At 57.9% G+C, this 229,329-nt stretch carries 218 protein-coding genes, 1 tRNA gene and 1 other RNA gene; 122 read left to right on the top strand and 98 right to left on the bottom strand.

The annotated features are described in order from the left end of the window. From H7850_RS08875 to H7850_RS08885, 3 genes are all read right to left on the bottom strand, one after another. Positions 1 to 883, bottom strand: an 883-nt coding sequence (locus H7850_RS08875; protein ID WP_227369179.1) for a cache domain-containing protein, incomplete at its 3' end; no start/stop codon positions are given. A 128-nt stretch (positions 884 to 1,011) separates the two neighbouring features. Next, entirely contained in the window at positions 1,012 to 1,446 is a 435-nt protein-coding gene (locus tag H7850_RS08880; RefSeq protein WP_227369180.1) for a host attachment protein, read from the bottom strand. Positions 1,447 to 1,553: 107 nt separating this feature from the next. After that, a complete protein-coding gene (locus H7850_RS08885; RefSeq protein WP_227369181.1) occupies positions 1,554 to 2,342 on the bottom strand; it encodes a 3-hydroxybutyrate dehydrogenase in 789 nt (262 codons plus the stop codon). Between the two features lie 296 nt (positions 2,343 to 2,638). Between H7850_RS08885 and H7850_RS08890 the strand changes: the two genes are divergently transcribed. Next, positions 2,639 to 3,106 carry a hypothetical protein gene (locus H7850_RS08890; RefSeq protein ID WP_227369182.1) on the top strand — a complete coding sequence of 156 codons (468 nt, stop codon included), beginning with the start codon at positions 2,639 to 2,641 and terminating at the stop codon, positions 3,104 to 3,106. A 274-nt stretch (positions 3,107 to 3,380) separates the two neighbouring features. Next, positions 3,381 to 4,373 carry a TAXI family TRAP transporter solute-binding subunit gene (locus tag H7850_RS08895; protein WP_227369183.1) on the top strand — a complete coding sequence of 331 codons (993 nt, stop codon included), beginning with the start codon at positions 3,381 to 3,383 and terminating at the stop codon, positions 4,371 to 4,373. A 5-nt stretch (positions 4,374 to 4,378) separates the two neighbouring features. Here H7850_RS08895 and speE read toward each other — a convergent pair whose 3' ends face one another. The 3 genes from speE to hemE are packed head-to-tail and all read right to left on the bottom strand — an operon-like array spanning position 4,379 to position 6,698. After that, positions 4,379 to 5,242, bottom strand: a complete 864-nt coding sequence (speE, locus tag H7850_RS08900) for a polyamine aminopropyltransferase (RefSeq protein WP_227369184.1) — start codon at positions 5,240 to 5,242, stop codon at positions 4,379 to 4,381. Between the two features lie 14 nt (positions 5,243 to 5,256). Next, positions 5,257 to 5,631 carry a VanZ family protein gene (locus H7850_RS08905; protein ID WP_227369185.1) on the bottom strand — a complete coding sequence of 125 codons (375 nt, stop codon included), beginning with the start codon at positions 5,629 to 5,631 and terminating at the stop codon, positions 5,257 to 5,259. A 2-nt stretch (positions 5,632 to 5,633) separates the two neighbouring features. Next, entirely contained in the window at positions 5,634 to 6,698 is a 1,065-nt protein-coding gene (gene hemE / locus H7850_RS08910; protein WP_227369186.1) for a uroporphyrinogen decarboxylase, read from the bottom strand. Positions 6,699 to 6,829: 131 nt separating this feature from the next. Between hemE and ribA the strand changes: the two genes are divergently transcribed. Together ribA and trhA are read left to right on the top strand one after the other, a co-directional pair. Continuing rightward, a complete protein-coding gene (ribA, locus tag H7850_RS08915; protein WP_227369187.1) occupies positions 6,830 to 7,465 on the top strand; it encodes a GTP cyclohydrolase II in 636 nt (211 codons plus the stop codon). A gap of 46 nt (positions 7,466 to 7,511) precedes the next feature. Beyond that, complete coding sequence (gene trhA / locus H7850_RS08920; RefSeq protein ID WP_227369188.1) at positions 7,512 to 8,210, top strand: PAQR family membrane homeostasis protein TrhA; 699 nt, start codon at positions 7,512 to 7,514, stop codon at positions 8,208 to 8,210. A gap of 2 nt (positions 8,211 to 8,212) precedes the next feature. Here trhA and H7850_RS08925 read toward each other — a convergent pair whose 3' ends face one another. From H7850_RS08925 to xseB, 7 genes are all read right to left on the bottom strand, one after another. Continuing rightward, positions 8,213 to 9,772, bottom strand: coding sequence for a Na+/H+ antiporter NhaC family protein (locus H7850_RS08925; RefSeq protein ID WP_227369189.1), 1,560 nt, complete (start codon positions 9,770 to 9,772; stop codon positions 8,213 to 8,215). Positions 9,773 to 9,775: 3 nt separating this feature from the next. Beyond that, on the bottom strand, positions 9,776 to 10,405 hold the full coding sequence (locus H7850_RS08930) for a glutathione S-transferase family protein (protein WP_227369190.1): 630 nt from the start codon (positions 10,403 to 10,405) through the stop codon (positions 9,776 to 9,778). Between the two features lie 132 nt (positions 10,406 to 10,537). Then, positions 10,538 to 10,834 (bottom strand): hypothetical protein, encoded by a 297-nt coding sequence (locus H7850_RS08935; RefSeq protein WP_227369191.1) that lies wholly within the window; start codon positions 10,832 to 10,834, stop codon positions 10,538 to 10,540. A 183-nt stretch (positions 10,835 to 11,017) separates the two neighbouring features. Beyond that, positions 11,018 to 11,791, bottom strand: a complete 774-nt coding sequence (gene djlA / locus H7850_RS08940; RefSeq protein WP_227369192.1) for a co-chaperone DjlA — start codon at positions 11,789 to 11,791, stop codon at positions 11,018 to 11,020. A gap of 34 nt (positions 11,792 to 11,825) precedes the next feature. Next, positions 11,826 to 13,760 (bottom strand): 1-deoxy-D-xylulose-5-phosphate synthase, encoded by a 1,935-nt coding sequence (dxs, locus tag H7850_RS08945; protein WP_227369193.1) that lies wholly within the window; start codon positions 13,758 to 13,760, stop codon positions 11,826 to 11,828. Between the two features lie 9 nt (positions 13,761 to 13,769). Next, positions 13,770 to 14,660, bottom strand: coding sequence for a farnesyl diphosphate synthase (locus H7850_RS08950; RefSeq protein ID WP_227369194.1), 891 nt, complete (start codon positions 14,658 to 14,660; stop codon positions 13,770 to 13,772). 40 nt (positions 14,661 to 14,700) lie between these two features. Then, positions 14,701 to 15,009 carry an exodeoxyribonuclease VII small subunit gene (xseB, locus tag H7850_RS08955; RefSeq protein ID WP_227369195.1) on the bottom strand — a complete coding sequence of 103 codons (309 nt, stop codon included), beginning with the start codon at positions 15,007 to 15,009 and terminating at the stop codon, positions 14,701 to 14,703. Positions 15,010 to 15,260: 251 nt separating this feature from the next. Between xseB and serA the strand changes: the two genes are divergently transcribed. Beyond that, positions 15,261 to 16,511: a phosphoglycerate dehydrogenase gene (serA, locus tag H7850_RS08960; RefSeq protein WP_227369196.1), complete on the top strand. Its 1,251-nt coding sequence runs from the start codon at positions 15,261 to 15,263 to the stop codon at positions 16,509 to 16,511. 21 nt (positions 16,512 to 16,532) lie between these two features. Here the strand turns inward: serA and H7850_RS08965 are convergent, their stop codons facing one another. Continuing rightward, the gene (locus tag H7850_RS08965) at positions 16,533 to 17,651 is read right to left on the bottom strand and encodes an endonuclease/exonuclease/phosphatase family protein (RefSeq protein WP_227369197.1); all 1,119 of its coding nucleotides are present in this window, start codon (positions 17,649 to 17,651) and stop codon (positions 16,533 to 16,535) included. 32 nt (positions 17,652 to 17,683) lie between these two features. Beyond that, on the bottom strand, positions 17,684 to 18,874 hold the full coding sequence (locus H7850_RS08970; RefSeq protein WP_227369635.1) for an amino acid deaminase: 1,191 nt from the start codon (positions 18,872 to 18,874) through the stop codon (positions 17,684 to 17,686). A 216-nt stretch (positions 18,875 to 19,090) separates the two neighbouring features. On the opposite strand from H7850_RS08970, the gene ubiU reads away from it, so the two are divergent. Together ubiU and H7850_RS08980 are read left to right on the top strand one after the other, a co-directional pair. Then, positions 19,091 to 20,086: a ubiquinone anaerobic biosynthesis protein UbiU gene (gene ubiU, locus H7850_RS08975; RefSeq protein ID WP_227369198.1), complete on the top strand. Its 996-nt coding sequence runs from the start codon at positions 19,091 to 19,093 to the stop codon at positions 20,084 to 20,086. A gap of 10 nt (positions 20,087 to 20,096) precedes the next feature. Beyond that, positions 20,097 to 20,996, top strand: a complete 900-nt coding sequence (locus tag H7850_RS08980; RefSeq protein ID WP_227369199.1) for a U32 family peptidase — start codon at positions 20,097 to 20,099, stop codon at positions 20,994 to 20,996. 161 nt (positions 20,997 to 21,157) lie between these two features. Here H7850_RS08980 and ubiT read toward each other — a convergent pair whose 3' ends face one another. The 9 genes from ubiT to puuE form a co-directional block, all read right to left on the bottom strand. Further along, the gene (gene ubiT / locus H7850_RS08985) at positions 21,158 to 21,631 is read right to left on the bottom strand and encodes a ubiquinone anaerobic biosynthesis accessory factor UbiT (protein ID WP_227369200.1); all 474 of its coding nucleotides are present in this window, start codon (positions 21,629 to 21,631) and stop codon (positions 21,158 to 21,160) included. A gap of 113 nt (positions 21,632 to 21,744) precedes the next feature. Continuing rightward, the gene (gene pyk, locus H7850_RS08990) at positions 21,745 to 23,199 is read right to left on the bottom strand and encodes a pyruvate kinase (RefSeq protein WP_227369201.1); all 1,455 of its coding nucleotides are present in this window, start codon (positions 23,197 to 23,199) and stop codon (positions 21,745 to 21,747) included. Continuing rightward, positions 23,196 to 24,497 (bottom strand): glycerate kinase, encoded by a 1,302-nt coding sequence (locus tag H7850_RS08995; RefSeq protein WP_227369202.1) that lies wholly within the window; start codon positions 24,495 to 24,497, stop codon positions 23,196 to 23,198. The genes pyk and H7850_RS08995 overlap by 4 nt, the downstream gene beginning before the upstream one ends. Before the next feature lie 123 nt (positions 24,498 to 24,620). Next, entirely contained in the window at positions 24,621 to 25,508 is an 888-nt protein-coding gene (locus H7850_RS09000; protein WP_227369203.1) for a 2-hydroxy-3-oxopropionate reductase, read from the bottom strand. 34 nt (positions 25,509 to 25,542) lie between these two features. Next, positions 25,543 to 26,319 (bottom strand): hydroxypyruvate isomerase, encoded by a 777-nt coding sequence (hyi, locus tag H7850_RS09005; protein WP_227369204.1) that lies wholly within the window; start codon positions 26,317 to 26,319, stop codon positions 25,543 to 25,545. 75 nt (positions 26,320 to 26,394) lie between these two features. Further along, positions 26,395 to 28,182: a glyoxylate carboligase gene (gene gcl, locus H7850_RS09010; protein WP_227369205.1), complete on the bottom strand. Its 1,788-nt coding sequence runs from the start codon at positions 28,180 to 28,182 to the stop codon at positions 26,395 to 26,397. A 280-nt stretch (positions 28,183 to 28,462) separates the two neighbouring features. Then, entirely contained in the window at positions 28,463 to 29,308 is an 846-nt protein-coding gene (locus H7850_RS09015) for a bifunctional allantoicase/(S)-ureidoglycine aminohydrolase (protein ID WP_227369206.1), read from the bottom strand. 37 nt (positions 29,309 to 29,345) lie between these two features. Next, complete coding sequence (locus tag H7850_RS09020) at positions 29,346 to 29,834, bottom strand: ureidoglycolate lyase (protein WP_227369207.1); 489 nt, start codon at positions 29,832 to 29,834, stop codon at positions 29,346 to 29,348. Between the two features lie 15 nt (positions 29,835 to 29,849). Then, complete coding sequence (gene puuE / locus H7850_RS09025) at positions 29,850 to 30,791, bottom strand: allantoinase PuuE (RefSeq protein WP_227369208.1); 942 nt, start codon at positions 30,789 to 30,791, stop codon at positions 29,850 to 29,852. A 193-nt stretch (positions 30,792 to 30,984) separates the two neighbouring features. Here puuE and H7850_RS09030 point away from each other — a divergent pair, with 193 nt between their 5' ends. The 4 genes from H7850_RS09030 (at position 30,985) to H7850_RS09045 (ending at position 36,054) form a co-directional block, all read left to right on the top strand. Beyond that, positions 30,985 to 31,728 carry an aspartate/glutamate racemase family protein gene (locus tag H7850_RS09030; RefSeq protein ID WP_227369209.1) on the top strand — a complete coding sequence of 248 codons (744 nt, stop codon included), beginning with the start codon at positions 30,985 to 30,987 and terminating at the stop codon, positions 31,726 to 31,728. A 73-nt stretch (positions 31,729 to 31,801) separates the two neighbouring features. After that, positions 31,802 to 33,166, top strand: coding sequence for an NCS1 family transporter (locus H7850_RS09035; protein ID WP_227369210.1), 1,365 nt, complete (start codon positions 31,802 to 31,804; stop codon positions 33,164 to 33,166). A gap of 55 nt (positions 33,167 to 33,221) precedes the next feature. Continuing rightward, a complete protein-coding gene (locus tag H7850_RS09040) occupies positions 33,222 to 34,670 on the top strand; it encodes an NCS1 family nucleobase:cation symporter-1 (RefSeq protein ID WP_227369211.1) in 1,449 nt (482 codons plus the stop codon). A gap of 370 nt (positions 34,671 to 35,040) precedes the next feature. Next, the gene (locus tag H7850_RS09045; RefSeq protein ID WP_227369212.1) at positions 35,041 to 36,054 is read left to right on the top strand and encodes a 5'-nucleotidase; all 1,014 of its coding nucleotides are present in this window, start codon (positions 35,041 to 35,043) and stop codon (positions 36,052 to 36,054) included. Between the two features lie 142 nt (positions 36,055 to 36,196). Here the strand turns inward: H7850_RS09045 and H7850_RS09050 are convergent, their stop codons facing one another. From H7850_RS09050 to uraH, 3 genes are all read right to left on the bottom strand, one after another. After that, positions 36,197 to 36,940: a GntR family transcriptional regulator gene (locus H7850_RS09050; RefSeq protein ID WP_413614149.1), complete on the bottom strand. Its 744-nt coding sequence runs from the start codon at positions 36,938 to 36,940 to the stop codon at positions 36,197 to 36,199. A gap of 95 nt (positions 36,941 to 37,035) precedes the next feature. After that, positions 37,036 to 38,286: a urate hydroxylase PuuD gene (locus tag H7850_RS09055; protein ID WP_227369213.1), complete on the bottom strand. Its 1,251-nt coding sequence runs from the start codon at positions 38,284 to 38,286 to the stop codon at positions 37,036 to 37,038. Positions 38,287 to 38,343: 57 nt separating this feature from the next. After that, entirely contained in the window at positions 38,344 to 38,697 is a 354-nt protein-coding gene (gene uraH / locus H7850_RS09060) for a hydroxyisourate hydrolase (protein ID WP_227369214.1), read from the bottom strand. 194 nt (positions 38,698 to 38,891) lie between these two features. Between uraH and uraD the strand changes: the two genes are divergently transcribed. Together uraD and H7850_RS09070 are read left to right on the top strand one after the other, a co-directional pair. Further along, positions 38,892 to 39,419, top strand: coding sequence for a 2-oxo-4-hydroxy-4-carboxy-5-ureidoimidazoline decarboxylase (uraD, locus tag H7850_RS09065; protein WP_227369215.1), 528 nt, complete (start codon positions 38,892 to 38,894; stop codon positions 39,417 to 39,419). Positions 39,420 to 39,536: 117 nt separating this feature from the next. After that, a complete protein-coding gene (locus H7850_RS09070; RefSeq protein WP_227369216.1) occupies positions 39,537 to 40,382 on the top strand; it encodes an IclR family transcriptional regulator C-terminal domain-containing protein in 846 nt (281 codons plus the stop codon). 31 nt (positions 40,383 to 40,413) lie between these two features. Here H7850_RS09070 and H7850_RS09075 read toward each other — a convergent pair whose 3' ends face one another. Both H7850_RS09075 and H7850_RS09080 read right to left on the bottom strand, forming a co-directional pair. Further along, a complete protein-coding gene (locus H7850_RS09075; RefSeq protein ID WP_227369217.1) occupies positions 40,414 to 40,857 on the bottom strand; it encodes a hypothetical protein in 444 nt (147 codons plus the stop codon). A 73-nt stretch (positions 40,858 to 40,930) separates the two neighbouring features. Then, positions 40,931 to 42,232 carry a dihydroorotase gene (locus tag H7850_RS09080; RefSeq protein ID WP_227369218.1) on the bottom strand — a complete coding sequence of 434 codons (1,302 nt, stop codon included), beginning with the start codon at positions 42,230 to 42,232 and terminating at the stop codon, positions 40,931 to 40,933. Positions 42,233 to 42,443: 211 nt separating this feature from the next. Here H7850_RS09080 and H7850_RS09085 point away from each other — a divergent pair, with 211 nt between their 5' ends. Both H7850_RS09085 and H7850_RS09090 read left to right on the top strand, forming a co-directional pair. Beyond that, positions 42,444 to 43,583: a patatin-like phospholipase family protein gene (locus H7850_RS09085; protein ID WP_227369219.1), complete on the top strand. Its 1,140-nt coding sequence runs from the start codon at positions 42,444 to 42,446 to the stop codon at positions 43,581 to 43,583. A gap of 20 nt (positions 43,584 to 43,603) precedes the next feature. Continuing rightward, positions 43,604 to 44,374, top strand: coding sequence for a 3-hydroxybutyrate dehydrogenase (locus tag H7850_RS09090; RefSeq protein WP_227369220.1), 771 nt, complete (start codon positions 43,604 to 43,606; stop codon positions 44,372 to 44,374). 142 nt (positions 44,375 to 44,516) lie between these two features. Here H7850_RS09090 and H7850_RS09095 read toward each other — a convergent pair whose 3' ends face one another. The 7 genes from H7850_RS09095 to gshB all read right to left on the bottom strand — a co-directional run bounded on the left by H7850_RS09095 (position 44,517) and on the right by gshB (position 49,879). Continuing rightward, the gene (locus tag H7850_RS09095; protein WP_227369221.1) at positions 44,517 to 45,371 is read right to left on the bottom strand and encodes an SDR family oxidoreductase; all 855 of its coding nucleotides are present in this window, start codon (positions 45,369 to 45,371) and stop codon (positions 44,517 to 44,519) included. Between the two features lie 106 nt (positions 45,372 to 45,477). Continuing rightward, complete coding sequence (locus H7850_RS09100; protein ID WP_227369222.1) at positions 45,478 to 46,482, bottom strand: aspartate carbamoyltransferase catalytic subunit; 1,005 nt, start codon at positions 46,480 to 46,482, stop codon at positions 45,478 to 45,480. Further along, positions 46,479 to 47,000, bottom strand: coding sequence for a bifunctional pyr operon transcriptional regulator/uracil phosphoribosyltransferase PyrR (gene pyrR / locus H7850_RS09105; protein ID WP_227369223.1), 522 nt, complete (start codon positions 46,998 to 47,000; stop codon positions 46,479 to 46,481). Before pyrR ends, H7850_RS09100 begins: the two co-directional genes overlap by 4 nt. 25 nt (positions 47,001 to 47,025) lie before the next feature. Further along, positions 47,026 to 47,481, bottom strand: coding sequence for a Holliday junction resolvase RuvX (gene ruvX, locus H7850_RS09110; RefSeq protein WP_227369224.1), 456 nt, complete (start codon positions 47,479 to 47,481; stop codon positions 47,026 to 47,028). Beyond that, complete coding sequence (locus H7850_RS09115; RefSeq protein WP_227369225.1) at positions 47,481 to 48,038, bottom strand: YqgE/AlgH family protein; 558 nt, start codon at positions 48,036 to 48,038, stop codon at positions 47,481 to 47,483. The genes ruvX and H7850_RS09115 overlap by 1 nt, the downstream gene beginning before the upstream one ends. 14 nt (positions 48,039 to 48,052) lie before the next feature. Then, positions 48,053 to 48,901, bottom strand: coding sequence for an energy transducer TonB (locus tag H7850_RS09120; RefSeq protein ID WP_227369226.1), 849 nt, complete (start codon positions 48,899 to 48,901; stop codon positions 48,053 to 48,055). Positions 48,902 to 48,925: 24 nt separating this feature from the next. Then, the gene (gshB, locus tag H7850_RS09125; protein WP_227369227.1) at positions 48,926 to 49,879 is read right to left on the bottom strand and encodes a glutathione synthase; all 954 of its coding nucleotides are present in this window, start codon (positions 49,877 to 49,879) and stop codon (positions 48,926 to 48,928) included. Between the two features lie 284 nt (positions 49,880 to 50,163). On the opposite strand from gshB, the gene H7850_RS09130 reads away from it, so the two are divergent. Genes H7850_RS09130 through H7850_RS09170 form a run of 9 tightly spaced genes read left to right on the top strand, consistent with a single transcriptional unit; the run spans position 50,164 to position 58,889 of the window. After that, positions 50,164 to 50,832: a GntR family transcriptional regulator gene (locus H7850_RS09130; protein WP_227369228.1), complete on the top strand. Its 669-nt coding sequence runs from the start codon at positions 50,164 to 50,166 to the stop codon at positions 50,830 to 50,832. A 41-nt stretch (positions 50,833 to 50,873) separates the two neighbouring features. Further along, a complete protein-coding gene (locus H7850_RS09135) occupies positions 50,874 to 52,073 on the top strand; it encodes a CaiB/BaiF CoA transferase family protein (RefSeq protein WP_227369229.1) in 1,200 nt (399 codons plus the stop codon). Between the two features lie 13 nt (positions 52,074 to 52,086). Next, positions 52,087 to 53,391 (top strand): TRAP transporter large permease, encoded by a 1,305-nt coding sequence (locus H7850_RS09140; protein WP_227369230.1) that lies wholly within the window; start codon positions 52,087 to 52,089, stop codon positions 53,389 to 53,391. A gap of 49 nt (positions 53,392 to 53,440) precedes the next feature. Beyond that, a complete protein-coding gene (locus H7850_RS09145; protein WP_227369231.1) occupies positions 53,441 to 54,487 on the top strand; it encodes a TRAP transporter substrate-binding protein in 1,047 nt (348 codons plus the stop codon). Beyond that, entirely contained in the window at positions 54,487 to 55,008 is a 522-nt protein-coding gene (locus tag H7850_RS09150; protein ID WP_227369232.1) for a TRAP transporter small permease subunit, read from the top strand. The genes H7850_RS09145 and H7850_RS09150 overlap by 1 nt, the downstream gene beginning before the upstream one ends. Beyond that, complete coding sequence (locus tag H7850_RS09155; protein WP_227369233.1) at positions 55,001 to 56,017, top strand: hydroxymethylglutaryl-CoA lyase; 1,017 nt, start codon at positions 55,001 to 55,003, stop codon at positions 56,015 to 56,017. Before H7850_RS09150 ends, H7850_RS09155 begins: the two co-directional genes overlap by 8 nt. A gap of 42 nt (positions 56,018 to 56,059) precedes the next feature. Beyond that, positions 56,060 to 57,058, top strand: a complete 999-nt coding sequence (gene dctP / locus H7850_RS09160) for a TRAP transporter substrate-binding protein DctP (RefSeq protein WP_227369234.1) — start codon at positions 56,060 to 56,062, stop codon at positions 57,056 to 57,058. 8 nt (positions 57,059 to 57,066) lie between these two features. Continuing rightward, complete coding sequence (locus tag H7850_RS09165) at positions 57,067 to 57,615, top strand: TRAP transporter small permease (protein WP_227369235.1); 549 nt, start codon at positions 57,067 to 57,069, stop codon at positions 57,613 to 57,615. Continuing rightward, positions 57,612 to 58,889 carry a TRAP transporter large permease gene (locus H7850_RS09170; RefSeq protein WP_227369236.1) on the top strand — a complete coding sequence of 426 codons (1,278 nt, stop codon included), beginning with the start codon at positions 57,612 to 57,614 and terminating at the stop codon, positions 58,887 to 58,889. Before H7850_RS09165 ends, H7850_RS09170 begins: the two co-directional genes overlap by 4 nt. A gap of 28 nt (positions 58,890 to 58,917) precedes the next feature. On the opposite strand, the gene H7850_RS09175 is transcribed toward H7850_RS09170, so the two are convergent. The 3 genes from H7850_RS09175 to H7850_RS09185 are packed head-to-tail and all read right to left on the bottom strand — an operon-like array spanning position 58,918 to position 60,614. Further along, on the bottom strand, positions 58,918 to 59,643 hold the full coding sequence (locus H7850_RS09175) for a 16S rRNA (uracil(1498)-N(3))-methyltransferase (RefSeq protein ID WP_227369237.1): 726 nt from the start codon (positions 59,641 to 59,643) through the stop codon (positions 58,918 to 58,920). Positions 59,644 to 59,648: 5 nt separating this feature from the next. After that, the gene (secB, locus tag H7850_RS09180; protein WP_227369238.1) at positions 59,649 to 60,137 is read right to left on the bottom strand and encodes a protein-export chaperone SecB; all 489 of its coding nucleotides are present in this window, start codon (positions 60,135 to 60,137) and stop codon (positions 59,649 to 59,651) included. A gap of 57 nt (positions 60,138 to 60,194) precedes the next feature. After that, a complete protein-coding gene (locus tag H7850_RS09185) occupies positions 60,195 to 60,614 on the bottom strand; it encodes a rhodanese-like domain-containing protein (protein ID WP_227369239.1) in 420 nt (139 codons plus the stop codon). A 225-nt stretch (positions 60,615 to 60,839) separates the two neighbouring features. On the opposite strand from H7850_RS09185, the gene gpmI reads away from it, so the two are divergent. From gpmI to H7850_RS09200, 3 genes are all read left to right on the top strand, one after another. Further along, positions 60,840 to 62,414, top strand: a complete 1,575-nt coding sequence (gene gpmI / locus H7850_RS09190; protein WP_227369240.1) for a 2,3-bisphosphoglycerate-independent phosphoglycerate mutase — start codon at positions 60,840 to 60,842, stop codon at positions 62,412 to 62,414. A 47-nt stretch (positions 62,415 to 62,461) separates the two neighbouring features. Further along, the gene (locus H7850_RS09195; RefSeq protein WP_227369241.1) at positions 62,462 to 63,574 is read left to right on the top strand and encodes a murein hydrolase activator EnvC family protein; all 1,113 of its coding nucleotides are present in this window, start codon (positions 62,462 to 62,464) and stop codon (positions 63,572 to 63,574) included. Between the two features lie 83 nt (positions 63,575 to 63,657). Next, complete coding sequence (locus H7850_RS09200) at positions 63,658 to 64,938, top strand: S41 family peptidase (RefSeq protein ID WP_227369242.1); 1,281 nt, start codon at positions 63,658 to 63,660, stop codon at positions 64,936 to 64,938. 174 nt (positions 64,939 to 65,112) lie between these two features. On the opposite strand, the gene H7850_RS09205 is transcribed toward H7850_RS09200, so the two are convergent. The 3 genes from H7850_RS09205 to H7850_RS09215 form a co-directional block, all read right to left on the bottom strand. After that, positions 65,113 to 66,342, bottom strand: coding sequence for a UbiH/UbiF/VisC/COQ6 family ubiquinone biosynthesis hydroxylase (locus H7850_RS09205; protein WP_227369243.1), 1,230 nt, complete (start codon positions 66,340 to 66,342; stop codon positions 65,113 to 65,115). 114 nt (positions 66,343 to 66,456) lie between these two features. Then, positions 66,457 to 67,662: a 2-octaprenyl-6-methoxyphenyl hydroxylase gene (gene ubiH / locus H7850_RS09210; RefSeq protein ID WP_227369244.1), complete on the bottom strand. Its 1,206-nt coding sequence runs from the start codon at positions 67,660 to 67,662 to the stop codon at positions 66,457 to 66,459. A gap of 136 nt (positions 67,663 to 67,798) precedes the next feature. Then, complete coding sequence (locus H7850_RS09215; protein WP_227369245.1) at positions 67,799 to 68,392, bottom strand: UPF0149 family protein; 594 nt, start codon at positions 68,390 to 68,392, stop codon at positions 67,799 to 67,801. 151 nt (positions 68,393 to 68,543) lie between these two features. Here H7850_RS09215 and H7850_RS09220 point away from each other — a divergent pair, with 151 nt between their 5' ends. The 3 genes from H7850_RS09220 to H7850_RS09230 all read left to right on the top strand — a co-directional run bounded on the left by H7850_RS09220 (position 68,544) and on the right by H7850_RS09230 (position 69,732). Then, entirely contained in the window at positions 68,544 to 68,846 is a 303-nt protein-coding gene (locus H7850_RS09220) for a cell division protein ZapA (protein ID WP_227369246.1), read from the top strand. A gap of 57 nt (positions 68,847 to 68,903) precedes the next feature. Beyond that, positions 68,904 to 69,084: non-coding RNA, 6S RNA (ssrS, locus tag H7850_RS09225), on the top strand. 24 nt (positions 69,085 to 69,108) lie between these two features. After that, positions 69,109 to 69,732 carry a 5-formyltetrahydrofolate cyclo-ligase gene (locus tag H7850_RS09230; RefSeq protein ID WP_413614154.1) on the top strand — a complete coding sequence of 208 codons (624 nt, stop codon included), beginning with the start codon at positions 69,109 to 69,111 and terminating at the stop codon, positions 69,730 to 69,732. Between the two features lie 496 nt (positions 69,733 to 70,228). On the opposite strand, the gene ilvA is transcribed toward H7850_RS09230, so the two are convergent. Then, positions 70,229 to 71,743: a threonine ammonia-lyase, biosynthetic gene (gene ilvA / locus H7850_RS09235; RefSeq protein ID WP_227369637.1), complete on the bottom strand. Its 1,515-nt coding sequence runs from the start codon at positions 71,741 to 71,743 to the stop codon at positions 70,229 to 70,231. Between the two features lie 134 nt (positions 71,744 to 71,877). On the opposite strand from ilvA, the gene rpiA reads away from it, so the two are divergent. After that, complete coding sequence (gene rpiA / locus H7850_RS09240) at positions 71,878 to 72,555, top strand: ribose-5-phosphate isomerase RpiA (protein ID WP_227369248.1); 678 nt, start codon at positions 71,878 to 71,880, stop codon at positions 72,553 to 72,555. A gap of 182 nt (positions 72,556 to 72,737) precedes the next feature. Here rpiA and waaA read toward each other — a convergent pair whose 3' ends face one another. From waaA to H7850_RS09255, 3 genes are read right to left on the bottom strand one after another with little or no spacing between them, the layout of a single operon-like run. Continuing rightward, positions 72,738 to 74,033 carry a lipid IV(A) 3-deoxy-D-manno-octulosonic acid transferase gene (waaA, locus tag H7850_RS09245; protein WP_227369249.1) on the bottom strand — a complete coding sequence of 432 codons (1,296 nt, stop codon included), beginning with the start codon at positions 74,031 to 74,033 and terminating at the stop codon, positions 72,738 to 72,740. After that, on the bottom strand, positions 74,034 to 75,464 hold the full coding sequence (hldE, locus tag H7850_RS09250) for a bifunctional D-glycero-beta-D-manno-heptose-7-phosphate kinase/D-glycero-beta-D-manno-heptose 1-phosphate adenylyltransferase HldE (protein ID WP_227369250.1): 1,431 nt from the start codon (positions 75,462 to 75,464) through the stop codon (positions 74,034 to 74,036). Next, a complete protein-coding gene (locus H7850_RS09255) occupies positions 75,454 to 76,560 on the bottom strand; it encodes a glycosyltransferase family 9 protein (protein ID WP_227369251.1) in 1,107 nt (368 codons plus the stop codon). Before H7850_RS09255 ends, hldE begins: the two co-directional genes overlap by 11 nt. Between H7850_RS09255 and H7850_RS09260 the strand changes: the two genes are divergently transcribed. The 5 genes from H7850_RS09260 to H7850_RS09280 all read left to right on the top strand — a co-directional run bounded on the left by H7850_RS09260 (position 76,559) and on the right by H7850_RS09280 (position 82,709). Then, positions 76,559 to 77,311, top strand: coding sequence for a 3-deoxy-D-manno-octulosonic acid kinase (locus tag H7850_RS09260; protein WP_227369252.1), 753 nt, complete (start codon positions 76,559 to 76,561; stop codon positions 77,309 to 77,311). The genes H7850_RS09255 and H7850_RS09260 overlap by 2 nt on opposite strands. A 17-nt stretch (positions 77,312 to 77,328) precedes the next feature. After that, positions 77,329 to 79,182: a DUF3413 domain-containing protein gene (locus H7850_RS09265; protein WP_227369253.1), complete on the top strand. Its 1,854-nt coding sequence runs from the start codon at positions 77,329 to 77,331 to the stop codon at positions 79,180 to 79,182. Between the two features lie 16 nt (positions 79,183 to 79,198). Beyond that, complete coding sequence (locus tag H7850_RS09270) at positions 79,199 to 79,987, top strand: glycosyltransferase family 2 protein (RefSeq protein ID WP_227369254.1); 789 nt, start codon at positions 79,199 to 79,201, stop codon at positions 79,985 to 79,987. Beyond that, positions 79,981 to 81,039: a glycosyltransferase family 4 protein gene (locus H7850_RS09275; RefSeq protein WP_227369255.1), complete on the top strand. Its 1,059-nt coding sequence runs from the start codon at positions 79,981 to 79,983 to the stop codon at positions 81,037 to 81,039. Before H7850_RS09270 ends, H7850_RS09275 begins: the two co-directional genes overlap by 7 nt. An 83-nt stretch (positions 81,040 to 81,122) precedes the next feature. Beyond that, on the top strand, positions 81,123 to 82,709 hold the full coding sequence (locus tag H7850_RS09280) for a sulfatase-like hydrolase/transferase (RefSeq protein WP_227369256.1): 1,587 nt from the start codon (positions 81,123 to 81,125) through the stop codon (positions 82,707 to 82,709). Positions 82,710 to 82,728: 19 nt separating this feature from the next. Here H7850_RS09280 and waaF read toward each other — a convergent pair whose 3' ends face one another. Together waaF and rfaD are read right to left on the bottom strand one after the other, a co-directional pair. Further along, a complete protein-coding gene (gene waaF / locus H7850_RS09285) occupies positions 82,729 to 83,772 on the bottom strand; it encodes a lipopolysaccharide heptosyltransferase II (protein ID WP_227369257.1) in 1,044 nt (347 codons plus the stop codon). Beyond that, positions 83,765 to 84,739 carry an ADP-glyceromanno-heptose 6-epimerase gene (gene rfaD, locus H7850_RS09290; protein ID WP_227369258.1) on the bottom strand — a complete coding sequence of 325 codons (975 nt, stop codon included), beginning with the start codon at positions 84,737 to 84,739 and terminating at the stop codon, positions 83,765 to 83,767. Before rfaD ends, waaF begins: the two co-directional genes overlap by 8 nt. A gap of 128 nt (positions 84,740 to 84,867) precedes the next feature. On the opposite strand from rfaD, the gene glyQ reads away from it, so the two are divergent. The 4 genes from glyQ to gmhB all read left to right on the top strand — a co-directional run bounded on the left by glyQ (position 84,868) and on the right by gmhB (position 89,805). Next, on the top strand, positions 84,868 to 85,830 hold the full coding sequence (gene glyQ / locus H7850_RS09295; RefSeq protein WP_227369259.1) for a glycine--tRNA ligase subunit alpha: 963 nt from the start codon (positions 84,868 to 84,870) through the stop codon (positions 85,828 to 85,830). 2 nt (positions 85,831 to 85,832) lie between these two features. Further along, positions 85,833 to 87,902, top strand: a complete 2,070-nt coding sequence (glyS, locus tag H7850_RS09300; RefSeq protein WP_227369260.1) for a glycine--tRNA ligase subunit beta — start codon at positions 85,833 to 85,835, stop codon at positions 87,900 to 87,902. 215 nt (positions 87,903 to 88,117) lie between these two features. Continuing rightward, positions 88,118 to 89,134, top strand: a complete 1,017-nt coding sequence (locus H7850_RS09305) for a potassium channel family protein (RefSeq protein WP_227369261.1) — start codon at positions 88,118 to 88,120, stop codon at positions 89,132 to 89,134. A gap of 116 nt (positions 89,135 to 89,250) precedes the next feature. Beyond that, positions 89,251 to 89,805, top strand: coding sequence for a D-glycero-beta-D-manno-heptose 1,7-bisphosphate 7-phosphatase (gene gmhB, locus H7850_RS09310; protein WP_227369262.1), 555 nt, complete (start codon positions 89,251 to 89,253; stop codon positions 89,803 to 89,805). A 123-nt stretch (positions 89,806 to 89,928) separates the two neighbouring features. Here the strand turns inward: gmhB and gyrB are convergent, their stop codons facing one another. From gyrB to dnaA, 4 genes are all read right to left on the bottom strand, one after another. Then, positions 89,929 to 92,349, bottom strand: coding sequence for a DNA topoisomerase (ATP-hydrolyzing) subunit B (gene gyrB, locus H7850_RS09315; protein WP_227369263.1), 2,421 nt, complete (start codon positions 92,347 to 92,349; stop codon positions 89,929 to 89,931). 23 nt (positions 92,350 to 92,372) lie between these two features. Then, positions 92,373 to 93,467, bottom strand: a complete 1,095-nt coding sequence (recF, locus tag H7850_RS09320; protein ID WP_227369264.1) for a DNA replication/repair protein RecF — start codon at positions 93,465 to 93,467, stop codon at positions 92,373 to 92,375. A 62-nt stretch (positions 93,468 to 93,529) separates the two neighbouring features. After that, positions 93,530 to 94,633, bottom strand: a complete 1,104-nt coding sequence (gene dnaN / locus H7850_RS09325) for a DNA polymerase III subunit beta (RefSeq protein ID WP_227369265.1) — start codon at positions 94,631 to 94,633, stop codon at positions 93,530 to 93,532. A gap of 66 nt (positions 94,634 to 94,699) precedes the next feature. Further along, positions 94,700 to 96,169 carry a chromosomal replication initiator protein DnaA gene (dnaA, locus tag H7850_RS09330; RefSeq protein ID WP_227369266.1) on the bottom strand — a complete coding sequence of 490 codons (1,470 nt, stop codon included), beginning with the start codon at positions 96,167 to 96,169 and terminating at the stop codon, positions 94,700 to 94,702. 572 nt (positions 96,170 to 96,741) lie between these two features. Between dnaA and rpmH the strand changes: the two genes are divergently transcribed. From rpmH to mnmE, 4 genes are all read left to right on the top strand, one after another. Then, positions 96,742 to 96,876: a 50S ribosomal protein L34 gene (gene rpmH, locus H7850_RS09335; RefSeq protein WP_011508608.1), complete on the top strand. Its 135-nt coding sequence runs from the start codon at positions 96,742 to 96,744 to the stop codon at positions 96,874 to 96,876. Between the two features lie 16 nt (positions 96,877 to 96,892). Beyond that, the gene (gene rnpA / locus H7850_RS09340) at positions 96,893 to 97,273 is read left to right on the top strand and encodes a ribonuclease P protein component (protein ID WP_227369267.1); all 381 of its coding nucleotides are present in this window, start codon (positions 96,893 to 96,895) and stop codon (positions 97,271 to 97,273) included. Between the two features lie 108 nt (positions 97,274 to 97,381). Beyond that, a complete protein-coding gene (gene yidC, locus H7850_RS09345) occupies positions 97,382 to 99,070 on the top strand; it encodes a membrane protein insertase YidC (RefSeq protein WP_227369268.1) in 1,689 nt (562 codons plus the stop codon). A 97-nt stretch (positions 99,071 to 99,167) separates the two neighbouring features. Then, a complete protein-coding gene (mnmE, locus tag H7850_RS09350; protein WP_227369269.1) occupies positions 99,168 to 100,544 on the top strand; it encodes a tRNA uridine-5-carboxymethylaminomethyl(34) synthesis GTPase MnmE in 1,377 nt (458 codons plus the stop codon). 1 nt (position 100,545) lies between these two features. Here the strand turns inward: mnmE and H7850_RS09355 are convergent, their stop codons facing one another. The 4 genes from H7850_RS09355 to rdgB all read right to left on the bottom strand — a co-directional run bounded on the left by H7850_RS09355 (position 100,546) and on the right by rdgB (position 103,983). After that, positions 100,546 to 101,409 carry a 23S rRNA (adenine(2030)-N(6))-methyltransferase RlmJ gene (locus tag H7850_RS09355; protein ID WP_227369270.1) on the bottom strand — a complete coding sequence of 288 codons (864 nt, stop codon included), beginning with the start codon at positions 101,407 to 101,409 and terminating at the stop codon, positions 100,546 to 100,548. 85 nt (positions 101,410 to 101,494) lie between these two features. Continuing rightward, positions 101,495 to 102,163, bottom strand: coding sequence for an OmpA family protein (locus tag H7850_RS09360; RefSeq protein ID WP_227369271.1), 669 nt, complete (start codon positions 102,161 to 102,163; stop codon positions 101,495 to 101,497). Positions 102,164 to 102,205: 42 nt separating this feature from the next. Continuing rightward, positions 102,206 to 103,387 (bottom strand): radical SAM family heme chaperone HemW, encoded by a 1,182-nt coding sequence (gene hemW, locus H7850_RS09365; protein ID WP_227369272.1) that lies wholly within the window; start codon positions 103,385 to 103,387, stop codon positions 102,206 to 102,208. Beyond that, positions 103,387 to 103,983 carry an RdgB/HAM1 family non-canonical purine NTP pyrophosphatase gene (gene rdgB, locus H7850_RS09370; protein ID WP_227369273.1) on the bottom strand — a complete coding sequence of 199 codons (597 nt, stop codon included), beginning with the start codon at positions 103,981 to 103,983 and terminating at the stop codon, positions 103,387 to 103,389. Before rdgB ends, hemW begins: the two co-directional genes overlap by 1 nt. Positions 103,984 to 104,408: 425 nt before the next feature. Between rdgB and H7850_RS09375 the strand changes: the two genes are divergently transcribed. The 3 genes from H7850_RS09375 to H7850_RS09385 all read left to right on the top strand — a co-directional run bounded on the left by H7850_RS09375 (position 104,409) and on the right by H7850_RS09385 (position 108,335). Continuing rightward, the gene (locus tag H7850_RS09375; RefSeq protein WP_227369274.1) at positions 104,409 to 105,080 is read left to right on the top strand and encodes a LuxR C-terminal-related transcriptional regulator; all 672 of its coding nucleotides are present in this window, start codon (positions 104,409 to 104,411) and stop codon (positions 105,078 to 105,080) included. A gap of 749 nt (positions 105,081 to 105,829) precedes the next feature. After that, entirely contained in the window at positions 105,830 to 107,221 is a 1,392-nt protein-coding gene (locus tag H7850_RS09380) for a sigma-54 dependent transcriptional regulator (protein WP_227369275.1), read from the top strand. Between the two features lie 40 nt (positions 107,222 to 107,261). Then, entirely contained in the window at positions 107,262 to 108,335 is a 1,074-nt protein-coding gene (locus H7850_RS09385) for a transporter (protein WP_227369276.1), read from the top strand. A 70-nt stretch (positions 108,336 to 108,405) separates the two neighbouring features. Here the strand turns inward: H7850_RS09385 and H7850_RS09390 are convergent, their stop codons facing one another. The 9 genes from H7850_RS09390 to H7850_RS09430 form a co-directional block, all read right to left on the bottom strand. Continuing rightward, on the bottom strand, positions 108,406 to 109,053 hold the full coding sequence (locus H7850_RS09390) for a hypothetical protein (RefSeq protein ID WP_227369277.1): 648 nt from the start codon (positions 109,051 to 109,053) through the stop codon (positions 108,406 to 108,408). Between the two features lie 71 nt (positions 109,054 to 109,124). Continuing rightward, positions 109,125 to 109,796: a C39 family peptidase gene (locus H7850_RS09395; protein WP_227369278.1), complete on the bottom strand. Its 672-nt coding sequence runs from the start codon at positions 109,794 to 109,796 to the stop codon at positions 109,125 to 109,127. A gap of 95 nt (positions 109,797 to 109,891) precedes the next feature. After that, a complete protein-coding gene (locus H7850_RS09400) occupies positions 109,892 to 110,296 on the bottom strand; it encodes a hypothetical protein (protein WP_227369279.1) in 405 nt (134 codons plus the stop codon). Positions 110,297 to 110,374: 78 nt separating this feature from the next. After that, positions 110,375 to 111,421, bottom strand: a complete 1,047-nt coding sequence (locus H7850_RS09405) for a hypothetical protein (protein ID WP_227369647.1) — start codon at positions 111,419 to 111,421, stop codon at positions 110,375 to 110,377. A gap of 437 nt (positions 111,422 to 111,858) precedes the next feature. Beyond that, a complete protein-coding gene (locus H7850_RS09410) occupies positions 111,859 to 113,427 on the bottom strand; it encodes an AAA family ATPase (RefSeq protein WP_227369280.1) in 1,569 nt (522 codons plus the stop codon). A gap of 54 nt (positions 113,428 to 113,481) precedes the next feature. Next, the gene (gene hemL / locus H7850_RS09415) at positions 113,482 to 114,774 is read right to left on the bottom strand and encodes a glutamate-1-semialdehyde 2,1-aminomutase (protein WP_227369281.1); all 1,293 of its coding nucleotides are present in this window, start codon (positions 114,772 to 114,774) and stop codon (positions 113,482 to 113,484) included. 181 nt (positions 114,775 to 114,955) lie between these two features. Continuing rightward, positions 114,956 to 115,750, bottom strand: a complete 795-nt coding sequence (thiD, locus tag H7850_RS09420) for a bifunctional hydroxymethylpyrimidine kinase/phosphomethylpyrimidine kinase (protein WP_227369282.1) — start codon at positions 115,748 to 115,750, stop codon at positions 114,956 to 114,958. Continuing rightward, complete coding sequence (gene hemJ, locus H7850_RS09425; protein ID WP_227369283.1) at positions 115,750 to 116,181, bottom strand: protoporphyrinogen oxidase HemJ; 432 nt, start codon at positions 116,179 to 116,181, stop codon at positions 115,750 to 115,752. The genes thiD and hemJ overlap by 1 nt, the downstream gene beginning before the upstream one ends. A gap of 32 nt (positions 116,182 to 116,213) precedes the next feature. Then, positions 116,214 to 117,962, bottom strand: coding sequence for a chloride channel protein (locus tag H7850_RS09430; protein WP_227369284.1), 1,749 nt, complete (start codon positions 117,960 to 117,962; stop codon positions 116,214 to 116,216). A gap of 153 nt (positions 117,963 to 118,115) precedes the next feature. On the opposite strand from H7850_RS09430, the gene argC reads away from it, so the two are divergent. The 22 genes from argC (at position 118,116) to H7850_RS09540 (ending at position 140,049) form a co-directional block, all read left to right on the top strand. Beyond that, positions 118,116 to 119,150 (top strand): N-acetyl-gamma-glutamyl-phosphate reductase, encoded by a 1,035-nt coding sequence (gene argC / locus H7850_RS09435; protein WP_227369285.1) that lies wholly within the window; start codon positions 118,116 to 118,118, stop codon positions 119,148 to 119,150. A gap of 97 nt (positions 119,151 to 119,247) precedes the next feature. Then, positions 119,248 to 119,601 carry an iron-sulfur cluster insertion protein ErpA gene (erpA, locus tag H7850_RS09440; protein ID WP_227369286.1) on the top strand — a complete coding sequence of 118 codons (354 nt, stop codon included), beginning with the start codon at positions 119,248 to 119,250 and terminating at the stop codon, positions 119,599 to 119,601. A gap of 92 nt (positions 119,602 to 119,693) precedes the next feature. Next, on the top strand, positions 119,694 to 120,461 hold the full coding sequence (locus tag H7850_RS09445) for a transporter substrate-binding domain-containing protein (protein WP_227369287.1): 768 nt from the start codon (positions 119,694 to 119,696) through the stop codon (positions 120,459 to 120,461). Positions 120,462 to 120,583: 122 nt separating this feature from the next. Next, complete coding sequence (locus tag H7850_RS09450; protein WP_227369288.1) at positions 120,584 to 121,255, top strand: amino acid ABC transporter permease; 672 nt, start codon at positions 120,584 to 120,586, stop codon at positions 121,253 to 121,255. Between the two features lie 12 nt (positions 121,256 to 121,267). Further along, positions 121,268 to 122,029 (top strand): amino acid ABC transporter ATP-binding protein, encoded by a 762-nt coding sequence (locus H7850_RS09455; protein ID WP_319799275.1) that lies wholly within the window; start codon positions 121,268 to 121,270, stop codon positions 122,027 to 122,029. Positions 122,030 to 122,617: 588 nt separating this feature from the next. Then, the gene (gene mnmG, locus H7850_RS09460) at positions 122,618 to 124,522 is read left to right on the top strand and encodes a tRNA uridine-5-carboxymethylaminomethyl(34) synthesis enzyme MnmG (protein WP_227369289.1); all 1,905 of its coding nucleotides are present in this window, start codon (positions 122,618 to 122,620) and stop codon (positions 124,520 to 124,522) included. Next, positions 124,519 to 125,166, top strand: coding sequence for a 16S rRNA (guanine(527)-N(7))-methyltransferase RsmG (gene rsmG, locus H7850_RS09465; protein ID WP_227369290.1), 648 nt, complete (start codon positions 124,519 to 124,521; stop codon positions 125,164 to 125,166). Before mnmG ends, rsmG begins: the two co-directional genes overlap by 4 nt. Before the next feature lie 36 nt (positions 125,167 to 125,202). Beyond that, on the top strand, positions 125,203 to 125,970 hold the full coding sequence (locus tag H7850_RS09470; RefSeq protein WP_227369291.1) for a ParA family protein: 768 nt from the start codon (positions 125,203 to 125,205) through the stop codon (positions 125,968 to 125,970). Between the two features lie 28 nt (positions 125,971 to 125,998). After that, positions 125,999 to 126,913, top strand: a complete 915-nt coding sequence (locus H7850_RS09475) for a ParB/RepB/Spo0J family partition protein (protein ID WP_227369292.1) — start codon at positions 125,999 to 126,001, stop codon at positions 126,911 to 126,913. A 209-nt stretch (positions 126,914 to 127,122) separates the two neighbouring features. Next, a complete protein-coding gene (locus H7850_RS09480; RefSeq protein ID WP_227369293.1) occupies positions 127,123 to 127,521 on the top strand; it encodes a F0F1 ATP synthase subunit I in 399 nt (132 codons plus the stop codon). A 15-nt stretch (positions 127,522 to 127,536) separates the two neighbouring features. Then, a complete protein-coding gene (atpB, locus tag H7850_RS09485; RefSeq protein WP_227369294.1) occupies positions 127,537 to 128,400 on the top strand; it encodes a F0F1 ATP synthase subunit A in 864 nt (287 codons plus the stop codon). Positions 128,401 to 128,461: 61 nt separating this feature from the next. Further along, the gene (gene atpE / locus H7850_RS09490) at positions 128,462 to 128,710 is read left to right on the top strand and encodes a F0F1 ATP synthase subunit C (RefSeq protein ID WP_011508579.1); all 249 of its coding nucleotides are present in this window, start codon (positions 128,462 to 128,464) and stop codon (positions 128,708 to 128,710) included. 66 nt (positions 128,711 to 128,776) lie between these two features. Beyond that, positions 128,777 to 129,247 (top strand): F0F1 ATP synthase subunit B, encoded by a 471-nt coding sequence (locus H7850_RS09495; RefSeq protein ID WP_227369295.1) that lies wholly within the window; start codon positions 128,777 to 128,779, stop codon positions 129,245 to 129,247. Positions 129,248 to 129,258: 11 nt separating this feature from the next. After that, a complete protein-coding gene (locus H7850_RS09500) occupies positions 129,259 to 129,798 on the top strand; it encodes a F0F1 ATP synthase subunit delta (protein WP_227369296.1) in 540 nt (179 codons plus the stop codon). 16 nt (positions 129,799 to 129,814) lie between these two features. Next, positions 129,815 to 131,359 (top strand): F0F1 ATP synthase subunit alpha, encoded by a 1,545-nt coding sequence (gene atpA / locus H7850_RS09505; protein ID WP_227369297.1) that lies wholly within the window; start codon positions 129,815 to 129,817, stop codon positions 131,357 to 131,359. 64 nt (positions 131,360 to 131,423) lie between these two features. Continuing rightward, positions 131,424 to 132,296, top strand: a complete 873-nt coding sequence (atpG, locus tag H7850_RS09510) for a F0F1 ATP synthase subunit gamma (RefSeq protein WP_227369298.1) — start codon at positions 131,424 to 131,426, stop codon at positions 132,294 to 132,296. Between the two features lie 52 nt (positions 132,297 to 132,348). Further along, a complete protein-coding gene (gene atpD / locus H7850_RS09515; RefSeq protein ID WP_227369299.1) occupies positions 132,349 to 133,725 on the top strand; it encodes a F0F1 ATP synthase subunit beta in 1,377 nt (458 codons plus the stop codon). Positions 133,726 to 133,763: 38 nt separating this feature from the next. Beyond that, a complete protein-coding gene (locus H7850_RS09520) occupies positions 133,764 to 134,192 on the top strand; it encodes a F0F1 ATP synthase subunit epsilon (RefSeq protein ID WP_227369300.1) in 429 nt (142 codons plus the stop codon). Positions 134,193 to 134,448: 256 nt separating this feature from the next. Further along, positions 134,449 to 135,822: a bifunctional UDP-N-acetylglucosamine diphosphorylase/glucosamine-1-phosphate N-acetyltransferase GlmU gene (gene glmU, locus H7850_RS09525; protein WP_227369301.1), complete on the top strand. Its 1,374-nt coding sequence runs from the start codon at positions 134,449 to 134,451 to the stop codon at positions 135,820 to 135,822. A 12-nt stretch (positions 135,823 to 135,834) separates the two neighbouring features. Next, on the top strand, positions 135,835 to 137,670 hold the full coding sequence (gene glmS / locus H7850_RS09530; RefSeq protein WP_227369302.1) for a glutamine--fructose-6-phosphate transaminase (isomerizing): 1,836 nt from the start codon (positions 135,835 to 135,837) through the stop codon (positions 137,668 to 137,670). A gap of 16 nt (positions 137,671 to 137,686) precedes the next feature. Then, positions 137,687 to 138,544 (top strand): DUF72 domain-containing protein, encoded by an 858-nt coding sequence (locus tag H7850_RS09535; protein ID WP_227369303.1) that lies wholly within the window; start codon positions 137,687 to 137,689, stop codon positions 138,542 to 138,544. A 164-nt stretch (positions 138,545 to 138,708) separates the two neighbouring features. Further along, on the top strand, positions 138,709 to 140,049 hold the full coding sequence (locus H7850_RS09540; RefSeq protein WP_227369304.1) for a sodium-dependent transporter: 1,341 nt from the start codon (positions 138,709 to 138,711) through the stop codon (positions 140,047 to 140,049). 77 nt (positions 140,050 to 140,126) lie between these two features. Here the strand turns inward: H7850_RS09540 and H7850_RS09545 are convergent, their stop codons facing one another. Next, positions 140,127 to 140,324: a PA3496 family putative envelope integrity protein gene (locus H7850_RS09545; RefSeq protein ID WP_227369305.1), complete on the bottom strand. Its 198-nt coding sequence runs from the start codon at positions 140,322 to 140,324 to the stop codon at positions 140,127 to 140,129. Positions 140,325 to 140,504: 180 nt separating this feature from the next. Between H7850_RS09545 and hexR the strand changes: the two genes are divergently transcribed. The 4 genes from hexR (at position 140,505) to H7850_RS09565 (ending at position 145,565) form a co-directional block, all read left to right on the top strand. Continuing rightward, on the top strand, positions 140,505 to 141,359 hold the full coding sequence (gene hexR / locus H7850_RS09550) for a transcriptional regulator HexR (RefSeq protein WP_227369306.1): 855 nt from the start codon (positions 140,505 to 140,507) through the stop codon (positions 141,357 to 141,359). 105 nt (positions 141,360 to 141,464) lie between these two features. Further along, positions 141,465 to 143,681, top strand: coding sequence for a DNA helicase II (gene uvrD / locus H7850_RS09555; protein WP_227369307.1), 2,217 nt, complete (start codon positions 141,465 to 141,467; stop codon positions 143,679 to 143,681). 211 nt (positions 143,682 to 143,892) lie between these two features. After that, the gene (locus tag H7850_RS09560; RefSeq protein WP_227369308.1) at positions 143,893 to 144,378 is read left to right on the top strand and encodes a phosphate-starvation-inducible PsiE family protein; all 486 of its coding nucleotides are present in this window, start codon (positions 143,893 to 143,895) and stop codon (positions 144,376 to 144,378) included. An 83-nt stretch (positions 144,379 to 144,461) separates the two neighbouring features. Then, the gene (locus tag H7850_RS09565) at positions 144,462 to 145,565 is read left to right on the top strand and encodes a TRAP transporter substrate-binding protein (protein WP_227369309.1); all 1,104 of its coding nucleotides are present in this window, start codon (positions 144,462 to 144,464) and stop codon (positions 145,563 to 145,565) included. A 4-nt stretch (positions 145,566 to 145,569) separates the two neighbouring features. Here the strand turns inward: H7850_RS09565 and H7850_RS09570 are convergent, their stop codons facing one another. Beyond that, positions 145,570 to 145,974: an acyl-CoA thioesterase gene (locus H7850_RS09570; protein ID WP_227369310.1), complete on the bottom strand. Its 405-nt coding sequence runs from the start codon at positions 145,972 to 145,974 to the stop codon at positions 145,570 to 145,572. Between the two features lie 240 nt (positions 145,975 to 146,214). Between H7850_RS09570 and phoU the strand changes: the two genes are divergently transcribed. Both phoU and cysZ read left to right on the top strand, forming a co-directional pair. After that, complete coding sequence (gene phoU, locus H7850_RS09575; RefSeq protein ID WP_227369311.1) at positions 146,215 to 146,943, top strand: phosphate signaling complex protein PhoU; 729 nt, start codon at positions 146,215 to 146,217, stop codon at positions 146,941 to 146,943. A gap of 26 nt (positions 146,944 to 146,969) precedes the next feature. Continuing rightward, positions 146,970 to 147,695, top strand: a complete 726-nt coding sequence (gene cysZ, locus H7850_RS09580) for a sulfate transporter CysZ (protein WP_227369312.1) — start codon at positions 146,970 to 146,972, stop codon at positions 147,693 to 147,695. A 9-nt stretch (positions 147,696 to 147,704) separates the two neighbouring features. Here the strand turns inward: cysZ and phoR are convergent, their stop codons facing one another. From phoR to H7850_RS09600, 4 genes are all read right to left on the bottom strand, one after another. Further along, complete coding sequence (gene phoR / locus H7850_RS09585) at positions 147,705 to 149,051, bottom strand: phosphate regulon sensor histidine kinase PhoR (protein WP_227369313.1); 1,347 nt, start codon at positions 149,049 to 149,051, stop codon at positions 147,705 to 147,707. Positions 149,052 to 149,060: 9 nt separating this feature from the next. After that, positions 149,061 to 149,750, bottom strand: coding sequence for a phosphate regulon transcriptional regulator PhoB (phoB, locus tag H7850_RS09590; RefSeq protein WP_227369314.1), 690 nt, complete (start codon positions 149,748 to 149,750; stop codon positions 149,061 to 149,063). Between the two features lie 77 nt (positions 149,751 to 149,827). Further along, positions 149,828 to 150,709 carry a 4-hydroxybenzoate octaprenyltransferase gene (gene ubiA, locus H7850_RS09595; protein WP_227369315.1) on the bottom strand — a complete coding sequence of 294 codons (882 nt, stop codon included), beginning with the start codon at positions 150,707 to 150,709 and terminating at the stop codon, positions 149,828 to 149,830. A gap of 32 nt (positions 150,710 to 150,741) precedes the next feature. After that, positions 150,742 to 151,218 (bottom strand): chorismate--pyruvate lyase family protein, encoded by a 477-nt coding sequence (locus tag H7850_RS09600; RefSeq protein ID WP_319799276.1) that lies wholly within the window; start codon positions 151,216 to 151,218, stop codon positions 150,742 to 150,744. Between the two features lie 146 nt (positions 151,219 to 151,364). Between H7850_RS09600 and H7850_RS09605 the strand changes: the two genes are divergently transcribed. From H7850_RS09605 to yccS, 4 genes are all read left to right on the top strand, one after another. Further along, entirely contained in the window at positions 151,365 to 152,525 is a 1,161-nt protein-coding gene (locus H7850_RS09605) for an FAD-dependent oxidoreductase (RefSeq protein WP_227369317.1), read from the top strand. A gap of 121 nt (positions 152,526 to 152,646) precedes the next feature. After that, positions 152,647 to 152,922, top strand: coding sequence for an HU family DNA-binding protein (locus tag H7850_RS09610; protein ID WP_227369318.1), 276 nt, complete (start codon positions 152,647 to 152,649; stop codon positions 152,920 to 152,922). A gap of 111 nt (positions 152,923 to 153,033) precedes the next feature. Then, on the top strand, positions 153,034 to 153,393 hold the full coding sequence (locus H7850_RS09615; RefSeq protein ID WP_227369319.1) for a hypothetical protein: 360 nt from the start codon (positions 153,034 to 153,036) through the stop codon (positions 153,391 to 153,393). 26 nt (positions 153,394 to 153,419) lie between these two features. After that, positions 153,420 to 155,618: a YccS family putative transporter gene (gene yccS, locus H7850_RS09620; RefSeq protein ID WP_227369639.1), complete on the top strand. Its 2,199-nt coding sequence runs from the start codon at positions 153,420 to 153,422 to the stop codon at positions 155,616 to 155,618. Between the two features lie 8 nt (positions 155,619 to 155,626). Here yccS and recG read toward each other — a convergent pair whose 3' ends face one another. Beyond that, positions 155,627 to 157,726, bottom strand: coding sequence for an ATP-dependent DNA helicase RecG (gene recG / locus H7850_RS09625; protein WP_227369320.1), 2,100 nt, complete (start codon positions 157,724 to 157,726; stop codon positions 155,627 to 155,629). Next, on the bottom strand, positions 157,723 to 158,649 hold the full coding sequence (locus H7850_RS09630; RefSeq protein ID WP_227369321.1) for a LysR substrate-binding domain-containing protein: 927 nt from the start codon (positions 158,647 to 158,649) through the stop codon (positions 157,723 to 157,725). The genes recG and H7850_RS09630 overlap by 4 nt, the downstream gene beginning before the upstream one ends. Positions 158,650 to 158,717: 68 nt before the next feature. On the opposite strand from H7850_RS09630, the gene H7850_RS09635 reads away from it, so the two are divergent. Continuing rightward, on the top strand, positions 158,718 to 159,593 hold the full coding sequence (locus H7850_RS09635) for an NAD(P)H-binding protein (protein ID WP_227369322.1): 876 nt from the start codon (positions 158,718 to 158,720) through the stop codon (positions 159,591 to 159,593). A 71-nt stretch (positions 159,594 to 159,664) separates the two neighbouring features. On the opposite strand, the gene H7850_RS09640 is transcribed toward H7850_RS09635, so the two are convergent. From H7850_RS09640 to gmk, 4 genes are all read right to left on the bottom strand, one after another. Then, complete coding sequence (locus H7850_RS09640; protein ID WP_227369323.1) at positions 159,665 to 160,054, bottom strand: RidA family protein; 390 nt, start codon at positions 160,052 to 160,054, stop codon at positions 159,665 to 159,667. Positions 160,055 to 160,132: 78 nt separating this feature from the next. After that, a complete protein-coding gene (gene spoT, locus H7850_RS09645; protein WP_227369324.1) occupies positions 160,133 to 162,259 on the bottom strand; it encodes a bifunctional GTP diphosphokinase/guanosine-3',5'-bis pyrophosphate 3'-pyrophosphohydrolase in 2,127 nt (708 codons plus the stop codon). A 132-nt stretch (positions 162,260 to 162,391) separates the two neighbouring features. Beyond that, the gene (rpoZ, locus tag H7850_RS09650) at positions 162,392 to 162,655 is read right to left on the bottom strand and encodes a DNA-directed RNA polymerase subunit omega (RefSeq protein ID WP_227369325.1); all 264 of its coding nucleotides are present in this window, start codon (positions 162,653 to 162,655) and stop codon (positions 162,392 to 162,394) included. 97 nt (positions 162,656 to 162,752) lie between these two features. Continuing rightward, positions 162,753 to 163,385 carry a guanylate kinase gene (gene gmk / locus H7850_RS09655; protein ID WP_227369326.1) on the bottom strand — a complete coding sequence of 211 codons (633 nt, stop codon included), beginning with the start codon at positions 163,383 to 163,385 and terminating at the stop codon, positions 162,753 to 162,755. A 92-nt stretch (positions 163,386 to 163,477) separates the two neighbouring features. Here gmk and H7850_RS09660 point away from each other — a divergent pair, with 92 nt between their 5' ends. Genes H7850_RS09660 through H7850_RS09670 form a run of 3 tightly spaced genes read left to right on the top strand, consistent with a single transcriptional unit; the run spans position 163,478 to position 166,929 of the window. Beyond that, on the top strand, positions 163,478 to 164,704 hold the full coding sequence (locus H7850_RS09660; RefSeq protein WP_227369327.1) for an MFS transporter: 1,227 nt from the start codon (positions 163,478 to 163,480) through the stop codon (positions 164,702 to 164,704). A gap of 1 nt (position 164,705) precedes the next feature. Next, a complete protein-coding gene (gene pyrC, locus H7850_RS09665) occupies positions 164,706 to 165,755 on the top strand; it encodes a dihydroorotase (RefSeq protein ID WP_227369328.1) in 1,050 nt (349 codons plus the stop codon). Further along, positions 165,748 to 166,929 carry an MFS transporter gene (locus H7850_RS09670; protein ID WP_227369329.1) on the top strand — a complete coding sequence of 394 codons (1,182 nt, stop codon included), beginning with the start codon at positions 165,748 to 165,750 and terminating at the stop codon, positions 166,927 to 166,929. Before pyrC ends, H7850_RS09670 begins: the two co-directional genes overlap by 8 nt. Before the next feature lie 42 nt (positions 166,930 to 166,971). Here the strand turns inward: H7850_RS09670 and H7850_RS09675 are convergent, their stop codons facing one another. The 3 genes from H7850_RS09675 to H7850_RS09685 form a co-directional block, all read right to left on the bottom strand. Next, the gene (locus tag H7850_RS09675; RefSeq protein WP_227369330.1) at positions 166,972 to 167,268 is read right to left on the bottom strand and encodes a hypothetical protein; all 297 of its coding nucleotides are present in this window, start codon (positions 167,266 to 167,268) and stop codon (positions 166,972 to 166,974) included. A gap of 86 nt (positions 167,269 to 167,354) precedes the next feature. Beyond that, positions 167,355 to 169,031 carry a phosphoethanolamine transferase gene (locus H7850_RS09680; protein WP_227369331.1) on the bottom strand — a complete coding sequence of 559 codons (1,677 nt, stop codon included), beginning with the start codon at positions 169,029 to 169,031 and terminating at the stop codon, positions 167,355 to 167,357. Further along, positions 169,028 to 169,711, bottom strand: coding sequence for a phosphatase PAP2 family protein (locus H7850_RS09685; protein ID WP_227369332.1), 684 nt, complete (start codon positions 169,709 to 169,711; stop codon positions 169,028 to 169,030). Before H7850_RS09685 ends, H7850_RS09680 begins: the two co-directional genes overlap by 4 nt. 307 nt (positions 169,712 to 170,018) lie before the next feature. Between H7850_RS09685 and H7850_RS09690 the strand changes: the two genes are divergently transcribed. Both H7850_RS09690 and H7850_RS09695 read left to right on the top strand, forming a co-directional pair. Beyond that, a complete protein-coding gene (locus H7850_RS09690) occupies positions 170,019 to 171,098 on the top strand; it encodes a metallophosphoesterase family protein (protein WP_227369333.1) in 1,080 nt (359 codons plus the stop codon). Position 171,099: 1 nt separating this feature from the next. After that, the gene (locus H7850_RS09695; protein WP_227369648.1) at positions 171,100 to 171,264 is read left to right on the top strand and encodes a hypothetical protein; all 165 of its coding nucleotides are present in this window, start codon (positions 171,100 to 171,102) and stop codon (positions 171,262 to 171,264) included. A gap of 256 nt (positions 171,265 to 171,520) precedes the next feature. Here H7850_RS09695 and H7850_RS09700 read toward each other — a convergent pair whose 3' ends face one another. Genes H7850_RS09700 through H7850_RS09715 form a run of 4 tightly spaced genes read right to left on the bottom strand, consistent with a single transcriptional unit; the run spans position 171,521 to position 175,423 of the window. Continuing rightward, a complete protein-coding gene (locus H7850_RS09700; RefSeq protein ID WP_227369334.1) occupies positions 171,521 to 173,251 on the bottom strand; it encodes an ArnT family glycosyltransferase in 1,731 nt (576 codons plus the stop codon). Positions 173,252 to 173,268: 17 nt separating this feature from the next. After that, positions 173,269 to 173,571, bottom strand: coding sequence for a lipid-A-disaccharide synthase N-terminal domain-containing protein (locus H7850_RS09705; protein WP_227369335.1), 303 nt, complete (start codon positions 173,569 to 173,571; stop codon positions 173,269 to 173,271). Continuing rightward, positions 173,568 to 174,356 (bottom strand): glycosyltransferase family 2 protein, encoded by a 789-nt coding sequence (locus H7850_RS09710; RefSeq protein WP_227369336.1) that lies wholly within the window; start codon positions 174,354 to 174,356, stop codon positions 173,568 to 173,570. Before H7850_RS09710 ends, H7850_RS09705 begins: the two co-directional genes overlap by 4 nt. Before the next feature lie 38 nt (positions 174,357 to 174,394). Continuing rightward, positions 174,395 to 175,423: an NAD-dependent epimerase/dehydratase family protein gene (locus tag H7850_RS09715; RefSeq protein WP_227369337.1), complete on the bottom strand. Its 1,029-nt coding sequence runs from the start codon at positions 175,421 to 175,423 to the stop codon at positions 174,395 to 174,397. 189 nt (positions 175,424 to 175,612) lie between these two features. Here H7850_RS09715 and H7850_RS09720 point away from each other — a divergent pair, with 189 nt between their 5' ends. Both H7850_RS09720 and H7850_RS09725 read left to right on the top strand, forming a co-directional pair. Next, a complete protein-coding gene (locus tag H7850_RS09720) occupies positions 175,613 to 176,275 on the top strand; it encodes a response regulator (protein WP_227369338.1) in 663 nt (220 codons plus the stop codon). Continuing rightward, a complete protein-coding gene (locus H7850_RS09725; RefSeq protein WP_227369339.1) occupies positions 176,272 to 177,672 on the top strand; it encodes an ATP-binding protein in 1,401 nt (466 codons plus the stop codon). The genes H7850_RS09720 and H7850_RS09725 overlap by 4 nt, the downstream gene beginning before the upstream one ends. 390 nt (positions 177,673 to 178,062) lie before the next feature. On the opposite strand, the gene H7850_RS09730 is transcribed toward H7850_RS09725, so the two are convergent. Continuing rightward, a complete protein-coding gene (locus H7850_RS09730; RefSeq protein ID WP_227369340.1) occupies positions 178,063 to 179,604 on the bottom strand; it encodes an alpha/beta fold hydrolase in 1,542 nt (513 codons plus the stop codon). A gap of 795 nt (positions 179,605 to 180,399) precedes the next feature. Continuing rightward, positions 180,400 to 181,053, bottom strand: coding sequence for a hypothetical protein (locus tag H7850_RS09740; RefSeq protein WP_227369341.1), 654 nt, complete (start codon positions 181,051 to 181,053; stop codon positions 180,400 to 180,402). A 152-nt stretch (positions 181,054 to 181,205) separates the two neighbouring features. Here H7850_RS09740 and H7850_RS09745 point away from each other — a divergent pair, with 152 nt between their 5' ends. The 11 genes from H7850_RS09745 to H7850_RS09795 all read left to right on the top strand — a co-directional run bounded on the left by H7850_RS09745 (position 181,206) and on the right by H7850_RS09795 (position 197,052). After that, positions 181,206 to 182,660: a hypothetical protein gene (locus H7850_RS09745; protein WP_227369342.1), complete on the top strand. Its 1,455-nt coding sequence runs from the start codon at positions 181,206 to 181,208 to the stop codon at positions 182,658 to 182,660. Between the two features lie 52 nt (positions 182,661 to 182,712). Continuing rightward, complete coding sequence (locus H7850_RS09750; protein WP_227369343.1) at positions 182,713 to 182,910, top strand: helix-turn-helix transcriptional regulator; 198 nt, start codon at positions 182,713 to 182,715, stop codon at positions 182,908 to 182,910. Positions 182,911 to 183,228: 318 nt separating this feature from the next. Beyond that, complete coding sequence (locus tag H7850_RS09755) at positions 183,229 to 183,888, top strand: inovirus Gp2 family protein (RefSeq protein ID WP_227369344.1); 660 nt, start codon at positions 183,229 to 183,231, stop codon at positions 183,886 to 183,888. A 394-nt stretch (positions 183,889 to 184,282) separates the two neighbouring features. Further along, positions 184,283 to 186,715 (top strand): type I restriction-modification system subunit M, encoded by a 2,433-nt coding sequence (locus tag H7850_RS09760; protein ID WP_227369345.1) that lies wholly within the window; start codon positions 184,283 to 184,285, stop codon positions 186,713 to 186,715. Next, positions 186,708 to 188,024 carry a restriction endonuclease subunit S gene (locus H7850_RS09765; protein WP_227369346.1) on the top strand — a complete coding sequence of 439 codons (1,317 nt, stop codon included), beginning with the start codon at positions 186,708 to 186,710 and terminating at the stop codon, positions 188,022 to 188,024. Before H7850_RS09760 ends, H7850_RS09765 begins: the two co-directional genes overlap by 8 nt. A 57-nt stretch (positions 188,025 to 188,081) precedes the next feature. Beyond that, complete coding sequence (locus tag H7850_RS09770) at positions 188,082 to 189,893, top strand: DUF262 domain-containing protein (RefSeq protein WP_227369347.1); 1,812 nt, start codon at positions 188,082 to 188,084, stop codon at positions 189,891 to 189,893. 3 nt (positions 189,894 to 189,896) lie between these two features. Beyond that, positions 189,897 to 190,553 (top strand): DUF4433 domain-containing protein, encoded by a 657-nt coding sequence (locus tag H7850_RS09775; RefSeq protein ID WP_227369348.1) that lies wholly within the window; start codon positions 189,897 to 189,899, stop codon positions 190,551 to 190,553. Further along, complete coding sequence (locus H7850_RS09780) at positions 190,550 to 191,644, top strand: macro domain-containing protein (protein ID WP_227369349.1); 1,095 nt, start codon at positions 190,550 to 190,552, stop codon at positions 191,642 to 191,644. Before H7850_RS09775 ends, H7850_RS09780 begins: the two co-directional genes overlap by 4 nt. A gap of 40 nt (positions 191,645 to 191,684) precedes the next feature. Further along, positions 191,685 to 192,911 carry a hypothetical protein gene (locus H7850_RS09785; RefSeq protein WP_227369350.1) on the top strand — a complete coding sequence of 409 codons (1,227 nt, stop codon included), beginning with the start codon at positions 191,685 to 191,687 and terminating at the stop codon, positions 192,909 to 192,911. Positions 192,912 to 192,985: 74 nt separating this feature from the next. Beyond that, positions 192,986 to 196,354, top strand: a complete 3,369-nt coding sequence (locus H7850_RS09790; protein WP_227369351.1) for a type I restriction endonuclease subunit R — start codon at positions 192,986 to 192,988, stop codon at positions 196,352 to 196,354. Further along, on the top strand, positions 196,354 to 197,052 hold the full coding sequence (locus H7850_RS09795; protein WP_227369352.1) for a M48 family metallopeptidase: 699 nt from the start codon (positions 196,354 to 196,356) through the stop codon (positions 197,050 to 197,052). Before H7850_RS09790 ends, H7850_RS09795 begins: the two co-directional genes overlap by 1 nt. Before the next feature lie 166 nt (positions 197,053 to 197,218). Here H7850_RS09795 and H7850_RS09800 read toward each other — a convergent pair whose 3' ends face one another. The 6 genes from H7850_RS09800 to H7850_RS09825 form a co-directional block, all read right to left on the bottom strand. Further along, complete coding sequence (locus H7850_RS09800; protein WP_121174138.1) at positions 197,219 to 197,716, bottom strand: JAB domain-containing protein; 498 nt, start codon at positions 197,714 to 197,716, stop codon at positions 197,219 to 197,221. Positions 197,717 to 197,726: 10 nt separating this feature from the next. Then, positions 197,727 to 198,338 (bottom strand): lambda exonuclease family protein, encoded by a 612-nt coding sequence (locus tag H7850_RS09805; protein ID WP_121174137.1) that lies wholly within the window; start codon positions 198,336 to 198,338, stop codon positions 197,727 to 197,729. Between the two features lie 59 nt (positions 198,339 to 198,397). Further along, positions 198,398 to 199,135 carry an ERF family protein gene (locus H7850_RS09810; RefSeq protein ID WP_121174136.1) on the bottom strand — a complete coding sequence of 246 codons (738 nt, stop codon included), beginning with the start codon at positions 199,133 to 199,135 and terminating at the stop codon, positions 198,398 to 198,400. A gap of 11 nt (positions 199,136 to 199,146) precedes the next feature. Continuing rightward, the gene (locus H7850_RS09815; RefSeq protein ID WP_147408791.1) at positions 199,147 to 199,332 is read right to left on the bottom strand and encodes a hypothetical protein; all 186 of its coding nucleotides are present in this window, start codon (positions 199,330 to 199,332) and stop codon (positions 199,147 to 199,149) included. Between the two features lie 102 nt (positions 199,333 to 199,434). Next, positions 199,435 to 200,403: a DUF932 domain-containing protein gene (locus tag H7850_RS09820; protein ID WP_227369353.1), complete on the bottom strand. Its 969-nt coding sequence runs from the start codon at positions 200,401 to 200,403 to the stop codon at positions 199,435 to 199,437. A 68-nt stretch (positions 200,404 to 200,471) separates the two neighbouring features. After that, on the bottom strand, positions 200,472 to 200,792 hold the full coding sequence (locus H7850_RS09825; RefSeq protein ID WP_121174134.1) for a hypothetical protein: 321 nt from the start codon (positions 200,790 to 200,792) through the stop codon (positions 200,472 to 200,474). Between the two features lie 244 nt (positions 200,793 to 201,036). On the opposite strand from H7850_RS09825, the gene H7850_RS09830 reads away from it, so the two are divergent. Together H7850_RS09830 and H7850_RS09835 are read left to right on the top strand one after the other, a co-directional pair. Continuing rightward, on the top strand, positions 201,037 to 201,930 hold the full coding sequence (locus tag H7850_RS09830) for a DUF6731 family protein (RefSeq protein WP_227369354.1): 894 nt from the start codon (positions 201,037 to 201,039) through the stop codon (positions 201,928 to 201,930). Next, on the top strand, positions 201,893 to 202,327 hold the full coding sequence (locus H7850_RS09835; protein ID WP_147408748.1) for a hypothetical protein: 435 nt from the start codon (positions 201,893 to 201,895) through the stop codon (positions 202,325 to 202,327). Before H7850_RS09830 ends, H7850_RS09835 begins: the two co-directional genes overlap by 38 nt. A 125-nt stretch (positions 202,328 to 202,452) precedes the next feature. On the opposite strand, the gene H7850_RS09840 is transcribed toward H7850_RS09835, so the two are convergent. Next, on the bottom strand, positions 202,453 to 203,676 hold the full coding sequence (locus H7850_RS09840; RefSeq protein WP_121173045.1) for a tyrosine-type recombinase/integrase: 1,224 nt from the start codon (positions 203,674 to 203,676) through the stop codon (positions 202,453 to 202,455). Between the two features lie 349 nt (positions 203,677 to 204,025). Next, on the bottom strand, positions 204,026 to 204,889 hold the full coding sequence (locus H7850_RS09845; RefSeq protein WP_227369355.1) for a YicC/YloC family endoribonuclease: 864 nt from the start codon (positions 204,887 to 204,889) through the stop codon (positions 204,026 to 204,028). 107 nt (positions 204,890 to 204,996) lie between these two features. Here H7850_RS09845 and rph point away from each other — a divergent pair, with 107 nt between their 5' ends. After that, on the top strand, positions 204,997 to 205,731 hold the full coding sequence (gene rph / locus H7850_RS09850) for a ribonuclease PH (RefSeq protein ID WP_227369356.1): 735 nt from the start codon (positions 204,997 to 204,999) through the stop codon (positions 205,729 to 205,731). A gap of 85 nt (positions 205,732 to 205,816) precedes the next feature. Here the strand turns inward: rph and H7850_RS09855 are convergent, their stop codons facing one another. Further along, complete coding sequence (locus H7850_RS09855) at positions 205,817 to 206,584, bottom strand: exodeoxyribonuclease III (RefSeq protein ID WP_227369357.1); 768 nt, start codon at positions 206,582 to 206,584, stop codon at positions 205,817 to 205,819. Positions 206,585 to 206,687: 103 nt separating this feature from the next. Between H7850_RS09855 and pyrE the strand changes: the two genes are divergently transcribed. The 4 genes from pyrE to rep all read left to right on the top strand — a co-directional run bounded on the left by pyrE (position 206,688) and on the right by rep (position 210,560). Then, positions 206,688 to 207,353, top strand: a complete 666-nt coding sequence (gene pyrE / locus H7850_RS09860; RefSeq protein ID WP_264477335.1) for an orotate phosphoribosyltransferase — start codon at positions 206,688 to 206,690, stop codon at positions 207,351 to 207,353. Positions 207,354 to 207,427: 74 nt separating this feature from the next. After that, complete coding sequence (locus tag H7850_RS09865) at positions 207,428 to 207,982, top strand: YfaZ family outer membrane protein (protein ID WP_227369359.1); 555 nt, start codon at positions 207,428 to 207,430, stop codon at positions 207,980 to 207,982. A 69-nt stretch (positions 207,983 to 208,051) separates the two neighbouring features. Next, positions 208,052 to 208,525: a tRNA (uridine(34)/cytosine(34)/5-carboxymethylaminomethyluridine(34)-2'-O)-methyltransferase TrmL gene (trmL, locus tag H7850_RS09870; RefSeq protein WP_227369360.1), complete on the top strand. Its 474-nt coding sequence runs from the start codon at positions 208,052 to 208,054 to the stop codon at positions 208,523 to 208,525. 4 nt (positions 208,526 to 208,529) lie between these two features. Further along, on the top strand, positions 208,530 to 210,560 hold the full coding sequence (gene rep, locus H7850_RS09875) for a DNA helicase Rep (protein WP_227369361.1): 2,031 nt from the start codon (positions 208,530 to 208,532) through the stop codon (positions 210,558 to 210,560). A 97-nt stretch (positions 210,561 to 210,657) separates the two neighbouring features. Here the strand turns inward: rep and H7850_RS09880 are convergent, their stop codons facing one another. Beyond that, positions 210,658 to 211,545, bottom strand: a complete 888-nt coding sequence (locus tag H7850_RS09880) for a c-type cytochrome (RefSeq protein WP_227369362.1) — start codon at positions 211,543 to 211,545, stop codon at positions 210,658 to 210,660. A 208-nt stretch (positions 211,546 to 211,753) separates the two neighbouring features. Between H7850_RS09880 and H7850_RS09885 the strand changes: the two genes are divergently transcribed. From H7850_RS09885 to H7850_RS09900, 4 genes are all read left to right on the top strand, one after another. After that, positions 211,754 to 211,830: transfer RNA gene (locus H7850_RS09885), tRNA-Arg, on the top strand. 535 nt (positions 211,831 to 212,365) lie between these two features. Further along, positions 212,366 to 213,997 (top strand): putative bifunctional diguanylate cyclase/phosphodiesterase, encoded by a 1,632-nt coding sequence (locus tag H7850_RS09890; protein WP_227369363.1) that lies wholly within the window; start codon positions 212,366 to 212,368, stop codon positions 213,995 to 213,997. Between the two features lie 27 nt (positions 213,998 to 214,024). Continuing rightward, a complete protein-coding gene (locus tag H7850_RS09895; protein WP_227369640.1) occupies positions 214,025 to 214,450 on the top strand; it encodes a BLUF domain-containing protein in 426 nt (141 codons plus the stop codon). Between the two features lie 285 nt (positions 214,451 to 214,735). Continuing rightward, on the top strand, positions 214,736 to 215,539 hold the full coding sequence (locus tag H7850_RS09900; RefSeq protein ID WP_227369641.1) for an alpha/beta fold hydrolase: 804 nt from the start codon (positions 214,736 to 214,738) through the stop codon (positions 215,537 to 215,539). 118 nt (positions 215,540 to 215,657) lie between these two features. Here the strand turns inward: H7850_RS09900 and H7850_RS09905 are convergent, their stop codons facing one another. After that, positions 215,658 to 217,466, bottom strand: a complete 1,809-nt coding sequence (locus H7850_RS09905; protein ID WP_227369364.1) for an aminopeptidase P family protein — start codon at positions 217,464 to 217,466, stop codon at positions 215,658 to 215,660. 125 nt (positions 217,467 to 217,591) lie between these two features. Between H7850_RS09905 and H7850_RS09910 the strand changes: the two genes are divergently transcribed. The 8 genes from H7850_RS09910 to bioA are packed head-to-tail and all read left to right on the top strand — an operon-like array spanning position 217,592 to position 224,123. Beyond that, the gene (locus H7850_RS09910) at positions 217,592 to 217,945 is read left to right on the top strand and encodes a Lin0512 family protein (RefSeq protein ID WP_227369365.1); all 354 of its coding nucleotides are present in this window, start codon (positions 217,592 to 217,594) and stop codon (positions 217,943 to 217,945) included. Beyond that, positions 217,938 to 218,333, top strand: coding sequence for a Lin0512 family protein (locus H7850_RS09915; RefSeq protein WP_227369366.1), 396 nt, complete (start codon positions 217,938 to 217,940; stop codon positions 218,331 to 218,333). Before H7850_RS09910 ends, H7850_RS09915 begins: the two co-directional genes overlap by 8 nt. A 60-nt stretch (positions 218,334 to 218,393) precedes the next feature. Beyond that, a complete protein-coding gene (gene bioB / locus H7850_RS09920) occupies positions 218,394 to 219,446 on the top strand; it encodes a biotin synthase BioB (protein WP_227369367.1) in 1,053 nt (350 codons plus the stop codon). Continuing rightward, a complete protein-coding gene (gene bioF, locus H7850_RS09925; RefSeq protein WP_227369368.1) occupies positions 219,430 to 220,617 on the top strand; it encodes an 8-amino-7-oxononanoate synthase in 1,188 nt (395 codons plus the stop codon). The genes bioB and bioF overlap by 17 nt, the downstream gene beginning before the upstream one ends. After that, complete coding sequence (locus tag H7850_RS09930; protein WP_227369369.1) at positions 220,614 to 221,336, top strand: alpha/beta fold hydrolase; 723 nt, start codon at positions 220,614 to 220,616, stop codon at positions 221,334 to 221,336. Before bioF ends, H7850_RS09930 begins: the two co-directional genes overlap by 4 nt. After that, positions 221,333 to 222,127 (top strand): methyltransferase domain-containing protein, encoded by a 795-nt coding sequence (locus H7850_RS09935; RefSeq protein ID WP_227369370.1) that lies wholly within the window; start codon positions 221,333 to 221,335, stop codon positions 222,125 to 222,127. The genes H7850_RS09930 and H7850_RS09935 overlap by 4 nt, the downstream gene beginning before the upstream one ends. A 2-nt stretch (positions 222,128 to 222,129) precedes the next feature. Then, positions 222,130 to 222,861: a dethiobiotin synthase gene (bioD, locus tag H7850_RS09940; protein WP_227369371.1), complete on the top strand. Its 732-nt coding sequence runs from the start codon at positions 222,130 to 222,132 to the stop codon at positions 222,859 to 222,861. Further along, positions 222,858 to 224,123 (top strand): adenosylmethionine--8-amino-7-oxononanoate transaminase, encoded by a 1,266-nt coding sequence (gene bioA / locus H7850_RS09945; RefSeq protein ID WP_227369372.1) that lies wholly within the window; start codon positions 222,858 to 222,860, stop codon positions 224,121 to 224,123. The genes bioD and bioA overlap by 4 nt, the downstream gene beginning before the upstream one ends. Here the strand turns inward: bioA and H7850_RS09950 are convergent. Next, positions 224,120 to 224,710: a TetR/AcrR family transcriptional regulator gene (locus H7850_RS09950; RefSeq protein ID WP_227369373.1), complete on the bottom strand. Its 591-nt coding sequence runs from the start codon at positions 224,708 to 224,710 to the stop codon at positions 224,120 to 224,122. The genes bioA and H7850_RS09950 overlap by 4 nt on opposite strands. Positions 224,711 to 224,921: 211 nt before the next feature. On the opposite strand from H7850_RS09950, the gene H7850_RS09955 reads away from it, so the two are divergent. From H7850_RS09955 to H7850_RS09975, 5 genes are all read left to right on the top strand, one after another. Beyond that, a complete protein-coding gene (locus H7850_RS09955) occupies positions 224,922 to 225,476 on the top strand; it encodes a carboxymuconolactone decarboxylase family protein (RefSeq protein WP_227369374.1) in 555 nt (184 codons plus the stop codon). Between the two features lie 173 nt (positions 225,477 to 225,649). Next, a complete protein-coding gene (gene dctP / locus H7850_RS09960; protein WP_227369375.1) occupies positions 225,650 to 226,687 on the top strand; it encodes a TRAP transporter substrate-binding protein DctP in 1,038 nt (345 codons plus the stop codon). 21 nt (positions 226,688 to 226,708) lie between these two features. Next, positions 226,709 to 227,212 carry a TRAP transporter small permease gene (locus H7850_RS09965; RefSeq protein WP_227369376.1) on the top strand — a complete coding sequence of 168 codons (504 nt, stop codon included), beginning with the start codon at positions 226,709 to 226,711 and terminating at the stop codon, positions 227,210 to 227,212. Next, positions 227,209 to 228,486, top strand: a complete 1,278-nt coding sequence (locus tag H7850_RS09970; protein ID WP_227369377.1) for a TRAP transporter large permease — start codon at positions 227,209 to 227,211, stop codon at positions 228,484 to 228,486. Before H7850_RS09965 ends, H7850_RS09970 begins: the two co-directional genes overlap by 4 nt. A gap of 4 nt (positions 228,487 to 228,490) precedes the next feature. After that, positions 228,491 to 229,261 carry a M15 family metallopeptidase gene (locus H7850_RS09975; protein ID WP_227369378.1) on the top strand — a complete coding sequence of 257 codons (771 nt, stop codon included), beginning with the start codon at positions 228,491 to 228,493 and terminating at the stop codon, positions 229,259 to 229,261. Positions 229,262 to 229,329: the final 68 nt, after the last annotated feature.

The raw sequence follows: 229,329 nt of genomic DNA on the forward strand, positions 1-229,329 counted from the left end.
TGAGCCATAGGCCAAGCAAGGTAGCCGCCACGATCAGCACCACCAGCATGGTGATCAGCGATGACTTGATGATGGCCTGCAACCCGGCTGTTGCCTCCTGCTCATCGAGGGCCACGCCCAGCTCCCACTCACTACCCGGGATCGGGGCAATAGCAAGCCGTTTGCTCCGACCATCGATAACGACATTCTGCCAATCACTGCTATTGCCTATGGCCGCAATGGTCGAGGGGGTCAATTTCTCATTCAGCCTGCTCAATGGCTTCAGCGTTAGATCAGTATTGGGGTGAGCGATCAAGGTTTCCCCGCCCATACTCAAGAAAGCGAAGCTCGAGGGTGTCGGCTGGATTGCCTTAATATCGGCTACCACGGTATCGATGACGACATCACTACCGATCACGCCAACCAGCTTTCCGCTGCGCTCAACAGGAGTGGCAAAGCTAACGACGATCTCTCCAGAATTTGCATCCACGTAGGGCATCGACACAATGGTTTCGTCTCGGTCGAGGGCGTCTCGATACCAGCCGCGTTTACGGGGATCGTAATCGGCAGGCGGCACCCAGCCATCGGATGACATCAGGCTACCATCGGGTTTACCCAGATAGGCCGAGAGAAAGCCCCCGGACTCGGCCAGCTGGATCAGTGCGGTGACGGGATCCCCTCCGGCCACCGGCGCGCGTGCCGCTTCGATCATGCTTGTCCGTGAGGCGATCCATTCCTCGATTGCCGAAGCATTGCCATCGGCCACAGCATTTAAATTCTTCTCGATGGCTTTTTCGTAATGAGATTCGACTGTGAAATAACTCACGGCAGTGGTCAGTATCATTGCCAATGCGATGATCGTCACACAGGAGACTTGTATGCGGCGTTTCAGGGAGGACAGCATGGCGTTCTCTCGATTGTTTGCGTTGTCGAAAGTCGAAAACGCCACCTTTGATAGGTGGCGCTTGAATGGACTATCGGCTTTTATCCTGAAACGCTTGAATCGAGACTCAGTTATCCGTGTGCCCGGGTTTAAACGCCCGGCATCTGGCTGACGAGCTTCTCGGTGATCTCTTCGATGCTGGCCTTGGAGTAGTCCTTATCGACTTCCTTCACCACCATGTCTCGGGTGTTGGAATCCATCTTGTCACGCAGATGCCCCAGAAACTGCGGCGCAGCAGCAATCACGAAGCTGTCGGCCTTGCCTTGGGAACGCGCATTCTTCAGGTAATCCGCCACTTCCTTGGCGAAGAACATGGCGTGTTTTTCAGAGGTGGCGTCATCGTTGCCCGTCTGGCGCTGCTGGCCGCTTGCATTGGTGGCAGCACCTTCCCCGCCGGTACGTAGATCACCGGTATGCTCTCGGCTCTCTGGATGTACCAGATTGTCGATTTCACGGGTATTGCCTGCCGCGTGAGCAAATACACGGGCGCGAGCCGCATCGGAAACTACGATATAGGTGGTCATGGCGTCTCCTTTTCCATTGGTCGTCTATCGTATCGAACACTCTAAATAGTTGACGAATCAAGTGCTTTTGGCAAGCGACTCGATCATGTCCCGTTATAACACCGCAATTAATTCATGTACCAGCCGTGACTGATGACCATTGACTGGCCGGTCATGGCATTGGTCGGGAAGGCCGCCAGGAACCAGGCCAGCTCGGCCACATCCTCGATCGTGGTGAACTCCGTATCCACCGTATTGCCCAGCATGACTTTCTCGACCACTTCCTCTTCGGAAATACCCAAATCCCTGGCCTGTTCGGGGATCTGCTTTTCCACCAGCGGGGTCTTGACGAACCCCGGGCAGATGACATTGGTACGTACGCCGTGCGGACCGCCTTCCTTGGCTAGTGCCCGTGCAAGCCCCTGGATGCCGTGCTTGGCAGTAACGTAAGCAGACTTCAGCGGACTGGCCTCTTTCGAATGGACCGAGCCCATGAACAGGATCGCCCCGGACTCTTGCTTGTACATATGCGGAATCACCGCCTTTGACGTCAAGAAGGCCCCGTCCAGATGAATCGACAACAGCTTCTTCCAGTCGTCAAACGGGTAATTCTCGATCTTGTGCACGATTTGAACACCGGCATTCGCGACCAGCACATCTACACGCCCCCATTCATCGACGACTTGTTGTACACCCTCATTCACCTGCTCTTCCGAGGTCACATCCATGGCAACGCCAAGGGCAGCGCCTGGGCCCATCTTATTCAGCGTCTCCGCGGTCTGCTTGGCAGCCTCCAAATCCAGATCGGCGATCGCCACCTTGGCGCCATCCTGAACATAGCGCGTGGCAATACCGTAACCAATGCCGCTGGCGCCGCCGGTCACGATACAAACCTTGTCTTTCATGCTAATGGTCATGTGTCTTCCCTTTTGAATATCATCCTGCCCCGGCGGGGTGGATCCCCTGACTGGGTACGCACCCCATTGTAGATAGCCGTGTCCGACCTTCCAGTCTCAACGTTAGTTTACTGATGCGATATTCGTCGATGCGAATCTGATCCATGTCAGCACAGTGTGTCACCACCAGGACGATGGAAGAGTGAGGCATTATTAAAAACAACTAGTCGTTTCCTACACAAGGAAACTGGTAGTATCCGGTTTCGTTTAAATACCGAGTCCTGATCGACCCTATCGACTATCCAGGAGTACTGCCGATGGGCACCTTCTTTTCGCTGCGCCACCCTCTACCCCGACGCGCCCTGATGTTTTGTCACAGCGTGGCCCAGCTGGGCTGGTTGTTGGCCGGGATCACCTGGTTGCTGCAACATAGCCCCTGGACGACCTCTTTGAGCTGGCAGGAAGCCTGGCCTGGCCTGGCATTCGGTGCGGCCATGATGTTGTTGGCCATGGTCGGCACGCGCTTGATCGCCGAGCTATTGATGCTGCCTCATTATGTAAGGAATCAACTTCAAGGGATCTTGCCAGGGCCGGTAGTGACGCGCTCCTTCGAGCGACGCCCGGGCATGTATGACACGGCAGACGCCTGGGTCAATGAAGTCAAACCCGTTCCCGAAGGCGAAGGCGTGGTCGGCGACGCACGGGTATTGGAACCGCGTCGCAAACTGACCCCGCGAGAGACGCCGACGGCCCAAGATGCTAACCGTCAAGGTACGAATTCTTGATTTCTACCTTTACGAAGCCCTCTCATCTTGAACACTTGACAATATATAGTTGGGTCGAAGACCACCGAGCCGCTCGACTCAATTTTCATTGCGCGTGGAAGATAAATCGCATGATGTCCTACGACATTATCAATGCGTGCTATACCTAAATGAGGCGTCATAGAAAAGAAACAACACTCAAGAAGCGCAACCTAACAACAACCTTGTCGACCAGCGATCGAGAGTAAGGATACTGGTGTTATGCCTGGCCGGCTCACACGCACTGAGGTGAGTCATGCATACCGTCATCCGGTCTCTTGTGGTCTGTCTTTTGACTTCGCTGGTTTTTACGTTCCGGCCGGCTTTTGCCGACCCGCCCCTCGTCATCGGCACCGCAAGCCCCCTCGGCGTCTATCACGTCGCTGGGCGCGCCATCTGTCGGGTCATGAAGGCTCCTTGCACCGCCCAGCCAAGCGCGGGTTCGAGCGCCAACCTGGAAGCGATTCGCCAAGGCAAGCTGTTGGTGGCCTTGGTACAATCCGATACTCAGTATCATGCGGTGAAGGGCACTGAATCCTTTGCCAATAGTGGTCCGGACAACAGCCTGAGAGCCGTGTTCTCTCTGCACAGTGAACCCTTCACCCTAGTGGTACGTCGCGATGCCGGCATTCGGGATCTCGAGGATCTTGTGCACCACGCCGTGAATATCGGCAACCCGGGGTCGGGCCAGCGCAGCACCATGTTGCAACTGATGAAAACCCGCGGCTGGACCAAGGACGATTTCAAGTTGGTCAACGAGTTGCCGGCGAATCAGCAATCGATAGAGCTTTGTCATGGCAATATCGATGCCATGGTCTACACCGTAGGTCACCCCAATGCCTCGGTAGCCCAGGCCGTCCGGCTCTGCGACGCAACCATGATTGACCTTCAGGGTGGCGTCGTCGACCGCTTGATCGAGCAGCACCCTTACTTCACCCGCGCCTGGATCGCCGGGGGTCTTTACGGCCCGAACCAGCCGGCGGTGCGTACCTTCGGTGTCAAGGCGACCCTGATGGCCGCGCAAGATGCCGACCCCGAGCTGATTTACCAGCTGGTAGCTAGCGTCTTCGAGAATTTCTTACGCTTCAAGGCCTTTCATCCGGCGTTTGGTCTGCTGACACCACAAGGCATGATGCAGGAAGGGCTAACTGCCCCCCTTCATGAAGGCGCCTTGCGCTATTACCGCGAGCAGGGATGGATCGAAGACATCCGGCTCGCCGAGGAGAAGAACGAGACCTCAATCGAGTAAGCGCTTTACGATTCAAGCAAGCGTTGCATGAATGGCGGCAACGCCAGAGCACCGCGATGGATATCGGCACTGTAGTAATCCAGCTCGAAATCCGCCTTTTCGGCAGCTTCTTCTCGAAAAGCGTTTATATCACCACCCTTGCCCGCCAGGGTGGCGCTCCACCAGCCGGAAGGGTAGACCGGTTGCGGAAACGGCAAGGTGGCGACGCTATCGAAACCGGCCTTCTTCATGTTCTCGCGCAACTCGCGAATGATGCTGCCGCTGTGATAGAGCGGCGACTCACTCTGCTGCACCATGACCCCACCCTCACTCAGCAGGCGGTGACATTTGGCCAGAAAGTCGACCTTGAACAACCCTTCGGCGGGCCCGACGGGGTCGGTGGAGTCGATGATGATGACATCGACACTGCCCGCGGGGGCCTCATCCACCCACTTTACGCCATCCTCGAAGAGCAGTTCGGCGCGTGGATCGTCATTAGATTCAGTCAAGGTTGGAAAGAAGCATTTCGAGGCCTTGGTGACCTCTTCATCAATATCGATCTGCGTGACCTTCTCCACGCCTGGGTGCTTTAACACTTCGCGTAGGGTGCCGCAATCGCCGCCGCCGATGATCACCACCTGTTTCGGGTCGGCGTGAGTATAAAGCGCCGGATGCGCCATCATCTCGTGGTAGAGAAAATTGTCCCGATCAGTGAGCATCACGCAGCCATCGAGCAGCAATAGGTTGCCGTAGGTTTCGGTGGCATAGACTTCGAGATGCTGATAGGCGCTCTGCACGTCGTGGAGTTTCTCGGTAACCTTGAGCGAGAAGGCGCTACCTTCGCTCGAGAAGATTTCCGTGAACCAGCTGTCGTCGAGGCGTTCGCTCATGGTATGTCCTTGCGTTAATTCTTTGAAAGGAGATGGCCGTTCAGAAAATAGCGAAGGGCCGCGAGTAGCAGTACTGCCAGCGCCGCACCCAAGGCGTTGGCCAGCATGTCCTGAGGATCGCCGCCGTAGCGACCGGGGGCGACGATCTGAGCATATTCGATGATCACGCCATAGCCTGACACTACCAGCCAGGTAAACCACAGTCGCAGCCCGGCAAGCCCGGTCAATGCCGCCAGCACCCCATAGCCGAGGAAGTGATTGAGCTTGTCCCAGGGCAGGTTCTTGGGCATCTCGTCGCCGGGGGTCAGGCTTCCCAGTGCGATGGCCAAGGCGGCGGCCAGGGCCAGCAGCGTCCAGAGCCATCGCTTCTCGAGTAAGTGACGTATCATGCTCAACGCTGATGGTACGCCGGACTCAATTCATGCAGCGCGTCCATGAAGGCGGTGACATGATCCGGATCGGTGAACTGGCTGATGCCGTGGCCAAGATTGAAGATGTGCCCCGGGCCGGCACCGTAACTGGCCAGAACACGCGCCACTTCGGCCTTGATTGCCGATGAATTGGCGAACAGCACGTTGGGATCGAGATTGCCTTGCAGCGCCACCCGATCGCCGACTCGCGAGCGCGCATCGGAAAGCTCCGTGGACCAGTCGAGGCCAATCGCATCGCTACCCGCTTCGACGATATGCTCGAGCCACTGACCGCCGTTCTTGGTGAACAGAATCACCGGTACCCGACGGCCCTCTTGCTCGCGAATCAGCCCATCAACGATCTGCTTCATATAGCGCAAGGAGAACTGCAGGTAGGCCGGAGTCGATAGCGCCCCGCCCCAGGTATCGAAGATCTGTACCACCTGAGCGCCGGCACGAATCTGGGCATTGAGATAGTCGGTAACCGCCCGGGCCAGCAGATCCAGCAGCTTGTGCATGGTGTCCGGGTCGTCGTAGAGCATCGTTTTGACGTGACGGAAATCCTTGCTCGAGGCACCTTCGACCATATAGGTCGCCAGGGTCCAGGGGCTGCCGGAAAACCCGATCAACGGCACTCGGCCATTGAGCTCGCGGCGGATAGTGCTGACCGCGTTCATGACGTAATCCAGGTCACGTTCCGCATCCGGCAGGCTGAGGGCGTCGACCTCCGCAGCACTGCGTACCGGCTTTCTGAACTTGGGGCCTTCGCCGGTCTCGAAATAGAGCCCGAGTCCCATGGCATCCGGGATGGTGAGGATGTCCGAGAACAGGATGGCGGCATCCAGCGGATAGCGCTCCAGAGGCTGTAGCGTGACCTCACAGGCGCGAGCGGTATCGCGGCACAGATCCATGAAACTGCCGGCTTCGCCACGTACCTGGCGATATTCGGGCAGATAACGCCCTGCCTGGCGCATCATCCACACAGGGGTGCGATCCACCGGCTGACGAGCCAGGGCGCGGAGAAAGCGGTCATTCTTGAGTTCCATCGGGCTCTCTTCAAGTCGCGAATTTGCCGCCATTGTAACGGATGGCAGCCCTCGGCTGTTATAATGCGACTCTTTTCTCTGCGACCGCGCTCGCGTCCAATAAGAGTCGCGCGCGTTTACCGAGGTTCACTGTGACGATTCGCTTCATCGCTGCTTCAAAGCTGCCGACGCCCTGGGCCACCTTCACCATGCATGGCTTCGAGGACGAGGCCACCAGCAAGGATCATATCGCCCTGACCCTGGGCGACGTCGCCGATGGAACGCCGGTACTCGGGCGCGTGCATTCGGAGTGCCTGACCGGCGACGCGCTGTTCTCGATGCGCTGCGACTGCGGCTATCAGTTGCAGGAAGCACTCAAGCGTATCGCCCTAGAGGGCCGGGGCGTATTGCTCTATCTGCGACAGGAAGGGCGCGGTATCGGGCTACTTAACAAGATTCGCGCCTACCACCTGCAGGACCAGGGTTTAGACACCGTGGAGGCCAACGAGCACCTGGGTTTCGGTGCCGATCTACGGCGTTACGATCTGTGCGTGCCAATGCTCGATCATCTTGGCGTCGCCGCGCTCAAACTGATGACCAACAATCCGCGCAAGGTCGATGCGTTGACTCGGGACGGAGTGACCGTTACCGAACGATTGCCGCTGACCACGGGTCTGAATCCGCACAATGAGCAGTATCTTTCGACCAAGGCCGGCAAACTCGGCCACATGATGGCATTAGACGATTTCACCCGGGCCGGGGACGAGGACAAGCATCGCAAACCCTGACCCCCGATATTCGGTGCTAGCGCCTTCCGTTCCCAGAGGAGAGTCAATGAGCCGATCGCATCCCGAAAATGGTACTCGCGACAACAGCGCTATCGACATCAGCGAATACAGCTTTATCGAAGAACTGTTGCACAGCATCAGCCATGGCATCGGTGCGGCTCTAAGCCTGGCGGGCATGGTGGTACTGATCGTCTTGGCCAGCATGGCGGCCCACGTCGACGCCTGGACGATCGTCAGTGTGAGCCTCTACGGCGTTACCCTGGTGCTGCTCTATACCGCCTCGACGATCTATCACGGCATCCGCCATCCACGCCTTAAACGCATCTTCAAGCTCCTTGATCACTGCGCCATCTATGGCCTGATCGCCGGCACCTATACCCCTTTTCTACTGGTCAACATGCGCGGCCCCCTGGGCTGGACGCTGTTCGGCGTGATCTGGAGCCTGGCGCTGGGCGGTATTGCGTTGAAACTGGCCTGGCCCCATCGCTTCGAGGTACTGCGGGTCGCAATCTATCTGGTCATGGGCTGGCTGATTCTGCTCGCCGCCGGCGAGATGGACGATTATCTCTCCACCACCAGTATTGCCCTGCTGGTCGCCGGCGGCGTCACCTACACCCTAGGCGTGATTTTCTACGCCATCCGCGCCATTCCCTATCATCACGCCATCTGGCACCTGTTCGTGCTCGGGGGCAGTATCTTTCACTACTTCGCGGTGTATACCGCGGTACTGCCTTTTAAGGCCTGACATCAAGTTCCAACACTGTCTCTGGCTGCTTCCGGTGCCGGTCGCCCCCATAGCCGACTGAACAGATATGCCAAGAGCAGGAGCGTGACCACTCCGGCTCCTAGCGCTGCGAGCGCCGAACCAGTCAGACCAGCGGCAAAGAAGGCGACAATGGCGGAGGTTCCTGCGGTCACTGCATAGGGCAACTGGGTGCGCACGTGGTCGATATGGTCACAGGATGACCCCGCCGAAGACAGAATGGTGGTATCGGATATGGGCGAGCAGTGATCGCCGAAGATACCGCCGCTGAGCACCGCGGCAATGGTCAGCGCCAGAGGCAGATCGAGGGCCGCTGCTACCGGCATGGCGATGGGAATCATTATCGCGAAGGTGCCGTAGGAGGTGCCGGTGGTGAAGGCCACCACCGCCCCGATCAGAAACAGCAGCACGGGGATCAGGCTCGGCGCGATGCCCTGCTGAGCCAGGGTCACGATATAGTCTGCGGTACCAAGCTCCGAGGTGACGCTGCCGATCGACCAGGCCAAGGTGAGAATGATGTAGACCAGGGTCATGCTTTTAAAACCGGTGACGACGATCTCCATCGCCTCGCGGAAATTGAAGCGCTTTTGCTGCATGCCCATGGCAAGGCCCACTATTGACGCCATAAAGGTGGCGATCAGGATCGACTTTCCACCCTCGGCTTCCCCCACGGCGGTCACCAGATCGTTCTCGGGAAAATTACCTGTCCACAAGAACAGCGGTGGAATAAGACCCACCAACACCGCAATGGGCACCAGCATGTTGCGCTTGCGAGAGGGCAGGCCGGAGGTATCAGCCATATTCCGGACCTCTTCATCCGAAGGCGGCTGGGCGCCATCCGCCAACAGTTTGCCGGTACTGCGTGCGCGGTGTTCCGCCCGGGCCATGGGGCCGAAATCCCATTGCGTGATGACCACCAGCAGAATCATTAACAAGGTCAGCCAGGCATAGAAATTCAGCGGGATCGTGGTCAGATACATCAGATATTCGGAGCCGGTAATCGCCATCGCATTGAGCTGAGTGCCGATCAGGCCCATCACGAAGACCACCCAGGTGGAAACCGGCCCCAGGAGGCACATGGGCGCGGAGGTGGAATCGACGATATAGGCGAGTTTCTCTCGGGAAACGCGCATGCGATCCGTGATCGGTCGCATGACACTACCCACGGTCAGCGCATTGAAGTAGTCCTCGAAGAAGATCAACACGCCGAATCCCATAGTGGCGCCTTGCGCACCTCGAGCGGACTTCACCTTCGTCGAGATGCTGCGGGCGATGGCATCGGCACCGCCGGTGCGCTGCAGTATGGTGATCAAAACTCCGAAAAGGCCGCAGTAGATCAATACGGTAGCGCTCCATTCATCCCCGATGCTTGGAATGATGAAGTCGCCGAAGCTCGCGTACAGCCCGGTCGCGGGGTTCCAGCCGTTGAGCATGGTGGCGCCCAGCCAGACACCGCAAAACAGGGCGGGAATGACGTTACGCGTGAGCAGCGCCAATAGGATCGCCAGCAAGGGTGGCAACAAGGAAAGTAGCTCGAATTGCATCGTTTACGCCTCTGCTTCCTGGGCTTCTTGTTCGCGCTTCTGCGCAGCGCTTCGAGCCGGTCTTTCGTTACAGCGTTGGAGGTACGCTTCCAGAGCATTAGGCAATGGCTGCTTGGCGCTTTTCGCCCAGCTCAGGGTATGGCCCAGCAGAATGTCGCCAATGGTAAATTCCTCCCCCACCAACCAGCCCTCGCCATCAAACTCGCGTTGCAAGGCTGCCAGCGCCCGCTGGAATTCCCAGGCGGCGGTGGGAATCACTGCGGGAACTCGGCGCTCTTGAGGCAAGGCAAATTTGTGTTTGCCTAATGCCCAAAGCGGCTGCTCCAATTCGCTGACGATGAAGAACAGCCACTGATCGAGTTTTGCACGCTGCGTGGGGTCGCCGGGCATCAACGAGCCTTGCCCATAGCGCTCGGCTAGATAGCGGCAGATCGCCGCCGACTCGAACAGCGTCAGCTCACCATCCTTCAGCGCCGGCACCTTGCCGTCCGGATGACGGGTCAGGTACTCGGTGCCCTGCCCTTCACCGGAAGTCAGGTCGATATACTGGCAGGTATAGTCGAGACCCAGTTCCTCGAGGGTCCAGGCGGCCCGCAACGAACGACTGTTGGGATAGGAATAGAGAGTGATCATTGGATGCTCCGGCTATCGTAGGGTGAGCGTAGTGTAGCCGGTAGCGAAAGCCATGACGTTGCCCAGGACACAAAAAAGGCCCTTCGAAGGGCCTTTTCGTATTCACATCTCGTTGGTTTACAACAACTTTGATTACCAGTCGCTGGCATGACCGACAGCGGGCTTCTGGACACCAATATAGTCATTGGTATCGGTGAAGTGAGTCTGGCTATCGGTATGATCCGCAATGAAACGGGCACGCTCTGCGGCGGCAGCGCTTTTACCACTGTAACGTTGCTTGAAAGAGGTATTCTCCACCTCCTCGTTCATACTGCTTTTTTGCAGCTGCTCGCTGTTGGCTTGCATGGCTCTTTCGGATGCCAAGCTGGCATGAGCGGCAACCGGTAGAAGTGCGACAGCAATGGTAGCAATAGTCATCTGTAGCTTCATGATCTCTTCCTTTCGTTTGAATAGGTTGATGTTCATTCGATGGAGATCATTCTGCTATCAATCTAATTAGACTGCTAACAAAAATTACCAATCATATTGATTGGTTTTTACTATCGCGTTTTCGAATTTCATAGTTCATCACCCGTGGCTGTCGCAGACAACGCCAGACACAAGCGCAGGCGGCTAAGCCGCCTGCTGCTCCCGGGTTTTCTTGATCAGCTCGTAGGCGTTACCGATCTCGCGAGTACGCTCCCCGGCCATTTCGCGCATGCTTTCGGGCAGCCCCTTACCGGCCAGCTTGTCGGGATGATTCTGGCTCATCAGGCGTCGATAAGCGCGCTTGAGTTCCGCATCGCTGACATCTTCCTCAACGCCTAGCACGCGATAGGCATCCTCGAGCGACTGACCGGAAGTAGCGCCGGGAGCCTGTGCTCCGCCGCCACGCAGCATGGCTTCGATCTGTTGAATTTCCGCCTCGGAGCATCCTAGCCCCCTCGCGACTCGCAGAAACATCTCGTGTTCCGCGGGATGCACAACACCATCAGCGGCAATAGCGGATAGCTGGACCTGCAGAAACATCTGCAGCAGGGCGCGCTGGCCTTTGGTTACCTGGCGTAGGGTGACCAACTCGGCATCTAGATCGAACTCCGGCGACTTGCCGCGATTGAAGGCTGCCTTGGCTCGTTCGCGCTGCTGATCGTTGAGTCGCAGGCGCTCCCACAGTCGCATGGACATCTCGAGTTCGTCTCGAGTGACCTGGCCGTCGGCCTTGCATAGGCACCCCATGACTGCAAAGGTGGAATCAAGGAACTGCCCTTGCACCTGTACCAGCTTGCCCAGAAGGGTTTTGCGCAGACGGCGCACGAGCCAGTAGGCCAGCCCCGCGCCGATCAGCATGCCGAGGAAATCGCCGATCAGGTACCCCAGCACGGCGCCGATTATGATGACTAACAGCATGATGCTCTCGTTTTGTTGGAAATATTGAATAACGTCACAGGGACTGTTTCGCCTCGAGACGCTTATGAATGGCCGCCTCGATGCCGCCTGCATCGAGACCGCACTCCTTCAGCAGCTCTTCGGGCTTGCCGTGCTCGACGAACGTGTCCGGCAAACCAAGATTGAGAATGTCCGTCGAGACCACCTCGCTTGCCAGCAGCTCATTGACGGCACTGCCCGCGCCACCGGCGATCACGTTGTCTTCCAACGTCACCAGCAATTCATGGCTGCGCGCCGCCTCGAGTACCGCCTCCCGATCCAGGGGCTTGATCGAGCGCATGTTGAGATGCGTGGCATCCAGACGCTCCGCGACTTCCGCAGCGGGAGTATTCAGGCTGCCGAAGGCGAGCAGAGCAATGCGTTGCCCACGCCTACGAGTCTCGGCCTGACCGATAGCCAAGGGCTCGAGGTGCTTGGGGATGACCGTACCCGGTCCGGTGCCTCGCGGATAGCGTACCGCTGCAGGCCCCGGATGATGATAGGCGGCACTCAGCATTGCCCGGCATTCGGCCTCGTCCGCCGGCGCCATGATCACCATTCCCGGTACGCAGCGCAAAAAGGATAAATCCAGGGTGCCGTGATGCGTTGGCCCATCTTCCCCTACCAGACCGGCCCGATCGATGGCAAAGGTCACGTCCAGATGCTGTACGGCAACATCATGAATGAGCTGATCGTAGCCGCGTTGCAGGAAGGTGGAATAGATCGCCACCACCGGCTTCATCTGTTCACAGGCCATGCCCGCGGCAAGCGTTACGGCGTGCTGCTCGGCAATGGCGACATCGTAGTAGCGCTCCGGATACTCCCGGGAGAAGCGAATCATGTCGGAGCCTTCACGCATCGCCGGCGTGATACCGATCAGTCGCTTGTCGGCGGCGGCCATGTCGCACAGCCAGTCGCCGAACACGTTGCAATACTTGCGCTTGACCTTGGGTGTGACGGGGGCCTGCCCTGCCGGGGCCTGAGCAGGCGCCTTGGGTGCCACGCTGGCACCATTCTTCTCCAGCTTGGTGATGGCGTGATAGCCGATCGGGTCGGCTTCCGCAGGTCGAAAGCCCTTGCCCTTGCTGGTTCGCACATGCAGGAACTGAGGGCCATCCAGATCGCGCAAGGTACGCAGGATGTGGATCAATCGGGGCAGATCATGCCCATCGACGGGGCCAACATAGTTGAAGCCCATTTCCTCGAACAGGGTCGCGGGGCTGACCATGCCCTTCATGTGCTCCTCGGTGCGCCGGGCAATCTCGAGAGCGCCGGGAAGATGCGACAGCACCCGCTTGCCGCCTTCGCGCACCGTGGTATAGGTACGGCTGGTGAAGACCTTTGCCAGATAGCTCGCCATGCCCCCCACGCTTTCCGAGATAGACATCTCGTTGTCGTTGAGGATCACCAGCAGATTGGCGTTCACATGCCCCGCATGGGCCAGTGCCTCGAAGGCAATGCCGGCAGTCAGAGCGCCATCGCCTATCACCGCACACACCCGTCGCTGTTTGCCCTGGGTGCGTGCCGCCAGGGCCATACCGAGGGCCGCGCTGATCGAGGTACTGGAATGCCCGACCCCGAAGGTGTCGTACTCCGACTCGCAGCGCCGGGGAAATGCCGCCAGGCCGCCGTACTGACGAATCGAGGTCATGGTTTCGCGGCGCCCGGTGAGGATCTTGTGAGGATAGGCCTGATGGCCTACGTCCCACACAAGACGGTCTTCGGGTGTGTCCAGCGCCTGATGCAGTGCCACGGTCAGCTCGACCACCCCCAGCCCTGCGCCGAAATGGCCGCCACTGCAGCCGACGCTATAAAGCAGATAGGCGCGTAGCTCATCCGCCAGTTCGAGTAACTGCGTCATGCTGAAGGCGCGCAGTGCCACAGGTGTATCGATGGTGTCGAGCAGCGGCGTCGCCGGACGCTCGACGGGAATCTCGTCGAACAGCTTCATAAAGGCTCTTTAGTAATCGCGCTCGATCATGTAACAGGCAAGCTCCACCAGAGGCGTACCGGCATCACCCAGTGGTGCCAGCGCCTCGAGTGCTTGTTCGAGAAGCCCCTGGGTTTTAGCTCGAGCACCGTCGAGGCCAAGCAGAGAAGGATACGTCGGTTTGTCCCGAGCCGCATCGGCCCCGCTGGTCTTTCCCAAGGTCATGGTGTCGCCTACCACATCCAGGATATCGTCCTGGATCTGGAAGGCCAGCCCGATAGCGGTACCGTAATCGTCCAGGGCCATCAACCGTGGATCGGATTCGGAGGCGCCGGCAAGCCCGCCAAGGCGGATAGCCCCGCGGATCAACGCGCCAGTTTTGTGACGATGGACGTTGGCCAGCGTCTCGACATCCAGACTATCTCCCACCGTCTGAAGATCCAGTACCTGACCGGCCGCCATCCCATCACGACCGGACGCCCCGGCCAGGGTGCGCACCATGGCAGCCAGGCGGGAGTGTCCGGCATCCGCCAGCAGCTCGAAGGCAAGGGTTTGTAGCGCATCGCCGGCCAGGATCGCACTTGCTTCATCGAAAGCCCGGTGCACGGTCGGTTGGCCACGACGTAGATCGTCGTCGTCCATGGCTGGCAGATCGTCATGTACCAGGGAATACGCGTGGATCAGCTCAATAGCGGCTGCGCCGGGGTCGAGATCCTCATCCTCGGCCCCCATCGCTCGTCCGGCAGCATAAACCAGCAACGCCCGCAGACGCTTGCCATTGCCCAGTACGCCATGGGCCATGGCCGCTTCGAGACGCGGCGCGACCATGAGTCGATCATCGAACAATGCCGCGAGGATCGCATTGACTCGCGCGCGATCCGCATCCAACCGCAGCGGCAACTCCGCGACATTACTATCCATCGTCAATTTCCTTGGCCATTATCAGTTTCCCAGGTCATCCCTAACCTCCCAAGGCGTTGTCGGGCCCGTTCGATGCTGCCTTCGGTGCATCATCGAAAGGAATTTCATCGAGGGAACCGTCAGGCTGTTCGACCAGTGCCTGCACTTTCAGCTCTGCCTCACCCAGGCGTCGCTGAGCCTCTCGGGTCAACGTGACGCCCTGCTCAAAAGCGGCCAGTGAGGCCTCCAGAGAAAGACCGCCGGACTCCAATCGGTTGACCAGCGCTTCGAGGCTTTCGAGAGTGGCAGCGAAGTCGCCTGGCGTCTCGTTTAGTGCGCCGCCCTCTGTATCATCCTTTTGGTCAGCCATGATGCTACTCGTCGTCAAGTAAACGCTACTGTTCTTGAAGCACAGTATACACGCTCGTATCCGCCCTGAAGATGCCTTTAGGTGGGGCCAGGCATGGGGCAACGTTCACAGGCTGTTCATGTTCAAGCTGTGGCAATTTCATTTTGCTTTATCTTGGCTGTGCTACGATAGCGCCCCTGTCAACGCGTACTCATCAGCATTCACCACCTACTGAAAAGGCGGCTCACGCCGTTATAAGGGTTGATTCGAGAATGGCCAAGACCTCTCTGGACAAGAGCAAAATCAAGATACTGCTGCTCGAAGGCATTCATCAGACCGCCGTGGACAGCTTCCTGAACGCCGGCTACACCAACATCGAACATCTGCAGACCTCTCTCGACGAAGAGGCACTGATCGACAAGGTGAGCGACGTCCATTTCATTGGCATTCGCTCCCGCACTCAGTTGAGCAAGCGTGTTTTCGATGCCGCAGAGAAACTTGCCGCCGTGGGCTGCTTTTGCATCGGCACCAATCAGGTCGATCTCAATGCGGCATTGGTCCGGGGCATTCCGGTTTTCAACGCCCCCTACTCCAATACCCGCTCAGTCGCGGAACTGGTGCTTGCTGAAACCATCATGCTGTTGCGTGGCATTCCCGAAAAAAGTGCTCGCGCCCATCAGGGTGGCTGGCTCAAGAGCGCCAAGAACTCCCATGAAGCGCGGGGCAAGACCTTAGGGATCATCGGTTACGGCAACATCGGCGCGCAGCTCTCGGTACTCGCCGAATCCGTCGGGCTCGAAGTGATCTATTACGATGCGGTCACCAAGCTGGCCATGGGCAATGCGCGTCAGGTGGGTAGCCTGCAGGAATTGCTGGCCCGGGCGGATGTCGTCACGCTGCATGTTCCAGATCTGCCCTCTACCCGCTGGATGATCGGCAAGGAGCAGATCGCCCTGATGAAGCAAGGCGGCATATTGATCAACGCCTCCCGGGGCAGCGTGGTGGATATCGAAGCCCTCGCCGAAGCCCTGAAGAGTGGCAAACTGCTTGGCGCTGCCATCGACGTTTTCCCGGTAGAGCCCAAGGGCAACAGCGAGGAGTTCGTCTCGCCGCTACGCGGTCTGGAGAACGTAATCCTGACGCCACACGTCGGCGGCTCGACCCTGGAGGCCCAGGAGAACATCGGCGTCGAAGTGGCCGAGAAACTGGTCACCTACTCCGACAACGGCACCACCATCACCTCGGTCAACTTCCCCGAAGTCTCGCTGCCGGCGCACCCGAACAAGCATCGCCTGCTGCACATTCACGACAACGTGCCCGGCGTGCTCTCCGAGATCAACCGTGTGCTCTCGGAAGACGAGATCAACATCGCCGCCCAGTACCTGCAGACCAACGACAAGGTCGGCTACGTAGTCATCGACGTCGACAAGGCCTACGGCGACAAGGCGCTGCAAGCGCTCAAGCAGGTCGAACACACTCTACGCATTCGCACCCTCTATTCGGATGCCAATTTCGATGGCTAACTGAAAGGCCGTGATGGCCTTTCAGTTCACGACTGCGTGCGTCTGAACTTCGGCCCGCTCGATCGTGGCTTTCGCTTCGCGTAGATCGTCTTCGGCGAGCGACGGAGCCGTCTGTTGGCCGGCAAGCTCGGGCCGATGGCAGAGCTCGACGAGCACCGGGTAGTGATCCGAACCGAACTCGGCCATGCGCTCGAAACTTACCAGGCCAAGTTCATTCTGAAAGATCACATGATCCAGCGGCCAGGCGATGAGCGGGTTATGGGCATCGTAGGTCGGATAGAAGCCACGCCCGACACGCGGATCGAGCAGGTTGCCAATGCGCAAGGTGCGTCGAAATACGCTCTCCCAGGCGACGGCGTTGAAGTCCCCGGCCAGCACCGCAGGGTTATCACCCTCCCGGATATCGAGGGCGGTAGCCAGTAGCTGGGCATCCCGTGGGAGCGTGGATTGGGACCAGTACAGCGGTGGCCGCGGATGCAAACCATGGAAATCGATCGACTCACCACTGGGCAAGCGCACCCGGGTATTGATGGCGGGGGTATGCTCATCGAAACGAAAGCGAATCTGGGTGTCGAGCAAGGGGTGACGCGACAGTAAATGCATGCCGTAAGATTCCGCCTGCCGGGGAATGTACTGCACGCGATGAGGCAGGCGGTCGTTGAGGCTATCGAGTTGGCGGTCCCACCAGGCGTCGGTTTCCATCACCAGAAACAGGTCCGGGCTGGTATCTTGCACGATCTGAAATAACCTCTCGGCGTGCTCGTTGGCCTCCTTTACGTTGGCGATGAGCAGCTTGAGTCGCGAATCCTCGGGGCAGGCCGCTATGCTCTTGACTGGTTTTTCGACCGGCAGCACATAGGGGTAGAGGTAATAAACGTGGGAGGCCAATGCCACACCCGCCAACACCGTCACGATCCAATTTGTCACTCGGCGCAAACCACCCAGCATCAGATGCAAGACAATGAGCACTGCCAGCAGGATGGCGAACTGCAGTCGTGGATAATCAAGATAGCGAATCCACCAGGCATCGCTTTCAAAAAAGGGAATCAGCGAGGCAATTGCAACAACCAGCAATAACGGCACGATCAGCCAAACGTCGAGCCGATGCTTGAGTGATCTTGTATTCTTCTTTCCTGCCATATGGATCTCCCTATCCATTGATTAAAACGACGCTAGAAGACGGTTTCCAGCACCTCCTTCACATTGAGCCGTGCGTCCACCAGACATAGCCGCCGCCACTTATCGAACGTCAAACACGGATGAGAGGCGCCGAAGGCGACGATATCGCCCACCTGCACATCCTCCGCATCCTCCGGCAGACGAACGAAGGCGTGCTGATCCATCAGCTTGAACACCTCCCAGCCGGAGACCGTAAGCACTTCATCGCTTCGCTTGCCTTCGCGCCTATCCCCTTCTCGATAGCGCCGCAACGGCATGGGCAGCCGGTCACCGCCGATATCCCGCTTGCCCATGGCGACAATGGCAAGCCCGGGTTCGGGCAGCGACTGCACCTGAGCGAAGACCTCCAGTGCCGGGCGCAGCCCTTCCTGCAAGTCCGGTCGGCGCGAAAGCACGCCCTGTTGCGCCTCGTGGTAAAGGCCGTGGTCATGGACTACATAGCAGCCCGGGCGCAGCACCGGTGTGAACACTTCGCGCAGTTGAGCTTCATCGAACGCTTCGGCGATCAGGTCGTACCATGCCGAGCCGGAAGCGGTGATGATCGGGTCGCTCACCGCAATCAGACCGTCGCGATGCAGCATTTGAGCGATCTCGACCAACTGATTTGCATAATCACGAATACAACGCTCGGGATTATCACCATAAACCACACCTTCGTAACCCTCGATGCCTGCCAGTTGCAACGCAGGCTCACCGTCGATGACGCGGGCAAGTTCACTGACCTGCTCGGAATTGCGGCAGCCACAGCGCCCACCCATGACGCCAAGCTCGATCAGCACCTTGAGCGTGAGTCCGCGTTCAGCAAAAAAGCGCCCCAGCGCCTGAACGTTGGCCGTGCTATCCACCACACAGTAGAAATCCGCGCCCGCCTCGATCAGCTCGGCGACGATCGCCATATTGGCCGCGCCGATGAGCTGATTGGCCAGCAGCAAACGCTCGACCCCATGGGCGAAGGCCGCTTGGCACTGGGGTGCGGTGGCCAGGGTAACGCCCCAGGCGCCGGCGTCGAGCTGGCGCTTGAACAGCGTCGGGGTCATGGTGGTCTTGCCGTGCGGAGCGAACCGGGCATGGTGACTATCCGCAAAGCGCTGCATCCAGGCCAGGTTGTGTGCCAGTGGCGCCTCGAAAATCGCTGCCGCGGGCAGGCTGACCCCGGAGAGCAGCGACGCACCGGTCTGGGGCATGCCTTTTTCATTGACGCCCTGAAAAATAGTAGACACCTGCTTTCTCCCCGGTGGTTTTCATCCATGTCGCCGATAACAACACGCTTGCGACACGCGCTATCAATTTGGCGTAAATGCGTGCCAGTTTATTAAACTCCTCCCTTCATGACACGCATCAACTTCTGACGTTATTCGCTCGTCTAGTATGAACGAATTTTCCTCAGTCAGGAGTTCAGCATGGAGCTGGTCTGCCCGGCGGGTAATTTGCCCGCCCTGAAACGCGCCGTGGACGAAGGCGCGGACGCGGTCTATTTCGGTTTTCAGAACGCCACCAACGCTCGTCAGTTCGCCGGTCTCAACTTTACCGACAAACGCGCCCGGGAAGGCATTGCCTACGCTCACTCCCGCGGCAAGCGGGTGTTCTGCGCCATCAACACCTATCCTCAGCCCGCTGGTTGGTCCCAGTGGACGAAGGCCGTGGATCAGGCGGCAGATCTTGGCGTGGATGCCGTGATAATGGCGGATCTGGGTCTGCTCGACTACGCCGCCCGGCGCCACCCGGACCTGCCCCGCCATCTCTCCGTTCAGGGCTCCGCTACCAGCCACGAGGCGCTGCGCTTCTATCACGAGCATTTCGGCATCAAGCGCGCGGTGCTGCCGCGAGTGCTGTCCATGACCCAGGTACGTGACCTGGCCCGGCAGAGTCCGGTGGAACTCGAGGTCTTCGCCTTCGGCAGTTTGTGCATCATGGCGGAAGGACGCTGCTATTTATCCTCCTATCTGACCGGCGAATCGCCCAACACCCGAGGGGTATGTTCTCCCGCTTCCCATGTGCGCTGGGAAGAAACCCCTCGAGGGCTGGAATCACGCCTGGGCGGCGTGCTGATCGATCGCTACGGCGAAGGCGAGCGGGCGGGCTACCCGACCCTGTGCAAGGGGCGCTTCGAAGTGGACGGCGAAACCTATCACGCCATCGAGGAGCCCACCAGCCTCAATACCCTGGACCTGCTGCCAGAACTCAAGGCGCTAGGCATCAGCGCGGTGAAGATCGAGGGGCGGCAGCGTAGCCCCGCCTATGTGTCCAAGGTGGCGGGTATCTGGCGCCAGGCCCTGGACCGGCTCGACGGCAATCCCGAACGCTTCCAGCCCGACCCGAGCTGGCAGGTCGACCTTGGCGAACTCTCCGAAGGCGCCACCACTACCCTGGGCGCCTATGAACGCCGCTGGAAATAAGGAGATACTCATGCAACTGTCACTCGGCCCGATCCTGTTCTACTGGACCCGAGAGCACTACGCCGATTTCTATCGTGATGCCGCCGACTGGCCGGTGGAGATCGTCTATCTCGGCGAGACGGTCTGCTCCCGGCGCCGGGACATGAAACTCGACGACTGGCTGGGCATCGGTCGTGAGCTCACCCAAAGCGGCAAGCAGGTGGTGCTCTCGTCCCAGACGCTGATCGAATCCGAGGCCGATCTGCGCGGCCTGCGCAAGCTATGCGCCAACGGCGAGTTTGTGGTGGAAGCCAACGACCAGAGCGCCTTGCAGCTATTGATCGAGGCAAAACTGCCCTTCATCGCCGGCGCGTCGCTGAATCTCTACAACCCCGCGGCCATCAGCGTGCTGGCAAAAGCCGGCATGCAGCGCTGGAACGCTCCCGTGGAAATGCCCCGGGACGATCTCGCCACCCTGCTCGACGAGTGCGCCCGGGAAGGGCTCGACCAACCTTGCGAGGTGTTCGCCTACGGCCATCTGCCCCTGGCCTGGTCGGCGCGCTGCTTCACCGCCCGACGCCATCAGTATCCCAAGGACCGCTGCCAGTTCGTCTGCCAGCACTACCCCGAAGGGCTGGCCCTGCGCTCCCAGGAAGCCGAGGGCGTGTTCACCCTCAACGGCATCCAGACGATGTCCGGCGCCTGTCAGGATCTGCGCCGCGAAATCCCCGACATGCAGTCGATGGGCGTCGGCGTGGCGCGCCTGAGCCCGCGTGCCGCGAACATGGCGGAGGTCGTTCACGCCTTCGACCAGGCCCGGCGCGGCGAACTGCCCCTCGCCGACCCACTGGCGCTGGTGGAAGCCGAGATCTGCGACGGCTACTGGCACGGTCGGCCGGGCATGGATAATAGCCACGCAACGATCAGCTAAGGAAACACTGAATAAATGTCTGCATGGACGAATCGCTGCGTTGCGCGGTACTCGAAGACTTGCCTAACTCCATGTTATGTCTCGCCTTCTGCGTGCCGTGCGCCTTGCGCTTCATTCCATTCGCCGATTTATTCAGCGCTTCCCTAACGCAACATAGCGCCTCAATCTCGGCGCGTGAGGCGCTCAAGGCGTTCCAGCAAATCGCCAAGGCGACCCTGAGCCAGTCCCTCTTCAAGACCATCGAGTAGGTTCTTGACCATGAGGCCAAGCTCCGTGTCGCCTTCGATTATCAAGCGACGCTGGAAGAACAGGCTATCCGGATCTTCCCGGCGGGTAGCCAGGCACAGAAATTCACGCCAGCCGCCTCGGATGCAGGCCTCTCCCGCCCCCTCTACCAACACCAAGCGACGATGCCGATGGCTCAGCGTCAGGTTCACGCCCAGATCCTTGATACACAGAGACAGATGGCGCCCTTCCAACGCATCGAATTCTCCCTCCTCGAGGGGATCGGCAAAGACATGATTGAGCGGGGGCTCCACCAGGCGGCGCTTGACCGCCAGGGGAATACGCGGGTCGAGAGCGCGAATCAACCGCGCCGGAGAAGGAGGCAACAAGGACAACGATGGCAATGACATGACATATCCCGGGTTCTTGCTTGGTAGGAAAAGCTAGCTCGACAAAAAGCTGCCGCGTTACGCAAGCCTCATCCTAATGGCTGTCCCGAGCCGGAACCCTGACGTGCATCAAGTTAGGCCTGCAGGATCTTCATGGTATTGGTGCCGCCGTGGGCGTTCATGTGATCGCCCCGGGTCAGGATCACCTCGTCGCCCTGGCTAACCAACCCGTGCTTCTCGAGCAGTTCCAGCGCCCGGGCATCCAGTTCGTCGGCAGCCATTTCACTGGTATCGAAGGGCAGCGATACCACGCCGCGATACAAGGCCATGCGCCGCTGAGCGACGGGGTTATGAGCCAGGCCGACGATGGGCAGCCCCGAGCGAATCCGCGAGGCGATCAGCGGGGTGTAGCCGCTGGAGGTCATGCAGGCGATGGCCGCGACCCCGGTCAAGTGGTTGGCGGCGTACATGGCGGACAGCGCCACGGTCTCGTCGATGCGAGAGAAGCCTTCGTGGATGCGATGGCCGGATTCCTGGGCTGCACGCTCGCGCTCGGCCCCCAGGCACAGGCGCTGCATCGCCTCGATGGTTTCCACCGGATAGTCGCCGGCGGCAGTCTCGGCGGAAAGCATCACCGCGTCGGTGCCGTCGAGCACCGCGTTGGCGACATCGAAGACCTCGGCCCGAGTCGGCAGCGGCGAGGTAATCATCGACTCCATCATCTGGGTGGCGGTAATGACCGCCCGGTTGAGGGTCCTGGCGCGCTGGATGATGCGCTTCTGGATACCGATAAGCTGGGCATCGCCGATCTCCACGCCGAGATCGCCCCGGGCCACCATCACCGCCTCTGAAGCGCGGATGATGTCGTCCAGGGTCTGCTCATCCCCTACCGCTTCGGCGCGCTCGATCTTGGCTACCAGGCCTATATCCTTGCCATCTTCACCGAGCAGATCCCGTGCCAGCTGCATGTCCGCGGCGTTGCGGGGAAAAGAGACCGCCAGATAATCAACACCAATGTCGATGGCGGTCCTCAGGTCTTCTTTGTCCTTGTCGGTCAACGCCGCCGCCGAAAGCCCTCCACCCTGCTTGTTGATGCCCTTGTTGTTGGAGAGCTTGCCGCCGACTCGCACCGTGGTGTGCACTCGCGGGGCTTCGACCTTGTCCACCACCAGTTCCAGGCGACCGTCGTCGAGCAGCAGCACGTCTTTGGCACTGACATCCTCCGCCAGGGTCTTGTAATCGCAGCCCACCTGTTCGGCGGTACCGGCATCCCGTTCCAGGGACATGTCGATGACGAACGGCTGGCCCTCCTCGAGTTCCACCGCGCCGTCGGCAAAGCGTGCGATACGAATCTTGGGGCCTTGCAGATCGCCCAATGCCGCGACGGTACGGCCATGGCGCTCCGCAGCCTCGCGCACCGCCAGTAGACGCTTGCGATGATCCTCGGGGCTGCCGTGAGAGAAGTTCAGTCGCACCACGTCGACGCCGCCCTTGATCAAGGCGTCGAGTACACCCTCGCGGTCGCTGGCAGGCCCCAGAGTGGCGACGATCTTGGTGCGGCGGATAGGGGCGTGTGGCATCGGATTCATGAGTTCCTCGGTAGCACCAGAATGGCGCGAAAATCGTTGACGTTGGTACGGGTCGGGCCGGTCACGATCAGCTCATCGAGCATCTCAAAAAAGCTGTAGGCATCGTTGCGTGCAAGGTACTCCCCTGCCGTGAGCTCTCTTTCCTGGGCGCGCTGCCAGGTATCGGGGCCAATCAGGGCACCGGCGTTGTCTTCGGAGCCATCGATGCCATCGGTATCGATGGCAAGCGCGTAAATACCCTCGGCCCCGGCAAGTGCCTCATAAAGTCCCAGCAGGTACTCGACGTTACGACCGCCCCGGCCATCACCGTGTACGGTAACACTGGTCTCGCCGCCGGAGAGAATCAAGAGTGGATGTTTTGACTCATCTTGTGCCGTCAATGCCATCGCCGCATGTTCACTGCCCAGCTCTCGAGCCTCGCCTTCGAGATCATCGCCTAACAGACGCACCTCGATTCCGTCGCCCCTGCCCTGGTCGAGTGCGGCTCGAAGCGCATCCGCCGCCTTGGCCAGCACCACATGCTCATCGCGATTGAAGCCCGAATCGTTCTGATGCGGTGCGCTATGATCGCCGGACAGATGCCCACGCACACTGTCCGCAATTTCGATACCCCGCGCCTCGAGAATCGCCAGGGCATCGCCCGGAGTGGATTCATCCGGCAGTGTCGGGCCTGATGCGATCAGCGTCGGGTCGTCACCAGGCACGTCGGAGATCAGATAGGTCACCACCCGGGCCGGATGGGCAGCAGCAGCCAAGCGCCCACCCTTGATCGCCGACAAATGACGACGCACGGTGTTGATTTCGCGAATCGTCGCGCCACTGCGCAATAGTTCCTTCGAGAGCGCCTGCTTCTGGGTCAGGCCCAATCCCGGCGCCGGCAGGGTCATGAGCGCCGACCCCCCGCCGGAAACCAGCGAGATGACGAGATCATGCTCGGTCAGATCACTCACCGCCTCCAGCATGCGTTTGGCCGCCTGCTCGCCGAGTTCATCCGGCATGGGGTGCGAGGCTTCGAGTACCTCGATGCGCTGACAAGCCTCGCCATGCTCATAGCGGGTCACCACCAAGCCGGAGAGCTCAGCGTCAGGAGTTCTAGTCTGCCAGGCTTCTTCCAACGCCTTGGCCATGGCGGCTGAGGCCTTGCCTGCGCCTACGACCACGGTACGCCCCTTGGGCGGTTGCGGCAGCTGGTCCGGGAGCAGGTTGGCGGGATGCACGGCGGCAATCGCCGTATACGCGAGGCGCGTGAGCCAATCCCGCGCAGCATCACGATCGGCAAAGGAAACGTTGGCGCTCATGTCGCGACTCCTCAACAAGACATGCTCATGGAGCATGTAAATAACGAACAGCCTACAAAAAACCGGCGGACGCGCAATAGTCGCGGCCGCCGGTCATTGAAGCCCATGGATCGTTCGCGCCACTTATTGGCTGACCTCATGATCCGCTAGCTTCTCCAGCACCTTCAATATCCCCGAGTGGTCCCAGTCGGCGCCGTCGTTGGCCACGCAGGCCTGCAGCAGCTGCTGGGCGTTGGCGGTACCCGGCAACGCCAGGTTCAAGGTGCGGGCGCCTTCCAGGGCCAGGTTCAGGTCTTTCTGATGCAGCTTGACCTTGAAGCCTGGATCGAAATTGCGCTGGATCATGCGCTCGCCGTGCACATCGAGAATCTTCGACTGGGCCAGGCCACCAAGCAACGATTCGCGTACCTTGCTGACATCGGCGCCGGCTTTGGAGGCGAACAGTAAGCCTTCGGCAACGGCTTCGATAGTCAGGGCGACGACGATCTGGTTGGCCACCTTGCAGGTCTGGCCGGCACCATTCTCGCCGATCAGGGTAATGGTCTTGCCCATCACTTCGAGAATCGGCTTGGCCCGCTCGAAGGCATCCTGACTGGCGCCGACCATGATGGTGAGCGCAGCGTTGATGGCCCCACCTTCGCCACCGGACACCGGGGCATCGACGTAGTCGCCGCCGGCATCCTTGATGCGCTTGGCGAATTCCTGGGTAGGAATCGGCGCGATGGAGCTCATGTCGATGACCAGCGCGCCCCTCTGCAAGCCATGCACTACGCCATCCTCGGCGAAGAGTACGTGCTCCACGTCCGGGGTATCCGGCACCATGGTGATGATGATCTCGGACTGCTCGGCGACCGCCTTGGGATCGGCAAGCTCCTGCATGCCCTTGTCCGCCAGTTCGCTTGCCAAGGGCTTATCACGCTTGACGGTGACCAGCTCGTGGCCGGCGTCCAGCAGATGCCCCGCCATGGGGCGACCCATGATACCCAGTCCGATAAAACCGATCTTGCTCATATCGTTCTCCTACTGAATTATTGTGTCGCAGAACTCAACGGATGCCGTCGAGCCAGCCTAGCCCTTCCTTGGTACCGGCGGCAGGCTTGTACTCGCAGCCGATCCAGCCTGCGTAACCAAGACGGTCGAGATGGCCGAAGAGGAACGGATAGTTGATCTCGCCGCTGCCCGGCTCGTGACGACCGGGGTTGTCGGCAATCTGAATGTGGGCGATGCGGTCGAAGTGCTTTTCGATGGTGGGGGCGAGATCACCCTCCATGATCTGCATGTGATAGATGTCGTACTGCAGCTTCAGATTGTTCGAGTCCACCTCGTCGAACAGCGCCAGTGCCTGCTCGCTGTAGTTGAGGAAGAAGCCGGGAATGTCGCGAGTGTTGATCGGCTCGGCGATCAGCAGGATGCCCGCCTGCTCGAGCTTGTCCGCGGCAAAGCGCAGATTGTCCGCCAGGGTCTTGTGGGCATCCGCGTCGCTGACGCTCTCGGGCTTGATGCCCGCCAGGCAGTTGACCTGCTGGCAGCCCAGGATCTTGGCGTACTCGATGGCGGTGTCGACCCCACGGCGAAACTCCTCGACGCGATCGGGATGGCAGCCGATACCGCGCTCGCCGGCCCCCCAGTCCCCCGCGGGCAGATTGAACAACACCTGGGTCAGGCCGTTGTCGTCGAGGCGCTTTTTGATGTCCTCGGCAGCGTACTCATAGGGGAAAAGATATTCGACTCCCTTGAACCCCGCCTTGGCCGCGGCGTCGAATCGATCGAGGAACTCTTCCTCGGTGAACAGCATGCTGAGATTGGCAGCAAACTTGGGCATCTTGGTCTCCTTTTATAGTTTAGCTATCGAGTATCGTAGTCCGGCACCGGCTTGACCAGCGCCAGAGCGCTCGGGTCAGATCAGCGAGCCGATACAGGTCGGCGCATCGGTCACGTTTTCCGCCAATTCCTCGAACTCGGTGACACCGGCCAGATCGGTGCCCATGGAAATATTGGTCACTCGCTCGAGGATGACCTCCACCACCACCGGCACCTGATGCTCCTTCATCAGCTGCTGGGCCTGTTCGAAGGCGCCGGCGATCTCGTCGGGCTTGGTGACACGTAACGCCTTGCAGCCGAGCCCTTCCACGACCGAGACATGATCCACGCCGTATTCGGCAAGTTCGGCCTGTTCATCGGTGTAGTTGATGTTCTTGAACGAGAGCTGCACGCAGTAATCCATGTCGAAGCCGCGCTGGGCCTGGCGAATCAGCCCCAGATAGGAGTTGTTCACCAGCACGTGCAAATAGGGCAGCTTGAACTGGGCGCCCACCGCCAACTCCTCCACCATGAACTGAAAGTCGTAGTCGCCGGAGAGTGCCACGATATTGGCATCCGGATCGGCCCGGCGCACACCGAGCGCCGCCGGAATCGTCCAACCCAGCGGCCCGGCCTGGCCGCAGTTGATCCAGTGACGCGGCTGGTAAGTATGCAGGAACTGGGCGCCGGCGATTTGGGAAAGCCCGATGGTGCTTACGTAGCGGGTATTCTTGCCGAAGGCCTTGTTCATCTCTTCGTAGACGCGCTGAGGCTTGATCGGCACGTTGTCGAAATGGGTCTTGCGCATCATGGTGCGCCGCCGCTCCTGACAGGATTCGGCCCAGGCCGAGCGATCCTTGAGCTTGCCCGCCGCCTGCCACTCCTTGGCGATCTCGACGAACAGCTCAAGGGCCGCGCCGGCATCGGAGACGATGCCGTAATCCGGACAGAACACACGCCCGATCTGGGTCGGCTCGATATCCACATGGACGAACTTGCGCCCCTCGGTATAACTGGCGAGCTCGCCGGTATGCCGATTGGCCCAGCGATTGCCGATGCCCAGCACGAAATCCGAGGCCAGCATCGTCGCGTTGCCATAACGGTGCGAGGTCTGTAGCCCCACCATGCCCGCCATCAGCCGGTGATCGTCGGGGATCACGCCCCAGCCCATCAGGGTAGGAATGACCGGCACGCCAGTGATCTCGGCAAATTCAGTCAGCAGGTCGCTGGCATCCGCGTTGACGATGCCGCCCCCGGCCACCAGCAGCGGCTTGTCCGCCTCGTTGAGCATGGCCAGTGCCTTCTCGATCTGGGCGCGGGATGCGGAAGGCTTGTAGACCGCCAGCGGCTCGTAGGTATCGGGGTCGAACTCGATCTCGCTCAACTGCACGTCGATGGGTAAATCGAGCAAGACTGGTCCCGGGCGCGAGGAGCGCATCAGATGAAAAGCCTGCTGGAAGGCGCGCGGCACCTGGGCCGGCTCCATCACGGTGATTGCCCATTTGGTGACCGGGCCGGCAATGGCCTGGATGTCCACCGCCTGGAAGTCCTCCTTGTGCATGCGCGCCCGGGGCGCCTGACCGGTGATGCACAGGATCGGGATTGAGTCGCCGGTGGCGGAATAAAGACCGGTGATCATGTCGGTGCCCGCCGGCCCGGAGGTGCCGATGCACACCCCGATGTTGCCAGCCCTGGTGCGGGTGTAGCCCTCGGCCATATGCGAGGCGCCCTCGACGTGGCGGGCCAGCACATGATCGATACCGCCAACCTTGCGCATCGCGGCGTAGAACGGGTTGATGGCGGCGCCGGGCACGCCGAAGGCAACCTCGACACCTTCTTTCTTGAGGACGTGAACAGCGGCTTCTGCGGCGGTCATCTTGGCCATGACGGCTTCTCCTGAAGAGATATAGAAATTGTTGTTGTCTTCAAATTAGGCGTCGTCGGTCTACCTGTCAATATTTTGTGGAAAGCATTTCCACAAAATACATTATGAATTTTAAGATCATGTTAAAAATTAACCAATTAGCTGTTTTACTGACCTTTAAGCAAACATTCTCGCCTAAATAAACGATTTTAATGCTGACAATGCTTTGAAGACCATCCATAAAAAAGCCGGCGATATTATCGCCGGCTTGATGCAATGGAAAGATTATCCACTAATTCGTTCAACGTCCCCGATAGGCGGCGGACGCGTTCAGCTTGGGATGACGATTGACGTCCTTGTACAGCAGGTAGCGGAACGGCCCCGGCCCGCCGGCATAGCAAGCCTGAGGGCAGAAGGCGCGCAGCCACATGAAGTCGCCGGCTTCCACCTCGACCCAATCCTGATTCAGGTGATAAACCGCCTTGCCTTCGAGCACGTACAGCCCGTGCTCCATGATGTGAGTCTCATCGAAGGGTATGACGCCGCCGGGCTGAAAAGTGACGATGGTCACGTGCATGTCGTGACGCAGATCCTGAGGATCGACGAAACGGGTAGTGGCCCAGGCGCCATTGGTATCCGGCATTGCCGTCGGCTCGATGTCCTGCTCGTTGGTGACGAAGGCCTCCGGCGGATCGATACCTTCAACGTATTCATAGGCCTTGCGAATCCAGTGGAAACGCGCCGCCTCGTTGCCTTCGTTGCGCACCTGCCAGTCGCTTCCCGGTGGAATGAAGGCGTAGCCGCCGGGGTGCATGCGATGTTTTTCGCCGGACAGGGTCAGGGTCAGCTCGCCTTCTACCAGGAACAGCACCGCCTCGGCGCCGGTATCCGGCTCGGGCTTGTCGCTACCGCCACCGGGCTGTACTTCCATGATGTACTGGGAAAACGTCTCGGCGAAGCCGGAGAGCGGACGCGCCAGCACCCATAGCCGGGTCTTGTCCCAGAACGGCAGGAAGCTGGTGACGATATCGCGCATCACCCCTTTGGGGATCACCGCGTAGGCCTCGGTGAACACCGCACGATCCGCGGTCATTTGCGTCTGAGGTGGCAAGCCCCCTTTGGGGGCGTAGTAACTACGGGTGGTCATTGTGTTTCCTCGTATAAAGCCTGTTCACGACGCAGAATCATTCAAGCGTGACACGCAGATCGATGGGGTATTCGTCGCAGTTGTTGCCGTCGCCACCCCGATCCACCACCAGGAATTCGCCTTCGTGTTCCAGCACGGACTGAATGGCGTGCCAAGTGCCGGCATGATAATTCACCCCCTGGCGACCGTCGGTGACGAAGGCGCGCACCTCCGCCGGATCGATCTCCTCACCTCGTGGGGCCACCACGACGATGAAGCGCTCCTCGTGCAGGGGCATGAAGGCTTGGCTACCCTGGGGGTGGCGCTCGAGAAACGACAACTCCAGCGGTACTTGAATGGGCTGGCTGACGAAGATGCTCACTAGCGTCCGAGCGTTCTCGCCCAGGGTCTCGACGGTGGCAAGGTCGTGATGGCGCTGCGTCAGTCCTGAATTGATGGCAAACGAGTCCGAGGTGCGTGAATCGATCACCTCGCCGAAGGGCATGAACGCCTTGGGCGTCAGCGGCTCTGCCTTGAGTTCCAGCATGGTGTTCTCCTTTATTCAGGAAGCCGTTCGCGCTGGGTGATATTCCGCCCAGTGCCTGGCTATGTCCACACGCCGCGTGACCCACACCCGATCATGAGCCTCGATATGATCGAGGAAACGCTGCAATCCACGGAAGCGCCCGGGGCGGCCAATCAAGCGACAGTGCAAGCCGACAGAAAGCATCTTCGGCGCTTCTTCCCCTTCGGCATAAAGCACATCGAAGGCATCCCGCAGATAGGTATAGAACTGCTCACCGGTATTGAAGCCCTGGGGTGAAGCGAAGCGCATGTCGTTACTGTCCAGGGTGTAGGGCACCACCAGGTGCGGCGGCGCTTCGCCCTTGCTGTTCTTTTCCTTGGTCCAGAACGGCAAGTCGTCACCATAGTAGTCACTATCGTAGAGGAACGATCCTTCGTCGAGTACCAGGCGCCGGGTATTGGGGCTATCGCGACCGGTGTACCAGCCTAGCGGCTTCTCGCCGTACAGCTTTTGGAAGATGTCGATGGCCTTGCGCATGTGCTCGCGCTCGAGCTCTTCCGGCGTGTTCTGGTAATGAATCCAGCGATAGCCGTGGCAGGCGATCTCGTGGCCGAGTTCTTTAAAAGCCTGGGCCACATCGGGGTTGCGCTCCAGCGCCATGGCCACGCCAAACACCGTCAGCGGCAGGCCGCGGCGCTCGAACTCCTTGAGAATGCGCCATACCCCAGCCCGTGAACCATACTCATAGATCGATTCCATGCTCAGATGGCGGGCCGGATAGGCCTCGGCGCCGATGATCTCGGAAAGAAATTGCTCGGAGCCGCTGTCACCGTGAAGCACGCTATTCTCGCCGCCTTCCTCGTAGTTGAGGACGAACTGCACGGCGATCTTCGCTTTGCCGGGCCAGTTGGCGTGAGGCGGCGTGCGACCATAACCGATGAGATCGCGAGGATAATCGGCGTCATGTTTTGACAACATCGAACGGCTCCTTTTTATTTAATGTATACAATATAAAGCTAGTCTGTATTCACTTTTGTTTCAAGCTAATCGGGGTTTTCTCCGTGCAAAACCTACTTGCGCACACCTTGCCAGCCAGCTATTTTGTGTACAAAGACACAATTTGTACATGAACAAATTTAACCGCCCTTAGCTACCCGGTGAGAACGTTTCGATGCATATCCGAGTAATCAACCCTAATACCACCGCCACGATGACCGCCACCATCGATGCGGCGGCAAAGCGTATCGCCGCACCGGGTACTGAAATAAGCTCCACGAATCCTGCTAGCGGCCCGGTCTCCATCGAAAGCCACTTCGATGAAGCCATCAGTGCCGTTGGCGTCACGGAAGAGGTAATGAAGGGAGAGCAGGAGAAGGTCGATGCGTACATCATCGCCTGCTTCGGCGATCCAGGACTGCTCGCTGCCCGGGAGCTGACTCGGGCGCCGGTCATCGGCATCGCCGAGGCAGCCTTTCACATGGCAACCCTGATCAGCACGCGCTTTTCCATCGTCACTACTCTGGGGCGCACCGGCATCATCGCCGAACATTTGCTGGACATGTACGGCTTCAGCCACCACTGCCGCCGTGTGCGGGCAGCAGAAATTCCGGTGCTCGACCTGGAAGACGACAGCGACGCAGCCCTGACTCGCATCATCGACGAGTGCAAACGTGCCCGGGATGAAGACAACATCGGCGCCATCGTGCTGGGCTGCGGCGGCATGGCGGATCTCACCGGTCAGATCAGCGATGCGGTCGGCCTGCCCATCGTGGAAGGCGTGACCGCCGCGGTAAAGCTCTCCGAGGCGCTGGTCGGCTTGGGTCTGGGTACCAGCAAAGTCGGCGACCTGGCCTTTCCCCGGCCCAAGATGTTTACCGGTCAGTTCGAGCATCTGAGCGAGCAGCGCTTCGACTAAGTTTCGTGCCGATCGTTAAAGCCAAGCATTGCAGAAAGTTTATAAAGACAATCAACACTGCGAGAAAACAAACATGACGACCCCGACCTCCTCTTCAGGAGCGCACCCCGGCGCAACGAATACAACCACCTCCAAGGCGCCGGGCCAAGAATCCCTGGCGCCTCAAACCACCCGAATCATGGGGCGCTTCTCCTATCTGCTGGCCTGGTTCGGTGGTTGTGTGTCGATCGGCACCTTCGCCATGGGTTCAAGCGTTGTGGGTACGCTCAATCTGGTGCAGGCAACGCTCGCCATCGCCATCGGATGCTTCGTGATCGGCGTGGCGCTGACGCTGAACGGCGCCGCTGGCTACAAGTACGGCATCCCCTTCATGGTCCAGGCGCGCAGTGCCTTCGGCTTCAGCGGCACCCGCTTTCCGGGGCTGGTGCGAGCGGTGCCGGCCATCGTCTGGTACGGCTTTCAAAGCTGGATCGGCGCCGGCGCCTTGAATGCGGTGTCCGCCACCCTGTTCGGCTTCGACAATTTGATACTGTTCTTCATCGTCTTTCAGCTGTTGCAGATCGCCCTGTCGGTGCTGGGCTTTCAAGGCATCAAGTGGCTGGAGAATATCGGCAGCGGCTTCATCCTGGTGTCCTTGACCTACATGTTCTACAGCACGGTTGATCGTTACGGCGCAGAGATCTCCGCCAATCTGGTCAATATCGAAGGCACCTGGGGCATGCCCTTCTGGGGAGCCACCATGCTGTTCCTGGGCATCTACAGCACCATGATGCTCAACGTCAGCGACTATTCCCGGGAACTCAAGCACGGCGCCGGCCCGGGCTTTCTGACCACGCTGTATTCCATGTCGATTCTGCCCTGCACCCTGTTCATGGGGCTGATCGGCTTCATGGTCTCCGAGGCCACTGGGGTTGCCGACCCAATCAAAGTGTTTTCCAACGCAGTGGACAACACGCCGCTGCTGATGACGACCCTACTGTTCATCGCCTTCGCTCAGGTCACTACCAACGTGCTCAACAACGTGGTCCCGCCGACCTACGTGTTGATGGACGCCTTCAAGCTCAAATATCGCACCGCCACGATCATCGTTGGCTTCCTGGCCTTCGCCACCTTCCCTTGGGAGCTGGTCAAGGACGAGTCCGCCGCCGGCCTGCAGCTGTTCGTGCAGACCTACTCCGCCTTCCTCGGCCCGATCTTCGCGGTACTGGTGGTGGATTACTATCTGATCCGCCGTCGCACCCTGGACGTGGACAAGCTCTACGACGTCAACGGGCCTTATCGTGGCGTCAACTACGGCGCCATCATCGCCTCGCTGATAGGTGCCGCGGTGGCGCTGACTTTTTCCGCCGTTTCTTGGTACGCCAGCCTGATTCCTGCCGGGGTGATCTACTATCTATTGATGCGCCACTGGTCCGCTTGCCAGCGTTTTCGTGAGTGATCAAGGCCTTTCAAAGCAAAACCGAGATCAATAACCAACAAGACAGGTGCTTTCCATGCACGACGACGAACTGAAGATTACGCGACACGACCCCTCGCTCTATAACGAGGACCTGGCACCGATCCCTCATGGCAAGCGTAGCTGGGGCTGGTTCGAGATCTTCAATGTGTGGTCGAACGACATTCAGAGCTTGTTCGGCTACTCCCTGGCGGCGTCGCTATTCATCATCTACGGCTTGAACGGCTGGGCGGTGATGGCGGCGATCATTCTGGCCGGCTTCATAGTGATGGTGCTGGTCAACTTGAGCGGCAAACCCAGCGTCAAGTACGGCATCCCCTTTCCGGTGTTGGTGCGCGCCAGCATGGGGGTGCGCGGCGCCAACCTGCCGGCGCTGCTGCGGGCCATCGTGGGTATCTTCTGGTACGGCGTACAGACCTATTTCGCCTCTACCGCGGTGGCACTGCTGCTGACCGCGCTGTTCGGCGATCCCGGCGGCCAGTTCCTGGGGCTCTCCGCCATCGGCTGGCTTGCCTTCGTCATCGTCTGGCTGTTTCAGCTGGCAATCTTCTGGGCCGGTATCGAGCGTATCAAGCACTTCCTCAACTGGGCCGGACCGCTGGTTTACGTGGTCATGGTAGCGCTGATGATCATCGTCTGGTTCAAGGCCGGGGACGAACTATTGCCGGCGATCGATACCATCTTCAGCAGCAGCGGCGACTACGAAGGCAGCGACCTGAGCGCCTTCCTGGCGATCACCGGCACCATGATCGCCTACTTTGCTGCGGTGGTGATCAACTTCGGCGATTTCACCCGCTTCGTACGCAGCGAGCGCGAGATGAAGCTGGGCAATCTGCTGGGTCTGCCGCTCAACGTGGCGTTCTTCTCCTTCATTGCGCTGATCATCACCGCCGGCACCGTGGCACTGTTCGGCGATGCGCTGATCAACCCTTCGGAGATCATCGAGCGGGTCGATTCACTACCGCTAACCCTGATCGCCGCGATCACCTTCTTCGCCGCCACCGTGGGCATTAACCTGGTGGCCAACTTCATTCCCCCGGCCTACGACCTGGCCAATCTCTTCCCCAGCAAGATCAGCTTTCGCGTTGGAGGCCTGATCACGGCGATCATCGCCTTCTTCGTCGGCGCCCTATGGCTGGCGGTGATCAGTCGCATCGGCATCCCCGGCTTCGTGAATGTACTAGGCGCCGTCGTGGCGCCGTTCTACGGCATCATCGTGGTGGACTACTATCTGATCCGGCGTCAGAAACTGAACATTCAAGACATGTTCTCTTCCGAGCCCGGCAGCACCTACTACTATGACAACGGCTGGAACCGCAAGGCATTGATCGCCTTCGGGCTCGCTGCGCTGTTCTCTCTTTCATCGGTGTGGATACCCACGCTGGCGGCCCTGGACGGCTATGCCTGGTTGATCGGCGCGGGACTCGGTGGACTATTCTATTGGGGATTGATGGGCAAGGAACGCAAGCGCCTGGCCTATGCCTGATAGCTAACAAGGGCCTCGCCGACACTGTCGGCGGGGCTTTTTCTTTGGAGGGGGTGAGCAACATCGCCGATATTATCCAAAGGCTGCTCGATAAAAGCCCCATCCCTAGCGTAACCCTGACACGCTTCATCGACCTGGACGATTTGCGAGGCGACTCTATCTGCAAAATCTCATATGCTGTATTGCTGATTTCTGCAAAACGCGCCAGCACGCGAATTCTGCATAGGTTGCCAAAGCGTGCTTAATTTATATGAATATCAATATTTTATATTATTTTCAGGAAGAAAAATAAGAATATTAAACATGCCGACGTGTTCATCCAATATCTATGCGCACCACCCAATACCTGTTAGCTTAACAAGGAGAGAGTATGCCAATCGAATTAAATGAGACGTTAGTGATAGGAATTTCCGCTACCGCGCTTTTTGATTTATCTGAAGCCGACAGAGTATTTAAAGAAAAATATAAATCAGATCCCGATACAGCAATTGATGAGTATCGTAAGTATATGCTCGAAAAAGAGAATGACGAGCTTTCCGATGGCACGGGAATGCCGCTTATTAGATCATTGTTAAACTTAAATAGCCACCAACAAGAAAGCGAAAAAAACCCGATAGTTGAGGTAGTGGTTATTTCGCGAAATAGCCCTGAAACTGGCTTCAGAGTGCTTAAAGAGATTCGACGCAGAAGTTTGCCTATAACTCGCTCTGCATTTACTGCAGGAGAAAAAAGCTCAAGTTATCTTGACGCTTTTTATGTGGATTTGTTTTTAACTACAAGTGAAGATGACGCGCAGAAAGTGATAGATAGCGGAGTTTGTGCTGCTGCACTTGTAAAAGAACCACCGAAAAACAGCGAAAAATTAGATGAAAACCAAGTAAGATTTGCATTCGACGCAGACGCAGTCCTCTTCAGTGAAGCTAGCGAAATTGTTAACCAAACAGAAGGCTTAGAAACTTTTTGGAATACTGAAGATGAGGCGCAAGATGTGCCCCTTCAAGAAGGACCATATGCTAACTTGTTGAAAAAGTTGTCTAAGGTTCAAGAGAGATTGCCTGGCCGCATAGAATACTCACCTGTTAAACTAGCAATTATGACGGCTAGGAATAGTCCAGCTGAAATGAGAGTAATAAAAACTTTAAGAGCTTGGGATGTATATGTCGATCAGGCTTTTTTTCTAGGTGGCTTGCAAAAAAGTAGGTTTTTGAAAGCGTTCAAGCCACATATTTTCTTCGATGATCAAGACTCTCATCTTGACCCTGCTGCAGGAGACGTCCCTAGCGCGAAAGTTTTATATCCAAGTAACTCTCCTTTGAATGATCTTATTGCAAAGCGGAAAGCTAACAATTCAATGCAGCCGACCACTGACGCGACGGCTAATTGAGGCGTTATAGCGAAAAAACCGATTCGTGGCATCCGGTACCATCCGTGCCAAAGTTGACGAAGACACGAACGAGAAGGCTTCGCCACTGCAACGTAAACGGATTAGCGCTTACGCAGCAACCGCCAAGACCCCCCATGACCAATTAAGGCGAGAAGATATGATGCAGATCCGGCGCTTCGTTCTCCTCCTCGACGATGGAAAGCGAGGCTTCGATCGCCTTTAGATGGCGCCCCATGAAGGCCGTGGCGCGTTCCCCCTTGCCTGCCTCAAGAACGTCGATCAGTTCGTCGTGATCATGGGATTCGCACCCCAGATGGCCAGACGTGCCGTAAACGGCGAGGATCAACGAGGAGCGTGAGCATAGGTGCCCGATAAACTCGGCGATTACCGTATTGCCGGAAAGTCGTGCCAGCCGAGTGTGAAATTCTGCCGAAAGTTTGATGGCGACACTTTGCTCGCCGCTTTTTAACGCCTTGCGCTCCCGAGCGGCGAGTTCCCGCAGGACGCGGGCATCGGCGCTCGTCATGTGCCGGGCAACGTCCGCCATGATGCCGCATTCCACCAATTGGCGCGTGGCGAACACGTCCCGGGCTTCTTCCGCAGTGGGGCGCGTGACACTGGCGCCGCGTCTCGGGGTCAGCGTCACCAGATGCTCAAGAGCCAAGCGTTGCAGTATCTTGCGTATACCGGTACGGCTGACGCCGAACACATCGGCCAGAGCATCTTCCCGCAGGCGGGCACCGGGGCGCAGCCGGTGCTCGATGATGGCGTCACTGATGGTGTGGTAGATGGCATCGTGGCGCTCGGCGCCGTCACCATCCTTGCCCTTCTTGCGTCCACCGGCTCTGGCAGGTTTATGCTCGTGCATTACCTCCTGCTGGCTCATGGTTCTTCCTCGTTTGAGCAATCCCTGAACACCCATTGTATACGCTTTGATGGATGCCGGCAGTCGCTCGCCTCTTGGCTATCGATGGCGGCTATTTATAACGGCTCCGGCTCCCAGGCAGCGATCGTGGCGCGCTCTTCGTCGGTGATCTTGGTGATATTGCCCAGCGGCATGTAACCGCTCGCCACGACCTGCTTGACCATCTGCGCCTGTATCGTCGTGTGTCGCTCGCTATCCAATATGATGCCTGCCGGGGCCGCAGCAAAGCCTGCATGCGAGGGGTTCTTGGCGTGACACTGGACACAGCGGTCGGTCATGATGCTTTGAACCTGTGCAATATCGACATCCCCATTCGCAGACGACATTGCGGCGCTGCCGTTCGTCTCGATGTTGGCACTTGCCGATGCTTCAGGCGGACTGCTGGGTGCAGCCACCCAAACCGCGACCAGGATCAGAGCCACGCCGGCAGCGGGATAGGCGGGGCGGATATTGCCTTGATGCATGAGCACGAAGAACTGGCGAATCAGCGCACCGGCAAAGATGAACAGCGCCATGATGACCCAGGAGTAGGCATGGGTATACATGAACGAGTAGTGGTTGCTGAGCATCAACAAGACCACCGGCAGGGTGAAGTAGGTGTTATGCACCGAACGCTGCTTGCCGCGCTTGCCATCGATGGGATTGGGAGTCTCGCCGGCCTTCATGGCCTTGACCATGCGCCGCTGGCCGGGAATGATCCAGAAGAACACGTTGGCGGACATGGCGGTGGCCATTACCGCACCAGTCAACAGGAACGCCGCACGCCCAGCGAAGAGGTGTACGCTGATATAGGACACCACGACCATCATCACCGCCACCGCGATGCTCAATACGCCGTCGCGCTCCATGTTGGGGCTGATGCGCTTGCATAGCTCGTTGTAGATGACCCAGCCCAACAGCAAGAACAGCACCGCCGCCACATTGGCTTGCCAGCCGGTCATGTTGGCAGCCCACTCCCAACTACTGGACGGATTGATCAGATAGATGCTGGGGCTTGCCAGATACAGGAGCGCGAACAACGCGAAACCCGAAAGCCAGGTGGTGTAGGCCTTCCAGAACGACCAGTGCAGATCGTCCGGCAGTTTCGCCGGTGCGGTGGCGTACTTCTGGTTATGGTAGAAGCCTCCCCCATGCACGGCCCACATTTCTCCGAATACGCCTTTCTGCTTGTCTTCCGCCGCCCGAGGCGACTTCAGGCCGTTGTCCAGCATGACAAAATAGATGGATTCGCCGATCCAGGCGACGGCGGCGATGACATGTAGCCAACGCAGCAGCATGTTCCCGAATTCCAGTAGATAGGCTTCCATGGGTGAACTCTCATCGTATGTGGTTGTTATCGTTCGATCTGGGGAGGGTTGGCGCCATCAGCTACCGCGGTAGGTCGAATAGCTGTAGGGCGATAACAGTAGCGGCACGTGATAATGCTCATCGGGATTGGCAACACCGAAGCGCAACGGGATACGATCGAGAAAGCGCGGTTCGTCACCGGCTACCTGCTGGCTAGCCAGGTACTCGCCGGCATGGAACAAAAGCTCGTATTCTCCGGCGACGAGATCCGCGCCTTCGAGAATCGGCGCATCGCAGCGGCCGTCGTCATTGGTGGTGACTTCGCCCAATCGGGTACGCGAGTCACCTTCGAGGCGGAATATCTCGATCTTCAAACCGTTGCCTGGGCGTCCTAGGGCGGTGTCCAGCACGTGTGTCGTCAAGCGTCCCATAGAGTCGTGCTCCTGAAGCTGGGCTGAGAATGAAAAGAGCAGTAGGATAGACTTTCTACTCGTTGAATACAGTTTTAGCGCTTAAATAAATACATTTCAAAGTTTTTTTGTATACACTTTTATTCTACTTTGTCTTACAACAACATAGTGCCGTCTTATTTTCCATGATTCGTCATGACAAGAGGAACCATTCCATGACCACTGCACACCTCTCGCCTCGCCCTAGCACCCTGGATCGGGATACCTTCGTCGCCCAGTATGGCGATATCTATGAGCACTCTGCCTGGGTCGCCGAACAGACCTGGGACAAAGGCCTTGATGAAAAACAGGACACCCCCCAGGGGCTTGCCGAGGCCATGAGCAAGATTCTTGCCGGTGCCTCGGCCGAGCGCCAGCTGGAGGTGATTCGCGCCCACCCGGATCTCGCGGGAAAAGCCGCCGAGAGCGGCGAGCTGACCGCCGATTCGACCCGGGAACAAGCCGGTGCCGGGCTCGATCAGTGCTCCCCGGAGGAGTTCGAGCGTTTTCATCGCTACAACGAAGCCTACAAATCGCGCTTTGGTTTTCCCTTTATCATGGCGGTCAAGGGCAGCGATCGGCATAAGATTCTTGCCGCTTTCGAAACACGCCTTGAGCACTCTCCGGAGGAGGAGCGGCGTACCGCCATCGAGCAGATCAACCAGATCGCCCACTTTCGCCTGGAGGGTCGTACCACTGGTTAGTTTTCGATGATTGAATGATCAAGAAAACACAATGGAAACCCTTTCCAAAGTGGCGGACAGCCATGATGGGGACGTGTATGCTTGGACGTCATGGAACTCGCGGTGAGGAGAGCGAGCGTGACAGAAAGCAAGCGCAAGCCGGTGGGGCGGCCTGCCGGGTCCACCAATAAAGGTGGCGGTGGCCATAGCCAATCGCTGGTACGTGGATTGACGATTCTCGAGGGATTGGCAGCCACGCCCTCAGGATTGGGCCTTTCCGATATTGCTCAAATCGTGGGTCTGGCCCCCTCCACGACCCATCGGCTACTCCAGGCATTGTACAAGCAAGGGTTCATTACCCAGGACGCCGATCTAGGTTTATGGAAGATCGGCGTCAAGACGTTTCAGATCGGCAATACCTTTCTCGAAGCGCGGGACTACGTCGCCACGGCGCGCCCATTTCTGCGCCAATTGACCCAGGAAAGTGGTGAAACCGCCAATATGGGCATTCGCGACGAGGGCATGGCAGTGTTTCTTGCCCAGAGCGAATCGCCCCAGATGATGCGCATGATCACCCGGCTGGGTTCTCGCGCCCCGCTACACGCCTCGGGTGTCGGCAAGGCGCTGCTTGCCTGGCTGCCCGAACGCGAGATCGAACGCATTCTGCAGACCCGGGGCCTTAACCGGGTGACTGAGAACACCCTGGATACGCCTACCCGCTTGCATCAGGGCCTGGCGGAAATTCGCCGCCAAGGCTATGCCTGCGACCGCCAGGAGCATGCGATCGGGCTCAATTGCGTGGCTGCATCGATTCACGACGAGCATGGCGCGCCCCTGGCAGCCATTTCAGTCTCGGGGCCGGTGGCGCGCATTCCCGAATCGCGTCTTGTGGAGCTTGGCGGGCTGGTAGGCCGTGCCGCCCGGGAAATCACGCTACGGATCGGCGGTCGAGTGCCGCAGCTGGAAGAACCCGCCCGGGCCTGACGTCGTTCCATGAAAGCAGAAAACACGCAAGCTATTCCGTCAGCCGGGCAGCGTCCCGGGCAATTATGTCGCCGCTAGGGCAGAATTTACGGCACGCAGTGGTACTCGCTTCACTGCGCAAGGTTTGCCAGCAGCGACCAGGCTTGGTGCAGCCCCTACAGGTCTTGACGAGTGCCGCCAGGGTTTCGGGCCGAGTGTCATAATTTCCCGGTGTCAGTCCAAAGCGCCCGAGCATGGCAGGCAGCAATGTTCCGGCCGCATCGAAGCTAGGCAACTCACCCTGATCCAGAATGGTTTCGACAGCACACTCGAAATTGGCGTTCAGCGGCGCCTTGAGATCGCTGATCAGCTCATTGAGCATTACCGGTTCCAGCACCGCCATCTGATGCACGATGCCGGGCCCCTGCACATGCTCCGTGAAACTCTTACCGCCTTGTAAGACAGATTCTGATGATAGATGCCCCCGAGTGGTCATGACATACCTCCTGTTGTTGTTCAGAAGTATCGATGACCTGACGGATTACTCATTGACTCGTATCAATGTAATGTCAATTGTTCGCATTAAAGCGCACTTCTCCGCCTATTAGCGTTAATACACAGCGCCCATTCAACGGCTGATTCAATAGCGGCGTATTGAGTCCCGCGGAGTGGAGCGTGGTTTCATCCGGCGTCCAGCGACGCGCCAGATCGAAGACGGCCAACTCGGCCAGCGCACCCGGTCCAAGCGCTTCCGATTTCAGCCCCAGTACCCGCGTCGGACCGGCACTCAGGCAGTTTACTAGCGTTGTCGCATCGAAAATCTCTTCCTCGACCAGCGCCCACCCCATGGCCCAGGTGGTCTCCAGGGTGCTCATGCCCGGCTCCGAGGCCGCAAAAGGGGCCATCTTGGCCGCCTGTTCGTGGGGTAGATGGCCGCTGACGATGGCATCGATCACACCCCGCGTTACGCCGTCGCGCAGGGCATCACGATCCGCCAAGGTGCGCAGCGGTGGTTGCAGATGAAACAGCGTATCGAAGCCCTCCAGCGCCGCATCGCTCCAATGCAGATGCGCCATGGACACATCGCAGGTCACCGGCAGTCCACGCTGCTTGGCCTCTTCGATCAACGCGACGCTTCGCGCACAGGAAAGATGGGCCGCATGGGCGCGCACGCCGGTTTGCTCGATCAGCAGCAACCACTGGGCCAACGCCGTGGTTTCGGCGGTGGCGGGAACACCGGGCAACCCCAGGCGCGAGGCCACACTGCCCTCGTGGGCGCATCCACCCGCCGCCAGCGCCGCGTCCTCAGGGTGAAAGATCACCGGGATGTCGAAGGTCGCGGCATATTCAAGGCACCGGCGCAGCACTCGCGTATCCGCCAGCGGTCGGCGTAAATTGGTCAAAGCCACGCAACCCGCGCTCTTGAGCCCCGCCATGTTGGCCAGTAACTGGCCTTCCAACCCTTGGGTCAGCGCCCCCAACGGTATTAGACGTACCCCATCGACCTCGTCGGCACGATCGCACAGGGTGCGCACATGGGCGGCACTGTCGAGTATCGGGCTGGTGTCCGGGCGTGGTGCGATGCGGGTGTAGCCACCTGCTAAAGCCGCAGCGGATTCGCTCTCGAGGCTACCTTTGTAGCGCGGGCCCGGCTCGCGCAGATGAGCGCCAATATCGACAAGCCCTGGGGTGATGATGCAGCCACTGACATCGTGGCGTGACAGCTTCGCTGCATCCGAGTGGTCAGGCGCGGCGATCCGTCCTTCCAAGATGGCCAGATCGGCCCGCGCATCCAGGCCGCGTAAAGGATCGATCAAACGAGCACCGGTAAGAATAAAGGAGGCAGGGGCAGCGGGACTATCGGCACTCATGGCGGCTCTCTATCGGCGGTGACTGGGTTATTCGGCTTCACTTTCGCGAGGCCGGCCACAGTATAGCGCAGCTATCTTGTCATGAATCCGTGGCTATCCTTGCATCAAGATGATCAAGCAATAGGGATAACCTCTGCAAACTTTCGTTACCGGAAGTACACAGAGACTTTCTATTAGCATGCTACTTTTAAAAAGGGAGGAGAGAAATTCCATGGCCAGAAAAGAAGAGGGGCTAAAGGGCAATACCGAACAGAAGCGAACAGACGAGGAGCGCCATACCGCTCTGGTATTGCAGGGTGGCGGCGCCTTGGGCGCCTATCAGGCCGGCGCCTATGAAGCATTGATCGAAAATGGCTACACCCCGAATTGGGTAGCAGGCATTTCCATCGGTAGCATCAATGCGGCCATTATTGCCGGCAATCCGCCGAGCGAACGTATTGAAAAGCTACGCACCTTCTGGGAAAAGATTACGGCGACCCTGAATCTGTCGGCACCGAGCGGGGATTTTCCCCGTGGGTTATTCAATGCCTACAACGCCTGGGCCGTGATGGTTCTTGGCGCTTCCTCGTTCTTCAAGCCTCGCTTTCCTCAACCGCTCTTGCAATTCAGCGGCGCGCAAGGCGCTACCAGTTTCTACGATACCTCACCGCTGCGCGACACCTTGGAAGCCCTGGTCGATTTCGACCGTATCCAGGCCGGGGAAACCCGTTTGTCTCTAGGGGCGGTCAATATCGAAACGGGCAATTTCGTCTACTTCGACAATACTCGGCACCGTATTGGCCCTGAGCACGTCATGGCCAGCGGCGCTCTGCCTCCGGCGTTGCCACCAGTAGAGATAGACGGCGAGTTCTACTGGGATGGGGGCCTGGTCTCGAATACGCCGCTCAGTCATGTGCTGCACCAGTCCAGGGACCGGGACATACTGATATTCCAGATCGATCTGTGGAATGCCCGGGGCAGCGTTCCGCGCAATCTGCTGGAAGTACAGGACAGACAAAAAGAGATCATCTACTCGAGCCGAACCCGGACGGTGACCGATGTCTATCGGCGCGAACTCGAATTACGCCGAGCCATCGCCACGATTTCAGAGCATTTGCCCGAGGGCGTGCGTCGGGATCCGGCGCTACGAGACTATCTTGCGCTGGGTGAACGCCGCGATGTGGATATCGTGCATCTGGTCTACAAGCGCAAGCGCTATGAATCACAGGCCAAGGACTTCCAGTTTTCGCGCGTCTCCATGGAGGAGCATTGGCAGGACGGTTATCAGGATGTGACTCGCGAAATGAGTATGCCCGGCTGGCTTGAGCCAAACGAGAGGGACGGGAAAATTCGGGTCTTCGATCCCTATTGATCAACACAAGGAGGAACGACATGAAACTGAATAATAAAGTAGCAGTCATCACCGGTGGTGCCAGCGGCATCGGCTATCAGGTAGCCGAACGCTTCATTGATGCGAACGCTCGTGTCGCCATTGCCGACGTGAACATTGATAGCGCTCAGGAAGCGGCAAAAAAACTGGGTGATCAAGCCATGGCCGTGGAAATGGACGTCACCGATGAGCAGTCCGTCAACGATGGCGTGGACAAGGTTGCAGAGAAGTGGGGCAGCATCGATATTCTACTGTCCAATGCCGGCATCCAGATCGTTCATCGGGTCGAGGACTTTCCCTTCGACGAGTGGAAGAAGCTGACATCGATCCATCTTGATGGTGCTTTCCTGACCACGAAAGCCTGCATCAAGCATATGTACAAGCAAAATTCCGGCGTATTACTGTACATGGGCTCCGTGCACTCCAAGGAAGCCTCCCCGCTAAAATCTGCTTATGTGACCGCCAAGCACGGCCTGCTGGGTCTGGCCCGGGTAATGGCGGTGGAAGGCGCTAAATACGGCGTACGCTCCAACGTCATCTGCCCCGGTTTCGTCGAGACCCCGCTGGTTGCCAAGCAGATTCCGGAACAGGCAAAGGATCTGGGTATCTCCGAGCAGGAAGTGCGCGACGACATCATGCTGGGCGGCACCGTGGACAAGGAATTCACCCAGACCAGCGATATTGCCGAACTGGCGCTTTTCTTGGCTGCCTTCCCCACTAACGCCCTGACCGGGCAATCCGTGGTGGCAAGTCACGGCTGGTACATGAATTGATTGTGTTGGCCAGGCGGTGAGCCGCCTGGCCTTCAAAGAATTGAATGGCAAGGAAAAGGAGTATGATTCATGAGCCAGTAGATACTGAGTGCCCGCAACTGGTTCATGCTGCGCGACTGGCAACCTCGCTTACCTGACCGGGTTACGTATTCAGCACCACGCCACCATTGAGATGCAGCGTCTGGCCAGTCATGTAGGAAGATTCCTCGCAGGCCAGATAGACATAGGCCGGACCCATCTCGCTAGGCTGGCCGGCGCGGTTCATGGGCACTTGTCCACCGAAGGATTCGACCTTCTCTTCATCGAAGCTGGCCGGGATCAGTGGTGTCCACACCGGCCCCGGTGCCACAGAATTGACGCGAATGCCTTTCTCCACCAACGAGACCGCCAGGGAGCGCATGAAGCCCTGAATAGCCCCTTTAGTGGTGGTGTAGTCGATCAAGGTGTTGTTGCCCTTGAAGGCATTGATCGAGGAGGTGGCGATGATGGTGTCGCCCTCTTCCATGTGCGGCAGCGCCGCCTTGGCCATATAGAAATGGCTATGGATGTTGGTCGCAAAGGTGCGGTGCCACTGTTCCTCGGGGATCTGGGTGACGTCGTCCCAGTCGTACTGCTCGGCGGCGTTGTTGACCAGGATGTTGAGCTTGCCGAACTCTTCCAGAGTCTTGTCGACGACTTCGCGACAGAAGCTCGAATCGCCCACATCGCCTTTCAGGATAAGACAGCGCCGGCCTTCTGCTTCGACAAGAGCGCGGGTGTCCTCGGCGTCCCGGTCTTCATCCAGATAGGCCAGCACGCAGTCGGCACCTTCCCGAGCATAGTGCAGGGCCACGGCGCGACCGATGCCGCTGTCGCCGCCGGTAATGATGGCGACCTTGTCCTTGAGCTTGTCGGCGCCGCTATAACTATCGCGGATGAACTCTGGCTCAGGGCGCATGGCGTGTTCGTCGCCGGGTTGCTTGTTCTGCTCCTGTGGGGGTTGTTGCTGATCTGACATGTGCTTCACTCCTGTGGTGCACTATAAATGACAGGCGGCGTCACTCTCCATCGCTGCCCTCTTCGACCCTTGAAGATAGTAGATATTCGCCGTTACCGACAAGGGCTCAGGAGGCTCGCGAACGGGTACGACTCTGAGTCTGGCCGCTGACCGCCATGGACAGTACCGCCATGCGCACCGCGATGCCGTTGGTGACCTGATCGAGAATCACCGCCCGGGGCCCGTCGGCCACGGCGGATTCGATCTCGACGCCACGATTGATCGGGCCTGGATGCATGACGATGGCCTCGGAGTGGGCCCAGGCCAGACTTTCCTGAGTCAGGCCATAATGCCGGTAGAACTCATTTTCAGATGGCAGCAATGCGCCATCCATGCGCTCTTTTTGCAGGCGCAGGGCGATTACCACGTCAGCATCCCGCAAGCCTTCCTGAAGCCGTGTAAATACGCGGCAGCGCCAATCCTCGACGTCCACCGGTAGCAGGGTGCGCGGTGCGATAACGCGAATCTCCGCCACCCCCAGGGTATTGAGCGCCAGCACCTGGGAGCGCGCCACCCGAGAGTGCAGAATGTCGCCGACGATCGCCACTTTGAGATTCTCGAAGGCGCCCTTGTGGCGACGGATAGTCAGCATGTCGAGCATCGCCTGGGTCGGGTGGGCATGGCGCCCGTCGCCGGCGTTGATGATCGCCACATTGGGGGTGACCTGGCTGGCGATGAAGTGGGCAGCACCGGAGTCCGAATGGCGTACCACGAAAGCATCTGCCTGCATGGCTTCGAGATTTTGCAGGGTGTCGAGCAGGGTCTCGCCCTTGGCGGTGGAAGAGGTCTGAATATCCAGGTTGAGCACGTCCGCCGAGAGACGCTTGGCTGCCAGTTCGAAGGTAGCCCGGGTGCGAGTGGAGTTCTCGAAGAACAGGTTGGCCACGGTGCGTCCGCGCAGTAGCGGCACTTTCTTGACCTGGGCATCCTGCACGCCGCGAAAGCTGTCGGCGGTGTCGAGAATCTCCGTGAGCAGCTCCCGGGACAGCCCCTCGATATCGATGAAATGGCGCAGGCGGCCGTCCGCGGTGAGCTGTACTCGGGCAGCGGCGGAGGATGCGGAGTCGATCATGAGGTCTCCCGAGTTTGCGTTACCAATGAGAGAGAAAGCGGCTCCGGGCCAGAGAGCTTGACCCGCTCCCCGGCTGGCAGATCGAGATGAGCGCCGCATACATCCGGCTGTACGGGAAGCTCGCGTCCCGGCAGTGATATCAACGCGGCCAGCAGCACTCGGCGCGGGCGCCCGTAGTCGAACAGCTCGTTGAGGGCGGCACGAATGGTGCGCCCGGACATCACCACGTCATCCACCAGCACCAGATCGCGTTCGTCTACCTCGAAAGGCAAATGGCTCGAGCGAATGGCTTCCGGCAGCCCCTGGTGGCCAAAGTCGTCTCGCCAGAAACCGATATCCAGCGCGCCCAGCGTGGTCGGCAAGGCCAGACGCCGGTGCAGCACGTCGGCAATCCAGACACCGCCGGTATGAATACCCACCAGGGCCAGGCGCTGTCGATCCAGGCCATGCTCATCGATGATCGTCTCGAGATCGGCGACCATGGCGTCGAGTAGCGGCGGAATGTCGGGAAGTGGCATCTATGCTGTCCTCGTACAAGAAACGTTACCGATAGGATTCACGGCCGGGCAGCCCCTCGCGGTGCGCGAACCAGCCCTCGAGAATCAGCTGGGCCGCCAGGCCATCGACGCCGTCATCGCGATAGTTGCCACGATGCCCAGCCTCCCGGGCGATTGCCTTGGCCTCCCGGGTGGAGCCTCGCTCGTCGACCATTTCACAGGGCTTGCCATAGCGCCCATAGAGCCGCTTGCCGAACTTGCGCGCCCGGGTACTCATCTCGGACTCGCTGCCATCCATGTTCAGCGGCAGGCCGACGACGAACAGATCCGGCCCCCACTCCTTCACCAGACGGGTGACGACATTCCAATCCGGGATGCCGTCTTGCACTGGCAAGGGCTCAAGGGCCGTGGCACTGGCCAGGAACTCATGCCCCACCGCGACCCCAATGCGCCGGGTGCCGAAATCGAAGGCCAGTATCTGGCGATTGCCTTCTGCGGCCATCAGCTATGGCCGGCCTGGCTGGGCATCAAGTTCAGGTCGACCCCGAGAATGCCTGCAGCGGCGCTCAAACGCTGCTCCGGTGGCAAATCAAAAAGCACATCGGGTCGCGCCTCGACGGTCAGCCAGGTATTGTCCAGCAACTCCTTCTCGAGCTGACCCGCTTCCCAACCGCAGCAACCCAGGCAGACCAGAAACTTCTTCGGCCCCTTGCCTTCAGCAATGGCCTGGAGCATGTCCATGGAGGTGGTCAAGGCGACATCGTCGGCCACCTGCAAACTGGAATCCCAGGGCTGGCTGCTGCCGCGATGCAGAATGAAGCCGCGATCCTTGTGGGTCGGGCCTCCATAGTGCACCTGCATGTTGCGAAAATGACATTCAGACGCATCGAGTTCGAGCTGTTCGAGCAGGTTATCGAGGCTCAATTCCAGCGGCTGATTGACGATGACGCCCATGGTGCCATTGTCGTCGTGGTCACATAGATAGCTCAGGCTGCCGGCAAAATGGGGGTCTTCAAGGTGCGGCATCGCCAGTAGAAAATGATTGCGAAAGCTTTGCATGGGCCTCCCTGGCGTCAATGCACGCCGTAGCTATTGCCTTTCCCGAAACGCCAGGTCCGCGTGATGGTCAGGCTATCGCGCGTTCCCATCCCCCGGTCAAAGGGGCGATAGGGCGCGGCGCCTTCTACCGCATTCATTGCGGCCTGGTCGAGCTCGGAATGTCCCGAGGATTGTATCACCTCTGCCTCGCGTAACTGACCCTCACGTCCGATTACCACACGAATACGCAGTTGCCCATCGAGGGCGCCCGGGGCCGGATAGTGGCGATTGCCGTAGGTTTCGACCCGCCGGGTCCAGGCATCGACATAGCGGGTTTCGGCGGCCCGCTGGGCGCTTCGACTGCGCTCGTCGCCGCTGTCGTAGGGGGAAGGTGATGCCGTAAAGCCTTGCTGGCGCACGCTTTCCCCAGCCTGAGCCAGTAGCGCCTGACCGCTTGGCGCTGGCTTCGACTGCGATGGCTCTGGCTCTGGTGGTGTCGGCTTAGGAGCGGGCTCTGGTGTCGTCGACTGGGCAGCGGGCTTGGGCGACTGGGGAGAAGGTTCAGGCGGCTGAGGGGCAGATTCGGGAGCCGGCGCTGTTTTTGGCGTTGGCTCAGGCGCTGGTTCTTGAGTTGGTTCAGGCGTCGGCGCTGCTTGAACGGCCTTGGCCATTCTCTCAGAGCCACCGGGTTCAACGGCGGCCTGGGTTACCAGCATCACGTCGAGACTCATCGGCGCCTTCATGGTGGGTGCCGGAGCCAAACGCCACTGAGCCAGCCCGCCGATGACGATCGCATGCAGCAGCAGCGCCAGAACCCAGGCGAGCAGCGTACGATGACGCCTGCCGACAGAGATTTTGGACGAATGATCGATGGTTACCGCCATGGTCGCGCTCTTGAACTCTCCCGGTCATCCCAGACGGCGCAGGATGGCGTCCATCAGCAAACCGGCGATATCGGTGCCGCGCTGATCGTCGATCTCGCGCACACAGGTGGGGCTGGTGACGTTGATCTCGGTAATGTAGTCGCCGATCACGTCGAGGCCGACGAACATCAACCCCTTGGCGATCAGCGTTGGCCTAACCTGCTCCACCAGCCAGTAGTCGCGCTCGGTCAGTTCACGACTGATGCCCTGAGCGCCTGCCGCCAAATTACCTCGGGTCTCGCCGGCCATGGGTACACGCGCCAAGCCATAAGGCACAGGCTCGCCGTCGATCAGCAGGATGCGAGTATCGCCGTCCTTGATCTCGGGGATATAGCGCTGGGCCATGATTTTGCGCTGCCCCCGTTCGCTGAGCTGCTCGATCACCGCGCCGAGATTGCGGCCTTCCGGACCGATATGAAAGATCCCGCTACCGCCCATGCCATCCAGGGGCTTGAAGATCACATCACCTTGCTTTTCTTGGAAGCTGCGCAGTACGCGGTCGCTGCTGGACACCACGCAGGGCACGCTGCATTGCGGGAACTGCTGGGCGAAGAGTTTCTCGTTGCACTCGAGTAGCGCCTGGGTGGGGTTGACGATCAACACCCCTTCCCGCTCGGCGAAACCGAGCAGGTAGACCGCATTGATGAAATGATCGTCCACCGGCGGATCCTTGCGCATCAGGACCACATCGAGTTCGGCCAGCGGCGTCGCCTTGGGCTCTCCCAGCCGATACCAGCTTTCGGGATCGCGAAACACCTCGAGATCCCGCAGCTGCGCCATGGCCCGGCCGTTGTCCAGAAAGAGATCCTCCTGCTCCATGTAATGCAACGACCAGCCGCGATCCTGAGCGGCCCACAGCATGGCCAGGGAGGTATCTTTCTTGTAGGTGATAGCGTCGATGGGGTCCATCACCACACCGATCTTGAGGGCTCGATTCATGACAAGACTCTATTCGCAGAAAACGGTGTTGGCAGTATGACGCAGTCGTTCTGATGGCACCAATCCTGAGGTCGCAAAGGCAGCCGGCCCGATCTTCAGAAACAGCAATCAATACCGGACATCTCCTTCTGGCAGATCAAGTGAGTGGTTTGCTAAAAATGAAGCGCCATGTCGTGCACTTAACCGTTACTAGAACATTGCATACAACATATGCGACTAAAGGGGAAGGGATGGGCTTTATTGCCTCTTCTAGGCTATAAGTTGCATGCAACTTGGAGATAAGCGTGATTATCGAGCGTCCTGCCGCGCAAACGGCCACGGCCCACGTCTACGCAGCGATCAAGCAGCGCATCCTCGAAGGCGTGTATCGCGCTCACGACTATGTGCGTGAAGTCAGTGTGGCGAATGAACTCGAGGTCAGCCGTACGCCGGTACGTGAAGCATTACGCGAGCTGATTTCTGAAGGCTGGCTGGAGGCGATTCCTCATCATGGTGCCCGCGTAAGCGCCTGGACGGAACAGGACGCACAGGAAGTTTTCGAGATTCGTTTGTTACTGGAACCCTTGGCAGTCAATAAAGCGGCGCAGCACATCCAAGCGTTTCAACTTGATCGACTGCAGCAATTAGCCACACGCATGGAGCGTTTAGCAGACCAGGCCAACGGTCGTGACAAGATTGCGGTATTGAATCATGAGTTCCACCGTGAGTTGATCCAGGCATCGGGTAGTCAACGCTTGGTAATGGTGCTCGATAACGTGGTACGCACTTCGATCATCCGTCGCAACTTTCACCATTACGAACAGGAAGACGTATTGCGCAGTATGCATCACCACCGCGAAATCCTCAGGGCAATCAGTGTTGCCAATCCATTATGGGCGGAAAATGTGATGCGTACCCATCTACTGGCAGCGCGTGATCTCTACTTTCAACTTAAAGAGTCGGATAACGACTGAACCGTCGTTCCTAATCACTTGCTTTGAGGAATACAACAATAATGCTTCCCGACACACCACTTGACGATTTGAAAGTGCTCGAACTCGGCCAGCTGATTGCCGGCCCCTATTGTGGGCAGGTATTGGCGGATTTCGGTGCCAGCGTCATCAAGATCGAGCCCCCCGGCAAAGGGGATGCCATGCGCCAATGGGGTGAGGTCGATGCCGATGGCGAACCGCTATGGTGGAACGTCATCGGGCGCAACAAGCAATCTGTGACACTGGACCTGCGCCAGCCCAAGGGTCAGGAAATACTACGTAACCTGGCGTCTCAAGCGGATATTCTGATCGAGAACTTTCGTCCCGGCACCATGGAGAAATGGGGCCTGAGCTATGAGGCGCTGGCAGCGATCAACCCCGGTCTGATCATGGTGCGGGTGACCGGCTTCGGCCAGGACGGCCCCTATGCCTCGCGGGCCGGATTCGCCTCGGTGTGCGAGGCGATGGGCGGGCTTCGCTACTTGAGCGGTTATCCGGATCGTGCGCCGGTACGCGTAGGCATTTCGCTGGGCGATACATTGGCCGGCCTGCATGGTGCTTTGGGCGCATTGGTGGCCTTGCATCAGCGCAAGAGAACCGGCTATGGCCAGGTGGTGGACAGTGCGATCTTCGAGTCGGTGCTGGGCATGATGGAGTGCCTGATCCCCGAGTACGCGCGTACCGGCAAGGTGCGTGAACGCAGTGGGAGTTTTCTGCCGCGCATCGCCCCCTCCAACGCCTATCCCAGCCGCGACGGACGCGATGTGATCATCGGCGGCAATCAGGACACGGTGTTTCGGCGCCTGTGTGAGGTGATGGGCCAACCCACCCTCGCCGATCACCCGGATTACGCCACCCACCGCGCGCGAGGCGACAATCAACAGGCCATCGATGATCTGGTCGCTGCTTGGACCGCGCAGCATGACGCCCAGGACATCGTCGATTGGCTGGCCGAGGCCGGCGTGCCGGCAGGGCTGGTCTATCGTGCCCCGGAAATGCTCGATGACCCGCATTTCAAGGCGCGGGAGGCGATCGTCGAGGTACCCGACCGTCGCGGCCACCCCCTGCCGATGCAGAATGTCTTTCCACGACTTTCGCAAACCCCGGGCCGGGTACGGCATGTCGGACCGGAACTGGGCGAACATACCGAGGCGATTCTCAGCGGTTGGCTGGGAATCAACGAGGCCACCTTGGACGAATTGCGCGACTCTGGCGTGATCTGAACGGAGTGGCCTCATGTTATCTCCCATGCTCGACCCCATTCTCGTCTTGGTCGCCCTGCTCACATTGATCGGCGTTGGCTTGCCGATCTTTCTGGCGCTGGGACTTTCCGGATTGCTGGGTCTGTACATGGCACGGGGTTCGATGGCGTTCTTCTTTGCGCCCTCCTCGCTATTCGGCCAACTCAACAGCTTCGAGCTGATCGCGCTGCCACTGTTCATTCTGATGGGCAATCTGCTTGGCGCCACCCCGGTGGGTGCGAGCCTCTTTCAGGCGGCGGTACGTTGGCTCAACTGGTTGCGCGGTAGCCTGGCGATCTCCTCCGTGGGCGCGTCGGCGATGTTCGGTGCGGTATCCGGGGTTAGCCTGGCCGGGGTTGCCGCGGTGGGCTCGATTGCCGTGCCACAGATGCTGGAACGAGGCTATAGCCGCTCCCTGGCCGCGGGATCGGTGGTTTGCGCCGGGGCTTTGGCGATGCTGATTCCACCCAGCGTGCCGTTCATCATTTATGGGGCGGTCTCCAGCGTCTCGGTGGCAGATCTATTCATCGGCGGGATCGTGCCGGGCATCGTCCTGGCATTGGCGCTGTCGCTTTATATCTATATTCGCGTGCGCATTCATCCGGAGGAAGCGCCGGCCGTTGATCAGCGGTTCACCTGGAAGGAGCGCTTCTTCAGCCTGGTCAATATCTGGCATGCGGCCCTATTGGTGGTAGCGGTGCTGGGCTCGATCTATTCGGGTTTGGCCACGCCCAGCGAGGCTGCTGGAATAGGCGCGCTTGGGGCCTTCCTGATCGCGACGGTGGTCTTTCGCGCGCTGAGCATTCGTAAGTGCTGCGAGATTTTCGGCGCCACCGCACGCATCAGTGGTGCCATCCTGCTGATCATCGGCTGTGCCAAGATCTTCGGCGATTATCTCAACATGGTGCGCGTGCCCCAGACCCTGACCGAACTGCTGACTGCCAGCAGCTTGCCGGCCTGGGCCATCCTGCTGGCCATCATGCTGCTGTTGATACTGCTCGGCATGATCGTCGATGCGGTGTCGTTGATCGTGGTGACCACCCCGGTGCTGCTTCCGCTGATCGAGGCGCTGGGTTACGACCCGCTGTGGTTCGGTATCGTGCTGGTGCTGAATCTGGAAACCGCCGTGGTGACTCCTCCGGTGGGCCTCAATTTATATGCCCTGCGCGGAGTCTGTCCTGAACTCTCGATCGAGGAGATCATTCGTAGCGCCCTGCCCTTCGTGGGCGTGCAGTTTCTGGTGCTGATGCTGTTCGTGCTGTTCCCCGGTATCAGCCTGTGGTTGCCAAACCAGATGTAAAAAGAAGAAACGTAATATATGCATACAAAAACAAGTAAGGAGAAGCGACATGTCAATGACCCGTCGAGAACTACTCAAATACGGCACCTTCGCCAGCGCTAGCGCCGCCCTGCTCGGTGGGCAGGGTCTGTTTGCGCGCCGCGCCCAGGCCGCGACCACCCTGACCGGGGTGAACTACATCACGCCCTCCTACGAGGCGCTGAGCTACGGCTCCAATGGCTTCATCGATTATATCAAGGAGAATGGCGGCGATGCGGTCAACGTCGACTACTATCACTCCGGTCAGTTGCTCAAGGCGGATGAGCAGTTGCCCGCGTTGCGGGCCGGCAATATCGACTTCATGTTCCACACCACCTCCTACATCACCCGCTCGCTACCGATTTTGGGTATCACCGGCCTGCCGGGCGTCGTTGGCGAGTTGTACCGCAATCCTGACCGCCTGGCCCAAGGCAGTCCACTGTTCAAACTGATCAACAAGGAGTTGGCCAAGGATAACCTGTACATGCTCACCGCCGGCGGTGGCATTCTCGAACCCGAGTATATCTGGAGCGGCGATGCCAAACCGGTGCGCTCCCTCAAGGATCTTCGCGGCGAGAAGGTGCGCGTGGTCAGCTTCGAGGCGACCAAGGCCCTCGAGCCTTACGGTATCGCGGCGGTGCGCATTCCTTCCTCGGAAACCTACATGGCATTGCAGCGCGGCACCGTGGACGCTGGCGTCTTCAATATTTCCACAATCATCGGTCGCAGCCTGCAGGAGCAGCTCGCCTATTGTTACAAGCTGCCGACCACCGGCTTTACCGTTGCGCCCTTCATGCTGCGGGATCGCTGGGACACCCTGGACGGTGACATCAAAGACGCGCTGCAAGGAGCCGCGGGATGGTACGACGACAACTTCGCCAGTTACTGCAATGACACTATCTACCCTGAACAGTACTGGCCCAAGGTCGAATCCGCCGGTGTTGAGGTTATTCAACCATCCGAGGAAGATATCGCCACATTCAACGAGGCTACCCAGTCTGTATGGGAACACTGGAAAGGCGAAGTCGGCCAGAAGGTCGGTGAACGCGCCATTGCGCTGGCGCTGGGCGAATCATGATGAGCTCGTTTGTCCTGCGCGGCTGGGATGGCCTCTTGGCCGCCCTGCGCTGGAGTTCGATGGCGGTGCTGGCGTTCATGATGCTAACCGTCTGCTACGACGCCACCATGCGCTATGTGTTTACCGCGCCGACCAGTTGGAGCCTGGAGATCAACTCCTTTCTGATCGTCTATCTGGCGGTGATCGCGGCGGCGGAGGCTCAGCGTCACGACGCGCATATTCGTATCACCTTCTTCCAGAACAAGCTGCCGACACGGTTTCAAGCGCTGATCGCTATCGCTACCGGTCTGCTGGGAGCGCTGTTCTGCGCGATCCTGGTATGGCGAGGGGGATTGTTGGCATTGCAGGCCTTCGAGTACGGCGAGCGGGTGTCGAGCGCCTTCGGCACCCCCATGGTGCTGCCCTATGCATTGATACCGGTGGGCTTCACCGCCCTGGGCCTGCAGTTCCTGGTCGATGCGCTGAGCGCGGGCTATCGCTTGATTCACCCTGCCAATGAGGAGGACTCTTCCCATGGCTAAGACTTTAAGGGCTAAGACCCTGAACGACACCTTGAACACTGCGCCTCGGAGGGCGGACATCGTCGAGGTCGCCCCGCGAGACGGCTTCCAGTCAATCAATGACCCGCTGCCCACGGAGGACAAGATTCGCTGCATTCAGTCGCTGCTCGATGCGGGCATCACGCGCCTGGAGATCGGCTCCTTCGTCAGTCCCAAGGCGGTGCCGCAAATGGCGGATATTGGCGAGATCGTCGCGGCCTTCGTCGATCGTCCGGACATCCGCCTGGCCGCGCTGATCCCTAATCTCAAGGGCGCGGAACTAGCGCTGGACAGCGGCATCCGCGAGCTAGTGTTCGTGGTCTCGGTCTCCGAGCCTCATAACCAAAGCAACGTGCGTCAGAGCGTCGCCGATTCGCTGGCGAGCTTTGAAACCATCATCGAACGGCTACGTGCTTTGGATGACCAAGACAGACTTCGTATGCGACTGGATCTGGGTACGAGCTTCGATTGCCCCTATGCGGGACGCATTGATTGGCAACAAGTCGAAGCAGTGCTGGCCCCGGCACTGGAAATGACTCAGGGCGTCGAACTGGAAGTCGCACTCTGCGATACCACTGGGCGTGCCACGCCCTACCAGGTCGCCGAGCACTTCAGCCGTCTTGGTGCGCGCTACCAGGATGATCGCCTGTCCTGGGCCTTTCACGGTCACGATACCTATGGCATGGGCGTGGCCAATGCGCTGTTCGCCCTGCAACACGGCGCCACGACACTAGACGCTTCAACCGCCGGATTGGGCGGCTGCCCCTTCGCGCCGGGCGCGACCGGCAATACCGCCACCGAGGATCTCGTTTATGCACTACAGGACGGACAGATAGACATCGGCATCGATCTGCCTCGACTGCTCGAGGCAGCAGACATGATCGCGGCGCTGCCCGGCGGTCAGACGGCGAGCCATTTGCGCCACGTACCTAGAGAGAAGGTTCCTAGAGAGAAAGCAACGAGAGGAAATGAAAACGAGCGACTAGGCTAGCCATAACGCCCACTAGTTTTTATCCAAACAACGGAGAACAAAATGAACAAACTACTGACCTCCTTGACCTTCACCGCCATTACCTGGGCTTTGATGTCATCCCCGGCCCTGGCGGAACGTACCCTGCGACTGTCGTCGCAAATTCCCGAGAACCACCCCATCGGTGAAAACCTCGGCTTCTTCGAGGAGCGAGTCGAGAAAATCTCCGACGGCAAGATCCAGGTGCAGATCTATCCCTCAGCACAGCTTTACAAGGGCAGCGAGATCCCTCAGGCGGTGAGCTCGGGCGCGGTCGACATGGGCCTGGTACTGATCGACGAATACAGCGGCACCCTGCCCGCCACCGGCCTGTTCAGCGTGGCCTTCCTGTTCCCCGACTATGACGTGCTGGCCAAGGCAGCAGGGCCAGATAGCCCGGTGCGCCAGCAGCTCGACGAGATGATTCGCGAGACCGGCACCAAGGTGCTGTGGTGGCAGGATTATGGCCCAGTTCAGCTGCTGGCCAACGATGCGCCCTTGGTCGATCCGGCGGACATGCAGGACAAGAAGGTGCGAGTGCTAGGCAAGCCCTCCGGTGATTTCATCGAGGCGCTCGGCGGCAATCCGGTCAAGATCAGCGGGTCGGAGCAGTTCATGGCCTATCAGCGCGGCACCGTGGACGTGGGCATGACCGGTACCACCGCCACCCAGTCGCGCAAGCTGTATGAAGTGATGGACTACATCACCATCACCAACCATGCCCAAGTGGAGTTTCTGATCGTCATCAACGACGAGTTGTGGAGCGAGCTCTCCGAGCAGGAAAAGACTTGGATGAGCGAGGCGGCTCTGGCTGCCGAGCAGAAGATGCGTGAAGAGACCAAGGCCAAGAACCTCGAGGCCAAGCAGTTTCTCGCCGACGAGACAGACATGGAGGTTGTCGAGCTTACTGAAGAGCAGCTCAAGGCCTGGCAAGAGGCCTCAGAACCTGCCGTACAAGCTTACATCGAGACTGCCGGTGAGACCGGTCAGGAACTGGTCGATCAAGTTCGCCAGATGCAATGAGCGATTCCATGCGAGCGGCTTCGAGGCCAAACCCATTAGCCTGGGTGGATCGCCTGGCCGAGCTGTTGGCGCGGCTGGGCGGTCTATTGGTAGTGATCATCGCCTTGCTGTTGTTCGGTGAGGTGGTGGCGCGCTACGTGTTTCATGCCCCTACCATCTGGACTCAGGACATCGCCATTACCCTGCAAGTATGGTTCACCTACCTGGGCATGGCCTATGTATTGCGCAAGCGCGAACTGATCCGTATCACCGCGATCGTGGCCCTGCTCGGCCCGCGTCTGCGGCAGCTAGCGGAAGGCTTCGCACTGGTGGTGATCCTGCTCTTCAGCCTGATGGCGACGGTCTATGGCTGGGACGTGGTCAGCGAGTCGATTCGTTCTGGGCGGCGCCAGCCGACCATTCTGGAGCTGCCCAACTGGGTCGCGGAACTACCGGTGACCGTCGGCTTCGCTTTGCTAAGTCTACAGAGTCTGGCGGAATTGATTCGTCTGCCCTTTCGTCCCGCTCCCACCTTCAACCCGGGCGGTGAACACGCCACGAAGGGCGACGAACAATGACCCTGCTGGTGATCTTCGGCACACTGCTGCTGTTATTGTTCAGCGGCCTGCCGGTAGCCTTCGCCCTGGCGGCGCTAGGCACGCTAATGCTCCTGGTGGAAGGGCTACCGCTGGTGATGGTGGCCCAGAATCTGCACGGTGCCTTAGACAACTTCGTGCTGCTGTCGGTGCCACTGTTTCTCTTGATGTCGAATATTCTGCTCAAGGGCGGAGTAGGCCGCGATCTGTTCGCCGCCGTGCAGAGCTGGGTCGGCCACTGGCCCGGCGGATTGGGTATTGCGGCGCTGCTCTCCTGCGGGCTGTTCTCGGCGATTTCCGGCAGCTCCGTGGCCACGGCGGCCACCGTGGGCACCGTGGCGATTCCAGAGATGACTGAGCGCGGCTATGCCAAGTCGTTCACCTTAGGGCTGCTCGCCGCCGGCGGCACCTTGGGCATCCTGATTCCGCCTTCCATCCCGCTGATCGTCTACGGCGTGATCGTCGAGGAGAGCATCGGCAAGTTGTTTTTGGCGGGCATCGGGCCAGGCCTTTTGCTGCTGGTGCTGTTCTGTCTTTATGTGGCGCTGTACGCCAAATTCTCCTCCGCCCACCGGCCCACCCCCAAGGCGAGCCGCGCGGAGCGTTACCGTGCCACCCTGCGAGCGCTGCCGTCCACAATCCTGGCGATCGTCATGATCGGCGGCATCTACACCGGCGTATTCACGCCCACGGAGGCCTCGGCGGTCGGCGCCGTACTCGCCTTTATCCTGACGGCGTTTTTGCTCCGCACTTTGACCCGGGAGACGTTCGTCGCGGCGGTGCGCCAGACGCTATCGACCACTATCGTGCTGTTTCTGGTGATCATCGGCGCCAAGATCTTCGGCAAGGCGGTCACACTCTATCAGGTACCGCTGATGATCTCCCAACTGGTCGACACCCATCTGGAGTCCGTGGCGATGTTCCTGCTGGTCGTGGCCCTGATCCTGCTGTTCATCGGGCTTTTCCTAGAGAGCCTATCGATGCTGCTGATCATGGTGCCGATGCTGATCCCGTCGGTGCTGGCGCTCGGCATCGACCCCATCTGGTTCGGCATCTTCTTCGTGGTGCTGATCGAGATTGCATTGATCACGCCACCGGTTGGTCTGAACCTGTTCGTCATTCAGGCCGTGGCAAACACCAACTTGGGCACCGTGATCCGCGGCGTGAGTCCGTTCATTCTATTGATGCTGCTATCCGTGATCATCCTGGGGCTAGTACCGAGTATCGTGCTCTACATTCCTTTCGTGTTGAATTAGAGACAGTCCGGCGAGTTGGCGGAATGGCTCATAAATCGCCGAAATAATGTTGCAGCAAACTTAATGCGACGACCGGCGCGGTCTCGGTGCGCAGGATGCGCGGGCCCAATGTCAGCGCCGTGAAGCCTGCCTGCTGAGCGCGGATGACTTCTTCTTCGGAAAGTCCCCCTTCGGGGCCGATCAACAAGGCCGCCTTGCGAACGTCCTCGGCCTCGCGCCAGGAGGATTTTGTCGCGGGATGCAGCACCAGCCGCAGCGGCTCGTCTCGCGCCGCCAACCAATCCTGCAGAGGTCGAGGGGAATGAATTCTTGGCACGGTAGCACGGCCGCACTGCTCGCAGGCGCTGACCGCCACCGCCTGCCAATGGGTGTGCTTCTTCGCCTCGCGCTCGCTTTTCAAGCGCACGTCGCCACGGACGGTATACAGGGGAGTAATGGCGGCCACGCCCAGTTCGACGGCTTTCTGGATGGCGTAGTCCATGCGGTCGCCTTTGGAAACCGCTTGGCCCAGATGCACCGCCAGCGGCGACTCGCTGCGCCCCGGCGAAACGCTATCGACCCGCGCCAGAACGCGTTTGCGGTTTACTTCAACGAGTACGGCCGTCGCCTCAAGGCCACGGCCGTCGAATAGCACAAGCGGTGCGCCTTCCCGCTGACGCAACACCGTTACCACATGTCGCGCTGCGCTCTCGGGCAGAAGTACGTCACTGCCCGGTTCGAGGAGCGCATCGACATAAATCCGGAGATCGCTCATCGGTGTTACTGGGTGCTCTCGCTACCCTCGCTCTGGCGCTGTTTCTTCTGGGCATACATGGCTTCGAAGTTCACCGGCGCCAGCATCAATGGAGGGAAGCTACCCCGGCTGACCAGGTTGTCGATGCACTCCCTAGCGTAAGGGAACAACACGTTGGGGCAGAAGGCGCCCAAGGTGTGATCCAGCTGATCGCCTTGAAGCCCGGTAATGCGGAACAGGCCGCCCTGCTCGATCTCCGCCAGAAAACAGGTATTGCCTGTCTCGCTGTGATTGATCTGAGCAGTCACCTTGACGACGACCTCATAGAGATCTTCCGAGATCTGGGTGCTGTGAGTCCCCAGGTCGACGCTGACCTTGGGCTTGAAGGCTTCCTGGAACACCTGGGGCGAATTCGGTGATTCGAAGGAAATATCCTTGATATAGATACGCTGCAGGGCGAACTGCAGCTGCTGCTGATCCTGGCCCTGTGCGGCCTGGTTGTTCTCTTCCGCCATGTTGAAGCTCCCTTATAGAATCTTGTATGAACTCGTGTGAACGCTCAGAGGGATGATCTACTTCCTGACCACGGGCAGATTATCGGCATGCCACTGGGCCATTCCACCCTTGAGCTTTGATACCCGCTCGAACCCGGCCTTGGTCAACTTGGCCACGGCGATGCCGGATGCCTGCCCCTGCTTACAGACAACGATGATCGGCTTGCCCTTGTGCTTCTCGAGCTCATTCATCCGGTCGTCGAGCTTGCTCTGGGGAATATTTCGTGCACCGGCGATGTGGCCGGCCTTGAAATCGTTGGCATCGCGAATGTCGATGACAGCGGCATCCTCACGGTTGATCAAGGTGGTGGCTTCACTGGCATCGACACCGTGATTGCCCCGCTTGAACTCGTAGCCAAGCCAGGCCGCAAGTACTGCCACAAAGGCACCCACTAGCAGTGGATGATTCTGAATGAATTCGAACAGCTGATCGATCATGGGTCCAGGTAACTCTTATTGAACATAAGTGACGCTTGTTGGAATCGGCCCCTGTTGTCGGGCGGCGCCTAGTATACACAAGCCTTGGCTCTGCGTCCGTCATGCTGTGGCTGTGACGCCTGACGGCCCCTACGGTATGATAGCGCCAGACATTACCTGTCACGAAACGGATGCGCAGCCCAAGAGGCGTGCGGCGAACAACGATTATCCAAAGCGAGGCCAAGCATGTCAGATACTCACACTTCCCGCCCACGTCCGGTGGCACTGATCATTCTCGACGGCTACGGCCATAGCGACAACCCGGAACACAACGCCATTCACGCGGCGAACACCCCGGTGATGGACGACCTGAAAAAACGCTACCCCAGCGGCTTGATATACACCGATGGCAAATACGTCGGCCTGCCTCAGGGGCAGATGGGTAACTCCGAAGTCGGCCACATGAACCTGGGCGCCGGACGTATCGTTTATCAGGATTTCACCCGCATCACCAAGGCCATCGAGGACGACGAGCTGGAGAGCATCGACGCCCTCACGGGCCCAATCGATGCAGCGATAAAGGCCGGTCGAGCGGTGCACCTGTTGGGCCTGCTCTCCCCGGGCGGCGTGCATAGCCATGAAGACCATATTCTCGCCATGGCGGAACTGGCAGCCCGTCGCGGCGCCAAGAAAATTTATGTGCATGCCTTTCTCGATGGCCGCGATACAGCACCGCAAAGCGCTCAAGGCTCTCTTGAACGTACCGATGCCAAGCTCGCCGAGCTGGTCGGCCGTGAGAATGGGTTCATTGCTTCGATCATCGGGCGCTACTTCGCCATGGATCGTGACAACCGCTGGGACCGAGTCGAGCAGGCCTATCGTGTGATTACCCAGGGCGACGGCGAACATAGTGCCGACGACGCTGAATCGGGCCTCGCCGCGGCTTATGAGCGCGGCGAGACCGATGAGTTCGTCGCCGCCACCAGCATTCGCCCAACCGGTGAAGCCATCACCATGGCGGATGGCGATGCCGCCATCTTCATGAACTTCCGCGCCGATCGCGCCCGGGAGCTGACTCGCGCCTTCGTCGAAGATGACTTCGACGGTTTCAATCGCCAGGCACGACCCAAGCTTGCCGGTCGTGGCCTGGTGATGCTGACCCAGTACGCCGCGGATATTCCCGCGGACTGCGCCTTTCCCCCTTCCGGTCTGCACAACACCCTGGGTGAAGTGGTCGCCAATCGCGGCCTGACCCAGCTGCGTATCGCGGAAACCGAGAAGTACGCCCACGTCACTTTCTTCTTTTCCGGTGGCCGCGAAGAGGAGTATTCCGGCGAGACGCGGGAGCTGATTCCGTCACCCCAAGACGTCAAGACCTACGACGAGAAGCCTGAGATGAGCGCGGTGGAAGTCACCGATCGACTTGTCGCGGCCATCGACGCGGGCAGCTTCGATCTGATCGTGTGCAACTACGCCAACGGCGACATGGTGGGCCACACCGGCGACTTCGATGCGGCGGTCAAGGCGGTGGAAGTGCTCGACGAGTGCGTCAGCCGGGTGGTGGAGGCCATCGAGCGCGCGGGCGGCGAATGCCTGATCACTGCGGATCACGGCAATGCCGAACAGATGGTCAATCCGGAGACCGGGGCGCCTCAAACCGCCCACACCACCTTCGAGGTGCCGCTGATCTACGTTACCCAGCGCAAGGCCAGCCTCAAGGAAGGCGGGCGCCTGTGCGATATCGCTCCAACCTTGCTGGCCATGATGGACGAGGCGATTCCCGACGAGATGACCGGCAACGTGCTGGTCGATTACTCCTAAGCTTGGTGATGTCCGGCAGTCGTTACCCCACGCTCGCACTCGTTTGCATGCTGCTGTTTGCCCAGGGCCATTCGCTGGCCCTGGCGCAAACCAGTGAGCGCCAGGCCGAAGCGCGGGTAGACGCCATCAGCCGTGATATCCAGGCGCTGACCAAGCGCTTGAACACCACCCGGGAGGCCCGCAGCGATGCCAGTCGCCAGCTTGAAGAGGTCGAGACGGCGCTGGCGGACACCCACGACCGTCTCGACACGCTACAGGCCGAGCGACGCAAGCTCGATGAGGAGATAGAGATGCTCGAGCAGCGCCGCCGAGCCTTGCAGCGCGAGCGAGAGGAACAGCGCAAGGCCCTGGCAACGCAGATTCAGGCACTCTATCGGCTGGGCCATTCGCCCCAACTCAAGCTGCTGCTCAATCAGGATGAGCCGGCGCGACTCGATCGGCTGCAGACGTATCTCAATCGTCTTTCCCAGGCCCGCAACGAGCGCATCGATGCCCTGGCTCGCCTGGACACGCAACTGGCCGAGAATCGCACCTCCTTGGGCCAGCGACGAGAACGCCTGAACGATCTGATGGGAGAGCTCGAAACCCAGAGCGCGACATTAATCAAGCGCACTCGTGAACGGGAAGCGCTGCTGGCCAAGCTCGATGCCCGCTACAGCGACGAAAAATCGCGCCTGACACAGCTTGATGAGGATCGAACCCAGGCCGAACGCGTGCTCGAGCAGGTGCGCGAAGAACTCAAGCGCCTCGACAAGCCGCCTCCTTCCACGGCCATTGCCGATACCAAGGGCGAGCTGCCCTGGCCGGTGCAGGGAAAAATACTTTCCGCTTTTGGCGACGGCGAAGGGGTCAATCGTAACGGCCTGGTCATTGCCGCCGTCGAAGGCACCGCCATCAAGGCCATCCACCCGGGGCGGGTGGTATTCGCCGACTGGATGCGTGGTTTCGGCAATCTGCTGATCATCGATCATGGCGACGACATCATGTCGCTTTACGCCCATGTCCAACGTTTTGATGTCATGCCGGGCGAACAGGTCGAACGCAACGACACCATCGCGACGGTGGGCAATACCGGCGGGCGCCCGCGAACGGCGCTCTATTTCGAAGTGCGACGCGACGGCAAGCCCATCAATCCGCGCCAGTGGATCGGGCAACGCTGACGACTTGCATTCGCCAAGATGTAGCGTCGCCTTTGCGGTGACGCTATGCTGACCCCTTTGTTCGTTGCGATATGAGAGAAAGAATGCGCCTTCCTCGTCTGATCCGGCTACTTCCCATCTTGTTGATCGGCCTATCGCCGGTCGCCTTCAGCGCCCCTGAACAGCAGGCCGATGATGACCTGCCCGTGGCCGATATCCAGACCTTTGCCGAGGTGTTCGAGCGTATCAAGCGTGCCTATGTGGATGAGGTGGATGACTCGACCCTGCTGCGCAATGCCATGCGCGGCATGCTCGGCGAACTCGATCCCCACTCGACCTATCTATCCAGCAAGGATTTCAAGGCGCTACGCGAATCCACCGAGGGCGAATTCGGCGGGATCGGCATCGAGGTCGGCCTGCAAGACGGCCAGCTCACTGTCATCGCCCCCATCGACGATACGCCGGCAGCCCAGGCCGGATTACAGCCGCGGGACGCCATCCTGCGTATCGATGGCAAGATTACCGATCGGCTATCGCTTGAAGAAGCGGTCACGCTGATGCGCGGCGATCCAGGCTCCGAGATCGATATCACCATCTTGCGTGAAGGCGAGAACTCGCCACGTAACGTTACCCTGACTCGCGAGATCATCCGTAACGAGAGCGTAAAGAGCGAATTGCTCGAACCGGGATACGGTTACCTGCGTATCAGCCAGTTCCAGAATGGTACCGGTCAGCAGGTACTGGACGCCTTGCAGAACCTATCCAAAGAGGCGCCCTTGAAGGGGCTGATCCTCGATATGCGCAATAATCCCGGGGGCGTGCTGGATAGCGCCATCGAGGTGGCGGATGCCTTCCTCGACAGCGGCCTGGTCGTATACACCGAAGGCCGACTGCCGGACAGCGACATGCGCTTCAGTGCCACGCCTACTACCGCAGCTCCGGACGTGCCCATGGTGGTTTTGATCAACGGCGGCAGCGCCTCGGCGGCGGAAATCGTTGCCGGCGCTCTGCAGGATCAGCGCCGGGCCGTGATCATGGGAACCACCAGCTTCGGCAAGGGCTCGGTGCAACAGGTCATGCCCCTGGGCAACGGCGACGGGGTAAAACTGACTACCGCGCTTTACTTCACCCCGGATGGCCGCTCGATCCAGGCCCAAGGCATCGCCCCGGACGTGGAGGTGGTACGTGGTCGCCTGGAAGTAGCAGAAGGCAACGACTTCGGCATCCGCGAATCGGATCTCAGCGGACGCCTGGCCAACCCCAATGGCAGTCAGGAGCCAAGATCACCCAGCGGCGATCCGGTCAAGGATTACCAGCTGGGGGAAGCCCTGAACCTGCTCAAGGCGCTCAACGTACTCGACCGGCGGCCGGCTCAGACTCAATAATGAGTCATCGCCTATTTGGAAGCGCTGAATAAATCGGCGAGCGATTCAAGCACAAGGCGCCCGGAGCGCAAAAACCGGAGCATATGGGGTATATGTGAGGATTTTGATCGGGCTGGCGCACCAGCACCGCATAACGCAATGTTTGAGGTGCGCAGCCATTTATGCAGTGTTTCCTTAACGACAGCTTGCCGGCAGACGCCCCCGCTCACCGATGGCCTGCCGCATTATCACACGCTTGAGCGGCAGCATGCGGTCGACGCCGGACAGCCCGACATTGCGCGCTAGGCGAAGGGCGGGGTGTTCGGCGCCGAACAGCATCCGAAAGCCGTCCATCATCGCCAGCATGGTCGTATTGTCGCCACGCCGCCGGCGTGCATAGCGGGAGAGGATGCGCAGGTCGCCCAGCTCGGCGCCGCGCTGGTGCGCCTCGATCACCTCTTCGGCGAGCACTGCGGCATCCATGAACCCTAGGTTGACGCCCTGCCCCGCCAAAGGGTGAATGCTGTGGGCGGCGTCGCCTATCAAGGCCAATCCCTCTTCCACATAACGGCTGGCATGGCGCTGGGTGAGTGGAACGCTGATCGCGTCGTCGATCACCTCGACCTTGCCTAGACGATGTTCGAAGGCGGTGGCCAGGGCATCGCCTAACGCTTCGCGAGATAGACCGTTCAAGCGTTCGGCTTCTTGCGGGGTCGTCGACCAGACGATGGAGCAGTACCGGGTATCGCCGTCGAGGGTCAGCGGCAGGAACGCCAGTGGGCCGGTCGGGAGAAAGATCTGACGTGCCACGCCGCCGTGAGGGTGCTCGGTGCGTACCGTGGTGACCAATGCCGTCTGCCCGGTATCGTGAGCGCTCACCTCGATACCCGCCAGTTCGCGTAGCTGGGAACGGGCGCCATCCGCGGCGACGACCAAGGGCGCCATAAAATGGCGTCCATCGGCAAGTATTAGCCGGCGCCCGGCGCCCGTCGTCTGCAGCGCATCGACCCGCGCACCGAATACCTGGGTAACGCTGGGGAGCTCTGCCAAGCGTGCCTCGAGTGCCGTTAGCATCACCTCGTTTTCGACGATATGTCCTAGCACCGGCGTACCGGCCTGATCTGCATCGAAAGAGATGGCACCGCTACCCTCCGCCTCCCAAACCTGCATTCCCGTATAAGGTGTCACTCGTTGCAGCGCTGGCCATACCTTGAGTCGTTCCAGCAACCGCTGGCTGACCGGCGTCACGGCACTGACCCGCTGCGCGGGCTGGCCCTTGCCTATAGGCGCCACGTCGAGCGCCTTGGGTCGTGCATCGAGTACGCTGACTGCGAGGCCTGCCTCCCCAAGCAACACTGCCAGGGAGGCGCCTACCAGCCCCCCGCCAACGATCACGATCTCTGCTCGCTCCTGCCCTTCCTGCATTGCGCGCCACTCCTTTCTTGCTTTGCCGAGCCCAAACCCCTTTTAGCCTGGAGCCCAACATACCATGCCGCTGCACCCGGGTAACGTGATGCGATGTCGTCCCAAGGAGTAGGGTCAGCGCTCCAGCCCCATGGCTCGTCGTGCCAGGGTGCGCCGAAGCGGCCCCGTCAGGTTGAGCCCGACCAGCCCTCCTGCCCGTGCATGGGAAAGCACTGGGTTGGTGATGCCGAACAGGCGAATCAACCCATCGCTGAAGCGAATCACATTACGTCGATCCTGGGCGCGACGCGCCTCGAAATCTTGCATGGTGGCCATGTCCCCCGGGCCACGCCCTGCTGCAAGTCCTTTCTCCAGACTGCTGACCAGATCCATGACACCCCTCAAGGCCAGATTGAAACCCTGGCCTGCCACCGGATGCAGCGCGTGGGCCGCATTCCCCAGTACCGCAAGTCCGGGGCGCACCACCTCTTCTGCCGTGACCAGCGACAACGGGTAGGCATGCCGCCGCCCCACACGCCGGAAACGTCCGGCGCGTTCGCCGAAGACCTGCTGCAAGCGTGTCAGAAACTCTGCATCATCAAGCCCCAGGATGGCGTCTTCCGTACCGCTTGCCTGGGTCCAGACCAGCTCCATGCGATCTCTCCCGAGAGGCAATAGTGCCAGCGGGCCGTTGCTGGTGAAGCGCTCGAAGGCAACCCCTCGATGCGGCTTGCTGACTTCAAGATTGGCGATGACGGCCGATTGTTCATAAGGGACCGCGTGACTTGCAATTCCCAGCTGCTCCTTGAGCCCCGAGCGGCCTCCATCCGCCAACAGGGTCAATGCCGCCGTGATTTCGTGCCCATCCGAGAGCACCAGCCGATGGCCATCGGCTTGAGGGGCAATATGTTCGACCTTGGCCGGGCAATGCCAATCGAGTTCGAGTTCGGCCAATCGGGCATGCAGCACTTGTCCCATCCAGGCATTGGGCAATACGTAACCCAGTGCCTCGACCCCGAGTTCCTCGGCGGTGAGTCGGGTGGCCCCTAGACGGCCCTGCTCGCTGACATGAATGAGCGAGATGGGCTGGGCCTGGCGAGCCATTTCCGGCCACACACCCAGGGTTTGAAAATGCCAGCGGGAGCCCTGAGCGATGGCACTGGCGCGCGCATCGAAACTGGGTTGGTAACCATCGAGGTCGGCCTCGGCCAAGGCCGCTGCCTCGATCACTGCGACCCGCAGCCCTCGCTGCTGGATTAGCGGAGCAAGCGCACATCCTAGGCTGGCGCCGACCAGTCCGCCGCCGACAATGGCGATATCCACATTATTTCCATGGGCCATGACAAGCTCCGTGTAATCTATGAATTGTGTTACGTAATTTACGTATCAACCATTATATTAGTTAAAATAACATTAGTTTATACATTAATATACTTACTTATACGCAAGCCTGCGGACCAGCTCTAATGACAACATGCTACTTGTCATTGCCATCGTCTTGCTCCGGTTCACCTTGTTCGACCTGAGGCTGCCCGGGATGCTGTTCGGTATAAAGCAGCATGGCAGCCATACGCGCATGCTCGGACAAAGCGAAAAGGTCGTTCTCGTTGTCGGCACTCTCATCAAGCGCCAGCTCGTCGATGCTCGTCAGTGCTTCCAGGTCTTCAAGCGCTTCACGCAGGTTGGATGACCAGGCATTTCGCGTTTCGCTGCCGATTTCACCCACCACTTCGAGAAAACCAAGGGTCCACTCCTTGAGCCCCCGGGCTCGCTCGGCCAAGGAGAACAGGTCATCGGGAAGCAATGGCTCGTAATTGAGCTCCGGCGCGGAGAGGGCCACCAGGGCCTGACGACGCCAATCCAGCAATACCTGAGCATCATCGCGATCCCGGGGCTGCTCGACGCCCAGCGCAGCACTGACCTCTTCAAGCCACTGCTCCGCTGTCAGATCATGCAGTGATAGCCCGGCACCCAGGCGCCCATCGAGAAAGGCCGGCGATTGCAGGCTACCATGGGCAAGAAATACGTTGGCGATGCTGGAAAAGTCCTGCTGGTCGTTGATGATGGACATGTACGCTCCATGAATATTGATAAAGAGAACGGAACGGCTAGCGTGATCTGAGTTGCGTTGACCGTCTTATGCCGCCTCTCTATAGTGGCTCGAAATTGCTTTCATATTATCCTACAGGGTCGATCTTGGCCCACACCCCTCGGAGCCCGACATGACGGATGCCACACGGCCAACGACCGAGATTACGCTGCTGGGACGCTCCTATATCATCGCTTGCCCTCCGGATCAGGAGGATGAGCTCAATCGTGCGGCACGCTATCTCGATCGTGCCATGCACGGTATTCACTCCCGAGGCAAGGTGCTGGGCGCAGAGAAGATCGCCATCATGGCGGCGCTGAATATCACTCATGAATTGCTGCGTTCAGTGGAAGAGCGCCGCGAAGACGAAGCCAGCCTGAGCCGTCTGAATGCACGCTTGGGCCAGGCGCTCAGCGATGTCGAACAAGGGCGCTAAAGGCCTAATAATCCAAACAACCCTTTGGAGCAGCCCTTGGCTCTGTTAAGATTGAATCGTTCCCTGGGGTGTGCGCCAGTCGTTATAGTCCCTCGAGCCTATGCGCAGTACCCAGGGGGCCAATCGACAGGCCCGTGTGCATGTCCGTGCGACGGAAAGCCTGACGGTCTGTCTGCGGTCACCCACCTTGAACCAGTGGGTTCAAGGGCCAGAACGACAGCGGCACTCTGGGGAACACTTTGTTTACACTACCTGATTGGTAATATCCGCCTTGTCTGATTCAGCGGCCTTACAGCATCAGCGCAAGGCGTTACGCCGTGAACTCCGCCGCCGTCGGCGTTCGCTGTCAAAACGAGAGCAGCGATTAGCCTCCCTGGCGCTATGCAATCAATTGCGGTGCCTGCCTGAAGTTCAACGCGCCCGACGTGTCGCGCTCTACCTGCCAAACGATGCCGAAATAGATGCCACCCCGCTACTGGATTGGCTGCAGCGCCGTGGGGCCAAAACCTATCTACCGGTATTGCGTCCGCTTTCCGACAATCGGTTATGGTTCGTGCATTATCATTCAGACACGCCCATGGTCAGCAATCGCTTCGGTATTCGCGAACCGGATACTCGTCATGGAGCGCATCGTGCACGGCGGCTACCCGCCTGGGCGCTGGATCTGGTATTGCTGCCATTGGTGGGCTTCGATGACGAGGGTAATCGGATGGGCATGGGCGGCGGCTTTTACGACCGAACCTTTGCGTTCGTTCGCCATCGCCATCCCCGCCCGAAGCTAATGGGTGTTAGCCACGATTGTCAGCGTGTCGATCGCCTGCCATTGGCGCCTTGGGATGTTCCGCTGGACGCTATCGTGAGCGATCGGCGCGTCATTCGCCCATGAAGGGCTTTGGCCTATTTGAAGAACGAAAACCGGTAGACAGCAACAGGCTGGCTACCGGTCTTGAAATCGGGTATCTCACGCGCGGATGCGACGTCGATAGATGCTGGGTACTCTAGTCAGTAATCAACCGCCAACGACGGCTTGTGCATAGCCGGTCGCAACAGCACCCAGTACAAAGATAATCATCAACGCCATGATCAAATCAGGTTTACGCTTCATGGCATAAAAACTCCGTAAAATTTCACACTACGGCCTCAACCAGCAGGCTTGACTATAGGTCTACGGAAAAAGAATGACAATAAGCTAGTCGTATTTCTTTTACCGTAGACCCGGAGCAGAAAGCTATTGGCGTGAGCAACCCTTCATTCATGTTTGCGGTTGGGAAGGTGCTTGCTGCCTCTTCGCTTTCTGAACACAGAATACGTCTAAAAATGTGAAACAAACGTCTGAATAAGCGCCTAAAACTCTCCAATTAGCGGTTATAAGCTCTAAAAGCTCAAGCCATGAACAGGCGATAGGCCACATTATCGCTCTCTTTCCAGTAGCGATAGCCGATCTCGTCGAAGTGCTCTTCCACGTGGCCCCGGTCACCGTTGGGAATCTGCATGCCCACCAGTACGCGGCCATAGGCTGCACCGTGGTTACGATAATGGAACAGCGAGATATTCCAGTCCGCCGGTAGATGAGTGAGAAAGTTCATCAAGGCGCCGGGGCGCTCGGGGAACTCGAAGCGATAGACCTGTTCGTCGAAATGCTCGCGAGGCCGACCGCCCCCCAGATGGCGCATATGCAGCTTGGCAAGCTCGTTATCGGTAAGATCCTCTACCGGATAATCCGCCTCCTGCAGCTTACGAATCACTTCCTGGCGATCCTCTCCCCCGGGCTTGACCTGTACTCCGACGAAGATATGCGCCTGCTGCGCGTCGGCGTACCGATAATTGAACTCGGTGACCATGCGCTTGCCAATGATCTTGCAGAAGTGCTTGAAGCTGCCCGGCCGCTCGGGAATGGTCACTGCCAGGATCGCCTCGCGCTGTTCGCCGAGTTCGGTACGCTCGGCGATATGCTGCAAGCGATCAAAATTGGTATTGGCGCCGGAGTTGATGCATAACAGCGTCTCGCCTTCGGCCCCGGCCTGCTGCACATACTTCTTGAGCCCCGCCAGAGACAGAGCACCCGAGGTTTCCGCCACTGCTCGGGTATCTTCGAAGATATCCTTGACCGCGGCGCACATTTCATCGGTATTGACGGTGATCACACCATCGACCAGATCCTTCAGGATGGCAAAAGGTGCCTCGCCGATCTGGGCCACCGCCACGCCTTCCGCAAAGACCCCCACATCCTTGAGGGTCACACGCTTGCCGGCTTCAAGCGCCGCCTTGAGGCAGGCGCTGTCTTCCGCTTCGACGCCAATGACCTTGATCTCCGGGCGCAGATACTTGACGTAGGCCACAACACCGGCGATCAGGCCGCCGCCGCCCACCGGCACGAAGATGGCATCGAGCCGGCCGGTGTGCTGGCGCAGAATCTCCATGCCCACGGTACCCTGACCGGCAATCACATCCGGATCGTCAAAGGGCGGTACGTAGGTATAGCCGTGCTCTGCGATCAGCTCCCGAGCATGAACCAGCGCCTCGCTGAAGGCATCGCCGCGCAGCACGACCCGGGCGCCCCGCGCCCGCACCGCCTGAACCTTGATCTCCGGGGTGATGCGCGGCATCACGATGACCGCTTTCACCCCCATCAGTTTTGCCGCCAGGGCCAACCCCTGGGCATGATTGCCCGCAGACGCCGCGATTACCCCCTTGGCTTTCTGAGCCTCGGATAGCTGCGCCATGCGGTTATAGGCGCCGCGAATCTTGAAGGAGAATACCGGTTGAAGATCCTCGCGCTTGATCAGCACCTGATTGTTGAGCCGCCGAGATAGAAACGGCGCGGGGGTAATGGGTGTCTCCCTTGCCGCTTCATAGACGCGAGCCTGGAGTATCTTCTTGACGGTATCTTCGAGCATCCTGATGTCCTGAAAGTCGAGCAATTCAGCGGCTGAACGCTCTCGAGGAGAGGGCGTTGCCGAAAGAGCGGCGGTTACCGAGCCGATGGGATCGCCTATAATGGCATTTTTACCATTGGCCAACGAGTCTTCTCATGAATCAGGACGCACTCAAGCGTGCGGTGGCCGCTGCGGCCATCGATGAAATTCGCCCTCTGCTTGCCAAGGACACGGTGATTGGCGTGGGCACCGGTTCCACCGCCAATCACTTCATCGATCTACTGGCCAAGCTGCGTCATGATTTTCAGGGGGCGGTGGCCAGCTCTCAAGCAACTGCGGAGCGCTTGAAGGGGCATGGCATCGACGTATTCGAGCTCAACCATGTTGGCAGCGTGCCGGTCTATGTCGATGGCGCTGACGAGATCAACCCGCATCTGGAAATGATCAAGGGCGGCGGTGCCGCCCTGACCCGGGAGAAGATCGCCGCCGCCTGCGCCGAACGCTTCATCTGTATCGCCGACGCCTCGAAGCATGTGCCAATACTCGGTGGTTTTCCCCTACCCATCGAAGTGATCCCCATGGCCCGCTCCTACGTGGCCCGGGAACTGGTCAGGCGTGGCATCACACCGGTCTATCGAGACGGGGTAGTCACGGACAACGGCAATCAGATCCTCGACTGCTATGAGTTTTTGATTGAAGAACCGCAGGCCGTTGAACTCGATCTCAACAATATCGTTGGGGTAGTGACCAATGGCTTGTTCGCTCGGCGTCCGGCGGATGTGCTGCTACTGGGAAGCGAAAGCGGCGTAGAACGCCTGACGCGCCAGGAGTAAGCAATCACTTACTCAGAAGGGAAGCGCTGAATAAATCGGCGAACCGGATGAAGCGGGCGTCACTACGTCGCAAGGCGCACGGAACGCAAAAGGCGAGACATAACGAGGGGTTAGGCGATCTTTGACCGGGCTGGCGCACCAGTACCGCGCAACGCAGCGATACGCCGGTGCAGACATTTTATTCAGTGTTTACCAAGAAGCCGATCCAGGCCCTCCAGGGTACGCTGCAAAGCGCCGACATTAGCCGCAATGGCGGCGCGCCCGGCGGCGCCCTGACGCCGGCGCTCATCCGGGTTTTCCATCAGCGTGATCAGGGCCTCCCCTAACGCCTGCGCACTCGCCACCTCGACCAGCGCACGCGCCTCTCGCAACACCGTGGCGACATCCTCGAAATTGGCAAGCTCGGGACCGCTGAGTACCGGAACCCCCTGAGCAGCTGGCTCCAGCAGATTGTGGCCGCCGATGGGAACGAGACTTCCGCCAACGAAAGCAATATCCGCAGCGCCATAGAGCGTCATCAGCTCCCCCATGGTATCGCCGAGATACACCGTGGTGTCGGTTCGAACTGTCTCGTTCAGGGAGCGTCTAGCCAAGGTCTCACCCCCGCGCTGACATAGGGCAGTAACATTGTCGAAGCGCTGAGGATGGCGAGGCACCAGTATCAACAATGCAGATGGATAGATCTCCCGTAGCCTGGCGTGGGCGACAAGCATCTGTTCGTCCTCGCCTGAGTGGGTCGAGGCGGCGATCCATACCGGACGTACGCTGAACATGGTACGTAAGTGCTCACTATCAGTCGAAGCACTGCTCGAAAGGGAAATATCGAACTTTAGAGAGCCAACGACGGTGGTTTTCGAGGTTGCCATTCCCAGACGCCGAAAGCGTGCTGCATCCTGCTCCGACTTGGCCGCCAGCCAATCGATCTTGCCCAGGGCATCCGCCATCAGGGCTCTGATTCGCAGGTAACCCCGTAGCGCTTTCGAGGAAAGGCGCCCGTTGACCACCGCCACCGGAATCCTCCGTTGATGGCAGGCGTGTAGCAGGTTGGGCCACAGCTCTGTCTCGAAGAAGATGGCTATCTCAGGCTGCAATCGGGAAATGAAACGACGAGCGGCCCCGGGAAAGTCCAGCGGCACGAAGTAATGGCTCACTTCGCCTCTGAATAACGATGTTACTCGCTCCGCTCCGGTGGCGGTCATGGTGGTGACCACCAGTTGATGATCGGGGTAGCGCGCTCGAAAGGATTCAATCAGGGGGCGTGCGGCCTGCACCTCCCCCACGGAGGCGGCATGCAGCCAGAGTCTGGGACGCTCAGTCGACACCTTGATCAACCCAAGCCGTTCACTACGCGGGTTGGTGGGTACCCACTCACGCCACAGGCGCCACCATAGCAGGGGCGAAAGCAGATAAAGCACCAGGCTGTAGAGCCAGCGTGCCCAAGGGTGGCGCTGAGCGGCAGTCGACTCGCGCTTCGCCATTTAGCGCTCGCGGTCGAGGATCGTTTCGATCATCGCCGTGGTCGAAACGCCGTCCTCGAAATCCAGCACCCGCACTTCGCCGCCGTTGGCGATGACCGCTTCACCGCCGGCGATCTCCTCCGGCTGATAATCGCCGCCCTTGACCAGTATGTCCGGCAATAGTGCCTCGATCAGCCGCGCCGGCGTATCCTCGCTGAAGGCAACCACCCAATCCACCGCTCCCAGGCCGCTGAGTACCTGCATGCGACGCTTGAGCGGGTTGATCGGGCGACGCGGCCCCTTGAGCTGGGCAATGGAGGCGTCATCATTGACCGCCACGATCAGTCGATCGCCGAGTCGTCGTGCCTGCTCCAGATAGGCGACGTGGCCGGCATGCAAAATATCGAAACAGCCGTTGGTCATGACCACCCGCTCGCCGCGAATCTGAGCGGCCTTGACCGCCTCGATCAGCGCCGACTCCTCGATCAGGCCGAATTCCGCCAGTTTGTCACTATGCAAGGCGGTATAGAGCTCCGCGACCGAGAGGGTGGCGGTACCCGGTTTGGCCACCACCAGTCCCGCGGCCAGATTGGCCAACGTCATTGCTTCGGGATAGCCGTGTCCCGATGCCAAGGCCAGCCCCAGCACGCCTATCACCGTGTCGCCCGCGCCGGTGACGTCAAAGACTTCCCGGGCATGGGTGGGCAGATGTAGCGGCGACGCATCCTTGCGAATCAGGGTCATGCCCTTTTCGCTGCGAGTGATCAGCACTGCCTCAAGGGCCAGCTCGTGACGCAGGCGCTCGCCCTTCTCGGCCAATTCCGTGTCATTGCGGCAAGGCCCGACCACGGCCTCGAATTCAGCGAAGTTGGGGGTGATGACACTCGCGCCCCGATAGCGCCGAAAATCGCTACCCTTGGGGTCCACCAATACTCGCTTGCCGCTTTCGCGAATCGATGCGATCAGCTCTTCGATGCGGTTGAGAGTGCCCTTGCCATAGTCCGAGAGAATGACCAGATCCGTCTCCGGCAGCGATGTCCCGACTCGCTCGAGCAGCTCTTTCGTGTCGACTCCAGCCACGTCTTCCTCGAAATCGAGACGAATCAGTTGCTGGTTGCGGCTCATGACCCGCAGCTTGGTGATCGTGGGTATTGTAGCGCTGCGCTGGAAGTGAACGCTTACTTCAGCGTCTTCCAATCCCGCGGTGAGCAGATCTGCGTTGTCATCATCCCCCACCAGACCGGCCAGCGCTGCGTGGCCACCCAGAGACGCGATATTGAGCGCCACATTGGCGGCGCCACCAGGGCGGTCTTCCGCCTCCCCTACCCGGACTACCGGCACCGGCGCCTCGGGAGAGATACGCGAGGTGCCGCCATGCCAGTAGCGATCGAGCATGACATCGCCCACCACCAGCACCCGAGCGCGTTCCAGCGCAGTCAGATCAAATTTCATTGTGTGACTCCTCGGCGGCGGCCATCGGGTATGCCGCAAGCAGCGCATCGAGGCGCTCGATGACATCGCTTGCCTGGATCAGCGCCATCGCATCCGGATGGCGGACCCGGTCCCCCCAGTTGATCTCGTCGAGCTGCTTGTGCATATAAGTACGTACCGCCTCGGGGTAGCGATTGACAACGTAACCCTGCCAGCAATAGGGGGCGGCACGCTCCGGATTGGTAGTGGCGTAGAGGCCTACCGTGGGAGTGCCCAGTGCATTGGCCATGTGTACTGGCCCGGAGTCCGGTGCCACCACGGCCCGGGCGCCATCGATCAGCGCCAGCAAGCCTTTGAGCGAGGTCTTGCCCATGGTGTCGATGATCGCCTCGCTTACGGTCAGGGCACGAACGCGCTCGCTCATTTCCCGCTCCTTGGCGCTGCCGCCACCACTGAGCAAGGTCTTGAGCCCATGCTGAGTCCAGAGATGCTCGATGACCGTGGCATAGCCTTGGGCAGACCAGTTGCGGAAATTGCGCAGCCGTGGGTTGGCGCAAGGGCTCATCAAGACATAGGGCGCCTCGCCGCTCAAGCGCAGCGCCTCGGCATAGGCCGTTTCGGGTATGGGTAGATCCCACTCGAGGCGTTCAGTATTGGCCGGTTCCACTCCCAGGGCCCGGGCAAAATCCATGAAGGATTCGAGTACGTGGGCGTTGGGGTGTGGCGCCAGTTGACGATGGGTAAACCAACGCTGCCAATCCTTGGAGCGCGCCTTGTCGTAGCCGATACGCACGTTCGCCTTGAGTCCCAGGGAGAGTACGCTGGCCCGCAGCGCCTGCTGCATGTGCAGCAGCACATCGAAGCGGGTATCGCCGAGCTCGCGCCAGAGTTGTCGCATGCCCTTGAGGCCACTGGCCTTGTCGTACATGACAAGCTCGACCCCGGACAGGCCAGAAAGTAGACTGTGCTCGCCCTTGCCGAGGATCCAGGTTATACGCGCGGACGGCCACTGACGCTGCAACGCGCGCACGGTAGGAACTAGATTGCAGACATCGCCCAACGCGGAGAGCCGCAGCACGCAGATACGCGCGGGGCGGGCGGGCAGAGGATGCTTCATGCGCTTGGCGACACTCCAGTTTGAAAAAGAATTCATCTTATACGATGCCGGCATTCTATGGGACGCAACAGGCACGCCACAAATCGACGCTGCTCGACCCAGGTCGGTTACGCCACTCCCCGCCTGGTTCAGCGCCGACTTCTGGCAGGCGCGGGGGGCGGTGGTCGGCCAAGCCCCAGGGCGCGGCACCAGCCTGTTCGTCGATGCATCGGGCATCGTGAGCGACCAGCAATGGGTGCTACGCGGCTATCGTCGTGGCGGCCTGGCGGCGAAAGTGAGCGCTGCCCGATACCTCTGGCTCGGGCTCGAACGTACCCGTGCCTTTCGCGAATTGCGTCTGACGGCATCGCTGAAAGAGAAAGGCCTGCCTGTTGCCCAGCCGGTCGCTGCCCTGGTGCATCATCTTGGCGCAACCTACGAGGCCGCCCTGATCACACGACGTCTCGAAGGTGCCCTAGCGTTGGCGGAGCTGCTGCCTCAGGCGGATGACGCCTTGCTCGTGCGGGTGGGCAAGACCGTCCGGCGCTTTCATCGAAGCGGCCTCGATCATGTGGACCTGAATGCCCGGAACCTGCTCGTCACCCCGGATGGACAGATCTGGTTGATCGATCTGGATCGCTGCAGTCTACGCCGCCCAGGTCGTTGGCAGCAGGCGAATCTACACCGCCTTGCTCGTTCCCTTAGAAAATTTTCACCCCAGGACACGGCTCGCCATTGGCAGGCGCTACTGCAGGGTTATCATCAACCATGACGAGTAAATCTTCTTTCATGCCCGAATCCAAGTACTCTCCCACCTGGCAGCGTTTACGTGCAAGCCTTGCCTTCGCACTGGTCAATCTGGTGCTGGTCTGGCTCATTGCCCTGCGTTACACGCCGTATCTTGAGGTGCCCGACAATGCACTGGGCATCACCTATCTGATTCTGACCTGGGCGGGGCATTTTGCGCTGCTCACCCTCTTGGCCTGGTTACCTCTTGGCCTGTTGGCGCTTGTACTGCCCCGACGCATACTCTGGCTTCCCGCGGCATTGCTGGCCTCGGCGGGGTTATGGCTATTGCTGCTCGATACCGGGGTCTATGCGCAATATCGCTTTCATATCAACAACTTCATGGTCTCGCTGTTTCTCAACGACAAGAACGGCGACATCTTCAGCTTCACTCTTTCCACCTGGCTCATCGTCGGTGGTATCGCCCTAGCGTTATTGCTTGCAGAAGCCTGGCTGGCGGCACGTCTGTTTGCCTCCCCCCGCGTCCAGCGCCTGCCGTTATGGCGAGGGGTCGCGTTGCTGATGGCGGCAATGGTTGCCAGCCATCTCATTCATATCGTTGCCGATGCACGTTACCGCCAGAGCGTCACCCAGCAGGTGGGAATCTTCCCCTTGCTCTTTCCCGCCACCGCCAAGGACTTCATGGAAGAGCACGGATGGCTCGATCCGCGCGCCGCACGAGCCCAGCAGTTCGATCTTGGCAAACAGACCGCCGATACCCTGAACTGGCCAAAGAACCCTCTCAACTGCTCGCCACGGGAGGATCAGCCGAACCTGCTGTTCATCGTCCTCGACTCCTGGCGCCAAGATGAATACGGCCCCAGGAACACCCCTGCGATGCATGCGGCGCTGGCGGACGAAGGCCGGCGCTACACGGACCATTTCAGCGGTGGCAACGCCACTCGTAACGGCATCATGAGCCTATTCTACGGGCTGACCGGCAACTATTACCGGCTGCTGCAGGATACCCAGACACCGCCGCTGCTGATCACGCAGCTTCAGAAGCAAGGTTATGAGATGGGTATCTTCAGTGCCGCCAGCCTGAACAGCGTCGGATTCGATCGCTCGGTATTCGCCTCGATCCCCGAGCTGCGCCCGGCGGCCCCGGGGGAAACACCGGTCGCCCGGGATCGCAACATGACCCAGGCGTGGCTCGATTGGCAGGCAGAGCGCGAAAATGACAAGACACCCTGGTTCAGCCTGTTGTTCTATGACGCGCCCCACGGTTATGCCGTACCGGAAGACATGGAACGTCCTTTCGAGCCCTCCGCCGAGTCGATGGATTATCTGAAACTTGGCCCTGAGACAGACCCTGAGCCGATTCGAAATCTGCATCGCAATGCCGTCTATTTCGATGATCAGCTGATTGCCGGGGTCATCGAAAAACTCAAGAAAAACGGCGAATGGGACAACACCGTGCTCGTCGTGACAAGCGATCATGGGCAGTCCTTCAATGACTTCGGGCAGAACTACTGGGGGCATAACAGCATCTTCGCTCCGCCCCAGACCAAGGTACCGATGATTCTTCACGGCCCAGGCATCCCTGCCGGCGAGCACAGCGGTACCACGAGCCACCTGGACCTGGCGCCGACGCTGATGCGCCAGGTACTGGGTTGCACTAATCCCGTAAGCGATTACAGCCATGGTGATGACCTGCTCGATCCATCGCTGGATCATGACTGGGTGGCTGCCAGCAGCTATCTCGATCTTGCTATCATTGAAGAGGATCGCATCACGGTTATCGATGGCGCCGGGGGCTGGGAAGTAGTGGATCACCAGCTGAGGCCTGAGGAGAAAGCGATCTCGCCGGTCGTCTTTCAGGCCATACAGGCGCTCAAGCGATTTTATTCGCAGTGAATCGAACAGGAGGCTCATGGCTACCATCACCGGCGTCGTCATTACCTTGAATGAGGCGGCCAACATCGAGGCCTGCCTGGCTTCCTTGGCCAAGGTCTGTGACGAGTTGATCGTCGTCGATTCCGGTTCGACGGACGCTACCTGCCGGCTAGCGGAACAGGCAGGCGCCCGGGTGATCGCACAACCCTACCTGGGTGACGGGCCGCAAAAGAACGTTGGACCGGCCCAGGCCCGCAACCGCTGGGTACTGTCCCTGGATGCGGATGAGCGGCTGACCTATGAGGCCATCGAGACAATCAACCGGCTCGACCTGGTTAGTAGCGAAAAAGAAGCATTCGCATTGAGGCGGCGTAACCACCTCGGCTCGCGCTGGATCAAGACCTGTGGCTGGTATCCGGACTACTGTGTGCGACTGTTCGATCGAGAGCGCACGGCGTTTTCCGATAGCCGACAGCACGCCTCGATTTCCACGGTCAACATGACCCAACTGGATGCGGATATCGAACACTACTCCTTCGCCAATCTGGGGGAGCTTTTCACCAAGGCCAGCGGGCGTTTTTCCAGTCGCGCCGCCAAGATCATGTACCTCAAGGGCAAGAAGGCCAACGCGCTGTCGCCTTTTGTGCATGGGGCCAACGCTTTTGTGCGCAAGTATGTCTTTCAGCATGGCTTCACTTCGGGCCTCGATGGGATGTCCGTGGCACTTTCCGCCGCCGTGAATGCCTATCTGAAATACGCCAAGCTGCTGGAACTGCAGCGTGATTCTCAGGTACGCGAGGCGGAGGATTTCAATCGGATATGGTAGCGAGCAAATCATCGACGCTGCACATTCGCCACGTCAACCTGGCCCGGGGCTTTCGCGGGGGCGAGCGTCAGACCGAGCTATTGATACGAGCGCTGGCCGACCAGGGTATTCAGCAAAGCCTGGTATGCCGCAGTGACTCCCCGCTACGCGGAGAACTTGCGGATCTCGATATAGCCTTGATTGCCGCCAATCACCAGCTGGCAGGCCATTTCTCGGGCAAGCGCGCGGACCTGGTGCACGCCCACGAGGCCAAGGCAGTGCATTGGGCCTATCTGCAGCGATGCCTGCGGGGCACGCCTTATCTGCTTACCCGGCGGGTGCCTCAGCCAATCAAGGACAAGCACTTCAATCGCATGACCTATCGTGGAGCTTCTTGCCTGGTTGCCATCTCATCGGTGATCGAGCGCCATCTACGTGAGCAAGACTGGGGGCCGGTCACGCGTATACCCAGCGCCCTGGCGCTTCTTCCCAGTGACCCGGAGCGGGTCGAGGCACTGCGCAGACGGTTTGAAGGTCGGCGAATCCTGGGCCACATCGGCGCCCTGGTGGATCGTCACAAGGGCCAGCGCCTGCTGATCGACGCCGCCCGACGGCTACAGGCAAGTCATCCCGATGTACTCTTCCTTTGCCTGGGCCGAGGTGAGGACGAAGCAGTGCTGAGGCGCGAGAGCGCCGATCTCGACAATCTGATATGGGAAGGTTTTCACGAGAATGTCGGCGACTACCTGCAGGTAATGAATCTGTTCGCCTTCCCTTCCCGTAATGAGGGACTGGGATCGATTCTGCTGGACGTCATGGAGTATGGCGTTCCCATCGTCGCCGCGAACGTGGACGGCATTCCCGATATCGTGATTCATGAACAAAGTGGCTTGCTAGTACCTGCAGAGGATGGCAAGGCACTGGCTGAGGCGATCGCTCGTCTGCTCGACAACCCGAGCCTTGGCAAGCAGCTTGCCCGGGATGCACGGAGCCGTCTGAATGGTTTCACCCCTGAGGCCATGGCAAATGCCTATCTAGTCCTTTATCGGCGTATTCATCAGGATAATATCTGACCTCCCTAGCTCCAGAAGAGATGACAGACAATCTCTGATCAGGCTTGTTAAGCTTCGCATATCTGCGAAAGGATCCAACGGCAATGCCGACTCGTACTTCTCTTGTTCGCTGGCTGGCGCTCGGCTTTCTCGGACTATGTCTGGGCTACGCCATTACCACCGTGCTGGCCCTCACTCATTTTCTATCCCTGGCAGTTCTGGCTGCCTGGCTGATACTGGCCTGGGGGTTTCGCTGGGGCGTACCACCGCAAGCGCGGCCGCCGGTCAAGGTCTGGCCCTGGTGCCTGCTACCCCTGGCGCTGTGGTGGCTGGCGATCTATGTGACCGATAGCTACGGCCGGGTGGATATCGGCGCCATCCTGTTCCATTTCCAGGCCGGTGTTGCCGAGCATGGCGGCACCGGTCGTATTCTGATTGCCATCCTGCACACCCTGGCGGGCATTCTGATGTTGATTGCCTTTACCTGGCTGGTACGAGTCGACCATCGCTGGCGGCTACTCGAACGCATCCTGATGCTGTTTCTGCTGGCGTTCAATCCTTTACTCTTTGGCTTCTCCCGCCAGGGTGTAGCTATCGTGGCAGAGGACGGCGCCTGGCTCGACAGACGCTATATTCCTCCCGCCATCGAGGCATCGCCCACCTCGCCGCCCAATCTGATCATTCTTTATCTGGAGAGCATCGAAGGCACTTATGCGGACAAGTCGTACTTCGGTGACATTTATACCGACCTTGACGCACTGGGTGAGCGCGGCCTGGTCTTCAAGGGGGTGCGTCAAAGCGAGAATACCGGCTGGACCATGGCGGGCATGATCGCGAGTCAATGCGGAACACCGCTGATGCCCGCTGGGCTGATCCACGACGACCAGTTCGAACCACTCAAGCATGTGTTGCCCGGAGTGAACTGTCTGGGGGATCTGCTCTCGGCCCAGGGTTATCGCCAGCTCTACATGGCCGGCGCAAGCCTTGAATTCGCGGGCAAGGGACTATTCTACAAGGGACATGGCTTCGATCAGGTACTTGGGCGCCATCAACTCGAGCCGCGTCTGAATGACCCTGCCTATCTCAATAGCTGGGGGCTGAACGATGACTCCTTGCTCGACATGGCCGTGGAAGAAGTGAGCGACCTGGCCCAAAAGCCCGGCCCTTTCACCTTCGTCACCCTGACCCTTTCAGGCCATCCGCCTTACGGTTATCCCACCAGAAGCTGCCTTGAGCGCCAGGGGGAGTTCGACGGCGTGGATATTCTTTATTCCGTGGAGTGCAGTGCTTGGTTGGCACGCCGATTCATCGAGCAACTGGAGTCACGCGGGCTGCTCGAGAACACTCTGGTCGTGGTGGCAAGCGACCATCTCTCCATGAAGAATTCCGCCTGGCTACAGCTGATCGCGGGACCGCGGGAGAATACACTGATCATGTTCGGCAATGGCCTGCCGCAAAAGGTGATTCATCGCGAGGCGACCACCATGGATATTCTGCCGACTCTACTCGAGGCCATGGGCTTCACCATTCCTTCTCATCGGGCGGGGCTCGGAGCGTCGCTACTCTCCCCGGCTCAGACGCTGGTGGAGCGGCACGGTCTGGAGACGCTCGATACCCGTATGCTGGAAGAGCGCGAGCTGCAACTCAGGCTGTGGCAGGAAATCCAGGACAAGCCTGCCGCCAAGGACTGAACAGGCCCACGTCATCGCCTCATGCTCCCTGCATCGTCTCATTCAGCTCGATTCCCCGCAGCAGACGCTCGGGTGAGATCAGCTGCAGGCAATGGGTATGTCCCAGCGGACACTCGCGTTTGAAGCAGGGCGAGCAGGTGAGCGCCAGGGTGTGAATGCTGGCATTGCCCGTCAGCGGCGGCGTATAGCGCGGCGTGGATGAGCCATAAACCGCTTGCACATGGGTACCCACCGCTGCCGCCACATGCATCAGCCCTGAGTCGTTGGTCACCACCTGACGGCAGTCCGCTAGCAGGTCCACCGCATCCACCAGCTGCGTCTTGCCGCAGAGATTGTGGGCATGAGCAAGACCCTCGGTAATCGTCTCCCCGGCGGCCACATCCTTGGGGCCGCCCAGCACACGAATCGCATAGCCATCACTCACCAACTGTTCCGCCAGATGCCGAAAATGCGCAAGCGGCCACTGCTTGGCGGGGCCGTATTCCGCACCGGGCATCATGCCGATGGCGGGCCGTTCGCTTAGCTCATGGGTCGACTTCAGCGTTGCCAGATTGGCGCTGCTCGTTTCGAGACGAGGCATGGGGATGGCAAAATCACCCTTGCGTGTTTCCGCCTCCGGCAGCCCCAGGGAGACGAAGCGCTTGACGGTTTGATCGAGCACCGTCTTGTCCAGTTTGCGGCGCTGGGTGAGCAGCACCAGGCGCTGCTCACCGGTGAAGCCGGTGCGCTTGGGTATGCGCGCCAGAAAAGGCACCAGCGCCGATTTCCAGGAGCGTGGCAGTACGATGGCGTGATCGAAGCGCCCCTCGAGGTTGCGAGCCACCTGACGCCGAACGCCCCATCCGAACTGCCCATGTTTTACGTCCAGGGCGATTGCCTCATCGACCTCGGCCATGCGTGCCAGAATCGGCTGTGACCAGACAGGGGCCAGCACCCCAATGTGGCAACCCGGATGACGCGCCTTGAGCGTCTTGAATAGGCTCTGGGCCATGACCATATCGCCGACCCAGGAAGGTCCCACCACCAGAATACGCTCACCGTTTGGCTGTTTCGAATCAGCCATTCAGCCATTCCAGGTAGGCGCCCACCCCTTCCGCCACGGTCTTGAACTCGGCGTCGTAACCCACTTCCCGCAAGCGCGAAATATCCGCCCGAGTGTAGCTTTGGTAGCGGCCCTTGAGTTCCTCCGGGAAATCGATGTACTCGATCTGGCCCTTGATCCCCTGGGTGCGGTCGTAATAAGCAATCACACTGTCGGCGATGGCCTTGAACGGCTCGGCCCGGCCGGTGCCCAGGTTGAAGATGCCCGAGTGCTCCGGATGATCGAGAAACCAGAGATTGACCGCGACCGCATCGCCTACGTAGACGAAATCTCGGCTCTGCATACCGGCATCGAATCCGTCCCAGGCACCGAATAGACGCGGATTCTGCCCTTGCCCCACCTGGGTGTGGTGGTGATAGGCGACGCTTGCCATCTTGCCCTTGTGCTGTTCCCGAGGGCCGTAGACGTTGAAGTAGCGAAAGCCCACCACCTGGCTGGTCAGGTGATGCCAGTGCTGGCGTACATACTGATCGAAGAGCAGTTTGGAGTAGCCGTAGACATTGAGGGGCTTTTCGTACTCCGGCGCTTCGAAAAAGACATCGCTACCGCCATAGGTGGCTGCGGATGAGGCATAGAGCAGTGGAATGCCGCGCCGCTGGCATAGGTGAAACAGCACCTTGGAGTACTCGAAGTTGTTTTCGAGCATGAACTTGCCGTCCCACTCCGTGGTGTCGGAACAGGCACCTTCGTGAAAGATTGCCTCGATGGGCGGTAGGCGTTCGCTGGTATCGCCACGCAATTCCCCCTTGGCCCGACGCAGGAACTCATGCTTATCCAGATAGTCCCCCAAACTGCAGTCGGCCAGGTTGACGAACTTGGTGCCATCGGTCAGGTCGTCGACCACCAACACATCCTGGTGACCTCTCGCATTGAGCGCCTTGACCAGATTGGCGCCAATGAAACCGGCACCGCCTGTCACTACGATCATGGTTCGCCCTCTTTGTCCTGTTTTGCTCTTGTTTGTCGCCAAGCCATTTCGGCGTCGCGGCTATAACCCCTAGGCTGCTGATTGTATACTTGACGGCTCATGAATTCATGGCCAATGGTGCTTCACCAATGACACAGTCGCCCTCCGACGTGCAAACCTTTCAGGGCCTGATTCTCGCCCTGCAGCAGTACTGGGCCGAGCAAGGCTGCGTGATCCTGCAGCCACTGGATATGGAAGTCGGTGCCGGCACCTTTCATCCGGCAACCTTCCTGCGCTCCATCGGTCCCGAGAACTGGAACGCCGCTTATGTTCAGCCTTCAAGGCGCCCCACCGACGGCCGCTATGGCGAAAACCCCAATCGCTTGCAGCATTACTATCAGTTTCAAGTCGTCATGAAGCCCTCCCCGGAAGACTTTCAGGAACGTTACCTGGGCTCCCTGAAGCGGCTGGGCCTCGATCCACTGACTCACGACATCCGTTTCGTCGAGGACAACTGGGAATCGCCGACCCTGGGCGCCTGGGGGTTGGGTTGGGAAATCTGGCTCAACGGCATGGAAGTCACTCAGTTCACCTACTTCCAGCAGGCCGGCGGACTCGAATGCTACCCGGTGACCGGCGAGTTGACCTACGGCCTGGAGCGCATCGCCATGTATCTTCAGGACGTCGATAGCGTCTACGACCTGGTATGGGCCATCGCGCCGGATGGTACTCGGGTCAGCTACGGCGACGTCTATCTGCAAAACGAGCGCGAGCAGTCCACCTACAACTTCGAACACGCCAATGTCGACGCCCTGTTTGCCCAGTTCGATCATCTCGAAGGTGAGTGCGGCAAGCTGCTCGAGGCCGGACTGCCCCTCCCCGCCTACGAGATGGTGCTCAAGGCATCACACACTTTCAATCTGCTCGATGCGCGCCACGCGATCTCGGTCACCGAGCGTCAGCGCTATATCTTGCGGGTCCGCGCCCTGGCCCGGGATGTCGCCCAGGCGTATTACCAATCCCGCAAGATGGCTGGCTTCCCCATGGCCAGTGATGCTTTGCGTCGGGAGTTATTGGCCGAAGAACCGCTTACCGAAAAGGGAGATGTGTGAGGATGGCTTCCAATACCCTACTTGTCGAATTAGGTGTCGAGGAGCTTCCTCCAGGTGCCATCGATGCGCTGTCGGATGCGTTCGCCGCAAACATCGCCGAAGGCCTACGTGAGGCAGAGGTTGGCTTCGATCAGGTACACGCCTATGCAACCCCCCGCCGCCTGGCAGTACAGATAAGCGCTCTTGAAGACAGGCAGCCGGATCGAGAAATCGAGCGTCGTGGCCCGGCGCTTGGCGCCGCCTTCAAGGAGGGCGAACCGACCAAGGCCGCAGTGGGATTTGCTCGCTCCTGCGGTGTCGAGGTCGATCAGCTGATACAGCTTGAAACCGATAAAGGCACTTGGCTCGGCTATCGTTTCACCCAAAATGGCGAAACGGTTGATGCACTCCTCCCGGAAATTATAGCCAAGGCCGTCGCCGCCCTGCCGGTGCCCAAGTACATGCGCTGGGGCGCTTCGCGAATCGAATTCTCCCGACCGGTTCATTGGCTGGTCGTACTCTATGGCCGCGATGTCGTCGAAACTCGCGTGCTTGGCCTTGATGCTGGACGCGACACCCGTGGCCATCGCTTTCATGCTCCGGAGCCAATCGCATTGGCCCATGCGGAGGACTACCTGAGCGCTCTGGAAGGCGCCTACGTGCTTGCGAACCGGGAGCACCGGCGAGAGCGCATTCGCAGCCAAGTGCTTGCACAGGCAGAAACCCTGAACGCCACAGCGGTCATTGACGAGACATTGCTTGTCGAGGTCAGCGGTCTGGTGGAATGGCCCGTGGCCCTGGCAGGGAGCTTCGATGCGCGGTTTCTCGAGGTGCCCGCGGAATGCCTCGTGTCATCGATGAAGGCCAACCAGAAATATTTTCACCTGCTGGATGACGCCGGCAAGCTCAAGCCGGCGTTCATCACTATTGCCAATATCGATAGCCGCGATCCGCGTCAGGTCATCGAAGGTAACGAAAAAGTCATTCGCCCCCGCCTGGCGGATGCCGTCTTCTTCTATGAAGCCGATCTCGGCCGTAGCCTTGCTTCCCGTCGGGATGGTTTGGCAGACGTGACTTTTCAGCATCAGCTTGGATCACTGGCGGACAAGAGCGATCGCAACGAGGCGCTGGCTAGAACTATCGCCGAGCGCATCGGTGGTAACAGCGAGCATGCCGGGCGTGCCGCCCAGCTGGCCAAGTGCGATCTCGTCACGGAGATGGTGCTGGAATTCCCCGAGTTGCAGGGCATCATGGGCTATTACTATGCCCAGCATGATGGCGAACCTGATGCGGTCGCCCAGGCGCTGCAGGAGCAGTACCTGCCCCGCTTTGCCAGCGATCAAATACCGCAGACGGCCACCGGCCAGGCACTGGCCCTGGCGGATCGTCTGGACACGCTGATCGGCATCTTCGGCATCGGCCAACGCCCTAGCGGCACCAAGGACCCCTTTGCCCTACGTCGTGCTGCCATCGGCGTACTCAACATTCTGGTCAAGGCTGAACTCGATCTCGACCTGCGCGTACTGCTCGAACAGGCTGCGACACAATATCAGGCACTACCGCAAGCCGAGGGTGTGGTCGAGGACGTGCTCGATTATATGCTCGATCGTTTCCGGGCCTGGGCCCAGGAGGAAGGTATTGCCGTAGAGGTCTATCTGGCGGTACGCGCTCGCCCTGTCACTCGACCTCTGGACTTTGCCCGTCGAATGCGAGCCGTACAAGCCTTCAGCCAGCGTGAAGAAGCCACGGCGCTTGCAGCGGCTAACAAGCGCGTCACTAACATTCTTACCAAGCAAGGCCATGACCAGGAAAGCGTAGTGCCGGTCGATTCACGGCTGCTTCAGGAACCTGCGGAGCAGGCACTGGAAAAGGCCCTGGAAGAGCGTCGCGAATTGACGGCTCCGCTGCTTGCCGAGGCTCGCTACCGTGAAGCGCTGGATGCCTTGGCTGCGCTTAGGGAACCTGTCGACACCTTCTTCGATGAGGTCATGGTCATGACGGAGAATGAGGCTGTCCGCAGCAATCGGCTGGTCTTGCTGGCTAAACTGCAAGGACTGTTTCTCGAAGTGGCGGATATCGGTCAGCTTCAATAACCCGATTGACAGAAACGACAGCTTTTTAGGCATGAGGGTCAGCAACCGCGCTGGCCCTTTTTTATTGCGTCTCCAAATCCGTTGCATGTTTCACGTGAAACATGCAACGGAGGTTTCCTCAATCCATGCTAACGCGCAAATCGTAAAATCAAGTTATTCTTTATCGACAACCTTAAACTAAAATTCGGCATCCCTAATACAACAAGGAAGTTAATATGATAGGAAACCATTTGCTTGGAATCATCGGCTTTATACTAATTGCACTGGCAACCTACGACGCCATTCAAACCACCCTTTCCGCATCGAATTCAGGACCACTAACCAATCGCTTCATCAACTGTATCGGAGAAATTTTTCTCACGATTCATCGTCGCCGAAAAAGCCATGCCATGCTTAACGCCTTAGGCCCGTGGATTACGGTTTTGCTCATTATCCTTTGGGTGAGCCTTGCCTGGCTTGGTTGGTTCCTGCTCTTTTGCAGCGTTCCCTATGCAGTCGTCAACTCTACAACCATGATGATGGCAACAGCTCTGGAGCGCTTCTATTTCATCGGCTATACGATTTCAACACTGGGCTATGGCGACTATGTGCCCGGCGATAACTTCTGGCGCTTTCTGTCCGCTCTAGCTGCAGCCAATGGATTGTTTCTATTCACCTTGGCGGTTACTTATATTGTCCCGGTTGTATCGGCCACGGTACAAAAGCGCCAATGCGCTTTATCTATCAGTGCCCTAGGCCATAGTCCACTGCATATCATTAAAACCACGCATCATGGAGAGAGCTTTCCGGGATTGGCGAATCAACTCGTTTCTTTGCAAGGCTCGATTACCACATTGGGGCAGCAGCATTTAGCGTATCCAATATTGCATTATTACCATAGCCGGCACTCTATAAGTGCGCTACCCGTTGCTCTTGCAAGGCTCTATCAGGCGTTGCTAATCATCGAATATGCCTGCCCACGATTGGACCCGGCAACTCGATTGCAAATTTCCCTTACCCTGGATTCGATCCATCAGTTTCTAGATACACTCCACACAGCGTTTATTTATCCTTCGCAGCATGAGCCCTCTTTACCTGATCTCCTGCCCTATGCAGAGCTTCCCTGCTTTGATAAAACTGCTGAAAAAATTCATGATCATCTCAGCAGCCAGTCTCGACAAAAGCTACTGCTTTGCTATAACTACAAGGATGGTTGGGATTGGGAAGATGTATGGAACTCCAAGGATACTTGAACCCTCCTTACCCATCCCCTTTCTTTGGCAATTACTGAAGTATAGTTGGACTCGGTGTTTCACGTGAAACACCGAGCCAGTATATTTTCCCTTCCCGACCATAGAATGCATCGCTTATGCCCACTGCTGATACAAAAAAATTGATCATCCTGGATCGAGACGGCGTAATAAACGAAGACTCTGACTGCTACATCAAGTCCTTGGAAGAGTGGAAGCCTTACCCTAAGGCAATTGACGCCATTGCACGCCTGACCAAACAAGGCTGGACGATTGCCATAGCGACGAACCAGTCCGGCATTGCCAGGGGCTACTTTACCGAACACACTCTTTCACAAATACATGAAGCAATGCGTTGTCAGGTTGAATCCGCTGGAGGTCATATTGCACAAATAGCCTATTGTCCACATGGGCCACAGGACGGGTGCAGTTGTCGTAAGCCACAACCCGGTTTACTCGAACAAATTCGCTGCTCACTAGGCATGGAAAACCTTCATGCTGCCTGGCTGGTAGGGGATAGCTTACGCGATATACAGGCAGGTGCCGCAATGGGATGCCAATTAGTGTTGGTACGCACCGGTAAGGGCATGATCGCTCAGGAAAAAGAGCTACCTACTGGTACACAGGTGTATGATGACCTGGAAAAGTTTGCTAACTTTTTACTTTCCGCATGATTCGCTTTGCACATGCAGATTTAACTTTTAAAAAAACCCGGCCTGTAGAGGCCGGGTTCTTGTTTGTACACAAAGTTCAAGATACGACAATCTTTTATGAATCGTGATGTTTCACGTGAAACGTTAGACGTCGAGATTGGCAACAAGAGCATTCTGTTCGATAAAGAAACGACGCGGCTCGACTTCATCGCCCATCAGCGTGTTGAACATCATATCGGCTGCAACGGCGTCTTCGATCGTGACACGCAACATACGGCGAGTCTCAGGATCCATGGTGGTTTCCCATAGTTGCTCCGGATTCATCTCACCCAAGCCCTTGTAGCGCTGTATGGATAGGCCTCGCTGCGCCTCAAGCATGAGCCATTCAAGCGCCTCGTAAAAGGTTCTAACAGGCTTACTGCGCTCTCCGCGGGCAATATAAGCGCCTTCCTCAAGCAGGCCGTTCAATTCCTCGCCCAATGCCACCATGGCACGATAATCGGCACTGCGGAAGAAATCCACGTCCCAGACATAATCCGTAGTCACACCATGAGCAGTAATCGCAACACCTGGCAGATAGATGCCCCGTTCGGTATCTTCATGCAGCTGGAAAACATGCCGCGGGCCGCCCTCATGCGCTATCAGTGAGTCCATTTCATCTTGCAGAGACTCGATCCAGTTCTGCATGGTAACGGAGTCTGGAAGGCTGGTTTCACTATCAAGCGTTGCAGCATGTACGATCTTGCGTAATACCTCACGTGGATATACGCGAGATAAGCGGTCTATGCGCTTCATGACATCGCGATATTGGCCCACCAGAGATTCTAACTGGTTTTCAGCGATACCCGGGGCATCCGCATTGACATGAAGCCTGCCGCCATCCAGAGCCGTATTGGTCAAATAATCAATTAGCGCCTGTTCATCCTTGAGATACATTTCCTGCTTGCCACGCTTGATCTTGTACAAGGGTGGCTGGGCGATGAACACATGGCCTCGTTCTATTAGTTCAGGCATCTGACGGAAAAAGAACGTCAGCAGCAGAGTACGGATGTGCGAGCCGTCTACATCCGCATCCGTCATGATGATGATCGAATGATAGCGCAGCTTGTCTGGGTTGAACTCCTGACGGCCGATACCGCAGCCGAGTGCTGTAATCAGCGTTCCGACTTCCGCAGAAGAGAGCATCTTGTCGAAACGTGCTTTTTCCACATTGAGAATCTTACCCTTCAGAGGCAGGATGGCTTGGGTCCGACGATCACGCCCCTGCTTGGCGCTACCACCGGCCGAATCACCCTCGACCAGATAAAGCTCAGATAGACTAGGGTCCTTTTCCTGACAATCGGCAAGCTTGCCGGGCAGGCCGGCAATATCCAGCGCGCCTTTTCTCCGGGTCATCTCGCGAGCTTTGCGCGCCGCTTCCCTCGCACGCGCCGCATCCAGCATCTTGTTGACGATGGACTTGGCTTCATTTGGCCGTTCAATCAGGTAGTCAGAAAGCTGTCGCCCCAGCTCCTGTTCAACGGCAGTCTTGACCTCCGAGGAAACGAGCTTTTCCTTGGTCTGTGATGAGAACTTGGGATCCGGCACCTTAACCGAGATAATGGCAGTCAAGCCTTCCCGCGCATCATCACCCGAAGTATTGACCTTTGCTTTCTTGAGAAGGCCTTCGGCTTCGATGTAATGATTGAGCGAGCGCGTCAGCGCAGCACGAAAACCTGCCAAGTGCGTTCCGCCATCGCGCTGCGGTATGTTGTTGGTATAACAGAAGATATTTTCTGAGTAGGTATCATTCCACTGCATTGCCACTTCAACGCCAATACCATCATCGCGTTGAGTGTTGAAATGAAAAACCGGATTAAGCGCTGTCTTGTTTGTATTGAGGTGATCTACGAAGGCCTTTAACCCTCCCTCGTAGTGGAACAACTCTTCCCGTGCACTGCGCTCATCAATTAGACGAATGGCAACACCGGAGTTCAAAAAGGAGAGCTCACGAAGGCGTTTTGCCAAAATATCGTAGTGAAATTCAATATTGGCAAACGTCTGAGGGGAAGGGCGAAAGTGCACCCGAGTGCCGCTTTTCTCAGTTTGCCCAACGATGGCTAGTGGCGATTCAGGTACGCCGTGTCGATAGATTTGTTCATGCATCTCACCGGCCCGCCAGACGGTCAGTTTAAGCTCTTCTGAAAGCGCGTTGACCACTGAAACGCCTACGCCATGAAGCCCGCCGGATACCTTATAGGAGTTATCGTCGAACTTACCCCCGGCGTGGAGAACCGTCATGATGACTTCCGCGGCAGACACTCCTTCTTCGGAGTGTATATCAGTAGGAATACCACGACCATTGTCACTTACCGTCACCGATTCGTCTGGATGTATAACCACCCTTATTTCACTGCAGTGACCAGCCAATGCCTCGTCGATAGAGTTATCCACAAGCTCGAATACCATATGATGCAATCCGGTACCATCGTCGGTGTCCCCGATGTACATGCCGGGGCGTTTGCGTACCGCATCTAGGCCTTTAAGAACCTTAATACTCGATGAATCGTAAGCCTGTTCGCTCATTGGCTACTCCACTTGGATACAATCTATGCTTGAACTGTCAATTGGCCATGTTTCACGTGAAACATGGTAATAGATGTCGCTTTCTGCCATAACCCTAGTAGCGACTCATACTCGACACTTGTTATAAATACTTGACACTGCATCTTCTCAAGCCATTTACAAAAGACATGTCGATGATGCCTATCAAGCTCGGCTGGCAGGTCATCTATCAAATAGATGCAGCGTCGTCCGGTGACGGCCTCGAGCAAACGCCCTTGGGCTAACTTCAAAGCGCTTACCACGAGTTTTTGCTGCCCTCTGGAGAGCACTTCCTTGGCAGGGCGCCGATCGATATGGATGCGCAGGTCTGCTCGTTGCGGCCCTTGCTGTGTGAAACCCATTTGACGGTCGCTTTCATGGCTATTATGCAGTACTTCTGAATAGGAGCGCTTATGATCCCACCCCCTGAAATAGCGAAGGGTCAATTCAACACCATCCAGCGGCAACAACTCATCGAGAGTTTCTTCAAAGATAGGTAAGAAACTCTTCATATAGTCGTGGCGTAGAATATCAAGCTGTACACCATAATGCGCTAATTCTCGATCCCATACTGCAAGAGCTTGACGATCCATTTTAGCATGTCTCAGCAACGCATTCCGATGTTTCAGAGCCCGCCGCACACGCCGCCAGATATCGAAAAACTCATGTTTCACATGAAACACTCCCCAATCAAAGAACTCTCGACGGAAAGCAGGAGACCCTTCGAGTAGTCGAAACGTATCTGGATTGATCAACTGCAGCGGGAGTGTTTCTGCTAACTGGGCAATGCGTGTTACTGGCGCCCCGGCCAAACGGATAGTGGATTCTGATACGGAACGTTCACGCCGTATGCCTACAGGAAGAGGAGGATCGCCTTCTAGTCGACCATGTAGCACCAGCGCATCCTCATCATGCTTGATGGCATGCTTAAGCTGCTGCGTTCGAAAGGAGCGACCCAAGCCTAGTATATGTATGCCTTCCAGCAAACTTGTCTTGCCGCTGCCATTGTCACCAATGATAAGATTGACACCGTCACAGGGACGTATGTCCAGAGGCTGAAGGTTACGTAGGCCTTGAAAGGTTAAGCGATCGAGAGACATCGATAAGGCACCCCACGATAACACAAGTACCATGTTATCGCGGTGTAATAGACAAGTGGCTTTTAGAGACGCATGGGCATGACGACATATAACGCGTCACCGCCACCTGGCTCCTCCAGAATGGCGCTGCTGTTAGGGTCAGAGAGCGTTATCTGAACACGATCTTCATCTAGAACGCTGAGTACATCGATTAAATAGCCGACGTTGAAGCCGATCTCCATGGTATTACCATCATATTCGATAGCGATGTTCTCCTCGGCCTCTTCCTGCTCGGGATTATTGGCCATCACTCTCAAATTGCCGTTTTCAAGATGAAGGCGTATACCGCGATACTTCTCATTAGATAGAATCGAGGTTCTGGACAATACCTGGCGAAGTTCCGCACGCTCCGCAATGATGGCCTTGTCGCCACCCTTGGGTATCACACGATCGTAATCCGGGAACTTGCCATCCACCAGCTTCGAGGTAAACGTGTAATCGCCGGTATGCGCACGTAGATGGTTGGCGCCCAGTGTCAGTTGAACGGGTTCGTCACTACCATCCAGCAGCCGTGAGAGTTCGAGAATACCTTTACGTGGAACAATCAGTTTTTGTGATGGCTCAACGCTGATATCCGTGGAGCGTGCGCAGACTGCCAGGCGATGCCCATCCGTCGCGACGCTACGAATGATGTTCTGCCCTAACTCAAGCAACATGCCATTGAGGTAATAACGAACATCCTGTTGTGCCATGGCAAAGGCCGTGGCATCTATCAAGTATTTGAGAGTACCCCGTGGCAGGCTGAACTCCTGATTACCTTGATCGCTTTCGATGCTTGGAAATTCGGCTACCGGGAGCGTGGACAGCGTGAACCGGGAGCGACCGCATCGCAGTACGGCACGACCGTCTTCCACACTGAAGGTAATATCCGATTGCTCAGGCAGGGATTTACAGATATCCATGAGTTTACGTGCAGGAACCGTGATCGACCCTGATTCGTCAACGCTCGAGGGTTCCGCGCGACCAATCAGTTCGACCTCGAGATCCGTACCGGTCAAGGCCACTTGCGTTCCTTGAACGTGTATGAGTACGTTGGATAGAACAGGCAGTGTTTGACGCCGCTCGACGACGCCTGCAACCAATGTTAGAGGCCTCAAGAAGGCCTCTCGGGAGATGGAAAATTTCATGGTAACTCTACTCTTCTCCTGATTGTTTCATGGCGGCAAAGGCAATGGCCGATGGAGTTGGCGTTTTCAACTTGTCAGTGAACGCAACAAATTCTTGTAGTCTTCACGTATATCCGCGCTCTCTTCTTGCAGCGTCTTGATTTTACGGCAAGCATGCAACACGGTCGTATGATCCCGCCCGCCAAACGCATCACCAATCTCCGGTAAGCTGTGATTGGTCAACTCCTTGGCCAAGGCCATCGCAACCTGACGCGGCCTTGCCACCGAGCGAGAACGCCGTTTCGAAAGCAGATCGGCAATTTTGATCTTGTAATATTCCGCTACGGTACGTTGAATATTATCAACGCTTACCTGTTTGTCCTGAAGCGCCAACAAGTCCTTGAGCGACTCTCTGATAAAGTCTTGAGTAATCGGCTTGCCCATGAAGTGAGAATCGGCAATGACTTTCTTCAATGCGCCTTCCAGTTCACGAACATTCGAACGAATCTTCTGAGCGATAAAGAAGGCGGCATCATGAGGCAGGTCGACCTTAGCCTGATCTGCCTTCTTCATCAAAATGGCAACTCGTGTCTCGAGTTCAGGTGGCTCTATCGCAACGGTCAAACCCCAACCAAAACGCGATTTGAGCCGCTCTTCAACGCCGCTGATCTCCTTCGGATAACGATCGGAGGTCAGGATCATCTGTTGACCGCCCTCCAGCAAGGCATTGAACGTGTGGAAGAACTCTTCCTGGGAACGCTCTTTACCCGCAAAAAACTGGATATCGTCGATGAGCAAGGCGTCGACACTACGATAAAAACGCTTGAAATCATTGATCGCATTGAGCTGCAGCGCCTTGACCATGTCCGCTACGAAGCGCTCAGAGTGAAGATAGATTACGGTGGCATTGTCACGCAGCGACGCAAGCTGGTTACCTACCGCATGCATCAAGTGGGTCTTGCCCAAGCCCACTCCGCCATACAGGAAAAGAGGGTTGTACGCGCCACCAGGGTTCTCGGAAACCTGTCGAGAAGCAGCGCGTGCCAATTGATTCGACTTCCCCTCCACAAAAGTGTCGAAGGTAAAATTGGGATTAAGGCCGCTCTGATGCTTAAGACTTCCTTCGACCTGTACTTGTCTGGCACCGCCTCGCCCCTCGCGCCGTGGGACCTCATTCGACTGTTCGCCTTCCCGCCTTTCGGTGCGATCGGTTTTTGACGAAGTATGTACCGCAGGCGCCGAGGGTTTGGAAGGACGGTCAGCGGAAACAGGGTTGCCCAATTCGCGGGTCTGCGGTTTATTCGCGACACGGCGGCTACCCACAGAAAGGGATACCTTCGGTGATTTCGAAGGTGACAATTCTCGCATCAACTCATTGATACGCTTCATATATTTATCATTCACCCAATCGCGAACGAACCGATTAGGCGCTAACAAACTCAATTCGTTGGACTCTCCATCTTCTGCCTGGAGAGGTCGAATCCAGGTATTGAATTGCTGAGAGCTCAATTCGTCTTGTAAGTAATTTAGACACTGCTGCCAAAGCGCGAGCGACACACGACCTCACTGTCCAGATTGCAAATGGGTCGATAGTGTACCCCTCAGGCAGCTAGTTATCCACACAGAGAATACGACGCCATCCTGTGGATAACGCTGCGAAAAAGGAGAGAGGTAACCTGTTTTAAAAGATGTGTATAAAGCGTAGCTGTGTATAAATGCTTTTTTGCGCACAGCGTTACCCACTTACCATACAGCGGTTTGAAACGTTTACTCCACAACTATAATAACCTTATATATTATTGAAAATAAAAGTTAAAAATTACTTATCCACAAATATTATGCACAGCATTAATAACAACATTAATAAGTAAAGACCTATATTACTATTACATCCGCTGGAAACGTTGACGACGTGTATGAAACTGGGTTCGTTCGGTGGCGCTGGCATGAGCATCGTCGATAAACACAAGCGTTCTTATGTCGCTGTGGACAAGCAACGGAAAAATTGCACAAAGCGTATGAATTCACTAGAATCCTCGCTCTTGAAAAAAATTCGCCTGAACGTCTCTTGCCACGTTCAGGCACACTTATGATCACCAGTTCACTCAATTACGTGGGAAGCAGCTGATATGAAACGTACTTTTCAACCAAGCGTGCTCAAGCGCAAACGTGTACATGGCTTTCGTGCACGTATGGCAACCAAAAATGGACGTCAAGTACTGGCCCGTCGACGCGCCAAGGGTCGTAAGCGCCTGAGCGCCTGAGCGCCGGTCTCTACGCATGTCTTGTCAGACGTTTCCTCGAGCACTGCGTCTTTTAACCGCTGGGGATTATCGACATGTCTTCAACGGCGCTGAGTACAAGGTTCATGGTAAAGGGCTACTAGCGTTAGCCCGTCACAATTCGCTGGGTCATGCCCGAATAGGCCTTGTATTCAGCAAGAAGAATGTTCGCCGCGCTGTTGATCGCAATCGTCTAAAGCGTTTTGTCCGTGAGTCTATCCGTCTCCAGCAACACCGCCTTCCATCGGTGGACGTTGTGCTACTAGCTCGACGCGGCGTCAATGATCTAGACAATGCTATGGTGCAGCGTCAGCTTCACGGCATGTGGCGGCGCTTGGAAAAAGAAGCAAATCGTCGCTCAAGCGCCATTTCGCCGTAATATCGAGACAGACTAGCGCTTTGTTATGCACAACACCTCACAAAGTGAGGTTCGGCCAAGACTGACAGTGCTTGGCATGTGCCTCCACCCTATTTGGGCAGATCCCTCATGGATGTAAAACGACTACTTCTGCTGATTCCACTCGCGGTGCTTGCCTACCTGTTGGTTGTTCAGTGGAATCAGGATTACGGTCAGCTCGGTGAACAACCTGGTTCGCCCGCCGTTAGTGAATCACAGCGTGGTAGTACCTCAGGGGATGGTGCCCAGGGCCAAGAGGGTCTGGCTGCCCCCGCCACCAATGCTGATGCCCCTGCGGATAACGCGATGCCAGAAAATACTGCTGCGAACAACCGCAGAAGTCTGGTTAGCGTCACCACCGACGTACTTGATGTGCGCATCGACCCGCAAGGCGGTGATATCGTTTATGCGGCACTACTCAATCACCAGTACAGCCTGGATTCAGAGCAGCCGTTCGTTCTGCTGTCAGACAATAATATGCGCAGCTATGTTGCCAAGTCCGGGATACAGCTGGAAGGCAACACCGGGCGTATCAACTTTACGCCTGAAAAAACGTCCTACCGCCTTGATCAGGAAGACAAATCGTTGAGCGTCAACTTGACCGCCACGGTCAATGGTGTCGATGTAATCAAACGCTTCACCTTCCATGAAGACAATTATGCGGTTGATGTGTCCTATCATCTGGTTAATGGCAGTGATGCGCCGGTGACCGCACGCTTCATCGGTCAATTGGCACGGGATGGGAGTCCTGATCCATCCTCAGGTGGTGGTGTCGGCATGAGTTCCTACCTGGGTGCCGCCTACTCTTCGCCGGACAACCATTACGAAAAGATCGATTTCGACGACATACAGGAAGGCGCGTTCAAGAATCGCGACGTGGAGGGCGGCTGGGTTGCCATGATCCAGCACTACTTCACTTCCGCCTGGGCGCCGCTGCAGAACCAGCAAAATCTTTATTACGCCACTACCGATTCGAAAGGACGGAATGTCGCGGCTTTTGCGGGCCCGACGGAGAGTATTTCCCCGGGTGGAGAAGCCGATCTCGAGGCCACACTGTACATGGGGCCCAAGATTCAGGAACGTCTAGAGGGTGTAGCCCCCTACCTCGAACTGACGGTGGACTTCGGCTGGCTTTGGTTCCTGGCCAACCCTCTGTTCTGGCTGCTCGACAAGATCCACGACCTACTCGGCAACTGGGGCTGGTCGATCGTGATGTTGACGGTAATCGTCAAGATCGTGTTGTTCCCCCTTTCGGCCACCGCCTACAAGTCGATGGCGAAGATGCGCAAGCTCGGCCCCGAGATGCAGCGCATCAAGGAGCAGCACGGCAGCGACCGCCAGAAGATGTCTCAGGAGATGATGAAGTTTTACCAGAAGGAGAAGATCAATCCTCTGGGAGGCTGCCTGCCAATCCTGATTCAGATGCCGGTCTTCATCGCCCTGTACTGGATGCTGATGGAATCCGTAGAGCTACGCCATGCCCCCTTCATTCTGTGGATCGAGGATCTATCGATGAAGGATCCCTACTTCGTGCTACCTATCTTGATGGGTATCTCGATGTTCGTCCAACAGCTGCTCAACCCGACACCTCCGGACCCCATGCAGGCCAAGATCATGAAGATGCTACCGATCATCTTCACTTTCTTCTTCCTGTGGTTCCCGGCGGGCCTGGTAATCTACTGGATCGTCAACAACACGATCTCCATCATTCAACAGTGGATCATCACGCGTAAGATCGAGAGCGATCCTTCGACGGGTAAGAGTACTCCCGCGAAGTAAGCATTCACTTTCATTCAACCAGCCCTCTTCTTACCCTGAGGGCTGGTACTTTTCTCATCCCCACATCATCCTTCGCTTTTCTCTCAAAGGTCATCCCATGGGTGATAGCCTGCTTTATACACAGGACACCATCGCCGCCTTGGCGACTCCCTCTGGACGCGGCGGTGTCAGCATCATTCGCCTCTCAGGCCCTGCCTGTGCCGTTATCGCCGAAACAGTACTGGGTGGGATCCCCGAGCCGCGTCATGCTTGCTACGGCCCATTCATGGCGGATGAGGGGCGCGCGCTCGATGAAGGGATCGCACTGTACTTTCCAGGGCCGCACTCTTTTACCGGCGAAGACGTACTCGAGCTGCAAGGCCATGGCGGACCGGTAATCATGGATCTATTGCTGGCTCGCTGCGTCGAGCTTGGCGCCAGGCTCGCTCGTCCGGGGGAATTCTCCGAGCGCGCCTTTCTCAACGACAAGCTCGATCTAGCTCAGGCCGAGGCGATTGCCGATCTGATCGATGCCAATTCCCAGGCGGCGGCAGAGAATGCGCTGCGCTCCCTGCAAGGAGAATTTTCTCGCCGTGTGGAAGCACTCGTGGAGCAATTGATACAGTTGCGCCTTTATGTCGAGGCGGCCATCGACTTCCCGGATGAAGAGATTGATTTTCTTGCCGACGGCAAAGTCGCCGTACGGTTGGCAAGCATTTACTCCGCCTTGAAAGCCGTGTGTAGCGCTGCAAGTCAGGGGGCGTTGATCCGGGAAGGAATGAACGTAGTGATTGCTGGGCGTCCCAACGCCGGCAAATCAAGCCTGCTCAACGCCCTGACCGAGCAGGATACCGCTATCGTCACCGCTGTCGAAGGTACAACCCGGGATGTACTGCGCGAGCATATTCATCTGGATGGCATGCCACTGCACATCATCGACACGGCGGGGCTTCGCGATACCCCGGATGCCGTGGAACAGATTGGCGTCGCTCGAGCCTGGGCCGAGATCGAAAAAGCGGATCGTGTGTTATTGCTGGTGGATGCTGCCACTACCGATGCGCTGGATCCCATGATGATCTGGCCTGAATTCGTTGCACGCCTGCCTGATCCTGGGCGCCTCACACTGGTCCGCAACAAGATCGATACCAGTCACGAACCTGCAGGCCTCGATGACACCACGATGCCACCGACATTGCGTCTGTCGGCTAAGACCGGGGCGGGAATGGAGAGTTTGAAAGAACATCTGAAAACCATCATGGGTTACAGCGCCACCACGGAAGGACGCTTCTCCGCACGTCGCCGTCATCTGGATGCCTTGAAGCGCGCGGAGTTAGCGCTTACTAATGGTTCAGCACAGCTACAAGGTCATGGCGCCGGCGAACTACTCGCTGAAGATCTGCGTGAAGCACAGCAAGCTCTTGGAGAGATAACCGGCGAATTCAGTGCCGACGATCTGCTGGGCAAGATCTTCGGGGAGTTCTGCATCGGTAAATAATCTATTCGCCCACCCACCAATATCCTTTGTGGCTGGCGTCGTCATCCAAGCAGGTCGCTACATGCTGCATGACATTTTCGATCTGCCGATCAAAACCCCAGGGAGGGTTGAGCAGCAATAGTCCGCTGCCATACATGCCGTGTTCCTTTTGGGGAGAGTGTAATCTCAATTCGCTGCACCAAAGCTTGCGTAGCCCTGCCTGCTTAACCCCATCAAGCAGGCTCTGGTGCCTGCCAGCCGGCAGCAGCGGGTACCATATCACTACCATGGCATGTCGCGCCTTGCGTGCCACGAAGGCTAGCGTCTCGACTACCTCCGCGTATTCTTGCTTGCGCTCATAGCTGGGATCGATCAATACACAAAGTCTTGGCGTGATCACTGGCAGCATACGTTGCAGGCCAAGTAGGCCATCACCATGATGACGGTATACATTGTGGGGCAGTGGCTGTGCTTCGAGGTGCTGCTGCTCCCCTGGATGAAGCTCGAATAAATGCAGCTTATCTCCCTGACGTAACCCGTGGGCTAGCCACCAAGGGGAGCCAGGATAGTGCGTCAATTTCCTGCTTTTGGCGCCTTGCGCCCTGGACAGCTCGCTTAGCCATTCCCCTATAAGACTTTCATCATTGCCCTTGTTGCCAATCAGTGAAGTGCGTTCTCGCCAAAGTGGCAAAACTCCGTTTTCGTGCTCCTTGAGTTTTTGCGACTCGGGATCTGCCAAGGGATAAAAGCCGCGTCCTGCATGAGTATCTATATACGTAACCGATGATTTTTTACGTAACAAACTGCGCTGCAGGGCAAATACGGTCAAATGCTTGTGAACGTCTGCAAAATTGCCGGCATGATAAGCGTGTTGATAGGAAAGCATGGAATATTTCCCTAAATGAAAAGCCCGCCGCAATAGACGACGGGCTTAGCTTTATACTGGCTCGTGGCAAGTAGCCACGGATGCATCACTGCTGATTAGGCACCAAGGTGATTTCGACACGGCGATTCTGGGCTCGCCCTTGTTCATTTGCATTACTGGCGATGGGCTGATTTTCACCATAACCAACGATGTTGAGACGCTGATTCGCAACCCCTCCCTGAGTCAGATAACTGCCAACTGCTTGAGCACGACGTTGAGAAAGACGTTGATTGTAGTCCTCGGCACCACTGCTATCGGTATGACCTGCCACGGTAATACGGGTTTCCGGGTACTCACGCATTACTGCAGAGGCATCATTGAGCGCCTGACGCGCCGAAGAAGTGAGTTCGCTGGAATCGAAACCGAAGGTAACACTGTTGGGCATGTTGAGAACGATGTTGTTCCCCTGTCGGTCGACATCGATTCCGGTACCTTGCAGTCGATCCCGTAATTGCGCTTCCTGGCGATCCATATAGTAGCCAATCCCGCCTCCAGCAGCAGCGCCTGCCGCGGCACCGATCAAGGCACGATCGCGTCGACTGGAGCTTCCATCACCACTCAAGGCACCTGCTACTGCACCCACGGCAGCGCCAATGCCCGCGCCAGTGGTCGATTTGGCACGCTGGGTCTCACCGCTATGAGGATTGGTCGTGGTGCACCCGGTAACTGCAATGGCAGCCGCCAGGGGCAACGCCAGCCAGAATTGCTTAGCCATTTCTTATAGAACTCCTTTGCATTCGTTAACAGCAAATCATCTTCATGTGTGTCTTCCGCCATCGCTTATCAAGACGAGAAGATCGTTCAAGAATAGCAGACCTTGGGGTGAGGCCTGTAGGTAAAAAGAATCCTCCATAACCAATCCTTTTTCACGAGCCACCACTAGTTTTTCCTCGAGTTCATTCAAGGGGCGGCCGCTTGTTCGGAGCCATTCGTCAAAGGAGACACCCTCCACCAAGCGTAAGGCGTTCATCGCGAACTCAAGAGGTAAAGCAGCAGTATCAATACGCTGACTACCGGCCAAGAACCCCCTGGGATCATGTTGGCGTCGTAGATACGCGTCGGGCTGACGGCTTTTCCAGTAGCGCTCGACCACCAGTTCGCCGTCCTCCGACCAACGGCTCAACTTGCCATGAGCGCCTGCACCAATACCGATATAGTCACCAAACTGCCAGTAATTGAGGTTGTGCCGAGAGCGCCGACCAGAACGCGCATAGGCAGATATTTCATAGCGTTTCAGACCCGCTCCTTCAAGCCGAGCGTGACCTGCATCCTGGATATCCCAGAGAGTCTCGTCTTCCGGCAAGGCAGGCGGGTGGGAGTAAAATTCGGTATTAGGCTCCAGCGTCAACTGATACCAGGAAAGATGCTCGGGGTTTAGTGACAATGCCTGTTCGATGTCATCAAGCGCTAGAGCCACATCCTGCTGAGGCAGGCCATGCATCAAATCCAGGTTCAGATTGTCGAAGCCTGCACGCCGGGCGCTAGTAACGGCATGGTGAGCCTGTTCGCCGTCATGAATGCGGCCAAGGGTCTTCAACTGCGCGGGCTGAAAACTTTGTATTCCGATCGACAGGCGGTTGATGCCGTTTTCTCGATAACCTGCAAAGCGTCCTTGTTCCAGGGTACCTGGATTGGCTTCAAGGGTGACCTCGCAATCCACTGCAAGCTCAAGATGCTGGTTTATTCCCCGAAGCAGCGCCTGGTAGAAATCAGGCGACATCAGGCTGGGAGTGCCGCCGCCAATAAATACACTGACCAATTTACGCGAACCTACCCGCCGCACTTCCTGCTCAAGATCCGATAGCAGGGCATTCAGATAGGCCTGTTCGGGCAATTGCTGAGTAGCGCCAACGCCATGGGAGTTGAAATCACAATAAGGGCATTTACGCACGCACCATGGGACGTGCACATAAAGTGCAAGCGGGGGTAGCTCCAGCATCAACGCAACTGCTCGATGAGCATTTGCAGGGCGCGTCCACGATGACTCAAGCGATTCTTTTCCTGTGCACTGAGTTCGGCAACGCTCATGGCCTTTTCGGGAATCCAGAACAAGGAATCATACCCAAAGCCACCTTCCCCTCTCGGCCGAGCAAGTATCTCGCCTTCCCAACTGGCCTGTACGACAAGAGGAACCGGGTCATCGACGCTACGTAACAGTGTCAATACACACCAGTAACGTGCCGTTCGCTGCCCCTCGGGGAGCTGAACCATCGCCTCAAGCAGCTTGCGATTATTATCCCCGTCAGAACTGCCTTCACCTGCGTAGCGCGCAGAAAAAACTCCCGGGGCGCCCTGCAAGGCATCGACTTCTAGTCCCGAATCATCGGCTAACGCAGGTAATCCGCTGACACGGCAAGCTTCCCTTGCCTTGAGCAGTGCATTTTCGACGAATGTTGATCCTGTCTCTTCGACATCAATCGACGCGAATTGTGTTTGCGGGCACAGCGTGATGCCTAAGGGTTTGAATAGTGCGTTGAATTCCTTAAATTTTCCTGAATTATTGCTGGCCAATACTATTGTCTGACTGACGCTCACTAAGGCGACTCCCAAGGATGCTAATTCATTTTAAATACTCAGCGCTTGTCAGAATAGTTACCTAGAAAAAGGGCATGACGCCAGCTCATTTCAGCAATTGAGGCAAAAATTGAAAAAAGTATTAGAAAACTAATCGAAAAAAAACTAAATCTTACTAGATAAAAATTACTACAAGCCTGTTTTTATTAGAGGGAGTAAACCTTCTCATAACATCACAATTACAAGATAAAGTATAACATCTTGTTTTGTAAAAATTTTTACAAAAATGAATAAAAATTTATTTTTAATATCTAAAAAGAATAGATGTATTTTGTAACTTAACTTTACAAACTAGTAGAAAAGGGTAACCTTATCTCAACCTGGGCAATCTGGGTGAGAGCACACGAACGCCCTACGACATAAGACCATACTTCTGGAGCAGGACCATGGAACATGAGAACTCATTAATCCTTCTAGTAACTGACTGTAACCCACAGTCTCAGCTCTTCATGGATTACATCGCTGAGCAGCTTGACTGTCAGATCACTGCAGTCAGCCCCCACGACTCAGTCGACAACCTAGAAAACGATAGTATTCTGGTACTACTCGATGCGGATCACGTCGATGAGAGCAGTATGCAACAGTGGCATGGCCGTGCCTCAGAGCGTCAGTCCATGATTCTTGCTGCTTTCAATCTACGCGATGAAGATCATGCGGCGGACGTGCTCGCATCACTTCATTTACAGGGCGTATTTTATCGTCGCGATAGCCTGCAGCTGATCTGCAAGGGTATTGGCGCGTTACTCGAAGGCGATTTGTGGATGTCGCGTTCGCTGATGACCCGGTTGATTGAGTTCTACCGCCGGCAGCAGCTCAATGCTTATCGGCCAGTCTGTGGGCTTACTCACCGCGAACTCGAAATTATCGGTCTGCTGGGCTCTGGGGCATCCAACACCGAGATTGCCGACAAGCTGTTCGTTAGCGAACATACGGTGAAGTCGCACCTTTACAATATCTTTCGCAAGATCAAGGTACACAACCGTATTCAGGCCATGAACTGGGCACGTCAAAATCTAGGTGCTCCGCCTCCTACTCATCAGAAATCTTCAAGACGCTGAGCCAGGCCGTGTTCTCGAAAAGGGGTGTATCACAGGTGTGCTGCTGATGTTGTCCAGAGCAATTCTTGGCAACATCGGCGCCTGTTTTTGATGCTGTCGATTCCTAAACGAATACGGACGCATCAGTTTTCGTAAACTGTTGGGGCAAATGCGAACATGATTCAAGCAGCATGTTCATTACGCTGTTTCTGGTGTTGTAAACATGTATCGGTTACGCCTCTCCATGATGGCGTTTTCTATCAGCAGCAGCTTCTCTAGAACAAGCCCCCCAATTTCATTGAATACATTTTTCTCTTTTAAGTGGGTAAATCGGTTTTTACTGAATTTTATTAGCCTGATCAACCACTTATCGAGATTTAAATTATTATCTAAGCATTCTTAAAAAAGAACAACGAACAGTATTAATTATCATTCCCATCTAATCCTGTGTTTCTACATGATAGTAGTTAAGTCTTTATTATTAATATAAAAAACTAGATTTAACATATGTTATTAAATGTATATTCCAAAAATGTCTAACCAGCTTTCAGTTCCAGCTTTACAGTTTAGAGAAAAAGAACAATCTTGTGATAATAAATAACCATCAAGAATCCTGTTTCTAGCACAAACAGGCTGATCAGTTTTGATAAAAAATTCTGGATATAAGTATGCAAGATTGATGCAAACAAAAAATAGAACATAAAAAATACAGCATAAGAAACCAATCAACATATAAAAAATAAAAATCAATCTATTCAGTGAGGTCATCAATGGATACATCTAAAGCTCTACTGATTGTTGATAGACCACCACTTGATGCTAGAAGGATATCTCATGAAATGAGGGCTTGTGGCTGGGTGGTTCATCATGTGGACGATTTACACCAGGTTTTAGCGCTTGCAAAATACACTCTTCCTGCTGTTGGCCTGCTTTATTTTTCGTTAGAAAACCTTCCTAAAACCATTGATATCGAGAATATCATCGCGGGTGATCATAGAAAGTGGATCGCATTGATCGATCAGGAACCTCATGAAAACACTATCCTGAGTCGACTATTAGAAAACCTTTTCTTCGCTTATCATGTCTTGCCCATTGAGCAACAACAACTCGACTTTCTTCTTAAGCATGCGCTTAGCATGGTATGCCTAGGTGCAAGAAATACGTTTGACGACACATGCAATAAAAAACATCATGATCATGAAATTATCGGGTCTTCGCCAACCATCAATAAGCTTTATAGAATTATCGATAAAGTGGCCGATGTCGATGCATCTATCTACATCAGCGGGGAATCCGGTACAGGCAAAGAATTGGCAGCTCGCGCTATCCATGAGAGATCTACACGAGCCAAGAATCCATTCGTCGCCGTCAATTGCGGAGCCATTCCGAGTAATTTAGTTCAATCGGAGCTCTTCGGCTATGAGAAGGGTGCTTTCACAGGTGCCGGGCATCGAAAAATGGGGCGTATCGAAGCTGCGGCGGAAGGGACTCTATTTCTAGATGAAATAGGTGACCTACCCACTGAAATACAGGTCAACCTTTTACGCTTTATTGAGGATAAGAAGGTTCAGCGTATTGGTAGCCTTGATGAGGTATCTGTCAATGTTCGTATACTTTGTGCAACACATAGCAATCTTGAAAATGCTGTAAAGAATGGGAATTTTCGAGAGGATTTATATCATCGCCTCAATGTCATCCGAATCGACATGCCGCCTCTACGCGAACGAGTCGATGATATCGAGTTACTGGCAAACTATTTCTTCGACAAGTTCCTGGACAGGAAATCAATGACAGTTCGAGCCTTCAGTCACAATGCACTCATCTTGCTAAGACAATATCACTGGCCGGGCAATATACGTGAGCTTATCAATCGTATTCGCCGTGCCATGATACTTTGCGAAAACCGATTGATCAGGCCCATCGATCTTGGTTTGGAACGACGCCACTATTTTCGCCATTCGTTGTCTCTTGAAAAAGCTCGTAATATTGCAGAACACGATGTAATACAGGCGGCGTTGGCACGTAACAAGAGTAATATTCAGCTTACTGCTAAAGATCTTGGTGTTTCTCGAGTAACGCTTTACCGCTTGATCGACAAGCATGGTATCCACCATCGCAGTTGTAATAAAGAGTTAATTCAGCCTATGAGTGTCGCAAAATAATAGCCTTACAATTTAAGCGATAGTATAAGGATCGAAGAACATGAAAAAAATTCGCCTAAGAACCGCTATCTTCATTATTACAACAACATTGGTTACTGACACCGTCTTGGCGCAACAGGAAACCAGTCAGCAGGCACCAGTAGGGCAAGCACCGCCGGCAACACCCACCACACCGCCGGAAGTACGCGGGGTGCCCTCGGACATAGGCGGTGTACTGACACCCAAAGGCCGGCTGGTTCTGGAACCAGCGTTGCAATATTCCCATTCCAGCGTGAATCGAGTGACGTTCCGTGGCATCGAGATTCTCAGCACCTTGCTGATTGGAGTCTTCGATATCGAGGATGCGGATCGTGATACCTGGACCGCGTCGGTGACTGGCCGGCTGGGTATCACCGATCGTCTCGAGTTCGAGATGAAGGTCCCTTATGTCTATCGGGACGACACCCTCAATGCGGCAGTTGCCGACGGTGAAGGCACCAATATTGTTCGTGGTATTTCCAGTGATGGGCTAGGAGACATCGAGCTGGCGACTCACTATCAGATCAATGATGGACGCGATGGCTGGCCTTATTTCATCGGCAATTTGCGCTACAAGACAGTGACCGGTGAAGGACCCTTCGATGTCTCGCGGGATGCCGACGGTATCGAACAGGAGCTGGCGACGGGATCGGGATTTCACTCCATCGAGCCGAGTCTGACCATACTTTATCCTTCCGAGCCGGCGGTATTCTTTGCCAACGTAGGCTATCTATTCAACCTGAAGGATGATGTCGATGAACGTGTCGGTCCTGTCGATGTTGGCGAAGTCGATCCTGGCGACGCACTCCGTTTAAGTTTTGGCATGGCCTATTCGATCAATGAAAGGGCCGCTTTTACCCTGGGTTTCAAGAACGATTTCATCGACGAGACGGAAACCGAGCTTCTCGATGTCACTACCGGGGCGTCTTCACGCCAGGAGTCCAGTACTCTCAACGTGGGCGCCTTGCTGTTGGGCTGGTCCTATCAGGTCAATCGGGACACTGCCCTCAATCTCGCTCTGGAACTCGGAGTAACGGAGGACGCTCCGGATACCTTGCTGACACTCCGTGTTCCGTTCGGTATGAACGCTTTTTAACCGATAACGGAATGGAAGGGGGGCCGAGCGGAGAGATCGCCGACAGCGACTCTCCGTTATCTAGGTGGGGCTAATAGTTCAGGGAATTGACAATCCTTGAGCGCACCTGAGCTGCGCGAAGGGCGTCCATGTTGTGGACATCCAGTCGGATATCAAGCTGCTGGCGGATATCACGCCCCGAGGCGTTACTGATGACTGCACTCATTATCGCGTCCTGGGTAAGGTTATGCAGTGCCGCGGAGAAACCCTTGGGGTCCTGCACCACCCATCCGGATAGATTCTTCAACCCTGGCACACTGACGCTCTCAGGGGTTGTCTCGATGATAGACTTGCCGGTGGCGGGGCCCACCTGGGTGATCTCTCGCCGATCGGTCGCTCCACGAAGGTGTCTAGTGTTTTCGAGAGTCTGCGAAACGATATTCTCTCCGGCGCGGGTGATGTTCATCACGGTTTCCAAACGGATATCATCGATCATCGTGCGAAGCGTCGCGCCGAAACTCATATCGATCCCCCCAGCGGTGAAACCGCCGCGCAGATCCTCCAACGCGGTCTCTTCGATGATTTCAGCGTCGGCAAAGAGCGGACCGACTATCCTGGTCATGGCAGGTCTGGCCACGACCGGGCTGGCGGCTTCATAAAGCAGGCGATTCCCTTGGTTATCCCCCAAGCCCAAATCGGCCACTGCGCCCAATGAACTCGATGCAAAGAACCCTGCCATCACGAAGGCTCCGCAGACGATCGGTCCAGAACATCTTCTTGTTATGTTCATGACCTTGCTCCGTAATAGAATTATTTCGTCAATTCGTTGGTGGCAGGTAACGTCAACAACATGGTACTTACCCCCGCCCGACTAATGCCTTGCTTCAGCGGAGAATCGGGCCGAACACGCCAATCCTGCTCACTGTTGAAATTTTGCCTGGCCAACTCAACGTCCGCACGAGCACCCAGTACCACCCCATTCCACATCGCCTCGAAGCGGGCTTTTTCGACGACGACGGTACCTACCGCCGGATCGCCGACCAAGATCTCATCCTCGTCGGTGCCTTTGATGACCACAAAATGCTTGTAGCCTTGGGTATTGATCAAGGTGATGGCGGGCACGCCTATCTTGATGAAGTCATCCAGTGCGATCCTGAAGCCATCGGCATTCAATCCTCGATAATCCAGATAGCGCTTCATATCCAGCATGGAGAACCCCTGGGCCTGGATCTTGTCTTTCTCGCCTTCCTGATACATGGTCTTGAACACCTCGACTTCCGTGGTCTCTTGGCCATAGTGATAGGTCAGCAGTGTCGCCACCGCCGCCGAACCACAGCTGAAGTCATATTGCTGCCTGATGACGTTGTCCCAGCGCATTTCCTTGAGACTCTTGGCTTCGACATTGAAGCTACCGAAGGGTCCGGCGACCGAGACTGCTCCTGCCTGGGCATCGTCAGGCTCCATCGCCCAGACAAACATCATGAGAACCGCCATGAACGAAATAGAAGGTTGTCGCATAATCGCCTCTTCTAGCACGAACACCATGCTCGGCAAACGTAGCGTCATCTATCGCAATGCTATTCCGCGAGATAGATACTGATGCCTACGGCACTGGTGACGGCATTGTTATGCCCCGTCATGATATTGAAGAGTCCTACACCATCGAAGCTGTCCAGGGCATGGGATTCGATGGTGATGGGGCCCGATATCACGCTTCCCGCATTGACCGAGTTGCCGCTAGCGGTTGCCTTTAGATCCTGCAAGCTTTGCACGTTGATGAGATTGATGTTTTCGCGTCCGCGCAATTGCGCCAACTCGTCGCTACCGAGTCCATCCAGTGTGTTGAAGGGGCTGGCACGCAGCGAGGAGTTATCGTCGGTTTCGGCGACGGCCCTTTCCAGCGCGAAAAGCATAGGAAGCGCCCACGTCACGACGAGGACAAGACGCCACATTCGGTGCTGCAATCCAGTAGATACGGCCATGGCGATGTACTCCTAAACATGCCCGAAAGTGCCGGCGAACGCTGTGTTCGCCGGCTCCGGTTAGAATGACCGGTCAGGTTAGTTACCGATAGTCAACCCGCTGTGGGCGGCGATGTTGGTCGCTGCCAATTGCGAGTTATAGAGACCGGTTGACAGGTTCATGTTGGCAACGCCACCGAAGGCGCCCACCGACATGTTGGCTTGGCCGGTATAGAGCGTACCGCCGGCACCATCGCCGCCGTCCGCACCGTCCCCGCCATTGCCGGCATTGGCCGTTGCATTGCCACCGACACCATTGCCCGCACCACCATCACCACCCTCGCCGTAGGAGTAGCCGCCATCACCGGATTCGGCATAGCCACCGTCACCCCCATAGCCGCCGTCACCGCCATAGCCACCATCACCACCATAGCCACCATCACCGCCATCACCGCCCTCGCCATAGCCAGCGTCACCGCCATACCTCTTAGAGTTGCCTCCTTCACCATAACCACCATCACCGCCATAGCCACCATTACCGCCATAGCCACCATCGCCTCCATAGCCTCCATCACCGCCATTACCGCCATAGGCATAGGAGTCGCCACCATCGCCACCCTCACCATTGCCACCATTGCCGCCATATCCCACGCCCAAAGAAGCAGCATTCGCACTGCCGCCGGAGGCACCGTTACCGCCTTTAGCGCCAGCACCGGCATAGACATAGACGCTGGCACCCGACACGCTAGAGTTCAGCTGCTGGTGAGCAACAACACTCACGGTGGAATTATGGGAATTACTCATGGCCCAGGCGTCACCACCATTGCCGGTGCTACCGCCGTAACCACCCCTGCCGCCGTAACCGCCCATGCCATTGCCGGTGCCGCGCCCCTCAGCATCACCCGAAGTGGCTTCGCTGTAGAAGTCGTTACGATCGCTATGATCATCGGCACGTCCATAGGTCTTGGAGTAGGCGTCGCTATACCCTTTGCCATACCCCTTGCCGTAACCATCACCCCCATAACCACCGTTACCGCCGGTGGAATAACCACTGTTGCCCCCGGTGGCGGTGGCATCCGCGTTGGCGGTAGATACGGCTAGCGCCAAGGCTAATACCGAGAATCCACTTATTACGTACTTATTCATGATGTTTCTCCACGGATTTGTCATGCACGACTGTTGTGTTCCATTGATCCGAGCCGATACTCGAGATGTATCGTGATTCCTAGGGTTTTACTCGCGATCATCAAGAGACCAGCATTATCTATGCCAACAAAATGTTACAAACAATAAGTTATTGAAAAATAGGAGTATTTAAAACCTAACAAAGAACGAAACGAGCATTACGTAGAAAGAAGAAGGGAAGAGGGAGAAAAGGCGTGAGATATTTGTTTCGTGAAACTTACACTTTTTCTTAAAAAAGATGTTTGAGGCATTTTTCTGCATGTAGAACAATTAATATGCCGATGTACTAAAGTGAAATACTTTTGTTACTACCTTGAATCTCCAAAGAGGTACCGATGAAATTCTGGAGAATTACAGGGGATTTCCAAGTTGAGACAAGTCAATGCTTCTTCACACCATCACTCTAGCCGGAGATGCTCCTGTATCAGTTCCACCAATCTCAGATTGGCGTCTTTGGCAGTAGTATCCAGATGAATCAGATGCCGTCGTTCGTCGTCACCGAAAGGTTCGAACTCGGTGAGTTGGCGTTCGAGTACCGCTTGGCCCGCTTCGGAAGGATCCCCTCCGCGTCGGGCACGCTTTTCGATACGCCGCTCAAGCGTTGCCTTGTCCGCCTCGAAACTGATCAACAGTACCGGAAGCCCACGGCCTTCCGCCTGGTGACGTAACAGTTCGCGCTGTTCCCGCTTTAGACAGGTGGCATCGATGCATACCGGACGCCCGGCCTCGAGCAGTACACCCGTCAAACGCGCCAGCTGTGCATAAGTTCGATCGGTGGCCTCGGCGGTATAGATGTCCACGTCCTGCTTGTCAGTATCCGCCTCAGGCTCGAAACCGAATAACCGTTTACGCTCTACATCCGAGCGCAAGCGCACATTACCCAGCCGACGCACCACTTCTGCGGTGAAGCGACTCTTGCCACTACCGGAGACGCCAACACCAATCAGCAGATAGGGGAAATCGAACTCGGCATAGCGAGCCGCCAGTTCGATATACTGCCGATAGGAAGCCATGATGGCAGGTCGATCGGAAGGATGCAGTTCAGGTTGGTGATAGCGCAGTATCGCCACCTTGGCACGTACCAAGGCACGATAGAATTTGTAGAAGGGCAATAACCGAGTTAAGCCATGATCTCCAGAGAGTTCGAGATAGCGATTGAGAGCATGATGAGCGAAACTTTCTTCGCCTCGCGCTTCAAGATCCATGAGCAAAAAGGCGAGATCGCCACCCACGTCGTTCCAACGCAGTTCATCGTTGAACTCGATGCCATCAAACATCAGAGCGCGCCCTTGATGTTGTACGGCATTGCCCAGGTGCACATCGCCATGGGTCTCACGCACATGGCCTTCTTGCCGGCGATGTTGAATCTCATCGGCAAGACGCTCGAGGGCTTCCTGGCTCCAGGTGTGTAAAAACGCCAGACGCTGACGATCCTGTTCATCCTCCAGACACGGCGCGATCAATGCGAATTCCCGCTCGAGAATACGCGTGAGAGACGCAGGCGTACCGAATTCGCTTTGTTGCGGAACGCACTCTGCCTGCTCGTGGAAAACGACCAACTGATCGATCAAATCGTCGAGTAGCTCTAGGGAAAGTTCACCGCTTGCTTGCAAGGTGCTGAACAGGTGTCGGTTGCTGAATTGACGCATCTTCACCGCATACTCGAAGGGTGCCGAGGCATCGTTGACGCGGGGCGATTCGGGAGTGCCGGAAATCGGCACCGCCTCGAGGTACAACGACGGTGCCAGGCGCCGATTGAGACGCACTTCCTGTTCACAGAAATGCTGGCGCTTGTCCAGGCTGGAAAAGTCCAGAAAGCTGCCAAATGCCAGCGGCTTCTTGAGCTTGTAGGCAAACTCGCCGGTCAGAACGATCCAGGAAATATGCGTCTCGAGAATTTCGATGGACGCTACCGGATGGTCGTAGCAGTCAGCATCGTAGAGTGCATTGATCAGGGCCTGACTCACAGTTCTCTCCCGGCGATGTTCGAATCCGCTTACAACTCAATTGTTTATGCAGGATTACGCCTTGCTCGTCAACTTGGTGAACACACGTTCCGAGGCATCGAGGGTATGTTGAATATCCTCAGGCGTATGCGCACTGGACATGAAGCCCGCTTCATAAGCGGAGGGTGCAAGGTAGACTCCCTCGTCGAGCATGCCTGTAAAAAACTTACGAAAGGCATTCATGTCGCAGGCGGTGGTCTGTACGAAGTTGTCGACCCGTGATTGTCCGGTGAAAAACAGTCCGAACATCCCCCCGGCCCCTTGTGAAAGCATTTCCACACCTGCCGCATGAGCACGCGCCTTGAGGCCATCGCATAGGGTCGTGACGCGCTGGGTCAGCGCCTCGTGAAATCCGGGTTGACGAATCTTGTTCAACAAGGTGACACCCGCCGCCATGGCCAGAGGGTTGCCGGCCAAGGTACCCGCTTGATACACCGCGCCCAGAGGCGAAATATGCTCCATGATCTCGCGCTTGCCGCCAAAGGCACCCACCGGCATGCCACCGCCGACGATCTTGCCCAGACAGGTCAGATCCGGAATCACACCGTAATGGGCTTGGGCGCCACCAAGGGCGACACGAAAACCGGTCATCACCTCATCGAAAATGAGCACGCTCTGATGGCGGTCGCAAACTGAACGCAAGGTTTCGAGAAATTCCGGATGGGCAGGAATGCAGTTCATGTTGCCTGCCACCGGCTCGACGATGATGCAGGCGATCTGATCCCCGATCTCGTGAAAACACTCCTGCACCGCGTCGCTATCATTGTAGGACAGGGTGATGGTGTGCTCGGCAAGTGCCGCGGGCACACCCGGGGAGCTTGGTTCGCCGTGGGTCAGTGCGCCGGAGCCAGCCTTGACCAGTAGCGAATCGGAATGACCGTGGTAATTGCCTTCGAATTTGACGATCTTGTCTCGGCCGGTGAAGCCGCGCGCCAGGCGAATGGCGGACATGGTCGCTTCCGTGCCGGAGTTGACCATGCGTACCATTTCCATCGAGGGAATGATCTCGCAGATCAGATCCGCCATGGTGGTTTCGATGGCCGTCGGCGTGCCGAAGGATAGACCCGAATCCAGTCGTTCGCGCACCGCACTCAGAACATCCGGATCCGCATGGCCGGTGATCATCGGGCCCCAGGAACCCACGTAGTCGACATAGCGCTTGCCTTCGACATCAAACAGATAAGCACCCTGAGCGCGCTCGATGAATACTGGCGGACGATCCATGCCTTTGAAGGCGCGCACCGGTGAATTGACGCCTCCCGGAATACGACGGCAGGCCTGTTCGAAGAGCTGAGCAGAAGTTGTCATGTAACGCCTCTTGGCAAATTGTGGATAATACGTTGGATAGATTGGATAAACGCTGAGTACGAGCTGTGGGTAACTTATCGATTACCATGCACTATCCTGTGCGTTCAAAACGCACATACTAACTTTTGCATCAATGTTCGAAGGTTAGCATCGACAGGTCAACGACCCCATGCAATTCAACTCATTTACGCCGACGGGGCAACATCTGGCCATCCCCCGGTTGCCAGCCACGAGTCAGGCTTTCCCAGGTAAAGCGCTGGGCTTGTTCGCAAGCGTTTACCAACCGCTCGCCAACCGCCAAACGCGCCGCCAGCGCCGCTGCCAAGGTGCAGCCAGAGCCATGATAGTGCCCCGACAACCGGGGCCAGCGCCACTGGCGACTGGTCTCCGGAGTATGCAGGGTATGCACCACCTCGTCGGCTGGGGCTCCTGCAGGCGGATTGTCCGTCCCGGTAACCAGCACTGCCTGGCAACCCAGGGTCATCAAAGAGACCACCCGCTCGACATCATCCAGACCCGATCCCGGCGCCAAACGTGCCAACTCCTGTCGATTCGGAGTCAGGATATCCACCAGGGGCAGCAAACGTCGGCGAAACTCGTCAATCAAGGTGCCTGTGGATAACTCGGCGCCGCCGCCTGCCTTGAATACTGGATCCACCACCAGCGGAACCCCGGGGCGGGCACGCAGGATATCCTCGATCACCTCGAGAAGTGCAACATCCGCGACCAGCCCAAGCTTGATCGCCGCTATCTCGAATTCATCGAGCAGAGCCCAGGTCATGTCCCGAACAGCATCGACGCTACAGGGCATGACCTGTAATACATTATGGGTCGTCTGTACCGTGAGAGCAGTGGGTACCGTCACTGCCCAGGCGCCATTGGCAGCAATGGCTTCGCTATCGGCGATCAGACCAGCACCCCCGGTCGGATCGTGACCCGCCATTACCAGCACCACGGGAAGCTTCTCACCGGCCATCAAAAGGGCTTCACTATCGCCAGAATGACGATCGCGATCAGCGCAAGCACCGGAGCCTCATTGAAAAAGCGGAAAAACTTCTCGCTCTTGCGACAAGTCGCGCTGGTCAGGCGTTTCATGTAAATCAGACACAGGTGGTGATAAACCACCAGCAATACCACCAACAGGAGTTTGACATGCATCCAGCCGGCGCTGAGATGAGCAGGCACCAGCCACAATAGCCAGGCCCCAAGAAGAATGACCGCAATCATCGAAGGCGTCATGATGCCGCGATACAGCTTGCGCTCCATGACCTTGAAGTAATCGATGGCCTGGGTGTCACCCTTGTCCCGGGCCATGGCGTGATAGACGAACAGGCGCGGCAGATAGAACATGGCGGCAAACCAGGTCACTACTGCCATTAGATGAAATGCTTTTACCCACAGGTACATGCCACTCCTTGTATCGACTCACAGCGTCGTGCTCATGACTTGTAACGATAGTAACTTTCGATGGTGTCCCGAGTAATGATACCGGAAATATGCTGTATCGTTGGCGCCGTAATATGCTGGACGTAGAGCGCATCCACCCCATACTCATTCAATCGTTCGAAGGCTTCATTCAGGGTTGCCTGCCGATGGATGGGTGCAAGATCGAGACGTTGGCCGGGTATATCGAGTAGATCGAAACCATCCTGTTCTGCGTGTTCTTCGTCCAGCATGACATTGGCCAGATCCGCGGCTTTCATGGCAAAGGGGGTTTTTTCCTCATCGGAGCGAGTGACTATCAGCCAGATCGGCTTGGCATCCAGCAGAGCCTGGGCTTGATCACGAGTGATCTTACGTTTGGTTTTCTGCACCCGAGGCTCCATTGCCGCAGGGACTGCCACCCGGGACAAAGCCTGGCGCAAAGGGTGTTGCAATAGATGCATGCCATTGAGTGTCTGGGCCATGAAGAATCCCCGACAGCGACATAACTGTCGAGCGGTGAGCGCGGCTACCACCACGCTGAGCATGCCCGGCAGGAGGATATTGGGATTGTGGGTCAACTCGAGCAGCGCCATCAGCGCCGCCAGTGGTGCCTGTAGCACCGCGCCCATCATCGCCGCCATGCCCAGCATGGCGTACAGACCGGGTTCGGAAGCGAGCGTCGGTATTAACACAGCGCCGACCATGCCACACAGTGCGCCGATAGCCGCGCCAACAACCAGTACTGGCCCGATGATACTGACCGGAATACCGCAGGCCACGGTTATTGCCGTCAGCAGCAGTTTACCGATGGCTACTGCTATCAGTACGTCGATGGGCAGCGTCGTTGTCAATGTCAATTCCAGAGTGTCGTACCCCATACCTTGCACCTGGGGGTACCACCAGGCGACGCCTCCAACAAGTAGACCGACCAGAAGGAAACGCAGCCACTTGGGAATGAACTGCAACCGCTCTCCGCCATGAGCCACACGTACGAACAGCCCCGCCAGCAAACCTATAATCAGTCCACTTGTCACGATCCAAGGCAGATCGATCAGCGATTGAAGGTGCAAGCTAGGAATGTTGAAAGCAGGATCCGGGCCATATACCAACTGCGCTACCACGGCCCCCATGCTCGAAGCCAAAATCACCGGGATGAAACCGATGATGGTGTACTCCATCACCACTACTTCCATGGCGAAAATGACACCGGCAATCGGTGTGTTGAAGGAGGCGGCGATACCCGCTGCAGTGCCACAAGCGACTAGCACGCGCATGCTATTGTGCGGCAAGCGCAGTCGCTGCCCGATGCCACAGGCCGCTGCCGCTCCCAGGTGAATGGCGGGCCCTTCACGACCCGCCGATAGCCCACCGAGCACCGAAATCAGGCCGACCCACCATTGCGTCAGCCAGTTACGCAGGGGAAAGTTGCCTTGATGATAGGTCAGGCGTTCAATGACATGACCCACCCCTATCTTTCGCGCCGCCGGTGGCTGGCGCCACATCCAGAGACCGATCAGCGCAACGGCCAGCAAGGGCAAGGCGCTACGTTCCAGCGCGGGTAAAGCCCCGAAGGCTTCGTAGTCGCCATTCGGCATGAAGGCCAGGCCCCCAAGACTCAGCAGTAGACGAAACAACACCATCAATACGCCCGTGGTCAATCCTGAAACCACGCCCAGTACACACAGCTGCGGAAGCGCGTCGACGCTGGCCAGACGTCGACGAAATGTTTCAAGACTAAACCTGGAGAAAGAGAAACGGGGCAAGTGAATGTCCTTGTACCGGTACGGCAACACGGCGTATTTACACGACGAGCAGAACCTGTTCGGAATGTCTAGACTCTATGTATCATATTCAACGTGCAGCGTCTCAATGGCAATCGCGCTGCTTCAAAGCCTTCAACAAATAGGAAGCTCATCGTGATCAAGGTCGGTATCGTCGGCGGCACCGGGTATACGGGCGTCGAACTCCTGCGTCTGCTGGCACAGCACCCAGAAGTGAACGTCGATGTCATCACTTCTCGCTCGGAGGAGGGAATGGGTGTCAGCGAACTCTATCCCAATCTACGCGGCCATTATGATCATCTGGCGTTCAGTGCCCCGGATGTCGAACGCCTGGGAGTTTGCGACGCAGTATTCTTTGCCACGCCCCACGGCGTTGCCCATGCCCTGGCCGGCGAGCTGCTCGAACACGGCACCCGGGTCATCGATCTGTCGGCGGATTTTCGTCTCGCGGATGCAGACGAATGGTCACGCTGGTACGGCCAGCCTCACGGCGCACCGGCACTACTCGACGAAGCGGTTTACGGGCTGCCAGAGGTCAATCGCGAGGCGATTCGCCAGGCGCGTCTGATCGCCGTTCCCGGCTGCTATCCCACCGCCGTGCAGCTGGGCCTGTTGCCACTGCTCGAAAACGATCTGATCGATGTCGAGCACATGATCGCGGATTGCAAATCCGGTGTTACCGGCGCGGGACGCGGTGCCAAGGTGCCCTCGTTATTGGCGGAAGCCAGCGAGTCGATGAAGGCCTACGGAGCCTCGGGTCACCGGCATCTCCCGGAAATACGTCAGGGCTTGGTACGCGCTGCGGGTGGTTCGATCGGGTTGACCTTCGTTCCGCATCTCACCCCCATGATTCGGGGCATCCACGCCACGCTTTATGGTCGTCTGACCGGTAATACAAACGATCTTCAGGCGTTGTTCGAGAAACGCTTCGCCGACGAGCCGGCAGTGGATGTCATGCCTGCCGGTAGCCATCCCGAAACCCGCAGCGTGAAGGGTGCCAACCTTTGTCGCCTGGCAGTTCACCGCCCAGAGGATGGCGATACAGTGGTGGTGCTGTCGGTGATCGACAATCTGGTCAAGGGCGCTTCAGGGCAAGCCTTGCAGAATCTCAATCTGATGTTCGGTTTCGACGAGATGACCGGCATGCAGGCGCCGGCGCTATTGCCCTAGATTCTTGCTGTATCCGTTCCCGAGCAAAGTTGACCCTTTTACTAGGGTTTAGGGATAATGACGCTGATTGCACATTCAATTTATCGGAGGCTTTTATATGAGTGGTGTTGCATCTTTTGCTCCCACGCCGTTGCTGCTCACTGATGCCGCCGTACGCCGTTTACGCGCCCTTGCCAGCGAAGAAGAAAATGCGGCCCTCAAGCTGCGCGTATTCGTCACCGGGGGCGGTTGTTCAGGGTTTCAGTATGGGTTCGATTTCGCCGAGCAGACTGCCGACGACGATACACTAGTCGAGATCGACGACGTCAGCATGGTCATCGATCCGCTGTCCTATCAGTATCTAATCGGCTCTACCGTAGATTATGAAGAAGGATTGGCCGGGGCACGTTTCGTGATCAAGAACCCCAATGCCACCTCGACCTGTGGGTGTGGTGCTTCGTTCATGGTGTAAATAGGATGTAAGAACACATCTTGACGGCATCCCCGTAACTCGCCAAGGTAAAAGGCGCGTTACACTAACAACACGTCAAATCGGGGAACGCCATGAAAAGCATTATGTTGAAAGGAATCTCACTGGGTTCAGCCTTGGCCATGGGCCTGAGCCTCACCGGTCATGCCTCGGCGGAAACACTGCAGGCGGCCACGGATCCCAGTTTTGTCCCTTTCGAAATGATGGATCAGGAAAGCGGCGAAATGGTCGGCTTCGACATGGATATTCTGGACGAAGTCGCCAAGCGCGCCGATTTCGATGTCGAACTGCGCACCATGGACTTCAACGGCATCATTCCTGCCGTACAGACCGGTAACATCGATCTGGCTATCGCCGGTATCACCATTACCGAAGAGCGCGAGAAGATCGTCGATTTTACCAACCCTTACTATGACTCCGGCTTGCGCATTCTAGTCTCGGCCAATAACGAGGAGGTCGAAGAGTTCGACGATCTCGAAGGCTTGCGTATCGGCACCAAGATCGGCTCCACCAGCTACGATTACCTGCAGAAGAATCTTGGCGACGATGCCGAAATCACTCCCTACCCAGGCAGCTCCGACATGTACATGGCGTTGATGGGCGGCAGTGTCGATGCCGTCTTCTACGATGCGCCTAATGTCGGCTACTTCTCCCAGACCAAAGGCAAGGGGCGGGTGAAAACCGTTGGCTCGCTCTACGAAGGTCAGCAGTACGGCATTGCCTTCGCCGATGGCAGCAAATGGGTGGAACCCGCCAATAAGGCACTGGCCGAGATGCGCGAAGACGGCACCTATGACGAAATCCACAAGAAGTGGTTCGGTGAACCGTCCACAAGCGAATAAGTCAGGCAGACACCATTCTCGCTGCTGAAACGAGGCCGGGATGACAAATACTCCCGGCCTTTTTGTATTGCCATTCATAGAGGGCAAATGCCATAAGCGGTATTTTGCCTGGAGACCCCTACGTGGATGTGACATTCCAATTCGATTGGCAGGCGGCCATCGCCTCCATTCCCTATCTGCTCGAGGGCATTCCCTGGACGCTGCTGATCTCCTTTGGCGGGTTGGCCATCGGGTTCATCATCGGCATCGTGTTTGGGCTTGCTCGTATCAGCCGGAGCCCGTTACTGCGCTGGCCGGCGATCGTTTACATCGAAATATTTCGCGGCACGCCGGTGCTGGTGCAGGTGCTGTTCATCTTCTATGGCCTGCCGCAGCTGCTCGGCGGCCCGATCAACGCTCTGACCGCGGGCATTGCCGCCATTGCCCTCAACGCTGGCGCCTACATTTCCGAGATCGTACGGGGTGGCGTCCAGTCGATCGAGAAGGGCCAGCGTGAGGCAGGGCTTTCCCTTGGGTTGTCCCGCACTCAGGCATTTCGCTACATCATCTGGCCCCAGGCCCTTCGCCGCATGATTCCGGCCCTGGGCAACCAAGGCATCGTCAGTATCAAGGACACCTCACTGTTCTCGGTGATCGGCGTTGGCGAGCTGGTGCGCCAGGGCCAGGTCTATATCGCCACGACGTTTACCGCTCTCGAGGTCTATTTCATGGTCGCCCTGATGTATCTGGCCATCACCTTGAGCCTCTCCCTTGCACTGCGCCTGCTCGAGCGTCGTGGCCTGGTCGGACAATGAGGAGGTCGAATGATGAATGACAGGACAAAGTCCCCCATGGTGCGACTGGAAAAGGTCAACAAGCACTTCGGCAAGTTGCACGTAATGCGGGATATCGAGCTCGAGGTCGCCCCAGGCGAAGTCGTCGTGATCGTGGGTGCCAGTGGCTCGGGGAAGTCGACGCTGATCCGCTGCGTCAATGGCCTGGAGGAGTTCCAGGGCGGACGTATCGAAGTCGATGGCAACGAGCTGCTGCCCGACGGCAAGAGCGGCAAATCGCTACAGGCGGTGCGCACCGAGGTTGGCATGGTGTTTCAGCAATTCAATCTGTTTCCCCATCTCTCGGTTCGTGACAACGTGACACTGGCACCCATGAAAGTACGTAGCTGGCCCAAGGACAAGGCGCTGGAAACGGCTCATCGCTTGCTGGAACGCGTCGGCATTCAGGACCAGGCGGACAAGTATCCCAGTCAGCTCTCCGGTGGCCAGCAGCAGCGTGTGGCCCTGGCGCGAGCCTTGGCCATGGAACCTCGCTTGATGCTCTTCGATGAGCCCACATCGGCGCTGGACCCGGAGATGATCGGCGAGGTACTCGATGCCATGCGCGAACTGGCCAAGGAGGGCATGACCATGATGATCGTCACCCACGAAATGGGGTTTGCCCGGGAGGTCGCCGATCGAGTCATCTTCGTGCATGACGGCCAGATCGTCGAAGAGGGGCCACCACAGGAAGTTCTTGACAACCCCCGTCAAGAACGCACCCAATCATTCCTTTCGCGAGTGCTCAAGCACTGACAACAGGCTAGTTTGCCACCTCAAAAGATCGTCCGTTCATTGAGCGGGCGATCTTTTTTTGATCTTTTCTTACGTATTCCCGTTTAAAAAACCTCCCACAGGCGTTTTTTTTGCCCTGTGGATAGTATTTTTTTACAGCCTCGATATTTCCCTCCGAAACCCCCACCATGACTGTCATCCCGGATATTTATCGAGCTTGTTGATGACCGTGCTGATAGCCAGGGTGGCTGCCAGTGGATAAGGTTGGGGTAGTTTGGCATGTGCATAACTGGGCATTTCATCCACAGCTTCGCAGACGATTATACGCATCCACGAGACGGCTTCTCCAACCGTTGGTTAACAATTCAAGTCTCTGTTATTAAAATATTTAAGTTGCTTATCCACAAAAAATGTCCACACCAATAAACACAACAGTAACAGAACTTCTTTATTTCTATTCTATTTTTATATTATTAGAAGATGACTTCATGGAACAAAGAACCCGGTGTGTGGAAAACCCCTGACGGTTACCCACAAGGGCGTTATACTGTGCGGCCATATTTCTCTTACAGATCAACGAGCGCCGCCAAGCGCAAGTCGAGGTACAGCTTGGATTACCCCAACCGCTTTGATGTCATCGTCATCGGCGGTGGTCATGCGGGAACGGAAGCCGCACTGGCCGCTGCCCGCATGGGCTGTCAGACCCTTTTGCTGACGCACAACATCGAGACTCTCGGTCAGATGTCCTGCAATCCCGCCATTGGCGGCATTGGCAAGAGTCATCTGGTCAAGGAAATCGATGCACTCGGGGGTGCCATGGCACTGGCAACCGACCAGGGGGGGATTCAATTCCGAGTTCTCAATGCCCGTAAAGGGCCTGCGGTAAGGGCCACCCGAGCCCAGGCAGACCGGGTGCGTTACAAGGCCTCGATTCGAGGAATGCTTGAAAATCAGCCCAATCTGACCCTGTTCCAGCAAGGGGTGGACGATCTGATCGTCGAGGGAGACACGGTGCGCGGCGCCGTGACCCAGACAGGAATTCGTTTTCATGCCGAAACCGTGGTGCTGTGTACCGGCACCTTCCTCGGCGGGATCATTCATGTCGGTCTCGATCATTACAGCGGCGGCCGTGCCGGGGACCCGCCCGCCAATGCGCTAGCGCAACGTTTGCGCGCCTTACCGTTTCGGGTGGATCGCCTGAAGACCGGCACGCCGCCACGCCTGGATGCTAGAAGCATCGATTTCTCGAATCTCGAAGAGCAGCCCGGGGACTCGCCGACGCCGGTAATGTCCTATCTGGGCAATCGGGAGATGCACCCGCATCAGGTGAAGTGCCATATCGCCCATACCAATCAGCGCACCCACGAGATCATCCTCGCCAATCTCGATCGCTCGCCGATGTACTCCGATGCGGGATCGATCGACGGCGTAGGGCCCCGTTACTGCCCGTCCATCGAGGACAAGGTGCATCGCTTTGCCGACAAGCAGAGCCATCAGATATTTCTCGAACCGGAAGGGCTCGATACTCATGAGCTCTATCCCAACGGTATCTCCACTTCGTTGCCCTTCGATGTGCAGCTTCAGGTGGTGCGCTCGATCAGTGGTTTCGAGAATGCCCACATCACGCGTCCCGGTTATGCCATCGAGTACGACTTTTTCGATCCTCGGGATCTCAAGCACTCTCTGGAAACGCGATTTATCCACAACCTGTTTTTTGCCGGACAAATCAACGGCACCACGGGTTACGAAGAAGCGGGTGCCCAAGGCTTGCTGGCGGGGTTGAACGCCGCGCGACGAGTGCAAGGTGAAAAGAGCTGGTGCCCGCGTCGGGATGAGGCCTACCTGGGCGTACTGGTCGACGATCTGATCACCCTGGGCACTCTTGAGCCCTATCGCATGTTCACCTCACGCGCCGAATATCGGCTATTGCTGCGAGAGGACAATGCCGACCTGCGTTTGACCGGAATCGGCCGCGAGCTGGGATTGGTGGACGACACACGCTGGGAAGCCTTTGCCACCAAGCGCGAGGCGCTCGAACGCGAAAGCGCGCGTCTGCGCGAAACCTGGATTCAGCCCGGCACCGTTGAAGCCGAGCAGGTGGCAGCCAAGCTCGACAAGCCCCTAGCTCGGGAATACACCCTGGCGGAGCTGCTCAAACGCCCGGAACTCGTCTATGCCGATGTCGCGTCACTCAAGGGAGCGCCGGAGAGTGACGACCCAAGTGTGACCGAGCAGGTGCAGATTCAGATCAAGTATCAGGGCTACATCGATCGGCAGCAGGATGAGATCGACAAGCTCAAGCGTCACGAAGCGACCCCGTTACCCGAGAATCTGGATTACGAGCGGGTCGAAGGACTCTCCAACGAAATCCGCCAGAAGCTGAGTCAAGCGCGTCCTGAAACCCTGGCCCAGGCCGGGCGTATTTCGGGGGTAACGCCGGCAGCGGTGTCGATCCTGTTGATTCATTTGAAGAAACGTCGTCTGCTCGACAATCAGCCTGCGAAGAGTGCATGACCGCCAGTATCGAACGACAACTCGAAGATGGACTCGCCCAACTGGGCCTCGGTACCGGAGAACCTGCGCTGCAGCGACTCCTGGAATTGCTTGCGTTGTTGCACAAGTGGAACCGCGCCTATAACCTCACCGCGGTACGCTCGTTAGATGAGATGGTCATCAAGCACGTGCTCGACAGTGCAGCCGTGTTGCCGGCGATTATCGGGCCGCGATTGCTGGATGTCGGGGCAGGCCCCGGTTTGCCGGGGCTGGTACTCGCCATTCTCAAGCCCGAGCTTGACGTTACCCTGCTCGACAGCAACGGCAAGAAGGTACGTTTTCAGCGCCAGGCCATTCTCGAGTTGGGGTTGAGTAACGTCACACCGGTGCAGGAGCGAGTGGAACGGTTCGTCGCGCCTGAATTCGATCAGGTGATTTCGCGTGCCTTTGCCAGTTTGGCTGACTTCGTCACGATGACAGATCATCTACTGATCGAAGGGGGCGAATGGTTGGCCATGAAAGGGCGTATCAACGAAGACGAACTTGCCGATTTATCCGCATCGACTGTCTTGCGGGAGCGGCGGGTTTTGAAGGTGCCCGGCGATAGTGCGGATCGCCATCTGTTGAGACTCGAGCGTATCGGTAGAAGTGCGCGACAAGAGTAAAGCGAATCGGGTTCAATGTCGGTAAGGGAGTCTTGCGTGACCAAAATCATTGCCTTGACCAATCAGAAAGGTGGCGTCGGCAAGACCACCACGACGGTCAATCTGGCAGCATGCCTGGCGGCGCTCGACCGCCGTGTACTGCTTATCGACCTTGATCCGCAAGGGCATGCTACCATGGGTAGCGGCATCGACAAGCACGAGCTCGATGGCAGCGTGCTCGAGGTACTTCTGGGTGAGAAGCCCGCGGCAGAGGTGATTCTCGATTGCCCGGACGCCGGCTATGCGCTGCTACCGGGCAATGCCGATCTCACCGCCGCCGAGGTCGATCTTCTCGATCGAGATGGGCGCGAGCGCTGCCTGCACGAGTCCATCAAGGATGTTGCCAGCGAATACGATGTAGTACTCATCGATTGCCCCCCTTCGCTGAACATGCTGACCGTCAACGGCTTGACGGCTGCCGACGGGGTCTTGATTCCGCTGCAGTGCGAGTTCTACGCCCTCGAAGGCCTCTCCGCACTGCTCGATACCGTCGAGCAGATTCAGGCCAGCGTGAACCCTGCGCTTCAAGTCTTTGGTATCGTGCGTACCATGTTCGATAACCGAAACAGCCTGACTCGGGATGTCAGCAAGCAACTGCGGGACTACTTCGGCGAAACCCTGCTCAAGACCACGATCCCGCGCAACGTGCGCGTGGCAGAAGCCCCAAGCCATGGTTTACCGGTGACCAAGTACGCTCGTTTTTCCCGGGGCAGTCAGGCGCACCGGGTATTGGCCAAGGAACTGATTCGTCGTCTTTCGTTATGATGTCGGAAACCGCATTGAAGGAATGCCAATGACCCGTAAACGAGCCCTGGGCCGAGGCCTGGATGCCTTGATTGGCGCCAATGCCCGCCGTCGCGATCTGCTTGATGCGGATGGTCAGTTAGATACATCCCAGAGTGTCGAGCAAGCCCTGGACGCTTCCGAGCAAAACGAACGTCTGCTGCGCTTGCCCCTCGGCCAGCTTGTTCGCGGCAAGTATCAGCCGCGCCGTGAAATACAGCCTGAAGCATTGGAAGAGTTGACTGACTCGATCCGCGCACAAGGTGTCATGCAACCGATAGTGGTTCGTCCGATCGGGGAAGATCGCTACGAAATCGTCGCCGGAGAACGGCGCTGGCGTGCAGCTCAGCTTGCCGAACTCGATACCATTCCTGCTGTCGTGCGTGATATCAGCGATCAGAGTGCTCTGGCTCTGGCCCTGATCGAAAACATTCAACGGGAAAATCTCAATCCGATAGAAGAAGCTGCGGCTCTCAAGCGTCTACTAGAAGAGTTCGAACTGACACAGCAGCAGGTTGCAGATGCGGTAGGCAAATCTCGTACTCAAGTGACTAATCTACTGCGTCTATTGGCACTGGACCCCGAAGTGCAGACATTGCTTGAACGCGGCGATCTGGATATGGGGCATGCCAGGGCACTACTGGTGCTGACTGTGGCAAAACAGCGCAAGGCAGCTCACGAGGTAGTCAACAAGGATCTCACCGTACGTCAGACCGAAACGCTCGTAAAACAGCTTCAAGAAGGTAAACCCGTCGCTAAGAAGCAGGCACAGCCTTCTTCCGATGTAGCCCGGCTGGAAAATCAGCTAGGGGAATTACTGGGCGCCCCGGTTCGCATTCAGCATGGTCAGCGGGGAAAGGGGAAAGTGACTATTCGATATGCCAGCCTCGACGAGCTGGACGGCATTCTGGCGCATATTCGCTGAGATAAAGAGCTTGAACATAAATTTAGCGTGATAATTATTTTCGCGAAAATTGTTGCCCTTTGGTCGTAAGATCGCATGAGTTCGCTTAATTTCGGTGGAGGTTCGGTTGAAGGCAGGCTGGCGCTTCCTTATAATCCGCCGAGGTTTTGTTATGGTAGCTCACGGAACGAGCTCTCTGAGCGGCACGGTACAAGGCAAAGGTTTAAGAGATGCACGATTCGGTACCGGCCCAGCTCAAGCGACCCCAGTACGCGCGTCTGCTGGCAGCACAGACTTGCATGGTCTTGTTCTTGGTCGCCTTGAGTGCATTCTTGAAAGGCGGGCCTGCTGCGGTTTCGGCGCTACTCGGTGGTCTGGTTTGTCTGTTGCCCAATGCTTATTTTGCTTGGCGTGCCTTTCGCTATCAGGGAGCGCAATTTGCTCAGGATATTATCAAGAGCTTCTATCGTGCTGAAGCCGGTAAGTTTGTTTTGACGGCTGCACTGTTCACGCTGGTATTCGTGGCAGTGCCGCCCTCAAATCCCGCTTTCTTCTTTGGCGCTTATGTGGCGACATTGTTTACGCAGTGGCTGGGACCCTGGCTACTGCGTAAACCATCGCCCACCTGATATCGAGGCAATGCAATGGCAGGCAGCAACCTGACGACCACGGATTATATCCAGCATCACCTGCAGAACCTCACCTTTGGACGTCATCCCGACAATGGCTGGTCGATGGCACATTCCGCCGATGAAGCGGCGGAAATGGGATTCTGGGCCATTCACCTCGATACTATGGGTTGGTCGATCGGATTGGGTATCCTGTTTCTATGGATATTCCGCAAGGTGGCCAAGACTGCCAGTACCGGCGTACCTAGCGGTTTGCAAAATTTCGTCGAGCTGATGGTCGAGTTCGTCGACGATTCGGTCAAGGAAACCTTTCACGGCAAGAGCAAGCTGATCGCACCGCTTTCACTGACGATCTTCTGTTGGATATTCCTGATGAACCTGATGGATCTGGTGCCGGTCGACTTCTTGCCCATGCTGGCTCAGAAGATCGGGGTCATGTTCGGCGCCGATCCGGCCCATGTCTACTTCAAGGTAGTCTCCACCACCGATGTCAACGCCACTCTAGGCATGTCGTTAGCGGTGTTCGCGCTGATTATCTTTTATGCAATTCGCACCAAGGGTGTATCCGGTTTCATCGCTGAGCTGACGCTGCATCCCTTCAATGCGCCCAACAAGCTGGCCATGGTATTTTTAATTCCGGTCAATCTGTTGCTTGAACTGGTGACCCTGCTTGCCAAGCCGGTGTCACTGGCGCTTCGTCTGTTCGGTAACCTCTACGCCGGTGAGCTAATTTTCATCTTGATCGCGGCAATAGGCCTTTGGCAGTTGCCGTTGCATTTTGCATGGGCTGTATTTCATCTTTTGATCATCACGCTGCAGGCGTTCATCTTCATGATGCTGACGATCGTCTACTTGAGCATGGCGACAGAAGAACATTGATAGAGTTGTAAACCATTAATCTCTGACCGTTAAACCACTTAAATCTAAACTGGAGTAAACCATGGAAGCACAAGTTCTGGGCATGACTGCCATCGCCGTGTCTCTGCTGATTGGTCTGGGTGCATTGGGCACCGCCATCGGCTTCGGTATTCTTGGCGGCAAGTTCCTGGAAGGCGCAGCGCGTCAGCCGGAAATGATCCCGCAGCTGCAGGTGAAGATGTTCATCGTCGCCGGTCTGCTGGATGCCGTGACTATGATCGGTGTAGGTATCGCGCTGTTCTTCACCTTCGCCAACCCGTTTGTCGGTTAATTTGCGGTCGGTCGATACGACCCACCGTGACTCTGACCCCAAATCTGTGAAGCGAGAGGTGCTGGCGTGAATCTGAACCTTACCCTGATCGGCCAGGCCATTGCCTTCGCGGTCTTTGTCTGGTTCTGCATGAAGTATGTATGGCCCCCGGTCATGCAGGCTCTGCAGGAACGCCAGAAGAAGATTGCCGATGGCCTGGATGCTGCCAGCCGTGCCAACCGAGACCTCGAACTGGCCCAGGAGCGGGCCAATGAGACGTTGCGCGAAAGCAAGGGGCAGGCAGCTGAAATTCTTGAACAAGCCCATAAGCGATCGAACCAGATGGTCGAAGAAGCGCGCGATACTGCGCGCCAGGAAGGCGAACGCATGATTGCCAATGCTCATACCGAAATCGAGCAGGAAATCAATCGCGCCAAGGAAGAGCTACGCATGCAAGTCGCGCGGCTCGCCATCGAGGGGGCTGAGCGTATTCTGGAATCTTCCATCGACGAGAAAAAGCATCGCGAGCTCGTCGACAAGCTCGCCACCGAGCTTTGAGGAGGTGACCCATGGCTGAAACGTCTACCGTTGCCCGACCTTATGCCAAGGCGGCATTTGAACTGGCTCAGGCCAAGGAAAAACTCGCGGCTTGGTCCGACATGCTGGAATTGGCGGCGCAAGTAGCCGCCAACGATGACATGCAGTCCAGCATCCTGGGAAATCCTCGTCTCTCCGATGAGGAAAAAGCCGATGCGATCATCGATGTCTGCGGCAAGGCACTGGACGAAGAGGGACGCAATCTTGTGCGCACCCTCGCGCAAAGAAATCGTCTGAAGGCGCTGCCGGACATCGCCGAGCAATTCGAGCTGCTCAAGGCCCAGCAGGAGAAGCGCATGGACGTCACCATCGTTTCCGCTTTTGCGCTGGATAGCAAGCAGGAAGACAAGCTCGCGAGTGCTCTGGCCAAGCGCCTGAACCGCGAAATCTCCATTACCACTCAGGTGGATAGCGCCCTGCTGGGCGGCGTCATCCTGCGTGCCGGCGACACCGTCATCGACGGCTCGGTACGCGGTAGATTGACCCGTCTGCGCGATGCGCTCTCCGTCTGAGCTTGAGGGACACGGCATGCAGCAACTGAATCCTTCCGAGATCAGCGACATCATCAAACAGCGTATCGAGAAGCTGGATGTTGCCTCCGAAGCTCGTAACCAAGGCACCATCGTCAGCGTCTTCGACGGCATCGTACAGATCCATGGTCTGGCGGATGCAATGTTCGGTGAGATGATCGAATTTCCCAATGCCATCTTCGGCATGGTACTCAACCTTGAGCGTGATAGCGTCGGTGCCGTCGTTCTCGGCGATTATCAACAGCTCGAAGAGGGCATGACCGCCCAGTGTACCGGACGCATTCTCGAGGTGCCGGTAGGCCCCGAACTGACAGGGCGCGTAGTCGATGCCTTGGGTAGCCCCATCGATGGCAAGGGTGATATCAACGCCAAGCTGACCGATGCGGTAGAAAAGGTGGCGCCCGGGGTTATCACTCGCCAATCCGTCGATCAGCCGATTCAGACCGGTTTCAAGTCCATCGACGCCATGGTGCCGATCGGTCGCGGCCAGCGCGAATTGATCATCGGCGATCGTCAGATCGGTAAGTCCGCCATTGCCATCGATGCCATCATCAATCAGAAAGGCAAGGACGTTACCTGTATCTACGTGGCGGTGGGTCAGAAGCAGTCGACCATTGCAAGCGTGGTACGCAAGCTCGAAGAACACGGCGCCATGGAGCACACCATCGTCGTTGCCGCGGGTGCCGCGGATCCGGCAGCCATGCAGTTTCTGGCGCCCTATGCCGGCTGTACCATGGGCGAGTATTATCGCGATCGTGGTCAGGATGCACTGATCATTTATGACGATCTGACCAAGCAGGCCTGGGCTTATCGCCAGATCTCCCTGCTGCTCAAGCGTCCTCCGGGCCGCGAAGCCTATCCTGGTGATGTCTTCTATCTGCACTCGCGTCTGCTCGAACGTGCCGCTCGCGTCAATGTCGACTATGTGGAGAAATTCACGGAAGGCAAGGTCACTGGCAAGACCGGCTCCTTGACTGCGCTACCGATGATCGAGACTCAGGGGGGCGATGTTTCGGCATTCGTACCCACCAACGTGATCTCGATCACCGACGGCCAGATCTTCCTTGAGACGAGCATGTTCAACTCCGGTATTCGTCCGGCAATCAACGCCGGTCTGTCGGTTTCTCGTGTTGGTGGCTCCGCTCAGACCAAGATCATCAAGAAGCTCGGTGGTGGTGTGCGTCTGGCCTTGGCTCAATATCGTGAGCTGGCGGCGTTCTCCCAGTTTGCCTCGGATCTCGATGAAGCCACGCGCAAGCAGCTCGAGCACGGTCAGCGCGTTACCGAGTTGATGAAGCAGAAGCAGTACTCGCCGATGTCCGTGGCCGAAATGTCGCTGTCGCTATTTGCCGCTAACGAAGGCTATCTGGACGATATCGAAGTCAACAAGGTGCTTGATTTCGAAGCGGCCCTGCATGATTACATGAAGGCCGAGCATGGCGATCTGCTTGACAAGATCAACGAGTCCGGCGACTACAACGACGAGATCAAGGACGGCCTCAAGTCCGGTCTCGAGAAATTCAAGAGCACTCAGACCTGGTAAATGTTGCTGGTTCGGCCTGCCGAACCAGTCATTTCTCTGAGTGTCATGAATGAGGTAGATCGCGATGGCAGCGGCAAAAGAGATTCGCTCTCAAATAGGGAGCATCAAGAATACACAGAAGATTACCAGCGCCATGGAAATGGTCGCGGCATCGAAAATGCGCAAGGCACAGGAGCGGATGGCGGCAAGCCAGCCCTATGCCAAGCAAATTCGTCATGTAGTGAGCCATATCGCCAAGGCCAACCCTGAGTATCGTCACGATTACATGATCGAACGGGAGGTCAAGCGGGTAGGCTACATCGTCGTTTCCAGCGACCGTGGCCTAGCCGGGGGCTTGAACGTCAATCTGTTCAAGACGGTGCTCAAGGAAACTCGCCAATGGCGCGACAAGGGTGTCGAGCTCAGTTTCGTTGCCATAGGCAGCAAGGCCGGCACCTTCTTCCGCAACTACGGCGGCAATCTCATGGCGGCCAAGAGCAACATAGGCGAAGCGCCAGAGACCAAGGACCTGATCGGTAGCGTCAAGGTCATACTGGACGCTTATGATGAAGGCGAGCTGGATCGTCTGTACGTGGTGTACAACGAGTTCGTCAACACCATGACTCAGAAGCCGGTTGCTCGCCAGCTGGTGCCGTTAGTCGCCTTGGATGAGCAAGACGACGATGAGACGCGTTCCAGTAGCTGGGATTATATTTATGAGCCGGACGCCAAGGAACTGCTCGATAGGCTGTTGGTACGCTATATCGAATCTCAGGTTTATCAGGCGGTGGTCGAGAATGCAGCCTGCGAACAGGCGGCACGGATGATTGCGATGAAGAGCGCAACGGACAACGCCGGCGACCTGATTGACGATTTGCAGCTGGTGTACAACAAGGCTCGCCAAGCGGCCATTACCCAGGAAATTTCCGAGATCGTGAGCGGTGCCGCCGCGGTTTGAGCCCCGGTGAGGCCAAGCAGGTTTCATTTGCAGGTATTTAAGAGGAACCAAGATGAGCGGACGTATCGTACAAATCATCGGCGCGGTGATTGACGTAGAGTTTCCGCGGGACGAAGTGCCCAAGGTCTACGACGCGCTTAAGGTCTCGGAAGCCGGGACCGTTCTCGAGGTACAGCAGCAGCTGGGCGACGGTGTGGTGCGGGCTATTGCCATGGGCTCCACCGAAGGCTTGAAGCGCGGTTTCACGGTCGAAGATACCGGTGCCGCAATTTCCGTACCGGTTGGTAAGGAAACCCTGGGGCGCATCATGAATGTGCTGGGTGAGCCGATCGACGAGGCGGGTGAGATTGGCGAACAAGAGCGTATGCCGATTCACCGCAAGGCGCCAAGCTACGCGGAGCAGGCTGCTTCGAACGAGCTGTTGGAAACTGGTATCAAGGTCATCGATTTGGTCTGCCCGTTTGCCAAGGGCGGCAAGGTCGGGTTGTTTGGCGGCGCGGGTGTCGGCAAGACCGTCAACATGATGGAGCTGATTCGTAATATCGCCACGGAGCACAGTGGCTACTCGGTGTTCGCCGGGGTTGGCGAGCGTACCCGTGAAGGTAACGACTTCTACTACGAAATGCAGGAGTCCAACGTTCTCGACAAGGTATCGTTGGTTTATGGTCAGATGAACGAGCCGCCGGGTAACCGCCTGCGTGTGGCATTGACCGGTCTGACGGTGGCCGAGAAGTTCCGCGATGACGGACGTGACGTATTGTTGTTCGTCGATAATATCTATCGTTACACTCTGGCGGGCACCGAGGTATCGGCGCTATTAGGCCGTATGCCTTCCGCGGTAGGCTACCAGCCGACTCTGGCGGAGGAGATGGGCGTACTGCAGGAGCGCATCACCTCCACCAAGACGGGTTCCATCACTTCAGTGCAGGCCGTATACGTTCCTGCGGACGACTTGACCGACCCGTCCCCGGCGACCACCTTCGCCCATCTGGACGCCACGGTGGTACTGGCGCGCTCCATTGCGGAGCTGGGTATCTATCCGGCCATCGACCCGCTGGATTCCACGTCACGCCAGCTCGATCCGCTGACGGTTGGTGACGAGCACTACGATACCGCTCGCGGCGTGCAGAACGTGCTGCAGCGCTATAAAGAGCTCAAGGACATCATCGCGATTCTGGGCATGGACGAGCTCTCCGACGAAGACAAGATGTCGGTGAACCGGGCGCGCAAGATTCAGCGTTTTCTGTCACAGCCATTCTTCGTTGCCGAAGTGTTCACCGGTTCGCCAGGCAAGTACGTATCCCTCAAGGACACCATCCGTGGTTTTCAGGGCATTCTGAACGGCGAATACGATGAGTTGCCGGAACAGGCTTTCTACATGGTTGGTACCATCGACGAAGCTGTCGAAAAAGCCAACAATATGAAGTGAAGCCGTTCATGTTGCCCTTCATGTTAGAGGATTAAGGTATGGCGAACAGCTTCCAATGCGAGATCGTCAGCGCCGAGCAGTCGATCTTCTCCGGCGAAATTTCCCAACTTGTCGCGGCGGGCAAGATGGGCGATCTAGGAATTCTTCCTGGTCACACGCCCTTGATGTCCGAACTGCAACCAGGCCCGCTGCGGGTGATGCGTGAAAACGGTGACGAGGAAATCTACTACGTCACCGGAGGCTTCATTGAGGTACAGCCAAAACTGATATCGGTATTGGCCGATACAGCCACGCGTGCAAATGATCTTGATGAGGTCGAAGCCGAAGAGGCCCGTAAGGAAGCCCTGCGTTCGATCAACGAACAGCATTCGGAGATGGATTACTCTCGTGCTGCCGTGGAGTTGGCAGAAGCGGTTGCCCAATTGCGTACCTTGGAACAGCTACGCAGGAAGGGTGGGCGAGGCTAACCTCGTTCTTATTTTCACCGCTAAATTAAATGCCCTAGAGAGGAAAACTCTCTAGGGCATTTTTATTGGGATTGCTAATAAAATTGTATGAACCTGTAGGATTTTCGGGCGAAGTGTATAGCTTTTTTATTTTCAGTGTAATTTAATGTAACAAATAAGGGGTATCATGCATGTCCTGGGAGCGGTCGGTACATTGGTATGCGCTTCCTAAGGGCCATAGAATGAACGCGATCAAAGAGACGCACAAGGGGTGAGTATGGCGCTTGATGTTGTGATTCTGGCAGCGGGGCAAGGTACCCGCATGCGGTCAGAAAAACCCAAGGTATTGCATGCGTTGGCCGGTAAGCCGATGGTGCGTCATGTAATCGATACCGCAATGGAGCTCGGCACGCACCGTCTGCATGTGGTCATCGGCCATGGCGGTAATCAGGTACGTGAAAGCCTTGCGGATTGTTCGGTGGAATTTGCGCTGCAAAGCGAACAGAAAGGCACCGGTCATGCTGTTGCTCAGGCGAAGGACAAGCTTGCCGATGGCAAGGTGTTGGTGCTTTACGGTGATGTACCTTTGATTCGTCACGAGACACTGGCGACGCTGCTCGATGAGGTCAATGAACAGCGTATGGCACTTTTGACGGTGACGCTGGATGACCCCACGGGCTATGGGCGCATCAAGCGTGACACTGAAGGACGTCCCGTGGCGATCGTCGAACACAAGGACGCCTCCGAGTCAGAGCGCGCTATTACCGAATGCAATACCGGCATCATGGCGATGACGGCGACGCAGTTACGTCGCTGGCTACCACAGCTTTCTGCCGAAAATGTGCAGGGCGAATACTATCTCACCGACGTGATCGCCATGGCAGCCGAGGAAGGCACCGCCATTGCCACCGCACAGCCGGCCACGCCGGTGGAAGTGGAAGGCGTCAATAACCGTCTGCAATTGGCTCGCCTGGAACGCGCCTATCAGTTTGCTCAAGCGGAACAGTTGATGACCGACGGCGTTGCCCTGGCCGATCCTGCACGGCTGGATGTACGAGGCAGTCTGCGCTGCGGACGTGACGTCGAGATCGATGTAGGCTGTATCTTCGAAGGTGAAGTGGAACTCGCCGATGGCGTGCGAGTGGGCCCCTATTGCGTGATTCGCAACAGCAAGATAGGTGCTGCTAGCGTGATCGAGGCCCATAGTGTTCTGGAAGGCGCCATTCTCGAAGGCAAGAGTCGGATAGGGCCTTTTGCGCGATTACGCCCCGGCACACGTTTGGCTGAAGGCGCCAGGATCGGCAACTTTGTCGAAACCAAGAATGCCATCCTGGGTGAAGGCGCCAAGATCAACCACCTGAGTTATGTCGGCGACGCTCGGCTGGGTCGGGAGGTCAATATCGGCGCCGGCACCATTACCTGTAACTACGATGGTGCCAACAAGCATCTCACTGAAATCGGGAACCATGCCTTCATTGGCTCCAATACAGCCCTCGTGGCGCCGGTCAAGGTGGGAGAGGGTGCTACCGTCGGCGCTGGCTCGACCATCAGCAGAGATGTGGAAGCAGGCGCCCTGGCGCTGACTCGTGAGCGCCAAATGAGCAAACAGAATTGGCCGCGCCCTCAGAAAACCCCTACTCAAGAACACTAAGGAGTCAGCACGATGTGTGGAATCGTCGGAGCAGTAGCCGAACGTAACGTTCAGGGGATCCTGCTGGAAGGATTGAAGCGTTTGGAATATCGCGGCTACGATTCCGCTGGTATGGCAATCGTGTCTGAAGACGCACGACTCAATCGCCAGCGTGCGGTAGGAAAGGTCGCCATGCTCGAGGAGCGGCTTGTCGAGTCGCCTCTCTATGGCCATCTGGGTATCGCTCATACTCGCTGGGCTACTCATGGTCGTCCCAGTGAACACAACGCCCACCCGCATCAATCCGGCGAGAGTCTGGCGGTGGTTCATAACGGGATCATCGAGAATTATGAATCGCTACGGGATGAACTGGAAGGTCAGGGGTACGTATTCACCTCCGAGACCGATACCGAAGTCGTGGCTCACCTGTTATCCAGGGAATTTACTCTTACCCAGGATTTACTGACGGCGGTACGTAACGTCTTGGCCCGGCTGGAGGGCGCCTACGCATTGGCGGTAGTGCACAAGGCTGAACCAGATACCATCATCGGTGCCCGCAAGGGCAGCCCACTGGTAGTGGGCGTTGGCGTCGAGGAGGCCTTTCTTGCTTCTGACCCACTGGCGCTACTGCAGGTTACCGATCGCTTCATCTACCTGCAGGAAGGCGACGTGGTACGTCTGTCCAGGGGTGGCGATATCGCCATTTTCGATACTACCGGCGAGGTGCAGGAACGTCCGACACAGATCTTCGAGCATGGCGATGGTGCCGCTTCCAAGGGGGATTATCGCCACTTCATGCTCAAGGAGATCTACGAACAGTCTCAGGTGATTGCTGCGACCCTGGAAGGGCGTCTTTCGGAGCGTCATGTGCTGGTCAATAGCTTCGGTACCGAGGCCGAGGCCTTGTTCGGCAGGGTCAAGCAGATCCATATCATCGCTTGCGGCACCAGCTATCATGCTGGCATGGTGGCGCGCTACTGGCTGGAGAAGTACGCTGGCGTACCTACTCAGGTCGAGGTCGCCTCGGAATATCGTTATCGTCAGGTAGTGGTTCCCGAGGGTACGTTATTCGTCACCTTGTCGCAGTCCGGAGAGACCGCCGATACCCTCGCGGCCCTGCGCTTTGCCAAGGACAATGGTTATGTCGGTAGCCTGGCAATCTGCAACGTACCTGGCAGCTCCCTGGTGCGTGAATCCGACCTGACGTTGATGACGCATGCGGGTCCCGAGATCGGTGTCGCCTCGACCAAGGCCTTCACCACCCAATTGACGGCACTGATGTTGCTGACGTTGAGCCTAGGGCGCGTGCGCGGCATGAATGAGGATGATGAGTCGCGGATCGTGCAGGCGTTGCGTTCGTTGCCGCGTCTGATTACCCAGGTACTGGCACTGGATGGCGATATTGCAAGCCTATCCATGGCTTTTGCCGAAAAAAATCATGCCTTGTTTCTCGGCCGTGGCGCGCATTTCCCCATCGCGCTGGAAGGTGCTCTCAAACTCAAGGAAATCTCCTACATCCACGCCGAGGCTTATCCAGCCGGCGAACTCAAGCATGGCCCGCTGGCCTTGGTCGATAATGAGATGCCGGTAATCTCCGTTGCCCCCAACGATGAGCTGCTGGGCAAGCTGAAAGCCAATTTGCAGGAGGTCCGCGCCCGGGGTGGAGAGCTGTTCGTCTTTGCCGACGAGCAGGTGCATATCCAGGAGAGCGAGGGAGTTTGCGTGCTGCGCCTGCCCCACGTCGACGAGGCACTCGCACCGATCCTGTATACTCTGCCGCTGCAGTTGCTCTCCTACCATGTGGCGGTGCTCAAGGGTACCGATGTCGACCAGCCGCGTAACCTGGCCAAGTCGGTGACTGTCGAGTAAGCGTCGAGTAAGCCCCATGGGGGAATTTCATCTAGGCCTGCCCATGTGGGCCAATAGCGACTGGTGTGGCGGGCTTTATGCCCGCCACACGCCGTCCGAGGCTTTTCTCGAAGAGTACGCCAAAGTCTTCTCCTGCGTTGAAGGCAATACTACCTTCTATAGTGGCGCTCCGCGTGAGGAGGTCGTTCTGAACTGGGCGCGGCAGGCGCCCACGGGATTTCGCTTCTGCTTCAAGTTGCCCGCCCGTTTGACCCACGACAAGCGCTTGGTGGGCATCGCTGATGAATTCGATGGCTTCATTGCGCGTCTGACCCCGCTTCATGATCGGTTGGGCCCGCTCATGGTTCAACTACCCCGAGATTTTGGCGCTGACGAATTACCCAATCTGGCTACGCTGCTCGAGCGCTGGCCTAGCAAGATTCCCTGTGCGGTGGAGGTGCGTGCCGGTGAATTCTTCCACAAGGGAGAGGCAGAACGCCAACTCAATCGATTGTTGATAACTTATCGGGTCGATCGTATCATGCTCGACGTCCGAGCACTTTTCGCCACCCCAGCCGGCGGCGATCCGAGGCTGCTCGACGCGCAGAGGGAAAAGCCAAAACGCCCGTTACACGTGCTTTCCACGGCAGATGCGCCGATCATTCGGTTTATCGGACATCTTGACAAGACGATAAATGAACGTTACTTCCATGCCTGGAGTGAACGCCTTTCCCTGTGGATAAAACAGGGGAAAACCCCTTTCTTGTTTGTGCACACCCCCGATAATCGCCAGGCGCCGCAATTGGCAAGATGCCTCTATTCACAGCTCTCCAGGGTACAGGAGCTACCTGGCCTTCCCGACTTTCCTGGCGAGCAGCAAACATCACTTTTTTGATGTCGTGTAATATCAATACAACGTTTCAGGCTGGTCATCAGGCCCATCATCGGATAGTTTTGTCATGAACTTATGTCCGTGCGCCCGATAGCACGAGTCAACAACAATACGCTACGTCGCTTTCTCCGAACGGCTAGTGACGATATGCAATATCAGGGTAAAACATGGCAAAAATATCCCACGCTCAGTGGTCTTCGAAGCTGACATTCATTCTGGCGGCCACCGGTTCCGCGGTCGGCTTGGGTAATATCTGGAAATTTCCGTACATGGTGGGCGAAAGCGGTGGTGCCGCCTTCGTGCTCGTCTATTTGATCTGTATCGCTCTGGTCGGTTTGCCAATTCTGGTGTCCGAGTGGCTCCTGGGCCGACGCGGCCAGAAGAACCCCATCAACTCCATGGCGGATATGGCCAGCCAGGAAGGGCGAAGCAAGGCCTGGACCGTGGTGGGTATCAGCGGGGTGCTCGGGGCGTTCATCATCCTGTCGTTCTACAGCGTGATCGGGGGTTGGTCTCTTTCCTACACCCTGAGCTCCGTCACCGGTGATTTCAGTGGTCAGAATGCGGATGCCATTGGCGAGCTGTTCAACGGGCTATTGGCCGACTCGAGTACACTACTGCTGTGGCATTCCGTCTTCATGGTGCTGGTCATCGGTATCGTTGCTCGGGGCGTAAAAGCAGGTCTTGAGGGAGCAGTGCGCACCTTGATGCCGGCCCTGGGTATCATACTCGTGGTGCTGGTGGGCTATGGCCTGTTTTCAGGCCATTTTGGCGAGGCGATAAGCTTCATGTTCAACCCGGATTGGAGTGCCCTGGGAGGCGATGTAGTGCTGGCGGCCATGGGGCAGGCATTCTTCACTTTGTCTCTCGGGATGGGCATCATGATGGCCTACGGCTCTTATCTGGGAGTAGAGGTCAACTTGCTCAGTACCGCCCGCACCGTCATCATTCTGGATACGGTATTTGCGTTGGTGGCGGGACTGGCGATTTTCCCCATCGTGTTTGCCAATGGGCTCGATCCGAGTTCCGGTCCAGGTTTGATTTTCGTTACCTTGCCGTTGGCCTTCGGCAACATGACCGGCGGCGTGATCATCGGGCTGCTGTTCTTCCTGCTGTTGACCTTTGCCGCCCTGACCTCGGCGATTTCCCTGCTAGAGCCAGTAGTAGAAACCGTTGAAGAACGCACGCCGCTATCCCGCGTGGGTGCCACCCTGGTGGCCGGGTTGGCAACCTGGGCTCTGGGTATTGCAGCATTGCTGTCGTTCAATGCCTGGTCCGAGGTCAGCATCCTTGGGCTCAGTATTTTTGACTTCCTGGATACGTTGACCAGTAAGTACTTATTACCGTTGACCGGTTTGTTGGCAGTAATATTTGTGGGCTGGTTCATGAACGGCGAGAAAGTGCGGCAGGAATTGGGTCTTGGGAGTACGGGAAGTGCACTCTGGACGCTAACTATCCGCTTCGTGGCACCCATTGGCGTCATCGTGGTATTCATCAGCAGTCTTTGAATCCACTGACAACTGAACATGACGGGTCTTCATGCGTGAAGGCCCGTTTATCGAGTATAAACGATATGGCCTAGGATTTAGTGCCAACTATCATCGTAGTCCGCAATATCTTGTTCCAGACGTTTCGTCTCATTACGGATTTCGATACCACGTCGAGCACGAAGATAACGGACTGCGGCATTCTTCTTACGGGTTTCGTGCTCCGTAACTTTCATGGACATGGAAATGTCGAGAAGTTCACGTTTCAATGGTATCAATTGTTCGGCTTTACGCATGAGCGACGCTCCTCATTATTAAAAGTCACTATCATCGACGCGTCGAATCTGACTATAGCGTATGTATTATAGCGATGGCGTTGAATACGAATTCTCAAGTAAGTCGTATTAAGGGCGACTATTCTTCACATTAGATGAACCCAAACGCTGTAGCATCAGGGAAAAACTAGGAATGAAATCGTGAGCCGTGCTCTATTTGATGAAATGAGACGACGCATGGAGCACTTTCGTCGCTCCGAGCAAAAAGTGGCACGCTTCGTCTTGCGCAATCCTGAAGAAGTCATCCATATGCGGATCGTCGATCTGGCCACCGAGGCCAAAGTCAGCGAACCGACGGTAGTCCGTTTTTGTCGGGCGCTGGGTTGCAACGGGTTTCAGGATTTCAAGCTCAAGCTCGCTCAAATGCTGGCTTCAGGCAGCCAATTCGCTCAGTTCTCCATGAACGATAGCGACAGCGTGGCGGAGTTCTCTCACAGCATCTTTGATTCCACCGTAGGTACCTTGCTTTCAATACGGGATCGGCTCGACAACGATGCTTTGAGTAAAGCAATCAATGCACTTGCCATGGCCAATCGTGTTGAGTTCTACGGATTCGGTGCTTCCGGGGCAGTAGCTTTCGATGCTCAGCACAAGTTCTTTCGTTTGCAGATATCGACCTCCGCCTATTCTGATCCGCATATGCAGAACATGTCGGCGGCGACGCTGAAGGAAGGCGATGCGGTAGTCGCTATTTCTCAGACCGGACGTACCCGGGCGCTAGTTGCCAGCGTACGCATGGCCCGAGAATCCGGGGCTACGGTAATCGGTCTGTGTCCGAGTGGATCGCCCCTGGCTGGAGAAGTGACGCTATCCTTGCCTATCGATGTGCATGAAGATACCGAGATCTATACGCCAATGAGCTCCCGCATCGCGCATCTGGTGCTGATCGATGTGCTGGCGGTAGGGGTCGCCAAGACTCGCGGGCCCAAGCTGGCCGAACAATTGAAAGCGGTCAAACGAAGTCTCAATCCGTTGCGTTTTTCTGAGGCGGAATAGGACTGGCTGCGCTCGGCAATACTTCGAGTAATGAATTGGCTTCAACGTTGAAGAAGCTAGATATGCTAAGCTTGGCCTCCATTTTCGATGCCGATAGCCGCTTCCATGGACGACGTTTTGCCGGGCGACGTTTCGCCACTTCTCGACGATCTCAACCCCGCCCAGCGCGAAGCCGTCAGCGCTCCCCAGGGCAATATGCTGGTGCTTGCCGGGGCCGGCTCCGGCAAGACCCGGGTGCTAGTGCACCGCATCGCCTGGCTGATGCAGGTCGAGCAGCTTTCCCCCTACGCCATCCTCGCCGTGACCTTCACCAACAAGGCGGCCCGGGAAATGCGTACCCGGCTTGAGGCGCTGCTGGGCATGTCCCTGCGCAATGTCTGGGTCGGCACCTTTCACTCCATCGCGCATCGTCTGCTGCGCACCCATTGGCAGGATGCCCGGCTGCCCCAGCATTTTCAGATCATCGATTCCGACGATCAGCTGCGTCTGGTCAAGCGTCTGCTCAAGGATCACAGCATCGACGACGAGCGCTATCCACCGCGGCAGGTGCAGTACTTCATCTCCGGTTGCAAGGAGGAGGGGCTACGCCCTCAGGAGGTACAAACCCACGGCGACGCCTACATGGATCAAATGGTGGAGCTTTACGAGCGCTATCAACTGACCTGTGAACGCGGCGGCCTGGTGGATTTCGGCGAACTGCTGCTGCGAAGCCTGGAGCTCTTGCGGGACAATCCCCGCCTGCTGGCCCACTACCGGGAGCGCTTCGCCCATCTGCTGGTGGACGAGTTCCAGGATACCAACACCCTGCAGTATGCCTGGCTCAAGCTGCTCGCGGGAGAGAACGCCGGTGTGACCGTGGTCGGCGACGACGACCAGTCGATTTATGGCTGGCGCGGGGCGAAAATCGAGAACATTCGCCGCTTCGAGCAGGAGTTCAACAACACCCACACGGTGCGCCTGGAACAGAACTATCGCTCCACCAGCGCCATTCTCGATGCCGCCAACGCGCTGATCAGCCATAACACCGGGCGCATGGGCAAGGAGCTGTGGACCGCCGGTGCCAAGGGCGAGCCGATCTCCGTCTATGCCGGTTTCAACGATCTCGACGAAGCGCGTTTCATCGTCGACACCATCAAGGAAAAGCTCGACGAAGGCTTTTATCGCAGCGAGATCGCCATCCTCTATCGCTCCAACGCTCAGTCCCGGGTGCTGGAGGAGACCCTGATCCGCCAAGGAATGCCCTATCGCATCTACGGCGGCCAGCGCTTCTACGAGCGTCTGGAAATCAAGAATGCTCTGGCCTATCTGCGTTTGCTGCTCAATCGGGATGACGATGCCTCATTGGAGCGGGTCATCAACGTGCCCGCCCGGGGCATCGGTACCCGTACCGTGGAAATCCTGCGGGAGCGCGCCCGCCATCAGAATGTGTCGCTGTGGCAGGCGCTGCACGATAGCCTTAGCGACGCCACCCTCAAGGGCCGTGCCGGCAACGCTGTGCAGGCTTTCGCCAATCTGATTGAGCGTCTCGATAACGAGACTGCCGGTATGGCATTGCACGAAATCATCACTCATGTGAGCGAGCTTTCAGGACTCATCGAGCATCACCGCAACGAAAAGGGTGAAAAAGGGCAGGCGCGAGTCGAGAACCTCGAAGAACTGGTCAATGCCGCTCGGGCCTTCACCCAGGGCGATGCCCTGCTGCTGCAGGAAGCCGGAGAGGGCGCCGCGGCCATGGAGCCTTTTCTGGCGGAAGCCGCCCTCAATGCCGGCGATCACGAGGCGGACGAGTTCGAGGACGGCGTGCAATTGATGACGCTGCACTCCGCCAAGGGCCTGGAATTCCCGGTGGTCTTCATCGCCGGGGTCGAGGAGGGGCTCTTTCCCCATAAGATGTCTCTCGAGGAGTCAGGGCGTCTTGAAGAAGAGCGCCGGCTCGCCTATGTGGGGCTGACTCGGGCCATGCACAAACTTTACCTTACCTATGCGGAGCTGCGTCGGCTGCACGGCAAGGAGACCTTCCAGCGTGCCTCGCGCTTCCTGCGCGAGCTGCCGGAAGAGCTGCTCGAAGAAGTCCGTCTGCGAGGCCAGATATCCCGCCCGGTCACCTCCCGCCCAAACCCAGGATTGCGCCAGGAGTCGGTGTCGGCAGGCGACGAGTTGCCATCCCTTTCCCTGGGCCAGCGGGTCAGCCATCCATTGTTCGGCGAAGGAATAATCCTCAACGCCGTGGGCCAGGGCGAACGCGCCCGGGTGCAGGTCAGCTTCGAAGGCGAAGGTGACAAGTGGCTGGTGCTGGGGTTTGCCAAGCTGACCCCGCTTTAGCTTTAGAGGGTGTTTACAAAATGCCTGCACTTGGCAATACAGCGTTGAAATTGACCTCAAAATGCTCATTTACACCCAGTAAACTGCGCTTTTTCGTTCTATTTCGCCTTGTCTTGCCTTCGTTCGCCTGTTTTGTAAACCCCCTCTTAGATACAGACGAAGAATTAGAACAGCAGCCATTAGAGGTTTGCCGTACACAACGAGGTGGTTGATGAAGCTGCGTTTATGGGAGATGTTTCCCGAACTGTTGTCCGGCTGGTCGTCGTTGAGCGGTTATCAACGATTCGAGCGGCTGGTGTCCTTGATGTTGACGATTGCCATCAGCGGTGTGGTGTTGGTGGCGCTCTATTACCTGGTGTCCCACGTCATCACCCTATTATTCGTGCAGACCCGAGATCCTTTCGACTATCGGGTGTTTCAGTTGGTATTCGACATGATTCTCACCGTGTTGATCGCCATGGAGTTCAACAACTCCATTGTGCGTACCATGGAGGGGGACGGAGGTTTCATCCATGTCGAGATCGTGGTGCTGATCGCCATCATGGCATTGGTGCGCAAATTTATGGTGATGGATATCGATACCATCGAACCGCTGAAGATATTCGCACTGGCCACCGCAGTGCTGGCGGTGGGTATCTGCTACTGGCTGGTGCGTCACGGTAATCGGGTGCATCGCAATGAGAATGATGCCCTCTGATTCGGGAGCCATCGACTTGCCGGCCAATTCGACTATCGCGCATACTGCCAGAGCAAGAACAACGCACATGGAGTCGCATCATCATGCAACGTCGCAAGTTTCTTACCGGCCTGGGCGCCGGTGCCGCGGGTATCGCCGCCGCACCTTTCGTGTCAACTGCTCGTGCCGAGGAGGAAAAAAAGCCCATCAAATGGAAGATGGTCACCTCCTGGCCGAAGAACTTTCCAGCCTTGGGTACCGGTGCCAACGATCTGGCGGAGCGCATCAATACGCTCTCCGGAGGGCGACTGCAGGTCGATGTGTACGGTGCCGGCGATCTGGTGCCGGCGCTGGAGGTGTTCGATGCGGTATCAAGCGGCACGGCGCAAATGGGCCACTCCGCTGCCTATTACTGGAGGGGCAAGGTACCGGCGGCGCAATTCTTCACCGCGGTACCCTTCGGCATGACGGTCAACGAGACCAACGCCTGGTTGTACCGTGGCGATGGCATGAAGCTATGGGATGCGCTCTACGAGGAGCACAATCTCAAGCCCTTCGCGGTGGGCAATACCGGTACCCAGATGGCGGGGTGGTTCAAGAAGGAAATCAATTCCCTGGAGGACATGAAGGGGCTCAAGATCCGCCTGCCAGGGCTGGCCGGAGAGGTCATGAACCGTATCGGCGCCACGGCGGTGAACATGCCGGGTTCTGAAATCTTCACTTCGATGCAGACCGGTGTGCTGGATGCCGCGGATTGGGTCGGCCCTTACAACGACCTGGCCTTCGGTCTGCATCAGGTCGCCGATTATTACTACACTACCGCCTGGAACGAGCCCAGCGCCGCGCTGGAAGGCACCGTCAATCTGGATGCCTGGAATGAGCTGCCCGACGATCTCAAGGCGGTGGTCGAGGAGGCGGCACGCTCCGCCAATCTGGCCATGATCAACGAGTTCACTCATCGCAATGCGCAATCCTTGAAGGCGCTAGTGGACAAGCACGGCGTGAAGTTGCGCTCCCTACCCGAGGATGTCATCAAAGCGTTGAGCAAGGCTTCCGAGGAAGTGCTGCAGGAACAGATCGACAAAGACGACAGCTCGAAGGAGATCTACGACTCCTATAAGGCCTTCCAGCAGCTCGTATCGTCCTATACCGATGTGGGCGAGTTCGCCTACCTGAAGAATCGTCAGCTGGCGAGCGAAGCGAAATAACCCATCACTCGCCGGGCACGGCACGAATCCGGCCGTTATCGTCCAGGGCGACCACTACGAAGCGAGCCTCGGTGACCTTGTAAAGTTCATCGGGGTTGCGTTCCTGATGCGGGCGTATCCACACCTCGACATCGATCTTGATCGAACTGCGCCCTATATCCTGAGCTTGGGTGAAGACGCTCACCACGGAGCCAACCCGTACCGGACACAGGAAATCCATGGCTTCAATGGCCACCGTTGCAGTGCGTCCATGGGCCAGACGACTGGCACACAGCTCCGCAGCTTGATCCATGTGATTGATCAGCCAACCGCCGGTAATATCGCCATAAAAATTGGTGTCCTGCCGGGAAGTAAGCAGCTTGAGGGTCAAATCGCCCTGAGGGGTGGGGATATCGTCGAGATCGGTCATGAGGGTCTTCTTCCAATGGCTTATTGTGATGTTGTGAATGGCCAATTCAAACAAGGCGATGCCAAACAGGTTATATCAAGCGCGCTATCTTAAACGCCATCTCGGGTAATCGGCCAGTCATGGTGTTGTTCGCCGCTTACGTTTGCGTCCTGACGTGACGAAGTGAGCAATGTTTAATCGAATTGTCATCTTTTCCTGTCATTCTTGTCTCCAACCCCACGCCCCGCCCAGGAGATTTCCATGGACATCACCAGTGACACTCACGGTCAGCATATCTCCAAGCAGTTCAATCAGGAACTCGAAGCACTCAAGACCCATCTGATGGCCATGGGCGGGTTGGTCGAGAAGCAGGTCGAGAGTGCCATTCATGCACTCCTCGAGGGGGATAGCCACCTGGCGGAAGAGGTCTGCGACAACGACCAGGCCGTCAACAGCATGCAGATCAAGATCGACGAAGAGTGTACCCGGGTGCTGGCGCGCCGCCAGCCGGCTGCGTCGGATCTGCGCCTGGTACTGGCGGTGATCCGGGCCACCTCGGATCTCGAACGTATCGGCGATGAAGCCAGCAAAATCGCCCGTAACGCCATGGCCCTGACAGAAGCTGGACGCAATCCACGCGGGTTCGTCGAGGTGCGTCACATCAGCGAGCATGTGCGCAAGATGGTGCGAGATGCGCTGACTGCTTTCGCCCGCTTCGACACGGAGCTGGCGCTGAGCGTCGCCCGGGAAGATGAACTGGTGGATACCGAGTACACCACCGCCATGCGCTCGCTGATGACTTTTATGATGGAAGATCCGCGGTCGATCAGCTCCATTCTGAGTGTGATGTGGATTCTGCGGGCGTTGGAGCGCATCGGCGATCATGCGGACAATCTGGCGGAGTATGTGGTGTATCTGGTCAAGGGGCTGGATATTCGTCATATCGACGCCAATACACTTGACGAGGCGGCGCTCAAGGGTAAGGTTTAGGCTTTTCTCAGGAGTTAAGCCTTTTCATGCTCAATGCTTTTGGTGCCCTGACCCAGGGAACGCGGCTGGTTCTCTCGAAAGGGCTGCGGCGCTACGTTTTCCTGCCGATACTGGTCAATCTAGTGCTTTATGTAGGCACCATCGCCTATCTGCTTAACAATTTCGGCGGCTGGCTCGATTACTGGATGCTCAAGGTGCCGAGTTGGCTCATGTGGCTCGAGTGGCTGATTTGGCCGCTGCTGGTGATAAGCCTTGGGTTGATCGTGTTTTTCACCTTTTCCCTGGTCTCCAATCTCATCGCCGCCCCCTTTTATGGCTTTCTCGCCGAGAAGGTGGAATTGCGCGTCACCGGCAGCCCGCCCCTGGATGATCGTGGTTTCTGGCGTAGCGCCACCGACGCCTTGGGTCGCGAACTGGTCAAACTGAGCTATATCCTGCCGCGCATGGCGCTTCTGTTTCTGCTCGGGTTCGTGCCGGGGCTGAATTTGGCGATGCCCTTTCTGTGGGCGGCGTTCTCCGCCTGGATGATGGCCGTCACCTATCTCGACTACCCGATGGACAACAATCAAGTCAGCTTCGATGACATGAAGCGCCGGCTACGTTCACGCTGGTGGCCGACGCTGACCTTCGGTGGCTGGGTGCTGCTGGCGACCTGGATACCCGTAGCCAACCTCATTTTGCTGCCCGGGGCGGTAGCCGCCTCGGTACTGATGTGGCGGCAGCACTACCAGGCACTGCCGATACGGCGCTGATTGAGACTCTCAGCGCCGGCGCAGGCTATCGGGGATGGGCGTCGATTCTTGCGAGATATCGCCAGCGGCCTGTGTCAGTCGCGCTGCGGGAAAGACGCAGCGAAACAGCGCGCCCTGGCCCAGGCGAGATTCGATTTCCAGATGAGCGTCATGGCGTAACAACACATGCTTGACGATAGCCAAGCCTAGCCCGGTGCCGCCGGTGGCGGTGCTGCGGCCCTTGTCGACACGATAGAAGCGTTCGGTGAGGCGTGGGATATGCACCGGATCGATACCTTCGCCATCGTCGATCACTTCCAGAGCCGCGCTGCCTGTTCGCCAAGGGTGCCAGCGCAGGGTGACGGTGCTGCCCGGAGTGGTGTAGCGCACGGCATTGAAGACCAGATTGGAGATGGCGCTTCGGATCTCTTGCTCGGCACCGACAATAGCCCGTGGCTCTTCGATCTCGAGGCGCAGGGTATGGCTGTTGTCCGAGAGGGTCTCGGCATCCCGGCGAATGCTTTCCAGCAAGCCGGGAAGTGCGATCTTCGTGGTTTGCTGGGTACGGTGATCGGTTTCCAGCCGCGAAAGCAGCAGCAGGTCGGTGACCAGGTTCTGCATGCGCAGGGTCTGTTCCTGCATCTGTTGTAACCCGCGTTGCCAGCGCGGGGGCAGTTGCTCGGCATGTTCGCTGTAGGTTTCCAGATAGCCGACCAATACCGTCAGCGGCGTCTTCAACTCATGGGACACGTTGGCGACGAAGTCCTGGCGCATCTGCTCCAGACGCTGCAGGCGAGTGATGTCCCGCACCAGGATCAGGCGTTCGTCATCGCCGAACAGGGTCAACTGAAACTGCAGGACCAGATCTCCGCGCACTGGCGAGGCCAGGATCAGGGGCTCGCGATAGTCCCGGGCCTCGAAATAGGCGATGAACTGCGGGTCGCGCAGCAAGTTGGTAACGTGCTGGCCGCGATCCTGAGAAGATTTCAGGCCCAGCATGTATTCGGCGGCGCTGTTCCACCAATCCAGATTGCCGCGCCGGTCGAGCATCACCACGCTGTCGCGCATGGCTTCCGCGGACTCCTGGACGCGGCGAATGACGTCGCGCAAGCGTGACTGGGCCTTATGCTGGGCTTTTTGGTAGCGATACAGGCGATCGAAGAGATCACCCCATACGCCGGTACCGGCAGGGGGTTCCTGATGGGGATTTTGATACAGCCAGGCGTAGAGCTGGCGCAAATGGCGAATGTGAATGGCGATGAACAGCGCAAGCCCTGCGGCCAGCCCCCAGCCGGGCAGGCCGATGAGCCAGCCCAGGCCGCCCATGCCGATGATCAGATAGGCAAGCCGCCAGAGTTCATTGGTCCAGTAGTACATGGGTCGGGGTCATAGCTGGGTCGAAAAACGGTAGCCGGTGCCGCGCACGGTCTGGATCAGATGTTGATGGGGCTCGCCCAGGGCCTTGCGTAGGCGGCGGATATGCACATCCACGGTACGCTCCTCGACATAGACATTACCCCCCCACACCTGGTCGAGCAGCTGGCCCCGGGTATAGACACGCTCCTGATGGGTCATGAAGAACTGTAACAGGCGGTACTCCGTGGGGCCTATTTCCAGCGCCTGACCGTTGGACGATACCCGGTGGCTGGCGGGATCGAGCAAAAGTCCCTCGACCTCTACCGCCTCCTCGATACCCCTAGGAGTAGTGCGACGCAGTACCGCTCGCAAGCGAGCCACCAGCTCTCGAGGTGAAAACGGCTTGGTGATGTAATCGTCAGCCCCGGCTTCCAGGCCCAGTATCTTGTTGTCTTCTTCGCTCTTGGCGGTAAGCAGGATAATCGGCAACTCGCTGGTGGCTTCCTCGTGCTTCAATCGCCGGGCGAGTTCGATGCCGTTGGTGCCCGGCATCATCCAGTCGAGCAGCAGCAGATCGGGTTGCTCATCGACGATCAGGGCGTGAGCCGCTTGGGCGTTGTCCGCTTCCAGCACCCGGTAATCTGCCATCTCCAGGGCGACGGCGATCATCTCGCGAATGGCGGCTTCGTCATCGACGATAAGAACGGTCTTGGCAGTCATCCACTGGCCTCGCTTCGCAATGACAGAACGATGACGATTACACCTCGTATACATGACAATCTTGTGACAGGCACTTTTTAGGCAGGCCAGAGTTCTAGGATCAGCCCCGCACACACCACCAACCCCGCCCAATGATTGTTGAGAAACGCCTGAAAGCAGCGCTCCCGGGAGCGGTGGTGGATCAGCCAGTGCTGGTAGACGAAGATCAATGCCATCGCGAGAAGACCCAGCCAGAAGAAGCCCCCCAGCGCGAGGCGAGCACCGACGATGGCCAGAAGCGTGAGGGTCGCCAGCTGTAGCAGGCCGATCATCAGCCGGTCATAGCGGCCGAACAGTACTGCGGTGGACTTGATGCCGACCTTCAGGTCGTCATCCCGGTCGACCATGGCGTACTCGGTGTCGTAGGCCACGGTCCAGGCCAGGTTGGCGCAGAACAACAGCCAGGCTTCCACGGGAACCGTTCCCAGCACGGCGCCGAAGGCCATGGGGATCGACCAGGAAAACGCTGCGCCGAGAAACAGCTGCGGCCAATTCGTGTAGCGCTTCATGAAGGGATAGATGAAGGCCAGCACCACACCGCCGAAGGCAAGCATCACGGTAAAGACATTGGTGAGGCACACCAGCAGGAAGGCCACGATCACCAGGCCGGCGAAAAGCCCTTTGGCCTCGTTTTCGCTGATCCGCCCAGTAGCCAGGGGGCGTGTCTTGGTGCGTTTGACATGGCCGTCCCAGTGACGATCCGCATAGTCGTTGATCACGCAGCCGGCGGCACGCATGAGATACACCCCGGCGACGAAGATCAGCAAGGTGTCACGGGCCGGCAGGCCATTGGCGGCAACCCATAGGGCCCACAGGGTCGGCCACATCAAAAGCCAGGTGCCGATCGGCCGGTCGAGCCGGGTCAGCTGCAGGAAGTCGGGGAGTCGTTTGAGGCCACGAGGGCGAACGGCCTGATCCATGAGGGTCTCCGAGAAAGGATCGCGGGCCCAGTCTAGCGCCTTGGCAGCTTCAGTTCATCCGCCATGCGCGCGAGAAAGAACTCCTGTACCAGGATCCTGAAACGGCCATGACGAAACAGCGAACGCCGCCCCCAAGGGCCCGGCTCGGCGGAATGAAAGGGTGCCGGCTGCCGGGTTATCTCGATAGGGCCCCGTTCGAGATCCGGCTGGCGGAACAGCCAACTGCCCAGGGAGCGTTCACCCAGTTGCCCCAGGCGCTGCCCCTGCAGCGAACTCAACGGCGCGACGGAACGGGCCACGACCCAAGGCTGATTACCGGCGCACAAGGCCACTTCGCGTCGCCAGATCCATTGGTTGAAGGGGATTTTCAACGCAAGCGCCTCGTCTCGACGCGGTCGGTCCAGACGCTGCACGAGCAAGCGGACATTGAACTCGCCTCTCGCTGCCACGATCAAGCGCTGGGTGAGCGAATCCGTGGACGCGACCCAGTGCCACCAGTCGCTGCTCATGGCCGGTCGCCAGGCAGGGGCAGGGCGCCAGGACACTTTCAAGAATGGACAGGGTCGAAGATCGGCGCTCACACGGGCTCCGGGTCAAATCAGGGGGCCGTAGTGTACCATGAGGGGTCTTTCATGAATCGCTTGGCAGGAGTTCCATGAGCGCACCCTTGACCATTCTTGGTACCGGTATGGCCGGGCTCGGGCTGGCCCGTCAACTGCGTATTCGAGATTCGGAGCGTCGGATCACGCTGATTACCGCGGATAGTGGCGATGACTACTCCAAGCCCCTGCTCTCGACCGGTTTCGCCAAGCAGATATCGCCGGAGAAGCTGGTGGGACGCAATGCCCTGCAGGTCGCTGATGAGCTGCGAGCGGTAGTGCGTACCCACACCCGGGTGGATGCCATCGATACGCAGGCCGCGGAACTGGTGCTGGGCAGCGAGCGTCTTGCCTACGGCGAATTGGTGCTGGCCACCGGCGCCGCGCCTCGGCCTCCCTTCGATATCCCCGACTCTCTCCGCGGGCGAGCCTTCACCATCAACGATCTCGATGATTATCGCGCCTTTCATGCGGCGCTGACGGCGCTGGAGCGTCCCGGACGCGTGGCGATCCTGGGTGCCGGCCTGGTGGGCTGCGAATATGCCAACGACCTGCGCGCCGGTGGCCACGAGGTTGTCATGATCGCGCCGGAAAACACCCCCTTGATACGGCTTCTTCCGGAGCCATTGGGCCGCGTGCTGGGGAAGGCGTTCCTTGATATCGGCATCGACATGAAGCTGGGGCGGATGATCGAAGCATTGCAGGGCGACGATGCCGGTGCAGCGCTGACACTCGGTGACGGTCAATCCCTAAAGGCCGATCTGGTGCTGATCGCCACCGGTTTGATGCCGCGCATCGAACTGGCGCGCCAAGCGGGGCTCGAAGTGAGCGCAGAGGGCATTCATACCGATCGCTACCTGCGGACCTCGGCGCCCGGCATTTATGCGTTGGGCGATGGTGCTTGTGTTGCAGGGCTCAACGCCATGTACGTTCAGCCACTCCAGACCAGCGCCAAGGCTCTGGCGGCTACCTTGACCGACACCCCGACCCCGGTCAGATATGGCGCCTGGCCGATACTGGTCAAGACACCGGCCTGCCCCGTAGTGGCGCTACCTTCACGACGGACGCCCGCCCGTTGGCGCATCGAGGGTGAAGGCAGCGATCTGACGGCATTGGCTGAAGACGAGGAAGGACAGTTGATTGGCTTTGCGTTGACAGGGCGAAGTGTGCGGAGGAAAGTCGAGCTAGCGCGAGCCGCACCTAGATTGTTAGTCTAGGCGCGTAGTAATATTTCGTTGGTATTCATAATACCGCGAAGAAGTAGTTTCATAATTGTTTGTACAACAACAAGGGATGGTGAATATTGCCATCTTGTCATGACCAAATCAGGAGTGCTACATGCGTAAGCCAGAACTCGCCGCGGCAATTGCCGAGCGTGCCGATCTTTCCAAGGATAAGGCCAGCCAAGTCCTCAACGTTATTCTCGATGAGATTACCGGCACCGTTGCTCAAGGCCAGGACGTCTCGTTGATCGGTTTTGGTTCCTTCGTGGTGCGTGAACGCGCCGCTCGCACTGGCAAGAACCCTCAAACCGGTGCGGCACTAAAGATTCCCGCCAGCAAGACCGTTGCCTTCAAGGCCGGGAAATCCCTCAAGGATGCGGTTTCAAAGTAAGCGAAACCCATCTTCATGAGGGTGTGGAACCAGCACCGTTGCGTGCAATGATCTAGCGTGCCGGCTATTCTACAGCCGGCAATTTTTTCTATGCCGCTAATGGGTAATGCCATGAAATTAAAACTGATGTTGTGGCTACTGGGGCTGATGTTGAAGCGCGCCCGGCGCGGTAATCGGCGATTTCGTGAGACTCTGCATGAAATGCACCGTCTGGATTGGGGCGTCGCCACGGAGGATCTGCGCATTGCACGTCATTATCGCATGACACCGGATAGCATCGAGAGCGCCACAGGCCTGCCGGTGGATCTCGATCTCGAGCTACGTTTTCGGGATGCCGATGCGGCGGTCGCCATTCTCAAGAAACCTACCCAGCGCGCCTTTCTCGACGGCATGATGGAAGGCCGTGTGCGTCTGGTCGGGGACTCGAAGGATCTGACGCGGCTACAGAAGCTGCTGCGCTATTTGCGCTGATCGACGAGTTCTCCTGTTCCTTGCCCATGACACCCTTACTCGAACAGCCATTGAGGCGCCTCTGGACACTGGAGGCCTTCGCCTACAGTTTACGTGTATTCATCGCGCTGACCGGTGCTCTGCTGGTGAACTGGATCGTCGGCGATGTGGCCATGCTGATTCCCCTGTTTCTCGGTATCATCGCCAGCGCCCTGGCCGAGACCGACGATAACTGGCGAGGTCGATTGATATCGCTGGTCGTGACACTGGCCTGTTTCAGCATCGCCTCGTTGTCCGTGGAACTGCTGTTCGGTCATCCTTGGGCGTTCGTCGTTGGCCTGGCAATTTCCACTTTCGCCATGAGCATGCTCGGTGCAGTGGGGCAGCGCTACGGCACCATTGCCTATGCCACGTTGATTCTGGCGATCTACACCATGATCACCCTCGAGAGCAGCGGGGGCTCGTCCGTACATGTGTTCTGGTGGGAACCGCTGCTGCTGGTATCCGGCGCGGCATGGTACGGCGTCATCTCGGTGATCTGGTGCGCGCTGTTTTCGCGTCAGCCGCTCAAGTTGAGCATGGCCGTGCTGTTTCGGGAGCTGGAAGCCTACCTGCGACTCAAGGCAACACTCTTCGAGCCATTGCAGGGGCTCGATATCGAGGCGCGCCGGCTTGCGCTGGCGGAGCAGAACGGTAAGGTCGTCAACGCCCTCAACCAGGCCAAGGAGATGATTTTCCGTCGGCTGGAAGATCAGCGCACGCCACGCAAGCTCAACCGGTACCTGCACCTGTACTTCATTGCCCAGGATATCCACGAACGGGCAAGCTCGTCGCATTATCCCTACGAGTCGCTGGTGGAGACCTTTTTCCATCACGATGTATTGTTCCGTTTTCAGCGACTGCTGGAGCAGCAGGGCAATGCTTGCCGATCCCTGGCCCGCAGCCTGTTGTTGCAACGGCCCTTCGACCCTGCCCAAAGCGAGCAGGCGCTACACGACCTCAAGGCATCCCTCGCCGATCTGCATGCCCAGCAGCGCCCCGAGTGGCGTGGCTTGTTGCGATCCCTGGACGCCCTGGCCGACAACTTGACTGCCCTGGGGCACCAACTGGCCATCGTCCAGAGCCCCGATGCCGTGACCCAGTACGAAGACGCCAGTCTCTATGATCGCTCACCGCAAGGCTGGCGTGACGTGCGCGATCGCCTCCGGCGGCATCTGACCCCGTCATCGGCGATCTTCCGCCACGCCCTGCGCCTGACGACCGCTCTGGTGGTCGGCTATGGAGTATTGCATCTCGTGCATCCTACCCAGGGTTACTGGATCCTGTTGACCAGCATTTTCGTTTGCCGGCCCAATTTCGGTGCCACGCAACGCTTTCTATGGCAACGCATCAGCGGCACGGTGGTGGGTCTGGTCGCCGGTTGGGCGTTGATCTCGCTGTTTCCAAACCAACTGATCCAACTATCGATCGCGATAGCCGCGGGGGTACTCTTCTTTGCCACCCGTGGCCGACATTACGTGATCGCGACGGCGGCGATCACCTTGCTGGTGCTATGCTGCTTCAATCAGGTAGGGGATGGTTTCGGGCTGATATGGCCAAGGCTATTCGATACCCTGGTCGGCGGTTCGATCGCCAGCCTTGCGGTGATGCTGATTCTGCCGGATTGGCAGAAGCGGCGCTTGCATCATCAAGGCGCGGAAACCCTCGAAGCCAGCAGCCGCTACCTGCGCGCGATCCTCGAACAGTACATTGGCGGTAAGCAGAACGACCTGGATTATCGATTGGCGCGACGCAATGCCCATAACGCTGATGCCGCTCTTTCGACGCTGCTGGCCAACGTGCGGCTCGAACCCGACCAGTTTCGCGAGGATGCGGCGATTGGCTTTCGTTTTCTGGGCAACGCCTACACGCTGCTCAGCTACCTGTCCGCCTTGGGCGCTCATCGTGGCGATACTCTGACGCTTGCCAAGGATGCGGAGTTACGTGCCACGGGAGAGTCGATCGTCGCGGATATCGAAGAGATTGCAGCACGCCTGCGCCGACGTGCGCCGGTCCCCGCATTCGAGGCTGCCGAGAGACGAGCGGCAAGGCTCGAGGCCCAGGCCAGCGAAGAGCCCAGTGACGAGCGACGGCTACTGCAGACACAGCTGGCGCTGATCAGTCGGCAATTGGTACCGCTACGAGAGGCGGCGAGCAGGTTGATAACCCCTAAAGGTACGAACTCTTCGGCGTCACTGTCATCCTAAGCGGGCCGTCAAACCTGCCCGTAACGTCCCGCTTCTTCGCCCAGCCAACGCCGAATCAATGTGTCGCTGGCATCCGGGGCTTCTTCCAGCAGTGCTTTTGCCAAAGGGCTGACCCGCTCCAGCAAGTCCTTGTCCCGTTCCAGGTCGGCGATCTTCATCTGGGCAAGCCCCGTCTGACGAGTGCCGAGCACTTCGCCGGGGCCGCGCAGTTCAAGGTCCTTCTCGGCAATGCGAAAGCCGTCCGTGGTCTCCCGCATCACTCCCAAGCGTTCCCGGGAGTGGGCGGACAGCGGTGGGTGATAGAGCAGCACGCAGAAGCTCTCGGTGCCGCCACGCCCGACCCGACCGCGCAGCTGATGTAGCTGAGAAAGCCCCAGACGCTCCGGGTTCTCGATGATCATCAGGCTGGCGTTGGGCACGTCGACGCCCACCTCGATTACCGTGGTGGCGACCAGTAGGTCGAGTTCCCCACTCTTGAAGGCGTCCATCACCTCGGCCTTTTCGGCAGCCTTCATGCGCCCATGCACCAGGCCGATGGCCAGTTCCGGCAAGGCCTCGGTCAGGGCATCTCGGGTGGCCTCGGCGGCTTGGCACTGCAGCGCTTCCGACTCCTCGATCAAGGTACAGACCCAATAGGCCTGCCGCCCCTCGGCGCAGGCGCGACGAATACGCGTGACCACCTCCGGGCGGCGTTCGTCCGGCACCGCTACGGTCTGCACCGGGGTGCGCCCCGGGGGGAGTTCGTCGATCACGGAGAGATCGAGATCCGCATAGGCGCTCATGGCCAGGGTGCGAGGAATCGGCGTGGCGGTCATGATCAGCTGGTGCGGGGTCAAACCGCCGGCCTCGCCTTTCTGGCGTAGCGCCAGTCGCTGGTGTACGCCAAAGCGATGTTGTTCGTCGACGATTGCCAGACCTAGACGCTTGAAATGTACGTCATCCTGAAACAGGGCATGAGTGCCCACGGCCATCTGCACGCGGCCATCGGCAATGGCGGCCTTGGTGTCGAGCCGTGCCTTGCCCTTGAGCTTGCCGGCCAGCCAGCCTACCTCGATGCCTAGCGGGGTCAGCCAGTCGCGGAAATTGCGAAAGTGCTGTTCCGCGAGGATTTCCGTGGGCGCCATCATCGCCGCCTGACAGTCGCCGGCGATGGCCTGGAGTGCGGCCATGGCGGCGACCACGGTCTTGCCGGAACCGACATCGCCTTGAACCAGTCGCAGCATGGGCGTGGCGGTCTCCAGATCCCGGGCGATTTCATCGAGCACGCGACGCTGTGCACCGGTCAGGGCAAAGGGCAACTGGGTGAGAAAACGCGCCTGGAGGCCCCGTCCGGACGATAATGTCGGGGCACCATCGGTCTGGATGCGCAGGCGCACTTGGCGCAGGCTGAGCTGATGGGCGAGCAACTCCTCAAGTGCCAGGCGCCGTTGGGTGGGGTGGGTGCCACTGGCCAGGCGTTCGAGATCCGCGTCCGGCGGCGGCTCGTGCAGATAGCGCAGACATTCCCGTAATTCGGGCAGCCGGAAACGCTCGCGCAGTGGTTCGGGAATGCCATCCGGCAAGGTGTGCGGTGCTTCCTCGAGGGCTTTGAGTGCCTGGGCGATCAAGCCCCGCAGCCGCGCTTGGTTCAGCCCCTCGGTTGTCGGATAAATCGGCGTCAGATGCTCCTCGACAGGCGCGTCCTCCTGGCGCAGCAGGCGGTATTCCGGATGATAGATTTCGAGCCCGGTGGCGCCGGCCCGGGCCTCGCCGAAGCACCGCACATGCGCCCCTCGGGAGAACTGTTGCTGCTGGGCCGGCGAGAAGTGAAAAAAGCGCAGGCTGAGAATGCCGGAACCATCCTTGAGTCGCACCAGCAGGCTGCGTCGACGCCCCTTGACCACCTCCGCGGCACAGACTTCGCCGTCCACCACCGCCTCCTGGCCAGCTCGCAGGGTCGCGATCGGGGTAATACGCGTGCGATCCTGATAGCGCAGCGGCAAATGAAACAGCAGATCCGCAATCCGCTCGATGCGCAGCCGCCCCAGCTTGGCGGCCATGGCGTCACCGACCCCTGTCAGAGAAGTGACCCCCTGCTCGAGATCCGGGTGATCTATGTCCCGATTCATGCAGGTACGCTGTCCGACTGTTCCTGATAAGAGCGCTCGACGGCGTCGATCACCGCATCGATGGCCTTGAGACGTGGAAAGCTGGCGCGCCAGGCAACCGCGACGGTGCGGCTGGGCGCTTCCGGGGTGAAGGGCCGGCTTTCCAGCATGCCGGTCTCATAGTGTCCGGTGCCGATGGCAGACTGCGGCAATACCGTGATGCCCAGCTTGGAAGCGACCATGTGACGGATGGTTTCCAGGGAGCCGCCTTCCGCGGTCAGGGTATTGGAAGGGCTGTTCAACTGGGCACTGATCGCCGGACAGGCCTCGAGGATCTGATCGCGAAAGCAGTGCCCTTCGCCGAGCAGCAACAAGCGTTCCTTGAGCAGATCTTCCTTGTCGATGCTGGTCTTGTGAGTCCAGGCATGATCGCTCGGGATCAGCACCTCGAAGGGCTCGTTGTAGAGCGGACGCGTGACCACATCCACCTCGGTGAAGGGCAGCGCGACGATGATTGCATCGAGTTCACCGCTGCGTAGCTTATGGCGCAGATTGGCGGTGAAGTTTTCCTCGATGTACAGCGGCATATGGGGCGCCATGCGCGCCAGTCGAGGAATCAGATGCGGAAAGAGATAGGGGCCGATGGTGTAGATGGCGCCGATACGCAAGGGGCTGGTCAGTTGATCCTTGCCCTCATTGGCCAGCTCGCGAATGACACTTGCCTGTTCGAGTACCCGCTGGGCCTGCTCGACGACCTTCGCCCCCAGGGGCGTCACCTGAACGGTAGCTTTGGAGCGCTCGAAAAGCGCCACCTCGAGTTCATCCTCGAGCTTCTTCACCGCCACGGACAAGGTCGGCTGGGAGACGAAGCAACGCTCCGCCGCACGACCAAAATGACGTTCCTGGGCCAAGGTTACGATATACCGGAGTTCTGTTAGAGTCATGATTGGGCCCGCAAGGGCGTCCTGTCGATTCGATGGGTATGTCCGTTTTACCAAGGAGCTAGGTAAAGGTGAAGAATACGTGTTTGATTCTCGGCTGTGGCGATATCGGTAGAACCTTGGGAACCCAGCTGATCGAGGCGGGCCATCGCGTGATCGGTGCGCGCCGCAACCCGGAACAACTGGCCTCGAGTGGCATCGAGCCCCTGGCCATCGATCTCAACGACCCGGAAGCGCTCAAGACGCTACCCGAAGCGAATATCGTCGTTTATGTGGTGAGCGCCGATCGCTTCGACGAACAGGCCTATCAGGCTGCCTATCGGGATGGCTTGAAGGCGGTATTGGCCGAATTTGGCCAGCGCTCGCACAAACCGACCCGAGTGTTCTTCGTATCCTCGACCAGCGTTTACGCACAGCAAGATGGCGAAACTGTCGACGAGAACGCCCCGACGCAGCCCACCGGGTTTGCGGGGCAACTAATGCGCGAAGCCGAACAGATGCTCATCGATCACAGCTTACCCGGTACCGTGGTGCGTTTCTCGGGTATCTATGGCCCGGGGCGCGACCGGCTCATTCAGCAGGTGCGTGAAGGGCGTATCGCCGCCGCCACGCCCCCCATGTACTCCAATCGCATCCACCGGGACGATTGCGCCGGCGTGCTATCTCATCTGATCGCCAAAACTCTGAACGACGAGCCTCTCGACGATCTCTACCTGGCCAGCGACTGCGAGCCGGTGCCCCTGCATGAGGTGATGGCCTGGCTTGCCAAGTGGCTCGAGGTCGAGACCCACGAGGTCATTCAATCGCCTCTGCGCCGGCGTTCGAGCAAGCGCTGCGACAATTCTCGGCTAATTGAGACCGGCTACGAATTCCGCTATCCAACCTTCCGCGAAGGCTATGCCCAAGTACTTGCCAGCCCAGGTCAGGGTCGTCCACAAAAAGTCTGATACCGCGACGCCGCCAATCTGGCGGCGTCGCTATTTGCTCATTCACTCGACGTTCATCTCGACTGAGCCGCTCAGTCGCCCAGCACCATGACGCCTTCCGCCTCGAATTGGCTTCTCTTGGGCAGCGCCTTGACGCCAACCGCTGCGCGGGCGGGGTGGGGAGCGGTGAAGAACTTCTCCATGATCTGATTGACCACGACGAAGTTGTCCAGATCCACCAGATAGAGATTGAGTTTGACGATATCCTGCAAGGAGCCGCCGGCTTCCTCGCAAACGGCGCTGAGGTTGGTGAAGACCTGACGCACCTGATCCTCGATATCCCCTGAGACCAATTCCATGGTTTGAGGATCGAGGGGAATCTGGCCGGACAGATAGACCGTATTGCCGGCCTTGATGGCCTGGGAGTAAGGGCCGATGGCAGCGGGCGCCTTTTGGGTCTGAATGATGGCCTTGTTACTCATGAGTGACTCCTCGTCATGTTCATCGGAATAAAAACAATTACCCCTTGCCCGCATGGGCAGCAGGGCGATCATGGGTTATCAATTGTGGACGCGGGTGACCTTGTCTACATTGTGCAGATTACGAATGCGCTTGATGATACGCGCCAGATGCACTCGGTCGCGTACCGCCAGGGTCAGATTGACCAAGGACAGCCGCGCATCCCGCTCCTCGATTCCTACGCGTTCGATATTGGCATCCGCATCGGTTACCAGGCTTGCGAGCTCTGCCACCAGCCCACGACGCGATTCCATGGCAATACGCAGCGCCACTGGAAAATCGCCGCTGATGTCCGGCGACCACTCCAGAGTCAGCAACTTGTCCGGCTCGTTGCGTAATTCGATGATATTGCGACAGACGCTGCGATGCACCACGATGCCCTTGCCAATGGATAGATGGCCGATCACAGAATCGCCGGGCAGCGGATGACAGCAGCGAGCGAAGCTGATGACCATGCCTTCGGTGCCATTGATGACTACCGGCCCGCCCGGGCTCGTGACGGCATGTGTCATTTCCTGAAGATCGTTTGCTGCCAGGCGCCGTGCGACAGCATGGGCCATGCGCGTGCCCAGGCCAATGGATTCGAGGAGGTCGTCCGGGTGGGCCATGTTGAATTCATGCAGCAGCTTCTGCATCGGCTCCTCGGGAAGCTCTTTGAAGCTAGTGGTGTAATCCGCCAATGCCCGGTCGAGCAGGCGCTGGCCGAGTTGAATGGATTCGCTGCGCTGCTGATTCTTGAGAGCATGACGAATGGCCGACCGCGCCTTGGCGGTAATCACGAAGTTCAACCAGGCAAGGCTGGGTCGAGCGCCTCTGGCAGTGATGATTTCCACGGTCTGACCGCTTTCCAGCCGCGTCGATAGCGGGGCCAGATGGCGATCGATGCGGCAGGCGATGCAGTGATTGCCGATATCGGTATGCACCGTATAGGCGAAATCCACCACCGTCGCCCCCTGGGGCAGCTCCATGATGTCGCCTCGGGGAGTGAAGACATACACGTCGTCCGGGAACAGGTCGTTCTTGACGTGTTCGATGAATTCCAGCGAATCCCCTGCCTGGCGCTGCATCTCGAGCAGGCCGCGCACCCATTCCCGGGCCCGAGCATGACTGCCCAAGGCGATAGGATGCTCGGTTTGACCTGCCTTGTAGAGCCAGTGGGCGGCGATGCCATTGTTGGCCATGGCCTCCATTTCGCGAGTACGAATCTGCACCTCGATGGGGATGCCGTTAGTGCCGAACAAGGTGGTGTGCAGGCTCTGGTAGCCGTTGGCCTTGGGGATGGCGATGTAGTCCTTGAAGCGTCCTGGCACCGGTTTGTACAGGTTGTGGACGGCGCCGAGAATACGATAACAGCTGTCGACATTATCGGTGATGATGCGAAAACCGAACACATCCATGATCTCGGTAAAGGGCTTGCGCTGATCGCGCATCTTGCGATAGATCGACAGAAGATGTTTCTGACGCCCGATCACGGTGCCGGGCAAGTCATCGTCATCAAGACAGTTCTGCAGCGTAGTTTGGACCAGACGAATCATCGTGCGCCGGTTGCCCCGAGCCTTGGAAACGGCCCGTTTGATGCGTTCGGCACGCATCGGATAAATAGCCTGGAAAGAGAGATCTTCGAGTTCGATGCGAATGGTGTTAATGCCCAGACGCCCCGCAATACGGGCATAGATTTCCAGTGTCTCCCGTGCGATACGGCGCTTCTTGTCAGGACGCAACGCACCGAGAGTGCGCATGTTGTGCAGACGATCCGCGAGCTTGACGATGATCACGCGGATATCCTTGGACATCGCCATGACCATCTTCTGGAAGTTCTCCGCCTGAGCGACCGCCTTATCCTCGAAGGTGATCTGGGTCAGCTTGGAGACCCCATCCACAAGCTCTGCCACCGGCTCGCCAAACTGCCGGGCCAGGGCATCCTTGGTGATGCCGGTGTCTTCGATCACGTCGTGCAGCATGGCCGCCATCAGGCTCTGGTAGTCCATGTGCATGTTGGCAAGAATGTTCGATACTGCCAGAGGATGGGTAACGTAAGGCTCCCCGGAGCGCCGGCACTGACCGTCGTGGGCCTGTTCGGCATAATAGAAGGCGCGCTTGACCTGCTGAATCTCATCCAGAGGAAGATAACCGCCAAGGCGATCAGCCAGATCATCGATGGTGAACATACAGCGCCTATTGTGAAGAGCCTTTGAAGAGTTACGTCCTTATCCTGAATTCTTGCGACGCCACGTCGCAGATCCACCGGCGCTTGGTTACCACCGGTGTCGATGATTCGTTTGAGGTCACGTGACGCTTGATTACATCTGGACGTCGGAATCGTAACTGACGGGTTCGGGGCGCACCCGCACCGGGGCTTCAACGGGTTCGTCCAGAACGGACTCGTCGACCCTGCCAGCGGCAATCTCGCGCAGAGCCATCACCGTGGCCTTGTCGTTTTCCCAGGGCAGAAGGGCATCCCGGGAGCCGCGAGCGAGTTGGCGCGCGCGTTGGGTGGAAATCATGACCAGCTTGAAACGGTTTTCAACATTTTCAAGGCAATCTTCAACGGTAACTCGCGCCATGGATAGTTTCCTGATGTGTTATGTAAGCGTATACAGATAACAAGGCATGGGGTTGCAGGTCATCCGTACACGAAAATGAAGAGCGTAACCAAGTAGTCTACTCGACCCCCTCGATATGTGACAAGAGCCTCTGAATCAGCGGTCCCTGGCGCTCCCGAACATGTGCAAGACGACAGCGCTCCGCCAGTATCACAGCGATCAATTGGGTCAGGGCGATATCGAAATCATCGTTGATGATGACATGGTCGTATTCATCGAAATGGGCCATTTCGCTGATGGCATCGCGCATGCGGCGCGCAATCGTTGCTGCGTCGTCGGTACCGCGCTGGGAAAGTCGTGCCTGCAGTACATCTCGTGAGGGGGGCAGTATGAATACCGAAACGGCGTCTACCATCTGTTCGCGTACTTGCCGTGCACCCTGCCAGTCGATCTCGAGAATCACGTCCCGGCCGGCGGCCAGAAGCGCTTGCACCGCCGGTCGTGAGGTGCCGTAGTAATTGTCGAATACCCGTGCATGCTCGAAGAAGTCGCCGCGCTCGATCATGTATTCGAAAGTGGCGGTGTCGATGAAGTGATAGTTCACGCCATCGGTTTCACCTGAACGCATGGCCCGGGTGGTATGGGAAATCGATACCTGTATAGCGTCGATGCGCTCGAGAAGCGCATGTACCAAGCTGGTCTTGCCGGCGCCGGAGGGCGCGGAAACGATGTAGAGCGTACCGTGAGACATGAGAAGCGTTCGCCGGGATCTTTACGAAAGAAAATCGCATTATTGCATATTGCCGCTACACTATGCGGCCCAATGCTCGAAAGAGGATGCTCATGAACCATAGCCCCGAGACGGCTTCGGGAACGCCTTCGCGTCTGGCGTTTCTCGGCGTGGCCTTCGCTTTTCTCATCACCATGGTAGGCACGACCATGCCGACACCGCTGTATCCCGGCTATCAGCAGCAGTTCGATTTCTCGCAATTCATGATCACGGTGATCTTCGCCGTCTATGGTGCTGGCGTGATTGGGGCGCTGGTCGTAACCGGCCGCTGGTCGGATCAGCTGGGCCGCAGGCCGCTATTGTTCGCGGGGCTGCTGGCTGCTGCCTTAAGCGATGTCGTCTTTCTAAGTAGCCAAGGGCTTGCGGGATTATTGGCCGGGCGGGTGTTATCAGGGATTTCTGCGGGAATATTTACTGGTACGGCCACCGTTGCAGTGATCGAACTGGCGCCGAAAGACATGAAGCCGCTTGCCACATTCGGTGCCACCGCCGCTAATATGGGTGGGTTGGGCCTGGGGCCGGTCGTGGCCGGTCTGTTGGGTCAGCATGCGGCGTGGCCGCTTCACCTTTCCTACCTTGTCCATCTTGGGCTGGTCGGCCTGGCCCTAGTAGCGGTCTGGTTGGCGAAGGAAACCGTCACGCGACCGGCGCATCCCCAGCTCACTTTTCAGCGACTGTCGGTGCCTGGTGAAGTACGCACCCTGTTCTTGCCCGCCGTCATCGCCAGCTTCGCTGGATTCTCGGTGCTGGGGTTCTTCACGGCCACTGCCCCTGCGTTCATGGGCGAGGTGCTGAGCTATTCGAATCTGACCCTGATTGGGATGGTGGCAGGAACCGCCTTCTTCGCATCGATTCTGGGACAACGATTCCAGAACCGGCTCGAAGAGTCTCGGCGCCTGCCTTGGGGCTGCGTTTTGGTGATCCTTGGCGCGGGCCTGATCGGCGTCGGTATCGGTATTGTCTCCCTTGCCATTTTCCTGGCAGGGGCCATCGTCGCCGGGTTAGGTCAGGGTATTGCTTTGCGCGCCGGGCTGGGCGCTATTACTACTGCCTCACCCGCCGAGCAGCGCGGTGAGGTGACCTCGACGTTCTTCGTCGTATCCTATGTGGCGCTATCGGTACCGGTACTGGGTATCGGCTTGACCGCTCGCTATATTGGCCTGCCGGCAACCGGGATCGGGTTTGCCGGTTTCGTTGCGTTGTTAGCGTTGGTGGCCCTGATATTATTACTCAAGCGCCAGGCCACGGCTTCTTCCAACCCCACTTCTTCGGAGTCCTGACGTGACCGCTTCTTCCAACACGCTGCGTATACGCCGCCCCGACGACTGGCACCTTCATCTGCGTGACGGCGAGGTGATGGCGACGGTACTGCCCTATACCAGCGCGCACTATGGCCGAGCCATCATCATGCCCAACCTGGCAACGCCGGTAACCACGGTGGCCGCGGCTAGAGCCTATCGCGAGCGGATAGTGGCGGCAGTGCCGACGGGGCATGAGTTCACGCCGCTGATGACCTGCTATCTGAGCGACAGCGTGACATCGAAAGCGCTGGAGGAGGGCTTTGCTGAAGGGGTGTTCACCGCTGCCAAGCTCTATCCGGCCAATGCCACCACCAACTCCGCTCATGGCGTGGGTGACGTCAATACGATCTATCCGTTGTTCGAGACGATGCAGCGTCTAGGGATGCCGCTTCTGATCCACGGCGAGGTCACCCATGCCGATGTGGATATCTTCGATCGAGAGAAGGTCTTCATTGACGAGGTGATGGAAGCCATCTGCTATCACTTTCCCGAACTCAAGGTGGTCTTCGAGCACATCACCACCCGAGAGGCGGCGTATTACGTTCTGGAAGGCGACGACTATCTGGCAGCAACGATCACGCCGCAGCACTTGGCCCACAACCGCAACGACATGCTGGTAGGCGGCATCCGCCCGCATCTCTTTTGCCTGCCGATATTGAAGCGCGACATTCATCAGCGCGCTCTGCGCCAAGCTATCGCCAGCGGTCACCCGCGCTTCTTTCTGGGCACGGATTCCGCGCCTCATGTAGCCAGCGCCAAGGAAACGAGCTGCGGTTGCGCCGGGGTCTTCAATGCCCCCACGGCGCTTCAAGTCTATGCCACGATATTCGAACAACAAGGCGCGCTTGAGCACCTTGAGGCCTTCTGTTCTCTCAATGGCCCGCGTTTCTACGGTCTGGAACCCAACGAAGATCTCATCGAGCTGATCCGCGAGCCTCTCGAGGTGCCGGAGACGATACGCTGTGGCAATGAGCATTTCGTGCCGTTCAAGGCGGGGGAGACACTGGCCTGGTCGGTAAAGTGTGAGTGATCGAACCGCCTCGAAAGTAACGCACCCCCGTCTGGTCGAACTCATCCTGGCGTTGGGTGGTTTTGGCATCGGCACCAGCGAATTCGCCATCATGGGGCTAGTGAATCGAGTTGCCCACGATCTGCAGGTGCCGATTCCCGATGTCGGCTACGCGATCAGCAGCTATGCGCTGGGGGTGGTCGTGGGAGCGCCGCTGATCGCTGCGTTAGCAGCCCGCATACCGCGCCGCGGATTGCTCATCGGTTTGATGCTGCTCTTCGCGATCGGCAACCTGGCAAGCGCCTTGGCTCCGAGCTTCGGTTCCTTCGTACTGCTGCGCTTTATGGCCGGCTTGCCCCATGGTGCCTATTTCGGCGTCGCCGCGCTGGTCGCAGCAGCAGCAGTCCCCATCGACCAGCGCGCCCGCGCAGTGGGGCGGGTGATGTTGGGGCTATCCACGGCCAACCTGATCGGCGCACCGCTTGCGACCTGGGGCGGTAACCTGTTCGGTTGGCAGGTGGCCTTTGCCGGCGTGGGAATAGTGGCGCTGCTTACGGCGCTATTGATTCGTCTTGTGGTGCCCGCGCAGGCCATCGACGCCAATGCGAGCCCCAAGCGCGAGTTCACTGCACTCATCAAACCGCGAGTGTTGTTTACCCTGGGGGTGGGGTGCATTGGTTTCGGGGGCATGTTTGCGGTGTTCAGCTACGTGATTCCCACTCTTACCGAACAGGCCGATATGCGCGAGGCGTTGGGGCCGCTGGTGTTGGCGGTTTTCGGTGTCGGCACCATGCTCGGCAACGTGATTGGGGCGCGGCTGGCGGACCGCAATCTTCTGCGCGCCATTTCCACCATCCTGATCTGGTGCTTAATCGTGCAAGGGCTTTTCTACTTTGCTGCCAATTCCCTATGGCTGGGCATATTCTTCGTGGGGTTGGTGGGCACCAGCGTGGCACTCGGCCCGGCCTTGCAAACCCGCTTGATGGACGTGGCGGAAGACGCCCAGACCATGGCCGCCTCGCTCAATCATGCCGCCTTCAATGGTGCCAACGCGATCGGTGCCGCCCTCGCCGGCGTTACGGTCAAGCTCGGCTTCGCCTGGTCCACCACCGGGCTTGTAGGCGCGGCGCTGGCCGCCGGGGGCTTGGTGATTTTCTATATCGGGCTTAGGGTGGAGCGATGCAACCAGATGTAGTGGCATAGTGGACGTTGCTATTAGTATAAGGCCTGAAGATGTTTACAAGACTAGAGGCGGTTCGAGCAGATAGAGCATTGCAATCGTACCCAATGCTGCCATGGCCAATACCAGCAAGTCGTCCGCTAGCTGGATGGCGTAAGAAAATGTAGCAAGCTGAATGGAGCCAAGGCTGGCAAGCATGGCAAAAATCAGCAATTCACCCGGGATGGTGCCACTCATGAATATTGAGCTGCACAGCAATACCAGTATCGCGATAGACAGAAAGTACGGTTTCATCAAGGATTGGAGCATTCCCTGATTGGCTGGAGAATGGATAGGCTGAGCAAGCATCGTCATACGTCTTTTCCTTACCCGAAAGAGTAGGTGTCTTGCCAGGCTAGACGGCTTTGCTTAAAGAAATCTTATGATTTGACCCTCCTCCACTATTTCCCCGATAAGATCACTGGTGCTCGACACGACCGGCCGATATCCAGCGTCGGGCGATAAATCTCCGTCGTCACATCCAGAATTCCCAGGACCGTATGGAATAGGTTGGCATGGCTGTAAGGCTCATCAGCCTTCGTTTTCAAACACGTGGCATCGATGCCTGTACGTTTTCGCATGACGCCGGAAATCCACCAGACCATAGGCACCTGAGTCTGCTCGTCTGGGGCGATGATGTAGGGCAAGCCATGCAGATACACCCCGTTTTCTCCCAGCGACTCACCGTGATCGGAGAGATAGATCAATGACGCAGCGAAGCGTTGCTGCTGGTCTAAAAAGTCGACCATGTCGCTGAGCACCCGGTCATTGTAGAGGATAGCGTTGTCGTAACTGTTGACGATCTCCTGTTGGGTGCATTTGCTTAAATCCGCGTTGTCGCAGGTGGGCGTAAGGTCCCGAAACGCATCGGGATAGCGCTGATAATAGCTGGGTCCATGATTACCCAGCTCGTGTAGCACGATCACCGTGTCGCCGGTGCTTTGCTCGATGCGTCGTTTCAATTCTTCCGCTAGGGCCTCATCGAAGCAGCGTCCGTTTTGACACAAGGAAGGATAATCCTTGGCTGAAATCGAGGCATTGACGACACCGTTACAGACGCCCTTGCATCCCGATTGGTTGTCCAGCCAGGTCACGTCGATGCCGGCATGCTGCAACACGTCGAGCAGGGACTCGTGATGTGCGATGTAGGACTTGTCGTAATCCTCATGCCCCAGCGGTGAGAACATGCAGGGCACCGAGACGGCGGTGCTGGTACCGCAGGCCGAGACTTCGGAATAATTGATAACGTCACGCTGGGCCAGTTCCGGCGTGGTCTGACGCGAATACCCATTCAGCCCCCAGTTGGCCGCGCGTACGGTCTCGCCGACCACGATGACCAGCAAGGCGGGCTTCTGGTTTGGGTGATCGGTGATCGAGGCGTCGTTCTCGAGGGGCAGTCGCTCTTGCGGCGCTACCTGATCGTTAGTGGCGAGTACGCGCTCCATCGACACGATGTAGTTGCCTGGCGTCACCAAGTAGCGCAGTTCGGGCTGATTGCGCATCAGCGGCGACAGATGTTGGTACATGAGGAATACCGACGCGACCAGGACGACGGCGCTGAGCGATAGATAGCCCGTACGGCGCAGCAGCGCGCGCCGCCAGGAAACTACCGGAATGTGAATCCGGGACAGCAACAGGATGGGCAGTACCGCGAAAAGCGTCATGTGCAGGAGGAAGCCACCAGTCAACAGCTCGCCGGCTTCCTGGGTATCCGTCTGCAATACATTGGTGATCATGGTGCTGTCGAAGTAGGTGCCGTAGCTATTAGTGAAATAGCTCACCGCGGCAGCTATCAGGATCAGTAAAGCCAGTAGTGGCTTGACCGTCCAGCGGCTCACGAACAGCAGGAATACCACATACTGCAGGCTGGTCAGAACCACCGCGTAACCCGCAGCGAGTAGCCAAGTACCGGGTGCCGTCGGATCGTGCCCAGCGAGCGTACTTCGCCAGAAGGCAAGGTTGTACAGCAAGGTAAATGTTAGCGTCGTTACCAGGGTGAGGCGCTCTGGCCCCATGCATAGCCGGTAATACCCTACATAGGCAAGTGTGCCCTTGAGTCGAGAGAACAGGGGCATCATAGGGAATTTCTCGCGGTGGAGCCTGACTCAGCAGGAGAATAAGATCGAGTTTTGGTGTGGCTTGGCGGTCGCAACAGGAGATGGGCCAGCAACAGGCTGATCGTCCAGCAGATCATCAACGTCCACAGGTCATGAGAAAGAAAATGCGCGCCCCGCAGTTGCTGTGCGAATCCGAAGAAAAGCCCCATCGACAACCCGACCGACAAGCCAAGCCAGCGCCATCGGGGGAGCGTTGCGGCAAAGAAGAAATACAGGGCGAGCCAAGCGTAACCGGCGCTAGCATGGCCGGCCGGGAAGCAGGCGGTATCGGGTAAATTTGCAGGGCGGCTCTCGAACAAACCGATGAAGGGTAAGTCGCCGCCGTAACGCGCGAGATCCCAGGGGCAGTCCATGCTCACCAGCTGCTTGAGTGTCGAAATACTCAACGTCGAGAGCAGTACGCTGAGTATCAGATAAGCCAATGAGCGACGCCATATGCGTAGCGAGGGCCATACCATGCTGATAATGAGTCCTGCGATCGCAATGGCGCCCATCGTCTGACTCACGGCACGGCCACCGCCATGCAGGAGTTCCTCGGTAATAAGCTGATGTTTCAGTGTCCATTCGTTGCCTTCCACTCGGTAAAGCCAATCCGCAACGACGAAATCAATGCCATAGTATTGAAAGAGAAATGTCAGCATCAAAAAACCGATCCAAGCTAGAATTAGCGGCTGACAGAATCGTTTGCTACTCAATTTACGATCACTCTTTATTCATTGATATTCAGTGAATGTAGGTATGAAGAAAAGGCAATTTAATTGCAGATAGCAAAGCATTGTGATGAACAACACTTAACGAATACTTAAGTTGGGGAGGAGGGCTAAAAGAAAATAAGAATGCGCTTTAAATTGGTTTTTTGAATTTATTTTAAGATTGTATTAAGAAATTAAAGGGATAGTGAAATACCTTCCGCTTCTTATTTATGCCCGCACATAGGGAGGGTAGAGTGTGACCAAATGCTCAAATAAGCGTTTCAAGATCGTCGGCGGAGTAACGGCTGTTCTGATCTTGACGGGGCTCATCACGATCCAGGCCACCCATGGCCAGATATTTTCCATGGCGACGTCGTGGCTGGCCGTCGAATCACGTCAGGTCGGGAGTGTCTTTGCCGATTCCGGTGAGCAGGCCAGTATGATAAGAGACAAAAAAGCCGGGAAAGATGCCGTGCTATTGGCCGCGGGTGATATCGCCCGCTGTCAGCCGCATGAGGGCTTCGATAAAACCTTGCGGAATCTCGAATATACGTTTGGAGATGCCGCTCCTAGACCCTTGAAGGATGCGGGCGCCCGACAGACGGCAAAACTTGTCGATGACTATCCAGGCGTACCGGTACTGGCCCTTGGTGACTTGGCTTATCCTGACGGCGCACCCGTCGATCTCAACCTCTGTTACGACACCTATTGGGGACACTTCAAAGAGCGCACCTATCCCACTCCCGGCAATCACGAATATCACTCCCTCAATGCCTACGCTTATTATGATTACTGGGGTGATAGGGCGGGTCCAGATAGACGCGGCTACTATGCCAAGCGCATGAATGACTGGCTCGTGCTATCTCTCAACAGCGAAGTACCGGCCGATAAGGGGTCTGCTCAGGCAAGCTGGCTCGAAGATCAACTAGCGAATTCGGATGCCGCTTGTGTACTCGCCTTCTTCCACAAGCCTGCCTTTTCGACCAAAAAACGCGATGACAGCGAAGATGCTCGTCGGCTGTTCGATCTTCTCTTTCGCAACGGCGCAACGCTGGTCCTGAACGGCCACAATCATTTCTATGAACGAACGCGGCCCCTCGACGGCCAGGGACGAGTCGATCCTGAAAACGGCATCGTTACCTTCGTGGTCGGCACTGGCGGCACGTATACTGACGATTCAAGAGAACCAGAGGCGTTTTCTGAACGTCTGATTGGAAATACCTACGGTATGCTGAAACTCACACTGTCCAAAGATGGATACAATTGGCAGTTCCTGTCGGCGGAAACAGGTGAAGCGCTCGATAAAGGCACGGGGTCGTGTAATTCACGTTCCTAGAGTGAACCATGGTATCGATGGCCTGAAAGTGATCTTCCTGGTGCCCACGGCGCTGAGCATCACCAGCATATGGGTCGCCGTGATGGCGGATGCCGGTGCGACGGTACTGGTGACCCTGAACGCTATACGACTGCTGGGTTGTCGCAAGAGACAGCCTTGCCAATGAAGGTTCAGAAAATCTCCAACAAGAAGGGGGTGACGAGCAGGATCAATACGAATAAAGGTATCGGGCTTCGATTCGGTCGATAAGTAAGAACGAGTGCGCAGGCTTCGTACATCAACAGCAGGGTTCTAAGCGACATGGTCAGAGTCATCCATTTGCGGGCTGATGGGTCATGCACCGTGAATCGATACTAGTATCGCCCGATCGCCTTAATGTTTTCTTATGCATCCCCTTTTTCGGATAATTGAGTCAATAGTGCTTACTCTTTCGCCTTGTTTGTATTCAGCGTGGTGGGCGCAACATATAGTGGCGCAGCGTTCTCATCACTATTACAGCCCAAGACGGCGCTGCCCGGTATTAGCCACCAGTCGTCGCTATTCTGATGACCCATGTCCCTAGCTTGGCTCAGATCGATACATGAATAGTCATCGGCCCGACGCTGTTCGGTGAGCATCCAGTGCCGATTCGGGGCTTCCTGCAGCCAGGCGAAGGCGCGGACGAATTGCGCACCGATTGGCGTCCTGTCGCCGAAGTGAACGCTGGGCTGGCGTGACTGCAGCAAAAATTCCTCGTCGAAACTCGGCAACGCCAGCCAGGCATCACCACCCGTGATCGTAACAATCGCCTGCATCATCCGCGCCGGTGAGCGGGTCTCGTTTTGCAATACATAACCCCAAGTTGACCAAGTGATCCAGAACACCGCCAGCCACAGTGGCAGCGCCAGCATGCCGCGTCGTGGTCGCAGCCAGGCGAGAAGCCCCGCCGCCGTTACACCGAGCACGATCCACCAGGCCCAGGGCACGATGTCGTGACGCTCGGCAAGTTTTGTCAGCGCCGGCAGCCCTAAAGCGCCAAGCAGGCCGGCGGCAAACAGGGTCCCACCCAGCAGGGCCAGCACGCCGGTGCCTAGCCAATGCAGGCCTCGCTTGCGCAGCAAGCCCGGCAGAAGCGGCGCCAGGGCTAGCACCAGCAATGGAATCGTCGGCAGAACGTAGACGCCGCGTTTGCCCGGCGACAGGGAGAAGAACACCAGGATCAGGATCACCCCGCTCAGCGGTAGCAGCAGGCGCGCATCGCCACGCCGGGCCCGCCGCCGCCAGGCGGGTATCGCCCAGGGCAGTGCCAGCACCAAGGGCATCCAGGCCCAGGGCAGCACTTGGACGAGGTAGTAATACCAGGGCTCGAGATGGTGCCAGGAATCGGCGTAGCGCTCGCCGGTCTGCTTGAAGAGAATGTTGTCGCGATAGGCCGCAAGACTCGGATCGTCGCCGAAGGTAGCGACGAGGATCATCGGTACGCCCCAAAGGGCGACCACGGCGAGTAGCACCACCATGCCTAGGCCTAGATCTTTCAAGGCGATCCGAGTGGCCTGGCCGCGCCAGGCAAACCAGAGCCAGGCGGGCAACAGTAGCAAGGGCAGAAAACCTACGCCCTTGGTAATGATGCCAAGTCCCATCGCTGCAAAACCGATGAGCCACCAGCGTCTGGTGGGCCCAAGCAGTGCATGGCGAAGCAGCCCGTAAGCGCCCAGGGTGGTGAAGAAGGTCAGCAGCATATCGATTTGGGCGGCCTTGGCCTGGATCACGAACTGCAGGGTCGTCAGCAGGGCTAGACCGCTGAGCAGGGCAACACGCTGGCCGTAAAGCCGCCGCGTCAAGTCCACGACCAGAGCCAACGTTCCTAATGCTGCAAACAGTGAAGGCAGCAAAAACCCCAGTCGCACGGAGCCGGTGAAAGCAATGGACAGCGCCGAGGCCCACATGAATAGTGGCGGTTTGTCCGGATAAGGCTCGCCGCCCCGATGAGGAAACCAGAACTGACCGGTCTTGAGCATTTCCAGGGCATTCAAGGCAAAGCGCGGCTCGTCCGCGGGCCAGGGATCGCGCAGGCCAATCCCTATACCGAGCAGCACCAGCGCGAACAGCATGAGTGCAAGCCATGCCCAGCGATAGGAGTGATTCAAATGACGTAGATAGGCAGCGCGATGCATGACGAGGCGAATTCCGTTCAGGGAGAAGGGGGTGCCGCGTTTTTCTCATAGCGTACTTCGCGACTTTCACGCCGGATTAGCATCAAGTTGCGGGCATAGATGAACAGCCCCGCCCCCTGACCGGCGATGAATACCGGATCACGCCGATAGAGGGCATAAGCCAGCAGCGTAGCCCCGCCCCCCAGGCTCAGGAACCAGAAGGCTTTGGGCACGATGCTGCGTCGAGCGCGTTCACTGGCCAGCCACTGCACGATAAAGCGTGCCGAGAAGAGCGCCTGTCCCAGAAAGCCGATACTCAGCCAGAGCCACTCGCTGTTCATGGCGTTTCCTCTGAAGGCGGCGCCGCGGAAGTAGGGGTGCCGGCTATGTTCTGTTCAGATATGGGGAGCGCACTGTTTTCGAGAGGCGCAGGCAAGCGGGTGCGCCGTTGCAGCCACATGACGCCGACAATATCCACGAGCCCTACCCAAAGGCGATTGTTCAATCCGTAATGGGAGGCGCCGGTGCCTCGGGGGCGATGGTTGACCGGCACCGAGACACACTGGCCGCCCTGGGCCTGGATCAGTGCGGGTATAAAACGGTGCATGTGATCGAAATAAGGCAGCCTCAGGAAGACGTCCCGACGCATGATCTTGAGGCCACAGCCGGTATCCGGCGTGTTGTCCTTGAGCAGGGCCGAGCGCACACGATTGGCGACCCGAGACGATAGTCGCGTGAGTCGATTGTCCTGGCGTTGCACCCGATGACCGTTGACCAGGGCAATGCCCTCCTGGCGGGCCTTGCCGTACAGGCGGGGAAGATCCGCTGGATCGTTTTGTCCGTCGCCGTCCAGGGTCGCAAGCCAGGTGCCGCGAGCCGCCCAGGCAGCCTGCCAGATCGAGGTGCTCTGGCCGGCGCTGCGCGTATGGCGCAGAGGCCGCAAGCGAGCATTTTGAGCGGCGCGCTGGCTTAGCAACGTCCAGGTTGCGTCCGTGGAGCCATCGTCCACCACCAGGATTTCGTACTCCTCATCGGGGAGGGCGGCGGCGATTTCATCCAGTAACTGAAACAGGTTTCCTGCTTCGTCCTTGGCCGGAATAAGAATGGAGAGTAACGGTTGGGGCATGGGTGAACGTTCCATGGGGTAGTAAACAAAAGGCGTGATTAGCCTAGTTTCGAGGCAAGCGATTTGATCTTGTAAGGTTTGCCGACTGCATCATAGTAGTGGCGGTACCAGTCAACGAAACGTTGCACTCCTGTGGCCAGGTTGGTGCGGGGTCGAAATCCCGTAGTAGCAAACAAGGGTTCGGCATCCGCCCAGGTATGCTGCATGTCGCCGGGCTGCATGGGCAGGTAATCGCAGCGGGCCTCGATTCCGGTCGCCTCCTCGAGGGTGCGTACCAGCGTCATCAGGTTGACGGGGCTACCATGGCCGAGATTGTAAAGCCGGTAAGGGGGATCGTTGCGGTCCTTTCCGTGGCTGGGCACGATGTCCAGAATGCGTACGATGCTTTCCGTAATGTCGTCGATATAGGTGAAATCCCGGGACATGTCACCTTGGTTATAGAGCTCGACAGGCCTGCCGTCGAAGATGTTACGGGTGAACTTGTATAGCGCCATATCCGGACGCCCCCAAGGGCCATACACGGTAAAGAAGCGCAGTCCCGTGGTGGGTAATCCGTAGAGGTAGGAGTAGGCATGGGCCATCAGTTCGTTGGACTTCTTGGTAGCGGCATACAGGTTGACGGGTTGATCGACGCTATCCTTAACCGAGAAAGGTACCTTGGCATTGCGACCGTAGACCGAACTGGATGATGCATAGACCAGATGGCCGACCTGCTGCCGGCGGCACCCTTCCAGCACGTTCAAATGCCCAATCAAATTGGACTGGCCATATACCTGTGGGTGATCCAGGGAGTATCTCACCCCCGCTTGGGCCGCCAGATGCACCACGCAATCGAAGTGCGTCTCGGCGAATAGGCGCTGCATGCCCTCGGTATCGGTAAGATCCAGACGCTGGAAACGCACATTGCCAAAACCCGACAGGTCGTTCAATCGCGCCTGCTTGATGGCAGCATCGTAGTACTCGTTGAGGTTGTCGATACCCAAGATCTCGTGGCTCGCATCTTCGGCAAGCCGGCGCGCCAACGCATGACCAATGAACCCGGCCATGCCGGTGATGAGGACCTTCATGAGCTGCTCCCAATGATAAGCTCGAGTAGCATGCACCAACAGCCTTAAGGGAGGCTTAAGTATTCTATCGCTAAACTCCTCACGACTTGGCCAAAATAGCCTGACCTTGGCTGTTTATGCCGATGCGGATATTCAAGAACAGTATGAGCTCTTAGGTGAAAGGCTTTAAAGGATCACGAGGGTGATGGCGTGCGCATATTATTGGTAGAAGATGATCCATTGCTGGGCGATGGTATCAAAATCGCTTTAGAGCGCGAGGGCTATGTGGTGGACTGGTTCATGCGAGGAAGCGAGGCGGTCAGCGCTATTGGCACCGAAGCATTCTCAGTGATGATCCTCGATCTGGGGCTACCCGATATGGATGGCATGCAGGTGTTGAATCGCATCAGGCAGGGCTCGTCCTTGCCAATACTGATCCTGACGGCCCGGGATGCGGTAGAGGAGCGCATTCGTGGATTGGATGCCGGGGCCGACGATTATGTGCTCAAGCCCTTCGATCTGCAGGAATTGCTGGCGCGTCTGCGGGTGGTCACGCGCCGCGCCGAAGGAAGAGCCTCGCAAGCTTTGACCCTTGGCGAGCTGTGTATCGATGAGGCTCGTCATTGGGTGAGCTGGCAGGGCCAGGAGGTCAAGTTGAGCCGGCGGGAATATGCACTACTGCTTGAGTTGGCTCGTCATCCGGATAGGGTGCTCTCACGACCACGATTGGAAAGCCTGCTATATGGCTGGGGAGAAGAAGTGGAATCCAACGCGGTGGAAGTGCATGTACATCATTTGCGTAAGAAACTCGACAAAGGATTGATCATTACTGTACGAGGTATCGGTTACCGGCTGGACAGTCAGGCCACATGAAATCCATTCGTCGCTATCTTGCCCAGGCCCTGGCGCTAGTACTGACAGTAACTGCACTGCTGATTGTAACGGCAGCGTACCTGATAAGCGATCACGAACTGGAAGAAATCTTGGATGCTCAGTTGAGTTTGCAGGGACGTATCGTTGCCGGACTGATTTCCCCCGCTACCACTCTCGAAGAATACCAGCGCATCGCTCGAAGCCTCACTCTGCCGGGACATGAGGCACGAGTCTACGATAAGGAGGCAGGGGTCGAACCGGCGTCGCTACAAACCCCGCCCGCGCGGCTTTATCACGAGGAAGAGCGCATGCTGTCGATCGGCTTCTGGAATGCCGATGGCTCGCCTCGTCTGCAAGGAGCCAAATGGAACGAGGAGGGTCTTTTTCCGATGCCGACAAAAGAGGGCTACCGATGGGTAGACTACACTGAAGATCAATGGCGCGTGTTCAGCTTATTCGATACTACTAGCGATACGTGGATCAGTATCGGCGTACAAAAAGACTTTCTTGATGAGATTGTCGAGCGTATAGCGCTCAATACTCTGTGGCCGATACTACTTCTGTTGCCGCTGTTGCTGTGGTTGATGACCCGCATCATTCGTCGAGGTTTGACCCCCATCGCACTGCTATCCCGCCAAGTCCAGGGGCGGGATGGTCAGGATCTGACACCGATCGATCTCAATGTACCCCAGGAGCTTGATGGGCTGCAGCGCTCGCTAAACGATTTTATTGCCCGATTGGGCAAGACGCTGGAGCGTGAGCGGTGCTTTACCGCAGACGCGGCCCACGAATTGCGCACGCCTCTAGCGGCCCTCAAGATCCATCTCGAAAACGCACAGGCTGGCGAGGCAGACTCGCTACAAAAAGCCACCATTGGAGTGAAACGACTTCAACGAGTGGTGGAGCAGCTATTGGTGTTGGCAAGACTTGATCGTGCCTCAAGTAACCAGGCCCGATTGATTGACATTTATCCTATCGTTGCTGAGCTTACCGCCGACCTATGGCCCTTGGCGCACGCACGTGGGCAAGAGCTCTCATTGTCGGGGCTTTCACAGCTGTCGGTACGTGCCGATCCGGTGGAAGTCGGTATTCTGCTGCGCAATCTGCTGGACAATGCACTGCGCTATACACCGGAAGGGGGGCATGTCGAGGTCGAACTTTACCACCAGCAAGGTACGCCGCAAGTCATCGTACGAGATACCGGCCCGGGGATTCCCGAGGAGCTACTCGACACAGTCGTCGAGCGCTTCCGGCGAGCCTCGGATCAGCGCACTACAGGGAGTGGGCTTGGGTTGTCCATTGTCGTGGAGCTGGCTCAACGGCAACAAGCTGAGGTGCGATTGAGTAACCATCAGCCTTATGGCCTTGAGGCGCGAGTTGTTTGGCCGGCATCATAGTGGCGCTCACTATCTTGGACCAGCCTTGCCTATTGTTATTTATATATCAAATATATAGGGACACTTTTGGATATGATTGAACGCTATTCAATATTCTGGATCTTAAAATAGAGTGAAATATGTTTTACAATAATTTCAGTTAGTTATGATCGGTGTCGGTCGTTATGTTCGATGATACTACCCAAAATACTACCCACTTAGCTGGCAGTAGAGGGCATTAGAAGAAACATACCTGGTAAGCGCCGGTGCGCGACTACTGGCAGCCTATGCGACCTCCTCCCCAGTTGTGTGGTCCCGAGAATTGACGGCCTATTCTACTAGCTACAATTGGAGGATGGTCCATGGCAGGTTGACCACGCATAACCATCGGTCAGCCAGGGGCGCTGACTCTCAAAGCTTCCAGGCCTCAAGCGGGTTGTTCTTCTTGCAGCTGTCATCCACGGGGGCGTTTGGGTCCCTCAGGAAGCCTTGCATCATCGTGGTTCCACACTCGCTGTCTGGGGTATGGCCATGCCCCTGAAGTTCAACGACCTGAATGTTCTCAAACGACTCGGCGAGATGTTGGCCCCACCGAATACCGCAGCAAGGGTCCATCTGGCCATGGATAGATAGCACCGGCGTATCGGACTCAAAGCGCTGGCTGTTTTCCTTCGGTACGGCGCCATCTGTACCCCACCACGCGCATACCCAAGGCTGTTCGAACCCCAAAAGCGCTGGTTCACGCTCGAGCATAGCGCGTGAATCTGCCTTGGTTGGGCGATTCGCGCCCATGTCATTGCACGTATTGGCGAGAAAGTAGCCTAGCGCGTAACTCGGCGCCTCAGTCTCAGGTTTAAAAGTGTCGATGCGGAAGAATTCATCGAGCGACCCGTAGTCGCCTTCCTGGACCTCGGAAACAACCCGCGGCAGATCCTCGTACATGCTTGGCAAAGTGATGTAGAGGGTGTGCAAAAAGGCCACGCCATCGAAATAATGCGTTTCCTCATCGTTGGTGCCCGCCTTCAACGTCTTGACGTAAGGCTTGCTATCCAGCGCGCGCCGGGCACGTTCGATCGCTAGAAACCATGCCGGCACGGTGTGCTGACACTGTTCGTTTTGGCGCACGCACAAGCCTAGGATGTCCGTGTATTTTTGCTTGGCCGTGTAAAATTCATCGATGGGCGCGCGATTGCGTAAATTGGTGTACCACGGCGAGACGAGTACCGCCGAGCGAACATGCTCCGGATAGTAGCGCATGTATTGGAGCGCTGTGCCTCCGCCCGTCGAGCGTCCGTAGACATTGATCGAGTCATAGCCGAGGCCTTCTCGAATCGCCTCCACGTCTTGGGCGATCGTATAGGAGTTGTACTGTGAGATGTCGCTGCCTTCGGCTTCCAGCTTCTGGTAGCAGCGCTGGACAGCGTCAGCAATGCTACGCATGCGCTCGGTGGTACTCAGTGAACCGGAAATCGCTGGCGAAAAAATGATGTCGTGGTAGGTCGACACATTGGCGTAGTCGGGACACTTTAAGGCTGGTTGGGAGTGGTTCATCCCCCGGTAATCGAACACCACTAGGGGGCGTGCCCCGACATCCTTGCGATATTGCCTGATAAGCTCTGGAGCAGCGAGCATGGATGCGCCCGGCCCACCGGTGAAAAAGAATGCCGGTGTTTTCTGCGATCTCTCTTGCCCTTGCGAGTCGGATGGGAGGACCGCTACGGGGACTTCGATGGTCGTCCCGTTCGGATGGTCATGATTCTCTTCTGTGTACAGCGTATAGCACTGCGCACCGGCGTCTGAGAGGGCCCGGGTAGCGCATCCACTGCTCTCTAGTCTTGAGTGCTCGGACTTTATCTGCGCAATGGCTGATGTGGCGATTAGGGATGCTGCAGTTAATGCGCATCCAGCACTTATGTATTTAATAAATCGTGTTTTATAACCATGTGCACGCATGTTACACCTCAGTGTAAATAGGGTGGAAGGTTTGCGAAGTAGTCATCTAATAACCATAGTTATAACAGGTAGCTTGTTCAAAAATTTATTGAGCTATAGGAATAATTGAACAATATCAGTGTGTAAGCTAGTCTACCCTCAAGCTAGCCGCTGGAATTTATCGTAGACTGCCAGTTTTCGTTACACGTAAATGTAGAGCTTGAGCAGGGCGCCGGTCGGTATCGGCGGTGTGCGTCTTGTCGAACCCCATGTCGATGACGTCTAGGGACTCTACGAAGGCATCAATGACACGTACCGGATGATCTTCCGGGATATATTCCTCAATGCTGGGCGGTAGCAACGAGATCTGGCTGCGAGGCTGTCCTTGTAGGTGTCGCATACAAAAATAGCCGTGAACGGGTGAGTTCACGGCTATCTTGCCAGCTTAGGAGGCTGTTTTCACACAGCCCCTTTTCGACGGGGTTTGATAAAACATGATATCGAGCATCGGCTGACGATCCCTTTCACCTCTATATTAGTGGCCCGGCGGAACGAATGAATCGTACTGCAAAATTGCAAGCGCACGTCTGCTCCGAGTGCTAAAAGGCTAGGCGGCGATAGGTCTTATAGGTGAATAATAGGGACAAGAGTTTTAGATGTATTACCGCGTACCGAGTCACTCCTTTACGGGGGCATACACTTGCTCAAGATGGTCTAGTTATGGATGGTTAAATGTCGTATTGACCCCCCGGGGCCTGTGGTTTAAATAATTTTCATCATCTTTTGTTGGATGGCTTAGAGTGCCGTTAAACATTGTTATTTATAATAAGGAAGGTATGACCTTAAATCGGGGGCCGCTGCTCTTAAGGTTTTCATTTCAAGAGTAGAGTTTTCGATTTCCTCTATTCTATTGAGAACTAGTTCTTTTTCTTGCGGGGCTCCCGTTGTGCTCTCATGTTTGCATCTATTGACAATCTCCTCTACAAGAAATTTTGACAGGGTGTCAATGGCTCTATTCCGGCGGGTTTCAACATTATACTTTTCGTTCTGCAGTTTTTCTATTTGTTCCTTGTGTTTTTTATTTTCATGCCGCCTCTGTTTTTCTGTGTTTTTGATTATGTCGCAAAGTACCTGTGTTTTTGACTGATTGTTTCTTTTGGCGATTTTTTCCAAGCTTTTTGCAACATTGTTAGGGAGCTGAAAGCTTACTTGTTTTCCGTTTCGTTCGCGGTATTTTTTTTGGTTCCAGGCATTCCGCATCTCTTTTGTTAATTCTCGGTATCTAGCATCATGCTGATTATTGTATAGGAGGTTAATTATGTTAAATGGGTTGGCGTGGAAGGAGTCTCCAAATAATGCCGCAGACAGGTTTTTCTTGGAGATATAGCTGGTTATCCAATAGCTCTGTTCTGGAGATTCTGTGTCTATCCAGGAAAATAGGGAGTTTTGGCTTAAGTTTGAATCTTCCATTTGTGACCTTTATAGGGACGCTGAATGCCATCTATATGGATACCATAAGGGGGTACGCTTATCAATCACTAGTACGCATACTAGTGATTGGTTGGTAGGTGGCTAGGGTTTATTTCGGATGTAAAATGCCAGAGCTATGATACACTGCGCTCATGGATACGCGTTTGCTCTGCCATACAGACCCTGATTTAGGCCCCGAAGCGCGCTGGCTTCTTCTTCAGTGGTCAAGGGTTACAGGACTTGATCAGGCGCTGACGTGCCCGCTCCAAGACCTTTATTGCCTCTTGGGTATAACGACACGGCAGGCCAAGCCGGCTCTTGAGTGGTTAAAAAGACATGGCTACCTAATATATGAGTCCGTTCGCCATGGTAGAGGACGCCCTTTGTCGAGCCACCGCATTGCACTGGGTTTCCGTAACCGTTTAGATGAAACGCCGCCACCTGATACTCCTCATCAGCCCGTGATAGAGGCTCTTTGTTCTCATGCCATGGTCTGCAGAGCATCGACTCAGGAAAAAGCCAGCAACCTAATGACAGGGGCGGATCGAGCTAAAAAATTGGCTCCTGCTACCTATTGGCTTCTAGCCGTTCTTTTGGCTCATGCAGAGACACCAGGGATTGTCAGAGGCCTGAGTTATGGACATCTTCAAGCAGTCACCGGGATGACACGGGAAAGGCTGAAAAGTCAGCTATCCAAGCTCAAGAAGCTCGGGGTCATTGCTAGGCATCAACCGGGCATGCTGCTTAGCAAAGAGGGTGTTCGCATGCGTTCCGTGTACTTTATTGACCTCACGCACTCACTCTTGCTTGGTGACGCCTCCCTCGGCCTAACAGTCACGTATCTCCCCGCAAGACGTCCAGGAGATTCCAATTTTATTTCGGGGATATATGAGGCCGCCTTCGTTGTGAGTTATTTAGCGGAAAACTTTGACACAATGCATAAAAACATCAAGAAAGCATGTGCACCGAAAGGGGGCGCAGAAAGCCTAGAGGAATTAAAAAGACTTGTATCACTTGAAGCACGCTATAGCAGCGCGTACCAAGAGCTTAGAATGAATGCTATGTCTCTTCTTCCCTCAGGAAAAGCGGTGTTACCAGCAAAGGCTGATCTGCTAAGAGCTGATAAATTAGGTATGGGGCCGATCCTTAAGGCGCATATATATAGCTATGCCATGATGCTGCTTTCTAACTACTGGCGAGATATTGAGGGTTCTCGAAGAAAACCCAGTTCTCCTATCGATTCGGTGATGGAGGCAATAAGTTATGACCTTTATTATGTTCTAGGCGTGGAGGGTGAAAATGTTGAACCTCACTCAAATAGCTCTTTATGCAGATGTGTTTATGATTTGTCTCATCACTTGGCGGTCCAATTGCAGCATGACTTGCGGGTTGCAGAGCATCAGAAAGATTCTGATTTTCGCCTTGCTGATGCAGTTTTCTCGATATGCTGCTTTAGTAATGAGGGGGAAGAAAGGTGGCAAATAAAATCTCGCTTTCTTCCTTCTGATGGAGTTTTTCGTTTACATACACAGCTTTTGGCTGGCGAGTGGGTTGACCTTTCATTGCCAGAAGAACTGAAGCTTTTGGTAAAAGAAGGCGGAGTATGACGTAAAAAATACTAGATGGCTACATCTCATGAGGAACTGACAGGAGTTCAGCATGAGTATGAAGCTAATCCGTATCAAAGACGTCATGGACCGTACTGGGCTTGCTAGGTCTACGATCTACAAATATATCAGCGAGGGAAAATTTCCAAGGCCAATAAAACTTGGTGCTCGAGCTGTGGCATGGGTTGAAACCGAGATAGATGGCTGGATTCAGGCCAGCATCGAAGAGAGGAATGAAGAAGTCTTTTAGTGTGCATCGGTGCAGTTTACTGGTTTAATGTAAGAGTAAAAAACCGACCGCTTTTTACCCTCATCATCACATGCTGCCTGCAGTGTTGAGAACTAAGTCAGTATTTTCGACCCTTGTTTAATTATTATTTATTTACCCTCCCTGTTAAATAAAGCATGGGGCCTCAAGGCCCGTACCTAACTTAGCAAGGGGCGAAACAGGGGAATACTCACACATGGCCCTATGGATCTAGCAGACAGCTGGAGGATCCACCGTGCCTAAAACAAACGTCCATGCTTTGCCGGTCATGGCGTTTGCCCATCCCACTGGAGATATGAAATGCCACAGCGACACCCTTCCAACTCCAACCTGCACTTACATTACAACAATTCATATAACGGCCTAGGGGTTCAGATGGAATCCTTGCCGATGGTGGCCGAGTACCTTGAGGTGCTCCACGCTACGCTGCAGAAAGCCATGAGCGATTACCCTCGAGTGATGGCTTTTCGGGTTGACCCGGTTATTCCTACCGTGATCAGCGACAGGATGACGTCGGAAGACCACAAGCTCCTTATCAAGCGGTTCATCGCTTCCCTGAAAGCCATCATCAAGCACGATAGGACACGGAAGTGTCGGAGCGGCTGGGTGCCGGATACCAAGGTCCGCTACGTCTGGTGTCGGGAGGTCGGTACCAATGGCAAGCTGCACTATCACTTCTTCTTGATCCTCAATCGCGATGCTTACCACATGCCCGGGAGAGCATGCTCGTCTAACGAGAACCTCTCCAACCGTATCTCGCGTGCCTGGTACAGCGCGTTAGGTGTGGAATGGAATCCGGAGGATCCTTGGATACATGTGCCAGCTAACCCGGCGTACTGGGTCGACAGGGGGAATGTGGGCCACTTTCAGAAAGCCTTCTACCGAGCTTCTTACATGTGCAAGGCTGATACGAAACACTACGGTCTAGGGCTGCGGGCGTTTGATACCAGTCGGGACTGAGCACTAGAACAAGAAGAAGACCACCCGCTGCGAGCAGTTCCCGCCTCAGGTGGATGCCGTGGTGCCATGGCTGCCCGAGCCGTATGTGGAATGGGCAGGGCAGATTACCTGTCACTACATTTTTCTGCGAACCACGATAAAGCGCGTTGTCCAAGACTACCTGCTCAATGGGACGGTTCAGTGGTTCAGCGGCTATATCGACGTTAAGCGGTTATCGAAGGCGGTTGGGCTTCAGCAAGCCAATGCGTGCCTGGCGCTCAGAACCTGCCTCCAGGATTGCTGGATGCTCTCTTTGTCAGCCCATGGCCTTCACGCGTCAACTCTGGTGAGATAGGCGGCTATAATCGCGGCCATTCAAGTCAGCCGCTCACCGAATACAGGAAGCAAGCGTTACATGATCCTCACCCTCAATCAGCTGGAACGGCACCTCTTCAAGGCGGCGGACATTCTGCGTGGGCGCATGGATGCCTCGGAGTTTAAGGAGTACATCTTCGGCATGCTGTTCCTCAAGCGCTGTTCGGACGTTTTCGAGCAACGCCAGGAAGAAGTCCGCGAACAGCTGAGGCAGGCCGGCAAGAGCGATATCGAGATCGCCAATCTCATCGAGATGCCGAGCTGGTACAAGGCCTCTTTCTACGTGCCGGAGCAGGCGCGTTGGCCTTACCTGCTGAAAGAGGCCCACCAGGGCGTCGGCAATGCGCTGAACAAGGCGTTGGCCGGCCTGGAAGAGCACAACACCAGCCTCGCCGGGGTGCTGGAGCACATCGACTTCACCCGCAAGGTCGGCTCCACCACCCTACCGGACAAGAAGCTCCGCGAGCTGATAGTCCATTTCAGCGAGTACCGGCTGCGCAACGAGGACTTCGAGTTCCCCGACCTGCTCGGCGCCGCCTACGAGTACCTGATCCGCGACTTCGCCGACTCCGCCGGCAAGAAGGGTGGCGAGTTCTATACCCCGCGCCCGGTGGTTCGCATGATGGTGCGACTGATGGGTCCGCAGGAGGACCACAGCGTCTACGATCCCTGCATGGGCTCGGGCGGCATGCTGATTCACGCCAAGGAGTACCTGGAGGAGCAGGGCGGCGATCCACGCCGGCTCAATCTGTTCGGTCAGGAGGCGTCCGGCTCGGTGTGGGCCATCGCCAAGATGAACATGCTGCTGCACGACATCGGCAGCGCCGACCTGCGCAACGACGATACCCTCACCGATCCGCAGCATATCGAGGGCGGTGAACTGATGCACTTCGACCGCATTCTCACCAATCCGCCCTTCTCCATTGGCTATACCCCCAGCCAGCAGTTCCCCGAGCGTTTCCACTACGGCAGCGTGCCGGAAGGTGCCAAGAAGGCCGACCTGATGTTCCTGCAACATATGGTCGCCAGCCTCAAGGCCGATGGCATGCTGGCCACCGTCATGCCCCACGGCGTGCTGTTCCGCGGCGGCGACGAGAAGCGTATCCGCGCCGGTCTTTTGGAGGACGACCTGGTGGAGGCGGTGATCGGCCTGGCCCCCAACCTGTTCTACGGTACCGGCATCCCGGCCAGCATCCTGGTGCTGCGCGCCAAGGGCGCCAAACCCGAGGAGCGCCAGGGTAAGGTGCTGTTCATCAACGCCGACCGCGAATACTACGAGGGCCGCGCCCAGAACCACCTGCTGCCGGAGCACATCGAGAAGATCTCCAGCACCTTCGAGGCCTTTGCCCAAGAGCCGGGGTTCTCTCGCGTGGTACCCATCGCGGAGCTGCGCGACAACGACTACAACCTCAACATCCGCCGCTACGCTGACAACACGCCGTCGCCGGAGCCGCAGGACGTGCGCGCCCACCTCAAGGGTGGCGTACCGATGGCCGAGATCGACGCCAGGCGCCCGCTCTTCGACGCCCAGGGGCTCGATCCCATGGCGCTCTTAATGCCGCGAGCGAATGACGCCGACTACGTGGACTTCGCCGAGCGGCTGGATGAGAAGCGCGATCTCAAGCCCGCCATCGAGAATAATACGGGCCTGCAGCAGAAAGAGGCCTGGGTCATGCAGGCCTTCGAAGCCTGGTGGCGAGAACACGGCAGCAGCATTACCTCGCTGAGTAATCAGCAGGGCCGGCTTACCGGGCTGCGTGATGAACTGCTTCAAAGCTTTACCACAGCGCTGGACGCCACCGCCATGCTCGACCGCTTCGCGGTGCGCGGCATCATCGCCGGCTTCTGGTTCGATAACAAGAACGAGTTCCGCACCCTGCAGGCCCGCGGCTGCCTGGGCGTGGTGGACGCCTGGCGCACCAGTATCGCGAGCCTGCTGGAAGACGAACAGAGCAAGGTCAACCCGCTGGATCACCGCCTGGTCCACTTCCTGTTGGAGGAATACGTGGCCGAGCTGGAGGAGCTGGCCGCCCGCAAGGCCGAGCTGGACGCCCGTATCAAGGCCGCCGAGGCCAAGCCGGAGGGGGATGACGGCGAGGAAGCGGTGTCGGGCGATAGCGAGGACGACGATGCTCCGACGCCTCCGACGCCAGAGCAGATCAAAAACTGGAAGAGCGAACGCACCCAGGTGAAGAAGCAGCACAAGGCCAAGGTGAATAGCTTCGAGACGCACCTCAACGCCGCCGTGGACGCCCTGGACGAACCCAACGCCGCCGAGCTGGTCGGCACCATTCTGCATAACGACCTCAAGGGCATCCTTGAGTCCTATATCCGCCAGCAGCGCCAGCAGGTGATCGCCGCCTTCGAGACTTGGTGGGACAAGTACCGGGTGACGCTGTCCGATATCGAGGCCGAGCGCGATGCCGCCGCCAAGGAGCTGCAGCAGTATCTGGGAGGGCTGGGGTATGTTTGAGTGGGAGCATGGCAGTCTTGGAGAACTGGCTAACGGGGTTAGAGGGGTGTCGTACACACCCAATCAACTCCAAAGCTTGATTTCGCCTGAAACAGTCATCCTTCTCAGGTCCAACAACATAAGGGATGGGAAGGTAAATTTTGACAATATCCAGCTGATACCTTCACACATTGTCAGTAAAGGCCAGCTGGCTAAACACGATGATATTGCCGTATGCATGTCCAACGGGTCTAAGGCGCTGGTTGGAAAGTCAGGTCGAATCGTGGGCAATGCGGCGCCGTGCACAGTCGGTGCATTTTGCTCAATTTTCCGACCGTTTCCTCATGCAGACGGAAAATTTGTCTCCTATATCCTTCAGTCGAACGCTTATAGAAGACATCTAGACATAATTTTAGCCGGCAGCGCCATCAACAACCTGAAAAACTCTGACGTGGAGGCATTACCCCTCGAAATACCTCCAAAGGAAGAGCAGCGACTTATCGCCCGCATCCTCGACACCCTCGACACCCAAATCCAGAAGACCGAGGCGCTGATCGCCAAGCTGGAAAAGGTCAAGGAGGGCCTACTCCACGACCTGCTGACCCGTGGCATTGACGATAGCGGCCGGCTCCGCCCCAGTCCTGAGCAGGCACCGGAGCTCTACAAGGAGTCAGTGCTGGGTCCCATCCCTAAAAGCTGGGACATATCTACAGTGGGGGAAGTCGCTGAGCCATTAGTGGGACCAGCTTTCGAAAGCTCGCGTTTCACAGGATCTTCTCAGGGGGTGCGGTTGCTTCGAGGGCTTAACGTGACAAGAGGCAGGGTTAGGTGGGAGGAATCCAAAACGGAGAGATGGCCATCAAACGATCCGAGTGTTTCTCGGTATGCTTTGAATGAAGGAGATATTGTTGTGGGAATGGATGGTGCGCTGGTCGGAAAAAACAAAGCCATTTTGACAGGCGAAGATGTTCCATCCCTCCTTGTTCAGCGGGTAATCAGGCTAAGATCCAATCCTGCTGACGGCACCTATCTCTACATGAATATATGTAGCGACCGCTTTCTTTCACATATTGATAACGTGAAGACCCATACAGCCATCCCTCATATCACCTCGGGAAATGTCTGTGACTTTATCGTTCCTTCCCCCCCTCCTCAAGAGGTAGAGAGAGTTACCAAAATCTATAAGTCTTTGGAGAAGAAGACTCGAGTGTATCGAAGCCAGCTATCCAAGTTATCAGCTGATAAGGCTGGCCTAATGGACGACCTCCTTACAGGCCGCGTCCGCGTCACGCCGCTGCTCGACCAGGCCCAGGCCACAAGCCCGGCATAGACCGGGGCCCTTACAACAACATCACGACTCCAGAACCGCATCGCACAGGGAACCGCCATGACCACCTTCGATAGCACAAAGCGCTCGCTACCCGAGCTGCTTAAGGACATCACCACCGGCAAGATCCAGCTCCCTGACTTCCAGCGCGGCTGGGTGTGGGACGACGACCACGTGAAGAGCCTGCTGGTCAGCATCGCCCGCTCCTTCCCCGTGGGCGCGGTGATGCTGATGGAAACCGGCGGCGAGGTGCGCTTCCAGACCCGGCCGGTGGAGGGCATCGACCCCAACACCGTGACCAAGGATCCGGACCACCTGATCCTCGACGGCCAGCAGCGCCTTACCAGCCTGACCCAGGCGGTAGGCCTGGATGCCCCGGTGGATACCCGCACCGCCAAGGGCAAGAAGGTCCGGCGCCACTACTACTTCGACATTCGCATCGCCCTGGAGGGCGAGGATCGCCTCGAGGATGCCGTGGTGGCGGTGGACGAGAGCCGCCAGAAGCGCAGCAACTTCGGCCGAGACGTGGATCTGGACCTCTCCACCCGCCAGTTGGAGTGCGAGCAGCTGTTCTTTCCCTGCGACCAGATCATCAACTCCGATGACTTCGAGGAAGCCTTGCAGGAGTACGCCCCCGAGAACTTCGGCAGCTACATGAAGTTTCGCAAGGAGGTCATCAACGCCTTCCGCTCATATCAGCTGCCGGTCATCGAGCTGAAGAAGGAGACCTCCAAGGAGGCGGTCTGCCTGGTGTTCGAGAAGGTCAACACCGGCGGCGTCCAGCTTTCGGTTTTCGAGCTGATTACTGCCAGCTATGCGGCGGAGGGCTATAATCTGCGCGACGACTGGTTCGGCTCCGATATTCGCGATGTGCCCTCGCGCAAGGCCCGCCTCGAGGAGCACGAGCTACTGGCGGATGTCGAGAGCACTGACCTGCTCCAGGCCATCACCTTGCTGCATACCCATGAACGCAAGCAGGAGGATCTGGCCGCCGGCAAGACCGGCAAGCAGGTTCGCCCGGTCAGCGCCAAGCGTGCCTCGGTGCTCGACCTGCCACTCGAGGCGTACCGGCGCTGGGCCGACGCCGTGGAGAAAGGCTTCATCGAGGCGGCCTACTTCCTCAAGGGCGAGTGTTTTTACAGCCGCCGCGAGCTGCCCTACGCCACCCAGTTGGTACCCCTCGCCGCCGTGTTCACCTTGCTCGGAAACCGCTGGCGCGAACCCCGTATTCACGCCAAGCTCTCACGCTGGTTCTGGAGCGGCGTGCTGGGCGAGCTCTACGGCGGTTCCGTTGATACTCGTATAGCCCTGGACTTGGAGGAGCTGATGAACTGGTTCGAGGATGACGCCGAATTGCCACGCACGGTGATCGACGCCTCCTTCGATCCCACCCGCCTGGAGTCGCTGCGCAGCCGCAACAGCGCCGCCTACAAGGGCATCAACGTGCTGATCCTGCGCGAAGGGGCCAAGGACTTCTTCTGGAAGGGCGATATACAGGAACTGGATAAACAGGACGTCGCGCTGGATATCCACCATATCTTCCCGCGAGCCTGGTGCGAGGCTCAGGGGCTGTCCTATCGCGTCTACGACGCCATCATCAACAAGACGCCGATCTCCGCCCGCACCAACCGCATGATCGGCGGGGATGCGCCGTCCGAGTACCTGGCGCGCCTGCAGGACCACAAGCAGGTCCAGCTCGATGACGAGGCGATGAACGACATCCTCGAAGGCCACCGCATTCCGACCGGGGCCCTGCGCGCCGACGACTTCCATGCTTTCTACCAGCAGCGCAAGAACCGCCTGCTGGAGATCATCGAGAAGGCCATGGGCAAGAAGCCACTGGCCGGTGCCGATGAGGAAGGGGAAGACTGAACCATGGCCAATGACCTCTCGCGCAGCCTGAATCCTCGAAAGGCGCTGATCTTTCGCATCACGCACTGCGACAACCTGCCGTGGTTGCTGGAGAATGGGCTCTACTGCCGGTCGGCCGAGGAGCAGGATCCGGGCTTCGTTACCATCGGCAAGCAGGAGTTGATCGATAGGCGGGCTACGCGAGAGGTGCTGCTGCCACCAGGCGGCATGCTGAGCGACTATATTCCTTTCTATTTCACACCGGCGTCGATGATGCTCTACAACATCGTCACCGGCCATGGCGTGCCAAGGCAGGACCGCGAGGATATCGTCGTACTGGTGAGTTCGTTACCGCATCTGGAGCAGCTCGGGATCAGTTTTCTCTTCACTGATCGGCATGCTTACCTGGCCAATGCCGAGTTCAGCGATCGGCTGGAGGATCTTGCGGATTTCGTTCCCTGGGACCTTTTGCAGGCCAAGGACTTCAAGCGCGACCTCGAAAATCCCGACAAGACGGATCGCTACCAAGCCGAAGCGCTGGTACATCACCATTTGCCGGCCTCGGCATTGCTTGGCATTGGCACGTATACTGATCAGGTGCGAGATGCTGTCGAGGCGCAGATCGCGGCACAGCATCTTCAGCTGAAGGTGGTGACACGACCCAACTGGTTCTTCCCATGATTGAATACACCCAAGGCAACCTGCTCGAGGCCGACGTCGAGGCGCTGGTCAACACCGTCAACACCGTGGGGGTGATGGGCAAGGGGATCGCTCTGATGTTCAAGGAGGCCTTCCCCGAAAACCTGGCCGCCTACGAGGCCGCTTGCCAGCGTCAGGAGGTGGTAACCGGTCGCATGTTCGTCACCGAGCAGGAGGCGCTGCTGGGGCCGCGCTGGATCATCAACTTCCCCACTAAGCAGCACTGGCGTGCCAGAACGCGAATGGAGTGGATCGATGCCGGTCTGGAAGATCTTAAGAGGGTGATCCACGAGCGAGGCATTCGCTCCATCGCCCTGCCGCCACTGGGCTGTGGTAACGGCGGGCTAAACTGGGACGACGTAAAGCCTCGCATCGAAGCAGCCTTGGGCGAGCTGGATGACGTTCGGGTGCTGGTGTTCGAGCCCACGCCTCAGTATCAGAATGTCGCCAAACGCAGCGGGGTGGAGAAGCTGACGCCAGCGCGTGCACTAATGGCCGAGCTGGTGCGTCGCTACTGGGTGCTGGGCATCGAGTGCTCGCTGCTCGAGGTGCAGAAGCTCGCCTGGCTGTTGGAGCATCGCATCCTCGCCCATGGCCTAGAGGATCCCCTCTTGCTCGAGTTCCAGCCCCATCGCTACGGCCCTTACTCTGACCGGCTGCGTCATCTCCTTAATGGCCTGGACGGCAGCTACCTGCACAGCGAGAAACGCATCAACGACGCCGCTCCCGACGAGGTCGTGTGGTTCGATGAGTCCCGGCGGGAGCGTCTCAACGCCTATCTGCGCAGCGCCGAGGCCATGCCCTATGCCGAGGTGTTGGAGGAGGTCGACGCCTTGATCGACGGTTTCCAGTCTCCCTTGGGAATGGAGGTGCTGGCGACACTAGACTGGCTGATCAGCCAGGAACGTATCGAGCCCACCGTCGAAGCGATCAAGGAAGGGCTACGACACTGGCCTGATGATGTGGCTGGCAAGCGCAAGCTGCGCCTGTTCTCGGACCGCCTGATCGCGCTGGCGCTGGAGCGACTGACGCGTGGGGCCGGTGTTCAGGCACCTTTGATTGCCGAGTCGTAGGGCGGTATGACAGCGGACCTCGAACGGTAGGGAGGGGATCGTGGCGGAAGAGGCACCGGTTACACGTATCGATCGCGAACGGCTATATGAAAAGGTGTGGTCATCGCCGATGAGTCATCTGGCTCGCGAGTACGGAGTAGCAAGCCAACGGCTAAAGGACCTTTGCGATCAGGCTGGAATCCCCACGCCTCCCGCAGGCCACTGGTCGCGAGTGGCGGCTGGAAAGGCCGTGACTCGTCCGCCGCTTCCCGCAGCACCCAGCGATGCCAGTAGTACCGTAGTCATAGAGCCTTCCCCATCTCGCCGCAAGACATCCCCCCGAGCTGATACACCAAAGGTGCCTGGTAGAAAGGCCAAGCCATTGGCGACATCGACGCCTGAGTCGAAGAAAGATGCGTCTGCTAAGTCAGTACCCGGTTTGAGCGTACCGGAGCAGTTGAGGAAACCACACCGCATCATCGCCGGCTGGCTAGAAGATCATAAAAGACGAAAGGAAGATGCTCGGCATAGCTATCTACCTGGCTTGGCGCCGTCTCCTTTTACCTCGATGGATCGCCGCCGGCAGCGTATTCTCGATACCCTTTTCAAGGCCATAGAGAAGGTAGGCGGCAGGGCTATCGAGGATGGCCGAAAGAAGTTGGCTATCGAACTTGAAGGGGAGGTGATTCCCATCCAGCTTCGCGAGAAGAACAGACAGGTTCGTCGCCCCTTGAGGGAAGAGGAGAAGCACTGGAGCTGGAATGAGGGTAAAGACTCGAAGCCGGAACTGCAGCCGACCGGGAAACTGATCTTCGAGATCAAGCGCTATCTGCCTAAAGGCTTCAGGCACGACTGGCTGGAAACGGATGAGGTGACGCTGGAAGCGTGTCTCCCTGAAATTTTCGATACGCTAACGCAGGCCGCGCCGATCATGGCGCTTGAAACTCAGAAACGGCTGGAGCAGGAGCGGCTCGCCAGAATTGCCGAGCATGAACGCCATCTTGCTGAGCAGGCGCGACAACGCGACGACAATCAGTGGCAGCGGTTTCTAGAGTTTGCGGATATCTGGCAGCGTCACGAACGAGCCTGTCATTTCTTGCTGGCCCTGAAGCAGCTCGATCTCGACCCGGACACCATGATTGGGGAGGCATCGCTGAGCGAATGGCTGGCCTGGGTTGAGCATAGGCTGGAAACCGGGAATCCGCTGAATCAGGGCATTGATGCCCTGTTTGCCGATATCGAGAAAGTGACCAGCTACACCTACTCTCATCAGCGAAGGCAGTGGTAACGGTCTTCAGGTTTCCCGCGGCACGATATGTCTATTAGCATCACTATTCTTTCATCGCGTATTGGAGCCAGGGAATGGCAGGTCCCGAGTACACAGGCGTAGAGAAACCCTTTATCGACCAGCTGGTGGGCCAGGGTTGGGAGTTTCTGACCGGCTCGGGGGACGATCCTGCCGTCACTCATCGTGAGAACTTCGCCCAGGTGGTGATGGAGCCGCTGCTGCGCGAGCGGCTGCGCAATATCAACCTGCGCGACGATGAGCCCTGGCTCGACGAGGCGCGCCTGGACCAGGCGGTGTCGGCCATCACCCGCCTGCCGGCCAACAAGGTGCTGGAGACCAACAAGCTCGCCACCGAGCTGTTGCTGAACGGCCTGGCGGTGGAAGGCCTCGAGGGCTGGGACGGCGGCCGTGGCCAGACGCTGCGCTTTATCGACTGGGAAGTGCCCGCCAACAACGTCTTCACGGTGGTCAATCAGTTCAAGGTGAAGTGTCCACCCGGGCACGATAGCGCCAAGGGCCATGTCATCCCGGACTTAGTGCTGTTCGTCAACGGCATCCCGCTGGTGGTGGTGGAGTGCAAGAGCCGCACTGTGCCGGAGGGCCTCAGCGATGCGGTGGACCAGCTGCGCCGCTATCACGACCAACGCTTCCTGGAGAACGAGGTCGAGGAGCATGAGGGGGCACCGGCTCTGTTCGCCACCAGCCAGTTCCTGGTGGCTAGCAACTTCGACGAAGCGCGGGTGGGCACCATCGGCGCTCGCTTCGCCCATTACCTGAGCTGGAAGACAGTGGCACCGCAGCGCGAGGCGGAGGTAGCCATTAAGCTCGGTGAGGCCGACCTCTCCGCTCAGCAGCGCCTGATCACCGGTATGCTCATGCCGGCCAACCTGCTGGACATCGTGCGTCACTACACCCTGTTCATGAACAACGGTGGCCAGGAGATAAAGCTGGTATGCCGCTATCAGCAATATCGTGGCGTGACTCGAGCGGTCGAACGGCTGAAGCACGGCAAGACGCGCCGCGAAGATGGCGAATCCGACCGCCGCGGCGGCATCGTCTGGCACACTCAGGGCAGCGGCAAGAGCCTTTCCATGGTTTTCTTGGTGCGCAAGCTGCGTACCGACCCGACCCTGCGCCGCTTCAAGGTCGTGGTCATAACCGACCGTAAGGACCTGCAGGCCCAGCTCTCCGCCACTGCCGAGCTCACCGGTGAGAGCGTCGAGAAGGCCGGCAACACCACCCAGCTAAAGAAGCTGCTGGCTCGTGATGGCCCCGGCCTGGTGTTCGGTACTATCCAGAAATACCGCGACCCGGATACCGAAGACGAGGCGCCCGGCGAAAACTACGCCATTACGTCGCCGGGCCTGGACAGTGGCCGTCGCGATGCCGCCGAACCCAATGCTTCCACGGTCGATAACTCCCCGAAGAAGCCGACCCTCAGCGAGCCCTTCGAGGTACTCAACACCAGCGAGGACATCCTGATCCTGGTGGATGAAGCTCACCGCACCCAGGCCGGTGACCTGCACGGCAACATGATGCGTGCCCTGCCCAATGCCGCACGAATAGGCTTCACGGGTACACCGATCATTATGGGCGACAAGAAGCGTACCCATGACATCTTCGGCGAATACATCGATCGCTACACCATCCAAGAAGCGGAGCAGGACGGTGCCACGGTACCCATCCTCTATGAAGGACGTACCGCCAAAGGGGCGATCAAGGACGGTGCCAGCCTCGATGGCCTGTTCGAGGACCTGTTCCGCGATCACAGCAAGGAAGAGCTGGAAGCGATCAAACAGAAGTACGCCACCAAGGGGCAGATCTTCGAGGCACCGCAGCTGGTTCAGGAGAAGGCCCAGGACATCCTGCGTCACTACGTCACCCATATCTTGCCCAATGGCTATAAGGCACAACTGGTGTCCTATAGTCGCCGTGCGGCCCTGCGCTACTTCGAGGCCCTCGAACAGGCCAAGGCCGAGTTGCTGGAAGAGGCGCTCTCGCTCTCTCCTGAGGACAAGGCGCTGGATGATACCCAACTGCTGATGCGTCCGCCGCGGGTCAAGGCGGCGATCCAGGCCTGGCGCTACCGCAAGGTGCTACGCGAGCTGGAGTTTGCCGTGGTCTTCAGCAGCGGCAACAACGACGACCCAGCCTGGGCCAGGTGGAGCGATCGTGCCGCCGTCGAGAATCACATCCAGCGCTTCAAGAAGCCGCTACCTCCGCTCGACGGCGAGGCACCCAAGGACGCGACCAAGCACGATCCGCTGGCCTTCCTGATCGTCAAGAGCATGCTGCTGACTGGTTTCGACGCCCCTATCGAGGGGGTGATGTACCTAGACCGTTCGCTGCGCGAGGCGGAGCTGCTGCAGGCCATCGCTCGAGTCAACCGCACCGGCCACGGCAAGACCCATGGCATCGTGGTGGACTACTTCGGCGTGGCCAACCACCTCAAGGAGGCCCTGGCCGCCTACAGCGAGGAAGATGTCGAGGGCGCCCTGCAGAGCCTGAAGGACGAGATCCCGCTGCTGCGCGACCGTCACCTGCGCGTGGTCGATGTGCTGCGTTCCCAGGGCGTGGACGACCTGGACGACGCTGAAGAGGCGGTTCAGGCCCTTGGCGATGAGCGAGTGCGCGCCGAGTTCATGGTCAAGCTCAAGGAGTTCAACCGTGGCCTGGACGATGTATTGCCCCGCCCCGAGGGGCTGGAGTTCGTCAACGACGCCAAACGACTCGCCTATATTCATGCCCTGGCGCGCAACCGCTACAAGGACACCCCAGAGCTGGGTCGCGATACCGGCAACAAGGTACGCAAGCTGATTGACGACTACGTGGTCTCGCTGGGCATCGATCCGCAGATTCCACCGGTTCAGCTCACCGACGCCGAGTTTGATCAACATGTGGGACGTCAGGCCGGCGACCGCGCCAAGGCCTCGGAGATGGAGCACGCGGTACGCTCTCACGTGCGCAAGCACCTGGATGAGGATCCGGTGAAGTACGGCCGCCTGAGCGAGCGCCTGGAGGAGTTGCTTGATCAGCTCGATGGTCAGTGGGCCGACCAGGTGGAGGCGCTCAAGACGCTGATACAGCAGTTGCGTGACGGTGCCAGTGTCGATGGCGAGGCGATCCCCGAGATGCCCGCCCACGCCGAGCCTTTCTGGCGTGAGTTGGTGGCCAGCGCTGGCCTGGAACCAAAGAGTCTGGATCCGGCCACCGCTCAGGCGCTGCTCGACGCTACCGAAGAGGTCGTGGCCACGATCCAACCCGAGATCGCCATTCCCGACTTCTGGAAGCCGTCCCACATCCCGGACCAGGAGCGCCTCAAGCAGCACCTGTTCAGCCAGCTGATGATGGGCAGCCTGGTGCCGATGGACCAGGCCGAGGCCACCGCCGAACGGCTCCTCGACCTGGCTCGCAGCAACCACCATAAGCTAGTGAAAGCGTGATGCAGCTCGTCGTGGACGACCTTACCTTCGAAGTGCGTGAGAGTTCGCGCCGCAAGACACTGGAAATTACCGTGGACCGCGACGGTGAGCTACTCATCGCTGCACCCGTCGGCACCGATGAGCAGCTCCTGCGTGACTTTGTAATCGAGAGACGCACCTGGATCTACCAGAAGCTGGCGCAGAAAGCCGAGCAACGCCGTCAGTTGCCGCAAAAGGAGTACGTCAACGGCGAAGGGTTCCTGTACCTGGGGCGCAGTTACCGTCTGAAGTGCGTACCCCCTGACGCCCAGGACGCCCCACTCAAGCTCGCTGCAGGTCGTTTCCAGCTACGCGAAGATGCCTTGCCCGATGCGCGTAAACACTTCATCCGCTGGTACAGCACCTGTGCTAGCGACTGGCTCACCACCAGGGTCAAGGAGCATGCCCGTCGTATGGGACTGGAACCCGCTGGCGTGAAAGTCCAGGACCTCGGTTACCGCTGGGGCTCCTGCGGCAAGGGCCATCAGCTCTACTTCCATTGGAAGACCATTTTATTGCCGCGCCACATTGCCGAGTACGTGATCGTTCACGAGCTCGTCCACCTGCACGAGCCCCACCACACTCCGGCCTTCTGGCGCCGCCTGGAACGCGCCATGCCGGACTATGAGCAGCGCAAAGGCTGGCTCGCGAGGCATGGAATCGAGGTGGAGGGGGTTTAGGGTTCTGTAAACCACAACCCAAGGCTACAGGTTTGCTGAGTGAGCTGGTATCTGTAGTGGTCAAGCATGTTTAACCATTAACAGCCAGCTTCCAAAAATAAATGATGCCGCGAATAGCCGGCGCCACTCCGTTGGGGTGGCGCCGGCGTTATGTCGTGACGCGCTGTCACAGATACCCCAGCTCCGCAAAGGATTCACATCCCTCGCTTCCGACGACCACATGATCGATCACCCGTATTTCCACCAGCCCCAACGCTTCCTTCAGTCGTTGGGTGATGCGCCGGTCGGCGTCGCTGGGTGCAGCGTCGCCCGAAGGGTGGTTGTGGACCAAGATCACGGCGGCGGCGTTGTGTGCTAGCGCCTGCTTGACGACTTCACGGGGGTAGACGCTCGCCGCGTCGATGGTACCGCGAAAGAGCTCCTCGAAGCGGATGACGCGATGCTGGCTATCGAGGAACAGGGCGCTGAACACCTCATGCTCATAGTCCTGCATCAGCACCTGCAAGTATTCGATCGCGAGTCTGGGCTGGTTGATCTTGCGCCCCTTGGCCAGCCGTCGTCGGGCGAGTCGTTTCGCAATCTGTAATAGCTCGCCTTCGGTCACCGCCTCGGTGACGTGATAGGTGCCGGCGACTTCGCCGGCTATCAGTTTTTGATGATTCATGATTTCTCCTTCAGGCGGCCATCACCAGTGCCATGCGGCGTTCCAGTTCCTCGTGGAAGGCATCGACTCGCTCGGCGATGGTGCGGATCATCGCCTCGTCTCGGTAGATGCGCTTCACGAATAGCGGCATCCCCGGCCAGTAGCTGACAAAATCGATCCATTCCCGCTCGCTGACCCACAGTCCGCCCTGACACTGGGCGATATGCTCTTGGGGGATTTCGTCATTCAGGAGTACTTCAATCTGATGCTTGGGCAGCTTGGTCTTGATCTCGGCCAGGCCATTGCCGTTCACCAGGCAGTCTGGGGAATAGCCCACGCCATGATTGAGGATGATCCCGACCTGCTCTAGCCGGGTGTTTCCCGTTGCTTCGCTGTAGAGCGCGCGGGCCACCGGCTCCAGCGCATGGCCCCGTTGGGTATGAGCATTGCCTTGAAAGGCATCCGAGGGCTCGCCGGTGATGCGTTCGCCGATCAGCTGATGCATGTAGCTCAGCGCCCCGCTGCCGAAGCCCCCCGGCCCCTTGCCCTTGACCAGAAGGGTCTTCAGCTCGGACATGGTGACGATACCCAGCCGAGCGGCATGCCACTCGGGTGTGCCTTGATCGAGTGTCAGGATCTGCATGACGGTCTCCTTTTTCGATGACGCGGCATAGACCGCGAGGGGGAACCCCTCGCGGCCGGTTAGTGATGTTGAGCGCTGGGATAGGCGCGTTTTTGTAGAGATGCGCGCAGCTTGTCGAAATCATTGCGTGGCACTTGCTCGGCATCGCCGTACTTGCCCACGAACCATTCCTGAGCTGCGGGAGGACAGGCGGCGATCAGCTGCTTGAGCTGACCCGCCTGGAAGCGAGTGACGTACTGGACCGAGGCGGCGGTCTCTCCGTTGTCGTCTTGTCCCCGTGTGGTGATGTTGAGCAGAGCGCAGAGAACGTAGCGCTTGCCATAACTGGTCGAGGAGCCGAAGGCCTGGACGGCGTTCTTGTTACCGCTGACATCAGCCGGGAGCAGCATGCTGGTCTCTTCCCGATGGCCGTCCTGGTGCATGAGCACGCCGGTCACCTGGATGCCACGCTCCTGGGTCTGGATGCGGAAGCTCACCGCGAACCCGTGCCGCTTCATGATGGGTCGCACGGTATCGACGATGTCCTCCAGTGTGGCGTAGTGGCCGTTGTTGCCCTGACCACGCTCGGCAATGCTCGGTAGCTCGGTCTGCATGGCCGCCATGGCGGCGCTGTAGGCCATCAATGCCTGGCGATCCAGCACGCGCTCCTGCATCTGCAGCAGACGCTCCATCTTGTCGATGTCGACGTCGGGGTTGAGGGCGGCCCGCTCGATGACCTGGATGATCGCCGTACTGTCCTGATGGGACTGCGCCTCTGGCGGCTGCTTGGGGGGCTTGGGGTTGATAGGGGTTGCCATGACGGCCTCCGTTAGCGATAGCGGTTGATGACTTCATCGAGCTGGTCGGCACGGACCGGCTCCAGATACACGGCCACGCGGTAGAGACGCCCCTCGGCCAGCACGTGGGTATCCGTCGTGTGTTCACCGGCCTCCAGCAGTTGACGCGTCAGCTGGGTCAGGGCGCGGCAGGTCTCGAACGTCATACGCGGTTGCATCGATACCTCCAGAAACAGCGACGCCCAGCCTGAAAGGGCCGGGCGCTATGCCGAAATGTTGGAAAGACAAATAGACAGGCGTGATAAAGGGCCAGAAGCGGCTCAGGACACCAGTGCGAGCGCGGACTCCAGCGCCTTGTCTTTGAGGCTGGCCCCTTGGCCAAACCAGGCAGAGTCCATGCGGTAGTCGCTGCTGCGGGCGCGCTTCTCGTGATCCACGTACTCGGTGACCGCATTGAGCAGCCCCCAGGCGGTGCCTTGCGCCGTGCACAGTTGTGAACCACGCCCTTCGCCCTGGTAGAGCTTCTGGACGCGATTCAAGGCGCGAACATTAGGCAGTTTGGAAGGGTCGTCCAGCGGGCCGTCGGTATTGCAGATCACCGACTGGAAATACGCTTGCATCTCGGCCTGGCTGATCTTGCGCTCGGCCAGGGTCTTTATGCGGTACATGAAATCGTCCCACTGCGAGACCGAGATCCCCAGCTGCTGCTTGACCCGCTGCGGATTAAACTCGGTGCTGTGTGGCACTTTCACTCCCTGCGCCATGCCATCCACGGCGATGGTCAAGGTGTTGTTGCAGACCACCCGTACCGAAGTCGGCGTCGCCACCGTTGCCAACGAGCCATCACAGGATGTCGCCAGCAGCAGGTAGTCGTTGACCTGATCCTGGCCCTTGAGGGCACCTCCCAGTCCGCTACGGGCCAATGCCCAGAACTTGCGTCCCCCTTTGAGCACGCCAGCCGTCTCGAGCTCATACCCCGCGTATTCCGTGAGATCGCGGTAGAACTCCAGCACTTCCTCCGGCTGCACCACCTTGTAGCGCTGGGACACCACTGACAGCGGAGTCTTGGTATCGGAGCGATAAAGCACCTTTTGCTCCGGGAAGGAATAAATGCTGCCCAAGTGGCTGGCACCATCGGTGATGAAACGCACCGGGGATTCATCGATGTGCCAGTCCATTCCCGCCTGTTGCCGCCAGACCTCCAGCGGTTGGTGGCGAGAAAGCTGTTGGCCCAGGCCATGCCAGGGGGTATCGCCGATGTAGGCCATTTGCTCGATTTGGTGTGCCATGGGAAATCCTCCTAGACGAAAAAAAGCCGGCAGATCGCCGGCCTGTGTGGAATGGTGAGAAGGCAGCATCAGGCCAGCACTCGGAAGGCATGGCCACAGCCCAGGCAGAGCCAGGGAGTCCCATCACCGGGTGGCAATAGGTGACGGACCATTTGGTTGCCGGCAGCAGCACCGGCGATACCGCCGGAGGCGCCAGCAATGACGGCACTTGCCACGCGACTGAGCGGCAGGTGCGTGGACGACGCCACCGTTAGCGTTCTGACATCGTAAAGCGATCCATAGGCGCTCTTGAGGCTGCCGGCCAGCGCGCCGGCTGCAATGCCGAGCTTGTGGGCCGACTCGAGGTTAATGAGGTGCCGTGAGTGACAGCGCATGCAGGGTGGGGCCATATCACATCTCCTGTGGCGGTGAAGAAAGCCCGGGGAGGGCTTGGCTCACAGGAGTGATATAGGTCTCAAAATGATTGGCGTTGATCCTGATGGTGTTGCGTCAACCGGTGTCTTTCTTGACACTGTCTATATATACAGTTATAGAGAGGCCCCTTGTCATTGACCGTTTCGCTGCTCGGTCGACGTTTCTTTTGTGAACAATTAGAGTGAGTACAATTCTTTACATAAGTTGCAGGGGTTATGGATGCCAGCTGATCAAAAAGACATCACTATTGGGTTTTTCGTTGCTAACAGTGCTCAAGATGCCCAGCTCGATTTAAAAGCCTTCCTAGAACAATATGCGGATATTCAAAACGGTACTGGGCCAGTGCAACCTGACGGTCGCTTTTCCTACGAATTACGGGATTTGTCAGTTCAAGGTGGTTGTGTTCAAGGTGTTTTTGCAAAATTCCGCGGTGACCAAATCCCGCATATAGGAGAGGCAGGAGGTAATGAAAGAGAAATCGAAATTGCTGAAAACGAAGGGTTACTGGAGAAAAATCACTTCATATATCGACCCTTGGATAGGCTACTCGTGTTTGAGCAGAACGGTCACGGAAGTCGCCCCGCCCGGCTAGGGCGTTACATTACTGAACAGGCAGGTGAAGTTTTGACCTTTGATCCGGTTCTACAAGGTGACGCAGTGGAGAGGCTTATGCGCGGCGAAGCTGAGATGCGCTCAATGCGTGTAAGTTTTGCTAGGCCTACGAATCCGGATCTCTTTCCTGAAGATCAATGGACTCATAGTTTGATGGAACAGATGGCAATTGCCGGTGGCTCGAGCGTGGCCCTATCTATTACTTCCGACAGCCGGAGTAATGAAGAAGAAAAGAGCCAGCTGTCTGCTAGAATGAAAGGAGCGGTTACAGCTTTAATGCGCAGCGGCTACGCACGAACTGTTCGTGTCAAACTTGAGGAAGACGGCATTGAGCATCCTATCGATCTCATGGAAGATCGTATTACCTCGGTGCAAAGTGTCACCATGGCAGGTAAATATCCGGTGAGGAGGTCAATTTATGCAGCACTCAATTCTGCGTTCGAAGAGCAGCGGGATGCGATCTATGGCGTTATTGGCCGTCCTGAGAACCGCAATAGTTAATTTAGTGATTCCTGTCGCCGTGGGCTCAGCCGCGTTTAAAGGGCTCTGCGTTATTGAAGATGCAAGGCTCACCGCTACCACCATGGTTGCTTTGTCTGGAACTCTGATCGGTTTCATGATGGCTTCACTTTCTATGTTAGTCTCAGCAGCTGATCGCCCTTTCCTTCAAAACCTCCGTCGCTCTGGCCACTTCAAAGGCTTGGTTCGGGAGATATTGACTACCGTTATCTTGTGGCTTGCGGTGATCGTGGTAGCACTGGCAGGGCACTTCGTTGTCGGTGATTATCAGCGTTATGTGGTTGCGATCGCTACGGCACTACTGACCTTATCTTTCATACATTTTATAATTGTTGGGCGCAAATTCAAGATGGTGATTGAGATGCTGTCGGCAAACTAAAATACTTTATTGAAGACCAGTATTCTGAGACGTGAGTGGGTTGTAGCGATCTCTGCGGGAGGCGCCTTTAGCCTTGATGTGCCCCTATGCCGATTATAAATTGATGCTTAGATCGTGTGCGATTTTTACTTATCTTTATCAATGATGGGAGCAACCAGCTCTGCCACTTTGGTCAAGGCCTCCTTTCGTTCTTCAAAGTAGTCGTAACGGTCGTAGATACCCTCTACGCCCTTGAGCTTGTGGTTCAGGCATCGTTCTGCGATATGCCCTGGTACGCCAGCGGCAGCCAGCAAGCTGCGGCAGGTACGCCGTAGGTCGTGTACCGTAAATTCGGCAAGATTGCCCATCCTGTTCTCCGGCTGCGGTTTTTTGCCTGGCTCTCGGCCGAACAGCTTGGCAATGGCGCGATTCAGTGTGTCCTTGCCCATATGGGGCTGCTTGCTACTGCGGCGATTAGGAAAGACGTAGACCGATCCGCAGGCGCGGATCTGGAGCTCATTCAGCCAGGCGATAGCCTGTGGTGGAAGCGGTATTCTGATCCCGACACCTGACTTGCTACGTTCGCCAGATAGCTCCCACTGCCGGTTCTCCAAATCGAACTCAGCCCACTGGGCTTCGATCAGTTCCGTTTTACGTACCCCCAGAGTAAGCAGAAGGGCGCAGGCAAGATAGTTGTCGCGACTGAAGCTATCGCTGTTTTCCCGGAAGACTTGAAAAGCCTGATAAACCTCATCAAGGCCCAAGGCCCTGTCGCGGCTTTTCTCAACACCACCTGCATCGCTGACGTTGAAGGCGGTGGCCGGATTATAGGTGAGCAGGCCCAATTTAACGGCGTGATTAAAAAGCTGCTTCAGGTACATCAAGGTGTCGTTCGCAGTGGTCGGGCGACCGCTATCGGCTACCTTCCGGATTATTGAGCGTACCTCCATGGGGGTGACGTCACCCAATGCTAGGTGGCCAATGGAAGGTGCGGCCTCTTTTTCGAAAATTCGCTTGGGGATGTGGGGGTGCTTGAGGCGTTTCTCCAAATCTTGGTGCCAATCGGTGAAGAGATCCTGGACGGTATTGATGGTGACCTTTTCTTCGCGCTTGCGCTCTTCGACGGGGTCGATACCGTTGCGGATAGCCTTCTGTGACTCTATAGCCTGCTCACGAGCTTCAGCCAAAGACAGCTGCGCATACTTGCCCAGCGTCAGCTCACGCCGCTTTCCGGCGAACGTGTATCGAAGCATCCAGTAGGGCATGCCCTTCATTGGAATCATCAGGTACAGGCCGTTGCCGTCACTGTAGCGTCCCGGTGTTCCGTCCTTGATCAGGGACTGGACCTTCTTGGCGGTAAAGCTGCCCATTAGCTCCTTCTCCAGCGTGCCATAAAAAATTTGAAACATTTGTTTGAATTTGTAGCGACTAGAGTAGGGCGTACCCCATCAAGAGCATGTTTACACAGTTTTTTCTGCCAGGTTGGCGCAGGGCTTGTTTCCCTGGGCGGGGTTCTCCAGTCCAAGGGTGAGCGTTTGAGGTGGGGGGTACTCATAGGAAAATCGAGCCTTATGGTGGGTAGTACACTGGTTTACTCCCCATTGTACTCCCCACCTGGAGCTGGCTTAAGCTAGATTTTTGTAGACAGCTATAGACAACCATTCAGGAAATTTTTATTAAAAACAGTATATTGTGTTGCTGTGTAGATGAGGATGGACATCACTCTATATTTTGAATCTGCTCCCGCATCTGCTCGATCAGCACCTTCAATTCCACCGCACAGCGGGTGCTTTCCGCCACCACGGATTTCGATGACAGCGTATTGGCTTCGCGGTTGAGTTCCTGCATCAAGAAGTCCAGGCGGCGGCCGACCGGACCTTTTTGCGTGAGCTGGCGCTCGACTTCGATGACGTGGGTCTCGAGGCGGTCGAGTTCTTCATCGACGTCCGCTTTCTGGGCGAGCAGGGCGATTTCGGCCTCAAGGCGCTGAGGGTCGAGGTCGGCCTTGAGCGTGGAGAGACGTTCAGTGAGCTGGGCGCGCTGGCGCTCAAGTATTGAAGGCAGCAATGCACGCACTTCCGCGATCTGACCACGCACGCCTTGCAGGCGCAGATGGATGAGTTCGGCCAGGTGTTCACCCTCTCGGGCACGACCGGCGATCAGGTCGGAAAGCGCTGCCTCGAACAGGGCATTGGCTTCCTGCTTGACCTCGTCCAGGTCGGCGCCCTGAACCTCGACCACACCGGGATGATCCAACAGTGCCAGAGCATCGGGAATCGGTGCATCGGGTACTTCGGCACGAACGTCTTGCAAGGCGCGGGCGAGTTCTGCCAGGCGCGCACGGTTGACGCTGAGCAACTCGCCGCTGGCGGCGGGCTCGAAGCGCAGGGTGCATTCTACCTTGCCCCGGGCCAGGCGATTGCGCAGGGCGTCGCGAAAGATGGGTTCGAGATCGCGTAAAGAATCCGGTAGGCGAAAGTGCGGCTCCAGATAGCGCTGATTCACCGAGCGCAGTTCAAGTTGCAAACTGCCCCAGGCGGCTTCCCGGGTCTGACGGGTGAACGCGGTCATGCTGTGAGCCATGAAGGTATCCTTGCGTCGATGTGAATAAAGCACCGAGTGTAACGGATTCGAACCGGGCTGAGGTGTAGAATGGCGCGACGCTTTTTAGTAAAACACCCAGAGGAATTATGCACGCAGCCAAACGACCCAGCGGACGCCAGCCCGATCAGACTCGCCACGTCACCTTGACCCGAGATTACACTCGCCATGCGGAGGGCTCGGTGCTGGTGGCCTTCGGCGATACCAAGGTGTTGTGCAATGCCAGCGTCGAAGCCGGCGTGCCGCGCTGGCTGCGCGGTAAAGGCCAGGGCTGGATCACCGCGGAATACGGCATGTTGCCCCGGGCGACTCATACTCGGGGAGGCCGTGAGGCGAGTCGCGGCAAGCAGGGCGGTCGCACCCTGGAAATCCAGCGTTTGATCGGTCGTTCGCTCCGGGCGGCGGTGAATCTCAAGAAACTCGGCGAATACACCATCACCGTGGATTGCGATGTGATTCAGGCGGATGGCGGCACCCGTACGGCGTCGATTACCGGCGGCTGCGTGGCGCTGATCGATGCCATTCGCTACTTGCAGCGGGAAAAACTGATCAAGGGTGACCCGTTCAAGGAGCTGGTCTGCTCGGTCTCGGTGGGCATGTTCCGGGGCACGCCGGTGGTGGATCTGGACTACCCGGAGGATAGTGGCGCTGAAACCGACATGAACGTGGTGATGACGGAAAGCGGCGGTTTGATCGAAGTGCAGGGTACCGCCGAGACAAAGGCGTTTTCTCGCAAGGAGCTCAACACCATGCTTGATCTGGCGGAAAAGGCGGGCAATGAGCTGTTCGAGCATCAGCGCGAGGCGCTGGGGTTGCGTAGCTGATTTCGTCGGCTGGCCTTATTCCATACGAACGCAAGACGCCGGCTCGTAAGCCGGCGTCTTGTCTGGGGTGACGAAAAAAGCGCAGTCAAAGTTCGAGATCGTACTCGATGATCAATGGTGCGAACTCGGAGAAGGTTGCTTCGTAATCGATCCAGGCATCTACCACGTGCTGGCGGAAGTTGGGTCCAACGATCTGGTAGTCGAGACGCCAGCCTTCCTGACGACCACGCGGCACCTCCTGATCGAGCTTGGGCCACCAAGTGTATTCTCCGGCATCGCGATTGATTTCGCGAAACGTATCGATGAAACCGGTAGGGCCGAATACCTGATCCATCCAGGCGCGCTCTTCCGGCTTGAAACCCGGGGTGGTCTGGTTGTCCGCCCAGTTAGCAAGGTCCAGGGTCTTGTGAGCGATATGCCAGGTGCCACAGATGATGTACTCGCGACGCTTGCGCGCCATCTTGCCCAGGTAGTCCTGATACTGAGCCATGAACGCCTGCTTGGCGGCGTAGTCGCTGCCGTCGGGCATCAGGAAACTGGCAATGCTGAAGCGATCGTAGTCGGCCTGCAGAAAGCGCGCCTCGACGTCGCACTGCTCGAAGCCCAGGCCGTACATGATGGCCTTGGGAATCTTGCGGCAATAGAGCCCGACACCAGAGAAGCCGTCCTGCTCCGCATCCAGGAAGTAGCCTTCGTACCCGGAGGGGTAGAGAATGCTGTCATCGAGTTCGAAGCTCTTGGCTTTCAAATTCTGCACGCAGACGACGTCGGCATCCTGCTCCTCTAGCCAGTCGAGAAAGCCTCGTTCGACTGCTTCGCGAATTCCATTGACGTTGATGCTGGCGATTTTCATACATAGTCCCTTTTCCGTCGCGTGTGTATCATACCCGAGCTTTAGACATTTAGGTAAATAGCGCTAACCAATCTTCGTAACAGGAAAGCTCGTGAGCGGTCATATGCAAGCGTATCAACGAGAGTTCATCGCCTTTGCCATTGCCCAGGGCGCACTCAAGTTCGGTGAGTTCACCCTTAAGTCCGGTCGTGTCAGTCCTTACTTCTTCAATGCGGGGCTTTTCCGCACCGGCGAAGCCCTGGCAAAGCTAGGGCGCTTTTACGCCCAGGCGATCATCGATAGTGACCTCGAGGCGGACGTATTGTTCGGCCCTGCTTACAAAGGTATCTCCCTGGCCTCAACGACGGCGATTGCCTTGGCAGATCGACACGGTCGCGATCTGCCCTTCGCCTTCAACCGCAAGGAAGCCAAGGATCATGGCGAAGGCGGCAACATCATCGGCGCCGAACTCAAGGGGCGTGTTCTGATCATAGACGATGTGATCACTGCCGGAACGGCCATCGGCGAAGTCATGCAATTGATTGATGCTGCCGGCGCACAGGCCGCCGGGGTGGTCATCGCGCTGGATCGTCAAGAGCGCGGCCCAGATAATGAGCGGTACAGTGCCATTCAGAATGTTGAGGTGCGTTATGATATGCTAGTTAATAGTATCGTCAATCTCGATCAGGTGCTGGAATACCTCGAAGAGCATGCTGGTGATGTACTTGTCGGACATGCCGATGCGATTCGCGCCTATCGTCGCGAATATGGTGTTACGCAAGTTGACTGAAGGATCAGCAACGCCGTTTCTTGCCCCGGATGGCTGGGGCAGCCTGTTACCCAATCGTGAGGGGGGATTTTGTCATGTTCAAACCATTCGCTTGTGCACTAGCCTCTGGTGCTATCCTGCTAACCAGCCAATCAGCATCGGCGGTCAGCCTCTCTGCGAACGTCAACGATAATGCTTTTGGGGTTGAAGCAAGTCAGACGATTCTGCCGACCGTTCGAGCCGGCGTCGGCTATTTCACCTCCGACGATAGTGGTCATCATCTCGATGCCTATAGTGCGTCGTTGATGTTTACCCCCTATCTGCCGGTGGTGGATCTTTCCGTGGGCGCCCGCTATCAGTACCAGGATTCCTATTATGGCGATGGTGGCGGACTGGGATTGGGTGGATCGGCCTTTGTGCCTACCCCGATTCCGTTGACGTCGGTAGGGGCCTACGGCTTCTATACGCCGAAGGTGTTCAGTCATGGCGATGTGGACAAGACCTATGAATACGGCGCTCAAGCGCGGGTCGAACTCTTCGCCCGGACCTATGCTTACGCTGGCTATCGCTACTATCGCACCGACTTCGACGATGCGGGTAACAAGACCCTCGATAGTGGCCCGTTGCTCGGTCTCAGCGTCGGATTCTGATTCGTGCCGCAGCACTCTCTTGTCCATTTGCCGGCGCTCTGAAGAGCGCCGGTCTCATCTGGCACCCCGATGCTCGATATCGTACTCTTTGAGCCTGAAATCCCGCCCAATACGGGTAATCTGATCCGCTTGTGTGCCAATACCGGCTTCCGCCTGCATTTGATCGAACCGCTCGGTTTCGCCCTTGATGATAAGCGTCTGCGTCGTGCCGGGCTGGACTATCACGAATGGGCGCGGGTTCGGGTGCACGAGGGCTGGTCGGCCTTTCTAGGAGAGATCGCCCCGACTCGGGTTTTCGCCGTGTCTACTCGCGGGCGCACCGGTTATCATGAGCCGGTCTATCGATCTGGTGATGCCCTTGTGTTCGGTCCGGAGACCCGGGGTCTACCGCAGGCCATACTCGATGCGCTACCGCCGGAGCAGCGTCTTCGCATCCCTATGCTGCCGGATAGCCGTAGCCTGAATCTGTCCAATGCCTGCGCGGTGATCGTGTTCGAGGCCTGGCGCCAGCTGGGTTTCGTCGGTGCGGTTGACCCTGAGTAATACCATGTCCATCAAGCAACGCCTTGCCAAGCTCAATCCGCGCCAGCAGGAAGCCGTGCGCTATATCGATGGCCCCTGCCTGGTGCTGGCCGGTGCTGGTTCCGGCAAGACCAGCGTGATCACCACCAAGATTGCTTACCTGGTCCAGGAGTGCGGCATGAGCGCGCGCAAGATCGCGGCGGTGACCTTCACCAACAAGGCTGCTCGAGAGATGAAGGAGCGGGTGGGGCAGTTGCTCCAGGGCCGGGAGGGCCATGGCCTGACGGTCTCGACCTTCCATACCCTGGGGCTGAACATCATTCGCAGCGAACTCAAGACCCTGGGCTACAAGCCCGGTTTCTCGTTGTTCGACCCGGAGGACGCCAAGGCGCTGCTGCGGGATCTGATGAACAAGGATGCTCAGGTCGACGCGGATCAGATCAACCGGGTGCAGAGCCAGATCTCCACCTGGAAGAACGATCTGGTGCTGCCAGGGCAGGCGTTGTCTCATGCCGCGGATGAGGATGAGCAGTATGCCGCGCGGCTTTATGAGGCTTACAACCGCCATCTAAAGGCCTATAACGCCGTCGATTTCGACGATCTGATCCTGCTGCCGGTAGTGCTTCTGCAGAGCGATTCCGAGGCATTGGCGCGCTGGCAGCGCAAGATTCACTACATGTTGGTGGATGAGTATCAAGACACTAACGTTAGCCAGTATCTGCTGGTCAAGCTTCTGATGCAGGAGCGGGCCACCTTCACCGTGGTTGGCGACGACGATCAGTCGATCTATGCCTGGCGCGGTGCGCGCCCGGAAAATCTGGTCACCTTGGGCGAAGATTTTACACGCTTGCGGGTCATTAAACTGGAGCAGAACTATCGCTCCACCGGTGTGATCCTGCGCGCTGCTAATACCCTCATTGCCAACAACCCCCACGTGTACGAGAAGACCCTGTGGTCGGACATGGGGCCGGGGGACCCGATTCGCATCGTCGTCAATCGCCACGAAGACGCCGAGGCGGAGCGGGTGGCCAGCGAAATTCTCACCCGGCGCATCAAGGAATCCTCGGAGTGGCGCGACTTCGCCGTGCTTTATCGGGGTAATTTTCAGGCGCGGCTGCTCGAACTCAAGCTGCAGCATTACCAGATCCCCTACAAGCTATCCGGTGGCACTTCGTTCTTCTCCCGTAACGAGATCAAGGATGCCATGGCGTATCTGCGGCTGTTGATCAATCCCGGCGACGACAACGCCTTTCTGCGTATCGTCAACGTGCCGCGCCGGGAGATCGGCCCTGGCACTCTGGAGAAACTCGCCAACTATGCCACCGAACGAGATGGTTCGCTGTTTGCCGCCTGTCATGAGCTGGGGCTGGAGCAGGTTCTATCGACCCGGGCGGTGGAGCGGCTAGGGCGTTTCGTGCATTTCATCGACGGGGTGCGCAAGCGCATGGACCAGGGGGACGCCGTTGCCGCGATCCGCGAAATGATGCGGGACATGGACTACGAGGCCTGGCTATATCAGAACGCCAGTGCGCCCACCATCGCCGAGCGACGTATGGCCAACGTCTGGATTCTGATCGATCAGCTCGAGAAGTCCATGGAACGGGAAGAAGGGGAAGAGACCGACGACGTCGAATCGGCGATCTCGCGGCTGGTGCTGCGCGACATTCTCGAGCAACAGGCCGAAGAGGACGACTCCGATCGGGTGCAGCTACTGACCATGCACGCCTCGAAAGGCTTGGAGTTTCCCCACGTCTATCTCATGGGACTGGAAGAAGATCTACTGCCGCACCGTAATTCCATCGAGGCCGATACGGTGGAAGAGGAGCGCCGTCTGGCTTACGTGGGAATCACTCGCGCCCGACGTACCCTGACCCTGACCCTGGCGAGGCAACGCAAGGCCTATGGCGAGCTGATGGATTGTGCACCGAGTCGTTTTCTCGAGGAGCTACCGGCGGAAGATCTGGAGTGGGAAGGGCGTGCGGACAAGGAAGATCCCACCAAGAAGCAGGCCCGAGGGAAAGACGCCATCGCTGGGCTGCGTTCCTTATTGGGATAGTCGGTCGATTCGGATAGCGAGTTGTTGATGACATACACGCCTCGGAAACCATTGCTGGTCTCCAGGGCGTGTTCCGATTGTCGCTAAGAGTGCGGAATTACGGCGTCTGCTGGCTGTAATACTCGGCGATATCGACGATGTCTTCATCGGAAAGTCCTGACGCCATCGGCGTCATGACCGAGGACATGCCACCTTCACGCTCGCCGGCGCGATAGGCTTTCAAGGAGTTTTCCAGATAGGTGGCGTTTTGCCCGGCAAGGTTGGGATACATGGGTGTGGTGCCCTTGCCATCCTGACCGTGACAGGTCGAGCAGACGCCGATCTTGCTGGCGCCGGACAGATCGGAGCCGCCTGCATCGCCAGCAGCGGCTGTCTCGGTCGCGCCACCTTGTTCATTATCCGCGTTCGATTCGGCATCGGTTTCGTTCTGAGCCATGGCCTGCTGGCCTTCTTCTGCGCCTGTATCGCTATCGCCCTCGGCCGCTTGTTCGCCACCGTCTTCGGGGGCAGCGGCACCGCCACCCTCCTGGGCAGGAACCTCCATGACCGGCTCGACCATGTAAGCCGTGACGGCGTACATTTCGTCATCGGAAAGACTCGGGTTACCGCCTCGGGCCGGCATGGCGTTGAAGCCCTCGGTCGAGTGAGTCAGCAGGGTATCGAAGCCCTTGGATACACGATCTGACCAGTCGGCCTCTTCACCGCGAATCGGTGCACCAGCGGCGCCGGTATCGTGGCAGGCCATGCAGACGCTGTTATAGATCTCTTCGCCGGACTTGCCACCATCGCCGCCACTGTCAGCAACGGCTGCTGCCGGTGCTGCACCAGCACCGCCGCAATCATCACCCTGCATGCATAGCTCACCTACCGGCTTGAGTCGCTCTGCAATGGCTTCCTTTGACATGGTGTCATCCTGGGCTGAAGCTATACCGGCAGCCAAGCCGAGGATGGCCAAAGCCCCCATGATCGTTTTTTTGAATTTCACTCTTACCACCTCTCACGGTCTTGTCAGTAAATCGGCTCGGCGCCAAGGTCGTCAGTATAGCGATAACCGGAGGGGCAGGAAAATTCGCCGCGCCGCGCCGTGGTCAATGAAGCGCCAGGTCATATTGGCAAGTGCCCGTAACGGCTGGACAGCAAGCGGGTGGGCGGGTAGGATACTGCGCGTCGGCTGCGCGCTCATGTCGCAGTTTCCGCCCTTAGCTCAGCTGGATAGAGCGTTGCCCTCCGGAGGCAAAGGTCATAGGTTCGAATCCTATAGGGCGGGCCAAAAAGAATAGTCAAAACCGCCGCTTACGGGTCATGCCAAGCGGCGGTTTTTTTTGGCGCTAAAAACGTGCAGGAGCGTACCGCGTGAAACACTCTCACCTCCGGTTAGGGTCGTTGTTAGGTCCTTTGTTACGGTTCTGATACTTGTTCCAGGCCTGCCTTGCATGATGCTTTGCTTTTGCCCGGTTCGCGGGTTTTCTGAGCCAGTTGGCCACTGCAGCAAAGATATAGCGTCTCATGGTCATCTCTCCGTTGATGTTTGTCCGTCACCTCTCACTATGTGGGTGACATCATCCCGTGAGTCAAGGGTTCGCTGCCGCCGGAGGCAAAAATAATGGCGAAGGGTCAAAATGCCCTGGTGTGCTGTGGATATGACGTCAATGCCCTTGGATCAGTAAAGCGTGATGCTCAGGATAGCTGATACGCCTCCCGTATCCTTAAGGAAAATTCATTGCTGCCGATACTCATCGCAAAGGTGGCGACACCGCAGTAAATGAATTCGTGAGGTAACCGGGATGGAGAGAGGGAGTACAGCCATGCTTGCCGAAAGTGTCGATGCAGCCTCGGCGGGTATTGCCATTCTCGATGAGCAGAATAGCGTGGTGTACGCCAACGCCGCATTTGCGACACAACTTCGCCTTGCCGACTCGGCGTCTCTAATCGGCACTTTGCCGCTGTCGACCTGGACCCATAGCGCAAGCGAACAGGAGCGGCACTCTCTAGAAGATCAAATGCACGATCCAGGGGCTTCCGTGCTGAGCCTGAAGGTCGGAGAAAACATTACCACGACCCTATATCTGGACGATCGCCGCGAAGGGCGCCGTATCGTCATGGTCATCAACGACTGGACGATGTCGGGTGCGCCCCGTAACGTCATTGCGCAACTCGATGCCTTGACGGGACTCGCCAATCGGACGATGTATGACAAGCACATCCAGGATCTGTGTGACATCGGAGAGGATAACGCGGCAAGCGCCGTCATTCTGCTTGATATGGATCGTTTCAAGCAGGTCAACGATACCCTGGGTCATGCAACGGGGGATTCGTTATTGATCTTGGCGGCCAAGCGCATGCGCTCGGCGATACGCAGTAACGATATCCTGATTCGACTTGGAGGAGACGAGTTCGTCATCCTGCAAACACAGAGCAAGCAACCCGACGGTGCACAGACGGTGGCCGAGCGCTTGGTAGAGCTTCTGCAGCGCTCTTTTCTCATCAACGGTCATCAGATCAATAGCGGTGTGAGCATCGGTGTTGCGGTACTTGGTCAAGGCACCAGCAATCCCGAGGAACTGCTCAAGCATGCGGAACTGGCGCTCTACGAGGCCAAGCGTCTGGGCCGTTCTCGCTACTGCTTCTTCGAATCGAATCTGGAATCCAATGCGCTCGAGCGTTGCAATCTTGAGCTGGATCTTCGCCGCGCCCTGTGTCTGCGTCAGTTTTCGCTGCTGTACCAGCCCCAGAAATCCCTCTCGGACGATAGCATCAGCGGCTTCGAAGCCTTGATCCGTTGGGATCATCCGGTTCGCGGGCGGGTCTCGCCAGTGGACTTCATACCCCTGGCGGAGGAGCTCGGCGAGATCCACGCCATTGGTGAATGGGTGATACGTACCGCTTGTCAGCAGGCAACCACTTGGGAAGGCAAACAGATCGTGGCGGTGAATGTATCGCCGCTTCAGTTCAACGACGATCACATCGTCACCGTCGTGCGCGAGGCGTTGCAGGCCAGTGGCCTGGCCCCCGAGCGCCTTGAAGTCGAGATCACCGAAAGCACTCTCATGCACAATACCGAGGAGGTGATGCAGCGTCTATGGGCCATCAAGAATATGGGCGTGGCCATTGCCATGGACGATTTCGGTACGGGGTACGCTTCCTTGAGCCATCTCAGCAGTTTCCCGTTCAGCAAGCTCAAGATCGACAAATCCTTCATTCAGGCAAATCAGACACCCCGGGCAAAAGCCTTGATGGAGGCCATTCTTGCCATGGGCACAAGCCTGGGCATGATGACTATCGCTGAAGGGGTGGAAACACTCGATCAGTACGAGGATCTTGCACGGGGTGGCTGTACCACTGCGCAGGGCTATTACATCGCCAAGCCCATGGCGCCTGAAAACATCGAGCATTTCATGCGCTCGACGCAAACCGCTTCCCCTATGTCCGTTTCATGATTGAAGGAGCCGATAACCGTGGACAATATGCTTTACCGGCTCGTTTATATGAGTCGCAACAACATCACCGACGACGACAAGCTGCAGGAAGAGATCAGCGATATTCTTGATGCTTCGCAGCGCAACAATCGGCAGGCGGAGGTCACCGGCGCGCTGATGTTCAATACCGGCTGCTTCGCTCAGGTACTTGAAGGGCCCCACGACAAGATTCAGGATACCTTCGAGCGCATCCAATGCGACCCACGGCATTCCCATGTCAGCGTACTCGCCTTCGATCGGATTGATGCGCGGCTTTTCTCGGATTGGGATATGGCCTTCGTTGGCCAGAATGCTCAGCGCATCGAGCAGTTTGCCCGCTTCAACGAAAAATCCGGTTTCGACGCAGCGGTTTTTGACGGCGATACGGTGTATCAACTGCTGCGCATGCATCTGGAAGAAGCAGAGCGGGTGTAATTTGGCATTGATTTGAGTAAGCGAACTAGGTAGCCCACACTCACGTCACTCCGACGAACAATCGATCAAGGAGTAATGACGGGAAGGTGGAAGAACTACTTGATCTGTAAAGCAAAGTAGCCATCGTCAACATGTCATCCATGAGTTTCATCAACAAGAGCCCGGAGTTTCGCATCAACGCCAGAGCGTGTGGATCCTGGACTAGAAACGGCTGATTCAGGAGGTGACGGTGTGTTCGAAGGATTCAAACTAGAGACAGTCGAGCTTCCTGAAGCGTCGCTTCGAGTGCGATACGGCGGCACGGGTTCTCCAGTATTGCTTCTGCATGGGCATCCTCGAACACATGCAACCTGGCACCGAGTGGCACCGCTGCTGGCCAAGCGTCATACGGTTGTCTGTCCTGACTTACGAGGCTTCGGACAATCCTCGAAACCTGCTGATACTGCCGATCATAGTGGATCGTCGAAGCGGGCCAAGGCGCGGGACTGTATCGCACTCATGCGGTATCTCGGCTTTGATCGGTTCGCCATCGTTGGTCACGACCGAGGTAGCTATACGGCGTTCCGAACCGCTATGGATCATCCCGATTTCATAAGCCGCGTAGTCTTGCTCGACGGTGTACCCATTCTCGAAGCACTGGAAAGGTGTAACTCTCGATTCGCTACCGAGTGGTGGCACTGGTTTTTCTTCGCCCAGCCGGAAACGCCGGAACGCGTCATCCTGTCCGATCCCGACGCTTGGTATGGAGGTACGCCCGAGCAGATGGGGCAGGGCGCATATGCAGACTTCCAAAGATCGATTCATGATCCCGATACTGTCCATGGCATGCTCGAGGATTATCGAGCCGGCCTGGGCATAGATCGCCAGCATGACGAGGAGGACCGGCAGCAGGGTAGGCGTATCCGCTGCCCCACACTGGTTCTGTGGTCACTGAAAGACGATCTCGAGCGGCTATATGGCGATGTGCTGGAGGTTTGGAGACCTTGGACAACATCGCTTACCGGTCACGGCATCGACTGTGGGCATCATATGGCAGAAGAGTCTCCTGAAGTGTTGGCTCAGACGCTTCTGGATTTTCTGCGGTGCTGAATTCAGCCAAAGTATGCGCAAGCCCTGCAGATTAAGCATATGCTCATAAATAGATAGACTGTTCTCGGTTATGATGTAAAAACGCCGGCAACTGCCGGCGCTCGTATGGAATGATTCCTTAGATGGCTTTAGTTCGCTCTTCTAGCCACTTCTTGGCCGTCTCGCCAAGCTTAGGCCCGAGGCGCTCGCTCACTTCCTTGTGATAGGCATTCAACCACTCGATTTCCGAACGATCGAGCAGATCACGTGCAATGCAGCGGGTGTCGATGGGGCACAGCGTCAATGTCTCGAAGTGCAGGAACTCGCCGAATTCGCTCTCCGGCGCGCGGCGGTTGACCGCCAGATTCTCGATGCGTACGCCCCATTTGCCGGGGCGATAGACCCCGGGTTCGATGGAGGTGATCATGCCTTCGCGCATGGCGTTGTGCTCGGTGGCCGTGGCCGAGTAGGCAATCACCTGGGGGCCTTCGTGAACGTTGAGGAAATAGCCCACGCCGTGGCCGGTGCCGTGGCCGTAGTCTCGCCCGGTGGACCACAGCGGCGCCCGGGCGACGGCGTCGAGCTTGGGTGAGGCAATACCCTCAGGAAAATGCAGACGCGATAGCGCAATGGTGCCCTTGAGCACCCGGGTGAAGTCCTCCCGATGCGCGGCGCTGATGTCGCCGATGGGAACGACCCGGGTGATGTCTGTGGTGCCGCCGTAATATTGACCGCCGGAATCGATCAGCAGCAAGCCATCGCCCTTGATGGTGGCATGGGCCTTGTCCGTGGCATGGTAATGGGGCAGAGCGCCGTTCTCGTTGAAGGCGGCGATGGTGCCAAAGCTTTGGCAGACGAAGCCTTCGCGCTTGGCCCGCTGGGCGGTCAGACGCTCATCCACCTCAAGTTCCGTGGGCGTCTCGCCCCGATCAAGTGCCGCCTCGAACTCGGCGAAGAATTCGCACAGCGCCGCGCCGTCCTCTTCCATGGTGCGGCGCACATGGGCGATGTCGCTTTCGCTCTTGCGACTCTTGGCGAGAGTCGTGGGCTGCATGCCATCAAAAAGCGTCATGCTCTCGGGCAGCGCCTGGGCGCTGGCCAGGCTCACCTTGGCGCCGTCGAGCAGTACTCGGTCCTGGATCGGCAGTTTCGCTAGATGTGCCTTCCACTGATCGTAATCGGCAGTGCCGATGTCGTCTTCACGCAGGGTCTCGGCCAAGTCGTCTTTCAGTTTGCCCGGCGCCACGAACAGGGTGGCGCTGTCCTGGCCAATCAGCATGTGGGACAGAAATACCGGGTTGAAGTCCACATCCGCGCCGCGCAGCTGGGTCAGCCAGGCGATGTCGTCGAGGGTGGAGAGCAGGTGCCAGTCGGCGCTGGATTCTTTCAGAGCCTTGCGCAGTTCAGAAAGACGCTCGCGGCGGGTGCCGGAAACATACTCCTTGGGGTGTTCGTAGACCTCGGCCTTGGGCAGCGCCGGCCGATTCGACCAAATGCTATCCAGTAGATCCAGGTCGCTGCGCAGCTTGACGCCTCGGGGCAGCAGTAGCTCTTCCATGCGTCGGGCATTGGCCAGGGAGACCACGTCCGCATCGAAGCCAAGGGTCGCACCTTGCGGCAACTGCTGTGCCAGCCACTCGATGGGAGCCTGGGCCTGGCCTTGCTGAAGCTTCATCAGTTCGATGCCGCTGCCTTCGAGCTGCTGCTCGGCCTGAACCCAATAGCGGCTATCCACCCATAGCCCCGCGGCGTCCTGGGTGATGGTCAGAGTGCCCACGGAGCCGTCGAAACCGGACAGCCAAGCGCGGCCTTCCCAGTGTTCCGGTAGATACTCGGAGCTATGCGGGTCGGAGGAGGGCAGCCACCAGGCATCGATGGCATGTTCGCGCATGGCCCCGCGCAGAGCGGCCAGACGTTCGGCGGGAGAAAAAGGCGTTGAATGGGACATGAGAAAACTCCAGGCCGGCGTGAAATCAGCAAATGCGCATTGTAGCAGGCATATTCTTGCGTAAGCGTCCTGAAACGCCGACATTACGGAATATGGAATTCAAGCGAAATCGAACGGAGCGACAAATGACCAAAAAGCGCGTGGTAACGGAGTTCGGCATGGGCACGTCCCTGCGCCGAGAAGACTATACCGAGGCGGCGGCCCGGGCGATTCGCGATGCGCTGTGGCACAACTCGCTAAACGTGGCGGAGCTTTTCGACTTTCCCAAGACCGCCATGATCATCGACGTTGAAGTAGGCGTGCAAAAGCCCGACGCCGTCGACAAGCAGGCGCTGCTAGCCCTGTTTCCCTACGGTCAGCCGGCGGTGGAAGTAGTGCAGGGTGGGCTCAATGTACCCAAGCCGGACGGCAGCGGCGTCACCGTGATCGCCAACGCCGCTCTCAAGGTCTCATTCGACATGGAGCCGACTCATGGCTGAACAAATGGATAAGCAAGCAAGTGAAAAGCGCGTCATCCTCGAGATGGGTACCGGCAACGACCTTTACGGCGGCGATTACACCAAGGCTGCCAGTCGAGCGATTCAGGATGCCCTGCATCACTCCTCCATCGTACTGTTCAAGTCCCTGGGTTATGACCACAGCCTGATGCGGGTGCAGGTCACCATCGGCGTGCAGGAGCCGGACAAGGTCGATACAAAGGCCCTGGCCGCGGGACTGCCCCGGGGCAGAGCGGAAGTCACAGCAGTAAAGGGTGGACTCAATATCGACGACCCGGAGCAGGGCACGACTCATATCGTCGCCACCGCGGCTGTGGAAGCCTTTCTGCCGGACATGGCGAAGGATTGGCGGTTGACCGAACAGGATTGACATTGACGAGCCAGCACTTTAGCGTCTGTTAACCTTGCCAAATATTTTAGGTTAACAACAATGCACGAGCCCACCCTTCGTTTCGATTGGCGCCTAGACGAGATCGAGGCGCTGTTCGCTTTGCCCTTCAACGACTTGCTGTTCCAGGCACAACAGGTGCACCGGCAGCATTTCGATGCCAACCAGGTGCAGGTCTCGACGCTGCTATCGATCAAGACAGGCGCTTGCCCCGAAGACTGCAAGTACTGCCCGCAGTCCGGGCACTACGCCACGGGGCTCGGTAAGGAAAAACTGCTGGAAATCGAGGCGGTAGTGACCCAGGCCGAGGCGGCCCGGGAGGCCGGCGCCAGCCGTTTCTGCATGGGCGCGGCCTGGCGCAGCCCGCGGGAGCGCGACCTGCCGGCGGTGCTGGAGATGGTGCGCCGGGTCAAGGCGCTGGGCCTCGAGACCTGCATGACCCTAGGCATGCTCGCGCCGGAGCAGGCCGATCGGCTCGCCGAAGCGGGGCTCGACTACTACAACCATAACCTGGACACCTCGCCGGAGTATTACGGCGAGATCATCACCACTCGTACCTATGCCGATCGTCTCGAAACCCTGGGAAATGTGCGCCAAGCGGGCATGAAGGTATGCAGCGGTGGCATCCTTGGCATGGGTGAGGCGCCGCGGGACCGCGCCGCGCTATTGCAGCAGCTTGCCAATCTCGAGCCACACCCCGAATCGGTGCCCATCAATCAGCTGGTCAAGGTGCCAGGCACGCCGCTGGAATACGCGGAAGATCTCGATCCCATCGATTTCATACGCGCCATCGCCGTAGCGCGCATTCTGATGCCCCAAAGCCATGTGCGACTCTCCGCGGGTCGTGAAGAGATGGACGAGTCGACCCAGGCCCTGGCATTTCTGGCCGGCGCCAACTCGATCTTCTACGGCGACAAGCTGCTGACCACCGCCAATCCTCAGGCTCAGAGTGACCAGGCACTATTTGCCAAACTGGGCATCGTGCCGGAGCGTCGCGAGATAGAAGGCGATGACGGCGCCTTGCACGCCGTGGCCTCCAGGCAACCGGACACCGCTGCTGGCGAGGTGCTTTATTACGATGCCAGTCTCGCCTGAGATGCCGGCTACTCCATGCGTGTCGGGAAGCTGGAATCAGCGTCTGCTGGCGCGCCAGGCCGCGCGACGCGACGCGGGCTTGTGGCGTGAGCGTCGGGTGCATCGCCGAGACGCCACGCTCGATTTCGCCGGTAACGACTACCTGGGTCTCGCCCGCGACCCGCGTCTGGCCGAGGCTGCCGCCATTGGGGCCAGACACCACGGTGCCGGTGCTCGCGCCTCCCAGCTGGTCAGCGGCCATCTCGAGATTCATCGGCACCTGGAAGCGCGCCTGGCGGCCCTGGTCGGCCGTCCTCGGGCGCTGTTGTTCACCAGCGGCTACCTGGCCAATCTGGGCGTGCTGCAGGCACTGTGCGATGGCACCACGGCGATCTTTCAGGACCGGCTCAATCACGCCTCGCTGCTCGATGGGGCGAGACTGGCCGGTGCGCCGTCGCGGCGTTTCCATCATGGCGACCTCGACGATCTGGCGTGTCTGCTGGAACGCACCGATCCGGCCACGCCGCGACTGGTGGTCAGCGACGGCGTATTCAGCATGGATGGCGATATCGCCGACGTTGCGGGCCTCGTCGGCCTGTGTCGGCGTCACGACGCCTGGCTGATGGTCGACGATGCCCATGGCCTGGGCGTGCTCGGTGCGCATGGCGACGGCTGCGTGGGTCGGGCTCACGCCAGCGACGAAGTGCCAGTGCTGATGGGTACGCTGGGCAAGGCGCTGGGCTCGGCGGGCGCCTTCGTGGCCGGCAGCGAGCTATTGATTGAGCATCTGCTCCAGTTCGCCCGACCGTGTATCTATACTACCGCCGAGCCGCCGGGGGTGAGCGCGGCAACCCTGGCGGCCCTGGACATCCTTGAGCAAGAACCCGAGCGCCGCGCGCGACTGCATGCCCACATCGCTCGGTTCCGCACCGGTGCCGAGGCCTTGGGGCTCAGGCTTCTACCCTCGACGACACCCATTCAGCCCCTGCTGCTCGGCGATAATGCCCGCACACTGCACTGGGCCGAGGCGCTGCGCGCGCGCGGCCTGCTGGTGGGGGCGATTCGCCCTCCGACGGTGCCTCGCGGTCAGGCGCGGCTGCGTATTACCCTGAGTGCGGCACATGAAACGTCGCAGATCGATCGTCTGCTTGACGCCTTGGCCGAGCTGGCGACCAAGGAGAACAGGTCGTGACGTCGCTGGTGCTGCTGTCCGGCTGGGGAATCGATGCGCGTATCTGGCAGCCGCTGGCACCCCACTGGCCCGCCGGTGTGGCGGTAACCGCCCCGGACTGGCCGGGCTACGGCGTCCACTTCCCGTTGGCCGAGCCCCAGAACCTTGAGGCTCTGGCTGCCAGCATGGTTGCTCACCTGCCGCGGGAAGCCATCTGGGTCGGCTGGTCGCTGGGCGCACTGCTGGCGGTGAGCCTGCTCGACTATCTGCCGTCGCCCAAGGCTGTGATCATGCTGGGCATGGGGAGGCGCTTCTGTTCCTCGCAGGGCGTCACGCTCCAGTCGCTCCGGGCCTTTCGACGCGCTTACAAACGCGACGGCCAGTCCGCCTGGCAGCGCTTTCTGGGTTGGCAGTTGGAGGGCGAGCCCGATTCGACGCATTGTCGGCAAGCGCTGACGAGGCTGATCGGTGCTGATACCACCACCCTGCCCAGCGCCGATGATGGCACCCTGATGGCGGGCCTCGAATGGCTTGAACGACTCGACGTCTCCCGGCAAGTGACGGCGCCACCCTGTCCGATTGTGACCCTGGCCGGCGCGCATGACCCTTTCCTGGATGCGACCACACGGCGCGAGGCCACGGCCTGTCTGCCCGGTGCGGGCCATTGCCCGCAGCTTTCCCGGCCCGAAGCGCTGACGGAGGCCTTGGTGTCGCTCGCTCACCGGGAGGTGATGCCATGAGCGTGTCGGTCGTTCGATCCGACGACGCAGCGCAGAACTGGCGCCGTCGGGTTGCCCGGGCCTTTTCCCGCGCCGCACCACGCTACCTGGAACTGGCCAGCGCCCAAGCCCGTCTGGGCGAGACGCTGTGGCCGCTGCTGCCGCAAGCAGCGCGCACGGTGCTCGATCTGGGCTGTGGCCCCGGCCACTGGAGCGCACGGCTGGCCGCCCACTATCCCGCGGCGCGGGTATGGGGGCTCGACCTGGCGCCGGGCATGCTTGCCGAGGCACGCAGACGCCACGGCGATCACGCCAGCTGGCTATGTGCCGATGCCACAGCCCTGCCCCTGGCGAGCGGCAGCATGGATCTGGTGTTCTCCAACTTGGCCCTGCAATGGTGCCCGCGCCCGGAGCAGGCGCTACGCGAGATTCGCCGGGTGCTGCGCCCAGGCGGCCTGGCGTTGATCAATACCCTAGGACCGGGGACCCTGGCCGAGGTGGCACGCGCCTGGTCCGAAGCAGGCCGGACTGGCGGCGTGCTGGCATTCGACGGTGCCGAGCGTCATTTGGCCGGCGCTCGACGGGCGGGTTTTCGCCATGTCGAGCTGCAGGCGCAACGCCGGCGCTTTCATTACGCGGATTTCGGCGCGGTACGCGCCTCCATCAAGGGGGTGGGCGCCCAAGTGGCCCGACCCGGGGCACGGCTCGGACGCGCCGATCTGGTGCGTGCCGAGGAGCGCTACGAGGCGCTGCGCGAACCTGCCGGGCTGCCGGTCAGCTATCACCTGTTCACCCTGCAACTGAAAGTCTGATCATGACCACTTTCTTCGTTACCGGTACCAGCACGGACGTAGGCAAGACCTTCGTCAGCTGCGCCCTGCTGGCGCGGGCGCGTGACCATGGCCTCACCACCCTGGGACTCAAGCCGGTGGCCTCCGGCTGCCACGCTACTCCTCAGGGGCTGCGCAATGCCGATGCCCTGGCGCTGCAGACCCAGTGCCATCCTGGGCTGCCTTATGAGCGAATCAACCCCGTGGCCTTCGCGCCCCCTATCGCCCCACATCTGGCGGCACGTCAGGTCGGCCAGGAAATAACGCTGGACACCCTGACAAGGGCGCTTGCGCCGGCGCTGGCCGAGCCTCGCGACCTGACGCTGATAGAGGGCGCCGGCGGCTGGCGGGTGCCGTTGAACGATAAAGAAGACCTGGCCGGGTTGGCGACACGACTGGCCCTGCCGGTAATTCTGGTGGTGGGCCTGGAGCTTGGCTGCCTGAATCAGGCGCGGCTCACGGCGGAGGCGATCCGCGCCGACGGGCTGCCGCTGGCAGGCTGGGTCGGCAACCTGCGGGATGTGGACTTCGCCGCGGACGAGACGATCTACCGCGCCAACCTGGCCACCCTCGAGCAGCACCTGCCCGGCCCCTGTCTGGGCGTGATGCCACGGCTTGACGCCGGGGGCCCCGAGGCGCTGGCGCGGACGGGCGCGAGCCATCTTCGTCTACCCTCTCACCTACCTTCTCGCCTACCCCAGAAGGACACACCATGAACTCCCCGGTCTGGCACCCCTATGCCCACCTCAAGACCCAGCGACCCACGCCCAAGGTGATCGGCGGCCAGGGCGCGCGGTTTCACCTGGATAGCGGCGAGACGCTGTTGGATGCCACCTGCTCCTGGTGGTGCATGATCCACGGCTACGCCCATCCGCGCCTGGTGGCGGCGATCCGCGAGCAGGCCGGCGAGCTTTGCCACGTGATGCTGGGTGGGCTGACCCACGAGCCCGCCGAGCGCCTGGCCCGGGAGCTGGTGCGCATCACCCCGCCGGGGCTCGAGCATGTGTTCTTCTCCGACAGCGGCTCGGTGGGTATGGAGGTGGCCATGAAGATGGCGCTGCAGTATCACCATCTGCAGGGCAAGCCCCACAAGCGCCGCCTGCTGTCGTTGATGAAGGCCTATCACGGCGACACTCTGGGATGCATGGCGGTCTGCGACCCGGAGGAGGGCATGCATGCCCTGTTCAGCGATGCGCTGCCCCGGCACCATTTCGCCCCAGCGCCTCGGGCCGGCTTCGCGGCAGATCCGGAGGAGGTGCAAGCCGATCTCGACGACCTGCGCCGGGTGCTGGAACGCCATCACCGGGAGATCGCGGCGCTCACCATGGAGCCGCTGCTGCAGGCCGCCGGTGGACTCAACATGGTCTCGCCTCACTACCTACGCGGCGCCCGTGCGCTGTGCGACGAGTTCGACGTGCTGTTGATCTTCGACGAGGTGGCCACGGGCTTCGGCCGCACCGGGCGGCTGTTCGCCGCCGAACATGCCGCCGTGTCGCCGGACATCATGGTGCTCTCCAAGGGGCTCACCGGTGGTTACCTGGGGCATGCCGCCACCCTGGCGTCCAGCCGGGTGCATGAGGCCTTTATCGGCGACACTCCCTTGCATGCGTTCATGCATGGGCCTACTTTCATGGGCAACCCGCTGGCCTGCCGGGTGGCGCTGGAAAGTCTGGCGGTCTTTGAACAGGAAGATTACCTTGGCAGAATCGACAGGCTCAGTCGCGTGCTGCAACGGGAACTGCTCGAGGACGCCGATCTGCGTGCCCATCCCGAGGTGGCGGATGTCCGCGTGCTGGGCGCCACCGCAGTGATCGAGGCGAAGGATGCAAGTAGTCTACGGGGAGTGGCGGATTACGCGCGGCGCCAGGGTGTCTGGCTGCGGCCCTTCGGCCGCTGGCTCTACACCATGCCGGCCTACATCACGAATGAGGACGAAATGGGCCGGATCATCGAGGCGATGAAGGCCTCGTTTCGCTAGACCCTGGCAAGCCGCTCGACGTCGTCGGCCATGTCATCGGCCAAGGCGTGCAGAGCGGCCCGCTCTATCTTCCTCTCCGCATAGGCGCGTAGCCCCATCACTTGAGCCTGGAATCGATGCCCAAGGCGCTCGGGATCCTGGCCAGGAGCCAGTTCGCCGACCTCTCGAGCCGCCTTGAAGGCGTCGATGAAACGCGTCTCCATGCTGTCGAGTATCTCCTGAGCAAGAGCGGACTGGCCGCCCGGCCCCAGCTCCAGTAATGTCTTCACCAGCATGCAGGCGTGGGAAGGTCGGGGTGTATCACGCAGCTCACCGAGTTGACGCAGATAGTCGGCAAGGCCGCCCAAGGGCGAAGAATTAGCTGTCAGGATGCGCTCGAGCTCGACCAGCCCCTGGCGGCCATAGCGCTGCAACACCTCCTGAAACAATTTCTCCTTGCTGCCGAAGCTGGCATAGATGCTGCCGGGGCGCATATCGAGGGCGTCTTCCAGATCCTTGAGCGAGGTCGCCTTGAAGCCCTTGCGCCAGAATAGCGAGAGGGCCTTGTCGAGGGTTTCCTGGCGATTGTGCTGGGCGTGGCGTGGCATGGAGAATTCCCACTGATGCGATGCCCCTACAGGTATCATCCGCATGGATTTGAGTGAACATTCAAATTTTATCTTGAGTGATCGCTCAAATCCAGCTAGGATAATTTTATCGTTTAGTAAGCATCCGTACGGATTTTTTTGAGCGTTCGCTCAAAACGGATAATCCCCGAAAAGATGCTTGACCAATGCCGATTCCCAAGGAGACACGAGCATGACCGACTTTACTCTGCACAATAAAGATAGCGCTCCTGAGCAAAGCCAGAAGCTGCTGGATAACTCGATCAATGCCGCGGGCATGATCCCCAATCTGCATGCGGTGATGGCTGAAGCACCGGGGCTGCTTCAGGGTTATCAGCAGCTTCACCAGTTGTTCACTGAAACTAGCTTCGATGCCAATGAACAGACGGTGGTATGGCAGACGATCAACGTCGAGCATGCCTGTCACTACTGCGTGCCGGCGCATACTGGCATAGCCAAGCAGATGAAGGTCGATGACGAGGTCACCGAAGCATTGCGTAACGAGACCTCGCTGCCGAACGAAAAACTCGAAGCCCTGCGCGATTTCACCTTAGCGATGGTACGTCAGCGTGGCGAAGTCGACGATGCCACGGTCAAACGCTTCCTGGACGCCGGCTATACCCAGCGCCAGGTGCTGGAAGTCGTGCTCGGCCTGGCTCAGAAGGTGATGAGTAACTACACCAACCATCTAGCCCAGACGCCGATCGATGAGCCGTTCAAGCGCTTTGAATGGCACAAGCAGGGCTGAGTGGTTCCGTTGAATCCTGAGTAGAATGTTCCTTGTGCTTCAGGCGGCTCTCTTTAGAGAGTCGCTTTTTTTATGCCACTCTGTTCATCCTGTATGAACTCGACATTATTGGCGGGTCTGCCGATACTGCCAGTGGATGCAGATGAAATCCGCACAACAACAAGGAGAGGTCCATGTCACTTCTGCAGCGTTCACTGTCATCAACCGTGGGAGCGGTTTGCCTGTTCGGTGCTTCACTTATGGTCGGATCTGTCCAGGCAGCAACCACCGTGAACCTGAGCTACAACGGTGCGCCTGACCCGGAGAAGAACGCGGTGCACGTGTTCGCCACCAATCTCAAGGAACTGGTGGCAGAGAAGACCGGTGGCGAACTCGAGCTCAGGCTCTATCCCAACAGCCAGCTCGGCGAGGAGCAGGCGCGCATGGAGCAGACCATGAGTTCGCCGAATCTGAATATCGCGTCCTTTGCAGGGATATCGCCGGTGATGCCGGAAATTTTCGTCAGCGCGATTCCCTTCCTGTTCGAGGATTTCGAGGCTGCACGGACCTTCTTCGACGGGGGCAGTTACTGGAAGACATTCGACGAGACCCTGCGCGAGCGTACCGGCATCGAGATGCTGGCGGTGGTCGAGGAGGGCGGTTTTCTAGCCTTTACCAACAATGAAAAGCCCATTCGTACCCCGGAGGATTTTCAAGGACTGCGCTTTCGTGCCATGGACCCCAGCCAGGTAGCGCTCTACGAAGCCTTCGGCGCTTCGGGAACGCCGATTCCCTGGACCGAGGTCTATATGGCCCTACGTACCGGCGTGGCTGATGGGCAGATGAATCCGCCGATGTACATCATCATGGGCAGCCTCTACGAAGTGCAGGATTATCTGACCCTGGCCAACATCCAGTACTCGGATCAGTTCCTGGTGGGCAATGGGGCCATGCTCGACGGCTGGGACGAGAAGACCCGCCAGGCCTTTCTGGAGGCGGTCGATGAGGCCAACACCATGGCCCGGAAACACAACGAGGCCAAGGTGGATGAGCGCATCGCCTATCTTGAAGAGCAGGGTATGCAGGTCATTGAGCCATCCGAGGAGAACCTGAATGCCTTTCGTGAGCAGGGCCAGCCAGCTTATCTTGAGTGGCTGAAAAAGCAGAATATCGAGCAGCGTTGGATCGACCTGGCCCTTGATGACGCCGGCATGACGCAGTTGGCGCAGTGATAACGTGGGTCAGGGCCTTCCATGTCTAACACCCTGTTTGCGATGCGAGAGCGGGTGCTGACGATCAGTCGAGCGGTATCGCTGACGATTGCCAGCGCCCTGTTGCTGATCAACCTGGGGGTCATCCTCTATGCGGTCTTCCTGCGTTATCTCGCTGGCGGCGCCCCCATCTGGACGGATGAGCTGGCGCGCTTTCTGATCATCGGCGCCGTGCTACTGGCCGCCGGTGCAGTCTGGGTGGAAGGCGGCCATATGCGGGTCGCCTTGATCGAGCGGCTATTACCGACGCCACTATGTCGACTGCTCAATCTTTACCAATGGCTACTGACCCTGGCACTTGCCATCGGCGGCGCCCTGTTCAGCTATCGCTATGCCCAGTCGGTAGCCATGTTCACTAGCTCAGGCCTGGGCATCAGTCGCACCATTCCTATGATGTCGATGCCCATCGGCTTCGCCCTGCTGGCCTGGCATGCCTTATGGTACGGGCCGGCACCGCTGAAGGCGCTGGTGGAGCAGGACGCATGACCCTCACCATGCTGGCGGTCTTCCTGGTGCACGTACTGCTCGGTCTGCCGCTGTTCCTCGCCCTGCTGACGACAGCGGTAGTGGGCTTTCTATTCGTCGATCCGGCGATGATAGCGCGCATGATGCCGCAGCAGTTCTTCGGCGGCATCAACGTCTTCTCACTGATGGCGATTCCGCTATTCATCCTGGCCGGCAACCTGATGAACGCGAGCGGACTGACCGAGCGTTTGATGGGGCTGGCGCGCCTACTGGTCGGCCATCTGCGCGGCGGCATGGGCCACGTCAACGTGGTGTCGAGCGTGTTCTTTGCCGGGGTCAACGGCTCCGCCGTGGCGGATACCTCGGCGTTGGGTTCGCTACTGGTGCCGCCCATGCGTAAGGAGGGCTACTCCACTGCCTTCGCTGCCGGGCTGACCGCGGGCAGTTCGCTGATCGGGCCGATCATTCCGCCCAGCATCTTCATGATCCTGTATGCTTCGCTGACCAATACCTCCGTGGGGGATCTGTTCCTGGCCGGGGTGATTCCCGGGCTGGTGCTGGGGGTGGCCTTCATGGCGATGAATGCCTTTTACGCCTGGCGCAAGGGCTTGACCAAACGCGGCGGGTGGCCTGGGGCCTCCGAGCTTGGCAAGGCGGCACTGGCGGCCTTGCCGGCATTGATTGCGCCGTTCATCATCGTCGCCGGCATCGTATTGGGCTTCGTCACCCCGACGGAATCCGGCGCGCTGACCGCGCTCTACGTGGCCTTGTGCGGTATTGCTTTGGGCAATCTGTGCCTTGCTGATTTTTGGAGAGCGATCGTCGAGACGACACGGCTCACCTCGGCGATCTTCCTGATCATGGCGGCCTCGGCGACAATCAGCTGGCTACTCTCCTATGCCCAGGTGCCTACTCAGTTCGTCGAACTGCTGGCGCCCTATACCGATCAGCCGATTCTAGTGCTGCTGATGCTCAGCGGTATTACTTTCGTCACCGGCATGTTCATGGAAGAAGTTTCGGCGCTGATGCTGCTGACTCCGATCTTCGCCCCGGTAGCGATGATGGCGAACATTGATCCGGTGCATCTTGGCATCATCATTACCTTGAATATCACCATTGCCTTGATTACGCCTCCCATGGGAGCCTGCGTCTTCGTTGCGGCGGCGGTCAGTCGACTCGAGATCACTGCGCTGTTCAGGACCATTTGGCCTTTCGTGCTGACCGCGATACTGGTGCTGCTGATATTGATTCTTTTCCCGCCTCTGACCCTGTGGCTGCCGACCGTACTTGGATAATGCAATGAGTGAGACTGTTTCTGCCTTCGCAAGCGAGGGGCTGCCGCCGATTCCCAGTCAGCCCGGGCCCGAATGGGGAGCCTTGAGTCGTATACCCATCGCCGCGGACGACGCGCCACTAGTGCCGGTAAGCCTGGCCCCGGAGCCGCTCAAGACGTTTCCCGTCTATGCCAAGCAAGGCCTTCCCGGCGCGGTGCCCGACTGCTATGTGCGAGAAGAGATTTACCGGCGCCTGCTTGGCGTGGCGCGTTCACTGCCTCAGGGCTTTGGCCTGGTGGTGCTTGATGGCTGGCGCCCCTGGCGGGTACAGCAGTATCTGTTCGATACGCTCCAGGAGGCGATTCGCTCTCGTCATCCTGACGCCGACGATACGGAGCTCCTTTCACGCACCCGCGAATTCGTCTCCGTGCCCAGCACCGATTCACGGGCACCCAGTCCGCATTTGACCGGTGGCGCGGTAGACGTGACCCTATGCGACGCGGATGGTCTCATGCTCGATATGGGAACCCTGTTCGACGAGGCCGTACCGGCCTCTCATAGTGACTATTTCGAAGGTCAAGACGATGATCTCAATGATCGCCAGCGCCTAGTGAGGGATCGCCGCCGCTTGTTGTATTACCGCATGCACGAACAAGGCTTCACCAACCTGCCCAACGAATGGTGGCATTTTGATTTCGGCGATCAGCTGTGGGCCTTGTATGGTGGTCACGAGCGGGCGCTATATGGCCCAGCGGAACTGGAGACGATCGAGAGTCGCTGGCGTCGGCAGTTATAATGGATGCCTCATCGGCACCCTGGCCGGAGCGTACGCACCCAATGCATGTCTTCATGAGAACGGCGCGA

It is taken from the genome of Halomonas sp. M20, from assembly GCF_020622265.1.
Classification (GTDB): domain Bacteria; phylum Pseudomonadota; class Gammaproteobacteria; order Pseudomonadales; family Halomonadaceae; genus Modicisalibacter.

Bases quoted from the DNA above. Each gene is read 5' to 3' on its own strand.
- H7850_RS08880 (WP_227369180.1), bottom strand. From the start codon at position 1,446: ATGACCACCTATATCGTAGTTTCCGATGCGGCTCGCGCCCGTGTATTT.
- H7850_RS08885 (WP_227369181.1), bottom strand. From the start codon at position 2,342: ATGACCATTAGCATGAAAGACAAGGTTTGTATCGTGACCGGCGGCGCC.
- H7850_RS08890 (WP_227369182.1), top strand. From the start codon at position 2,639: ATGGGCACCTTCTTTTCGCTGCGCCACCCTCTACCCCGACGCGCCCTG.
- H7850_RS08895 (WP_227369183.1), top strand. From the start codon at position 3,381: ATGCATACCGTCATCCGGTCTCTTGTGGTCTGTCTTTTGACTTCGCTG.
- speE (WP_227369184.1), bottom strand. From the start codon at position 5,242: ATGAGCGAACGCCTCGACGACAGCTGGTTCACGGAAATCTTCTCGAGC.
- H7850_RS08905 (WP_227369185.1), bottom strand. From the start codon at position 5,631: ATGATACGTCACTTACTCGAGAAGCGATGGCTCTGGACGCTGCTGGCC.
- hemE (WP_227369186.1), bottom strand. From the start codon at position 6,698: ATGGAACTCAAGAATGACCGCTTTCTCCGCGCCCTGGCTCGTCAGCCG.
- trhA (WP_227369188.1), top strand. From the start codon at position 7,512: ATGAGCCGATCGCATCCCGAAAATGGTACTCGCGACAACAGCGCTATC.
- H7850_RS08925 (WP_227369189.1), bottom strand. From the start codon at position 9,772: ATGCAATTCGAGCTACTTTCCTTGTTGCCACCCTTGCTGGCGATCCTA.
- H7850_RS08930 (WP_227369190.1), bottom strand. From the start codon at position 10,405: ATGATCACTCTCTATTCCTATCCCAACAGTCGTTCGTTGCGGGCCGCC.
- H7850_RS08935 (WP_227369191.1), bottom strand. From the start codon at position 10,834: ATGAAGCTACAGATGACTATTGCTACCATTGCTGTCGCACTTCTACCG.
- djlA (WP_227369192.1), bottom strand. From the start codon at position 11,791: ATGCTGTTAGTCATCATAATCGGCGCCGTGCTGGGGTACCTGATCGGC.
- dxs (WP_227369193.1), bottom strand. From the start codon at position 13,760: ATGAAGCTGTTCGACGAGATTCCCGTCGAGCGTCCGGCGACGCCGCTG.
- H7850_RS08950 (WP_227369194.1), bottom strand. From the start codon at position 14,660: ATGGATAGTAATGTCGCGGAGTTGCCGCTGCGGTTGGATGCGGATCGC.
- xseB (WP_227369195.1), bottom strand. From the start codon at position 15,009: ATGGCTGACCAAAAGGATGATACAGAGGGCGGCGCACTAAACGAGACG.
- serA (WP_227369196.1), top strand. From the start codon at position 15,261: ATGGCCAAGACCTCTCTGGACAAGAGCAAAATCAAGATACTGCTGCTC.
- H7850_RS08965 (WP_227369197.1), bottom strand. From the start codon at position 17,651: ATGGCAGGAAAGAAGAATACAAGATCACTCAAGCATCGGCTCGACGTT.
- H7850_RS08970 (WP_227369635.1), bottom strand. From the start codon at position 18,874: ATGCCCCAGACCGGTGCGTCGCTGCTCTCCGGGGTCAGCCTGCCCGCG.
- ubiU (WP_227369198.1), top strand. From the start codon at position 19,091: ATGGAGCTGGTCTGCCCGGCGGGTAATTTGCCCGCCCTGAAACGCGCC.
- H7850_RS08980 (WP_227369199.1), top strand. From the start codon at position 20,097: ATGCAACTGTCACTCGGCCCGATCCTGTTCTACTGGACCCGAGAGCAC.
- ubiT (WP_227369200.1), bottom strand. From the start codon at position 21,631: ATGTCATTGCCATCGTTGTCCTTGTTGCCTCCTTCTCCGGCGCGGTTG.
- pyk (WP_227369201.1), bottom strand. From the start codon at position 23,199: ATGAATCCGATGCCACACGCCCCTATCCGCCGCACCAAGATCGTCGCC.
- H7850_RS08995 (WP_227369202.1), bottom strand. From the start codon at position 24,497: ATGAGCGCCAACGTTTCCTTTGCCGATCGTGATGCTGCGCGGGATTGG.
- H7850_RS09000 (WP_227369203.1), bottom strand. From the start codon at position 25,508: ATGAGCAAGATCGGTTTTATCGGACTGGGTATCATGGGTCGCCCCATG.
- hyi (WP_227369204.1), bottom strand. From the start codon at position 26,319: ATGCCCAAGTTTGCTGCCAATCTCAGCATGCTGTTCACCGAGGAAGAG.
- gcl (WP_227369205.1), bottom strand. From the start codon at position 28,182: ATGGCCAAGATGACCGCCGCAGAAGCCGCTGTTCACGTCCTCAAGAAA.
- H7850_RS09015 (WP_227369206.1), bottom strand. From the start codon at position 29,308: ATGACCACCCGTAGTTACTACGCCCCCAAAGGGGGCTTGCCACCTCAG.
- H7850_RS09020 (WP_227369207.1), bottom strand. From the start codon at position 29,834: ATGCTGGAACTCAAGGCAGAGCCGCTGACGCCCAAGGCGTTCATGCCC.
- puuE (WP_227369208.1), bottom strand. From the start codon at position 30,791: ATGTTGTCAAAACATGACGCCGATTATCCTCGCGATCTCATCGGTTAT.
- H7850_RS09030 (WP_227369209.1), top strand. From the start codon at position 30,985: ATGCATATCCGAGTAATCAACCCTAATACCACCGCCACGATGACCGCC.
- H7850_RS09035 (WP_227369210.1), top strand. From the start codon at position 31,802: ATGACGACCCCGACCTCCTCTTCAGGAGCGCACCCCGGCGCAACGAAT.
- H7850_RS09040 (WP_227369211.1), top strand. From the start codon at position 33,222: ATGCACGACGACGAACTGAAGATTACGCGACACGACCCCTCGCTCTAT.
- H7850_RS09045 (WP_227369212.1), top strand. From the start codon at position 35,041: ATGCCAATCGAATTAAATGAGACGTTAGTGATAGGAATTTCCGCTACC.
- H7850_RS09050 (WP_413614149.1), bottom strand. From the start codon at position 36,940: ATGAGCCAGCAGGAGGTAATGCACGAGCATAAACCTGCCAGAGCCGGT.
- H7850_RS09055 (WP_227369213.1), bottom strand. From the start codon at position 38,286: ATGGAAGCCTATCTACTGGAATTCGGGAACATGCTGCTGCGTTGGCTA.
- uraH (WP_227369214.1), bottom strand. From the start codon at position 38,697: ATGGGACGCTTGACGACACACGTGCTGGACACCGCCCTAGGACGCCCA.
- uraD (WP_227369215.1), top strand. From the start codon at position 38,892: ATGACCACTGCACACCTCTCGCCTCGCCCTAGCACCCTGGATCGGGAT.
- H7850_RS09075 (WP_227369217.1), bottom strand. From the start codon at position 40,857: ATGACCACTCGGGGGCATCTATCATCAGAATCTGTCTTACAAGGCGGT.
- H7850_RS09080 (WP_227369218.1), bottom strand. From the start codon at position 42,232: ATGAGTGCCGATAGTCCCGCTGCCCCTGCCTCCTTTATTCTTACCGGT.
- H7850_RS09085 (WP_227369219.1), top strand. From the start codon at position 42,444: ATGGCCAGAAAAGAAGAGGGGCTAAAGGGCAATACCGAACAGAAGCGA.
- H7850_RS09090 (WP_227369220.1), top strand. From the start codon at position 43,604: ATGAAACTGAATAATAAAGTAGCAGTCATCACCGGTGGTGCCAGCGGC.
- H7850_RS09095 (WP_227369221.1), bottom strand. From the start codon at position 45,371: ATGTCAGATCAGCAACAACCCCCACAGGAGCAGAACAAGCAACCCGGC.
- H7850_RS09100 (WP_227369222.1), bottom strand. From the start codon at position 46,482: ATGATCGACTCCGCATCCTCCGCCGCTGCCCGAGTACAGCTCACCGCG.
- pyrR (WP_227369223.1), bottom strand. From the start codon at position 47,000: ATGCCACTTCCCGACATTCCGCCGCTACTCGACGCCATGGTCGCCGAT.
- ruvX (WP_227369224.1), bottom strand. From the start codon at position 47,481: ATGGCCGCAGAAGGCAATCGCCAGATACTGGCCTTCGATTTCGGCACC.
- H7850_RS09115 (WP_227369225.1), bottom strand. From the start codon at position 48,038: ATGCAAAGCTTTCGCAATCATTTTCTACTGGCGATGCCGCACCTTGAA.
- H7850_RS09120 (WP_227369226.1), bottom strand. From the start codon at position 48,901: ATGGCGGTAACCATCGATCATTCGTCCAAAATCTCTGTCGGCAGGCGT.
- gshB (WP_227369227.1), bottom strand. From the start codon at position 49,879: ATGAATCGAGCCCTCAAGATCGGTGTGGTGATGGACCCCATCGACGCT.
- H7850_RS09135 (WP_227369229.1), top strand. From the start codon at position 50,874: ATGCTTCCCGACACACCACTTGACGATTTGAAAGTGCTCGAACTCGGC.
- H7850_RS09140 (WP_227369230.1), top strand. From the start codon at position 52,087: ATGTTATCTCCCATGCTCGACCCCATTCTCGTCTTGGTCGCCCTGCTC.
- H7850_RS09145 (WP_227369231.1), top strand. From the start codon at position 53,441: ATGTCAATGACCCGTCGAGAACTACTCAAATACGGCACCTTCGCCAGC.
- H7850_RS09150 (WP_227369232.1), top strand. From the start codon at position 54,487: ATGAGCTCGTTTGTCCTGCGCGGCTGGGATGGCCTCTTGGCCGCCCTG.
- H7850_RS09155 (WP_227369233.1), top strand. From the start codon at position 55,001: ATGGCTAAGACTTTAAGGGCTAAGACCCTGAACGACACCTTGAACACT.
- dctP (WP_227369234.1), top strand. From the start codon at position 56,060: ATGAACAAACTACTGACCTCCTTGACCTTCACCGCCATTACCTGGGCT.
- H7850_RS09165 (WP_227369235.1), top strand. From the start codon at position 57,067: ATGCGAGCGGCTTCGAGGCCAAACCCATTAGCCTGGGTGGATCGCCTG.
- H7850_RS09170 (WP_227369236.1), top strand. From the start codon at position 57,612: ATGACCCTGCTGGTGATCTTCGGCACACTGCTGCTGTTATTGTTCAGC.
- H7850_RS09175 (WP_227369237.1), bottom strand. From the start codon at position 59,643: ATGAGCGATCTCCGGATTTATGTCGATGCGCTCCTCGAACCGGGCAGT.
- secB (WP_227369238.1), bottom strand. From the start codon at position 60,137: ATGGCGGAAGAGAACAACCAGGCCGCACAGGGCCAGGATCAGCAGCAG.
- H7850_RS09185 (WP_227369239.1), bottom strand. From the start codon at position 60,614: ATGATCGATCAGCTGTTCGAATTCATTCAGAATCATCCACTGCTAGTG.
- gpmI (WP_227369240.1), top strand. From the start codon at position 60,840: ATGTCAGATACTCACACTTCCCGCCCACGTCCGGTGGCACTGATCATT.
- H7850_RS09195 (WP_227369241.1), top strand. From the start codon at position 62,462: ATGCTGCTGTTTGCCCAGGGCCATTCGCTGGCCCTGGCGCAAACCAGT.
- H7850_RS09200 (WP_227369242.1), top strand. From the start codon at position 63,658: ATGCGCCTTCCTCGTCTGATCCGGCTACTTCCCATCTTGTTGATCGGC.
- H7850_RS09205 (WP_227369243.1), bottom strand. From the start codon at position 66,342: ATGCAGGAAGGGCAGGAGCGAGCAGAGATCGTGATCGTTGGCGGGGGG.
- ubiH (WP_227369244.1), bottom strand. From the start codon at position 67,662: ATGGCCCATGGAAATAATGTGGATATCGCCATTGTCGGCGGCGGACTG.
- H7850_RS09215 (WP_227369245.1), bottom strand. From the start codon at position 68,392: ATGTCCATCATCAACGACCAGCAGGACTTTTCCAGCATCGCCAACGTA.
- H7850_RS09220 (WP_227369246.1), top strand. From the start codon at position 68,544: ATGACGGATGCCACACGGCCAACGACCGAGATTACGCTGCTGGGACGC.
- ilvA (WP_227369637.1), bottom strand. From the start codon at position 71,743: ATGCTCGAAGATACCGTCAAGAAGATACTCCAGGCTCGCGTCTATGAA.
- rpiA (WP_227369248.1), top strand. From the start codon at position 71,878: ATGAATCAGGACGCACTCAAGCGTGCGGTGGCCGCTGCGGCCATCGAT.
- waaA (WP_227369249.1), bottom strand. From the start codon at position 74,033: ATGGCGAAGCGCGAGTCGACTGCCGCTCAGCGCCACCCTTGGGCACGC.
- hldE (WP_227369250.1), bottom strand. From the start codon at position 75,464: ATGAAATTTGATCTGACTGCGCTGGAACGCGCTCGGGTGCTGGTGGTG.
- H7850_RS09260 (WP_227369252.1), top strand. From the start codon at position 76,559: ATGCGCTTGGCGACACTCCAGTTTGAAAAAGAATTCATCTTATACGAT.
- H7850_RS09255 (WP_227369251.1), bottom strand. From the start codon at position 76,560: ATGAAGCATCCTCTGCCCGCCCGCCCCGCGCGTATCTGCGTGCTGCGG.
- H7850_RS09265 (WP_227369253.1), top strand. From the start codon at position 77,329: ATGCCCGAATCCAAGTACTCTCCCACCTGGCAGCGTTTACGTGCAAGC.
- H7850_RS09270 (WP_227369254.1), top strand. From the start codon at position 79,199: ATGGCTACCATCACCGGCGTCGTCATTACCTTGAATGAGGCGGCCAAC.
- H7850_RS09275 (WP_227369255.1), top strand. From the start codon at position 79,981: ATGGTAGCGAGCAAATCATCGACGCTGCACATTCGCCACGTCAACCTG.
- H7850_RS09280 (WP_227369256.1), top strand. From the start codon at position 81,123: ATGCCGACTCGTACTTCTCTTGTTCGCTGGCTGGCGCTCGGCTTTCTC.
- waaF (WP_227369257.1), bottom strand. From the start codon at position 83,772: ATGGCTGATTCGAAACAGCCAAACGGTGAGCGTATTCTGGTGGTGGGA.
- rfaD (WP_227369258.1), bottom strand. From the start codon at position 84,739: ATGATCGTAGTGACAGGCGGTGCCGGTTTCATTGGCGCCAATCTGGTC.
- glyQ (WP_227369259.1), top strand. From the start codon at position 84,868: ATGACACAGTCGCCCTCCGACGTGCAAACCTTTCAGGGCCTGATTCTC.
- glyS (WP_227369260.1), top strand. From the start codon at position 85,833: ATGGCTTCCAATACCCTACTTGTCGAATTAGGTGTCGAGGAGCTTCCT.
- H7850_RS09305 (WP_227369261.1), top strand. From the start codon at position 88,118: ATGATAGGAAACCATTTGCTTGGAATCATCGGCTTTATACTAATTGCA.
- gmhB (WP_227369262.1), top strand. From the start codon at position 89,251: ATGCCCACTGCTGATACAAAAAAATTGATCATCCTGGATCGAGACGGC.
- gyrB (WP_227369263.1), bottom strand. From the start codon at position 92,349: ATGAGCGAACAGGCTTACGATTCATCGAGTATTAAGGTTCTTAAAGGC.
- recF (WP_227369264.1), bottom strand. From the start codon at position 93,467: ATGTCTCTCGATCGCTTAACCTTTCAAGGCCTACGTAACCTTCAGCCT.
- dnaN (WP_227369265.1), bottom strand. From the start codon at position 94,633: ATGAAATTTTCCATCTCCCGAGAGGCCTTCTTGAGGCCTCTAACATTG.
- rpmH (WP_011508608.1), top strand. From the start codon at position 96,742: ATGAAACGTACTTTTCAACCAAGCGTGCTCAAGCGCAAACGTGTACAT.
- rnpA (WP_227369267.1), top strand. From the start codon at position 96,893: ATGTCTTGTCAGACGTTTCCTCGAGCACTGCGTCTTTTAACCGCTGGG.
- yidC (WP_227369268.1), top strand. From the start codon at position 97,382: ATGGATGTAAAACGACTACTTCTGCTGATTCCACTCGCGGTGCTTGCC.
- mnmE (WP_227369269.1), top strand. From the start codon at position 99,168: ATGGGTGATAGCCTGCTTTATACACAGGACACCATCGCCGCCTTGGCG.
- H7850_RS09355 (WP_227369270.1), bottom strand. From the start codon at position 101,409: ATGCTTTCCTATCAACACGCTTATCATGCCGGCAATTTTGCAGACGTT.
- H7850_RS09360 (WP_227369271.1), bottom strand. From the start codon at position 102,163: ATGGCTAAGCAATTCTGGCTGGCGTTGCCCCTGGCGGCTGCCATTGCA.
- hemW (WP_227369272.1), bottom strand. From the start codon at position 103,387: ATGCTGGAGCTACCCCCGCTTGCACTTTATGTGCACGTCCCATGGTGC.
- H7850_RS09375 (WP_227369274.1), top strand. From the start codon at position 104,409: ATGGAACATGAGAACTCATTAATCCTTCTAGTAACTGACTGTAACCCA.
- H7850_RS09380 (WP_227369275.1), top strand. From the start codon at position 105,830: ATGGATACATCTAAAGCTCTACTGATTGTTGATAGACCACCACTTGAT.
- H7850_RS09385 (WP_227369276.1), top strand. From the start codon at position 107,262: ATGAAAAAAATTCGCCTAAGAACCGCTATCTTCATTATTACAACAACA.
- H7850_RS09390 (WP_227369277.1), bottom strand. From the start codon at position 109,053: ATGGCAGGGTTCTTTGCATCGAGTTCATTGGGCGCAGTGGCCGATTTG.
- H7850_RS09395 (WP_227369278.1), bottom strand. From the start codon at position 109,796: ATGATGTTTGTCTGGGCGATGGAGCCTGACGATGCCCAGGCAGGAGCA.
- H7850_RS09400 (WP_227369279.1), bottom strand. From the start codon at position 110,296: ATGGCCGTATCTACTGGATTGCAGCACCGAATGTGGCGTCTTGTCCTC.
- H7850_RS09405 (WP_227369647.1), bottom strand. From the start codon at position 111,421: ATGAATAAGTACGTAATAAGTGGATTCTCGGTATTAGCCTTGGCGCTA.
- hemL (WP_227369281.1), bottom strand. From the start codon at position 114,774: ATGACAACTTCTGCTCAGCTCTTCGAACAGGCCTGCCGTCGTATTCCG.
- thiD (WP_227369282.1), bottom strand. From the start codon at position 115,750: ATGGCCGGTGAGAAGCTTCCCGTGGTGCTGGTAATGGCGGGTCACGAT.
- hemJ (WP_227369283.1), bottom strand. From the start codon at position 116,181: ATGTACCTGTGGGTAAAAGCATTTCATCTAATGGCAGTAGTGACCTGG.
- erpA (WP_227369286.1), top strand. From the start codon at position 119,248: ATGAGTGGTGTTGCATCTTTTGCTCCCACGCCGTTGCTGCTCACTGAT.
- H7850_RS09445 (WP_227369287.1), top strand. From the start codon at position 119,694: ATGAAAAGCATTATGTTGAAAGGAATCTCACTGGGTTCAGCCTTGGCC.
- H7850_RS09455 (WP_319799275.1), top strand. From the start codon at position 121,268: ATGAATGACAGGACAAAGTCCCCCATGGTGCGACTGGAAAAGGTCAAC.
- rsmG (WP_227369290.1), top strand. From the start codon at position 124,519: ATGACCGCCAGTATCGAACGACAACTCGAAGATGGACTCGCCCAACTG.
- H7850_RS09475 (WP_227369292.1), top strand. From the start codon at position 125,999: ATGACCCGTAAACGAGCCCTGGGCCGAGGCCTGGATGCCTTGATTGGC.
- H7850_RS09480 (WP_227369293.1), top strand. From the start codon at position 127,123: ATGCACGATTCGGTACCGGCCCAGCTCAAGCGACCCCAGTACGCGCGT.
- atpB (WP_227369294.1), top strand. From the start codon at position 127,537: ATGGCAGGCAGCAACCTGACGACCACGGATTATATCCAGCATCACCTG.
- atpE (WP_011508579.1), top strand. From the start codon at position 128,462: ATGGAAGCACAAGTTCTGGGCATGACTGCCATCGCCGTGTCTCTGCTG.
- H7850_RS09500 (WP_227369296.1), top strand. From the start codon at position 129,259: ATGGCTGAAACGTCTACCGTTGCCCGACCTTATGCCAAGGCGGCATTT.
- atpA (WP_227369297.1), top strand. From the start codon at position 129,815: ATGCAGCAACTGAATCCTTCCGAGATCAGCGACATCATCAAACAGCGT.
- atpG (WP_227369298.1), top strand. From the start codon at position 131,424: ATGGCAGCGGCAAAAGAGATTCGCTCTCAAATAGGGAGCATCAAGAAT.
- atpD (WP_227369299.1), top strand. From the start codon at position 132,349: ATGAGCGGACGTATCGTACAAATCATCGGCGCGGTGATTGACGTAGAG.
- H7850_RS09520 (WP_227369300.1), top strand. From the start codon at position 133,764: ATGGCGAACAGCTTCCAATGCGAGATCGTCAGCGCCGAGCAGTCGATC.
- glmU (WP_227369301.1), top strand. From the start codon at position 134,449: ATGGCGCTTGATGTTGTGATTCTGGCAGCGGGGCAAGGTACCCGCATG.
- glmS (WP_227369302.1), top strand. From the start codon at position 135,835: ATGTGTGGAATCGTCGGAGCAGTAGCCGAACGTAACGTTCAGGGGATC.
- H7850_RS09535 (WP_227369303.1), top strand. From the start codon at position 137,687: ATGGGGGAATTTCATCTAGGCCTGCCCATGTGGGCCAATAGCGACTGG.
- H7850_RS09540 (WP_227369304.1), top strand. From the start codon at position 138,709: ATGGCAAAAATATCCCACGCTCAGTGGTCTTCGAAGCTGACATTCATT.
- H7850_RS09545 (WP_227369305.1), bottom strand. From the start codon at position 140,324: ATGCGTAAAGCCGAACAATTGATACCATTGAAACGTGAACTTCTCGAC.
- uvrD (WP_227369307.1), top strand. From the start codon at position 141,465: ATGGACGACGTTTTGCCGGGCGACGTTTCGCCACTTCTCGACGATCTC.
- H7850_RS09560 (WP_227369308.1), top strand. From the start codon at position 143,893: ATGAAGCTGCGTTTATGGGAGATGTTTCCCGAACTGTTGTCCGGCTGG.
- H7850_RS09565 (WP_227369309.1), top strand. From the start codon at position 144,462: ATGCAACGTCGCAAGTTTCTTACCGGCCTGGGCGCCGGTGCCGCGGGT.
- H7850_RS09570 (WP_227369310.1), bottom strand. From the start codon at position 145,974: ATGACCGATCTCGACGATATCCCCACCCCTCAGGGCGATTTGACCCTC.
- phoU (WP_227369311.1), top strand. From the start codon at position 146,215: ATGGACATCACCAGTGACACTCACGGTCAGCATATCTCCAAGCAGTTC.
- cysZ (WP_227369312.1), top strand. From the start codon at position 146,970: ATGCTCAATGCTTTTGGTGCCCTGACCCAGGGAACGCGGCTGGTTCTC.
- phoR (WP_227369313.1), bottom strand. From the start codon at position 149,051: ATGTACTACTGGACCAATGAACTCTGGCGGCTTGCCTATCTGATCATC.
- phoB (WP_227369314.1), bottom strand. From the start codon at position 149,750: ATGACTGCCAAGACCGTTCTTATCGTCGATGACGAAGCCGCCATTCGC.
- ubiA (WP_227369315.1), bottom strand. From the start codon at position 150,709: ATGGATCAGGCCGTTCGCCCTCGTGGCCTCAAACGACTCCCCGACTTC.
- H7850_RS09600 (WP_319799276.1), bottom strand. From the start codon at position 151,218: ATGAGCAGCGACTGGTGGCACTGGGTCGCGTCCACGGATTCGCTCACC.
- H7850_RS09605 (WP_227369317.1), top strand. From the start codon at position 151,365: ATGAGCGCACCCTTGACCATTCTTGGTACCGGTATGGCCGGGCTCGGG.
- H7850_RS09610 (WP_227369318.1), top strand. From the start codon at position 152,647: ATGCGTAAGCCAGAACTCGCCGCGGCAATTGCCGAGCGTGCCGATCTT.
- H7850_RS09615 (WP_227369319.1), top strand. From the start codon at position 153,034: ATGAAATTAAAACTGATGTTGTGGCTACTGGGGCTGATGTTGAAGCGC.
- yccS (WP_227369639.1), top strand. From the start codon at position 153,420: ATGACACCCTTACTCGAACAGCCATTGAGGCGCCTCTGGACACTGGAG.
- recG (WP_227369320.1), bottom strand. From the start codon at position 157,726: ATGAATCGGGACATAGATCACCCGGATCTCGAGCAGGGGGTCACTTCT.
- H7850_RS09630 (WP_227369321.1), bottom strand. From the start codon at position 158,649: ATGACTCTAACAGAACTCCGGTATATCGTAACCTTGGCCCAGGAACGT.
- H7850_RS09640 (WP_227369323.1), bottom strand. From the start codon at position 160,054: ATGAGTAACAAGGCCATCATTCAGACCCAAAAGGCGCCCGCTGCCATC.
- spoT (WP_227369324.1), bottom strand. From the start codon at position 162,259: ATGTTCACCATCGATGATCTGGCTGATCGCCTTGGCGGTTATCTTCCT.
- rpoZ (WP_227369325.1), bottom strand. From the start codon at position 162,655: ATGGCGCGAGTTACCGTTGAAGATTGCCTTGAAAATGTTGAAAACCGT.
- gmk (WP_227369326.1), bottom strand. From the start codon at position 163,385: ATGTCTCACGGTACGCTCTACATCGTTTCCGCGCCCTCCGGCGCCGGC.
- H7850_RS09660 (WP_227369327.1), top strand. From the start codon at position 163,478: ATGAACCATAGCCCCGAGACGGCTTCGGGAACGCCTTCGCGTCTGGCG.
- H7850_RS09675 (WP_227369330.1), bottom strand. From the start codon at position 167,268: ATGACGATGCTTGCTCAGCCTATCCATTCTCCAGCCAATCAGGGAATG.
- H7850_RS09680 (WP_227369331.1), bottom strand. From the start codon at position 169,031: ATGATGCCCCTGTTCTCTCGACTCAAGGGCACACTTGCCTATGTAGGG.
- H7850_RS09685 (WP_227369332.1), bottom strand. From the start codon at position 169,711: ATGCTGACATTTCTCTTTCAATACTATGGCATTGATTTCGTCGTTGCG.
- H7850_RS09700 (WP_227369334.1), bottom strand. From the start codon at position 173,251: ATGCATCGCGCTGCCTATCTACGTCATTTGAATCACTCCTATCGCTGG.
- H7850_RS09705 (WP_227369335.1), bottom strand. From the start codon at position 173,571: ATGAACAGCGAGTGGCTCTGGCTGAGTATCGGCTTTCTGGGACAGGCG.
- H7850_RS09710 (WP_227369336.1), bottom strand. From the start codon at position 174,356: ATGCCCCAACCGTTACTCTCCATTCTTATTCCGGCCAAGGACGAAGCA.
- H7850_RS09715 (WP_227369337.1), bottom strand. From the start codon at position 175,423: ATGAAGGTCCTCATCACCGGCATGGCCGGGTTCATTGGTCATGCGTTG.
- H7850_RS09725 (WP_227369339.1), top strand. From the start codon at position 176,272: ATGAAATCCATTCGTCGCTATCTTGCCCAGGCCCTGGCGCTAGTACTG.
- H7850_RS09730 (WP_227369340.1), bottom strand. From the start codon at position 179,604: ATGCGTGCACATGGTTATAAAACACGATTTATTAAATACATAAGTGCT.
- H7850_RS09740 (WP_227369341.1), bottom strand. From the start codon at position 181,053: ATGGAAGATTCAAACTTAAGCCAAAACTCCCTATTTTCCTGGATAGAC.
- H7850_RS09745 (WP_227369342.1), top strand. From the start codon at position 181,206: ATGGATACGCGTTTGCTCTGCCATACAGACCCTGATTTAGGCCCCGAA.
- H7850_RS09750 (WP_227369343.1), top strand. From the start codon at position 182,713: ATGAGTATGAAGCTAATCCGTATCAAAGACGTCATGGACCGTACTGGG.
- H7850_RS09755 (WP_227369344.1), top strand. From the start codon at position 183,229: ATGCCACAGCGACACCCTTCCAACTCCAACCTGCACTTACATTACAAC.
- H7850_RS09760 (WP_227369345.1), top strand. From the start codon at position 184,283: ATGATCCTCACCCTCAATCAGCTGGAACGGCACCTCTTCAAGGCGGCG.
- H7850_RS09765 (WP_227369346.1), top strand. From the start codon at position 186,708: ATGTTTGAGTGGGAGCATGGCAGTCTTGGAGAACTGGCTAACGGGGTT.
- H7850_RS09770 (WP_227369347.1), top strand. From the start codon at position 188,082: ATGACCACCTTCGATAGCACAAAGCGCTCGCTACCCGAGCTGCTTAAG.
- H7850_RS09775 (WP_227369348.1), top strand. From the start codon at position 189,897: ATGGCCAATGACCTCTCGCGCAGCCTGAATCCTCGAAAGGCGCTGATC.
- H7850_RS09780 (WP_227369349.1), top strand. From the start codon at position 190,550: ATGATTGAATACACCCAAGGCAACCTGCTCGAGGCCGACGTCGAGGCG.
- H7850_RS09790 (WP_227369351.1), top strand. From the start codon at position 192,986: ATGGCAGGTCCCGAGTACACAGGCGTAGAGAAACCCTTTATCGACCAG.
- H7850_RS09795 (WP_227369352.1), top strand. From the start codon at position 196,354: ATGCAGCTCGTCGTGGACGACCTTACCTTCGAAGTGCGTGAGAGTTCG.
- H7850_RS09800 (WP_121174138.1), bottom strand. From the start codon at position 197,716: ATGAATCATCAAAAACTGATAGCCGGCGAAGTCGCCGGCACCTATCAC.
- H7850_RS09805 (WP_121174137.1), bottom strand. From the start codon at position 198,338: ATGCAGATCCTGACACTCGATCAAGGCACACCCGAGTGGCATGCCGCT.
- H7850_RS09810 (WP_121174136.1), bottom strand. From the start codon at position 199,135: ATGGCAACCCCTATCAACCCCAAGCCCCCCAAGCAGCCGCCAGAGGCG.
- H7850_RS09815 (WP_147408791.1), bottom strand. From the start codon at position 199,332: ATGCAACCGCGTATGACGTTCGAGACCTGCCGCGCCCTGACCCAGCTG.
- H7850_RS09820 (WP_227369353.1), bottom strand. From the start codon at position 200,403: ATGGCACACCAAATCGAGCAAATGGCCTACATCGGCGATACCCCCTGG.
- H7850_RS09825 (WP_121174134.1), bottom strand. From the start codon at position 200,792: ATGGCCCCACCCTGCATGCGCTGTCACTCACGGCACCTCATTAACCTC.
- H7850_RS09830 (WP_227369354.1), top strand. From the start codon at position 201,037: ATGCCAGCTGATCAAAAAGACATCACTATTGGGTTTTTCGTTGCTAAC.
- H7850_RS09835 (WP_147408748.1), top strand. From the start codon at position 201,893: ATGGCGTTATTGGCCGTCCTGAGAACCGCAATAGTTAATTTAGTGATT.
- H7850_RS09840 (WP_121173045.1), bottom strand. From the start codon at position 203,676: ATGGGCAGCTTTACCGCCAAGAAGGTCCAGTCCCTGATCAAGGACGGA.
- H7850_RS09845 (WP_227369355.1), bottom strand. From the start codon at position 204,889: ATGGCTCACAGCATGACCGCGTTCACCCGTCAGACCCGGGAAGCCGCC.
- rph (WP_227369356.1), top strand. From the start codon at position 204,997: ATGCACGCAGCCAAACGACCCAGCGGACGCCAGCCCGATCAGACTCGC.
- H7850_RS09855 (WP_227369357.1), bottom strand. From the start codon at position 206,584: ATGAAAATCGCCAGCATCAACGTCAATGGAATTCGCGAAGCAGTCGAA.
- pyrE (WP_264477335.1), top strand. From the start codon at position 206,688: ATGCAAGCGTATCAACGAGAGTTCATCGCCTTTGCCATTGCCCAGGGC.
- H7850_RS09865 (WP_227369359.1), top strand. From the start codon at position 207,428: ATGTTCAAACCATTCGCTTGTGCACTAGCCTCTGGTGCTATCCTGCTA.
- trmL (WP_227369360.1), top strand. From the start codon at position 208,052: ATGCTCGATATCGTACTCTTTGAGCCTGAAATCCCGCCCAATACGGGT.
- rep (WP_227369361.1), top strand. From the start codon at position 208,530: ATGTCCATCAAGCAACGCCTTGCCAAGCTCAATCCGCGCCAGCAGGAA.
- H7850_RS09890 (WP_227369363.1), top strand. From the start codon at position 212,366: ATGCTTGCCGAAAGTGTCGATGCAGCCTCGGCGGGTATTGCCATTCTC.
- H7850_RS09895 (WP_227369640.1), top strand. From the start codon at position 214,025: ATGCTTTACCGGCTCGTTTATATGAGTCGCAACAACATCACCGACGAC.
- H7850_RS09905 (WP_227369364.1), bottom strand. From the start codon at position 217,466: ATGTCCCATTCAACGCCTTTTTCTCCCGCCGAACGTCTGGCCGCTCTG.
- H7850_RS09910 (WP_227369365.1), top strand. From the start codon at position 217,592: ATGACCAAAAAGCGCGTGGTAACGGAGTTCGGCATGGGCACGTCCCTG.
- H7850_RS09915 (WP_227369366.1), top strand. From the start codon at position 217,938: ATGGCTGAACAAATGGATAAGCAAGCAAGTGAAAAGCGCGTCATCCTC.
- bioB (WP_227369367.1), top strand. From the start codon at position 218,394: ATGCACGAGCCCACCCTTCGTTTCGATTGGCGCCTAGACGAGATCGAG.
- bioF (WP_227369368.1), top strand. From the start codon at position 219,430: ATGCCAGTCTCGCCTGAGATGCCGGCTACTCCATGCGTGTCGGGAAGC.
- H7850_RS09935 (WP_227369370.1), top strand. From the start codon at position 221,333: ATGAGCGTGTCGGTCGTTCGATCCGACGACGCAGCGCAGAACTGGCGC.
- bioD (WP_227369371.1), top strand. From the start codon at position 222,130: ATGACCACTTTCTTCGTTACCGGTACCAGCACGGACGTAGGCAAGACC.
- bioA (WP_227369372.1), top strand. From the start codon at position 222,858: ATGAACTCCCCGGTCTGGCACCCCTATGCCCACCTCAAGACCCAGCGA.
- H7850_RS09950 (WP_227369373.1), bottom strand. From the start codon at position 224,710: ATGCCACGCCACGCCCAGCACAATCGCCAGGAAACCCTCGACAAGGCC.
- H7850_RS09955 (WP_227369374.1), top strand. From the start codon at position 224,922: ATGACCGACTTTACTCTGCACAATAAAGATAGCGCTCCTGAGCAAAGC.
- dctP (WP_227369375.1), top strand. From the start codon at position 225,650: ATGTCACTTCTGCAGCGTTCACTGTCATCAACCGTGGGAGCGGTTTGC.
- H7850_RS09965 (WP_227369376.1), top strand. From the start codon at position 226,709: ATGTCTAACACCCTGTTTGCGATGCGAGAGCGGGTGCTGACGATCAGT.
- H7850_RS09970 (WP_227369377.1), top strand. From the start codon at position 227,209: ATGACCCTCACCATGCTGGCGGTCTTCCTGGTGCACGTACTGCTCGGT.
- H7850_RS09975 (WP_227369378.1), top strand. From the start codon at position 228,491: ATGAGTGAGACTGTTTCTGCCTTCGCAAGCGAGGGGCTGCCGCCGATT.